General features: G+C 29.4%; 200 protein-coding genes and 3 tRNA genes (2 of these 203 cut by a window edge). 183 read left to right on the plus strand and 20 right to left on the minus strand.

All coding sequences use genetic code 4. The features are described from left to right. From SALLE_RS01560 to SALLE_RS06050, 5 genes are all read left to right on the plus strand, one after another. On the plus strand, positions 1 to 580 hold the end of the coding sequence (locus tag SALLE_RS01560) for a hypothetical protein (protein ID WP_162807923.1). It extends 2,183 nt beyond the left edge of the window; 580 of the gene's 2,763 nt are visible here — the last part of the coding sequence; the start codon falls outside the window, past its left edge; it ends in the stop codon at positions 578 to 580. After that, on the plus strand, positions 570 to 2,687 hold the full coding sequence (locus SALLE_RS01565; protein WP_115557887.1) for a hypothetical protein: 2,118 nt from the start codon (positions 570 to 572) through the stop codon (positions 2,685 to 2,687). Before SALLE_RS01560 ends, SALLE_RS01565 begins: the two co-directional genes overlap by 11 nt. A gap of 43 nt (positions 2,688 to 2,730) precedes the next feature. Beyond that, positions 2,731 to 4,083 (plus strand): hypothetical protein, encoded by a 1,353-nt coding sequence (locus SALLE_RS01570; protein WP_162807924.1) that lies wholly within the window; start codon positions 2,731 to 2,733, stop codon positions 4,081 to 4,083. 107 nt (positions 4,084 to 4,190) lie between these two features. After that, on the plus strand, positions 4,191 to 4,556 hold the full coding sequence (locus SALLE_RS01575) for a helix-turn-helix domain-containing protein (protein ID WP_115557889.1): 366 nt from the start codon (positions 4,191 to 4,193) through the stop codon (positions 4,554 to 4,556). 29 nt (positions 4,557 to 4,585) lie between these two features. Then, the gene (locus tag SALLE_RS06050; RefSeq protein ID WP_245886026.1) at positions 4,586 to 5,413 is read left to right on the plus strand and encodes an IS3 family transposase; all 828 of its coding nucleotides are present in this window, start codon (positions 4,586 to 4,588) and stop codon (positions 5,411 to 5,413) included. A 91-nt stretch (positions 5,414 to 5,504) separates the two neighbouring features. On the opposite strand, the gene SALLE_RS01585 is transcribed toward SALLE_RS06050, so the two are convergent. Further along, positions 5,505 to 6,269 carry a MurR/RpiR family transcriptional regulator gene (locus tag SALLE_RS01585; RefSeq protein ID WP_115557890.1) on the minus strand — a complete coding sequence of 255 codons (765 nt, stop codon included), beginning with the start codon at positions 6,267 to 6,269 and terminating at the stop codon, positions 5,505 to 5,507. 160 nt (positions 6,270 to 6,429) lie between these two features. Here SALLE_RS01585 and SALLE_RS01590 point away from each other — a divergent pair, with 160 nt between their 5' ends. The 8 genes from SALLE_RS01590 (at position 6,430) to SALLE_RS01625 (ending at position 20,262) form a co-directional block, all read left to right on the plus strand. Further along, the gene (locus tag SALLE_RS01590; RefSeq protein WP_115557891.1) at positions 6,430 to 7,791 is read left to right on the plus strand and encodes a glycoside hydrolase family 1 protein; all 1,362 of its coding nucleotides are present in this window, start codon (positions 6,430 to 6,432) and stop codon (positions 7,789 to 7,791) included. Between the two features lie 9 nt (positions 7,792 to 7,800). Further along, positions 7,801 to 9,495, plus strand: coding sequence for a PTS transporter subunit EIIC (locus tag SALLE_RS01595; RefSeq protein WP_115557892.1), 1,695 nt, complete (start codon positions 7,801 to 7,803; stop codon positions 9,493 to 9,495). A 300-nt stretch (positions 9,496 to 9,795) separates the two neighbouring features. Beyond that, positions 9,796 to 12,564 carry a glycoside hydrolase family 38 N-terminal domain-containing protein gene (locus tag SALLE_RS01600; RefSeq protein ID WP_115557893.1) on the plus strand — a complete coding sequence of 923 codons (2,769 nt, stop codon included), beginning with the start codon at positions 9,796 to 9,798 and terminating at the stop codon, positions 12,562 to 12,564. Positions 12,565 to 12,581: 17 nt separating this feature from the next. After that, positions 12,582 to 14,561 (plus strand): lipoprotein, encoded by a 1,980-nt coding sequence (locus SALLE_RS01605; RefSeq protein WP_115557894.1) that lies wholly within the window; start codon positions 12,582 to 12,584, stop codon positions 14,559 to 14,561. 23 nt (positions 14,562 to 14,584) lie between these two features. Beyond that, positions 14,585 to 15,130: a hypothetical protein gene (locus tag SALLE_RS01610; protein ID WP_115557895.1), complete on the plus strand. Its 546-nt coding sequence runs from the start codon at positions 14,585 to 14,587 to the stop codon at positions 15,128 to 15,130. 13 nt (positions 15,131 to 15,143) lie between these two features. Continuing rightward, a complete protein-coding gene (locus SALLE_RS01615) occupies positions 15,144 to 17,486 on the plus strand; it encodes a carbohydrate ABC transporter permease (protein WP_115557896.1) in 2,343 nt (780 codons plus the stop codon). Further along, positions 17,486 to 19,180, plus strand: coding sequence for a sugar ABC transporter permease (locus SALLE_RS01620; protein ID WP_115557897.1), 1,695 nt, complete (start codon positions 17,486 to 17,488; stop codon positions 19,178 to 19,180). The genes SALLE_RS01615 and SALLE_RS01620 overlap by 1 nt, the downstream gene beginning before the upstream one ends. A 5-nt stretch (positions 19,181 to 19,185) precedes the next feature. Then, positions 19,186 to 20,262, plus strand: a complete 1,077-nt coding sequence (locus tag SALLE_RS01625; RefSeq protein WP_115557898.1) for an ABC transporter ATP-binding protein — start codon at positions 19,186 to 19,188, stop codon at positions 20,260 to 20,262. Positions 20,263 to 20,312: 50 nt separating this feature from the next. On the opposite strand, the gene SALLE_RS01630 is transcribed toward SALLE_RS01625, so the two are convergent. Continuing rightward, a complete protein-coding gene (locus tag SALLE_RS01630) occupies positions 20,313 to 20,957 on the minus strand; it encodes a lipoprotein (protein WP_115557899.1) in 645 nt (214 codons plus the stop codon). Positions 20,958 to 21,088: 131 nt separating this feature from the next. On the opposite strand from SALLE_RS01630, the gene SALLE_RS01635 reads away from it, so the two are divergent. From SALLE_RS01635 to SALLE_RS01675, 9 genes are all read left to right on the plus strand, one after another. Next, entirely contained in the window at positions 21,089 to 22,591 is a 1,503-nt protein-coding gene (locus tag SALLE_RS01635) for an MATE family efflux transporter (protein ID WP_115557900.1), read from the plus strand. A gap of 10 nt (positions 22,592 to 22,601) precedes the next feature. After that, positions 22,602 to 25,232, plus strand: coding sequence for a glycoside hydrolase family 38 N-terminal domain-containing protein (locus tag SALLE_RS01640; RefSeq protein ID WP_115557901.1), 2,631 nt, complete (start codon positions 22,602 to 22,604; stop codon positions 25,230 to 25,232). A gap of 3 nt (positions 25,233 to 25,235) precedes the next feature. After that, positions 25,236 to 27,917, plus strand: coding sequence for a glycoside hydrolase family 38 N-terminal domain-containing protein (locus SALLE_RS01645; RefSeq protein WP_115557902.1), 2,682 nt, complete (start codon positions 25,236 to 25,238; stop codon positions 27,915 to 27,917). Then, complete coding sequence (locus SALLE_RS01650; RefSeq protein ID WP_115557903.1) at positions 27,918 to 29,927, plus strand: fructose PTS transporter subunit IIA; 2,010 nt, start codon at positions 27,918 to 27,920, stop codon at positions 29,925 to 29,927. Continuing rightward, entirely contained in the window at positions 29,902 to 30,828 is a 927-nt protein-coding gene (locus SALLE_RS01655) for a MurR/RpiR family transcriptional regulator (protein WP_115557904.1), read from the plus strand. Before SALLE_RS01650 ends, SALLE_RS01655 begins: the two co-directional genes overlap by 26 nt. A gap of 119 nt (positions 30,829 to 30,947) precedes the next feature. Further along, positions 30,948 to 31,799, plus strand: a complete 852-nt coding sequence (locus SALLE_RS01660) for a MurR/RpiR family transcriptional regulator (protein ID WP_115557905.1) — start codon at positions 30,948 to 30,950, stop codon at positions 31,797 to 31,799. A 78-nt stretch (positions 31,800 to 31,877) separates the two neighbouring features. Next, positions 31,878 to 32,678: a Vmc-like lipoprotein signal peptide domain-containing protein gene (locus SALLE_RS01665; RefSeq protein WP_115557906.1), complete on the plus strand. Its 801-nt coding sequence runs from the start codon at positions 31,878 to 31,880 to the stop codon at positions 32,676 to 32,678. 13 nt (positions 32,679 to 32,691) lie between these two features. Beyond that, on the plus strand, positions 32,692 to 34,701 hold the full coding sequence (locus SALLE_RS01670; RefSeq protein WP_115557907.1) for a fructose-specific PTS transporter subunit EIIC: 2,010 nt from the start codon (positions 32,692 to 32,694) through the stop codon (positions 34,699 to 34,701). Between the two features lies 1 nt (position 34,702). Then, positions 34,703 to 35,161, plus strand: coding sequence for a PTS sugar transporter subunit IIA (locus SALLE_RS01675; protein ID WP_115557908.1), 459 nt, complete (start codon positions 34,703 to 34,705; stop codon positions 35,159 to 35,161). A gap of 50 nt (positions 35,162 to 35,211) precedes the next feature. Here SALLE_RS01675 and SALLE_RS01680 read toward each other — a convergent pair whose 3' ends face one another. Next, the gene (locus SALLE_RS01680) at positions 35,212 to 36,561 is read right to left on the minus strand and encodes a M17 family metallopeptidase (RefSeq protein ID WP_115557909.1); all 1,350 of its coding nucleotides are present in this window, start codon (positions 36,559 to 36,561) and stop codon (positions 35,212 to 35,214) included. 128 nt (positions 36,562 to 36,689) lie between these two features. On the opposite strand from SALLE_RS01680, the gene SALLE_RS01685 reads away from it, so the two are divergent. From SALLE_RS01685 to SALLE_RS01700, 4 genes are all read left to right on the plus strand, one after another. Next, positions 36,690 to 36,986, plus strand: a complete 297-nt coding sequence (locus tag SALLE_RS01685; protein ID WP_115557910.1) for a type II toxin-antitoxin system RnlB family antitoxin — start codon at positions 36,690 to 36,692, stop codon at positions 36,984 to 36,986. Positions 36,987 to 37,031: 45 nt separating this feature from the next. Further along, positions 37,032 to 38,813, plus strand: a complete 1,782-nt coding sequence (gene pepF, locus SALLE_RS01690; protein ID WP_115557911.1) for an oligoendopeptidase F — start codon at positions 37,032 to 37,034, stop codon at positions 38,811 to 38,813. Positions 38,814 to 38,825: 12 nt separating this feature from the next. After that, positions 38,826 to 39,194: a J domain-containing protein gene (locus tag SALLE_RS01695; RefSeq protein ID WP_115557912.1), complete on the plus strand. Its 369-nt coding sequence runs from the start codon at positions 38,826 to 38,828 to the stop codon at positions 39,192 to 39,194. Positions 39,195 to 39,342: 148 nt separating this feature from the next. Beyond that, positions 39,343 to 40,380: a DUF3137 domain-containing protein gene (locus tag SALLE_RS01700; protein WP_162807925.1), complete on the plus strand. Its 1,038-nt coding sequence runs from the start codon at positions 39,343 to 39,345 to the stop codon at positions 40,378 to 40,380. A 118-nt stretch (positions 40,381 to 40,498) separates the two neighbouring features. Here SALLE_RS01700 and SALLE_RS01705 read toward each other — a convergent pair whose 3' ends face one another. From SALLE_RS01705 to SALLE_RS01715, 3 genes are read right to left on the minus strand one after another with little or no spacing between them, the layout of a single operon-like run. Beyond that, positions 40,499 to 40,924 carry a peroxiredoxin gene (locus SALLE_RS01705; protein WP_115557914.1) on the minus strand — a complete coding sequence of 142 codons (426 nt, stop codon included), beginning with the start codon at positions 40,922 to 40,924 and terminating at the stop codon, positions 40,499 to 40,501. Beyond that, positions 40,890 to 41,366: a hypothetical protein gene (locus tag SALLE_RS01710; RefSeq protein WP_115557915.1), complete on the minus strand. Its 477-nt coding sequence runs from the start codon at positions 41,364 to 41,366 to the stop codon at positions 40,890 to 40,892. The genes SALLE_RS01705 and SALLE_RS01710 overlap by 35 nt, the downstream gene beginning before the upstream one ends. A gap of 54 nt (positions 41,367 to 41,420) precedes the next feature. Beyond that, complete coding sequence (locus SALLE_RS01715; protein WP_115557916.1) at positions 41,421 to 42,293, minus strand: HAD-IIB family hydrolase; 873 nt, start codon at positions 42,291 to 42,293, stop codon at positions 41,421 to 41,423. 118 nt (positions 42,294 to 42,411) lie between these two features. Here SALLE_RS01715 and SALLE_RS01720 point away from each other — a divergent pair, with 118 nt between their 5' ends. The 52 genes from SALLE_RS01720 (at position 42,412) to leuS (ending at position 89,993) form a co-directional block, all read left to right on the plus strand. Further along, a complete protein-coding gene (locus tag SALLE_RS01720; protein WP_115557917.1) occupies positions 42,412 to 43,185 on the plus strand; it encodes an ATP-binding cassette domain-containing protein in 774 nt (257 codons plus the stop codon). Beyond that, a complete protein-coding gene (locus SALLE_RS01725; RefSeq protein ID WP_115557918.1) occupies positions 43,148 to 43,921 on the plus strand; it encodes a hypothetical protein in 774 nt (257 codons plus the stop codon). The genes SALLE_RS01720 and SALLE_RS01725 overlap by 38 nt, the downstream gene beginning before the upstream one ends. A 92-nt stretch (positions 43,922 to 44,013) precedes the next feature. Further along, entirely contained in the window at positions 44,014 to 46,695 is a 2,682-nt protein-coding gene (gene alaS, locus SALLE_RS01730) for an alanine--tRNA ligase (protein WP_115557919.1), read from the plus strand. Positions 46,696 to 46,713: 18 nt separating this feature from the next. Then, positions 46,714 to 47,961 (plus strand): hypothetical protein, encoded by a 1,248-nt coding sequence (locus tag SALLE_RS01735; RefSeq protein ID WP_115557920.1) that lies wholly within the window; start codon positions 46,714 to 46,716, stop codon positions 47,959 to 47,961. A 20-nt stretch (positions 47,962 to 47,981) separates the two neighbouring features. Then, positions 47,982 to 49,862, plus strand: a complete 1,881-nt coding sequence (locus tag SALLE_RS01740) for an ABC transporter ATP-binding protein (protein WP_115557921.1) — start codon at positions 47,982 to 47,984, stop codon at positions 49,860 to 49,862. 64 nt (positions 49,863 to 49,926) lie between these two features. Then, the gene (locus SALLE_RS01745) at positions 49,927 to 50,388 is read left to right on the plus strand and encodes a hypothetical protein (protein ID WP_115557922.1); all 462 of its coding nucleotides are present in this window, start codon (positions 49,927 to 49,929) and stop codon (positions 50,386 to 50,388) included. 627 nt (positions 50,389 to 51,015) lie between these two features. Next, positions 51,016 to 51,327 (plus strand): 30S ribosomal protein S10, encoded by a 312-nt coding sequence (gene rpsJ, locus SALLE_RS01750; protein ID WP_115557923.1) that lies wholly within the window; start codon positions 51,016 to 51,018, stop codon positions 51,325 to 51,327. A gap of 48 nt (positions 51,328 to 51,375) precedes the next feature. After that, positions 51,376 to 52,218 (plus strand): 50S ribosomal protein L3, encoded by an 843-nt coding sequence (gene rplC / locus SALLE_RS01755; RefSeq protein WP_115557924.1) that lies wholly within the window; start codon positions 51,376 to 51,378, stop codon positions 52,216 to 52,218. Between the two features lie 11 nt (positions 52,219 to 52,229). After that, the gene (gene rplD, locus SALLE_RS01760) at positions 52,230 to 52,856 is read left to right on the plus strand and encodes a 50S ribosomal protein L4 (protein WP_115557925.1); all 627 of its coding nucleotides are present in this window, start codon (positions 52,230 to 52,232) and stop codon (positions 52,854 to 52,856) included. Beyond that, entirely contained in the window at positions 52,856 to 53,140 is a 285-nt protein-coding gene (gene rplW / locus SALLE_RS01765; protein ID WP_115557926.1) for a 50S ribosomal protein L23, read from the plus strand. Before rplD ends, rplW begins: the two co-directional genes overlap by 1 nt. A 57-nt stretch (positions 53,141 to 53,197) precedes the next feature. Further along, positions 53,198 to 54,034 carry a 50S ribosomal protein L2 gene (gene rplB / locus SALLE_RS01770; RefSeq protein ID WP_115557927.1) on the plus strand — a complete coding sequence of 279 codons (837 nt, stop codon included), beginning with the start codon at positions 53,198 to 53,200 and terminating at the stop codon, positions 54,032 to 54,034. Between the two features lie 18 nt (positions 54,035 to 54,052). Continuing rightward, positions 54,053 to 54,322, plus strand: a complete 270-nt coding sequence (gene rpsS / locus SALLE_RS01775) for a 30S ribosomal protein S19 (RefSeq protein ID WP_115557928.1) — start codon at positions 54,053 to 54,055, stop codon at positions 54,320 to 54,322. 19 nt (positions 54,323 to 54,341) lie between these two features. Next, on the plus strand, positions 54,342 to 54,677 hold the full coding sequence (rplV, locus tag SALLE_RS01780) for a 50S ribosomal protein L22 (protein ID WP_115557929.1): 336 nt from the start codon (positions 54,342 to 54,344) through the stop codon (positions 54,675 to 54,677). Between the two features lie 13 nt (positions 54,678 to 54,690). Continuing rightward, the gene (gene rpsC / locus SALLE_RS01785) at positions 54,691 to 55,389 is read left to right on the plus strand and encodes a 30S ribosomal protein S3 (RefSeq protein ID WP_115557930.1); all 699 of its coding nucleotides are present in this window, start codon (positions 54,691 to 54,693) and stop codon (positions 55,387 to 55,389) included. Between the two features lie 3 nt (positions 55,390 to 55,392). After that, positions 55,393 to 55,806: a 50S ribosomal protein L16 gene (gene rplP, locus SALLE_RS01790; RefSeq protein ID WP_025251290.1), complete on the plus strand. Its 414-nt coding sequence runs from the start codon at positions 55,393 to 55,395 to the stop codon at positions 55,804 to 55,806. Continuing rightward, the gene (rpmC, locus tag SALLE_RS06115) at positions 55,806 to 57,773 is read left to right on the plus strand and encodes a 50S ribosomal protein L29 (protein WP_115557931.1); all 1,968 of its coding nucleotides are present in this window, start codon (positions 55,806 to 55,808) and stop codon (positions 57,771 to 57,773) included. Before rplP ends, rpmC begins: the two co-directional genes overlap by 1 nt. Next, the gene (gene rpsQ, locus SALLE_RS01800) at positions 57,770 to 58,030 is read left to right on the plus strand and encodes a 30S ribosomal protein S17 (protein ID WP_179948039.1); all 261 of its coding nucleotides are present in this window, start codon (positions 57,770 to 57,772) and stop codon (positions 58,028 to 58,030) included. Before rpmC ends, rpsQ begins: the two co-directional genes overlap by 4 nt. A 35-nt stretch (positions 58,031 to 58,065) precedes the next feature. After that, positions 58,066 to 58,434, plus strand: a complete 369-nt coding sequence (rplN, locus tag SALLE_RS01805) for a 50S ribosomal protein L14 (RefSeq protein WP_115557933.1) — start codon at positions 58,066 to 58,068, stop codon at positions 58,432 to 58,434. A gap of 13 nt (positions 58,435 to 58,447) precedes the next feature. Then, entirely contained in the window at positions 58,448 to 58,765 is a 318-nt protein-coding gene (rplX, locus tag SALLE_RS01810; protein WP_115557934.1) for a 50S ribosomal protein L24, read from the plus strand. A gap of 11 nt (positions 58,766 to 58,776) precedes the next feature. Beyond that, complete coding sequence (gene rplE / locus SALLE_RS01815) at positions 58,777 to 59,331, plus strand: 50S ribosomal protein L5 (protein WP_115557935.1); 555 nt, start codon at positions 58,777 to 58,779, stop codon at positions 59,329 to 59,331. A gap of 12 nt (positions 59,332 to 59,343) precedes the next feature. After that, on the plus strand, positions 59,344 to 59,529 hold the full coding sequence (locus tag SALLE_RS01820; RefSeq protein WP_115557936.1) for a type Z 30S ribosomal protein S14: 186 nt from the start codon (positions 59,344 to 59,346) through the stop codon (positions 59,527 to 59,529). Between the two features lie 27 nt (positions 59,530 to 59,556). Further along, positions 59,557 to 59,946, plus strand: a complete 390-nt coding sequence (gene rpsH / locus SALLE_RS01825) for a 30S ribosomal protein S8 (protein WP_115557937.1) — start codon at positions 59,557 to 59,559, stop codon at positions 59,944 to 59,946. 16 nt (positions 59,947 to 59,962) lie between these two features. Then, complete coding sequence (gene rplF / locus SALLE_RS01830) at positions 59,963 to 60,505, plus strand: 50S ribosomal protein L6 (RefSeq protein WP_115557938.1); 543 nt, start codon at positions 59,963 to 59,965, stop codon at positions 60,503 to 60,505. Positions 60,506 to 60,520: 15 nt separating this feature from the next. After that, positions 60,521 to 60,871, plus strand: a complete 351-nt coding sequence (gene rplR / locus SALLE_RS01835) for a 50S ribosomal protein L18 (RefSeq protein WP_115557939.1) — start codon at positions 60,521 to 60,523, stop codon at positions 60,869 to 60,871. Positions 60,872 to 60,890: 19 nt separating this feature from the next. Next, complete coding sequence (gene rpsE / locus SALLE_RS01840; protein ID WP_162807926.1) at positions 60,891 to 61,607, plus strand: 30S ribosomal protein S5; 717 nt, start codon at positions 60,891 to 60,893, stop codon at positions 61,605 to 61,607. An 18-nt stretch (positions 61,608 to 61,625) separates the two neighbouring features. After that, positions 61,626 to 62,063, plus strand: a complete 438-nt coding sequence (rplO, locus tag SALLE_RS01845) for a 50S ribosomal protein L15 (protein WP_115557940.1) — start codon at positions 61,626 to 61,628, stop codon at positions 62,061 to 62,063. Then, positions 62,064 to 63,497 carry a preprotein translocase subunit SecY gene (gene secY, locus SALLE_RS01850; RefSeq protein WP_115557941.1) on the plus strand — a complete coding sequence of 478 codons (1,434 nt, stop codon included), beginning with the start codon at positions 62,064 to 62,066 and terminating at the stop codon, positions 63,495 to 63,497. 9 nt (positions 63,498 to 63,506) lie between these two features. Beyond that, positions 63,507 to 64,151 (plus strand): adenylate kinase, encoded by a 645-nt coding sequence (locus SALLE_RS01855; protein ID WP_115557942.1) that lies wholly within the window; start codon positions 63,507 to 63,509, stop codon positions 64,149 to 64,151. Next, positions 64,151 to 64,906 carry a type I methionyl aminopeptidase gene (gene map, locus SALLE_RS01860; protein ID WP_115557943.1) on the plus strand — a complete coding sequence of 252 codons (756 nt, stop codon included), beginning with the start codon at positions 64,151 to 64,153 and terminating at the stop codon, positions 64,904 to 64,906. Before SALLE_RS01855 ends, map begins: the two co-directional genes overlap by 1 nt. Positions 64,907 to 64,918: 12 nt before the next feature. Further along, on the plus strand, positions 64,919 to 65,140 hold the full coding sequence (infA, locus tag SALLE_RS01865) for a translation initiation factor IF-1 (protein ID WP_115557944.1): 222 nt from the start codon (positions 64,919 to 64,921) through the stop codon (positions 65,138 to 65,140). A 39-nt stretch (positions 65,141 to 65,179) separates the two neighbouring features. Further along, complete coding sequence (rpmJ, locus tag SALLE_RS01870) at positions 65,180 to 65,293, plus strand: 50S ribosomal protein L36 (RefSeq protein ID WP_115557945.1); 114 nt, start codon at positions 65,180 to 65,182, stop codon at positions 65,291 to 65,293. Between the two features lie 24 nt (positions 65,294 to 65,317). Further along, on the plus strand, positions 65,318 to 65,683 hold the full coding sequence (rpsM, locus tag SALLE_RS01875; protein WP_115557946.1) for a 30S ribosomal protein S13: 366 nt from the start codon (positions 65,318 to 65,320) through the stop codon (positions 65,681 to 65,683). 19 nt (positions 65,684 to 65,702) lie between these two features. Continuing rightward, positions 65,703 to 66,095, plus strand: coding sequence for a 30S ribosomal protein S11 (gene rpsK / locus SALLE_RS01880; RefSeq protein ID WP_115557947.1), 393 nt, complete (start codon positions 65,703 to 65,705; stop codon positions 66,093 to 66,095). A 1-nt stretch (position 66,096) separates the two neighbouring features. Then, a complete protein-coding gene (locus SALLE_RS01885; protein WP_115557948.1) occupies positions 66,097 to 67,050 on the plus strand; it encodes a DNA-directed RNA polymerase subunit alpha in 954 nt (317 codons plus the stop codon). Positions 67,051 to 67,063: 13 nt separating this feature from the next. Further along, positions 67,064 to 67,423, plus strand: coding sequence for a 50S ribosomal protein L17 (gene rplQ, locus SALLE_RS01890; RefSeq protein WP_115557949.1), 360 nt, complete (start codon positions 67,064 to 67,066; stop codon positions 67,421 to 67,423). 75 nt (positions 67,424 to 67,498) lie between these two features. Beyond that, positions 67,499 to 68,038, plus strand: coding sequence for a hypothetical protein (locus SALLE_RS01895; protein WP_115557950.1), 540 nt, complete (start codon positions 67,499 to 67,501; stop codon positions 68,036 to 68,038). A gap of 140 nt (positions 68,039 to 68,178) precedes the next feature. Further along, on the plus strand, positions 68,179 to 69,384 hold the full coding sequence (locus SALLE_RS01900) for an energy-coupling factor transporter ATPase (RefSeq protein ID WP_245886019.1): 1,206 nt from the start codon (positions 68,179 to 68,181) through the stop codon (positions 69,382 to 69,384). Beyond that, positions 69,372 to 70,379 carry an energy-coupling factor transporter ATPase gene (locus SALLE_RS01905; protein ID WP_115557951.1) on the plus strand — a complete coding sequence of 336 codons (1,008 nt, stop codon included), beginning with the start codon at positions 69,372 to 69,374 and terminating at the stop codon, positions 70,377 to 70,379. Before SALLE_RS01900 ends, SALLE_RS01905 begins: the two co-directional genes overlap by 13 nt. A 16-nt stretch (positions 70,380 to 70,395) precedes the next feature. Continuing rightward, positions 70,396 to 71,331 (plus strand): energy-coupling factor transporter transmembrane component T family protein, encoded by a 936-nt coding sequence (locus SALLE_RS01910; RefSeq protein ID WP_115557952.1) that lies wholly within the window; start codon positions 70,396 to 70,398, stop codon positions 71,329 to 71,331. Then, positions 71,325 to 72,104 carry a tRNA pseudouridine(38-40) synthase TruA gene (gene truA, locus SALLE_RS01915; protein ID WP_115557953.1) on the plus strand — a complete coding sequence of 260 codons (780 nt, stop codon included), beginning with the start codon at positions 71,325 to 71,327 and terminating at the stop codon, positions 72,102 to 72,104. Before SALLE_RS01910 ends, truA begins: the two co-directional genes overlap by 7 nt. Positions 72,105 to 72,200: 96 nt before the next feature. Further along, positions 72,201 to 72,659 (plus strand): 50S ribosomal protein L13, encoded by a 459-nt coding sequence (gene rplM / locus SALLE_RS01920; RefSeq protein WP_115557954.1) that lies wholly within the window; start codon positions 72,201 to 72,203, stop codon positions 72,657 to 72,659. Continuing rightward, positions 72,659 to 73,066, plus strand: coding sequence for a 30S ribosomal protein S9 (rpsI, locus tag SALLE_RS01925; protein ID WP_115557955.1), 408 nt, complete (start codon positions 72,659 to 72,661; stop codon positions 73,064 to 73,066). Before rplM ends, rpsI begins: the two co-directional genes overlap by 1 nt. Positions 73,067 to 73,211: 145 nt before the next feature. Next, on the plus strand, positions 73,212 to 75,188 hold the full coding sequence (locus tag SALLE_RS01930) for an MOLPALP family lipoprotein (protein ID WP_115557956.1): 1,977 nt from the start codon (positions 73,212 to 73,214) through the stop codon (positions 75,186 to 75,188). Positions 75,189 to 75,375: 187 nt separating this feature from the next. Further along, positions 75,376 to 79,218: an AAA domain-containing protein gene (locus SALLE_RS01935; protein ID WP_115557957.1), complete on the plus strand. Its 3,843-nt coding sequence runs from the start codon at positions 75,376 to 75,378 to the stop codon at positions 79,216 to 79,218. A gap of 11 nt (positions 79,219 to 79,229) precedes the next feature. Then, entirely contained in the window at positions 79,230 to 81,449 is a 2,220-nt protein-coding gene (locus SALLE_RS01940; protein WP_115557958.1) for a hypothetical protein, read from the plus strand. A gap of 12 nt (positions 81,450 to 81,461) precedes the next feature. Then, positions 81,462 to 82,553 (plus strand): hypothetical protein, encoded by a 1,092-nt coding sequence (locus SALLE_RS01945; RefSeq protein WP_115557959.1) that lies wholly within the window; start codon positions 81,462 to 81,464, stop codon positions 82,551 to 82,553. Positions 82,554 to 82,562: 9 nt separating this feature from the next. Then, entirely contained in the window at positions 82,563 to 84,368 is a 1,806-nt protein-coding gene (locus tag SALLE_RS01950) for an AAA family ATPase (RefSeq protein ID WP_115557960.1), read from the plus strand. Continuing rightward, positions 84,349 to 84,966 carry a 4Fe-4S single cluster domain-containing protein gene (locus SALLE_RS01955; protein WP_245886020.1) on the plus strand — a complete coding sequence of 206 codons (618 nt, stop codon included), beginning with the start codon at positions 84,349 to 84,351 and terminating at the stop codon, positions 84,964 to 84,966. The genes SALLE_RS01950 and SALLE_RS01955 overlap by 20 nt, the downstream gene beginning before the upstream one ends. A gap of 144 nt (positions 84,967 to 85,110) precedes the next feature. After that, a complete protein-coding gene (locus SALLE_RS01960) occupies positions 85,111 to 85,578 on the plus strand; it encodes a hypothetical protein (protein ID WP_115557961.1) in 468 nt (155 codons plus the stop codon). Between the two features lie 68 nt (positions 85,579 to 85,646). Continuing rightward, positions 85,647 to 85,723: transfer RNA gene (locus SALLE_RS01965), tRNA-Ile, on the plus strand. Between the two features lie 58 nt (positions 85,724 to 85,781). Next, positions 85,782 to 87,485, plus strand: coding sequence for an MATE family efflux transporter (locus SALLE_RS01970; RefSeq protein WP_115557962.1), 1,704 nt, complete (start codon positions 85,782 to 85,784; stop codon positions 87,483 to 87,485). Positions 87,486 to 87,578: 93 nt separating this feature from the next. Continuing rightward, positions 87,579 to 89,993 (plus strand): leucine--tRNA ligase, encoded by a 2,415-nt coding sequence (leuS, locus tag SALLE_RS01975; RefSeq protein WP_115557963.1) that lies wholly within the window; start codon positions 87,579 to 87,581, stop codon positions 89,991 to 89,993. Positions 89,994 to 90,040: 47 nt separating this feature from the next. Here leuS and SALLE_RS01980 read toward each other — a convergent pair whose 3' ends face one another. Then, on the minus strand, positions 90,041 to 90,481 hold the full coding sequence (locus SALLE_RS01980; protein ID WP_115557964.1) for a GNAT family N-acetyltransferase: 441 nt from the start codon (positions 90,479 to 90,481) through the stop codon (positions 90,041 to 90,043). Positions 90,482 to 90,576: 95 nt separating this feature from the next. On the opposite strand from SALLE_RS01980, the gene SALLE_RS01985 reads away from it, so the two are divergent. The 43 genes from SALLE_RS01985 (at position 90,577) to SALLE_RS02200 (ending at position 135,596) form a co-directional block, all read left to right on the plus strand. Further along, complete coding sequence (locus SALLE_RS01985) at positions 90,577 to 91,044, plus strand: 23S rRNA (pseudouridine(1915)-N(3))-methyltransferase RlmH (protein ID WP_115557965.1); 468 nt, start codon at positions 90,577 to 90,579, stop codon at positions 91,042 to 91,044. Between the two features lie 77 nt (positions 91,045 to 91,121). After that, positions 91,122 to 91,412, plus strand: coding sequence for a 30S ribosomal protein S16 (rpsP, locus tag SALLE_RS01990; RefSeq protein ID WP_115557966.1), 291 nt, complete (start codon positions 91,122 to 91,124; stop codon positions 91,410 to 91,412). A gap of 22 nt (positions 91,413 to 91,434) precedes the next feature. Further along, positions 91,435 to 91,689: a hypothetical protein gene (locus tag SALLE_RS01995; protein WP_115557967.1), complete on the plus strand. Its 255-nt coding sequence runs from the start codon at positions 91,435 to 91,437 to the stop codon at positions 91,687 to 91,689. Beyond that, positions 91,679 to 92,185, plus strand: a complete 507-nt coding sequence (rimM, locus tag SALLE_RS02000) for a ribosome maturation factor RimM (protein ID WP_162807927.1) — start codon at positions 91,679 to 91,681, stop codon at positions 92,183 to 92,185. The genes SALLE_RS01995 and rimM overlap by 11 nt, the downstream gene beginning before the upstream one ends. Next, entirely contained in the window at positions 92,185 to 92,913 is a 729-nt protein-coding gene (gene trmD, locus SALLE_RS02005) for a tRNA (guanosine(37)-N1)-methyltransferase TrmD (RefSeq protein WP_115557969.1), read from the plus strand. The genes rimM and trmD overlap by 1 nt, the downstream gene beginning before the upstream one ends. Then, positions 92,913 to 93,305, plus strand: a complete 393-nt coding sequence (rplS, locus tag SALLE_RS02010; RefSeq protein ID WP_115557970.1) for a 50S ribosomal protein L19 — start codon at positions 92,913 to 92,915, stop codon at positions 93,303 to 93,305. The genes trmD and rplS overlap by 1 nt, the downstream gene beginning before the upstream one ends. Positions 93,306 to 93,465: 160 nt before the next feature. After that, positions 93,466 to 94,365, plus strand: coding sequence for a ribosome biogenesis GTPase YlqF (gene ylqF, locus SALLE_RS02015; protein ID WP_115557971.1), 900 nt, complete (start codon positions 93,466 to 93,468; stop codon positions 94,363 to 94,365). Beyond that, the gene (locus SALLE_RS02025) at positions 94,352 to 96,685 is read left to right on the plus strand and encodes a ribonuclease HII (protein ID WP_245886021.1); all 2,334 of its coding nucleotides are present in this window, start codon (positions 94,352 to 94,354) and stop codon (positions 96,683 to 96,685) included. The genes ylqF and SALLE_RS02025 overlap by 14 nt, the downstream gene beginning before the upstream one ends. Positions 96,686 to 96,795: 110 nt before the next feature. Further along, the gene (locus tag SALLE_RS02030) at positions 96,796 to 97,101 is read left to right on the plus strand and encodes a single-stranded DNA-binding protein (protein WP_115557972.1); all 306 of its coding nucleotides are present in this window, start codon (positions 96,796 to 96,798) and stop codon (positions 97,099 to 97,101) included. Next, complete coding sequence (locus SALLE_RS02035) at positions 97,101 to 97,856, plus strand: DNA-processing protein DprA (RefSeq protein WP_162807928.1); 756 nt, start codon at positions 97,101 to 97,103, stop codon at positions 97,854 to 97,856. The genes SALLE_RS02030 and SALLE_RS02035 overlap by 1 nt, the downstream gene beginning before the upstream one ends. Positions 97,857 to 97,991: 135 nt before the next feature. Next, entirely contained in the window at positions 97,992 to 99,959 is a 1,968-nt protein-coding gene (locus SALLE_RS02040; protein WP_115557974.1) for an ABC transporter ATP-binding protein, read from the plus strand. A 10-nt stretch (positions 99,960 to 99,969) separates the two neighbouring features. Then, complete coding sequence (locus SALLE_RS02045) at positions 99,970 to 100,368, plus strand: hypothetical protein (protein WP_115557975.1); 399 nt, start codon at positions 99,970 to 99,972, stop codon at positions 100,366 to 100,368. 68 nt (positions 100,369 to 100,436) lie between these two features. Next, entirely contained in the window at positions 100,437 to 101,759 is a 1,323-nt protein-coding gene (gene trmFO, locus SALLE_RS02050; protein ID WP_115557976.1) for a methylenetetrahydrofolate--tRNA-(uracil(54)-C(5))-methyltransferase (FADH(2)-oxidizing) TrmFO, read from the plus strand. A 97-nt stretch (positions 101,760 to 101,856) separates the two neighbouring features. After that, positions 101,857 to 101,933 (plus strand) — tRNA-Arg (locus tag SALLE_RS02055). A 74-nt stretch (positions 101,934 to 102,007) separates the two neighbouring features. Beyond that, positions 102,008 to 102,754: a DUF3196 family protein gene (locus SALLE_RS02060; RefSeq protein WP_115557977.1), complete on the plus strand. Its 747-nt coding sequence runs from the start codon at positions 102,008 to 102,010 to the stop codon at positions 102,752 to 102,754. Positions 102,755 to 102,765: 11 nt separating this feature from the next. Then, complete coding sequence (locus SALLE_RS02065) at positions 102,766 to 103,092, plus strand: hypothetical protein (RefSeq protein ID WP_115557978.1); 327 nt, start codon at positions 102,766 to 102,768, stop codon at positions 103,090 to 103,092. A gap of 19 nt (positions 103,093 to 103,111) precedes the next feature. Further along, positions 103,112 to 104,407 carry a GTPase ObgE gene (gene obgE / locus SALLE_RS02070; RefSeq protein ID WP_115557979.1) on the plus strand — a complete coding sequence of 432 codons (1,296 nt, stop codon included), beginning with the start codon at positions 103,112 to 103,114 and terminating at the stop codon, positions 104,405 to 104,407. A 9-nt stretch (positions 104,408 to 104,416) separates the two neighbouring features. Then, entirely contained in the window at positions 104,417 to 105,151 is a 735-nt protein-coding gene (gene nadE / locus SALLE_RS02075; RefSeq protein WP_115557980.1) for an NAD(+) synthase, read from the plus strand. A gap of 2 nt (positions 105,152 to 105,153) precedes the next feature. Further along, positions 105,154 to 105,648 (plus strand): hypothetical protein, encoded by a 495-nt coding sequence (locus tag SALLE_RS02080; RefSeq protein ID WP_115557981.1) that lies wholly within the window; start codon positions 105,154 to 105,156, stop codon positions 105,646 to 105,648. A gap of 83 nt (positions 105,649 to 105,731) precedes the next feature. Continuing rightward, the gene (locus SALLE_RS02085) at positions 105,732 to 105,998 is read left to right on the plus strand and encodes a TIGR04561 family membrane protein (RefSeq protein ID WP_115557982.1); all 267 of its coding nucleotides are present in this window, start codon (positions 105,732 to 105,734) and stop codon (positions 105,996 to 105,998) included. Between the two features lie 35 nt (positions 105,999 to 106,033). After that, positions 106,034 to 107,563: an MSC_0882 family membrane protein gene (locus SALLE_RS02090; RefSeq protein WP_115557983.1), complete on the plus strand. Its 1,530-nt coding sequence runs from the start codon at positions 106,034 to 106,036 to the stop codon at positions 107,561 to 107,563. Further along, positions 107,545 to 108,651: a radical SAM family heme chaperone HemW gene (gene hemW / locus SALLE_RS02095; protein ID WP_115557984.1), complete on the plus strand. Its 1,107-nt coding sequence runs from the start codon at positions 107,545 to 107,547 to the stop codon at positions 108,649 to 108,651. The genes SALLE_RS02090 and hemW overlap by 19 nt, the downstream gene beginning before the upstream one ends. 108 nt (positions 108,652 to 108,759) lie before the next feature. Further along, on the plus strand, positions 108,760 to 110,907 hold the full coding sequence (locus tag SALLE_RS02100) for an ATP-dependent Clp protease ATP-binding subunit (RefSeq protein ID WP_115557985.1): 2,148 nt from the start codon (positions 108,760 to 108,762) through the stop codon (positions 110,905 to 110,907). A gap of 62 nt (positions 110,908 to 110,969) precedes the next feature. Beyond that, a complete protein-coding gene (gene hrcA, locus SALLE_RS02105) occupies positions 110,970 to 111,986 on the plus strand; it encodes a heat-inducible transcriptional repressor HrcA (protein WP_115557986.1) in 1,017 nt (338 codons plus the stop codon). Between the two features lie 13 nt (positions 111,987 to 111,999). After that, positions 112,000 to 112,626 (plus strand): nucleotide exchange factor GrpE, encoded by a 627-nt coding sequence (locus tag SALLE_RS02110; RefSeq protein ID WP_162807929.1) that lies wholly within the window; start codon positions 112,000 to 112,002, stop codon positions 112,624 to 112,626. Between the two features lie 28 nt (positions 112,627 to 112,654). After that, the gene (gene dnaK, locus SALLE_RS02115; protein WP_115557988.1) at positions 112,655 to 114,460 is read left to right on the plus strand and encodes a molecular chaperone DnaK; all 1,806 of its coding nucleotides are present in this window, start codon (positions 112,655 to 112,657) and stop codon (positions 114,458 to 114,460) included. Positions 114,461 to 114,517: 57 nt separating this feature from the next. Further along, positions 114,518 to 115,672: a molecular chaperone DnaJ gene (gene dnaJ, locus SALLE_RS02120; RefSeq protein WP_115557989.1), complete on the plus strand. Its 1,155-nt coding sequence runs from the start codon at positions 114,518 to 114,520 to the stop codon at positions 115,670 to 115,672. A gap of 111 nt (positions 115,673 to 115,783) precedes the next feature. Then, a complete protein-coding gene (locus tag SALLE_RS02125) occupies positions 115,784 to 117,460 on the plus strand; it encodes a hypothetical protein (RefSeq protein ID WP_115557990.1) in 1,677 nt (558 codons plus the stop codon). 20 nt (positions 117,461 to 117,480) lie between these two features. Beyond that, entirely contained in the window at positions 117,481 to 118,611 is a 1,131-nt protein-coding gene (mnmA, locus tag SALLE_RS02130) for a tRNA 2-thiouridine(34) synthase MnmA (RefSeq protein WP_115557991.1), read from the plus strand. 64 nt (positions 118,612 to 118,675) lie between these two features. After that, positions 118,676 to 119,281: a hypothetical protein gene (locus tag SALLE_RS02135; protein WP_115557992.1), complete on the plus strand. Its 606-nt coding sequence runs from the start codon at positions 118,676 to 118,678 to the stop codon at positions 119,279 to 119,281. Positions 119,282 to 119,335: 54 nt separating this feature from the next. Then, positions 119,336 to 121,492: a DUF2779 domain-containing protein gene (locus SALLE_RS02140; protein WP_162807930.1), complete on the plus strand. Its 2,157-nt coding sequence runs from the start codon at positions 119,336 to 119,338 to the stop codon at positions 121,490 to 121,492. After that, positions 121,493 to 122,473, plus strand: a complete 981-nt coding sequence (gene fmt, locus SALLE_RS02145) for a methionyl-tRNA formyltransferase (protein ID WP_115557994.1) — start codon at positions 121,493 to 121,495, stop codon at positions 122,471 to 122,473. Further along, on the plus strand, positions 122,451 to 123,770 hold the full coding sequence (locus tag SALLE_RS02150; protein WP_162807931.1) for an HAD-IIB family hydrolase: 1,320 nt from the start codon (positions 122,451 to 122,453) through the stop codon (positions 123,768 to 123,770). Before fmt ends, SALLE_RS02150 begins: the two co-directional genes overlap by 23 nt. A 34-nt stretch (positions 123,771 to 123,804) precedes the next feature. Beyond that, entirely contained in the window at positions 123,805 to 124,362 is a 558-nt protein-coding gene (gene efp / locus SALLE_RS02155) for an elongation factor P (protein ID WP_115557996.1), read from the plus strand. Positions 124,363 to 124,398: 36 nt separating this feature from the next. After that, the gene (locus SALLE_RS02160; protein WP_115557997.1) at positions 124,399 to 124,692 is read left to right on the plus strand and encodes a hypothetical protein; all 294 of its coding nucleotides are present in this window, start codon (positions 124,399 to 124,401) and stop codon (positions 124,690 to 124,692) included. 130 nt (positions 124,693 to 124,822) lie between these two features. Then, positions 124,823 to 126,595, plus strand: a complete 1,773-nt coding sequence (locus SALLE_RS02165) for a hypothetical protein (protein WP_115557998.1) — start codon at positions 124,823 to 124,825, stop codon at positions 126,593 to 126,595. A gap of 88 nt (positions 126,596 to 126,683) precedes the next feature. Then, entirely contained in the window at positions 126,684 to 127,490 is an 807-nt protein-coding gene (locus SALLE_RS02170) for a hypothetical protein (protein ID WP_115557999.1), read from the plus strand. Positions 127,491 to 127,511: 21 nt separating this feature from the next. Then, entirely contained in the window at positions 127,512 to 128,681 is a 1,170-nt protein-coding gene (locus SALLE_RS02175; protein WP_115558000.1) for a hypothetical protein, read from the plus strand. 27 nt (positions 128,682 to 128,708) lie between these two features. Continuing rightward, complete coding sequence (locus SALLE_RS02180) at positions 128,709 to 129,647, plus strand: hypothetical protein (protein WP_115558001.1); 939 nt, start codon at positions 128,709 to 128,711, stop codon at positions 129,645 to 129,647. Positions 129,648 to 129,707: 60 nt separating this feature from the next. After that, positions 129,708 to 131,000 (plus strand): trigger factor, encoded by a 1,293-nt coding sequence (gene tig, locus SALLE_RS02185; RefSeq protein WP_115558002.1) that lies wholly within the window; start codon positions 129,708 to 129,710, stop codon positions 130,998 to 131,000. A gap of 113 nt (positions 131,001 to 131,113) precedes the next feature. After that, positions 131,114 to 133,492: an endopeptidase La gene (gene lon / locus SALLE_RS02190; RefSeq protein WP_115558003.1), complete on the plus strand. Its 2,379-nt coding sequence runs from the start codon at positions 131,114 to 131,116 to the stop codon at positions 133,490 to 133,492. Between the two features lie 103 nt (positions 133,493 to 133,595). Beyond that, a complete protein-coding gene (locus SALLE_RS02195) occupies positions 133,596 to 134,840 on the plus strand; it encodes a replication-associated recombination protein A (RefSeq protein WP_115558004.1) in 1,245 nt (414 codons plus the stop codon). Positions 134,841 to 134,858: 18 nt separating this feature from the next. Next, positions 134,859 to 135,596 (plus strand): hypothetical protein, encoded by a 738-nt coding sequence (locus SALLE_RS02200; protein ID WP_115558005.1) that lies wholly within the window; start codon positions 134,859 to 134,861, stop codon positions 135,594 to 135,596. A gap of 15 nt (positions 135,597 to 135,611) precedes the next feature. Here SALLE_RS02200 and SALLE_RS02205 read toward each other — a convergent pair whose 3' ends face one another. After that, positions 135,612 to 136,055 (minus strand): DUF192 domain-containing protein, encoded by a 444-nt coding sequence (locus tag SALLE_RS02205; RefSeq protein WP_115558006.1) that lies wholly within the window; start codon positions 136,053 to 136,055, stop codon positions 135,612 to 135,614. A 70-nt stretch (positions 136,056 to 136,125) separates the two neighbouring features. Between SALLE_RS02205 and SALLE_RS02210 the strand changes: the two genes are divergently transcribed. From SALLE_RS02210 to SALLE_RS02280, 14 genes are all read left to right on the plus strand, one after another. Beyond that, positions 136,126 to 136,683: a DJ-1 family glyoxalase III gene (locus SALLE_RS02210; RefSeq protein ID WP_115558007.1), complete on the plus strand. Its 558-nt coding sequence runs from the start codon at positions 136,126 to 136,128 to the stop codon at positions 136,681 to 136,683. Between the two features lie 74 nt (positions 136,684 to 136,757). After that, a complete protein-coding gene (locus SALLE_RS02215) occupies positions 136,758 to 138,773 on the plus strand; it encodes a cysteine peptidase family C39 domain-containing protein (RefSeq protein WP_281267726.1) in 2,016 nt (671 codons plus the stop codon). After that, positions 138,773 to 139,129 carry a hypothetical protein gene (locus SALLE_RS02220; RefSeq protein ID WP_115558009.1) on the plus strand — a complete coding sequence of 119 codons (357 nt, stop codon included), beginning with the start codon at positions 138,773 to 138,775 and terminating at the stop codon, positions 139,127 to 139,129. The genes SALLE_RS02215 and SALLE_RS02220 overlap by 1 nt, the downstream gene beginning before the upstream one ends. Before the next feature lie 25 nt (positions 139,130 to 139,154). Beyond that, positions 139,155 to 139,655, plus strand: a complete 501-nt coding sequence (gene ybeY, locus SALLE_RS02225) for an rRNA maturation RNase YbeY (protein WP_115558010.1) — start codon at positions 139,155 to 139,157, stop codon at positions 139,653 to 139,655. Positions 139,656 to 139,659: 4 nt separating this feature from the next. Next, complete coding sequence (locus SALLE_RS02230) at positions 139,660 to 140,067, plus strand: diacylglycerol kinase family protein (protein WP_115558011.1); 408 nt, start codon at positions 139,660 to 139,662, stop codon at positions 140,065 to 140,067. 8 nt (positions 140,068 to 140,075) lie between these two features. Then, on the plus strand, positions 140,076 to 140,477 hold the full coding sequence (gene cdd, locus SALLE_RS02235; RefSeq protein ID WP_115558012.1) for a cytidine deaminase: 402 nt from the start codon (positions 140,076 to 140,078) through the stop codon (positions 140,475 to 140,477). 710 nt (positions 140,478 to 141,187) lie between these two features. Next, positions 141,188 to 142,357, plus strand: a complete 1,170-nt coding sequence (locus tag SALLE_RS02245) for a hypothetical protein (RefSeq protein ID WP_115558014.1) — start codon at positions 141,188 to 141,190, stop codon at positions 142,355 to 142,357. Positions 142,358 to 142,370: 13 nt separating this feature from the next. Then, positions 142,371 to 143,276: a GTPase Era gene (era, locus tag SALLE_RS02250; protein ID WP_115558015.1), complete on the plus strand. Its 906-nt coding sequence runs from the start codon at positions 142,371 to 142,373 to the stop codon at positions 143,274 to 143,276. Further along, positions 143,276 to 144,046, plus strand: a complete 771-nt coding sequence (gene recO, locus SALLE_RS02255; RefSeq protein WP_115558016.1) for a DNA repair protein RecO — start codon at positions 143,276 to 143,278, stop codon at positions 144,044 to 144,046. Before era ends, recO begins: the two co-directional genes overlap by 1 nt. Before the next feature lie 107 nt (positions 144,047 to 144,153). Continuing rightward, positions 144,154 to 145,509, plus strand: coding sequence for a glycine--tRNA ligase (locus SALLE_RS02260; protein WP_115558718.1), 1,356 nt, complete (start codon positions 144,154 to 144,156; stop codon positions 145,507 to 145,509). Between the two features lie 16 nt (positions 145,510 to 145,525). Continuing rightward, entirely contained in the window at positions 145,526 to 147,373 is a 1,848-nt protein-coding gene (gene dnaG, locus SALLE_RS02265) for a DNA primase (RefSeq protein WP_115558017.1), read from the plus strand. Position 147,374: 1 nt separating this feature from the next. Next, a complete protein-coding gene (locus SALLE_RS02270) occupies positions 147,375 to 148,775 on the plus strand; it encodes a sigma-70 family RNA polymerase sigma factor (RefSeq protein WP_115558018.1) in 1,401 nt (466 codons plus the stop codon). A gap of 1 nt (position 148,776) precedes the next feature. Next, positions 148,777 to 149,469, plus strand: coding sequence for a tRNA (adenine(22)-N(1))-methyltransferase (locus SALLE_RS02275; protein WP_115558019.1), 693 nt, complete (start codon positions 148,777 to 148,779; stop codon positions 149,467 to 149,469). Next, positions 149,470 to 150,255, plus strand: a complete 786-nt coding sequence (locus SALLE_RS02280) for a Nif3-like dinuclear metal center hexameric protein (protein WP_115558020.1) — start codon at positions 149,470 to 149,472, stop codon at positions 150,253 to 150,255. Here the strand turns inward: SALLE_RS02280 and ispH are convergent. Then, positions 150,252 to 151,121, minus strand: coding sequence for a 4-hydroxy-3-methylbut-2-enyl diphosphate reductase (ispH, locus tag SALLE_RS02285; protein WP_115558021.1), 870 nt, complete (start codon positions 151,119 to 151,121; stop codon positions 150,252 to 150,254). The two genes, SALLE_RS02280 and ispH, sit on opposite strands and share 4 nt — an antisense overlap. 86 nt (positions 151,122 to 151,207) lie before the next feature. On the opposite strand from ispH, the gene SALLE_RS02290 reads away from it, so the two are divergent. The 18 genes from SALLE_RS02290 to SALLE_RS02375 all read left to right on the plus strand — a co-directional run bounded on the left by SALLE_RS02290 (position 151,208) and on the right by SALLE_RS02375 (position 174,855). After that, positions 151,208 to 151,894: a hypothetical protein gene (locus SALLE_RS02290; RefSeq protein ID WP_115558022.1), complete on the plus strand. Its 687-nt coding sequence runs from the start codon at positions 151,208 to 151,210 to the stop codon at positions 151,892 to 151,894. Positions 151,895 to 151,904: 10 nt separating this feature from the next. After that, positions 151,905 to 151,992 (plus strand) — tRNA-Ser (locus SALLE_RS02295). 26 nt (positions 151,993 to 152,018) lie between these two features. Then, positions 152,019 to 152,993, plus strand: a complete 975-nt coding sequence (locus SALLE_RS02300) for a hypothetical protein (protein WP_115558023.1) — start codon at positions 152,019 to 152,021, stop codon at positions 152,991 to 152,993. A gap of 117 nt (positions 152,994 to 153,110) precedes the next feature. Continuing rightward, positions 153,111 to 154,478: a DEAD/DEAH box helicase gene (locus SALLE_RS02305; protein ID WP_115558024.1), complete on the plus strand. Its 1,368-nt coding sequence runs from the start codon at positions 153,111 to 153,113 to the stop codon at positions 154,476 to 154,478. A gap of 28 nt (positions 154,479 to 154,506) precedes the next feature. After that, positions 154,507 to 155,985 (plus strand): AAA family ATPase, encoded by a 1,479-nt coding sequence (locus SALLE_RS02310; RefSeq protein WP_115558025.1) that lies wholly within the window; start codon positions 154,507 to 154,509, stop codon positions 155,983 to 155,985. Between the two features lie 27 nt (positions 155,986 to 156,012). After that, entirely contained in the window at positions 156,013 to 157,632 is a 1,620-nt protein-coding gene (locus tag SALLE_RS02315) for a VWA domain-containing protein (RefSeq protein ID WP_115558026.1), read from the plus strand. After that, the gene (locus SALLE_RS02320) at positions 157,610 to 157,972 is read left to right on the plus strand and encodes a PCC domain-containing protein (RefSeq protein ID WP_115558027.1); all 363 of its coding nucleotides are present in this window, start codon (positions 157,610 to 157,612) and stop codon (positions 157,970 to 157,972) included. Before SALLE_RS02315 ends, SALLE_RS02320 begins: the two co-directional genes overlap by 23 nt. A 175-nt stretch (positions 157,973 to 158,147) precedes the next feature. Further along, positions 158,148 to 159,692 carry a cytoskeletal motor fibril protein Fib gene (fib, locus tag SALLE_RS02325; protein WP_115558028.1) on the plus strand — a complete coding sequence of 515 codons (1,545 nt, stop codon included), beginning with the start codon at positions 158,148 to 158,150 and terminating at the stop codon, positions 159,690 to 159,692. Between the two features lie 68 nt (positions 159,693 to 159,760). Beyond that, on the plus strand, positions 159,761 to 160,132 hold the full coding sequence (locus tag SALLE_RS02330; RefSeq protein ID WP_115558029.1) for a hypothetical protein: 372 nt from the start codon (positions 159,761 to 159,763) through the stop codon (positions 160,130 to 160,132). An 82-nt stretch (positions 160,133 to 160,214) separates the two neighbouring features. Then, positions 160,215 to 161,996, plus strand: coding sequence for a YitT family ABC transporter (locus SALLE_RS02335; protein ID WP_115558030.1), 1,782 nt, complete (start codon positions 160,215 to 160,217; stop codon positions 161,994 to 161,996). Positions 161,997 to 162,042: 46 nt separating this feature from the next. After that, on the plus strand, positions 162,043 to 162,330 hold the full coding sequence (locus SALLE_RS02340) for a post-transcriptional regulator (protein WP_115558031.1): 288 nt from the start codon (positions 162,043 to 162,045) through the stop codon (positions 162,328 to 162,330). A gap of 7 nt (positions 162,331 to 162,337) precedes the next feature. Next, positions 162,338 to 166,186 (plus strand): protein translocase SecDF, variant type, encoded by a 3,849-nt coding sequence (locus SALLE_RS02345; RefSeq protein ID WP_115558032.1) that lies wholly within the window; start codon positions 162,338 to 162,340, stop codon positions 166,184 to 166,186. An 11-nt stretch (positions 166,187 to 166,197) separates the two neighbouring features. After that, positions 166,198 to 166,710: an adenine phosphoribosyltransferase gene (locus SALLE_RS02350; RefSeq protein ID WP_115558033.1), complete on the plus strand. Its 513-nt coding sequence runs from the start codon at positions 166,198 to 166,200 to the stop codon at positions 166,708 to 166,710. A 95-nt stretch (positions 166,711 to 166,805) separates the two neighbouring features. Continuing rightward, positions 166,806 to 169,103, plus strand: a complete 2,298-nt coding sequence (locus SALLE_RS02355) for a RelA/SpoT family protein (RefSeq protein WP_115558034.1) — start codon at positions 166,806 to 166,808, stop codon at positions 169,101 to 169,103. A 79-nt stretch (positions 169,104 to 169,182) separates the two neighbouring features. After that, positions 169,183 to 169,986 carry a hypothetical protein gene (locus SALLE_RS02360; protein WP_115558035.1) on the plus strand — a complete coding sequence of 268 codons (804 nt, stop codon included), beginning with the start codon at positions 169,183 to 169,185 and terminating at the stop codon, positions 169,984 to 169,986. A gap of 85 nt (positions 169,987 to 170,071) precedes the next feature. Continuing rightward, entirely contained in the window at positions 170,072 to 171,325 is a 1,254-nt protein-coding gene (gene hisS / locus SALLE_RS02365) for a histidine--tRNA ligase (RefSeq protein WP_115558036.1), read from the plus strand. Between the two features lies 1 nt (position 171,326). Continuing rightward, positions 171,327 to 173,054 (plus strand): aspartate--tRNA ligase, encoded by a 1,728-nt coding sequence (gene aspS / locus SALLE_RS02370; RefSeq protein WP_115558037.1) that lies wholly within the window; start codon positions 171,327 to 171,329, stop codon positions 173,052 to 173,054. A gap of 4 nt (positions 173,055 to 173,058) precedes the next feature. Further along, on the plus strand, positions 173,059 to 174,855 hold the full coding sequence (locus tag SALLE_RS02375) for a M3 family metallopeptidase (RefSeq protein WP_115558038.1): 1,797 nt from the start codon (positions 173,059 to 173,061) through the stop codon (positions 174,853 to 174,855). On the opposite strand, the gene SALLE_RS02380 is transcribed toward SALLE_RS02375, so the two are convergent. Then, positions 174,852 to 175,547 (minus strand): hypothetical protein, encoded by a 696-nt coding sequence (locus SALLE_RS02380; protein ID WP_115558039.1) that lies wholly within the window; start codon positions 175,545 to 175,547, stop codon positions 174,852 to 174,854. The two genes, SALLE_RS02375 and SALLE_RS02380, sit on opposite strands and share 4 nt — an antisense overlap. 93 nt (positions 175,548 to 175,640) lie before the next feature. Between SALLE_RS02380 and SALLE_RS02385 the strand changes: the two genes are divergently transcribed. From SALLE_RS02385 to SALLE_RS02415, 7 genes are all read left to right on the plus strand, one after another. Next, positions 175,641 to 176,585, plus strand: coding sequence for a hypothetical protein (locus SALLE_RS02385; RefSeq protein WP_115558040.1), 945 nt, complete (start codon positions 175,641 to 175,643; stop codon positions 176,583 to 176,585). A 93-nt stretch (positions 176,586 to 176,678) separates the two neighbouring features. Then, entirely contained in the window at positions 176,679 to 177,404 is a 726-nt protein-coding gene (locus SALLE_RS02390; RefSeq protein WP_115558041.1) for a hypothetical protein, read from the plus strand. Positions 177,405 to 177,423: 19 nt separating this feature from the next. After that, positions 177,424 to 181,527, plus strand: a complete 4,104-nt coding sequence (locus SALLE_RS02395) for an ABC transporter permease (protein WP_115558042.1) — start codon at positions 177,424 to 177,426, stop codon at positions 181,525 to 181,527. A 10-nt stretch (positions 181,528 to 181,537) separates the two neighbouring features. Next, positions 181,538 to 182,497 carry a hypothetical protein gene (locus tag SALLE_RS02400; protein ID WP_115558043.1) on the plus strand — a complete coding sequence of 320 codons (960 nt, stop codon included), beginning with the start codon at positions 181,538 to 181,540 and terminating at the stop codon, positions 182,495 to 182,497. Positions 182,498 to 182,541: 44 nt separating this feature from the next. After that, positions 182,542 to 183,588, plus strand: coding sequence for a lipoprotein (locus SALLE_RS02405; protein WP_115558044.1), 1,047 nt, complete (start codon positions 182,542 to 182,544; stop codon positions 183,586 to 183,588). A 128-nt stretch (positions 183,589 to 183,716) separates the two neighbouring features. Further along, positions 183,717 to 184,691, plus strand: a complete 975-nt coding sequence (locus SALLE_RS02410; protein ID WP_115558045.1) for a lipoprotein — start codon at positions 183,717 to 183,719, stop codon at positions 184,689 to 184,691. A gap of 148 nt (positions 184,692 to 184,839) precedes the next feature. Beyond that, positions 184,840 to 186,618 carry a PTS transporter subunit EIIC gene (locus SALLE_RS02415; protein WP_115558046.1) on the plus strand — a complete coding sequence of 593 codons (1,779 nt, stop codon included), beginning with the start codon at positions 184,840 to 184,842 and terminating at the stop codon, positions 186,616 to 186,618. 69 nt (positions 186,619 to 186,687) lie between these two features. On the opposite strand, the gene SALLE_RS02420 is transcribed toward SALLE_RS02415, so the two are convergent. Beyond that, positions 186,688 to 187,371 carry a hypothetical protein gene (locus SALLE_RS02420; protein WP_115558047.1) on the minus strand — a complete coding sequence of 228 codons (684 nt, stop codon included), beginning with the start codon at positions 187,369 to 187,371 and terminating at the stop codon, positions 186,688 to 186,690. 355 nt (positions 187,372 to 187,726) lie between these two features. Here SALLE_RS02420 and SALLE_RS02425 point away from each other — a divergent pair, with 355 nt between their 5' ends. The 13 genes from SALLE_RS02425 to SALLE_RS02480 all read left to right on the plus strand — a co-directional run bounded on the left by SALLE_RS02425 (position 187,727) and on the right by SALLE_RS02480 (position 201,653). After that, a complete protein-coding gene (locus tag SALLE_RS02425; RefSeq protein ID WP_115558048.1) occupies positions 187,727 to 188,575 on the plus strand; it encodes a hypothetical protein in 849 nt (282 codons plus the stop codon). A 268-nt stretch (positions 188,576 to 188,843) separates the two neighbouring features. Next, positions 188,844 to 190,307, plus strand: coding sequence for a CoA-acylating methylmalonate-semialdehyde dehydrogenase (locus SALLE_RS02430; RefSeq protein ID WP_115558049.1), 1,464 nt, complete (start codon positions 188,844 to 188,846; stop codon positions 190,305 to 190,307). After that, positions 190,307 to 191,122 (plus strand): 5-deoxy-glucuronate isomerase, encoded by an 816-nt coding sequence (gene iolB, locus SALLE_RS02435; protein WP_115558050.1) that lies wholly within the window; start codon positions 190,307 to 190,309, stop codon positions 191,120 to 191,122. The genes SALLE_RS02430 and iolB overlap by 1 nt, the downstream gene beginning before the upstream one ends. A gap of 17 nt (positions 191,123 to 191,139) precedes the next feature. Next, positions 191,140 to 192,117, plus strand: a complete 978-nt coding sequence (gene iolC / locus SALLE_RS02440) for a 5-dehydro-2-deoxygluconokinase (RefSeq protein WP_115558051.1) — start codon at positions 191,140 to 191,142, stop codon at positions 192,115 to 192,117. Then, positions 192,104 to 194,011, plus strand: a complete 1,908-nt coding sequence (gene iolD / locus SALLE_RS02445; RefSeq protein ID WP_115558052.1) for a 3D-(3,5/4)-trihydroxycyclohexane-1,2-dione acylhydrolase (decyclizing) — start codon at positions 192,104 to 192,106, stop codon at positions 194,009 to 194,011. Before iolC ends, iolD begins: the two co-directional genes overlap by 14 nt. A 22-nt stretch (positions 194,012 to 194,033) precedes the next feature. Beyond that, positions 194,034 to 194,930, plus strand: a complete 897-nt coding sequence (iolE, locus tag SALLE_RS02450) for a myo-inosose-2 dehydratase (protein ID WP_115558053.1) — start codon at positions 194,034 to 194,036, stop codon at positions 194,928 to 194,930. Positions 194,931 to 194,951: 21 nt separating this feature from the next. Beyond that, complete coding sequence (gene iolG / locus SALLE_RS02455; RefSeq protein ID WP_115558054.1) at positions 194,952 to 195,962, plus strand: inositol 2-dehydrogenase; 1,011 nt, start codon at positions 194,952 to 194,954, stop codon at positions 195,960 to 195,962. Positions 195,963 to 196,032: 70 nt separating this feature from the next. Continuing rightward, the gene (locus SALLE_RS02460; protein ID WP_162807932.1) at positions 196,033 to 197,592 is read left to right on the plus strand and encodes a PTS ascorbate transporter subunit IIC; all 1,560 of its coding nucleotides are present in this window, start codon (positions 196,033 to 196,035) and stop codon (positions 197,590 to 197,592) included. A 188-nt stretch (positions 197,593 to 197,780) separates the two neighbouring features. After that, a complete protein-coding gene (locus SALLE_RS02465) occupies positions 197,781 to 199,091 on the plus strand; it encodes a hypothetical protein (protein ID WP_115558056.1) in 1,311 nt (436 codons plus the stop codon). A 63-nt stretch (positions 199,092 to 199,154) separates the two neighbouring features. After that, positions 199,155 to 200,330 carry a hypothetical protein gene (locus SALLE_RS02470; RefSeq protein WP_115558057.1) on the plus strand — a complete coding sequence of 392 codons (1,176 nt, stop codon included), beginning with the start codon at positions 199,155 to 199,157 and terminating at the stop codon, positions 200,328 to 200,330. Positions 200,331 to 200,341: 11 nt separating this feature from the next. Continuing rightward, positions 200,342 to 200,482 carry a hypothetical protein gene (locus SALLE_RS05945; RefSeq protein ID WP_162807933.1) on the plus strand — a complete coding sequence of 47 codons (141 nt, stop codon included), beginning with the start codon at positions 200,342 to 200,344 and terminating at the stop codon, positions 200,480 to 200,482. 14 nt (positions 200,483 to 200,496) lie between these two features. Beyond that, positions 200,497 to 201,099 (plus strand): hypothetical protein, encoded by a 603-nt coding sequence (locus tag SALLE_RS02475; protein ID WP_115558058.1) that lies wholly within the window; start codon positions 200,497 to 200,499, stop codon positions 201,097 to 201,099. Positions 201,100 to 201,113: 14 nt separating this feature from the next. Further along, positions 201,114 to 201,653, plus strand: coding sequence for a hypothetical protein (locus SALLE_RS02480; protein ID WP_115558059.1), 540 nt, complete (start codon positions 201,114 to 201,116; stop codon positions 201,651 to 201,653). 36 nt (positions 201,654 to 201,689) lie between these two features. Here the strand turns inward: SALLE_RS02480 and SALLE_RS02485 are convergent, their stop codons facing one another. Together SALLE_RS02485 and SALLE_RS02490 are read right to left on the minus strand one after the other, a co-directional pair. Beyond that, on the minus strand, positions 201,690 to 203,966 hold the full coding sequence (locus SALLE_RS02485; RefSeq protein ID WP_115558060.1) for an MOLPALP family lipoprotein: 2,277 nt from the start codon (positions 203,964 to 203,966) through the stop codon (positions 201,690 to 201,692). A 67-nt stretch (positions 203,967 to 204,033) separates the two neighbouring features. Further along, positions 204,034 to 206,274, minus strand: coding sequence for an MOLPALP family lipoprotein (locus SALLE_RS02490; RefSeq protein ID WP_115558061.1), 2,241 nt, complete (start codon positions 206,272 to 206,274; stop codon positions 204,034 to 204,036). A 107-nt stretch (positions 206,275 to 206,381) separates the two neighbouring features. Here SALLE_RS02490 and SALLE_RS02495 point away from each other — a divergent pair, with 107 nt between their 5' ends. The 6 genes from SALLE_RS02495 (at position 206,382) to SALLE_RS02520 (ending at position 220,661) form a co-directional block, all read left to right on the plus strand. Continuing rightward, complete coding sequence (locus SALLE_RS02495; RefSeq protein ID WP_162807934.1) at positions 206,382 to 211,547, plus strand: ABC transporter permease; 5,166 nt, start codon at positions 206,382 to 206,384, stop codon at positions 211,545 to 211,547. Between the two features lie 68 nt (positions 211,548 to 211,615). Beyond that, positions 211,616 to 212,212, plus strand: a complete 597-nt coding sequence (yihA, locus tag SALLE_RS02500) for a ribosome biogenesis GTP-binding protein YihA/YsxC (protein ID WP_115558063.1) — start codon at positions 211,616 to 211,618, stop codon at positions 212,210 to 212,212. Positions 212,213 to 212,292: 80 nt separating this feature from the next. Further along, positions 212,293 to 215,175 (plus strand): cation-translocating P-type ATPase, encoded by a 2,883-nt coding sequence (locus SALLE_RS02505; RefSeq protein ID WP_115558064.1) that lies wholly within the window; start codon positions 212,293 to 212,295, stop codon positions 215,173 to 215,175. A 229-nt stretch (positions 215,176 to 215,404) separates the two neighbouring features. Further along, a complete protein-coding gene (locus SALLE_RS02510; protein WP_115558065.1) occupies positions 215,405 to 218,041 on the plus strand; it encodes a valine--tRNA ligase in 2,637 nt (878 codons plus the stop codon). A 39-nt stretch (positions 218,042 to 218,080) separates the two neighbouring features. Then, a complete protein-coding gene (locus tag SALLE_RS02515) occupies positions 218,081 to 218,629 on the plus strand; it encodes a hypothetical protein (protein ID WP_115558066.1) in 549 nt (182 codons plus the stop codon). After that, a complete protein-coding gene (locus tag SALLE_RS02520; RefSeq protein ID WP_115558067.1) occupies positions 218,598 to 220,661 on the plus strand; it encodes a ComEC/Rec2 family competence protein in 2,064 nt (687 codons plus the stop codon). The genes SALLE_RS02515 and SALLE_RS02520 overlap by 32 nt, the downstream gene beginning before the upstream one ends. Positions 220,662 to 220,698: 37 nt before the next feature. On the opposite strand, the gene rpsT is transcribed toward SALLE_RS02520, so the two are convergent. Continuing rightward, complete coding sequence (gene rpsT / locus SALLE_RS02525; protein WP_115558068.1) at positions 220,699 to 220,944, minus strand: 30S ribosomal protein S20; 246 nt, start codon at positions 220,942 to 220,944, stop codon at positions 220,699 to 220,701. Between the two features lie 119 nt (positions 220,945 to 221,063). On the opposite strand from rpsT, the gene holA reads away from it, so the two are divergent. The 4 genes from holA to SALLE_RS02545 all read left to right on the plus strand — a co-directional run bounded on the left by holA (position 221,064) and on the right by SALLE_RS02545 (position 225,163). Then, positions 221,064 to 222,017 carry a DNA polymerase III subunit delta gene (gene holA, locus SALLE_RS02530; protein ID WP_115558069.1) on the plus strand — a complete coding sequence of 318 codons (954 nt, stop codon included), beginning with the start codon at positions 221,064 to 221,066 and terminating at the stop codon, positions 222,015 to 222,017. Between the two features lie 16 nt (positions 222,018 to 222,033). Then, positions 222,034 to 223,467 (plus strand): hypothetical protein, encoded by a 1,434-nt coding sequence (locus SALLE_RS02535; protein WP_115558070.1) that lies wholly within the window; start codon positions 222,034 to 222,036, stop codon positions 223,465 to 223,467. 82 nt (positions 223,468 to 223,549) lie between these two features. Continuing rightward, positions 223,550 to 224,203: a SprT-like domain-containing protein gene (locus SALLE_RS02540; protein WP_115558071.1), complete on the plus strand. Its 654-nt coding sequence runs from the start codon at positions 223,550 to 223,552 to the stop codon at positions 224,201 to 224,203. Between the two features lie 168 nt (positions 224,204 to 224,371). After that, positions 224,372 to 225,163 (plus strand): hypothetical protein, encoded by a 792-nt coding sequence (locus tag SALLE_RS02545; protein ID WP_162807935.1) that lies wholly within the window; start codon positions 224,372 to 224,374, stop codon positions 225,161 to 225,163. Positions 225,164 to 225,191: 28 nt separating this feature from the next. On the opposite strand, the gene coaE is transcribed toward SALLE_RS02545, so the two are convergent. From coaE to SALLE_RS02580, 6 genes are all read right to left on the minus strand, one after another. Next, on the minus strand, positions 225,192 to 225,770 hold the full coding sequence (gene coaE / locus SALLE_RS02550) for a dephospho-CoA kinase (RefSeq protein WP_162807936.1): 579 nt from the start codon (positions 225,768 to 225,770) through the stop codon (positions 225,192 to 225,194). Positions 225,771 to 225,799: 29 nt separating this feature from the next. Then, positions 225,800 to 227,257 carry a hypothetical protein gene (locus SALLE_RS02555; RefSeq protein WP_162807937.1) on the minus strand — a complete coding sequence of 486 codons (1,458 nt, stop codon included), beginning with the start codon at positions 227,255 to 227,257 and terminating at the stop codon, positions 225,800 to 225,802. Positions 227,258 to 227,293: 36 nt separating this feature from the next. After that, positions 227,294 to 228,331 (minus strand): hypothetical protein, encoded by a 1,038-nt coding sequence (locus SALLE_RS02565; protein ID WP_115558076.1) that lies wholly within the window; start codon positions 228,329 to 228,331, stop codon positions 227,294 to 227,296. 20 nt (positions 228,332 to 228,351) lie between these two features. Continuing rightward, positions 228,352 to 228,633 (minus strand): hypothetical protein, encoded by a 282-nt coding sequence (locus SALLE_RS02570; protein WP_115558077.1) that lies wholly within the window; start codon positions 228,631 to 228,633, stop codon positions 228,352 to 228,354. 95 nt (positions 228,634 to 228,728) lie between these two features. Next, positions 228,729 to 230,195: a polysialyltransferase family glycosyltransferase gene (locus SALLE_RS02575; RefSeq protein ID WP_115558078.1), complete on the minus strand. Its 1,467-nt coding sequence runs from the start codon at positions 230,193 to 230,195 to the stop codon at positions 228,729 to 228,731. Positions 230,196 to 230,199: 4 nt separating this feature from the next. Then, positions 230,200 to 230,686, minus strand: the end of a protein-coding gene (locus SALLE_RS02580) for a Y-family DNA polymerase (protein ID WP_115558079.1). Its footprint extends 812 nt past the window's final position; the window shows 487 of its 1,299 coding nt (coding positions 813–1,299); the start codon falls outside the window, past its right edge — the gene reads right to left on this strand; the stop codon is at positions 230,200 to 230,202.

Consider the following 230,686-nt stretch of genomic DNA (forward strand, 5'->3'; position numbering starts at 1 on the left):
ATCTGTAGAAGAACAACTCGATGAGTTTATCGATAATATTTTTAAAAAATATTATGCAAATACGAAGCAAAGATACTTTACCGATGGATTTGGTAACAAATTTGATAATCAAATTGATGCAATTGCAAGTATGAGGGAAAATATAAGTAAAAAGAATTTTATTAGAAAATATCAGTGAACTGATAAATTAGGAATAAAAAGAAACTATGATACTTATGTGGAGATGAAAGAAGTACAAGATATATATATTAAAAATACCTATATTGATCAGAAAAAAGTTATTTCAAGTGATTTAATTTCAGAAATTGATTACAACAAATTGGACGAACAAACAGGTAGCCAAAACGAATATTACTCACTAATTGATGGAACAAAAAAAAGATATTTTAAAACATATGAAGATGCTTGCGCTTTTGTAGTTAATAAAAATCAATTTGAACTAAATATTGATGAAGTAACAAATATTTACATTACTTATAACGGGGATATTTTTGAATCTGAACAGAGTTTTATGTTGTGAGTAAAAGAAAATACAAAAGTAACAAACAAAAAAGGGGAGGAGATAAATTATGTCAATTAGTATGATGAAGACTTTATTATCAATAAATTTTGCACTTTCAGCTGGTGCAAGCACAGCAGTTATGGCTTTAGACCAAATCGTTGAAGAAGATCATGAATATGAAGTTGAATCTATGAAAAACCTTATTAAAAGCCAATCTAAAGTAGTTTCCACAGATCACATTTTTAATTTTGAAGATAAAGAATTTCATGGCCGCGAAGAACTTGATAAATATATTGTTGAACATGGTTTAATCGAAGAGTATATGACCTCGTCTAATTTAAGTTACATAATAAAAGATCACCAAAATAATATTTTAGATAAGGATAAAATTTATGGAACTGATTTTGATGATTTTGAATTAGCATATCGCGATGCCTTTGGTAATGCCCTAACTTCAAGAAGCAAGGCTTTGAACTCATATACCAATAAGGGATTGATTCGTCAAAAATATAGTTATGATTACCAAGGGTGATATGATTCTCCAGCAGAAGCTAAGGATAACTTTGTTTATTCTGGAGGATTAGAAAAATCTTTATACTACCAAGTTGATCAAAGATACTATAATTTATTTAACAGCACAGATCAAGAAGAGCTTAAATCAACATTTCTTGATGGATATAATTTTAAGGCAAGTAATTTTACCAAAAAAGATAAATTATATGGGGATAATCAAAAAATTGAAAGACAAGTATACAATAACTATCGAGACACTTGGACTAAATTTGAAAAGACTCCTTCTACTGCAGGAATTGAAGATAATCTAAACTACAAAGATTATATCGAATATAGTTCTGGTAATACAGTTAAGCTATATGGACCAAACGGGGTTATTTTCAATTTAAATGGTAAGGAAAATTGAGGGGGAGTTGAAATTCCAGAAATTTACAATTCAGATTACAATGCTCGCTACTTCTTAAATAGATGGAATTATGGTGCATATAAAACTAAGGTACCCTTAAAAGAGGGGAGCAAAAAAGTTAGACGATGCAGAATAGTTTACTACTTGTCTTTCTATACTGGGAAGGAAAATGAAAAATGAAATTATCTGCAAATTTATCTAGACAGAAATCATTTGGACAAAAATAATAATTACATTGAAATTGATTTTAATAAGTTATGAGGTTCAGATAATTACGGTTCAATTATCAATCTATATTCTAGAAAACTTAAAGAACTTGAAGAACTTGATGAAAAAAATAAAAACCAATATCTAATATCAACATATTCGGGTTTAGATTATAATATCAGCACAGCAAAAGATATTCCAACACAAGACGTCCAAGCAATGTATGCGACTTGATTTCCATATTTTGTAAAAGATGAATTATTAAATTTCAATAAAATTCCATATGGAGAATACAACAAGTATGGAGTTAAAAGAGACCAGCTTTATGACATTAATGGTCGTAAGGGGTATGAATATTCTTTATCTGATGGTCTAGAATATTACCACAATACTATTAAGCCTGATTTATATAAAAATTATGTGGGAACAGATCAACACGGAAATGACCTTTATCGCATTAATAATAATTTTGATGCAACTGCAGAAGAATTAGAAAACTATATGTATTTAGCAGGAAAACAAGACATTAGATTAATGTATACTTTCACTGGTGAGAGAAATTATTCTTCAATTGATGGACTAGCATTGGCACCAACCCAAGCAGAAGCACAAGAAAAACTATTCCAAATTGAAAGAAGTATTTTAAGTAAAAAATACTTCGCCTATGATGTTTATGGAAACTATGAGGTTTCTGGAAACAACGAGGACGAAGCAATTAGAAAACTACAACAAAAAGTAGATTTACAAGCTAAATACGTTCACAAAGATGAAGTAAAAAGCTGAAATAATCGCCCAATTAGTTTTGAAAATATTATCAGTGATGGGGTATATATTACTTATAAAACCTTAATTAACGATGAATTTGTTTATTTCTTAAACCACCATGATGCTTATAATGCTTTAACTGGGGAAATGAATGGACAAACTGTTGTGACAAATAAAACTGTTAATGTTTATTTATATAGTGAAAAACAAGGTAATGGTTATGTTGAACATACTTATACCAACGAATTTGAGCTAGAAATGTTAGCTAACAAACTTTTAGGCTATGCACATTAGTAAAAAAGTCTATTTATATTTATTAATTCCAAGTATTTTAATAATGCTTGGAATTAACTTTGCCACATTACTAATTGTTAAAACTCCGATCTTTGTTTACACAGTTTTTTTAACATCAACATTAATTTCAATTTATTTGTATAAATTTGGAAGCAAGAACTTTACAAATAATCAAGAAAATAATTTGGAAATAAATTTAAAACCAGAATTTCAAAAGCAATTATCAGAATTAATTGGAGTTGTAGTTTGTGGAACTTTGCTACTAAATTTTATGAGTGTGTATTCATTTTGAATTTTAATAACTGACATTTTACCAACACCACAAGTTGTCATAATTGTTGTGATAATGGTTTGACTATTTTCAACTATTTTTGAATACAAATTATCAGCAGTTTTATTTATATTCATTTTTATTAATCCACTATTAATCAACATCTATGACAATTCTTTACTGATGATAGGGGCTGTTATTGGAACAATTCATTTAACCTTTAGTGTTAAAAAGTCACGAGAAGTTGAAAGCGAAAGCAACAATAAAATCTTTAATTCCCAATTTCGAGTACTAATTTTAGCTTTAATAATAGGATGTGTTCTTTTTGGATTTTTTCCTTACGCTGAGGATAGTATTTATATTGATTACTATGATTTTTCAAAAGCTTATAATATTGTAAATGTACTACCGTTATTATTGCTTCTAATAATGGTTAGTTTTCAAATTGATTGAAGATGAACTATTATAGCTATTATATTTTTACAAGTTATTCTAGGATTTACATTAGGATTCAGCAAACAGATCTCTTCACAAAATTATTTAAACTTATTATTTTTTAATGACGAATTATTTTTTAATCCAGATGAATTTAAGCAAGTTATGATTTTGCTAAAGGTTTTAATAGATATTATTTTCTTATCAATTTTAGGATTATTTTTATTAGTTATTAGTTATTCGTTAAATCAGCATTTTCAAAATTATATTTCCACACCTAAACCACAAGTTAATCCGAAGTATTTATTGATTACTTCTAGCTTATGATTAATTGTTGATGAATTATTTTTTATGGGAGAGGATTTTCAAAAAATTGAATATTCACAAAGTATTAATAATGCTGAAGCAAAAGATATTTTGGTAAATGAAAGTTTTGCTAGTTTATTTAAAACTATTAACCCATTTAATTTTATAAATATATTTTTACTGGTTAGTTTTTCAAGTGCCTTGGGATATTTGACCCCATATAGTGTTTTATTATTATTAAAATTTAATTGAATTACATATTTATATGTAATCATAGTATTGTTAATAAGAATTTTTGGAAGATGAAGTGATTTTATGTTAAGTAGTAATTGAATCAACTTTTCCAATTTAATACCAAAAAGTAAAGATAAAAAAACTAAATAATAAATTTACAAAAGAAAACTCACCAATGGTGTGAATATAATCTCTTATGTATAGAGGTAGAATAAAAAAATTATTCTAGTAAACTCTTTGCATAGGAGGTTTTTTTAATGGCCAATTTAAAAGGAAATAAAAGTCACATGACTTCTTTTGATAAAAAGTTAGAAATCGCGCAGGATTGATTGCAAAATCAACAAAGTTGAAAAAAATTAGCAGCTAAATACAATGTCTCATACTCGGCAGCTCGAAAATGAGCTTTAGGATACGAGCAGTTTGGGGAAGAGTATTTAAAGAGAATATCATCTAGAAAAGGACAAACTGCAGGTATTAGTAGAATTGGAGCGCCGTCTAAACGAGATAAATTAAGTTATGAATTGCATCGTTTGAAAAAGAAAAATAAGGAACTTGAAATGGAAAACGAATTTCTAAAGAAGTTCAATCAATACCTGGAGGATTTAGAAAAAAACAACAAATAAAATATCAGTCAATTGACACTCAAAGAAAATTATGACCGGTATCTTTTATCTGCAAAATTTTAAAAACAACTCAATCAAGCTATTATCGCTGAGTTAAAAATAATCGACCAAACTTTAATTACAAAATTGATCAAGAACTTTTAGATTTAATAGAAAGTATTTTTCAACAATACAAGGAAATTTATGGATATCCAAGGATTAGAATTGTTTTAAAAAACCAATATAATATTTATGTTTCAGGAAAAAAAGTATATCGCTATATGCAAGAATTAGGTATAAAATCCAAGACAAGAATCAAAAAGAAACACAAACCAAAAGAAATAAAAATTTTAAAAAACAGAAAACACGAAAATATTGTAAATCGAAAATGAAATAAATATAGTAAGGGCGAACTTTTTGTAACAGATGTTTCGTTCTTGCCATTTTCAAATAATAGATTTGCCTATCTTAGTATTTTGAAAGACGTTAGTACTGGGTTTATTGTTGGATATGATGTTTCTTTAAGGAATGACAACAAAATCTATCTAAAAACATTGAAAATGGCTGAGAGTTATTTTGATTTTGATAAAAATATAATAATCCATTCTGATAACGGATTTCAATATACCAGTGATGCAGTTGAAATATACTGTAGTAAAAACAATATAAAAATTTCGCTAAGCAGGCCTGGAAACTCCGTTGATAATGCTGTTGCTGAATCCTTTTTTGCTTGCTATAAAACAGAGTGGTTTAAGAAAACTTTTAAAACCTACTCAGAGGTGTATAATAATTTTATAGACTACATTAATTTTTATAACTTTAATAGAGTCATGATTAAGCACGAAAAAACTCCATGACAAGCATGGAGCACCTTATAGAATAAAAAAACTTATTCTATACTTGACAGAATAAGTTCAACTCACCAATGGTGAGTTTTCTTTTGTCTAAATTCTCTTGAAAATATTTCAACTATTTTAATTCATATAAAATATTTGCAAACAGAAAGGTTAGAACACTAGTTCTAGTTGAAATTGAAATATTTTCTCGATCGGGATAATCAATGATGATTAAATCGCTGGCTTGTAAAAATTTATGTTTTTGTGATGAAGAAGTTATGACAACAACCTTGTTACATTTTTGTAAAGCAATTTGAAAGTAGTTAACAATATATTGATTATCAATTCCAAAAGCAAAGAAGACAAAGAGGTCTTCTTTTTTTGCTTTGGTTAATCAAGCGGAATTATTTTTTCGCTGACTGTTAAAAAAGACGTTAAATCCCAAAAACTGTAATTCCCCAGCAAACAGAGAAACACTATCTTCTTGTTCATAACAAGATATTAAGTAACTATTTTCCGCAGTTTTAATATTATTAATTAATTTTTTTATCACAATTCCTTGATCATCAACTAGGTTTAAGTTTTTTTCAAAAAAATCGCGAAAGTTATTTTCAAGAACATCTTTATTTAAATTTTTTAAATTATTTTGATGAGGGTAATATTCATTTTCAACCTTAATTCTAATAACAATCTCTCTAAATCCTTCATAACCATACTTCTTGGCAAATGCTGTTAAAACTGACTCAGAAACAAAACAAGCTAAAGCACAATCTTTGCTTTTAATAACAACATTATTCTCCATGCATTCTAATAGGTATTTAGCAATTGATGCATAAGAAATATTATCTTGGTTATTGGCGATAGTAGTTAAGTTTTCTTTTATACTTTTGAACATCATAAAATCCTCTTTTTATAATTATATCTAAAAAAACTAAACTTCTATGGGAAAGTACTTTGGAATTTCGCAACTAAAACTTATCAAAGCTGATTTTATTGTTTGGCAATTTTAATTTGATATAAAAAAAGAGACAAAGAATGTCAGCAAAGGAGAAAAATAAATGTTGAAATTTCCTAAGAATTTTCAAATCGGCGCTTCTATGAGCGCAATGCAAACCGAAGGAAGGGGAACAACTAAAATTGGCAAATTAACCATGGATACTTATTTTGAAGAACATCCCCAATTATTTCATAACCAAGTTGGTCCAGAATTAACCAGTGATATCACCAATCACTATGTTGAAGATATTGGGTTGTTTAAAGAAATTGGTTTAGATTCTTTAAGAACAGGATTTTCTTGAGCCAGGTTATTCCCAGATGGGGTGACTTTAAATCAAGAAGCGGTCGAGTACTATCATAAATTTATTCAAGAATTTAAAAAACAAAATATCAAAATATTTATGACTTTATTTCATTTTGATATGCCAATGTGAGCTCATGAACTTGGAGGGTGAAGTTCAAATGAGGTAATTGAAAAATTTGTTAATTACTGTAATTTTGTTTTTCAAGAATTTGAAAATGAAGTTGATTACTATGTAACTTTCAACGAACCGTTGGTAACTGTTTTTGAAGGTTATACTGGGGTAATGCATTACCCAGCAATTAACGAGCCAAAGCTAGCAGCACAACAAGCCTATGGAATTTTTTTGGCCCACGCTAAAGTAGTTCAAAGTTTTAGAAAATTTCAGCTCAAAGCTCCAATTGGGGTGGTATATAATTGAAACTTTACCTTTCCGTTTTCACAAAGTCAAGCGGATATAAAAGCCGCTAGAATTTATGATGCCTATGTAAATCGCGGGCCGTTAAATATCATGGCCAATGGAACAATAGATCCAGTCTTAATTCAAACTTTAAAAGATTATCAAGTTCTGCCAAAATATACACCCGAGGAGTTAGAAATTATTAAAGCAGTTAAGGTTGATTTTCTTGGCATAAACTATTACTTTCCTTGTAGAGTGAAAAGTATTGCTTCAACCAATCCAAGCTGAGTATTAGAAACCATGAAGATTGAAATTCCCAAGACTGCTAAAATTAATCCTTATCGAGGATGGGAAATTTATCCCCAAGGTTTATATGATATTTCTATGGCCATCAAAACTGAATTCAATAATATTCCCTGATATGTGGCTGAAAACGGCATGGGTGTTGAAAACGAGGACCAATATCGTGGCAGTGATGGGGTAATCAATGATGATTATCGCATTGAGTATCTCCAAGATCACATGGGTCAAATTAAAAAGGGTTTGGATAATGGTTCAAGTTGCTTTGGCTATCACATTTGAACGGCAATTGATTGTTGGAGTTTTAGAAACGCTTATAAAAATCGCTACGGATTAATTGAGGTTAATTTAAAAGATCAAAGCCGAAAATTAAAAAAATCCGCTTATTGATATCAAGAATTAATTAAAAATAAAGATAAATAAGGAGTTTTTATGAAAAAAAATAAGAATTATTATATTTCCACAAAGCAATTATTTGATAGTTTAGGTGGTTATACCAATATTAAATATTTTACTCATTGTATGACCAGAATGCGTTTTCAATTACATAATCAAGATTTAGTGGATGAAGAGGGTATTAAAAATTCAGACTATGCATCAGGGGTCAATAAAAACAAGAGTAATGGGGAGTATCAAATTATTATTGGTGCTGATGTACCAAAGTTTTATAAAATATTTTGTGAAGTTAACAGTTATGATGAAGATGGTAAAACTATTTTAGAAAAGGAAGCTGATTTTTCAACTAAACAAGCAAGTGAAATTAAAGCGATGAAAGACAAATTCAAGGTCAAGGGATTTTTAAATACTAGTTTAGCATTTATTTCTAAAGTATTTTCACCAATCGTGATACCATTAGTGGGTTATGGATTAATATTAACTCTATGATCGCTTTTAACAGTTGAATGAAATGGTCCAGGAAGTATTGCGGCGGCAAGTTCACATTTCATCGGTCAAGTTGTGGGAATTTTAGATATTTTAGTTGGGGCTTTTTCGCTATTTATTACTGTTGTCATTGGTTATACTGTTTTTAAAGCAATGCAGGGAAATGGAATTTATGGTATTATAATTGCTGTGGTTCTAACAGCCCCAGGACTAGTTTCCATGGGAGATGTTAAACCTGAACCTGGTCAAAGTATTTTGCAAGCCTATGAGGGTTGAACCTTGTTTGGTGAGGGAATAGTTTATCCTTGAAAAATTAATTTTAATGGTTTGATTATTCCAATGATTATTGTGGCAATTTTGGGAGCCTATATTGAACGAGGAACTGAAAAAATAAGTAATAATACTTTGAAAATGATTTTAGCTCCAGTATTGATTATTGGGGGAACCTTTATCTTTGCGATTTTCATCATGGCTCCAATTGGACTATTATTTACTAACTATTTATCAATTGGTATAAACTGATTGAGCACTAATTTGATTGCTAAGTATGTGGCTATTCCAATTATTGCAGGACTTTATGGTCCTTTAGTAATTACAGGATTGCACCACTCTTTAACTCCTATTATTTTACAAGGACAAGCAACATACGGGGCAACTGTAATCCAAGGATTTATTACAATTTCAAATATTTCTCAAGGAGTTGCTTCAATTGCCTTTATGGTAATGCACAGAAGAGTAGTAAAAATGAAGGATTTAGGAATTTCTAATGGGGTTTCAGCCATTGTGGGAGGAATTACTGAACCATCTTTGTACACAATTAACCTAAAACATCTCTATCCTCTAATTGCTTGTTCAATCGGGGTTTTCAGTGGTACCTTGATTTTAGTGGCTTCTAATACTTATGCCTTACAAGGAAGTAGTTCGATTTTCGGGATATTAATGTATCTACTAAATGCTCCTGATAAAACTGGAGTAACTACTTGAATTGGGGGAGGTTATTTATGAGGGGTTCTGTCGATTTTAACAAGTTGTCTGATTACTTTCTCGATGACTATAATTCTAGGTAAAACTAAGTTCTTTTGAAATCGTAGTCGCGAATTGATTCTAGCTGATTACCACGAAGATATTGATGAACTAAAAAAGGTATCAAAAAAAGATTGAAAAGACATCATTTATCTAGAAAAAAGTAAAAAAACTGAAGCAAAAATGGCTCAAAAAGCTAAAAAAAATAAAGTTTTAAAATAATTGAAAAAAATCAACCTAAAAAATATCTTTGTGGTATTGTTAAAGGGTTGATTTTTTATGTCAAAAAAGGCTGCATTTTTTCTAAAATAATGCGAAAACCTTAATCCAAAGTTACTCTAATTAATGATTAATATTTAAAAAAAGTTGGAAAATGAACTAATTTTAAGCAAATTTTTTTGCTTTAATCAAGATATTTTTCTAAATATAAAATAAAATAGCGGAATATTATTCTAAAATAATTAAAATAAAACCTAAAAATTGACTAATAAATTAAAATAAAAATGATAGGAGAAAAAGAATTTGAAAAAATGAAAAATATATTTAGTGCCACATACTCACTGAGATAAAGAGTGGTATTTTACCAAAGAGGTTAGTGATGCTTATTTGGTTGACAATATGAAGCAAATCATCGAAGCGAATGACAAAAATGAAAACGAGGCTCCATTTGTCTTTGATGCTCAGTATTCAGTTGTTGATGATTTTTTAACATTATTTCCTCAAAAATTAGGAAAAATTAAAAAAATAATTAAGGATAGAAAATTAGTTGTCGGACCTTGATACACCCAAACAGATATGTTTAATGCAACTGGAGAGTCGATTGTAAGAAACCTATTAATCGGAACTAAGCTAAGTCAAAAGCTTGGTCATTCTATGGGAGTTGGTTATTTACCTGATACCTTTGGTTTCAACTCAAATCTACCTCAAATTATTGCTAAAACTCAAAATAAGGGAATTATCAATTGAAGGGGTGCTGATGATGAAATATTAAATAATAATTTATTTAATATTTGAGAAGCTGATGATGGAACAAAATGTCCAACTTACTCATTTTATAAACATGGATATTTCACTGGTGTTGGAGGATTGCTACAACAATATAATAAAAAATGATCTAAATCTGCAGATTGAAAAGAGTGAGATCCAAAAACACGCGCAGCCGAACACGCGCAATACTATATCAATTTTGCGGATTCAGAACTAGATTTTCTAAAAACTAAAGCGGCTTCATCAAATAACCGAATTCTAATGCCGGTAGGTTCAGATCAAATGCCAATGGTTTCGGGTTGAACTGAAATTGTTGCCAAAATGAACGAATTGGACCCGATTCATGAATGAATTCTAGGAGATTTTGAAAAATTCATGGATGACCTAATTAACGATCCTATTGTAATGAACAATGCTAATGTTATTAAGGGCGAATTTAGAAATGGTCGTTATGCAAGAGCTCATAAAACTATCACATCTTCAAGATATGATATTAAAAAACTTTCAAAAAAAGTTGAGTACCAAATCTATAATGAATTAGAACCAATGGGAGTTATCTTTTCTAAATTAGGAGGAGAATATCCGTTTGAAATTTTATTAGAAGCAACCAAAAAATTGGTAGCCTCTCATGCACATGACAGTCTTGGGGGATGTAATACTGATGAAACTAATCGCAGTATTTTAAATCGTCTTGAAGCGGCTAGTGCAATTGTTGAGTCTCAGACCACATTAATTAAAAAGAGAATTTGTGACGCTTTAAATTTAGGTAATGGTAATTTAATTATTTTTAACACCGCACCTTACACAAGAGAAATTGCAAATACTTTTGAAATACATACTAAGGAACAATTTTTTGAAATTCACAATGATAAAAATGAAAAAATTGATTTTAGTGTTGTCAACCAACGTTTTTTCAACAACGATGAATTTTCAATTCGCGAGGAAAGTCATATTTATGGTAATGGTTACCAAGCTATCGCAACTCAAAAAGATGATGGACCAATTAATGCAACAAATATTCTTTTAGAAGAAAACGTTAAAGGTAAATACACTACAACAATCAAATTGAACGAAACAGTTAAAGGTTTGGGTTGAAAAATTTTAAAAGTAACTGAAAATAAAAATAATAATTTTGCTCTAAAATTTGACAAGCAAGGTAGTGAGATAGAAAATGAATTATTTAAAATCAGTTTAGATAAAAATATGAATTTCACTTTACATAGCAAAAAAACTAACCAAATTATTAATAATGCCTTTAAATTAGAAGCAACTTTTGATGCTGGAGATACTTACGATTACTCCCCATCACATCACAACCAAGGAGAAATTCAAGAGCTAATTCATTTTAAAGTTAATACTCAAACCAATAATAAAATTCATATAATGACAATTGATGCGAGTTTTAAAGTTCCAGAAAGTCTGGATTCTAAAAATTTTGTTGAACAAGAAGTGCGAATTAAAATTATTTTGGAAAATGATTTAATTAATTTCAAAATTGAAATGACAAATGAGGCTGCTGACATTAGATGAAGATTTTTAAATAATACCTCCGTTAAAGATAGTAAATATTCATATGCAGATCAAAGTTTTGCTCTAGTTAAAAGACTAATAGATAATCCGAGTCACAAAAAATCAATTGATGAAAACTGAGTTGACGTTGCTGTTGAAATAGAAGCTATGGAATCAATGGTTGCTTTAAAAAACGAAAATTTATCACACGCTATTTTTACAAAAGGAACAAATGAATATCAAATTATTGGAATTCAAAAAGAAACTATCGCCTTAACATTATTTAGAGCAGTTTCTTATATCGGGCGACGCCACTTAATTTATCGAAAAGGAAGAGCTTCGGGAGTGGATGACTATCCTCATGCAACTCCAGAGAGTAATCTAAAAATAAATTTAAGTTTTGATTTTGCAATAAATATTTCTGAAAGTTTAGATAAGCAAAACCAAAAAGCAAAAGAATGATGTTGACCAGATACTTATTATCAAACTCAAAGTACTAATGTCTTTCATTGAAAAGGTGATACCTTTGTGATGACACAAAGAAAAATACCAACAATTTTACAAAGAGAGTTCTCTTTGCTTGATATAAAAGACATTGATAACTTAGTTGTAACAACTGTTAAAAAATCTTGAAATCAAAAATTTGATATTGTGCGTTTATACAACCCAACAAGTCAAAATATTACAATTGATACAAGTCTATTTAAGGGTGAAGCTGATTTATTAGATGTCAAAATTAAGGAATTTAGCAACATTATTAAGCCAAACCAAATTAAGAGTTACATTCTTAAATAAGAAAGGGGTTAATTAATTTGAAAAAGTTATTAAGTTTATTTGCTTCTGCTTCAGTTACTGTTTCCTCGGTAATGAGCGTGGTTGCTTGTGGAGGAGTAAATAATAGCAATACGATTTATTATTCATATGTTGATAATCGCACTGATAAGAATACAAAAAAACTATATACAGATGCAGCAGAAGAATATGCAAAGATTTATGGTAATGATTTTAAGTTTAAAGGAATTCGCTATGATGATAACAACCAATTGGCAACAGAAATGCAAACAATTGGTAACTCGGGAAGAAACATGCCAGATATATTTTTAGTCTCAGTTGATAATGCCACAAAATTAGCAACCCTGGGTTATATTTTGCCTTTGGATGGAGCTGATGCTATTCCTGAGGCTGGTGAAATTTTACAAAATTTAAACTATTCAATCGATAAGTCGGAAGCTGCCATGAATTTATGAAAACAGGGAACTGCAACTGAAACTGATTTATGATCTAACTTCATGCCATTTGCAGTTCAATCTTCTAAAATAAAAAGTAATAATCCAAAAGCTCGAGAAAAAGATGCAGCACAATACGGAATCACTACTTATCTAGGAGTCGGAGGAGGGAGTGCCCTGGTTTCTAATAGTGATGAAGCATTGAATAACTTCAAAAACTTAGGTTTAGTTCAGGCTGGAAATGAATTTGATGATCAAGGTCAAATTAATTGAGTCGATCAAGCTAATGTTTCTGTTGATAAATTAACTCAGGTATCTGCTTCAACAGGAAATTCAACTATAACTTCATTGTTTGATCGTGGTATGTGATGAATGTATCCGGTTTACTCAAATATAATGAGTGATGAAATTGATGGAAAAGTTTATAAAGCGGCTGATGTTGGAGTAAACTGAATAAACGATGAAAGTTTACCTTACTTTGATAGTGGTGAAGGGAAATACTCAAGTGTTTTCTCAAACAAATACTTTAAGAACAGCGCCCAAGAGGTTTTGGGAAAATGATTTGATTACTATTCTCAACAAATTAAAGTAGCGAAAAATACTTTAACAGGAACAACGGCGAATACTTCATATTTAAATATGAATCACCCAAGCCTAAATGCTGGAGTTCAAAGAAGTATGCTATCTGGAGGGGAAGGAATTACTAAGACTGGAGAAATTTCAGCTTATGGAATAAATTATGAACCAAGCAGTTACTTTGATATGTTAGGTGGATTTAAATCATTTACTAAAATTGATTACATGCCTTTGGAATTTGTTAAATTATTTGATAAAGATAATGAAGTTGATCTATTTAAAAAATATGACGAACAAGACATCGGTAAATGATTAGCACCAGCAGGAAGTGGAATGACAGTTTTCAATTCTCGTCTTGGATCCAATAAAAGTCGCTTAAAAGCTTCTCAAAGATTTGTTGAATTAATGTTTGGTGCTAAGGAAGTCGAAGATAAAAATGGAAAAACCACAATTGTTCATTCAGATGATGGGGGACAATGAAACTTTGAAAAATCATTTACTAAGAGTTTAGAAGTTCCTTCTAAACTAGCAATTGTTGATGAAAGTCAAACTAAAAATGAAATTTTTGAAAAAAAATTAGAAGAAATCGCTGACAATAAATTTGCTCGTGCAATTGATGAGGTAGCAAACTTTGAAGGTAAAAACAATGAAAAAATAGAAAAAGAAGCAGTAATTAGACTTGAGAAATATCAAATTTGATTAGCAAGTGTGCTTTATGGAAGTGCAGAAACCACTCTATCAATGGCGCCTAATGTTTCTTCATATGATTTTGCCACAAATAATGACTGACATGGTAATAATGCAATGTTACCTAGCTTAAATAATGCTTTCAAAATGAGTGATTCTCAATTTGAAAATGTTTATGGAAAATTATCAGACACTGATACAAGTTACAAATCATCAAAAGAATATATTAGTAAACGTGAAGAGTTCATTGCTAATTTAATGAGAATCTTAACTCAACTAAATTACGAACTGGGTAAAAAATAATTAAAAAAGAAATGGGTGATTAAATGGAACTTGCTTCAAAAAAACAACTAGTAGAAATCAAAAAGCGGTCAATTAGTAACTTTGAAAGTTTTAAAAAAAATAGTAAAATTTTAATTCCTAAATGAGTACTAATAGTTGTACTTTGCGCAGTCTTTGTTAATATTGTGTTGCTTAGTGTTATTCTTTTTGCCAATATTTTCGATCTCGACGCAATTATTAACGGTGCTAATTCTACTAAGGAAGAAATAGCCAAAGCTCGCGAAGTATTTACCTTCTCAATAATTTCTTATCTTTTAAATTGTTTTATTGATGTGGTATTTATCTTCTATATTTATAGAGCTACCAAAAAAAATCCGATCGGAAGCATATTTTGTTTCACCTGAATGGCTGTATGAATGGTATTTACAATCGGAGTACTATTTGTTTTTCAAGGCTTTCTAGTGGTAAGAATACTAAATCTTTTGGTTGGAATAAGTGTTGTAGGAATTATCATTTACCTATTTTATTTATTAAGCCAAAATAAAAGAATATTAATGTATCAAAGAGAAAAAGAAAAACATTCATTATAGAAAGAGGTGCCAAATGACTTCTGCCAAAATTGAACAAATTAAGAAATTTCAAAAATCTGATTTACAAGCTCTTTCAAAAGATGCTAGCATTAAGGCTAATGTAAAAGTTTTAAAAGATGATTACAATGGATTTAAAAGAAATCTCAAGGATGAGAGAAAATTTAAATTAGCTGAATTTAGTGTTGCAAGAAACTTGGAAAGAAAATTATATTATTTTTTCGATAATATATTTCACAAAGAAAATGTTGAAAAAAATAAAAGTAAAATGGATTATTACAAGAATAAGCGTCAAGAATTAATTGTCGACTATGGATATAAACCTACAAAAGAAAAAATAAAAATCAAAAAAGAAACTCATAAATTAAATATTGCCCAAGTAAAAAATAAATATAAATCATCTCAAAAACAACGAGTTGAGGATAATTTATTAATTGCGGCAAATGGCAATTGGTATGAAAATGAATTTTCGAATTTACCAATAACTCAAATAAAGGTATTTAAACAAGAGTATCGTTTGAAAAAAACTGAATTTAAAAATTATCGTCAATCAATAGAATTTAAAGAACTTGATAAAAATGAAAAGAAATTGAAATATTTAGAGCAAAAAGTTGAGTTGAGCGAAATTGAAAAGAAATTTTCTTATGATGGATACTTGAACCAAGCCTTTGCAGAAAATGAAATTGATTTTCTAAAAATTTATTGAGAAAAAAAAGATGCTTATGAAAAGAAATTGAAATTAAGTATTGAAAAATATTTAAATTTGCGAGACAATGTAAACTCTTCAAGTAAACAAGAACAAAAAAAAGTTCTTACTGAATTGAAAAAACAATATTGTGAAGATAAAAAATCTAATTTCATTAGTATGATAAAGCGTCAAACTAATTATAAAGCTTATCAAACTAAAAAAACAGATATTAAAAATAAATATTTATCTGATAAAAAAACTATTATTTTTTCCAATAAAGTATTGTTAGCAAAATGAGAAATCAAAAAAATTAAAAATGACTTTAAGCAAGATTTTAATCACGATAAATTAATTCTGGTTTCTAAAAATGCTGATGCTACAAGTAAAATACCTGTACAACAATCAAAATGAAAAAAATACTTAGCTTGCACTTTAGGATTAATACTTCCTGGAAGTGGTCAAATATATAATGGCCAATACGTAAAGGGGTTAATTATGTATGCCTTGACTGCGATAATGGCCTTATTAGTTGCTTATGCATTTGGTTTTGGAAATATTGAAGGTAACGGGATTATCGGTCTTATTACATTAGGTAATTCAGAATACTTTTGATCCAACGGGGATGCGCGATACTTTGTAATTGAAGGAGCTTTAGGGGTTTTATTCTTAAGTTTTGCAATTACATATGCAATTATATCTGCTCGCGAATCATTTTTAGTAGCTCGCGCCAAACAGGATGGAGCTCGAGTAAAATCTTGATTAGAAACTAAAAACTATTTCAAAGATGAGGGATATCCAATTGCTACATCAATTCCAGCATTCTTACTTGTTATGTTTATTATTTTCGTACCAATTATATCAACAATTTTATTAGCATTTACTAATTATGGTCCAAATAATGTTTCTAACTTTGAATGAGTTGGATGGGAACAATTTAGAACTGTTTTCAACGGAGACTGAACCAATACAATGGTTTCGGTTTTAGGATGAACTGCAATTTGAACGGTTTTCAATGCTTCGGCTGCTTTCTTTCTGGCTTTCATTTTAGCAAGTTTAGTTAACAATCAAAGAATCAAGGGTAAAGTCTTCTTTAGATTAATTTACATTCTTCCATGAGCCATTCCTGGATTCATTTCAATTCTGTTATTTAAAGTAATGTTTATGCCAGGAAGTATATTGAGTAATATATTTGGAAATGATAATTTCCAAACCACACCATTTTATGCAAAAGTTTCATTATTAATGATTCAGACATGAATGGGGTATTGTGTCAACTTTGTCTTAATTACAGGAATTCTTCAATCAATTCCAAAAGATTTGTATGAAGCTGCTGAAATTGATGGAGCAAGTTCATTGAAAAAAACTTGAAAAGTAACAATCCCATTAATTATTTTCCAAATGACCCCAATTCTAATTGGACAGTTTATTGGCGCCTTCAATAACTTTAGTATTATTTATCTATACCTGGATGGAGGACCATATGATGTTAACTCAACATTATTTGGTGGAGCAGGAACAACCGATACTGTCGCATCACTAATCTTCAAATTAATTCAAGGTGGTGAAGTTGCAAAAGCTTCAGTTCTAAACATTGTTGTCTCTGGGGTGATTGTAGCGATCTCAGTTGGAGTTCTTATTAAATCAAAATCAGTTAAAGGAGGGACAGCCTAATGCAAACTTTAAACCAACAAAGCTTATCTTTAAAGAGCAAAATAAAAAAATCAGAAAAAACAATTCCTGATCAATTAATTTTCTCTGTCGCCTCAGCCTTTAAGGAATTAAAGGGACAAAACTATTTTAGTATAAATAATAACGAAAAAATAAACTTTGACCGAAATGATTTGGCAATGGCAATTCGTTGCTATAAAAAAGAGGATTTAAACTGAAACTACAATTCAATTGCTTTGCTAATATTAAACGATCAAGTTAAAAATTATGATTTTAACAAGGATTTAAATTATCATTTAGCTTTAAAATTTGCCAGTCTTTCATTTTCCTATGAAAGAGATAAACAAAGTAAAAGTATTACTCAAGGTTATGAAGTTCTCAAGGGTTTATCGCTCAAACATGCCTATGAATATAAAAAAGAATTTTACACCGAGCTAAAACTAGCATATGAGCTTAAAAATAACCTTGATAAAAACATTTTTATCGATAACCAACGCTCTTTAGTAAAATCAGATCATGGTAGTTTTTGAGATATCACAAGAAGTGTCTTCCAAGTTTTTACTGGAGAGATACAAAATTTAACAAATACAAAAACTAACTATATAGATTATAAAAAAATCGGACTGCTTTGTGCAGAGTATAATTTATTAAAATTAGAAGCAGAAGCTTTTTTAAGAAATAAAAAAAATAATGGACTAGTAAATTCGGAAAATTATAATAATTTTTCAAGTACAATGATTTTAATTTTAGATGATCTTAAAAAGAGCCTCTACTTCATGAAGGACTATCGTGTTGAGGCAATGTTTTCAAATATGACAGAAATGAATGTTAAAGTTCACTTATCCGATTTGCCTCCAATGTCACCAATTGAGTGAATGGGAATGTTGATCCGTTATGGAATATTAATTCTTTGAGCTTTAATAATTATTTTTCCGATTGTTATACTAATTCAACAAGGATTTAATCTTAACAATCAAAAAGTTATTTTAGATATTCAAAACTTTGAGTTCTCATTCAATAATTATAGAAGGTTATTTGAACAAACTTTATTTTTAAAATGACTTTTAAACTCAATCATTATCGGATTTTTCACAATGATTATAACAATATTTATTATTTCATTAACAGCTTATTCGTTTAGCCGTTTTAAATATCGAGGAAAAAGAAGCTTTTTGATAGCATTATTGGTTTCTCAAATGGTTCCAGTATTTACATCTTTATTAGTATTCTATATTTTTACAGAATTGTTAAATAACGCTTTCAATATGCCAAGAATTGCAACCTTGCTATTAATTTATGTTGGTGGGGGAGTTGCAAGTAATACCATTATTCTAAAAGGATATATGGACTCGATATCTCAAGATATTGATGATGCTGCAAGAATTGATGGGTGTAGTCACTTCTGAATTTTCTTAAATATAATATTCCCTTTATGTAAACCAATGTTGGTATTGATTGCATTAATGTCATTTATTGGGCCATTTGGAGATGTAATTTTACCATCCCTTATTTTAAGAAATCAAGAAGACTATACGGTCGCGGTTGGACTAAATATGTTTATTAATAGTGAAAGATTAATGAATTATGGAGCCTATTTTGCTGGTTCAACCTTGGTGGCTGTACCAATTGGAGTACTATTCTTAGTATTACAAAAATTTGTCGTATCAGGAATGACTTCTGGTGGAGTGAAAGGATAGTTAATATGAAAGTAGAATTAAGAAATTTATCAAAAAAATATGAGGGAAACCCCTTATATACACTAGAAAATATTAATTTAAACATCGAAGATAAAGATTTTTGTGTAATGTTGGGTCCCAGTGGATGTGGTAAAACCACTTTACTAAGAATGATAGCCGGACTTAACTCAATTACAAAAGGAGATTTGGTGTTTGATGAAAAAAGGGCCAACGATTTGCCACCCAAAGATCGCGATATTGCCATGGTTTTCCAAAGTTATGCGTTATATCCTCATATGAATGTTTATAAAAATATGGGATTTGGTCTAAAAATGAAAAAAGCCAAAAAAGATGTTATTGACCAACGTGTTAAGGATGTGGCTGAAATTCTAAATATTACTCACTTGCTGTACAAAAAACCAAGTGAAATTTCAGGAGGACAACGCCAAAGAGTTGCTTTAGGACGTGCAATTGTTCGTAAACCTAAGTTGTTTTTAATGGATGAACCACTTTCTAATTTAGATGCTAAATTAAGAGAGACAATGCGTACGGAAATAGTTAAGATTCACAAAGCGCTTGAATCAACCACAATTTATGTTACCCATGATCAAGTTGAAGCTATGACAATGGCTACCAAAATTGTTTTAATGAATGACCAAAAAATTCAACAAGTTGGAACTCCTAATGATTTATATGAAAATCCAGAAAACCTATTTGTGGCCAATTTTATTGGGAATCCAACAATTAACCAGTATAAAGGAACTTTGGAAGGCGAAAGTTTTGTTAATGAATCAAAAACCATTAAAATCAAATTATCAAAGTCTGAAATTGAAACTATTAAGAGTCAAAATAGTAAGTGAATTTATTTATGTGTTCGAAGTGAATCGATTAAGATTTCAAAGTCAAAAACCGATACTGAAGTTTTGGTAATTCACGTTGAATCTTTGGGAAAAGAAAAAGAAATTAAAGGATTTATTGATGATAGTTCAAATATTTCTGTCACTGTTGCCAATACCTCAGATATTGTAGCTGATCAAAAAATCAATGTTACTTTTGAAAAGTATTTCCTATTTGATGGTGAAAGTCAAAAGAGAATTAGATAATATTAAATAAAAATGACTCAATTTTCAAATTGAGTCATTTTTATTAAAATTTAATTTTCAATTAATATTGCATTTTTTTGAATATCTGTTAAATTCTGATTGCGAACATAAATATCTACTTTTTTAGTATTCTTTGTTGAAGAATATAAGCCAACCCCGTCGTTAACCTCGCTAAAAATTCATTCTCTAACAATAACATCTTTAAAATAAATATCTTTGTTGCTTTGTGTTGGGGTCTGATTATAGTTATCTACTCTAATAATTTTTGAAAGAACAAATTCTTCTTCTAAATCATTTTTATCAATGTGGCTTGCCTTGTATGCTGGTTGAGGATTTACATCTAAAACTTGATAATCTCAGGTTGGTGTTTGATTTGATTCATTTACTAGATAATCAAAAAACTCTATTTCACTTAAAAATTGCATTTGCAAAGCTCGATACTTATTTGTATCAAATTTATCACTACCCATTAGTTTTAAAAAGTCAGTTATTAAAGGACTGTAATCATATGCTCTTTCATCGTTTTCGTTATTAAAGTGAATTATTGCTTTCTTATTGCTATATTCATAGTCACCAGTTATTTTACTTGATAAGTATAATAAAGCATTATCACCGATTTCAAAACAACTTACTGTAGATAAAGCGGGTGTGGAAACCAAAGAAATGCTCGCTAAAATAGTTAAAATTCTTTTCATATATTGGTTGCTCCTTTTAGTAATTTTAACATTAAGGTTTAGAATAATATTCCAAAATTCTAAAAATAAAAATCCCAAAATTATTAATAGTAAAATAATATTGTATCTAAAGTATACACAAGTGAGATAAAATGAAGAAAGAACCAAAAGAGAGTCGTTTTGCCTGGGAATTAACCAGCCAAGAACAAAGCCTAATTCAAGAAAATCCTAATCTCAATTTTTTGAATTATAAAAATTTTTATAAGAGTCTATGATCTTTAACTTTACCAATTTATCTGCAAATGATCTCAACAGTGATTATAGCTATGCTAAACAGTTTACTTTTAAGATGAATTGATGGAGGTGTTTGGACGGCTGTTGTAAATAAAGCTAATTTTGCTTACAACTGAGTTATATTTCTACCAAGTTTTGCATCTGCGGGAGTATTTGTGATTATGGGAAATATGCTTGGTCAGGGAAAGGATAATGAACTTCATAAAGCAATTTTTTCAGGATGGATGTTCAATATTTTAATTTCAATGGTAGTAATTTTTAGTCTTTTAGGGATAAAAAATTTTACTTATCGTTGAGTTAATTTGGAGGAAGAGTACTGAAAGACCGCTAATATGATTTACTATATCAACTTACTAATTCTGTTTTTAACAAGTATTAATGTTGTCTCGCAACGTGCTGAAATAGCCATTGGTAAAATGAAAACGATTTTTGTAATTTTAGTAGTCTCAAACATTGTTAATACAATTATTGTTTGAACAATTGCTTTAACAACCCCTTACGCGGCGATAGGGACTGCTTTTGGAAGTTTGGGTTCTGCAATTTTTCTAACAATAGCGTTATTAATTCTGAATTTCAGACATTTTCAAATCAAGTTAATTTTTACTGATAATAAAAATTGTTGAAACAAGTCGATTACAAAACTAATATTAATTATTGGAGTTCCCACCGCAATAGAAGCATTAATCTTTAACTTTGCAGGTGCATTTACAACAAGATATGTTACTTTAGCCTCCAGCGAATTTGGAAGAGACGATGTTTTATTCAATACATTGATTGCTGCACAGCAAATAACAAATTTTGGATTGTTGCTTTCATCGTCATTGGGACAGGTATCTTCAATATTTGTAGCCCGACTTATAGGTTCAAAAATTGATAACTGAGAAATACGAATTGCTAACCGGTTTTGGTACTTAACCTTACTAATTGCCTTGCCATTTTCTGTAGTCGTTGTTCTATTATCATATCCATTATTTATGATCTACAACATTCCAGTCGATATTATTTTTTCGGTAGGAATATTTATGTTGGTAATAATTTGTCTACAAGATTTTGGAAGAACAATGAATCAGGTGGGCCTCTCTTGTTTAAGAGCAGCGAAATATACAGTCGTACCTGTAATTTGTGCCGCCATCACATTATCAATTTTTAATATTGGTTTTGTAGTTGGAGCTAATGCTTTAATATTTCCTAAAAGTTTTGACTATTCAAATCAAGAATTAGTTGATTCACGAGCAATTATATTAATGTTGACAATTTGTTCAATTCAAGGATTAGAAGAAATTGTCAGAGGTTCGATTTATTGAATATTATGAAATAAAAAAGCATGGCTAAAAACATCACAAAAAAATTTAATATCTTAAGGAGAAGACAATGAAAAAAATAAAAATCCATATTGTTCCTCATGCTCATTGAGACAAAGAATGATACTTTACTAAACAAGATTCAGATTTATTATTAAGGGGTAATTTAAATAAATTAAATAACATCATTAAGACAAATAAAGCTTTTAAAAATTTTACCTATGATGGTCAAAGTTCAATTATTGATGACTATAAAATTCTAGAAGGCGATGAAAAAGAATTAATAAAAAATTTAAAAGATAAAAAAATTATTTTGGGTCCATGATATTCACAGCCCGACTTATTCAATACTACTTCTGAAGCAATTGTTAGAAACCTACTAATTGGTACAAATATGGCTGAAAAATTTGGTAGCTCAATGAAAAATGCTTATGTTCCAGATTCTTTTGGTCAAAGCAGCCAAATGCCTCAAATTTATAAACTCTGTGAATTGAATGAAATGATTTATTGAAGAGGAATAACAAAAGAAAAAATGAGCAACTCGGTTCTACATTACTGGGAAGGCTTAGATGGAACAAAAATAAAATCATACAATTTTCTAAAGGGTTATTGGATTATGGGAAGTTTCTTTCCTTATCTTGAATTAAGCAAAGAAAATGCCGAACATTATGCTAAAAAATTTCATAAAGATTTCAAAAATACTTTAGAAGAACTTAAGAAATATAATCCTTTTTCTCCAAAGGATTTATTATTACCACTTGGTGGTGATCAAGCCCCAGTTAATGAATACATTGATTTTTTTCTAGCAGAACTAAATAAAATAGATAACGTTCATGAATGATATTGATCTAGTTATGATGAATACTTTGAAACTATCAAAGATATAAATGATTTACCAAATTATAAGGGAGAATTAAAAAGTCCGCAAAACTCAAGAATCCACAAGACGATTGGTTCTCAAAGGGTAGACATTAAACAATTATCAAAAGAGGTGGACAATTTAATTTTTGAGAAGTTAGAACCACTGGCTGTTTATTATAATTCAATTGGGGGAACTTATCCTCAAGAAATAATCAACAAAAGCCTAAAAAATGCTTTGACTTCACATGCTCACGATAGTCTGGGAGGATGCAATACTGATTCCACAAATCAAGATGTTATTATTCGTTTAAACTGAGCAAAACAGTGAGTTGAATCCCAGATTACAAAAATATTTAAATCCATTTTAAATCATAACAATATTAATAACGCTTTAATTTTTAATCCTAATCCTAAAAAAACTATAACTGATTTAGAAATGACTGTTTTTACAAAAAATCAGAATTTTAAAATAATGGAAAAGGAAATTGAGTTAGAAAAAATAATTTTATCTCAAGAGTTTATTAATCCTAATTTGGAAATAAATACTGGAACTAATGGCGAGTCTAAAGAAGCGATTGATGGTTACTGAAAAACAAAAATAAATTTACAAGAAATAAATTTCGAAGGTCTTCAATGTAAGAAAATATTAATTCAAGAAATTGATAAAAAACAAAGCGAAGTTCCTGTTTGAAAAAAACAAAATCAATTTGAAAATGCAAAATGAAAAGTTGAAATTAATAAAAACGGGACTATTAATCTATTTGATAAAAAAAGAAATATTTATTTTAAAAATCAACTAACCTTGGAAGCTCAAAGAGATATGGGGGATTCGTACGATTTTTCTCCAGAAACAGAAGAAAATTTAATTATAAACAAACTAATTAGTTCGAGTTCAAGAATTCAAGAATTTAAAAATTGCTCGCGTATTATAATTGAAAATAATTATGCAATATTAAATGGCATAGAACAGAAAGTTGAAATAAATATTTTTGTAAAAGAAAATGATTTTATAAATTTCAAATTAAAGTTTGATAATAAGAATGAAAACATCAAATGAAGAGCATTATTTGATTCCCAAATATCAAATTCAAAATATTCATATGCAAATCAAGCATTTGGAACCGAAAAAAGACCAGTTTTGCTTGAAGAAAATAAATTTTGAAAAGAAAAGGGATGAAATGAGAAACCTGTTGAAATAGAAACTAATGAATCTTTTGTATATTTAAAAAACAGCGAATATAAATTCGGAGTTATTACCAAAGGAACAAATGAATATCAAATTATTGGTGATAACTTTCAAAATCTGGCTTTAACATTATTTAGAAGTGTATCACTGCTTGGAAGAAATAACTTGCTATGAAGACCCGGTAGAGCTAGTGGGACTAGTGATTACTTGATTCCAACAGAAGATTCAAAACTTCTAAAAGAAATTATTTTAGAATTTGACTTATTTATTGTTCCAACTGAAAGATCAATTTGAAATTTAGCACAATCAAGGATTGCCAAGCCAATTTATTACCAAAAGCAGAATTTAAATTTATACTTTAACAGATTCGAAAGATTTCTTATTTCTGACCTGGAATTTATTAAAAAAATTCAGACAGATAATTTATTTACAGTTAAAAATGAAAATTTAATAGTTAAATCAATAAAAAAACACGAAACCAAAAATGAGTTTTTAGTTAGAATTTTTAACTCATCAAAGAAAGAAGAAACTTTAAGTTATGAGGGGAAATGAAAAATAAGAGAAGAAGTTAATTTATTAGAGCGTGATAACAAAAAAATAAATTTAGATTTTAAAGGTTATGAAATAAAAACATTTACCATAGATAGAGGATAAAAAATGAAAAAGAAATGAAAAATTCACTTTGTCCCACATACTCACTGAGATAAAGAATGATATTTTACCAAAGAAGTTTCAACAGTATTTTTAGTTGATAATATTCAAAAATTGAAAAGTATTTGCGATAATCCAGAAAGCTTCAAGAGCATAGTTTTTGATAGTCAACTTTCAATTGTTGATGACTACTTGAACTATTTTCCAGAAGATGAAAAAATTATTAATAAATTAATTAGTGATAAAAAATTATTAGTTGGACCTTGATACACCCAACCTGACATGTTTAGCACCAACGGAGAATCAATAGTTAGAAACTTGGTTATTGGAAAATTGGGAGCAGAAAAGCGCGGGCACAGTTTAAAAAATGCTTATACTCCAGACTCGTTTGGATTTAATTCAAATATGCCCCAAATTTTAGCATCAACAGAATGTGACACCATTATCCAATGAAGAGGTGTTAATGAGGACCACATTGAAAAATCTGTTTACAGTGAATGGACTGGCATTGATGGATCAAAAATTGACTTCTATAATATTTACAAATATGGTTATGGTTTGACTTTTTGGGCCTTCGATTCAGTCTACAAAAAATGAAACAAAGATAACATGCCAGAACTCGCGAAAGAATATCTTGAAAAATTTTCAACTACTCATGAGGATTTGAATAATTGAAAAAAAGTTAATAAAAATACCGGTAATATACTATGTTTTCCATTTGGTTCTGACCAAGCACCAGTTATTGAGTGATTACCATTATTCATTAAGGAACTAAATAAATTAGACCCAGAACACGAATGAGTTTTGAGTGATTATGATATGTTTTGTGAAGATATTAAAAAGGGAACAAAAGATTTACCTAAAAATCAAATTCAAGGAGAATTGAAACATGGGCAATACTCTAGAACCCATAGAACAATAGCATCTTCAAGATATGATATTAAATTACTTTCTAAGAAAGTTGAGTACCAACTTTATAATGAGGCTGAGCCAATGGGGCTGATTTACAAAAAATTTACCGGCAAATATCCAGCAAGAATTTTTGAAAAAGCCAACAAATTATTATTGGAATGTCATGCTCATGATAGTTTAGGTGGTAGTTGTACAGACGAAACCAATAGAGAAATAATTATTAGGCTAAAGCAAGCGCAATCAATGTTAGAATCTCAAACCGTACTAATTAAAAGAAGAATTACTGAATTTTTAAACTTGCAAAAAAATGATTTAATTATTTTTAATACAATGCCCTTTAAACAAAAAGTAAAAGTTTTAATGCCTGTTGTATCAAGAAATAAAAAATTCTTAATTAAAAAGGATAATAGTAATATTGATTTTAAAATAATTAGTCAAAAATTTTATAACCGAGACCAATTTATAATTGAAAATGAAACTCATTATAAATTTAATAATGGCGAGGAAAAAGGATTTTATGTTACAGAAGTAGAATTTTTCACTCATGAAATAGATGGATTATTTTATGATGTCTTTAAAATTGAAGATGATGAAATAAACTTAACCGGTAAAGAGATTTTTAATAAAGTTTTAGCAAATAAATTAAAAGTAAAGGACATCGAAATTGAATTGCTAAAAAATGGTGATATCTCTATGATTCAAGATGGTAAAAATTCTATTATTTCATTAGAAGCGATGTTTGATGCGGGTGATACATATGACTACTCACCATCTAAAATTAATGGTGGAAAAATAAATAAATTAGTTTCATTTGAAAGCGCTGTTGTAAAAGATAATAAAGAAATTTTGATTGAACAAAAATGAAAAGTAAATGAAAGCTTAGAATCAAAAGTTATGGTAGAACAAAAAATACTATGAAAAATATTTATTAATTCTGACAACGTTGATATAAAAATAAACTTACTAAATAAAGCGAAGGATATTCGTTGAAGAATTCTTTGAGATACCAAAACCAAAAATCAATACTCTTATGCTGACCAATCAGGTTCTTTAATTAAAAGACCCGTAGTTGATGAATTGAATTCAAATCGTTGAGAAAAAGATAAATGAAAAGATAATCCCGTGTGTATTGAGACTTGTGAGTCACTTGTTTATCTAAATCCGGAAAATAAAACAAAATATGCTATTTTTACAATTGGAAATAACGAGTTTGAAATTATAAATAAAGATTTTTCTACAATTGCAGTTACTTTATTTAGAGGAGTTTCTTTAATTGGACGCAGGGGCCTTGCTTACAGACCGGGAAGAGCTAGCGGTATTAATGATTATCCTTATGCAACTCCCGAAAGTAATTTGCAAGAAGAAATGGAGTTCAATTTAAACTTTAGAATTTCTGATAAAGAGAATTTACCTATATTGTCAAAAATGCATTTCTTGCCCACTTCAAGTTTCCAAAAACAAAGTATTTCTGTTTACTTATTTAAAGGTCAAACATTCTGAATGTCAAAAGTAGAGCAGTTAAAAGAGAAACCTATTCCTACAAATATTTTTGCATGAGACCAAAATTTCTTTGTAGCCTGTTCTAAAGAAGGGTATAATCAAAATGATTATGTATTTAGACTATATAATCCGTCTGAAAAAGAAATTAAATTAAATTTATTGGATTCTAAATCAAAAATTTTAGAAGCGAACTCTCTTGAGCGAAAAGAAACTGATTTGATAAAAACTATCCTTGCCAATAAATTTAAAACAATTATTAAAAAAGGAGAAAAATAAATGTCAGAAAAAAATATTTTTCAAAGCCAGTATTTGGAAACAGATGTTGAAGTAAGTGGCGTTGAAGACTTGCTTGAAAAAATTGCTGAAATTTGTTTAAAAAATAATATTTGCGAAGATAAAACAGAGCTAATAAAAAAAATTAAGGAAAGAGAAGAATTAACATCAACTGGTTTTGAAAATGGTATAGCAATACCTCATACCAGATTTAAAGATATTAAAAAAAGTGCTGTTCTTTTTATAAGACTAAAAAAAGGTATTGATTGAAAAGCTATGGATGGAAATGTTTCAGATAAATTCTTTTGTATTTTAGTTCCAGAAAACGAAAATGTTGGAGATGAACATTTAAAGATTTTAGGCATTCTAGCTAACAAATTACTTGATGATAAATTTATTAATATTTTATCAACTGAGAAAAATAAGAATAATCTTTTTAAAACTATAAACAATATTTTTAATGATGAAGACAAAAAGGAAACACCCAAGGTTGTTGAATCAACAAACAGTAAAAAAGACTTTTATGTAGCAGTTTCTGCTTGTACATTCGGATTAGCTCACACTTATTTGGCTGAGCAAAAATTAATAAAATTTGCTAAAGAAAATGATTTTGAAATAAAAGTTGAAACTCATGGTGCTCGTGGAGATCAAAACATAATTACTGAAGAAGATTTGAAAAAGGCAAAAGGTGTTTTGATAGCAGTAGACAAAAACTTAGATTTAAAGCATATTAAACATGAAAATATTTATCGTACCAGAACAATTGATGCAATCAAAAATACTGATAAATGTTTTGAAATTTTAAAAGGAAATATCAAGATAAATAAAACTAAAGCGTCGATAGATAATTTCTTCAAACTAAAGCTTCACCAAAGCGCTTCGTTTGCTGCTGGAAAAACATACAATATAATCAGACTATTCGCACTAATTATCGCGATTATGGTGTTTGCATATAAAATAAATGATGAAAGTAAATTTCTCATTGATTCGCTTAATTTACTGAAGTATTTGGCCATTCCTGGAATACCACTTATTGCAGCCTTTCTAACATTTAGCTTCACGAAGTCTGAAGGGACTGCTAGTGCAGTTGGGGGATCTTTATTCGCAATAACAGTTTATAAAAATATTAATTATTTTAATAATGATTTAATTAAACCGATTGCATCAATAGGAATAATGGGTGCAATAATTATTACATTATTTGCAGTGCTATATCACCTATACATTTATAAATTAAACTCAAAGATTTTTGCAAAAAATCGTAAGTTAAACGGTGGATTTAAATGATTTCTTCAAATTATGTTAGTTATGCTTGTTTTAGTAATAGTTTTTTACAGTTTTGATTCAATTTCATTTGCTAATAATTTCTTGTTTGAACACATTATAAAATTGGATAATGATCATTGATGATTTAGAACTATTATGGCAACTATGTTTTTTGCCCTAATGGTAACCGATATGGGAGGCCCATTAAATAAATGAGCAATAACTTTCTCTGCTTTATTTTTCATTGATTCGTTTGCTATTAGTCCATTAAATCCATGAATGACTCCTTTAACAGCTCAAGTAATAGCGATTTCTACTCCAGGAATAGCAATTTGAGTAAGGGGATTGATATTGAAAAATAAATTAACAAGCAAAGAACTGGAATTATCAAAAACCGCTGGTAAACAGGGATTTAACGGAATTTCTGAAGGGGCTTTATGAACACTTGAAAAATACAAGTGAAAAGCATATCTTTCAAATTACATTTTAGCTCTCTATTGTGGATTTATAATTGGAATATTTCACATCCAAACATTTGGTGGCTACAATAATATTTTAGGAGTATTTTTCGGATTTTCAACCGATAATTTCTTACAATTATGCGGCTTTGACCTACCTTCATTCAATATAGGATTTTTAATTCTAACCTTATCTTCTCCGATTTTTGGAGGTATAATAAGTACGTTAGCATTAAGAAATAGTAATGAGAATAAGGTAAAAAATGAAAAAAGAATTCAAAAAATTTAATTTAGAAAATTTAAGCAATAAACAGGTTGATTTTTATAATTTCGTAATAAATAATTTAGATGATATTTTAGAACTATCAATTAAAGAAATTTCAGAAAAGTATGGATGTGGGATTAGTTTCATCTATACTTTTTTGGCAAGTTTAAATGTTCATGGCTGAAAAACATTTATTTTCCTTTTAGGAATACAACGTGGAATTAACAATGCTGTCAAAATAAATAAAGCCTTTAATAAAGAGGAAAATTTAAAAAATAAAATTACAAATTTAGTTTTTAATAACAATAAAATAACCGATTTTGAAAACAAATTAATTTTGGATGAACAATATCTAAAATTAGATAAAATGTGCGACGATATAATTAATGCCAAGAAAATAATAGGCTTTGGTCAAGGTCATGGATTATTAGCAGTGAATGATTTATTTGGCATGTTTTCAAAATTAGAACTAAAATGTACCCAACTTATTAAAAATAAGAGTAATTTCAAACAAATAATTGAAGAAATAGAGGATGAGGATTTATTTATTTTTTACTCATTTAAAGGAGTTTCGGAATTTACGATAACTTTATTTAATTTGATAAAAGAAACTAAACCTAATGTTAAAACTTACCTAGTAACTTCAAATTATAATTGCAAGGTTCCTGAACTTTCAAATAGAACAATCTTTATACATAATAATTTAATGGAAATAGAAATAAAAGGGGAGATTATTTTGGCAAGTCCACTAAGGTCATTCATTATTTTTAACGATTTCCTAAAGACTCTACTATATTATAAAAACAAGAAAGAATTTTCAAATTTAAAATTATTGATTACAGAACTTAATTCATGAAAAGATAATAATAATGATTATTATCGCTCTGAAAAAAATGTCCTTAAAAAAGACGAAAAAAAATCTTAAAAAAGCAAAGCAACAGCTTTGCTTTTTTAAATTTTGATAATAATATTCCAAATCAACTAGAAAACCTTTATTTTTTTGACAAAGTAGTACAATGAATTTGTCAATAAGGAGTTGATTTAATGAAGTTAAACCTGGAAAAATTGAATGATAAGCAAAGAGATTTTTGAGATTTTTATAACCAAAATTTTGATGAGTTTAAAACAATGTCAATTAAAGAAATTAGTAAGATTTATGGCTGTGGAATTAGTTTTATCTATAACTTTTTTAATAGTCTTGGAATTAAAGGAATAAAGGAATTGATTATGAGCATTAGCTTTGAGCAGGGCCAAATAAATTCTAATAGAATTTTTAATCAAGAACTACAATTAGAGGATCGAATTTTTGAAACTATTAACCAGTCAAATTTGAGAAATAATAATCTTTTAAAGGAAAATAAGAAAATAATTGATGATTTAGTCAATGATATTATTCGTACTAAACGTCGCTTTTGCTTGGGCTTTGGCTATTCGAAATTGGCGGCTCTAGATTTTATTGGTCCTTTTAATCATATTGATAACTCTTTTGTTTTGGTCAATGATGAGGACTACGAAAAATCTAAGCTAATTCAAAAAATAAATAACGAAGATATTTTAATAGTTTTTTCAATGCGAGGCAAAAATAAACAACTATTAAAATATCTAAGATATTTACGAAAAAACGCTTCAGAGCTTTGCATTTATTTGGTTACTTCAAAGCTGAACTGCCTAGCGGCTCAATTCACCGATAAAGTTATTTTGATTGATAATATTATGAAGAGATCGGATATCTATACTAATGAGATTTTTTATTCACCACTTCAGACATTTTTATTTTTTAATACAGTAGTTAAAAATATTTTGTACCAAAAAATTAAAACCACAGCCAACAGTCAACAAAATTTTGTAAATGAGCAGTTAAGTTGGATATATGAAAAAAATGATATTGACAATTAGGAATTAAATTCCATAAAATGCGTTAATACTATTTTTTTGTCTAATATTGGTATATTTTCTATTTAGGAGGGAATTAAAATGAAAAAATTATTACTATTACTTGCTTCGAGTGCTATAGTAACCACCAGTGCAACTACGGTTGTTAGTTGTTCGTGAAAAACTCCACCGATTAGTTTTGAAGAAATTTCGCAAGTTATGAAATGAGTGGAACAACAAGTTGTTGAAAACCCCCAGTCTGATACCGGGGTTGGAACTTTAAAATCTGATTCAGAATTTGATGAATCAATTTTTACAATGAATTATCAGAAGAAAACAGAGAATAATTCAACAAATATTGATTTAAGAAAAAAATGAAATGATTCTGTTGTAAATCCAGTTAACTCAACGATGGTTGACTATATTCACAGCGGCAAAAGCATTACCACTGGAGAAGATGATGTAAAAATGCAAACCGAAGAAATGAAGGCTTTAACAGCTAAAATTCAGACCTACCATTTTACAACTCGAGTTTCGGATGTTTTTGTTGAAAATGCTCAATTAGAAACTTCAGAGAGTTATTGGTTAAGCGATAAATATCAAAACCCGGTAACAACTTTTAAAAGAACCGTTGATGAAGATATAAATCCTATTGCAGGCAATCAACCGATTGACAAAGCGGCTAATGATTTATTGACAGAAAAAGGAGTCGAAAAAGAGTCGGGACATTGAGATAAAAATTTCTTAATTTTTGATGATAACGATATTTTTAATCTTTCTCGATCATTGCGACCTGATTACTATATAGTTAGATTTAATGTCTCTTTTGGAATTAACAGTAAGAAAACAGAACACCGTGATAAAAAAGTTTGTTTTTATTTGGATGTTAAATTCAATGCTTAGAAGGAGGTAAAAAATGGAAAAACAAATTGAAACTGAAGTTGAAGTTGTCGAAAAACAAGCTAGCCTAAAAAATATTGTTGCTGTAACAGCGTGTGCTGCTGGAATTGCTCACACTTATATGGCAGCTGATGCTTTAACAAAAGAAGCAAAAAGTCGTAATTTAAATATTAAAGTCGAAACCCAAGGCACTATTGGAGCTGAAAATGTTTTAACTGATATTGAAATTGCTAATGCTGATTTAGTAATAATTGCAGCTGATGTAAAAATTGATTTATCACGTTTCAATGGTAAAAAAATTTTTCAAACTGGAGTAAATCCACCAATTAAAAATCCAGGTAAGTTGATTGATGATGCTTGGGAAAAAGGGGTGGAATATGGAAAAAAAGGGACCAAAGCTGGGTTTGTAACCTTTGGTAAAACTAAGCGCAAAGGGGTTCTTGCCCACCTAATGACAGGAATTTCTTGGATGTTGCCATTAACAATAGCTTCAGGACTATTAATGGCTATTGCCAATTTATCAGCATTTCAAACCGAGTATGTTGATAACCAAGGGTGATACACTGAAAACTGAGTATTAGGAACTCGAGTATTTCCCCAATTCCTGATGGATGTAGGAAGTTTAGGATTCAAATTAATGATGCCTATATTTGCTGGTTTTGTGGCATACTCCATTGCCGATCGACCTGGTTTGGCACCGGCTTTAGTGGGTGGTTGAATTATCAATGATAACAAAATGTTAGGAGTAACCGTACAGGTTTCAGAAAATTCAGCTATCGAACCAGGAGCTGGATTTATTGGGGCAATTGTTGTGGGATTGTTAACTGGATATTTTGTCCAATTACTAAAATTAATTCGCTTCCCTAAATTTATTCAACCAATTGTGCCGATAATGATTATTCCAATTATCTCAACAATTGCGATAGCATCGTTAGTAAAATTTGGAATTGGGGTTCCAATTGCTGGATTGGTTTTAGCAATGTTTGAAGGGTTAGAAAATCTTAACAACCAATTTGCTGGCACCGGGATCATTATCGCCTTGATTTTGTCGATGATGATTGCCTTTGACCTTGGTGGTCCGTTTAATAAAACAGCACTTGTATTTGGAACTGTTATATTTTATCAAACCCTAGCAGAGGCGTTAGCTAAAGGAGGGACTTTCTGAGATGCTAACTTTGTTCCTGGAACTGCTACCCAGGCAGCAATTTCAGTCCCTCCATTAGGAATGTGGCTATCAACAGTTATGTTTAAAGATCGCTTTACCAAAAATGAACGAATCATGGGTACCGCAGCTTTAGGAAGTGGGGCTATGGGGATTACTGAAGGTGCAATTCCGTTTGCCGCTGCTGATCCTTTTAGAGTAATTTTTGCCAATGTTGTTGGAGCTTCGGTAGCAGGGGTTGGAGTTACATTATTTAACGTAAAATTTGCCGCTGGACTAGGTTCTCCATTGGGGGCGTTTTTAGGTTATATTCGTATGGATAATGCTCCTTTTTACCCAATGGCTTGAATACTGCCAATATTCTTAGGGATTTTTATTACAGCTTTACTGACAGGATTAATGAAGAAAAAAATTACTGGTGAGGAATATGAAATGTATCTACAAGATCGTAATGAAACTCGCTTGAAACGTAAAAATCGTCGTAAAAATTTTAAACTTTTATTCACTGAGCCAAAATACGCCTTTAAAAAATTTGGAGCTTCTCAAAAAATATGATGAAAAAATTTTGGTAAAAATTCAAAAGAGTACTGAGCTTGAATTGGAAATGGAATTAAAGACTACTTTGTACAATGGGGTCAAGACTTTGCCAGTTTAGGCGCCAAAATTAAAAAGACTTTTACTAAAAAAACCGCTGAACAAAAAGAGTTTTTAACTTTACAAAAAACTCAGCATAAAGAACAGTTGGCTTTAAATAAAGTTCGCCAAAAAGAAGAAAAAGAAAAAGAACGTCAACAAGATTTACAAGATCGCGAAGAAAGACGAGCTTTAGCTAGACAGAAAAAGGAAGATAAAAAAGGAGTTTAGAATGAACAAAGAAATATTTGATATTGACCAAATTTATATTGATATAGAAGTTAAAAACAAAAAAGAGGCTTTTAAATTTATTGCTCAAGCATTTGTTGATTCAAAAACATCAAGTGATTTAAAAGTTTGCTACAAAGGATTGTTAGATCGAGAAAAAGAAGGATCTACTGGATTCAACGAGGGGATTGCGATTCCTCATGCTAAAATTAAAGAAATAACACATCCCAAGGTTTTTGTTATCAAATTTAAGCAAGGGGTTGAGTGAAAATCTATTGACGGCTCAAAAGTTAATTTAGCTATTGCTTTAGCAATTCCTGCCGATAAAGTTGAAAGTGATCATTTAAAAATACTAAGCAGCATTGCTAGAAAATTGATCGATGATGATTTTAGAAATAAACTAAATAGTTCCAAAACTAAGGAAGAATTTTTCACCATTGTAAATAAGGTAGAAATTATTTAAAAATTTAAAAATGTTCGCACAAGCGAACATTTTTAAATTATAATAAAATCTTACTTATTTAATAATTCAAACATATTTTTTAGCATGATACCATTACCTCTAGTTGGGGTGTGTCCTGTTGCAGCAACATCCAAGTGAATCAAAGGTATTCCTTCGCTAAATTCAGCCAAAAAAGCTGCAGCATTACTGCTTCCTCCATCAGGAACTGGTGCCATATTTGTTAAGTCGGCAACTGCGCTACTTCGCATATATTTATAATTTTGACTGTGAATTGGCAATCTTCAAATTTCTTCATGACCCTTTAAAGCTGCAGCTTCAAACTCTTGGTAAAATTTATCGTCAGTTGCAAATGCACCAGTCATATAAGTACCCAAGCAAAAACGTATCGCCCCAGTTAAAGTAGCAACATCAATAATTCTTTGAGCTTTTAAATCTCTAATAGCATAACTAATTGCATCCCCAAGTACTAATCGACCTTCAGCGTCGGTATTAAGAATTTCTACAGTTTTACCACTATAGCTAGTAACCACGGTTTCCACCAAGGTTCCCTTACCTCCGATTCGGTTTTCGGTTAAAACAGCAACGGCAACAACGTTAGCTTTAGCTTTAGCTTTAGCTAAACCAAGAACTGTAGAACAAGTGACCGCAGCTCCGGTCATATCAAATTTCATTCCCTTCATACTAGCTGAGGGTTTTAGTGAGTAACCACCTGAATCAAAAGTGATTCCCTTACCAACTAAAGCGGTTTTTTCTAATTTATTGTCACTGCAGTATTCAACAATTACCACACGCGGCTCTTCATAACTTGCAGCATTCACAGCCAATAGCATTCCCATTTTTAGTTTTTCTATTGCTTTTTTATCCAAAATAGTTACTTTAACACCACTGATTTCTCCAGCCTTTTTTGAAATCACTTGAGCAAAATAATCTGGTGTACAAATATTTGGCGGTGTATCTTGAAGATCGCGAGCAAAATTAACAAATTCCATTTTTATTTTTAGATTTTCAAAATATTTTTGAAAATCCTTTTTTGTTACCATATTAAAATTATTTTCTTTAAAAGTTTTATTTGTTTTTAAAGAGTAGGCTTGATGATTTTTTCAAAGTAAAGCTTCACCGATTGCGTCAAAAATGACAGTCTCTTCTTTAAAAATGTCTATAAATTCATCGACCACAACATCAAAGTCAAATTTAAAGTCATCAATCACCTTTTTAATTGCCTCATTTAGCTCAAGATAAAGATTTTTCTTCATTTCCATTCCCACAACAAGATAAATAGTGTTTTCCTCAGAAATAATTGAAGCCTTTCCTGCGATTGGGACAATGCAGTTATTTTTAATATCTTTAATTAATATTGGTTTTAGGATTAAATCCTGATTTTTTTTATTTAATGTAATCATAGTTACCTCCAAATTAATTATATTATTATTTTTTCGATTATTTCAACTATTAAAAATTATTTATGTTAAAATTTTGTTTCAGAACGATGTGAAGCATTTAGATTATTTATTCAAAGGGAGACGCTCAAATGAAAAATAAATTAATGTTATTAAACCACAATAAGTATGATTATATTTTTATAATGGGTAAAAACGAATCACCGATTTGATATTTTAGATCTATTGAAAAACAAATAAGCAAAGCCAATGCGAAAGTAATTTTTGATTTAAATTCTCAAAGTGAGAAATTTAGTGAAAGATTTTGTGTTTGTGATATCAAAAATAGTTTTTTTGATATTAATACATTTTCAAAAATTAGTGAAGTTTCAAATGATTTGATAGAGGCAATTTCTTCAGTATATGATAAAAAAAGTCGTGTTAAATAAGTATCTAAGTTTCCAAGGTGCTATAATCTTTTAAAGGGAGATTTTATGAAAAGAACAGAAGCGAATAAAGAATACAAATGAGACTTTTCTCATTTGTATAAAGATATTTCAGATTGAAAAAAAGAATTAAAAAATTTAGAAAAAAATTTAGAAACATTTAGTAAATTTAAAGGCAAATTATCTTCAGAAAAGATTTTTTTAGAATATATAGACTTTGATAATAAAAATGATTTAATTATGATGAAATTGGGTCAATATTTACACTTGCAAGACATCGACCAAACTAATACTGAATTACAAGAGCTTGAAGGTCATATGATGAATTATTATCAAAATCTGCGAATTGCTACTAGTTTTATAGCTCCAGAAATAAAGGAAATCGGAGAGAAAACTATTACAGGCTGATTAAATAATAATTCGAGTTACCAGCACTTTATTTATCCAATGAAAAAGTTTTTTGAACAATCAAAACATATTTTAGATTCTAAGGATGAAGAATTATTAAGCAAGGTTTCGCGCTCGAGAGCAGCCGTCGGAGGAATGTATGATGTATTAGCATATGCGGATCGTCAAGAGCAAAATTTCACATGAAAGGGAAAGGAACAACCATTAACTCAGACATTGCTGACAGAAATTATGGAAGATTCTGATCCAATTGGCGATCAAAAAATCAGAATAGAGGCAAGTAAACTTTTTGCTAAGAATTTTGTAGATAAAAAACACTCCTTTGCTAAAATTTATGAAGGAATTTTGCAGTCAAGTTATGAAAATGTTAAATTAAGAAATTACAATTCAGCATTAGAAGCAAATTTATCAAGTGATGCTGTTCCAAAAGAAGTATATGAATCTCTCATTAAAATTGGTAAAAAATTTATTAAGCCATTTCAAGATTATAATTTATTACTTAAGAAACATTTCAAGTTTAAAAAATTCTATCCAACTGACAGAATGTTGAAACTTGAAAAAGAATTTAAGTCTAACTTTAATATTGAGCAAGCTAAGAGCCACATAAGAAATGCCTTAGCAGTTCTAGGCCCAGATTACTTACAAAAATTGGAGATTGCATGATCGGCAAACCGTATTGATTACTATGAAGATACAAATAAAAGAGACGGTGCTTATTCTTCTGGAGGAGCAGGGGTTGAGCCAATTATTTTAATGAACTGAGATGATAAACTTTCTTCTGTAGCGACTCTAGCTCATGAAATAGGCCATAGTGTTCATACTTTATTCGCTGATGAATCTCAAGTTTACCCCTTAAGTGAGTATCCAATAATTTTGGCCGAGGTTGCAAGTACTTTGAACGAGCACTTGCTATTTGAATATCTTTATGAAAATTCAAAAGATAAACATGAGAAAATATATTTATTGCAACAAAGGATTGGAGATCTGACTGGAACATTTTTTAGACAGATTCAATTTGCTGACTTTGAATTAGAATGCCACAAGTTGATTGAAAATGGAATTCCAATAACAGCAGAAGTTTTGGCAAAGCAATATAAAGAGACAGAATTGAATTTTGGTTATGACGTTTTTGAGAAATCAGATAAATTGCCATTTGGTTGACCAAGAATTTCTCACTTCTTTCATTCGCCTTTCTATGTCTATAAGTATGCAATCGATGTAACTGCAAGTTATAAACTATATCAAGATATTAAGAATGGTCAAGTTCAAAAGGCTCTTGATTTTCTTAAAGCCGGCGGACACAAGGACCCTTTGGAAATTTTAAACGAACTAGGAATTGATTTTACAAATGAAAGCACTTACGAACCATTAATATTAGCTATTGAAAAAATGGTAGCTGACCTTAAAAGTTTGCTAAATTAGGAGGTTAATTTTATGGATGATATAATTAATCTTATATTTAGGATTCTTTACTTTGTTTTCTTCTGATGACTAATTTCTTTAATTTTCAATCATAAAAAAGGTAGGAGAAATAAATACAATACTTATGATGATGAAAGTACCTATGAAAGCGAACAAGAACAAGAATTTTCAAGGGTAAGTAAATCTAAATTGCAAGAAAGTTATGAAGTTCTTGGTGTAGATCCAGATATTAGCGATAAGGAACTCAAAAAAACTTACTTAAATTTAGCAAAGAAGTATCACCCTGATAATTCTGAAGATAAAGAAGCAAATGAAATTAAAATGACTAGAATTAATTCGGCTTATCAATTTATTTGCGAAACAAGAGGTATTCGTAAATAGAATTAAAATTAGCATAGCGGTATGATTATTGTTATGCTATTTTTTGTGGATTTTTTTATAAAAGTCGCTTGAAAAAATAAAAATAAACAATTTAGTAAACTTAAAAATGTATAATAAATTTATATGAGAAAAAGTTAGGAGAAATTTTGTGAAAGAGTACGAGAAGCAAGATCTTGAGAGTTTCATTGAAAAAGATATTTTTGATAAGTATCAAAAATATAAAGCAATTAAAAAAAAGCCCAAAAAAAGCACTATTTGGATAATATTTGTTTTCGCAATATTATTAGGATTAGTTACTATTCTTTTTAAGACCGAAGTTATCTATCTTTGAATTTTTAATGAACTAATATTTTTCGGATTAATAATTGCCGATATTGGCTTGGTAGTTGCTTTGATTTGCCTTATTTTTAACTATTTTAGTCAAAAAAGACGTTATGAAATAGGTTTCATAAATACTTTAGAAACCGATAAGTATTATTATATTGCACTTTCTAATTTAACTGGGGGTTATGTTGACCAACTTGTAATTCGAGGAAACTTTCTAAAAACTTATTTTAATGTTAAACCGTTTATAAAAGGTGCTCATAGAATTTCTGTTAATGACGTTTTAAGCTTTGTCCTAGAGGGCCAATTATTTTGCTACGGAGTAGTAATGTCTTCCACAAGGTATCCTGGAACCAAAAAAAGTGGCGATATTTATGTACCTCATTATCAAACATTTATAGTTGGAGACTTTATTAAAAAATTTATAGAATATCCTGCTCAAATGTTTTTCAAAACCGGACCTTTTTTTAAAAGTAAAAAAACTGAAAAGATTGAACTAGAGTCAAAGGAATTCAATGAGTATGCAAACTTATATGCTGATGACCAAATAGAGATTAGAAAGTTTTTTACTCCAAAAAAAATATCTGGTGTCTTGGACATAAAAGATGAGCCGGACCAAGCAAAGTTAAAGTACCTATTTATGGGTCGTAATGGAATACTTGGGGAAGTTATAAATCATAGGGCAATGCACTTAAATCAACACAGTTTTAAAGATTTTAGTATGAAAAAAACTCCAAAGGAGTTGGCTGAACAAATTAATGCTAAAGTTTTAAAGGAAACTCGAGATTTGTTTGATATTTTAAGATTCATTCAAAGGCTTGAACTTTTTCCTGAACAAGAAGACTCTCAAAAGGTAACATAATTGAAAAAATTTCATAAAAAAACCTCATGATTTTCAATCGAAATGTTATAAACATTAAGTTTAAAATCAGAGGTAAATACAATCTTAAATGATTGTATTTTTTTATTTTATAATTGTTTTATAGTGCTGCTATCAAATCTTTAATATGACTGACTGCTTCAACATTACGCATTTCTTTAATAATATTTAAATCTTTATCTAAAATAAAAGATGAACGAATAGCGTTATCGCCATCTTTATTATCTAGAATCATTAACCCCTTGTGTAATATTTCATCAGTATCACAAATTAGTGGAAAATCCAAATTACAATTGCTGCTAAATTCTTTTTGGTCCATAATTTGATCTCGTGATGCTCCAACAATGCCGTACCCTTTTCCTTCAAAAACTTTAAGATTTTTTTGAAATTCTTTGGCCTCCAATGCGCAAATTGTAGAGTTCGCATGAGGATAAAAGAATAAAATTAATCCGTTTTCTTTTGTCAAATCTTTTAACATTACTTCTGAGTCATTATTTAATTTGTAAACTATAGTTTTTCAGTCCATAATATATCTCCCTTTGGATCTCGCTGAGATCTCATTCTTGATATTTGCTACGAAATTCTTTTTTAATATTTAAGTCTGAACTTAGCAAGAATATTGATTTTTGAATTATCGGTCTGCTAAACTCAATTGTGTTTTCAAAAAATACAACATTGAAAACATTAGTTAAAGTGCCATCAAAATCACTAATCAAAATTATGTTTTCTTCTAAATTAATAAGTTTGTGATTATTATTACCAGGAAGCGTTCTGCAAATTCCGATAATTTGATATTCACAGGGATTATGTTTTTTTAATTCGTTATTGAATTCTACTATTTCTAAATAATATTCCTCATCTTCGGGGAAAAATCAGAAAATCAATGGTTTAATATTTATTAAGTTTGTAAATGATATTTTAACTCCATTTTGATGATAAATTGAATATTCACGTAATTTTCAACCCATCTTTTCTCCTTTTTAGCAAGCGAAAAAGTATCAAATTGCTAGAGTGGCTAAAATTTACACTTCTTCACCCGCAAGCAATTTTTCTAAAAAGAATCCGACTCCACCTTGGTCGTTGGTTTCGTGTGTAATTCCTGAGGCAACCGCCTTTAAGTCATCGTTACCATTCTTCATAGCAACTCCATAACCCACTAATTGAATCATGTCGTAGTCATTCATCTGGTCTCCAAAAGCAATCACATCTCTAATGTCTTTGTTATAGTATTGAGCTAGTATGTTTGAAACAAAACCTTTATTTACTAATTTATTTGTTAGAGTAATCATACTTCGATTCTCATCATCTAAGTGACCATATACAGTCCCAGTTTGGACCTTTATAGTATTTTTGAAGGCTTCTAATCTACGAAGCACATTATCTTTTAATTCGGGACTCTTTAAAGTTAGAACAACGTTAGTGCTCGGTCCTGCTCAAACCTCATATGGATCGGCGATGAAATATTCATCATCTTCAACGTCATCTAAATGAAAAAAGTTTTCTAAAAATGAATCCTTTTTCATAACAACAGCTCGATTGTAGTTTTCTATCAAGATATTGTCTACTGATTCTTTAATAATAGGGTCATTGATAACACCAGTGACAGTTTCATAACTAATCGGTAGCACCATGCGTTTAAACATGCGCTTTAACGGGTCATGAATATGAGCTCCATCAAAATTAGTCAAAAGGGAAGAAAGACCTAATTCTCTATAAAATCTAATACTTGCTCGGTGCGGACGTCCGGTTACGATGCAAACACGGTGACCATCTTTTTCGGCTTTCTTTAAGACTTCAACAGTTTTTGGGTGCATACCCATACCACCCTTGACCAAAGCTGTACCATCAAGGTCAACTAAAATCAGCCTTTTCTTATCTAAATGTTGTAATTTCATCGTTCTACTCCTTTGAAACATTTTAACTCACATTTAAACAAAACACAAAGAATAAATTATAATTTTTGATTGACTTTAATGTTAAAATAATCATAATAATATTAAAGAAGGAAAATAGATGAGTCAGACAGTTTTAAGTATTAAAGATTTAAAAAAGAATTACGGCAAAAAAGTTGTTCTAAAGAATATAACAATCGATATAAAAGAGGGTGAAAGAATTGCTATAGTTGGACCCAATGGTTCGGGAAAAACTACATTTTGTGAAGCAATAGCAGGAATTATTCAATACAACTCAGGAAATATTGAAAAGGCCAAAAATTTGGTAATTGGAATGCAGTTGCAAGGCACAGAATCTCCAAAGAAGGTCAAGGTTTGAGATTTAATTAGATATTACCTAGATAGTTTTCAATTAAATATGAGTGATGCCGAACTTTCTGAAATGTTTAAAAAATTTGCGGTTAATGAAGTAATTGATAAAGATATTTCTGCTCTTTCGGGAGGGCAAAAGCAAAAGGTAAATATATTGCTGTCCATAATTAACGATCCAGATTTATTGATTTTAGATGAACTAGGTAACGGTTTAGATATTGAGATTGTTGACACAATTTATAATAATTTGACTAATTTTTTGAAGGATGAAAAAAAGACATTGATTCTTGTATCTCATAACATGGAAGAAATTCAAAATTTTTCTCAAAGAATTTTCTTTATTAATGACGGGGAAATAATTTCAATACACAATACCAAAAATGTTATAAAAGAATATGGAAACGTAAGAGAATTTGTGCGAGCCAAATTTAAGGAATATAAAGTTGACAGTTATGATGTTAGCGATCAGAAAGGGATAGACGAAAATGCAGAATGAGTTAAAGATCGTAAAAAACGAAAGTAATTTAAATAATTTAAGGGTTCAAAAACCAGGTAAGGCTTACTTTAAATTTATATTAAGAATCTCAAAGAGACAAAAATTTTTCTTAATTGCTTATTTTTTTGTAGGACTTGTAATGAGTTGTTTGCTTCCACTTTTTTATCAAATTTCTTTTAACGGTTTTGTCAAAGATAGAGAACAATTTTTAGTAATTTCTAGATTAATATTTTTAATAATGAGTATATTAACTTCGATTACATTAATTGGAGGCTTTTTTCAAAAAATATTTTTTGAAAATCGTAATACAGTTGTATTTAAGAGGGTAGCTTTAACACAAATATCAAAAAAGAAATTTTTATTTATTAGTGCAGCCATTATGTTTTCTTATTCTCTTGTAGTTTACATTCTTTCAACTATCACTTTCTTAATTGGCTCTTCAATTTTTATAGATAATGGATTCGCAAGAGTCATTGGATCTTGATTTTTTTTAAGAGATTTCTTAATTTATTTAGCGAGTTGTATATCTTTTGTCGCTTTTTTATTCATAGTTTTTTCTCTGACTTATTCAGTAACTATTGCTAAATTGATGTCAATACCGTATATTTTATTTAATACAGTAATTGCTGTACTTGTTTTGGCAAACTTAGATGTTAAACCCGATTTATTAAATCTTATTATGTTAATTTATTTATTAATTTTAGTTATTTTATCTGTATTATTTTGACTTCTTGCGTTCAAGAAATTCAGATTTCATTTTTAAAAAAATATCTTCTTGAAGATATTTTTTTACTCTATCACCTTTTTTTAGCCTTGTGTGATAAAATAAAAATAATTATTTTAGGAGCAAATTATATGAAGAAACTAAGTACCAACGCAGTAAGACAAATCTGAATCGACTTTTTCAAAAGCAAAGATCACTTATTTTTACCACCAGTATCACTTGTACCAGTTCAAGATCCAAGTTTACTATGAATCAATTCTGGAGTGGCTACATTAAAACCATATTTTGATGGAAGATTATCCCCCCCAAGTCAAAGATTAACTAATTCTCAAAAATCAATCAGAACAAATGACATTGAAAATGTGGGAGTTACAGCCCGACACCATACTATGTTTGAAATGCTTGGAAATTTTTCAATTGGTGACTATTTTAAAAAAGAAGCTATTGAATTCGCTTGAGAACTCTTGACATCAAAAAAATGATTTGATATTCCTGTTGAAAAACTTTATATTACAGTTTTTGAGGAGGATCAAGAAGCTTTTGATGTTTGAACCAAAATTATCAAAGTCGCCCCAGATCATATTTTTAAGGGTAACAGGGATACAAATTTTTGAGACGTCGGTCAAGGACCATGTGGACCTAATAGTGAAATATTCTTTGATCGTGGGCCAAGTTGGGATCCTGAAAATATAGGTCCTAGATTATTAAAAGATGATATTGAAAACGATCGCTATATTGAAATTTGAAATATAGTTTTCTCTCAGTTTAACAACGATGGTAAAAATAATTACTCAGATTTACCTAGAAAAAATATTGATACTGGAGCCGGTTTAGAGCGTTTAGTCTCAATTTTTCAAGATGCACCCACTAATTTTGAAACAGATCTTTTTATGCCAACTATTGAAGCTATTGAAAATATTGCAAAAAGAGAAAAACTTTATGATATTAAAGCGGCTCGCGAAAATAAAGGAATTATAAATAAAAATAATACTGCTTTTAAAGTAATCGCTGACCATATTCGAGCTGTAACTTTTGCTATTTCTGATGGAGTATTTCCTGGAAACAAAGACCGTGGATACATAATTCGTCGTTTAATTAGAAGAAGTAGTGTATATGGTAGAAAACTTGGTATTAATGAACCATTTTTATTTCGTCTAGTTGATATTGTGGTTGGAACAATGAAAGAATTTTACCCATATTTAATTGAAAAGCGCAACTTAGTTGTTGACGCAATCAAAGTTGAGGAAGAAAAATTCTTAAAAACTTTAACAAAGGGCAGCGAAGTCCTAGAGGTAATGTTGGCTAAAAATAAAAATATTTCAGGTAAAGATGCCTTATTATTGTTTGAATCATTTGGCTTTCCGATTGAATTGACAAATGAATTAGCCCAAGAACAAGGTGTTGAAGTTGATATAAAAGAATTTAATCATCTTTTAGAAAAGGCTAAGGAAATTGCTCGTAGTTCTCGCAAAGATTTAAAAGCATGAGATAAGCAAAATGAAATTTTCACCAAACTTAAGGTTTCTTCAAAATTTGTTGGTTGGGAAACCGAAAAATGCGAAGCGAAAGTAGTTTACTTGTTTAAGGATAATCAACCGCTTCAAGATGCTAGTGGTGATGAGGTTTTTGTTATTTTAGACCAAACCCCATTTTATGCTGAAAAAGGTGGTCAGGCAGCAGATAACGGAATTTTTATATTAAATGACAATCAACTAAACGTTATTGATGTTCAAGAAGGTCCTGGGCACCAACATATTCATCGAGTAATTTTGAATGGTAATAAATTGAAAATCGGTGATAAAGTTACAGCACAAGTTGATTCGGAAAAAAGATATTTTACAATGAAAAATCATTCAGGAACTCACATTTTGCATGCTGCTTTAAGAGAGGTTTTAGGAAAAGAGGTAATGCAATCTGGTAGTTATAATGATGAAAATGGATTAAGAATGGATTTCAACTTTAATCGACCAATTACTTTGGAAGAAAATCATTTGATTCAAAAAGTTGTTGATCGTGAAATTTTAGCCCAAGTTACGAGAGAAGTCTATTTTACTTCAATGGATGAAGCGGTTAATAAATACAATGCTTTAGCATTTTTTACAGAGAAATACGAAGGTATTGTTAGGGTTGTCAAATTTGGTGATTTTTCATCAGAACTTTGTGGGGGAACTCATGTTGAGAATACTAAAGTTATCGAAGACTTAGTAATAACTTCAATTGAGTCAAAAAGTGCTGGAATTTATCGAATCCACGCTCTTACAAGTAACCAATCTGTTAATGACTATATAAGTGATATTTTCAACTCAGTTTTCGAAGAAGCTAAAGTTATCATGAGTAAATATAAAAATAATTCTTCATTATTGAAGGATGAAATAATTGAAAAAGCTTATCAAAAAATCTTGAATGTTAAACAAAACAAATTTAATATTGGAATTTTAAAACAAAACCTTGAAGAATTAAAGACTATTTTTAAAAGTTTCGATAAAAAAGTTCAGGATTTAGTAACTGAAAGTCAAATTTCAAAATGAAAAAGCGTAAAGCCTGTTTTGAACGCCCAAGGTGTTAAACAAATTGAAATTTCAACTGAGGAATTGGAAATAAAAGCTATCAAATCTCTAATTGACTTCCTAATTAACCAGCACAAAGACATTATTGTAATTATTTCTTCAAAAACTAATGGAGAAAATGTTTTAGCCGTTGGTGTTAGCGATGTTATAAATGAAAAATTCCCTGCAATAGAAATTTTCAAAAACTATAAAAATCTTAGTCCTAAGGGTGGAGGTAATAAGTTTTTCGCCCAAGGAAAATATTAAAAAATATATGGAGGCATTATGAGGGTAATTACAAAAAAAATAGTGACAACAATGTTTTTGTTGGTGTTATACTTTATTTATTCAGCTTTCTTGAAAGAATTTCAAGAATCAAATTCAGTTTTATTTTCGCTATTTGATCCTTTCAAATTGCTGATTTTAGCCTTCATTTTTGGAATAATTGTTTCAACCTTTAATTCAATTTTTTTAGGATGAATCAAAAATATCAGTACATATCAAAAAAACCGTAACAGCTACTTATTGACAGATTTTGATCAAACAATCGAAGGTCTTAAAAAAGCTCAGGTTTTTTTGAAGTCAAACAAAATAAGTGAGTTAAAAAATCAACTTGCATTACTAAATAAGTTGACATACCGCCCGATTTTTATGAGTGTTTTAATAAACGATTTAATTAAGGAAATTATTGCTCAAAAAGATTTAAGTAGCTTTGAAATTCTGATTGATAAATGTATTTTGCAAATTTCGGAGATAAAAAGCATTGAGGAAAATCGACTACAAGAACATAAAAAGCAAGCATTATTTGATTTTAAAAGATCGTATGAATATAATTCACAAGGATCAAAATTCTATATTGACTATTATGAAAATAAGCAGGAACTTAATATAAAAACTAAAAGAAGTGAGTGAAACTTATTAGCTTTACAAATGCTTAGGTTTTATCCTATTCTTATATTTTCTGTGTTAATATCATTAATAGCATGTATGTTGTTCGCGCCATTAGCTATATTTGTTATAAAAAAAGATATTTTCATCATATTAGCCACAGCTTTTGTATTTTGCAGTACATGTGTAGCAATTATATGACACTCAATTTATCTATTTAAAAACAAGAACAGTAAGATTTTATTTAAAAAGGCAATTATTTTTTACACCATTTTAATTATTATGGCATTAAACTTAGTTTGATGTTTCTTCAACATTAAAAATTCGTTAAGTAATAATATTGCCACTGATAGCCAAGAACGTTTATTCAATTTTTTATTCGAAATACTTTATTGTGTACTTTCAACTGCATTATTAGCATACGTTTTTACAACCTTAATTGAACTATTCCGTGATGTTTATCTTAACAAAATAATACTTTGAGAAGGAATTATAATTCCAAGCGTAGTATTTTTAACAATTTCTTTAGTTAACCTATTGAATATTGCAGTTTTTAACTCAGCTGTAACTTTCAATGTTAATTTATTAATTATGAGTATTTATTGAGTGTCAGTATGATTTATGACACCTATTTTAAAATTTTAAAATTAGAAGGGTTGATATAAATGATCAAAGAAAAAAAATCTTTCACAGATGTTAGTAAGTATATCGAAACTGCCGAGGAACAAAAGCAGCCATCGCTTGCATTGATGAAAAGTATTAATAATCGTCGAATCGGTTTCTTTAAGTTGGTGACAATTTATTATGGAAGATACTTTTGAGAGTCATTAACTATCATTTTAGCTCTGATTATTTCTTCAGTGGCCATTGTTTCAATGACTTTTATTATTTCAAAGCTAGTAGCTCAAGTAATGTTTGAATTCGGAACAAATTCTGAAAATGCTACCAACCTTGTAGCAACAGGTCTACGTTGGTATTGATGACTTGTTATCGCATTTAGTACTTTAATAATTGCTACAATTGCTACTTGAATCCGTGAAAAAATCGGAGGAATGTTGGGTCGTAAGATTGAAATGGATGTAAGAAATGCGGTTTTATCAAATCTAATTAATATGAATATTGGTTATTACTCTGATAAAAAAATTGGGGAAATAATGACTAAATTAATAAATGATACCCAAATTTTAGGTGATGAAGCACAATTAACACCAGCAAACTTGATTAGTATTCCGATTATATTTTTGGGATCAGCATTTTCATTAATAATTGTGGATTGACCAACAGCTTTAATTGCTTTATTTTGTACTTTAATATTTATGCTATTAGTAATTTTCACGTTTAATGCTCAATCAATTGAAACAGAAAAAGTTCGTAAAAAAGTTACTGAGGTAAACGGAGATTCAACAGATAGAATTGGTGCAATAGCTCTAATTAAGGCTTCTGGTACCGAAAGATACGAACAAAAACGTATGAAAATGATTAATGAAGACTATTATCGTTCTAATAGAAAGCTAAATTCTGTACAAGCGAGCACAATTACAATTATCATAATGAGTGCATTATCTCTAACTCTGATTGCGATTGCTTCAGCTATTTTAATTTACAAGGACCGTGAAGGCGGAGGGGATATAATTATTAGAATCTTGCCATCTTTAATTACAGGAATAAACACTTTGGCATGACCGATTTACACTTTAACTGGTTTAATACCTGGAATGGCGAGAGCTACCGCTTCAACAAGAAGAGTAATTGAATTAATTAAAGTTGATTCAACTTTAGATCCTAATGAATTTGCTCCAATCGTTGAGAGTATTGAAGGTGATATTCATCTAAAGGATGTTGTTTTTGAGTACCCCGAAAAACCGGGTGTAACAATCCTACCTAAAACGAACATTACCTTTAAAAAGGGTAAAAGTTATGCTTTTGTTGGAGAAACCGGAAGTGGTAAATCAACCATTTCTAAATTGTTGCTAAGATTTTATGATCCTACAAGTGGTTCGGTATTAATTAATAATACGGACTTAAAAAAAATGAATCTTTCAAGTTATTTAAGTCATGTTGGATATGTTGAGCAAGAACCAAAAATTTTATATGGAGATGTTATGTATAATGTCAGATATGGTAATTTCCAGGCAACCGATGAAGAAGTTATTGAAGCTTGTAAAAAAGCTAACTTGCATCATTTGGTTGAAACTTGGACAAACGGTTATCAGACAGTTTTGGGAGAGCGTGGTTTTATTATGTCAGGTGGACAAAAACAACGCCTTGTAATTGCTAGAATAATTTTAAAAGATCCCCAAATATTAATTTTAGATGAGGCGACAAGTGCTCTTGATAATATTGTTGAAAAGGAAATTCAAAAAGAACTTGAGAAAATTATGGTTGGTAAAACGACCATATCTATTGCCCACAGATTGAGTACAATTAAAAATGCAGATGAAATTTTTGTACTAGGAAGTGGAGAAGGTATCGTTCAAAGAGGAACTTATGAAGAATTAATTAGCAAACCGGGTCACTTTAAAAAGTTACACAGTGCTGGTAGTTAATTACTTAAAATAATATTTTTTAAGATATAATATTATTAATTAGTAGTTACATGTGAGGTATTTTATGGTAATTTGGATAGTTTTAGCAGTTTTGGTATTTCTAATATTAATAGGATTTGTTTGCTATACAATAATTTCCAAATTTAGAAATTATCAAGAGCAAGCTCGCCTACAAATTGCAGATGCATTTGTAAATTTGGGTGTGCCTGAGTATCAATTTGTTAATCCAGAACTTGAAATTGAACTTCTTAAAGTTGTTAAAAAAGAGGTTGTTTCGATCAAAAACAATTTCGGGTTAGCTAGAAATAATCGTGATTGGGAAGAAAATAGAATTAAAAAAAATTGTTTCAATATTGTTAAGGATTATTATGAAAAAGACTCTGGAAAAGTATTTAAGCATTTAGGTGCCATAAAAAACCAGCATTTGTCAAAAAGCCAAATATTGGGTGATGAAACAATTTCTATTGACGAGAGAAATCGACTAATAAGAGAACTTGAAAACGAGATTAGCAAACATAAAGAATAGTTTTTTGAGACAGATTTTGGAATTTGTCTTTTTTTGTGAAATATTTTGTATTTGATAAAATATTATTTATTTGAAATTTAATTGTAATATCGCTTGCATTATCTAACATATGTAGTAACATAAAAGAACCCCTAGCTTTTATTTGATTAGTAAACATTTGTTAGGGTTTAAAAATGTTAGCATTAAATTTGTAGAATATAAGATAAGCCCATTTACAAGTTTTTAACATTCTATAAACCCGAAAAGGAAGAAAATCTAACAAATTGAGCTAAAACTTAGATTGATTAGAACGGAAGTACCTATAATTAAACTGCATATAAAATACTTGATTAGCTTAATATTGTTGATTAAATCTACCGTTTCATAATGAACTTTCTTTCTATAAACCCTTTAAAAAGCTAATTTGGATGAATTATGCTTTAGCAAAAACAACCAAATTTACATTTGGTTGTTTTTTTTGATTAAATTAGATATTTATACAAGTTTTTAAATATTAAAAAAATAAAAATATTTATATAAAAGTATTGAAACTTAAATTTAAGAGTGTATAATTTGAATTGCATGTATATTTTGTGTGCAAAGAGACAACACACTGATAAAGGTTGTCATTGATAAAGGAGGACTAAAATGGCTCAACAACAAAAAATTAGAATAAAATTAAAGGGCTATGACCACGCAATTGTTGATCAATCTATTTCAAAAATCATTGAAGCTGCTGAATCAACAGGTGCTAAAGTTCGTGGACCAATACCACTACCAACCGATAAACAAATCATCACAATTCTTAGAGCTGTTCATAAATATAAAGACAGTCGCGAGCAATTCGAGATGAGAACACACAAAAGAATACTAGAAATCTTCAACCCAACACCAAAAACAATGGATATTCTTACAAGAGTACAATTGCCAAGTGGTGTAGACATTGAGATTAAATTATAGTTATTTATAACAAAATATGCATGATTATCAAATAGGAGGAAATATCGTATGAAAGGAATCTTAGGACGCAAGTTAGAAATGACTCAAGTCTTTACAGAAAATGGTAAATTATTACCTGTAACTGTAATTGAAGTTCAACCAAATAAGGTTTTACAAGTTAAAACAGTTGAAAAAGACGGTTACCAGGCTTTAAAGCTTGGTGTTCAAGATAAAAGACAAAATCTTGTGAATAAACCATCAATGGGTAACTTTAAAAAAGCAAATTCAAATCCTAAGCGCTTCGTAAAAGAAATCAGAGATATGAACGGATTTGAAATGGGAAGTGAAATAAATCTTTCCGACTTATTCGTAGCTGGTCAATTTGTCGACGTAACAGGAGTATCAAAAGGAAAAGGTTTTGCTGGTGCTATTAAGCGTCATAATTACTCAAGAGGGCCAATGGGTCATGGATCGGGATACCACCGTGGAATTGGTTCTATGGGAGCAATTATAAACAGAATTTTTAAAAGTAAAAAAATGGCAGGTCACATGGGACATGAGCAAGTTACAATTCAAAATTTAGAAGTTATTTTTATAGATAGCGCTAGAAATTTATTACTTGTAAAAGGATCGGTTCCTGGACCTAAAAAACAGTTTGTTAGAATTCAAGAAAATGTAAAAGGAATTAAAACAAAAGAAGCCGTTAAATTATTAATGAGAAAGTCAATGGAAGAATCTAATTTGGTAACTCCAAAAACTACTTCAGAGGCAATAGCTGAAGAAGTTGCAGTGGAAACACCAGTAGTTGAAGAAGTTGCAGTGGAAACACCAGTAGTTGAAGAAGTTGCAGTGGAAACACCAGTAGTTGAAGAAGCTGCAGTTGAAGAATCAACAAATAGTGAAGTTGAATAGAGGGAGATAACATGAAGGCACAAGTATATGATATAAAAGGCGCAAGTGTTAAAGAAATTAACTTAAATGATAAAATTTGAGCAATCGAACCACATCAACAAGCAATTTATGACACAGTTATTTCTCAACAAGCAGCTTTAAGACAAGGAACTAAAAAAACCAAAACCAGAGCAGAAGTACGCGGTGGAGGAAGAAAGCCTTGGAAACAAAAAGGTACTGGTAGAGCTCGTCAAGGTTCAATTAGAGCACCTCAGTGAAGAGGTGGGGGTATTGCTTTCGGGCCAACTCCAGACATTAATTACAAAAAATCTGTAAATAAAAAAGTAAGACAATTGGCATTCAAAAGTGTATTAAGCTTGAAAGCGCAAGAGCAAAACTTAGTAATAATTGACAAATTTAACTTTGAAAAACCATCAACAAAAGATATGGTAGAAGTTATGACAAACCTTAAAGTAGATAATCAAAAAACTTTAATTGTAACAAGAGAATCTGAAGAATTGGTAATTAAGTCAGCAGGTAACCTACCAGGTGTAAAAACTCTTGATTATCAAAAATTGAATTTATTCGATTTATTAAACGCAAATAAATTATTAATAACAGAAGAAGCTATTCTTCGTGTTGAGGAGGTGTATGGATAATGCATTTAACTAATGTAATTAAAAAACCAGTGTTAACTGAAAAGTCATACATCGGCCATGCAAATGGTGTTTACACCTTTGAGGTTGATCGTAGATCAAATAAAACTCAAATTAAAAAAACATTTGAACAAATTTTTCAAGTAAAAGTTGATTCTGTAAGAACAATGAATTACGATGGAAAAGAAAAAAGAATGGGTAAATTTGTTGGAACAACAAATAACAAGAAAAAAGCAATCATCACACTAAAAGCTGGTGAAAAATTAGACTTATTAAACGACTTATAGAAAAATGCTAAAGCAAAATTATTGTAAGCGTATAGTTTGGCGATAAGGGGGAAAATTATGCCAATTAAAAAGTATAGACCTATAACAAATGGTCGTCGTAATATGACAACCATTGATTATAGTGTTTTGACAACATCAAAACCAGAACCCTCATTATTAGGAAAAATAAATGAGCATGCAGGTAGAAATAATCATGGTCAAATAACTACTCGTCATAAAGGCGGGGGACACAAGCGTAAATACCGTATTATTGATTTTAAAAGAAACAAATTTGATATTCCAGGAAAAGTTGCAACAATTGAATACGATCCTAATAGAAATGCATTTATTTCTTTAATTAATTACGCAGACGGAGAAAAACGTTATATTTTAAATGTAAAAGATTTAAAAGTCGGAACAGAGATAATAGCTTCTGAAAATGCTGATATCAAGTTAGGTAATGCAGCGCCTCTTAAAAACATTCCAGAGGGAACTTTGGTTCATAATGTTGAATTGCGTCCAGGAAAAGGTGGACAAATGGCAAGAAGTGCTGGTTCAAAAGTTCAAATTCTTGGTAAAGATGACGATGGTAAATATGTAACATTGAGATTAGCTTCTGGAGAAGTTCGTAAGGTTCTATCAGAATGTTATGCCACAATTGGAGAAGTTGGAAATGAAGAGTACAACTTAGTTAATTGAGGAAAGGCGGGTCGTAATCGTTGAAGAGGGATTAGACCAACAGTTAGAGGTTCGGTAATGAACCCTAATGATCACCCACATGGGGGAGGAGAAGGGCGTGCTCCAATCGGACGCAAGGCTCCTTTAACTCCATGAGGTAAAAAAGCTCTTGGAGTTAAAACTCGTGATAAGAAAAAAGCTTCAACTAAATTAATTGTAAGAAGAAGAACTAAATAGGTTAGGGAGGAATAATATATGTCAAGATCACTTAAAAAAGGTCCTTTTGTTGATGACTACTTGTTAAAAAAAGTTGAAGCATTGGGCGAAAAAAAAGAAATTATTAAAACATGATCACGTCGTTCAACAATTTTCCCTAACTTTATTGGGCATACTTTTGGTGTTTACAATGGGAAAGAATTTATTCCCGTTTATGTAACAGAAGATATGGTTGGACACAAATTGGGTGAATTTTCTCCAACAAGAAAATTTGGTGGTCACGGAGACGACAAGAAAAAGAAAAAATAGGTAAAGGGAGAAAATCATAATGGAAGCAGTAGCTAAATTACAAATGATTCGTATCGCACCTAGAAAAATGAGACTTGTTGTCGATACGATCAGAAATAAAAAAATAGCAGACGCTGTTGCAATTCTAATGAACTTAGATAAAAGAGCAGCTGAGCCAGTATTAAAACTATTAAATTCAGCAGTTGCTAATGCTGTAAATAATAACGGTATGGAAGCTGACAAATTGTTTGTTAAGACAGTATTTGTTAATGAGGGAGCAACCTTAAAAAGATTCAGACCAAGAGCTCACGGAAGAGCTTATGAAATATTAAAAAGAACTAGCCACGTAACAATAATTGTGAGTGACATTAGATAAGGAGGAGTAGAAAATGGGACAAAAAGTATCACCAAATGCCTTGAGAATAGGTATTATTAGAACTTGAGATAATCGTTGATTTGCCGAAAAGCAAGAATATGTTAAATGATTGCACCAGGATATTAAAATTCGTAAAAATGTCTTAAAAAAATTGAAAAATGCAGCAGTTTCTAAAATTGAAATTGAACGTACTAAGAAAGAAATAAAAATCATTGTCAAATCTGCTCGTCCGGCTATAGTGCTAGGACAAGAAGGAAAAAATATTGAGAGTATTATTCTTGAAGTTAAAAAAACAATTAAAGATAGAGCGGCAAACGTTAAAATCGAAGTAATTGAAATAAAAAATCCAGATGTTGACGCAACTCTGGTTGCGCAATGAATCGGAGAACAAATTTCAAACCGTGCTTCTTTCAGAACAGTGCAAAAATTAGCAATTCGAAAAGCACTAAGAGCAGGAGCAAAGGGAATCAAAACCTCTGTGTCTGGTAGACTTGGTGGAGTAGAAATGGCAAGAACTGAAGGTTATCTTGAAGGATCAGTGCCATTAAGTACTCTAAGAAGTGACATTGATTATGCACTGTATGAAGCAAAAACTACATATGGTCAAATCGGAGTAAAGGTTTGAATCAACCATGGAGAAATACTTGTTAAAGAAGTAAAAAACAAGGATAAAGCAATTGCTGATAAAAACTTTAAAAGGGAGGCGAAGTAATTTATGTTAATGCCAAAAAGAACAAAATATCGCCGTCCTCATAGAGTTAGTTATGAAGGAAAAGCAAAAGGAGCAAGTTTTATTGCTTTTGGGGAATATGGATTAATGTCTTTAGATGGGGCTTGAATTACAACTCGTCAAATAGAAGCTGCTCGTATAGCAATGACTCGTTATATGAAACGTTTTGGTAAAGTTTGAATAAGAATTTTTCCTCACATGGCAAAAACTAAAAAACCTTTAGAAGTACGTATGGGTAGCGGAAAAGGGGCTCCTGAAGATTGAGTAGCAGTAGTTAAACAAGGAACATTCATGTTTGAAATAGCAGGTGTTCCTGAAGAAACTGCTAGAGAAGCTCTTCGTTTAGCTATGCATAAATTACCTGTACGTTGCAAAATTATTAAGAGAGGTGAGGAATAATGTCTAAGTCAGTAGAATTAATGACTGAATTAAGAAGCAAGTCTGTTGAAGAACTTATAAAATTAGGTGAAGAACGTCGTGCGGAATTATTCGCTCTTAAATTTCAAGCAGCGGTTGGTAGTTTAGAACAAACTCACAGAATTTCTTATATTAAAAAAGAAATAGCTAGAATTGAAATGCTTTTAACTGAGAAAAAAAGTAGCGGTACAACTGTTAATAAAAATGTTAAAATTGATTATTCAAAAGCTGTTGAAGCTGCTGAGAAATCAGGAAAAGAAGTACGTAAAAAACAAAAAGAAATGATTGAAAAATTACAAGCCGAACATTTTGGTCAAGAAGATAATTCAAACGAAGATGCAATTGCTAAATTACTTCAAGAAAGTTCATCTGATGAAATAAAAGAAGAGCCAATTATTGAAGAAGTAATTGAAGAAGTAATTGAAGAAGTAATTGAAGAAGTAATTGAAGAAGTAATTGAAGAAGTAATTGAAGAAGTAATTGAAGAAGTTGAAGTGGAAGAACCGGTCATCGAAGAATTAGAAAATAATTCTGAAGATGAAGCTGATATATTAGCAGCCGAAAAAGCAAAAGCTGACGCTGAAAAAGCAGAAGCCGAAAAACTTGCAGCACAACAAGAAGCTGATAGATTAGCAGCCGAAAAAGCAAAAGTAGATGCTGAAAAAGCAGAAGCCGAAAAACTTGCAGCACAACAAGAAGCTGATAGATTAGCAGCCGAAAAACTTGCAGCACAACAAGAAGTTGATAGATTAGCAGCCGAAAAACTTGCAGCACAACAAGAAGCTGATAAATTAGCAGCCGAAAAAGCAAAATCAGATGCTGAAAAAGCAGAAGCCGAAAAACTTGCAGCACAACAAGAAGTTGATAGATTAGCAGCCGCAAAAGCCAAAGCTGACGCTGAAAAAGCAGAAGCCGAAAAACTTGCAGCACAACAAGAAGCTGATAGATTAGCAGCCGAAAAAGCAGCTGAAAAAGCAAAAGCTGATGCTGAAAAAGCAGCCGCAAAAGCCAAAGCTGACGCTGAAAAAGCAGAAGCCGAAAAACTTGCAGCACAACAAGAAGCTGATAGATTAGCAGCCGAAAAAGCAAAAGCTGATGCTGAAAAAGCAGCCGCAAAAGCCAAAGCTGACGCTGAAAAAGCAGAAGCCGAAAAACTTGCAGCACAACAAGAAGCTGATAGATTAGCAGCCGAAAAAGCAAAAGCTGATGCTGAAAAAGCAGCCGCAAAAGCCAAAGCAGATGCTGAAAAAGCAGAAGCTGATAGATTAGCAGCCGAAAAGGCAAAAGCCAAAGCTGACGCTGAAAAAGCAAAAGCCCTTGCAGATGAAGAAGCAAAAAGACTTGCAGAAGACACAAAAAAATTAGCCGAAGAACAATCAAAAGCTAAAGCAAAAGCTGACGCTGAAAAAGCAGCCGCAAAAGCCAAAGCAGATGCTGAAAAAGCTAAAGCCAAAGCAGATGCTGAAAAAGCAGCCGCAAAAGCCAAAGCTGATGCTGAAAAAGCCAAAGCCAAAGCAGATGCTGAAAAAGCAGCCTCAAAAGCCAAAGCAGATGCAGAAAAAGCCAAAGCCAAAGCTGACGCTGAAAAAGCAGCCGCAAAAGCCAAAGCAGATGCTGAAAAATTAAAACAAACAAAAAACAAAATAACAGAAGCTAAAAAAACAAGTCAAGACAATACTTGATCTATTAAAAAACCAACAGCAACAACAACTAAACCCAAAAAGGTTGAACAAGTTTCAATTAAAAAAGTAGAAATAGGTAAGGCTCAGAATTCAAATGTTGAAGGAATTCAATTAAAATTACAGGCTAAGCCTAAAAATTCAAATACTTATGTATTTGGTTCAAATGCTGCAGAAGCGAAAAAACAAATCGAGGAAGCTAATAAAAGAGCTGCTGAGAAGAGAATGCAAAAACGTCAAGAAGCAGCTAAAAAAGGAGTTAAAAGATAATGGACAGAAATAGTAGAAAAACATACCAAGGTAGAGTTGTTTCAGACAAAATGAATAAGACTATTACTGTTCTTGTCGAAACTTACAAAAACCATCCAGTATATAAAAAACGTGTAAAGTATTCTAAAAAGTATAAAGCCCACGATGAAAATCAAGTTGCTAAAATCGGTGATAAAGTTGAAATAATGGAAACAAGACCATTATCAGCAACAAAAAACTTCAGACTAGTTAGAGTTATAGAGAAGGCTGTAGCTTAGTTTAGTTACACAATTCGAAAGGTTAGTGAAATAAAATGATCCAAAATGAATCAAGATTAAAGATAGCCGATAATTCTGGCGCAAAAGAGGTTTTAGTAATTCGTAATTTAGGTGGAAGTGTTAGAAAATTTACAAATATTGGTGACATAGTAGTTGTGACTGTTAAATCAGCCGCTCCTGGGGGAACAATAAAAAAAGGACAAGTTGTAAAAGCTGTAATTGTTAGAACAGTTAGGGGTTTAAGAAGAGAAGATGGAACTTATATCAAATTCTCAGAAAATGCCGCTGTTATTATAAAAGAGGATAAGACTCCTCGTGGAACGCGTATTTTTGGCCCAATTGCACGTGAAGTAAAAGAAGCTGGTTTTGCTAAAATAGCATCACTAGCTCCAGAAGTTTTATAGGAGGACTTTTATAATGAATAAACAAAAAATCATTAAAGGCGACGTAGTAAAAATAATCGCTGGAAGTCACAAGGGAAAACAAGGGCCAGTAACAAAATTATCAAAAGATAAGAAAAGAGTTTATGTTGAAGGTGTCTCTGCAATTAAACATTTTAAACCAACTCAATCAGATTCAGAAGGTGGAATTAGAGAAATTCCAGCTACTGTTGATATATCAAATGTAGCAATTATTGATCCAAAAAATAAAAATGCTTATTCAAAAATTGGATACCAAATTACTGATGATAAAAAAATTAGAATAGCGCGCAAATCAAAAGCGCCGCTTAAATAGAGGGAATTATTATGGCAACAAAATATGTGAATCGTTTAGAAAAACAATATAAAGACAAAATTATTCCTGAATTATTTAAGGAAAAACAATATAAATCAGTAATGGAAGTACCAAAATTAGAAAAAATTGTAATTAATATGGGTATAGGTGATGCTGTTCATGATGTTAAAAAACTTGATGATGCGGTTAATGAACTAACCCAAATTACAGGATCAAAACCTTTGGTAACAAAGGCTAAAAAATCTCTTGCCGTATTTAAATTACGTGAGGGAATGCCTATTGGGACCAAGGTCACATTAAGAGGAAGAAAAATGTATGATTTTTTAGATAAATTAATCAACGTTGCATTGCCTCGAGTGAGAGACTTCCGTGGAGTGCCTAAAACAAGTTTTGACGGTTTTGGAAACTACACTCTTGGAATTAAAGAACAAATTATTTTCCCTGAAATTGACTATGATAAAGTTAAAAAAGTAAGAGGAATGGATATTACTATGGTAACAACTGCAAAAAACAATACCGATGCATACTCATTATTAGAAAAAATGGGAATGCCTTTCGTTAAATAGGGGGATGGAGAAATGGCAAAAAAATCATTAAAAGTAAAACAGGCACGCCCGCAAAAATTTGCTGTTCGTGCTTACACTAGATGTGGAAACTGTGGTAGACCGCACTCAGTTCTAAAGAAATTCAATTTATGTCGTTTATGTTTCAGAGACTTGGCTTATAAAGGCCAAATTCCTGGAATTAAAAAAGCATCTTGATAGAAAGTATTTGAAAGGAAAAAAAGAAAAATGACAACAGACGTTATAGCAGATATGCTAACAAGAATTCGTAATGCAAATCAAAGATATCACAAAGATGTGATAATTCCTGGTAGCAAAATGAAATTAGAAATAGCTGACATTTTAAAACGTGAAGGTTTTATTGAAGGTTTTACAGTAGAAACAGATTTCAAAAAAAACATCACAATTAATTTAAAATACAAAGGTAAATCAAGAGTAATTCAAGGACTAAAAAGAATTTCAAAACCAGGACTTAGAGTTTATGCACAAGCATTGGAAATCCCACAAGTATTAAACGGATTAGGTATTGCAATAATTTCAACTTCGAAAGGAATAATGACAGATAAAGAGGCTCGCCAACAAAAAATTGGTGGAGAAGTCTTGGCATTTGTTTGATAATAGGGGGTAATAAAATATGTCACGTATAGGAAACAGAGTTTTATCAATCCCTGCTGGAGTTGAAGTAAGAGTTGAAGCAGGAAATAATGTTACAGTAAAAGGTTCTAAAGGTGAGTTAAAGGCAACTTTTGCACCAGTAATTGAAATTAAGGTCGAAAATAACACAGTTAGCACAATAAGAGCTAACGAAATAAAACATACAAAACAATTGCACGGAACTACAAACTCGTTACTTCAAGGAATGATCGAGGGTGTTAGTCAAGGTTTTGTAAAGGAATTACAAATTGTTGGAGTTGGTTATCGTGCCGCTCTAGCGGGTAACAAAATAAACTTATCGCTAGGTTACTCTCATCCAATTGAATATGAAATACCAAAAGGAATCTTAGTTGAAATTGCAAAACCAACAGAAATTAAGATTTCAGGAATTGATAAACAATTAGTTGGTGAGGTAGCAGCAAATATTAGAGCATATAGAAGACCAGAACCTTATAAAGGTAAAGGTGTTAAATACAAAGATGAATACATTATTAGAAAAGAAGGTAAAGCAGCTGGTAAATAGGCTGTAGATTAAAAAATGAAATTTACAAAAGCAGAAGCAAGAAAAAGACGACACTTTAGAGTTCGTAAAAAGGTTTCAGGAACCAGTTCAAAACCAAGACTTAATGTATTCAAATCTAACACTAATTTTTATGCTCAAATTATTGATGATGTTGCTGGAGTTACTTTGGTATCATCATCATCATTAAAAATGGATTTAAAAAATAAAAGTAATATTGATGCCGCAAAAGCTGTTGGTAAAGATCTAGCAGAAAAAGCTAAGGCTAAAAAAATATCAGAAGTTGTGTTTGACCGTGGGGGATATTTATTCCATGGTAAAGTGAAAGCGTTTGCTGATTCAGCAAAAGAAAATGGAATGAAATTTTAATTAATGGAGGAAATGAAAAATGAGTACAGAAGATAAAAAAGTAATCGAAGTTAATTCTTCAGAAACTGAAAAACCAGCCGAAAAAACTTTCACTCCAAAACCAGGTGCCCGTCCAGGTGCTAAATTTGGAAATGGTGAAAAGAAACCTTTTAATAAAGATGGTAAAAAACCATTTGACAAAAATAACCGTCGTTTCGAAAAAGAAAAAGATCCATACGAAGAAAAGGTTGTTAAAATTAACCGTGTTACTAAAGTAACAAAAGGTGGACGTCGTTTTAGATTCGCAGCAGTTGTTGTTATTGGCGATAAAAAAGGTAAAGTAGGATTAGGAACTGGAAAAGCTAATGAAGTTCCAGATGCAATAAAAAAAGCTGTAAAAGAAGCTAAAAAATCATTAATCAAAGTTTCATTATCTGGAACAACTGTTCCCCACGAAGTAATTGGACATTACGGAGCTGGTAAAGTTTTAATTAAACCTGCTAAAAAAGGTACAGGAGTAATCGCCGGAGGACCTGCAAGGGCAGTTATAGAACTTGCCGGAGTTCATGATGTTTACGCTAAATCGCTAGGATCAAACACACCAATAAATATGATTAGAGCAACTCTTGAAGGTTTAAAATCAATGCAAACCCCTGAGTCAATTGCTAGATTACGCTCAAATTCAAAAATAGAACAAAGACAAGCAGCTCCATTAGGAGAAGTTAGCCCAGTAGCTGATAAATCAGCTACTGTTTAGTGAAAGGAAGTTAAATTTATGAAATTACATGAATTAAAATACACTCCTGGTAGTCACAAAGATTCTACCAGAGTAGGACGTGGAATGGCTTCTGGAAAAGGTAAAACTTCAACTAGAGGGCACAAAGGTCAAAATTCTCGTTCTGGAGGAGGAGTTCGCCCTGGTTTTGAAGGGGGACAAACACCTTTATTCAGAAGATTGCCAAAAATTGGATTTACAAGCATGAATCGCAAAGAATTTGTAATTGTAAATTTAGAACTAATTGAAAAACTAGGTTTGACAACTGTTGATCACAAAAGTCTTATTGATAAAAAAGTAATTAAAAGTGAAAAAACCTTGGTAAAAGTTCTTGGAAATGGTAAAATAACAAAATCAATTAATGTTAAAGTTAATAAAGTATCAAAATCAGCCGAAGAAGCAATTAAAGCTAACGGGGGAACAGTAGAGGTGATTTAGGTGGCTCTTAAGTCTATTAAGAAATCTAAAAGAAAAAAAACTACAGTACAAGACGAATTCGTAAGAGGTAATTTCTTTATTAGAAATAAAGACCTTGTAAAACGAATTGTTTTTACTTTAATAGTCCTAATATTAGTTAGGCTAGGTACTCTACTTACAGTGCCGGGTATTACTTTATCACCCAACTTTAAAGAAAGTATTGATAATCAAGAATTTTTTCAATTACTTTCAACTCTTGGAGGAGGGAGTATTGGTCGTTTCTCAATTCTTGCATTGGGTGTTTCGCCGTATATTACAGCATCTATTATAGTTCAACTTCTTTCAACAGATGTTATTCCGGTGTTATCTCGTTGAAATAAATCTGGTGAGAGAGGTAGAAAAAAACTAGATCGCCTAACTAAATTGTTAACAATTCCATTTGCATTAATGCAAGGAATTGCAACAATATTCACACTTGTTCAGCAAGGTTTAATTGTTCCAAAATGAACGAGTGACGAGTTAGGTACAGCTCCAGCATGGTTTTACTTTATACTGGTTCCTGCTGTGATGCTTGCAGGTACTTTCTTAATGCTTTGAATTGCAGACCAAATAACTACTCGCGGTATTGGGAATGGAGTTTCAATAATAATTTTTACTGGAATTACAGCAAGTCTGCCTGCCAACTTTATAAATACATTTAAATTCTGAGTAAATGGAAAAGAAGAAGCTACAATTCTTTTTGAAGGAATACTTTATTACATGATTTATATATTAGCATTTCTACTTGTTATTTTCTTCGTTGTTCTAATGAATGAAGCAGAAAGAAAAGTTCCAATTCAACAAACTGGTGCAGGGCTTATTGATTCAGAACAACATACCCCGTATTTGCCTCTTAAGGTAAATAACGCTGGTGTTATTCCTGTTATATTTGCTTCTGCAATTATTTCGACTCCGATGACTGTTTCACAAATTATTGAGGTAACGAATCCTTCAAGCGGTTTCGTTTACTTTACTAATAATTTCCTATCCTTCTCAACATGATGGGGTATTGGTATATATTCAGTTCTGACAATATTATTTACATTCCTGTACGCTCAAGTACAAATCAACCCTGAAAAGATTTCGGAAAACTTCCAAAAATCTGGTACATTCATTCCTGGAATTAAACCAGGAAAAGATACAACAAAATACCTTTCCTCGACAGTGAATAGGTTAAGTATAATAGGTTCATTCTTTTTAGCATTAGTTGCAGTTTTACCTTATTTGATAACAAAAGTTACCAATTTACCAAGTAACTTGGCTATCGGGGGAACTGGTTTAATTATTTTAATCTCAGTTTCCTTACAAACAATTCAACAAATAAAAGGAAGGGTAATCCAACAAGCCTTTATTGATAAGAAAAAAGAGAAATTTTCTGGTCAAGTTAGCGAAACAACTATGAACCATATATGGTAGGAGAAAAACATGAACATTATTTTATTAGGAGCTCCTGGCAGCGGTAAGGGTACACAAGCAGAGAAATTAGTTCAGAATTTTAATTTTGAACAATTATCAACTGGAGATTTATTTAGAAAAAATATCTCTGAAAAAACTCAAATGGGTCTAGAGGCTAGTAAGTTAATAAGTGCTGGCAAGCTAGTTCCAGATGAAATAACAAATAAAATGGTTGAAGAATATCTAAAAAATGGCAACAAGGAAAATATTATATTCGACGGTTATCCCCGCACAATTAACCAAGCGAAAGCTTTGAAAGAAATTCTAGTTTTGAATAATTCGAAGATTGATAAAGTCATCTTGTTAGATGTTGAAGAAAAAATTCTTTTAGAAAGATTAGTTGGTCGACTTATTTGTCCTAAGTGTAAAAGAAGTTATCATTTAAAAAATCGCCCACCAAAAAAAGAGGGAATTTGTGATTTTGATAATTCTTCATTGGAAACAAGACCAGATGATAAACCTGAAAAGATTGCTATTAGATTGCAATCTTATCTAAGTGATACAAGCCCTCTGATTGATTATTATAAAACTGAAAAAAAATTAGTTAAAATTTCTGTTAGTAATTTGACATCTGAAAAAGTTTTCGAAAAAATAAGAGAGGCTTTGAAATTATAATGGTTTCGATCAAATCAAGTTCAGAAATTTCAAAAATGAAAATTGCTGGAAAAATTCTGGGTCAAGCTTTAAAAATGTTGGAAGAAATGATAAAACCTGGTATTAATTGCTTAGACTTAGATAAAGCTTTTTTAGAATTTATTACTTCAAAAGGTTGTACAAGCAACTTTTTTGGATATTATGATTATCCGGCTCATATTTGTGTTTCTATAAATGAACAATTAATCCATGGTATTCCTCAGAACCGAACTATTCAAGATGGAGATATTGTTTCAATCGATACAGGTTGCGTATATGAAGGATATCACGCAGATGCGGCTATCACAAAAATTTGTGGTATGCCAAAAAATGAAAAAGATATTAAATTAGTTAATGACACTAAAAAGTCATTAGAATTGGCAATTGAACAGGTGAGAGACGGTGTACGCATCGGAACCATTTCTGCTACTGTTCAAAAATTTATTGAGCAAAATGGTTTTCAATTGCCAACGGATTTTGCTGGTCATGGAATTGGTACTGCAATGCATGAAGATCCCTTAATTCCAAATACTGGAGTGGCTGACACAGGAATGCGTTTGAAGGCCGGGATGACTATTTGTATTGAGCCAATGGTACAAGTTTCAACTAGCAAAACAATTACTGCAAAGGATAATTGAACAGTTATTAGTGCAGACAATAGTATGGCCGCACACTTTGAACATACTATCTTGGTAACCGAAGAAGGGTGCGAAATCCTTACTTTATTTAAAGATTAGGAGAAGATAAATATGGCAAAAGAAGATCTTTTAGAAGTAGAAGGTATTGTGCAAGAAGTGTTGCCTAATGCAACATTCAAGGTGAAACTAGAAAACGAGATTGTTATCGATGCCCACGTGTCGGGTAAAATCCGAATGAACTACATCCGCATTTTACCCGGAGACAAGGTAACAGTCGCAATTTCACCATACGATATGACACGTGGTAGAATTACTTACCGAAATAAAGGATAAATAAGTATATATTAAAACAAAAATTATGGAGGTTATAAGATGAAAGTAAGATCATCAGTCAAAAAAATTTGCGATAAATGTCGTGTAATTAGACGAAAAGGCCGTGTAATGATTATTTGTGGCCAACCCAAACATAAACAACGACAAGGTTAATATAAGAAAGAAAGGAAACGAAAAATGGCTCGAATTAGTGGAGTAGAAATTCCAAATGAAAAAAGAGTAGTAATTGCTCTTACTTATATTTATGGAATTGGTTTATCAACATCACAAAAGGTCTTATCCGCAACAAAAATAAGCGAAGATGTTCGTGTAAAAGATTTAACAGAAGAACAAATTAAGAAAATATCAACTGAACTTTCAGAAATAAAAACTGAGGGGGATCTACGTAGAGAGACAGCTCTAAATATCAAAAGATTAATGGAAATTGGAAGTTATAGAGGAATGCGTCACCGTAAGGGATTGCCTGTAAGGGGACAATCTACCAAACAAAACGCTCGTACCCGAAAAGGTCCTAAGAAAACTGTAGCTAACAAGAAAAAATAGGTAGAAGGAGAACGTAATTATGGCAAAACCACAATCAAAAACAACCCGCAAAAAAGTCAAAAAAGATATTGCTAAAGGGATAGCTCACATTCACTCTACTTTTAACAATACAATTGTTACTATTTCAGATGAAAAGGGAAATGTATTATCTTGATCTAGTGCTGGAGCTCTAGGTTTTAAAGGTGGAAAAAAATCAACACCTTATGCAGCCCAAATGATTGCTGAAGCAGCTGGGAAAGGTGCTATGGACAATGGAGTTAACTCTGTTCAAGTAGAAGTGAAAGGACCAGGCCCAGGAAGAGATGCTGCTGTTAGAAGCTTACAAGCAATCGGATTAACAATTACATCAATTAAAGATACTACACCAATCCCACATAACGGAGTGCGTCCACCAAAACGTCCAAGAGGTTAGTATGAAACAATTTACAAAACCAGAATTTAATCTTCTAAAAGAGGAAAAAGGTAAAGCTTACGGTAAATTTATGGTAGAACCGCTGGAGAGAGGTTTTGGAATTACATTAGGTAATGCATTACGTCGAACACTTTTAGCGGCAACACCAGGAGCAAGCGTTTATGCAATTAAAATAACAGGAGCATCACACGAATTTACTTCAATTAATGGGATTGTTGAAAATGTAAGCAGAATTATTTTAAATATTAAAAATTTAGTACTAACAATAAATGATAACATTTTTGAAGATGAAGAAGTGGCCGAATTAAAAATCTCAGCAAATACAGTTGGAGAGGTTTTAGCAAAAGATATTATTTGTCCTGCTGGAGTGGAAATCCTTAATAAAGATTTACATATTGCAACAATTGCTGACGGTGGTAACTTAGAAATGATTTTATTTGCAAAAAACTCAAGGGGATATCGATCATTTAAAGAAAATAAAAAAGAAAAACTTGTTGCGGATGCAATAACAATTGATTCAAATTATTCACCAATAGTAAATGTCAATTATTCTGTTGATGTTACTAAAATAGGTCGTTCAATAGATCTTGAAAAGTTGGAAATAGAAGTAGAAACAAATGGATCAATCTCGGCTGCTGATGCAATTGCTGTAGCTTCTAAAGTTATGGTTGAGCATTTAGAATTATTTGTAAATTTAAATAGCGAAATTTCAACATTAGAGGTTATAGGTCAAGCTGATGATGACGATGAAAAAGAATTGGACAAAATGATTGAAGATTTAGACTTCACACAAAGAAGTTTAAATTGCTTAAAAAGAGCACAAATAAACACTTTACGAGATTTAGTTTCAAGAACTGAAGATGAAATTCAAGAAATTAGAAACTTAGGTCGTAAATCATTTAAAGAAATTAAGGATAAAGTTGCTCAGTTAACTTTAAACTTTAAACAGGATTAGGAGGAAAGATTATATGTCATATATTCAAAAACGTGGTAAAAATACAGCTTGAAGAGTCGCATTAATGAGAAACTTGACTACTGAACTTATTATTTCTGAAAGATTAGAAATAACAGAAACAAGAGCAAAAGAATTACGTACTCATTTTGATAAAATGATTACTTTGGGAAAACGTCAGGATCTTCATGCTCGTAGACAAGCAGCGGCTTGATTAAGAGATATTGATGCAAGCGAAAAAGAAACTGCCTTGCAAAAATTATTTAATGATTTAGCAAAGCGTTTTAAAACAAGAAATGGTGGATATACTCGTATCTTAAAACTAGATAACCGAAGAGGCGACAATGCCCCAATGGTCATTATTGAATTAGTTTAAAATTAATGTTTTTTAAAATAACCCTTTATTGGGTTATTTTTTTTGATATAATAATTTCTAGAAATGAGCAAAATTATGAGCAAAAATAAAATAAAATTACTACTTAAAATCGGGACTGCAGTTGCACTTATTATGTATTTATTAATAGTTCTTGTTTTTATACCTGTCTTAATTAAAAATGAAGACAAGAGCTCTTTTGTTGTATTTCTTTACGGTTATCTATTTCTAACAATAGTTCCTTACTCTGTAATTGGACCATTGTTTCTATGAGATTACCAAGTGGAAAAAAGAAACTATAATCAAGCTTTTATTTTCTCAATTGTAATAATTTGCACGCAATTAATCTTAATTGGAATGCTTAGCTACTCAATTTCTCAATTTCAAATTTGAAAGCAAACAGATTATGCAAACAGAAATCACCTAATTATAGAGTCGTTACTACTATTTGTTTCCATTATTTTGGTTATTATTGCATGCATGTCGCTAATTTTTAATCCAAAACCTAAAGAAATAGATACTTGAGACAGTATTGTTATTGAAATTGAAAAGCGTTCGCGTTTAAGTATAAAAAGTGCCAAAAACGATCTTCAAGATTTTAAGTCAAACTTAAAATAATTTATAATTATTTTCTGGTTTATTGATAATATGCTTGATTATATTAATTTTAAAGGTTAAAATAATATCTAAGTGATTATAACTTATATGATTTATAATTAGTATAATTTGCTTTAAATTAGCAGTTCCAGAAAGGTAAAATGATGAAAGAAAATGTCTATTTAAATAAGGGAGACTTGAATGATTTTAAACTTAAGTTAAATGAATTTAACGATAAATTAGCTCAGGCTGGTCAAGAATATGTTGAAATTAAATTTAAAATTATAAATGGTGAAGCTGAAAAATCAGAAAAGCAACATTATATTGACACCCACAAAAAAGCTCAATTAGCTTATAAAGAAATTGCAAATAGTCCAATTTTTAAAGATAACTTTTTGAGAGCGAAAGCTCAACTTGATAAAATTAATCAGAAAGACGAAACTTTTGAATCTGCTAAAGAAAATTATATTGAAGCTAAGAATCTTTACAAGGCATCTAAAATGGCCATTAGAGAGCGTGGAATTTCGGGAGAGTTATCTAAACAGAGTGAAATTGCTTTAGAATTAAAAAATATTAGTTTTCGTTATGCTAATAGTCAACCCTTGGTTGTTAAAAATGTTAGTGTTAAAGTAAATCATGGAGAATACGTTGCTATCATTGGACACAACGGTAGTGGTAAGTCCACTTTAAGTAAGTTAATTATTGGAGTCCTAACGCCAATTGAGGGTAGCATGCATGTATTTGGAAATCATGTGACTAGAAACAACCTTAATATTATTCGCCGTTTTTTAGGAATAGTTTTCCAAAATCCAGATAACCAATTCATTGGCTCAACAGTAAAAGACGATATCGCTTTTGGTCTTGAAAATCGCCGAATAAATCCTAAATTAATGCAAGAAAAAATTGAAGCAGCAGCTAAAAAAGTGAGAATGGAAAGATTTTTAGATCACGAACCACTAATGCTATCAGGTGGTCAAAAACAAAGGGTTGCAATCGCTTCTGCTTTAGCGCTTTCGCCTGATATTATAATTTTTGACGAAGCAACTAGCATGCTAGATCCCAAGGGTAAGAGAGAAGTTAAGGAAATAATGGTTGAGTTAAAAAATACTCGAGAAAAAACCATTTTTTCAATTACTCATGATATGGATGAGATCTTGAATGCTGATAAAGTAATGGTTATGAATGGCGGAAATCTGGTTAAATTTGGAACTCCAAAAGAGATTTTAAAGGAAAGAGATTTTCTAAGATCAATTCACCTTGATATTCCATTTATAGCTCAAGTTGAAGAAGCCTTAAATGAGGTGGGGTTTAAAATAAATAATACAGAAAATTTAGACGAACTGGTGGTAAAAATATGCAAAAAATAAAACATACGAAAGCACAAAAGGAAGAGTTTAAAGAAAACAAAAAAATTGAAAATCAACTTCAAAAAAAATATGCAATTGAATTTAAGGAATTAAATAAAATTCATAAAGGAAATTATAACTTTAAAGGAGATATTAATTTTGAAAATGTATCTTATACTTATGGTCGCAAAACTCCTTTTGAATTTAGAGCGTTAGACGGTACTAGTATTGTAATTAAAAAAGATATAATTACAGCCGTAATAGGAACAACTGGAAGCGGTAAATCGACCTTGATTCAATTGACTAATGGATTGTTAGTTTCTGAAACTGGAAGAGTTGTTGTCGGAAACTACCCAATCCTAGCAAATAGTAAAAAAATTAGAGAAGTAAAAAAATTGAGACGGGAAATCGGACTAGTTTTCCAATTTCCTGAATATCAATTATTTCAATCAACAATTGAAAAGGATATTTCTTTCGGACCAATTAATCTTGTTGGTAAGTCTCAAACAAAGGAGGCTATTGATGATGTTCCTAGATTACTAGAATTGGTAAGTTTGCCACCAGAGTACTTAGAAAGAAGTCCATTTGATTTATCAGGAGGACAGAAGCGAAGAGTTGCCATTGCCGGAATTATAGCAATGAATGGTAATACCTTGGTTCTTGATGAGCCGACAGGGGGGCTTGACCCGCAAGGCGAGGAAGACTTTATTAAGCTATTTAGTAAATTAAATAAGGAACAAGGAAAAAGAATCGTTCTAGTAACTCATAATATGGACCACGTTTTACAAATTGCCGATGAGGTTGTTGTTATGCATTTGGGTAAGGTAATTAAAGTGGGAACTCCATTTGAGATTTTTAGAGATCAACAACTTTTGGAATTAATAGAAATTGACCCACCTAAAATATATCAACTAGTTCATAAACTCGCAATGTCTGGAATTGACTTATCTGATAAGCCAATTCGCACAATCAAAGATTTTGCAAATGAACTAAAATTAATTAAAAAGAAAAAATAGATTGGAGGAATAATATATGAGAATGGTCTTTGGAAGATACATGCCGTACAACTCGGTAATTCACAGAATGGATCCGCGATTAAAATTATTTATGATTTTAGCGATGATTTTAGCATTATTTTTTCCAGTTGGTTTTACCGGTTTTGCCTTTTTAATTGTTTTAATAATGACAATTTTTACAATGTCAAAGCTGAAATATTCGATGCTTTTAAAATTACTAAGACCGATAATATTCATGTTTTTAGTTGTTTTTATCTTTAATATTTTTATAGCAAGGCCTTCAAGCGATCCTGCAAATATTTTAACTAACTGGACTCAATTGGGAGCAGGTTTCAGCTATGGTCTTTTTAAGGATTACGGATATACCCTAAGAATTTGAAACATTTATCTAAGTGAATACGTTATTTATTCATCTATTATGCTATCATTGAGAATATTTTTAATGATAACTTGTACAACTATTTTAACTGGGACCACACAACCTTTAGAGTTAACTTTGGCAATTGAAGACTTGCTTTTCCCTTTGAGAATAATTGGAATACCGGTATATATTTTTTCAACTATAATATCAATCGCTTTAAGAATGATTCCAACATTAATTGATGAGGCAGGAAGAATCATGAAGGCTCAGGCTTCTCGAGGAATTGATATAAAAAATGGCCACTTTAAAGACAAAGTGAAAGGGATGACATCGTTAATTATTCCTTTACTCGTTTCTTCGTTTCAAAAAGCTGAAGATTTAGCTTTTGCAATGGATTCTAGGGGATATGACCCACATGCGAAAAGAACAAGATATCGTCAAGTTAAATTCCAAATTATTGATATTTTCATATTTTTAATAACTCTAACTGTTGTAAGTCTTGTTATCGCTTATGCTTTTTCAAGTGTATTGAGAACTTTTTATATACCAAGAATTGATGGTATCCTTTATAAAGATTTTAGTAGATGATAAATTACTACTTTCTTTTAAAACTTGCCTACAACGGAACTAATTACTCAGGTTGAGTAATCCAAAAAAAACAAAAAACAATTCAGGGATGCTTGAATAAAGCAATAAAAAATGTTATTAAGAGTGATGAATTTCGCACAATTGGAGCCAGTAAAACAGATGCAGGAGTTCATGCATTGGACCAAAAAGTTTGATTGCAAACCCAATTTAAACCAAATTTAAGCGGTTTTATGGCTGGAGTCAACAAAGCCTTGCCAAGTGATATTAGAATTATTGAAATCATTGAAGTGAATGAAGAATTTCATGTTCGTAACACCTTTGAAAAAATCTACAAATACCAAATAAATAACGGTGAATACGACTTATTAAGTGAAAATTGAACAAATTTTTACAATCGACAAAAATTGTGTCTTGAAGAACTAAGAAAATATGCAGAATTATTTGTGGGAATTCACGATTTTTTTGCATTTTCTGGACTTAGTTTAGAGGAGAAAGAACAAATTAATACTAATAGGGAAATAAAAAGCATTCTTGTAGAAGAAGAGTCAAACAATAACTTTGCCTTTTACTTCAAAGCCAAGGGATTTATTCGTTACCAAATCAGAACAATAGTTCAAACAATTTTAGCACTTTGTGAAAATAAAATCACTATTGATTTTGTTAAAGACTCTTTAGAAGGGATTTTTGTCAAAAAAATGCCATATAGAGCTAACCCAAAGGGTTTGATATTACTTGAAATTAGTTATGGAGGTGAATTCAAAAGTATGATAATTTAGAGAAATTTGTATTTTTTTCCTTTAAAATCATATCTATTTACTATATAATATTATTGCTTACTCATTAGCCCCGGACAAGTCTAAGGAGATTTAAGCATGAGACAAACAACACTAATCAAGACAGCAGAAATTGCTAAAAAATGATATATTGTGGACGCTCAAGACGCAATTGTCGGTAGATTAGCTACTCAAGTTGCGATGGTATTAAGAGGGAAACATAAACCAACTTTTACCCCACATATCAACAACGGTGATCACGTTATTATAATTAACGCTGATAAAGTTAAATTTACAGGAAAAAAAGAAACTGATAAAAACTACTACCACCATACAATGCACCCTGGGGGATTACGTAGACGTAACGTTGCGACTCAACGTGAGCTACAACCAATTAAGATTTTGGAACACGCGATTCGTTTAATGTTGCCAAAAAATGTTCAGGGTTCAAACCAATACCGTGCTTTACATGTATATGCTGGAAGTGAACATCCACACCAGGCTCAACAACCAGAAATACTAGTGATTGATTCAAATAGAAATGGAGATAAAAAATAATGGCAGCAAAAAAATCTGATGCAGCAATGTATCGAGGAACCGGAAGAAGAAAATCTTCAGTTGCTCAAGTTATTTTAACTCCAGGTACTGGTGAAATTATTGTAAATGGTAAAAAAGCATTAGAATTCTTTCCTTATGCAACTTTAGTTCAAGATATGGAACAACCATTAGAGGCGACAGGTACAAAAAAAGACTTCGATATTAAAATTAAAGTTAATGGCGGAGGATTCACAGGTCAAGCAGGGGCAGCTCGTTTAGGAATTGCTCGTGCGCTTTTAGAAGCCAGTATTGATTACAAACCTCAACTTCGCGGGTTAGGGTTACTAACTCGTGATGCTAGGGTTAAATTACGTAAGCAATATGGTCTTTATGGAGCCCGTCGTGCACCACAATACTCAAAACGTTAAGATTTATGAAACACTTTTGGGTGTTTTTTTTATTTAATTTCACTCAAAATTGTATACTATTTAAAAATAGAGTATATAATCAATTTATAAATATAAAGCGAGAATTAATAATCCTAATATCCTTAGCATAACGAAAGGGACTGTTATGAAAAAAATTCTTAGTGTATTAGCTTCGGTAAGTTTAATTACTTCTACCGTAGGAACTACAGTAGCTTGTTTTGGTAAAACAAGTGATTCTTCTCCACAAATTAATGAATCTCAAAATTTAGATGAGGCAACTTTGGCTGCTGCTCAGCCTTTTATTTTAGCCGATATAAAAGGATATAACGCAAACTATATTGCAGACCATTTCGTCAGTCAAACAAGAATGAATGATTCTTTGTACTTATTTGATAAAAATACTCCCGAGCTTAAAGCTGGAAAAACAATTGGAGATTTTTGACAGGGGAAAATGAATCTAAAAGCAAATTTTGAAGATTCATTAGCAAAAACCAATTTAGTTACAAATAAAAATTCGGATATAGCACATAATAACCAAGCAATTTTAACTTCTCAAATTGTATTTGAACAAATTGAGCAATCAAATTTATTGAGTATTATTGACGGTTTTAAAGATTTAATAGGTGGATTTATTACTCCAGAAATCAAGGGTCAAGCCTTGAAAATTTTTAATAAGGAAAATCTTAAGGCCGTTACAGAAGCGTTGGATTTCTCTAAATTTGAAGGTGTAACATATCAGACTGCAATTAGTTTTTCTATAAATATGATTGCTAATGCTCTAAGTATGGCTTTAGACTCGGAAAACGATTTAGTTGAAACTAACCCAAGCGGGGATTCGATAAAAGATGAAAAAGCAGTAGCATCAGGAGTTGATTTACTGAAGGCAGTTTTTTTGAAGGTAAGCAAAAAAGAGGAAATGAATTTCCAAGACATTCGCGTTATTTGTCAACTTTTGAAAGCAATGATAATTATAAATAATTATATTGAAATGTTTGATCAGTTCGATAATTTTGAAACTAATAATTCAGAAAAATTATGGTCTGATACGAAAAGCAATGAAGAAGTAATTAAGGATATTTTAAAACAAAAATTTTCGTCAGTAAATCTAAAATTTAGTTTATCGAGATTTGCTTTTAATATTGATAAATATCTAGTTCCTAAAGATAAAAACAAGGATGTTTTTCAACTCCAAAAACTACTAAGTATTATTTTTCTGAATAACGATGGATATAAAATTGTAATGAAAGAGTTTTTGAGACCATATATACCTGAGTCATTTTTTGATATAAGCTTAGGTTTTGTAGTAGCAGTTATTACTGAAATCATTTCTCAAAAACCTATAAAAAAAAGTCTTGAACTAATTTTGGTTTTTCTTTCAGAAGAAATGAAGGCAAAATTTAAAGCGTTACTAGAGGACGAAGACTTTTTGCAAAAAACTCTAAATAGTCTATATTATGGTAATGGCTTAGAACTTATTAATAATATCGTTCCCACCGGTCTTAAAGGTAATCTGGAAACTATTTTATCAAATTTTAAAATTGCGGACTTTTTTGGGTTTTCTGATATAAATAAGTCCATAAATCCAGATATTGAAAATTTGGGAAAAGATAAAATAGAAATAAAAAAATTTTATGATTTAGTTAAAAGTCTTGATCAAAGCGATAACCCTGTGTTAAATGGCAAAACCCTTATCGAAGCTGCCTTAGAAAATCCAAAAGAAATGCTTTCAATACTAGGATTTGATAAAGAAAATTTATCTTTTGATGAAAATTCACCTCTAAAATTTCTTGGAGATATTTTAGAAAATAAAGACTTACTTAAATCTATTATTAATTCTCTAAATTTAGTTAACAAAAAGTATGAGGCACTAGATTTGGAACTTGATGCAAGAATAAAAAAAGATCTTTTGAGAGAAAATTGAAAAATTGAAAGCACCAAGACATTTCATGACTTAAATTACAATATTGTAGGAAAAAAATCAATAATTAAATTTAAAGATGAAAGTTTTGTAGTTGAAGTTAAAGTTTCAGATGATTACGAAAAAAACATGAATTTTAAATTAAATTTAAATAGTATTTATAAAGGCGAATCAATATATTACTATAACGAAAAGCGTAAATAATTTTTTATTATTAATATTAGATTACCCTTTAAAAATAGTCTACAAAACCTTAAAGCAATTGCTTTAAGGTTTTTGATTTATTAAAAAATTTTCTAGAAAAACTAAATTTTTAGAGTTTCTTTAATTTCAGTTTTAGGTTAATTACGCTTAAAATGTTATAATTAGAAAAAATAAAAGGAGAGATTATATGTCGCAAGAAATAACGCATAATAATAAAGAATTATTTTTTGATTTTTTTCTCTTTAAAAATAAATATAAGGAAAATTTGGATTATCTAGACGATTTTATCTTAAGTCTTAAGATTAATAATATTAATAAATTGTCAGATCTTGAAGGTTTTTTTAAAAATACAATTTTGAAGCAAACCTTTCTTTGTCTAGTGGATGATAAAACTAATACTGTAGGACTAAAAAATTCTAAAAATGGCCAAAAAGAAGTTTTCAACTTCTTGCTTAGATTTGAGTTTTCAGAAGTGTATCAATCAAGACTCCCTCAGGGATGTTGCTTGGCTTTTGGAGCCGATATTGACCCAAATAGGGCCGTGATCAATGTCAAAAATATTTTTATTACAAAAATGGTCAATAATCCACAGGAATTTGAATCAGTTATAAAAAATTGTCGATCAAGAGTAATTGCTTTAAATAACGAAATTTCTAATGAGGAGCTTTTGGAAAGAAATGTTTTAAATTCTCAAACGGTTTCAAATATTAATAAATTACTTACTAATTTTGAAAATGAAGCTTTGGCATGAAATAATTATCTAGACTACCTTTCAGATATTCTTGAAGTTAAAAGACGTTTAGCCTTACCTTACCTTAACGGGGAAGTCCAAAATTATATAAAGGTCGAAAACAAAGATGCATTAGGTTTGAAGCAAAAGGCGTTAGAATTTTTAAACTCTAGCAATTATAAGTACTTTGATTTTATTTATCATTCAGAATTTATAAAAAATAAAATTAATTTTGAAATAATTAACATATTAAGTTTTGATATTGTTGATAGTTCAGAATTTAAAAATTTTGAAAGAATAAAAAAAATGGAAGACTTGTTTTTGTTGCCAATATCAGCAAATAAAAACGTTCAAAATTTGACTCAGTCAAAAAATAATATTAAAAAAATTTTAGATTTTAATAGTTTGGGAGAAAATTCGATAAGAATTGAAAATAAAATTCAACTCGAAGTTTTATTAGGTACAAGAAAAAAAGGTTCTCTTATCGATTATTGAAAAGTTAATTCAAATACGATTTTGGGAGCTATTCCTAGTAATTCAAAAGATATAAGTGACTTAGATTTGATGGATAAATTGTCAATTTTGGAGGTTTTTTACGAAATATCAGATTATGATTTTGATTTTAAAGTTGATAATGATTTAATTCGCAATTTGGAAAATGGATATTTGGCATATCTAGGAATTGGTGATGAGACTATAATTAATAGAAGTAGGAAAATAATAAATAGGATAAGAAATGGATGAGTTAAAAACCCTTATCTTGCTAACTACTTATTTAATACAGATTCAATAGTTGTAAATACCAGTAATCAAGAATTTACTTTAGATAATGTAGAATTCTACTACAATTTAAATCACTTGCAAAAAGTTGCTGTGATAAAGGCTTTAAATTCAAAGGATATTTTTTTACTTCAAGGGCCTCCTGGAACTGGTAAAACTCAAGTAATTTCTGAAATTGTCTATCAATTGGCAAATAGAAAAAATAAAGTTTTAATTTCATCTCAAAATCACGAGGCAATAAATAACGTAATCGAAAGACTACCTATAGAACCCGACCTCTACAAGATGCGTTTGAGCAATGTGTCTTTTCTAGAAAATAAAAGTGTAAATAAGTATGCTCCAGAAAGATTGCTCTTGAACCATTATCAATCAATAGGGAAGGTCGCCTATGACAATCTATTTCAGAATGGTGCTGATTTAAATCTTGCAAAAAATGAATTAATAAATATTGAAAATTTACTTGTCGGTTTTGAGTCGATACAAATTAAAAGGCAAGAATTAGATAAAATTTCAGAAAAAATAACAGTTCTTGAGCAACAAATTACAAAATCTTTTGAAGATTTAAATCCAATTTTTCATAATTTAGAAGACATAGAAGAAGACATTTTTCAAACAGAAAATATGATTAGTAACATTAAAAATGAAAATTATCAAGGTGTAATCTCTAATAATAAATTGATAATTGATTCCTACAATAAAGTTTTGAAAAAAAATCTTGAATCACTGTTTGTTAAATTGAAAAAGACTCCAGGAGAAAATATTTTCAAAAACATTAGTTTTATTTGAAATCACTTTATAACAAACAATGAAAAATTCATCGACTTGCTAAAACTTAAGAATGATTTAAATTCCGCTTCTATTCTTGGTGATTATGAGAAAGTAATCATAAATAGAAATAAAATTAATGACCTAGAATTTGAAATAGAAAATGATAAAATTATTAGCAATTTAAAGATTATTTTAGATAGGTATGTCAGAGAGCTTCAAAAAAAACTGGATTCGTTATCATCTAAAAATGATAATAATTTAGAAAAAGCAAAAAAGAATTCGATAAATGTTGAAATAAATAATTTGATGATTGATCGAAACAAAATCAGAGGTAGTATTTCTGAAATGTTAGGGCCCGTTCAGGCAGGGGTTGAAAAATTTAATAGAGTCTACAGAGAAGAGTTAGATATTTCAGATAAAAACTCAAAGCAAATTATTGAGCAAAAAATTAAAGAGCTTGATAAGAAAATAGATGATTTTGAAAAAAATAAGAATAGGTTAAAACCCTTATATGAGAAATCTCTTAATTTTCTAAAAAATAATTACGAAATTTCTTGTCAAGATGAAAATAAAATTGAAAAAAATAGATTTAATTTTCAGTTGATAAATGATACAAAGAAATATTTGCCAATTATAACACAAAACTTGACGAATATTTATGCAATGACATTAAATTCCCCCAATCAGTTCTTTTTTGATAAGAATAAATTAGCAAAAAGTGTAGGACTTGAGAAAATTGATCTAAATAATTTAAATATTGATACTGTAATAATTGATGAGGCAAGTAAAGCGACTCTGCTTGAAATTATAATGCCGCTTGTATTTGGACATAGTTTAATTTTAGTTGGAGATTATCGTCAATTGCCGCCATTAATAAAGATAACTCAAAAGGAAGTTGATTTTATTAATTCAGAGACTAATAAAAACTATGATTATGAAGAAATTTTTAATCTTCTAAATGATTCTATTTTTAAGCGATTGATTACTAATGCTAACTCAACAATTAAAGAAACATTACAGTATCAATACAGAAGTAACCGTCAAATTATGGATGTAGTAAACAATTTTTATGATGGTTATTTAAAAATTGATGAAGAAACAGACTTAAAAAAATTTCATAATTTAAAAGTTAGTTCATCAATTGGTAACCCAATTATCACTCCTGAAACTTCGACTTACTGAATTGACTCTTCAGTAGATTTAAAAGGGGAATGAAATCTAGAAAAATCAGAGGAATATTCAACTAGTTTTTACAATAAATTAGAGGCTGAATTAACTATTGAGATGATAAAAAAAATCGATCGCAGTATTTCTGAAAATATAGAAAGTTTTTCAGAAACTCCTACTTTAGCAATTATTTGCATGTATGGTCTTCAGGTAAATAAAATAAAAAAAATATTTAGTAAAATAAGAAACGAAATTAAAAATTTAAAAATAATTATTAGCACCGTTGATGATTTTCAAGGTAAAGAGTGTGATTTTGTTATTGTAAATATGGTTAGAAACCCAGAAAAAGTTTCTACAAACGGTCAAAAATTTATAAAACAATATGAGAGAATTAATGTAGCACTTTCGAGGGCAAGAAAATTGTTAATTATAGTAGGTTCATCACGAACAACTAGGGGTGTATCTGTTAAGATACCTGACATGGATAAACCAAACCAAGTCAGAACTACAAATGTTTACGATGATATAATCTCGTACATAAAATTTAACAATGGATACAAAACCGCAAAAGATATTTATGAATAGGAGTTGGTTTAATGATTTTTGAAAATATAAAATTAAAATACAAAAAAATTTATCATCAAGTTCAAATTGAATATTTTCAAACTCGAAAACCTAATTTATTTGAATTCATTTTAATTCAAATAATTTTGGATCATCCTGAAAAGGATAAATCTATAAGTGAAATATTGAAAAAAGATTTCAATATTTCTGAAACTACAATTTTTAATAAAACTTTTGCAGAATTAAAAAAAATAAAAATAATAAAGGAAAATATAGCGAACTCTGTAGAATTTATTGTTTCAAAAAGTAATTCAAGTTTTGAATCACCAATAAAAGGTTTTTCAATTGACGAAAGTATTAAGACTGGCTTTATAAAGGAAAATTATGTAATTTCCCAGGAAACAAAAAATAAGAGATTTTATATTAGCTATGATTTTTTAAATGATGATTTGAATTTTTTAATGTCAAATTCGGAAAAAGGTTTTAATTCAAGCTATGAATTTGAAATTGAAAGAAAAATAAATAAAAATATTGAAAAAAAATTATTTTTAGAATTACTAAGAAAATTTTTAAATAAAAATGGAGAGTGATTTTCGCAGGATGATATTTTGAAAAATGTTTTTTTTGATAACGAAAATGTGAATGATTTAAACTTGGTTCGTTTATCAAATGAAAATAATTTTGTGATTGCAGAAAAATTAATTAATCTAGAAATTTCATCCGATAGCAGAATTAAAATTTTATCAGAAGAAAAAAGTATTTTGAACTACTTTGAAGGAAATCCTCAATTAAAAAAAGAATTATATATTTCAGTAATTCAACAATATCAAAAAAAGGTTCGTGAAATATTTGAACCTAAAAGAGGGGAAATTGATTTTGAAATATTTGATTCAAAAATATTAAATTATGAAAATTTACCGGTATATGATGCCAGCGAAATTTTATTGATAAATAATGATGATTATTTTGCAGAAGATAAAGTTTTGAATTTCAAAAAAATTACAAGAAACGTAAAGTATATTATAATTTATAATTCTAAGGCGAATAATTCATTTCAAGAAGTTAAAGATGGTAAAATGATTTTTTATCTAAATCAATTGAGCGACTATACACTAAATAATTCAACTATTTCTTTTTTAAATTTTGAAAGTGGATTTACGAACTTTGCTTTTATAGAATCTGATTTAGTTGATTTAGATATAAAAGTGCCTTTTTTTCAAAAAATTTTAAACTCCGAATCAGATCAAAAGAATATGCTGTCAAATATTTCAGTTGGTCTTTCGAGAACTTTTTCGAAGTGCTTGGATATCAAGGAATATGGTCGATCAGTAAATCTATTTAAAATACTTGAGACACTAAACCAATTAGACATTGCTCTTGAAGTGATTCGAGAAAAGTTGCAAGAAAATATTTTAGAGGGTAGTATTTTTACCGAATTTGGTAAAATTTTAAAGCATTCAGTTTCTGAAAAAACATTTCAAAAATATGAAGAAATTTTAATAAAAATACTTTTTGATATTTGTAATTCAAAAAACTATTTGAATTTCCCAAGAATAATAAGTAATTATAAAATTATTAACAGCAATCTTTTCAAAAAATATTTGCTCGAAACTTCATGCGTTTTTGATATTGAAAAATTAATTCAAATCGATTTAGTTTTACAAGAAATGGATATAGATTTGTGAAAATTTAATATTTTTGGTTCCTTAAAAGTTTTTAGTGAATATTTTTTTGAAAATAAAAGATTGGAAATTACAAAACATCATCAAGTAAAATCGAATATTTTTCAAAGTCATTACGAGTTTTTTAAAGATTTTTTAATAATGAATTCATATTTCTATAAAAAGCAATACGATGAGGCTGCTCAAATATATTTAAATGTTTTCTCTAATATGAAATCTATTTTCAAAAATTTTAAAAATATAAAATATGACTTCGAGAGTTACTTTATTTTAATTTCCAATTTAATGTCAAGTTATTATAGGGATTATGATTTATATTTAGAATTGAAAATTTCTGCCAATATTAAACTTCCGATTTGAAAAATTAGATACGATAGTATTCAAAAATATAACGATATAAGCAAAAGATTAAATGCAAATATGCCAACGGAATTTCAAAATGCGCCACTTGAGTTTAAAGTTGCCTATTTATGTGAATTTAAAGGTGAAAAAAGTTTTGTTGAACAATTATTAGATAAAAATACAAAAAATATTGATGATATTATTTTGGATATTTATTCGAGAAAGTAAAGGGGTGAAATAATGAGTAAATCAGCAAAAGAAGTATTATTGGATTATCAAAAAAAGGTTAAACATATCTCAGATGATATCAATTTTTTAATCAATTCAATAAAATTAATCATAGCTTCTTGTGAAAAAATTGACAATTCAAATATTTATAAAGAGGAATTGAATAATTTACTAAAAAAATTAACTGAAAAGCAATACGATTTGAAAACAAACGCTTTAGACAAGGCAATATCAAAAGATGTTCACACAGCAACCGAAACTTTAAAAGAAATCAACGCCTACTTGAATCGACAAGTTGATGGAGTAGCTGAGATAAAGCAAATGGCATTGGCTATAAAAGAAAAGGTAATCAAGGCCGAACTCGAACAAATTAAAACAAATTTGAAAAATAACAGTTTTTCTTCATTTTCTCAAAAAATTGAAAATATATTATCAAACATTACCGAAGCTGATAGTCATAATTACTTGAAAGACTTTATAGATAAAAATCAAAACAAATTAATTAACACCAATCAAGATAATTTGCAAGAATATCTTTTAGATGAATTAGCAAAATTTAATTCAGATCCAAAAAATATTTTTGAAAAAGTTGTAAATTCCCAAATTGAACAATTTAAAACAGAACCTGATTTATTGTCTATAATAAATGAATCTAAATTAAAAATTTCTAAAGAAATTAGTCAAGAAAATTTATCAAGAAATATTAATAGCTTTTTGCAAGAAACAGAGCACAAAATTGCATCTGAGGTTACTAGGAAAGAAGTTGTTATTAAAATAATAAAAGCAATAAGAGATGTTGGTTTTGTGGTTAACAAAGAAGACGTAATTAGAGCTAAAATGGGTTCAAAAGTCATGATTTTAGCACAAAAACCGACCGGAGAGACGGCTCAATTTGCTGTTGATTTGGATGGTAGCTATATTTACAATTTTGAGGGTTATGAAGGCAAAGAACACGACTATGATTCTGATGACTTCATTCAAAAATTGCGAGAATTCGGATTAGCTACAAGTGAAGAATTTGATAAAGTTTATCGTCAACCAAGTTTTGTTGCTAAAAAAAGTCAAAGTCAGACTAACATTAATAAAAAGAAAAAATCAAACTAAGGAGATCTTATGAGTACAAGAAACCAATTCATACAACTAGAAAATATTTTGGGTATCAAAAAAATAATTATTATTGAGGGAAATGTTGATGACATATATCTTGATAATAATAACTTTGTAAACATTCACAAAAAAATAAGATCAATTTTAGAATCAAAAAAAATTGACAGTAAAATATTTTGAGATAAAATTGATGGTCTAAAGGGTCAGGGGATAAAGGATTTGATTTTAATGCCTGAAAAAGAAAAGATAGAAGGAGAATCCTATGATGAAATTGATGAATTGTTTTCTAATAAGCCAGAAAACGACCAAAAGGACCCTAATTTTAAAAAACCAGAGAATTTCTTTGCATTAGTAAGAAGAAATTTAAATCGAGATGATGATAAAAAAATAGTCTTTGTCTTAGACTATTCTGATTTCATTTTTAATGATACACAGCTCCTTGAAGAAGATCGTAATAACTTAATTAGTTTGAGTAAAACTTTAAAGGAAAACCAATTCAGAATTTCGCGAGTTTCAAAAACAGAATCTTCACTAATTTTGATTACCAAACAATTATCTCAGCTACCACCAAGACTATATTTGAACAATCCAGAAGTAACCACTCTCACATTGCCAAAACCAAATCGTGATGAAAGAAAAAGTTTTATTGCTTCTATCAAAAATCAAATTCAAGTAACAGATTCTGATGATAAAAACTTTTTAGAGAATTTAACCGACACCTTTGAGGGCTGAACTCTCAAGGAAGTTTTGCAATTCGCAAAATTCACAAATAATAATGAAATGCTATCATTTGAAAAATCTCTTAATAAATACAAATATGGAGATAAAGATTCACCATGAGAAGACTTGAATTATGAAAAGTTATCAAATTTAAAAAATGAATTAAAATCAAGGGTTATTGGCCAAGATTCAGCGATTGATAAGGTGGCAAATGTAATATATAAAGCTTACACCGGTCTTTCTGGAGTTGCTTACTCAGCTAAAAAAACAAAGCCAAAGGGAACTCTTTTTTTTGTTGGCCCTACTGGAGTTGGTAAAACTGAGCTAGCAAAAGCAATTGCTAAATTTGTTTTTAATGATGAAGCTAATCTAATAAGATTTGATATGTCCGAATATTCTCAATCAAATAGCGATCAAAAACTAATAGGAGCTCCACCGGGTTATGTAGGTTTTGAAGGGGGCGGGCAGTTAACAAATGCAGTTAAACAAAAACCATTTTCAGTTATTTTATTCGACGAAATTGAAAAGGCGGATTCTAGTATTTTTGATAAGTTTTTACAAATCTTAGAAGATGGTCGTTTAACAGATAACACTGGCCAAACTGTTAGTTTTACAGATTCGATAATTATTTTTACATCAAACATTGGTTCTGCCCATGTAACTGCTTCTAGCAGTCCTGAAGTTGTTTCAAAGCAGTTTATGAAATTTGTAGAGGATTTCTTTACCCAGGATTTGGGAAGACCTGAACTATTGGGTCGATTCGGAAATAACATAATACCTTTTAATTTCATTACCGATGAGAAAATAAAATCAAAAATTATCAGACAGAAATTAAAACCGATTCAAATGGCTGTTTATGAGAAATTTCATATTCAAGTCCATGTTGATATCACAGATCAACTAATTGCAATTATTCTTAAAGAAGCAAACGAACAACGTGGGGGAAGGGATATCCTAAACGCCTTGGAAAAACAATTCGTAGATCCGCTCTCATTATTTATTTTTGAAAACCAAAGTACTTTAAAACCGGGAACTAAAATTAACGCAGTTATAAACCAAAATGAAATAAATTTTGTTGTTAAAGTTGGCTAATTTAAATATAAATAATTTTGTTTCCCAAACTTTGATCGAAGGACCAGGTAAAAGATTTGCGGTTTGATTCCAAGGATGTTCAATTGGGTGTAGAAATTGCAGCAATCAAGAAATGTTAAGTTTTGAGAAGAGAATGTTTTTGCCAGTATCTTTATTAATTGAAAAAATTAAGGAATCAAAAGAAAAATTTGGTATTTTGGGTCTCACTATTCTTGGGGGTGAGCCCTTTTTGCAACCCGATGGGTTACTAGAATTAGTAGAAGAAACTAAAAAGTTAGGACTAAATATCATAATCTTTTCAGGATTTCTATATGAAAATTTAGAAAAACAATTTTTTGAAATTTTGGCCCATATTGATTTGCTAATTGATGGGCCATTTATATCCTCAAAACTGGATAAAAATCGTCGCCTAATTGGTAGTACTAATCAAAGAATAATAAAAATTAGTGATTGTTTTGAAAATGAAGACTATTTTGAAAAACCTGTTTGAGAAGTTGATATTCATATCAATAATTCAATTGCAACAGTTAACGGGGATGGATCAATTTTGGATGATGCAGACGGAAAGAATATATTCAATATAGAAAAAAACAAATAGTATGCAATAAAATACCACTTTTTTACAAAAAGAGTGGTATTTTTTAAATTAAGAAATATAATATTTTTAGATTTTAGATTACAAACCATATTAAATTAAATAAACAGAGGAGAAGGTGTCACCATAAAACACAAGATAAAGATTTTGGCTCCGATTGATGGATTTATTACAAATCAATCTTTTGAACTTATTATGAATTTAGACAAAAAAATTGCAATTATTAGAATTCGTCCTGATTCAGAAACTATTTATCCACCAATTCAAGAATCAAAACTAAACTATTATCCAGAAAAACAGAAAATATCATTCACTGCTTTACGTAGTTTAGCTGAAATTAACTTATTAACAAATAAAACAAACTGTGATTTAATCGTAAGTCACAAATTTGAAGAAATTATCACAAACTTTCAACAAATTGCAAAAATTGATTTAAATTACTTCACCAAAAATGAGGGTACAGTTGATTTAGAGTTTATAATGAATCCAAAATGAGATTTAACTCTCAAAAAATCAAACCGAATTGTCGCTCATGGCGATTTAATTGCGGAATGATCTTATGAATCTCCGACAAAAAAAGAGCGTTCAGATTCGCAAAAATACGATTTTGACTAAAAAATAGCAAAAATAATTAAAAAATGTTGAAAAAGTTTTTTAATTAACATATAATTGTAAATGGTTTTCGGAGTATAGCTCAGCTGGTTAGAGCGCACGCCTGATAAGCGTGAGGTCGATGGTTCAAGTCCATTTATTCCGACCATTTAGAGAATTATGTATCGCCAAATTGGTGATATTTTTTATTTTGAAAGGGGCAAAAAATGGACACTAATTTAAAATCAATTAAAAAGCAAAAGTTTTTTGCCTCAAAAGGCTGATATGCTGCCGCTTTTGGAATTATCATTTGAGCAATATTTCAAGAAATTATTATGGCATCAACAGACATTGTTGATAATATTTTTGTTAATTTTATTAGGGATTTACCTGGTTTAAAAGATTTGAATAATGATATTACAAATTCAAATTGATCTTTATTGACAAAGGAGCAACTGAAGGCGGCCCGATTAACTGATTATTTTCAGGACGGGATGTTCTACTCAGCTGGTCAACTCTCGGTTAATGGGGTAGCTGCAAGTAATCAAATCTATATTTTAATGTATACAATATTATCTGGTTTTTGTTATGGAGCAGGAATTTATTCAGCCCAATATTTTGGGTCAGGTAATTATGAAAAACTACGCCAAATTACAACCTTAAAATTTTATGTCGCTTTAATCGTAACGGTGTTTTTTGCCTTATTAGGAATCAAGGGAATAACTCACCATCTAATCTGGTTTACAACTGGAGTCCCTTTGGCAGAAAAGCCAGAATTTTATTTAACAAATGCAAGTACCACAGAAGAAATTCAACAATGATTTAGTTACTTCCAGTATGAGGCTGCTAAAATTTCAACTCAACAAGGTGAGCAATACTACCGTATTGTTTCATCCAGTTATCTACTTTTATCAATTAATCAGACTGCCATTACTTCTTTAAGAGAAACAAGAAGACCGTTTTATTCATTTTGAATGTCTGTGATTTCGCTAGTAACGAATTGCATTTTAAATGTGTTCTTAACTGCTCCTAGTTTTTTAGGAGAATTTCAAGGTCTTGGAGTCTTGGGATGTGCTTGAGCTACTTTTACTTCAAGATGTATTCAATCAATATTTATTGTAACTCTTTGTGCAATTAAACGTTTTGAGTTCATTCCAAATTCTCAAAGCTTTATTATTCAGGGGAAAATACTAAAAAATTCTCTAGGAAAAGCAATGCCTATTGTGATGAATGAGTTATTTGCTGCAACTAGTTTGATTTTACAAATCAAATTACGCGCAAGCTACTCGGTTGAGGCTTTAACGGCAAATGCGATTTATAGTACGATTGTAATGTCATTCTTTTGACCGCTATACCATGGAATGAATGCTGGGATTTCAGCCTTTGTTGGTAACGAATTGGGGGCAAATCGCCTAAATGAAGCCCAATACAATGCTAAGCATTTAATGTTTATGTCATTGGGAATTGGACTCGCTTTTGGGGTAATTTTATCAATTGCCTCCCCATGAATTCCGGGATTAATTTTTACTTCATCAAATGCAGAAGCTCAAAGAATAGCTCACTTCATGCTTTTATTCTACGGAATATTCTATCCGCTAATCACTATATCAAATGCTTGTTATTCAACCCTAAGGACTGGGGGAGCTGTTTGAAATGCATTTATAATGGATGGACTATTTACTTGAGTAATTCAGATTCCGCTCCTAGCAACGCTAATAACTTTAAATTCAAACGGGACAATAATTTTAGATATTATTTGAATGCAGTTGGCTTTAATGTCAACAGAAATTATTAAGGTATTCTGAGCTTACTATAATTACTCGAAAAAACGTTGGGTAAAAAATTTGACAATTGATTTGGCAAAAATTGGTTTTAAAGAAGAACAAAAAACTATTGCAAATAAAAAATCCGCCAAAAAAGTTAATAGTTAAATTTATTTAAAATTAACAAAAAATCTTATTATCAGTAATGATTTTAAGATTTTTTTTATGTTAAAATTATTGAAATTAGAAATGAGTGTAATTATGGATTTTTCGCATAAAGCAGTAGAAAAAAAATGACAAAAATTTTGAGAACAAAATCAAACTTTTAAAACTACAAATAATAATGACAAAAAGGCTTATATTTTAGATATGTTTCCTTATCCATCTGGAGCGGGATTACATGTTGGACATCCCCGAGGCTATACCGCAACAGATATTATATCTAGAATGCGTCGTATGCAAGGTTATGATGTGCTTCACCCAATCGGATGAGATGCCTTTGGTTTACCAGCTGAACAATATGCATTAAAAACTGGAAATGATCCTAGAGAATTTACAAGCCAAAATATTAAAGTTTTTAAAAAGCAATTGCAGACTTTGGGATTTAGTTTTGATTACAACAAAGAGATTAACACTTCTGATCCAAATTACTACAAAATTACTCAGTGGATTTTTCAAAAGATGTACGAAAATGGATTAGCCGAAACTCGAGAAGCTGACGTTAATTGATGTGAGGAATTGGGGACAGTTTTAGCCAACGAAGAAGTTCTTAACCAAAACGGTAAAATGGTTTCTGAAGTTGGGGGATTTCCTGTTATTAAAAAACCGATGAAACAATGAGTGTTGAAAATCACCAAATATGCCGATCGCCTACTTGAGGGGTTGGATAAATTGGACTGACCAAGCTCGGTGAAAGAATTGCAAAAAAACTGAATTGGTAAATCAGAGGGACTAGAAATTAAATTTCAAGTAAAATCAAGTTCAGATCATATCAACGTTTTTACAACAAGAGGGGACACAATATTCGGGGTTTCTTACTTAGTATTAGCACCAGAACATAATCAAGTTCTAAAAATAACTACAGACCAACAAAAAAAAGCCGTAGAACAATATATTCAAGAAACTAGAACCAAAACCGATATAGATCGCCAAGATGACTCAAAACCTAAAACGGGTGTCTTTACTGGAGCTTTTGGAATTAATCCAGTTAATCAAGAATTATTACCGATTTATATAGCAGATTATGTTTTAAAAGACTATGGTTCAGGCGCTGTCATGGCGGTTCCAGCTCATGATCCTCGAGATTGAGAGTTTGCTCAAAAATATCAATTACCTATTAAATTTGTTCAACAATCTAAAACAAATGATAAGCCATTTGTTGGAGAAAGTCCTTTAATTAATTCAGATTTCTTAAATAAATTAAATCCTAAAAAGGCTCTTGAAGTAATTGCCAAACATCTCAAAGATAAAAAAATTGCTGAAAGTAAAATAAACTTCAAACTAAGAGATTGACTTTTCTCTCGTCAAAGATTTTATGGAGAACCATTCCCATTATTATTTTTAGAAGATGGCTCAATTGCATTAGTTCCTGAAAGCGAGCTACCAGTTCAATTACCAAAGATTGATTACATTAAACCAAGTGGAACCGGAGAGTCTCCTCTGGTTAATGCAAAAGAGTGAGTTAATACCACTTTTAATGGCAAACAGGCACGTCGTGAGACCAATACAATGCCTCAGTGAGCCGGAAGTTGTTGATATTACTTGGCCTACATTCTAACTACTAGTCCTAATAATTTTGTAGAAATTAATAGTAAAGAAGCGTTTGAACTATTTAGAAAATGACTGCCAGTTGATTTATATATTGGCGGTCAAGAACATGCTGTTTTACATTTACTTTATGCTAGATTTTGACATCAGGTTTTATTTGATTTAAAAATTGTTCCAACTGCAGAGCCATTTCAAAAACTTTTAAACCAAGGAATGATTCTTGGGGAAAATGGTGAAAAAATGTCTAAATCAAAAGGAAACGTTATTAATCCAGATGAAATAGTGGATTCTCACGGAGCAGACACTCTTAGAGTTTATGAGATGTTTATGGGACCAATTGATGCAGCTCTTCCTTGAAGCTTTAAGGGATTAGATGGTTCAAGAAAATGACTTGATCGAGTATATCGATTAATTGCTAAAAAAACGATTAATGCCAAAAATAATAAAAATCTAGATTTCATTTATAACGAAACAGTTGCTAAGGTTTCTCAAATGATTGAGGATATGAAGTATAATACTGCAATTTCTCAAATGATGGTTTTTGTTAATGCTGCAAATAAGGAGGATGAAATTTACAAACCATATGCTGAAGGTTTTGTTCAATTACTATCACCATTTGCTCCACACTTAGCAGAAGAATTATGAGAATTGTTAGGTCATAAAGAATCTATTTCTTCATCTAAATGACCACAAAGTGATGCTACAAAGATGCAAAAAAATACTAGCATTATTGCCATACAGATTAATGGTAAACTTCGTGCAACTATTGAGGTTGAATTAGGAACTAGCGAACAAGAATTATTAAAAAAAGCCAAGTCTGAGGAAAACATTGTAAGTCACTTAAAAGATAAACAAATTTTAAAAGAAATTGTTGTTGTTGATAAAATTGTAAACTTAGTAATAAAATAAATAAAACTCAACCACCGGGTTGAGTTTTTCTATTTTCTAAATGTTTATTAAACTATTTTGTAAATCATTTCAATGTGATCGATTCCATCTTCATCAAACACTTCTCCGGTCGTTACTTTAAATCCGTTTTTTTCATACATTTTTTGAATATATGCTTGAGCATGAATTAAAATTTCCTCACCATTTAGTTCCTTGACCTTTTCAATCATCTCCTTAATAATTGGGGCGCTTAAACCTTTTCCTCGATGTTTTATATTGATTGCCAAGCGTCCTAATCCATAAAGTTTTTGTTTTCTAACAAAAATTCTACCAACTCCGATTACCTCATCGTTTTCCTCAACTAATAAATGTCATGCGGTCTCGTCGGTTTCATCAATTTCTAAGCTAGTATCAACTTCTTGTTCAACACAAAAAACTTGAATTCGCAACTCTTTGGCTTTTTCTCAAGCATGAGAGTTTTCATTTTTTTTAAATCAGATATATTTCATATTACCTCGTTTCTATAATGATTATATCAACTTTTTCGTACCTATTTAATTAACTAAAATATATTGATACAATAATATTAATTATAGGAGTTAGTATGAAAATTAAATTAATAACATTTGGTAAAATGGATAAAAACTATTTTAGAGAAGCTGGAAATGACTATCAAAACCGTTTAAAAAATTATGCTCAAATCGAAATATTGGAACTAACAGAATCAACTTCTTCTGACTCGAATAAAAATACAAAAAATCACGAAAATATGATTAAAAATAGCTTAGAAAAATTGAAATACGGATATGAGGTATTTCTATTGGACAACTTAGGGACTAATTATGATTCAGAAAATTTGTCAGCAATTTTTGCTAATAATAAAAATTTTAAGTCAGGTAAAATTGCTCTAATTATCGGCCCCAGCGAAGGATTTACAATAGAATTTAAAAACAACTTCTCTAAAATTAGTTTAGGTAAAAATACCTTTCCACATCAACTTTTAAGGATAATGCTTTTGGAACAAATATATCGCAGTTTTAAAATAATAAATAATGAGAAGTACCACAAATAAAACTTGTCAAGTAAAAAACCTTGACAACATACTTTGAATAATATATGATATTTTAGTATTTAAATAAGGAGGTAAAAATGGTAAAGTTAAGATTAAAAAGAGCTGGTAAAAAAAGAGCAGCTTTTTACAGAATTGTGGCTTCAGATGCTCGTGTTAAGCGTGATGGAGAATACATCGAATTGGTTGGAACTTATAACCCAATTAATGGGGAAGTGACAGTTAAAAAAGAAGTAGCTCTAAAATGATTAAATGATGGAGCTCAACCAACAGATACTGTTAGAAATATTTTTTCTAAACAAGGAATTATGACTGAATTTCATAACACCAAATTAGAAAATAAAAAAGCTCTTGAAAAAGCAAAGAAATAACTTTGAAGCAGGAAGTAAGTAAGTGTTTTTAAAGGAATTAAAATTAATCTTGAAAAGCATTTTCTTGGATGAAAACTATTTCGAAATTAGAGATATATCTAAATCCGATTTAGAAATAAAATATTTGGTAGTAGTAGATCAAGAAGTCGTCGATGACTCCCTTAGACCTGCAACTGAAATATTTGAAGCTATTCAAGAAATAATCAGTTTTAAAACCAATTCAGTTACTCCAAATAATCGTTTAGAAATTATTTTTGAGGTTTATAGTGGATATTAGAAATGAATTAATTCAAGTTGGTAAAATTTCAACAAGTCACGGAATAAAAGGTGAATTAAAATTTAAAATTGATAGTAATTTTATAGATAATTCAAATTGAGATAATGCAACAATTTTTTTAAGCGGTTCAGAAACTCAAATAATTCCCGCAGTTGTTGAAAGAAGTTTTTATAAAAATAATCATTTAATTGTTAAGTTGTATGACTATAATTCAATTAATGAGATTCAAGAAATATTAGGTAAGTATGTATTAATTAAAAAAAATAATCAATTAGTTTCCGAAGTTAAAAATAGCATTAATTTTAAAGTTTACTTTGAAGAAAAATTATTCGGAGAGGTTATTGAAGAATTAAACAATACTGCTCAAAAAGTTTTAAGAGTAAAATATTTCAATTCTGATCAAAGCATTCTTGTTCCTATGGTTGAAAGATTTGTTGTAGATATTGATGAAGTTTCACAAAAAATTTTTTTACAAAATCTTAAGGAGCTGTTATAATGAAATTTTCTATATTGACATTATTTCCTAATATGATAAGCAGTTACTTGGGCGAATCAATTATGAAGCGAGCGCTTGAAAAAAATCAAGTTGAAGTAGAAATTATTGATATTAGAAATTTTGCAACTTCACCACAAAAACAAGTTGACGATTATCAATTTGGCGGTGGTAGAGGAATGGTTCTAATGATAGAACCACTTGTAAAAGCCATTCGCAGTGTTGAAACTAAAGATAGTTTGAAAATATTGCTTACACCTCAAGGGAAGACTTGAAATCAAAAAATAGCTAGAGAGTTTAATCTTAGTAAAGAGCACATTATTTTGATCGCTGGTCATTATGAGGGTTTTGACGAAAGAATTCTAAATTATATTGATATGGAAGTTTCAATCGGAGATTTTATAATTACTGGTGGAGAGTTAGCCGCCTTGGTAATAATTGATTCTCTAATTAGGATTACCCCCGGAGTAATTGATGATTCTAGTCATGAACAAGAAAGTTTTGAAAATGATTTACTTGATTTTCCGGTTTATACAAAACCGCTGAATTTCGAGGGGTTTCAAGTTCCTGAAGTCCTGACATCCGGTCACCATAAAAATATTCAAAATTTCAGAGAAGAAGCAGCGCTACTTAAAACAATTAAACAACGCCCTGATATTATTGTTGAAAATAATTTATCAGATTACCAAAAAACAATTTATAAAAAAATTAAAATGAAAGGAGACAAATAATGAACGCATTGTCTAAATTAACATCAGACTTTATGACAGCTCAATTGCGTGAAGATTTACCAAAATTTTCATCAGGAGACACAATTAAAGTTAACGTTAAAATTAAAGAAGGAGAAAAATTCCGTATTCAAGCATTTGAAGGTTTAGTAATTAAAACTCAAGGAAGTGGAATTTCATTCTCGGTTATCGTAAGAAAAATTTCAAATGGTGTTGCAGTGGAGAGAACTTTCCCATTACACTCACCAATCATCGATTCTATTGAAGTATTAAAAAGAGGACGTGTACGTCGTGCTAGAATTTACTACATTAGAAAATTATCAGGAAAAGCAGCTCGTATTAAAGAAATTGTTACAGCTAAACCTGTTAAAAATAAACCAGTAGAAAAAAAATAAAATAAATAATTAATGCCATTTTAGTTAAAACTCTAAAATGGTTTTTTTATTAAATTTTATAAAACAGCTTTTTAGTTTAATTTTAAAAATAAATAATTAATTTGATTTTGTCATAAATTAGTAAAAATCATATAAAATATATTAGTAAAGGGGTGAATTAATGGATTTAGAAAAGGCTAGTTTTAATTGATTTCCCGGTCATATGAATAAAGCAATAAAGGAAATTCAAAAACAAATCCCGGTTGTTGATCTGATTATTGAGATTGTTGACGCCCGAGCACCTTATTCTTCTCAAAATCCTATTTTTAAAAAAATTCTTACCAATAAGAGTAAACTGCTGGTTTTTACTAAATGCGATCTAGCCGATGCTAATGTTGTTAAGCAATGAAAAGATTATTTTGAAGCAAATGGTAACTATGTCTACTTAATTAAAAATAAGACAGTTCCTATTATTTCTGAAATAATTAAATTAATAAACACAATTACTTTCGAAAAACAAAACAGGGATAAAAACCGAGGTATTGTAAATCCGCAAATCAATGCTTTGGTTATAGGAGTTCCTAACGTTGGAAAATCCACAGTTATATCTAGATTAGCCAAGGGTAAGGAATTGAAAATTGGAAACAAACCAGGAGTAACTCGCGGAATGCAAAGAATTAACTTGGATAAAAATATTACCTTGATAGATACTCCAGGAATTCTACCGGCAAGATTTGCTAACGAAAAGGAAGCTATAAATTTAGCTGCGATTAATGCAATTAAGCGAGAAGTTATTCCTAAAGAGAGGTTTGTTTGTTTATTGATTCAAAATCTTTATAACAATTACCAAGAAACATTAGAAAAATTTTTTCAAGAAAAATTCTATTTTAATAAGCCTTTATCTTTGGACGACTCAGTGAAGATTTTAGAGTCACTAGCTCAAAAAAATCAGTGAATTGTGGTCGAGGGAGTTTGGGATATCGAAAGAGTAATGGAGTTATTTATTAGTGATCTTTTCAAAAATAAACTTGAAAATATTTCTTTTGAAAATCCAGATTTTTTAAAAAATGAAGCATATTAGTAAAAAGCAACCAAGCGATGCCCTGGTTAGTTTCGACAAAGAAGTTAAAACACAATACAATGTTGATGTAATTTCGGGTACCGATGAGGCAGGTCGTGGAGCAATGGCAGGTCCTGTGGTTGTAGCTTCTGTAATTTTGCCAAAGGGATATCAAAATTATGAAATTAAAGATTCTAAACTTTTAAATTCTAATCAACGCGAAATCTTATACCAAGAAATTATTTCTCAGGCAATTTGCTGAGAGGTTGATATTATTGACAATGAAGAAGTTGATTTGATCAATCCTAAGCAGGCTAGTCGTCAGGGGATGGTAAAAACGATTGAGAAGCTAAAAACAAAACCGCAATTAGCTTTAGTTGATGCTGAAAAAATTGTTATTAATAATATTGAAGTTTTATCTTTAATAAAAGGGGATTACTTAAGCCAATCGATTGCTGCTGCAAGCATTGTTGCCAAAGTTACTCGAGATAACATAATGAAATTATTTCATGAAAAATACCCTTTGTATGAATTTGATAAGCACAAGGGGTACTGTACGCTAAAGCACCAAGCTTTGGTAAAAGAATTGGGAGTACTTCCAATTCATCGAAAATCTTATAAACCAATTAAACAAATATTGAAAGAGGTCAGTTATATGAAATTTAATAAGGAAAACGAAATTTATAAATCTTGAATGGAACATAATTTTTTAGATTCAAAAATAAAAGAACAATTAACAACTGCAAGTGATGAAGAGCTAGCAGCAGCTTTTGGATTAGAACTAGAATTTGGAACAGCAGGAATTAGAGGTATCCTGGGTGCAGGTCCCGGTCGTTTTAATCAATATACTGTCAAAAAAGTAACAATTAGTTATGCTAAATTATTAATTAAAAAATATCCAAATGATTTAAATTGTGGAGTTGTGATTGGTCATGACAATCGTCATCAATCAGCAGAATTTTCAAATTTAGTCGCTGAAATATTAACTAGTTTTGGAATAAAAGCTTATTTATTCGAAAATAATGCAATGAAACCAACTCCGGTTGTAAGTTTTGCTACAAAGCACTTAAACTGCATTGGAGGAATCGTTATTACTGCTAGTCACAATCCGGCTCAATATAACGGTTATAAAATCTATGACGAATTTGGTTGTCAACTTATGCCAGAAGACACTGACGTTATTGCTGCCGAAATGGAAACAATAGAAGATATAATTGGTTGAACTTATAAATCAAATGATAAACTGCTTGAAACTGTTGGGGAATCAGCAATCGGTTCTTATAAAGAAATGGTTGCGAATCTGCAGTTTTACAAAAAGTCTTCTCGTGATAATTTTAAAATCGTTTATTCAAATGTAAACGGAACTGGTATTGAATTTGCACCACCATTACTTGAAAAGTATGGCTATGATGTAATTCAAGTAGAAGAACATGCATTTGAAGATCCTACATTTAAAAATGTTGGTAATCCAAATCCTGAATTTGCACCGGCTTGAGAAATTCCGATTAAATACGCTGTTAAACACAAGGCTGATTTGATTGTTATTAATGATCCAGATGCGGACAGAATCGGAATTGCTATTCCAGATCCTAAAAAACCATCTGAATATGTGAGACTAAGTGGAAATGAAACAGGAGCTTTATTGATTAATTGGAAACTTAGCCAACAAAAACTGAGTCAAACAATTCCTGAAAACCCAGCTTTATACTCAAGTTTTGTAACCAGTGACTTGGGTGATCGAATTGCTAATGAGGAATACGGTGTTAAGGTTATTAAAACTTTAACTGGATTTAAGTGAATGGGTTCAGAAATCCTAAAAGAATCTGAAAGAGGTTTGAATTTTGTTTTTGCCTATGAAGAATCTTTTGGTTATGTTCTAGACTCATCAACTCGTGATAAAGACGGAATTCAAGCTGCAATCATGTTAAGTGAGGCTACCTGATTTTATAAAACTCAAAACAAAACTCTATTTGATGTTTTGGATGAAATTTATAAAAAATTTGGATACTATTACACAGATACAATTAATTTAAACTTTAAGCCAGAGGAAATGAAATCAAAAGTTGATCCAATTATGAAAAAACTTCGTAATGAACCTTTCACAAGTCTTGGTGGATTAGTGGTTGAAAATATTGAAGATTACATTGATGGTCTTTATAATATGCCAGGTCAAGACTTACTGAAATTCTACTTTGATGACAATTCTTGATTAGCGGTTCGCCCGAGTGGTACTGAACCAAAAATTAAAATTTACTATGTGGTTGTTGATAAAAATATGAGCAAAGCCGAAGCTAAATTTAAAAAACTTAACAATGAATTAAATAAATTTTTAAATATTTAAAAATATCTGCTAAACCAGAGTCTAACACAAAGTTGGACTCTGGTTTTATTTTTTTAAAAAATATCAATTTTGAGCTATTTTTTCACGAAATAGTTTAGGAGGAAAAAAGAATGAACAATGTAATTGTCATAGGTCAAATGGAAGGTGAACCCCAAGTGGTTTATACTTCAAATGACGGTTTAAAAAAACTTTATAAATTCATCCTAAGAACACCCAAACCTTTTAAAAACAAGGCAGGGGAAATCACAGATGATTTTATAAATATCAAAGCCTGATCAAATACAATTTTGGACGAATACAGTCTTCATGACCAAGCCTATTTAGGTATTGAAGGTCATATCAGATCTTTTGCAAACGGTGAATTATCAACTTTTGCAAATGAGATTGTCGCTAGCAAAATTATTTATTTAAATTAGTGGATAAAGTCATAATATATTTCTTTTTAAAATATTCAGGGGCATGGGAATCTGTTTTCAATGCAATAAGAAATAAAGAAAAAATCAGTATTGGTGATTTTGAAATAGTCACGGAGGAAATTATTAGCAAAACTATTACAATTGTTGATCCTAAATTCCCTGATGCTTTAAAAGAAATCGATAGACCACCGTTTGTATTAGTCCATTATGGAAATATTGATTTAATAAACCAGTATTATCGCTCAATTGGTTTGCTTGTTAAAAATGATCTTAGCAAGTATCAATTTAAGGCCTTAAAAAATTTTATGAAATTCTTTTACAAAAATAGTCCGATATTAATAATTCAAATTGATAAAAAAATCAATAAGAATATTGAAGAACTTTTGAATCCTAAGGGAAACCTGATTATAATAATCAGCAGTCCCTTGCAAGAATTTCTTGACACTAATTTGGAGTTGATAAAAAAATATCGCGGTTTTGATTCATTACTAATCATTTCAGAATTTTACGATTTCTCTTTCCAAAACTCCATTCAAAATTTTGAAAGGGTTTTTGCTGGGCTTTCAAAAGCGGCCTTGGTAATCGGTGGTGAAAATGAAGCCTTATTCAACAACACAATCACGCTCCTAATTGATTATGGTAAAAGCATCTTTGCCTTACCAGAAGAAATTTTTACAAAATCACGTTCTAATTATTTGATTAAGAATGGAGCAATACTGGTAGAATCAGGTGCTGAAATATTAAATACTATGTAAATACCGCTATCAGCGGTATTTTTACTTTGAGGGTTAAAAAAATTTATAAAAAATAAAAATTTTCTTTAATTAAAATTATAAAAGTAGTATTATATTACAAGAGTAAAAATTTACAAAAATATGAAGGGATATATCATGGAGAAAAACGTAATTAAAAACGAACAAGAAGCTATCAAAGCTGCCAACGATCGTGCTGAAGAAATAATTACCAAAAAAGACCGTAAATCATTTTTTGGATTACTTTCAGGATATTTTAAACAATATTGAATAATCACATTTTCGATAATTTTAGTAACATTACTTTCGTCAATTGCGACAGTTTTAGGACCAAAAATTACTGAAAGATTAATGGGAACTTTAATGGCAGGTCAATTAGAAAATGCCTTTGGAGGGGTAATTGACTCGGGAAATTTGAGCCAATTTAATGAATTCATCCATAAAACATATTCATTTATTTCGGCTAAATTTGTTGGAGAAGATTTAGTATACTTTTCAAATTTATTCGGAATGGAATTAACTTGAACTGGATGAATTTATGTTCAATTAGTTCTTTTTGGATTTATTGCAGTTTTTACATTTATTTCAAACTTCTTAGCAGGACTAATGGGAAAAAGAGTTGAAATTAGTCTAAGAAATAAATCACTTGAAAAATTAGTAAAACAAGATATGAGTTACTACTCAGATAAAAAAATTGGAGAAATTCTAACTAAAATTGTTTCAGATACTCAAATTATTGGAGAGCAAGCTCAACAAGTTCCGGTAACTATGTTGTCAGCAATTTTTACATTCTTTGGTTCATTGATTGTAATGTCAACAATTAATGGTTTCTTAACTTTAGTAGTTGTTTCAGCAATGTTAATAATTTTAATAACAATCTTTGGTTCATTTACAATTGTTAAAAAAATGATGTTTAGAGTTAGAAGTTCAATCACAAGTATTAACGGAGATGTTACTGATAGAATTAATACTGTAAGATTAATCAAGGCTTCAGGAACTGAAGAATATGAAACTGAAAGATTTAAAGAAGTTCATAAGGACTACTACAACAAATCTAAAAAATTAGTTAACATGCAAGCAATTATGATTACAATTATGATTGCTGGAATTTCTTCAATTCAAATTGTTATAATAATTGCAGCAGCACTTAGATATCATGATAATGTTGCCGTTCTTTCAGTCGCTCTAACTTCATTTATTTCTGGGGTTGGAACTATGATTGGTCCGCTAATGCAAATGGTAAGGGTAGCTGTTGGTCTAGCATCAGCTTCAACTTCTTCACAAAGAATTTATGCTATTATTAATTCAAAATCAATTATTAACCCTCACTATGACCCAAATGAAGGGATTCACATCGAACATATTGATGGGGATATTGTTTTCAAAGATGTAGTCTTTGCATATCCTGAAAAACCCGAACAAGTAATTTTACCAAAATTCAACATTACTTTTGAAAAAGGTAAAAGTTATGCTTTTGTTGGAGAAACTGGTGTTGGTAAATCAACAATTTCAAAACTGTTGCTAAGATTCTATGATCCTTCAGAAGGGCAAGTGTTAATTAACTCAAAACATGATTTAAAAGAAGTGCAACTTTCAAGTTACTTGGATAAAGTTGGTTATGTTGAACAAGAACCACAAATTTTATTCGGAGATGTCCTTGATAACATTCGTTATGGTCGTTTTGACGCAACAGACGAACAAGTTTACGAGGCGGCTAAAAAAGCTGAATTACACGAACTAGTAAGTACTTGACCAGATGGGTACCAAACCATCTTAGGTGAACGTGGATTTATGTTATCTGGGGGTCAAAAGCAACGTTTAGTAATTGCTAGAATGTTTTTAAAGGATCCAGAACTTTTAATTCTTGATGAAGCAACTAGTGCTTTGGATAATATTGTTGAAAAAGAAATTCAAGCAAATTTAGAAGAATTGATGAAAGGTCGTACAACAATTTCGATTGCTCACCGCTTAAGTACGATTAAAAATTCTGATAAAATTATAGTGTTGGCCAAAGGAATCGGAGCTGCCCAAAGTGGTACTTTTGATGAATTAAAAAACAAACCTGGTCATTTCCAGGAACTGTATAAAGCCGGATTAATGGATTAGAGGAGAAAATATGAAAAAATTTGGTAGTATATTAATCATAGTTTGATCAGCGATTGCTTTTATTTTAGGAATCACAAACTTATTTGTATCAAAATCTGGGGGAGCTGTAGCTGTTGTTGGGGGAGTAATCTACCTAGCTTTATTGGGAGCAGTAATTGTTAACGGAGTTATTGGGATGTTTAAATCTCAAAAATATTTAGGTTGAATTACAGTTTCAGTGGCATCGGTGATTTTAGCACTTTTAATTTTAACAAGTGCTGGAGTTGCCAACGATACATTCTTCTTATTTTGAGGTAAAGGGTCAGGAACTGGTGTTCTTGGAGCTCTTGCAGGTGCATCTTTGGTGCTAACCTCAATTTGTTACTCAATTGGATTAACTTTAATCTCAATTACAACTTTAGGAAAATAATTAAAAATAAAACTCGACATTTTTGGTCGAGTTTTATTTTTTTGTAAAAAAAATGTTATACTAAATTAATGAAATCATATGTTAATGTAATTGGGGCTGGTCTTGCAGGATGTGAGGCAGCTTACCAATTATCTAAAAAGGGTATTAAGGTCAATCTTTATGAGGTAAAAAGATTACAACGTAATCCTGTTCAAAATTTAAATTCATTTGCAGAATTAGTTTGTTCAAATTCTTTACGCAGTGATGATTTAAAAAATGCAGTAGGAACACTAAAAGAAGAAATGCGTCAATTTGATTCTTTAATAATCAAGGCAGCTGAAAAAAACAAATTGCCAGCTGGAGGATCGCTGGCAGTTGATCGAGAAAACTTTTCTAATTACATTACTAATTTAATTGAAAATGATCCAAATATTACCATAATTAACCAAGAGGTTGAAAAAATAGATACATTAATTCCAACAATTATTGCAACCGGTCCACTTACAACATCATCGTTGCAAAAAGAAATTCAAAACCTTATTGGAAAGGACTATTTTTATTTTTATGATGCAGTAGCTCCAATTATCAAAAAAGATTCCATTAATATGGAGATAGCATTTAAAAAGAATCGTTACGAAAAGGGTGATACCCAGGATTACATTAACTGTCCAATGAATGAGGAACAATTTAAAAAATTTTATCAAGAATTAATCAAAGCAGAAGTAATGGAGGGTCATTTAGAAAAAGATAAGGCCTTGAAGTATTTTGAAGGTTGTATGCCAATTGAAGGTATGGCCAAACGTGGCTATAAAACAATGCTGTTTGGCCCTTTAAAACCAGCTGGACTAAGAAATCTTGATGGTTCACCAAATTTTGCCGTTGTTCAGTTGCGTCAAGATAATGCGATTGATGATTTATATAATATGGTGGGTTTCCAAACTAATTTAAAATGACCCGAACAAAAACGAGTCTTTCAATTAATTCCAGGACTAGAAAAAGCAGAATTTGTCAGATATGGAGTTATGCATCTAAATAATTTTATTAATTCCCCTAAAATTTTGAATCATTTTTTGCAAATGAAAGCTCAAGAAAATATCTTTTTTGCTGGTCAAATTACAGGAGTGGAGGGATATGTTGAGTCGGCTGCTACTGGAATTATTGCTGCGAAAAACTTAATTAATTTATTGGAAAACAAACCAATGATTCAAATACCAACAACAACAGTAATTGGGGGCCTTATTAATTACATAAACACTACTAGTTCTGAAAATTTTCAACCAATGAAGGCCAACTGAAGCATAGTTGCTAGTTTGCCTCTCAGCCAAGCCAAAGCCCGTAAAGAGGATAAAAAACAGGCCTATTCAAATAGAGCAATTGAAGAAATCAAAAAAGTAGTCCTTAGTTTTAACTAATCTAGATAAAATATTCCCTAAATTTAAAGCAAAATTTAAGAAATTTCATTTTTTTTAAAATAGTTGATTAAAAATATGCTATTATTTATATGGAATTGCCCACGTAGCTCAGTAGGATAGAGCATGCGCCTTCTAAGCGTAGGGTCAGAAGTTCGAATCTTCTCGTGGGCGCCAATAAAAAAACTGATTGACACATTGAATGATGTGTCTTTTTTTTATATAATTTAACGAGAAATGGGGGTGCTTTGATGAATAAAGATTTTTATGATCAGACAATTATTGAGATTGAAGGACTAATTGCTGATAAAAAATACCAAGAAGCTTTGGAACAAATTAATTCTGAATTGAGAATGCCTTATATGCCTGCAGATTTTGAAGCTAAGTTATTAAAACAGCAACAAGAAGTTGGCGGATTAATTAATCAAAGCAATCCGAACCCAAAAATGTGAAACCTGGAATTGATTAAAAAAATGTTAAATCAAGTCGATGAAAATCTACAGCTTAATGCCATTGAGGCTTTGAAAGGATTTAATATTAGAGCAATTTTACCAGAATTAAAAGATTTTTTAATTAATCGAAACAATTGTGATGAGAATAAAGTTTGCTTAATTTTTATTATTGCCGATCAACATATTAATGAGGAATTTAAGGTTGTCAAAAAAAACGGTACTTACAACATAAATCCTAGCCAATTCAATTTGCAAGATTCTTTAGATAATTTAAAGTTAATACGCGAGAAACTCCTAGAAATAGTTTATAACGATAATCCAAGCCTTTTCAATGTGTGTGAATTTATTCTAAATAGTTACTTTTATCTGGCATTTCCTAATTTTGCTCAAGAGGATTTAAATTCTTTAGTAGCAGCAATTTGGTACAAGGCTTCTCTGGCACAAGGGGTTGAAATCGGGTATAATATAGTGGAAGAAAATATTAAAATAGAAGAACAAAAATTCAATCAAATGGTTGACTTAATTAATTCTTATAATATTATTTAGAGGAAGAAAATATGGAAAAAACATTTTTATCAAGCGACTTTAAAATTTTTGAAGATGCGCGTAACATAATGAAGGAATTATTTAGTATCACTTGTTCTCTTTGTGGGGACGATGATATTAAATATGTTTCTGCTAATGCCCCTGAAAGTATTGGCAATATAGCAAACGATATTTTAGAAAACAATCCAAAAATATCTGATGAGGATCTAGATGCAATGCTAGACGAACCAATTTCAATTTGGCAGCAATTTGATGATGAAAACGCGGACAACTTGATACCAACTTTTGCTTGCGAAATTTGCTATGAGCAATTACTAAATGGTGAAATAAAATTATAAACGAATGTGAGGGTAAAAAATGAAATTTGTTGATGTAGCCCTTTTTGATATTAAGGCTGGAAAAGGCGGTGATGGTGCCGTTAGTTTTCGTCATGAACTATTTGTTGCCAATGGAGGTCCCAATGGTGGTGATGGTGGTGATGGAGGTAATGTTATCTTTATCGGAGATGAAGGAAAATCATCACTATTAGATTTAAAACTTCAAAAAAATTATTTTGCTTTTGATGGTGAAAAAGGCGATATCAAAAATATGCACGGTAAAGATGGTAAAGACATTTTTGTTAAAGTTCCTGTTGGAACAGTTCTGATTAATCAAGAAAATCAAGATATTTTAGCAGACTTTACCAAAGAGGGACAAACCATTATTCTGGCCCACGGTGGTAAAGGTGGTAAAGGGAATGCTCGTTTTGCAAATTCTCGCAATAAAGCTCCGACTATTTTTGAAGCTGGAGAATTGGGTGAGAAGTTTTCAATTCGTGCAGAACTAAAAGTCTTAGCAGATGTAGGGTTTGTTGGTTTACCAAATGCTGGTAAATCTACTTTACTAAGAGCTATTTCAAATTCAAAAGCCGAAGTGGCTGATTACCCTTTTACAACAATTAATCCTCAGCTTGGAGTAAGCCGTGATAATCAAGGAAGAAGTTTTACTGTTGCAGATTTACCTGGTTTAATTGAGGGTGCTAGTTTGGGTAGAGGACTTGGTCATGAGTTTTTACGTCATATCGAGCGATGCCGTATTATTTGTCACGTCATTGATATGTCGGGTAATTATGGAACCGAGGATGTAATTAAAAATTATGAATTAATAAGAAATGAATTGATCACTTATAACTTAAACTTGGAAAAACGTCATGAAATTATCGTTGCCAATAAAATTGATTTGGTTGAAGCTCAAATTAACATAATTGATTTTAAAGAACATTTTCCTAATCACCAAATAATTGAAATTTCAGGAGCTAAAAAAATAAATATTAATAGCCTTTTGACTGCCATTGCCGATGCTTTGCAAACCACTAAGGATATTCCTTTGTGAGAAATAAAAGGTAATGAAATAAAAGAGGGTGTTAAAATTTATACTTTCGAATCTCCAACAAAAGATATTCAAGTTATGAATTTGGGTAATGGTCGTTGAGAAGTAAAGGGAGAACCGGTCTTTAAAGTTTATCAAAAAACTCCGATTGCAACTCATGATAACCTACTACTTTTTAATGAAAAAATGAAAAAGTTGGGAGTTTATGAAACTTTACGTGAAAAGGGAGCCGCTAAAGGCGACTTTGTTAAAATATTTGATATTGAACTAGAATGAATGGATTAGAGGGATAAAATGGATTTAAAGAATTATAAAGATGAAATTGTTAAATTTATTCAAGAGGAAACAAAAAGGGCGAAAGCTGATGGAGTTATTGTTGGGGTAAGTGGAGGTATTGACTCAGCAGTTGTGAGTTTATTAGCAAAAGAGGCCTTTCCAAATGACTATTTAACTGTTTGAATGCCAATTTCTTCATCCCAAGAGGATTTAAAGTGTGTTAATGAATTGATAGAAGAACACAAGTTATTGAATGTTAAAGTTGATTTGCAGCCGGTTTTCGCTTCCATTAAAGAAGAATTAGAAAGAACTGGATTAAAAATTAGTGAATTAGCATTGGCTAACACCAAGGCTCGCTTGAGAATGAGCTCTCTTTATGGATTGGCGCAATCAAAAAACTACTTAGTTTTAGGAACTGATAATGCTGTGGAATGACACATTGGTTATTTTACAAAATTTGGTGACGGAGGTTGTGACCTGTTGCCTTTAGTGCATTTATTAAAAGGTGAAGTTGGCCAACTGGGAAAATTATTGAATGTTCCTAATTCGATAATTTCGCGACCACCGACCGCTTCACTTTGAGAAGGTCAAACTGATGAAAAAGAAATTGGTTTTTCATATCAAGAAATTGATAGTTATTTAGAGGGAGATTCAAGCAATTTAGATTTGAAAAAACGTATTGATAGTTTGCACGAAAGTAGTGATCACAAACGTCGTGGAGCTAATCAGCCAAAACCATTTAAGGGGCGTTAAAATTGATTAATAAAAGTAAGAGTGAATCTTTGGGGTTGTTTTTAAACAGTTTAGACGATAATACAATAGACTTCGTTTTAGAGGAAATTACAGGAGCGATTAATTTATTCCTAGCCTTTAATATTTTTTCAGAGCAAGCCAAGATTCTCCTTGATAAAAATCGCAAAGATTTAAATAAATTGCAAATTGTTAAACAAGAAATTTTTGAAGAATCACCAACTGAAATGCAGATTTATAAGTTTGTTTTTAATAATTTTGAAAGACCCGAAGATGTTGTCAGTTTTTCCCAAAAAGCAATTGAATCAATTTGGTTTAATCCAAACTATCCAGTCATTGTTTTACAATACTTGTCTAAAAATGACATTAATGAAAATGATTTTAGTCAGTTGCTTATTGTAAGTATAAAAGATGATTTTATAAATTATTTTGTAAATGAGGTTAATATTGAAGATTGAAAAAAAGAGATGATCAGCATCATTGTTGAAAACTCCGATTAGTCGTGATTTTTGGAAAAAAAATGATATAATGAGATAAATTGATGATAGGGCTATCTGATATTTATCAAATTGGAGTAGATTAAATGGAAATATGGTTGTTCAATACTAGTTTAGAAATTCTTGATTTTTCCGTACCAGTTTGAGCAATTTTATTAATTTTCATTGTTTTTGCTGTGATATTTTTATCGCTTTATATTTCAATCTTCATAAAATCTAAGAGTAAATATTTAAGGGACAAAAAGCAATCAGAAAAAATAAGCGAAAAAGATCTTTATAAATTTGAAGACCTGCAAATTGACTTTGAAAGAGAAATTTCAAAAATTAAGAAAATAGAAAAAAGTAAAAAATAAGGTTAAATATATAAATATAGGAATGGGGCGGCAAAATGGCATTTAATAACGATTTCAATAACAATAATTACAATAATCCTAATCCTAGTAATAATGGTTATAATGCAGATTATAATAATCAAAATCGAAATGTAATTCAACCTCGTCGCTTCGAACCTAGACAACCAAATAACTACAATCCAAATCAAAATTTTAATGATAATTCACCTTACATTGATGACACTTCAGAGTACCAAAAATCAGTAATTCAAAATAACCAGTCATCAGCTAAAATAGAGTACCAAAAAAAACTTCAAAGAGATGGTTTATACCCAGCAGGAAGTGGATACGATTTTAATCGCGGTTTTAAACAACCTAATTTTTATAACGGTGATCGTTATTACCAGGAAACAATTGATTTTGAAAAGCCAATTAGTTATGGAAATTATGATTACAACCCATATGAGCCCCAACCATCACCCCAACCAAGTTATTTTAATAGCCAAAATTATTACCAGAAACCTATTGAAGTTCCTCGTCAAACTAATTACAATCAAAATTCAGGAGCGGGTCATGGTGCCAATGGTTATTGCGATGTTCCTGGGTGTGAATTAAATCAGTTACAACCTCAAATACAAAATCAACCAAATTTCCAACAAGCACCCAATTTTCAAAACTATAATCCAAATGGAAATTTCCAAAATTATAATTCTGAGCCAAATGCTGCGAGTTCGATTGAGAAGAATGAGAAATTGCAATATTCTAAACAATATTCATCATCTCAAATAATACCAAAGCAGATTCTAAAAGAAATATTTCTTGAAAAAACACGTGTTGTTTTATTAATACTTTTTGGAACTATTGGTCTCGTGACCACTTCTTTATTTACTGCTGCTTATTTTGAGGCTAAAAGAATGGGTTTGAGTATGTCTGATCCAGATCAAAAAATTTGAGGAATACCAACAGTTAATGTTCCTTATCCTTTTTGAATGATTAGTTTGATGATTATTTCGCTTTCATTATTTTTAATCGGAATTGCTGATTTGTTATTTTTAAATGCAAACGTTAAGAAATATGAAAAGGACTTGAGAATGGGATATGAGCAAGTGCCATATTTTATCACAAAAAATTATCGTGCCATTATTGCTAGAGCTGTTTATTTAAATTGAATCGCTTTTACAAGTTATGTAATAATGTCAATTGTTCTTGGAATTCTTTATAGTATGCAAAGTGCTTTTGAAGCTGGTAAAACTGATATATATTTATTTTTCTGAAAAATAGGTAATTTTAAAAACTTTACTTCAGAAATTACTGTTACAATAACTTGCTTATTGACAGTTTTAGGAATCCATATTGCAAATATTGTTTTTACTAAAATCCGTAAAAATAATATAATCTCTTATTATGGATATGAAATATTGCCTCCAAACGAAATTAAATCAATCCGCAAAGGTGCTAATAAACGTTGTATGATAATATTCTTTGTAACATTATTTACAATCCTTTTTGTAATTGTGATACCAATAATTATTATTAAGAAGAAAAAAGGGGTTCCATTCCGTTGACCATGACAAATGATGAATTAATTACAAAAGATGTTAAAAGCTTATATGTTCACATACCATTTTGTGATAGTATTTGCTTTTTTTGTGATTTCGTTAAGGTCAAAAAAACATCAGATGAACAGGTCTGGCAATATTTAGAAAAATTAGAACAAGAAATTGAATCTTACCGCGATGATCTTGGTAATTTGGAAACAATTTATATTGGAGGAGGAACTCCAAGTTGTCTTAATGAAGAATGCACCTTAAAAATGCTGCAAATTTTACATCCATTTGTTAAAGAAAATATTGAATATACAATTGAGATAAATCCCGAAAAGGTTAGCGAAAATAAACTAGAACTCTACAAAAAGTTTGGAGTAAATCGCTTGAGCATTGGGATTCAGACATTTAGCAATCCGCTTTTAAAAAAAATTGGAAGAATCCATGATAATTTGGAACCAATCAGAGTTATAGAGTTAGCTAGAAAAATTGGTTTTGAAAATATTTCAATTGATTTAATCTATAACCTATTTGAACAAAATAAAGATGACATCTTAGTTGATATTGAAAAAATCAAGGAGTTAAAACCGGACCATATTTCTTGATATTCATTAATTTTAAAAGAAAACTCCATTTGAGGAAAATTGAAAAAGAAATTACCAGAAAATGATGAATATTTTGACGAAATTATTAACTCCAAACTAATTGAATTAGGGTATTGTAGGTACGAAGTTTCTAACTACTCTTTAAATAACAAAATTTCATTACATAATTTATCCTATTGAAATAATCAAAGATTTATAGGTGTTGGTATAGGGGCTGCGGGATTTATTGAAATGAATAATAATCTTTATTTGACTAAAAACGAAGGAAATATTAATCATTGAGAAAGGATAGATCAATTACTTTCTCAAAAAGAGTATTATTTTCAAATTATAATGATGGGATTGCGCTTAGTTGATGGCATTGATTTTAGCAAAGTTAGAGATGGTGCCTTGGCTCTAGATTACTTTCAATCAGAGCTTAAAATTCATTTTGAAAATAAGCTTTTGGAATTAACGGACAATGGTTTCAAATGTACTCCTCGTGGCTATGAAATAATGGATAATATACTCTTAGACATAATTTAAAAAATGAAAAATTTAGCACTCTACTATTGACATTGCTAAATTTTTATTTTATTATCTCAATAGTTAGCAAACGGAGCATTTAATTGCTAACTCTTAAGGAGGTATAATATGGAATTTAATCAAAAAATAGATCCAGCTAATGATCCAGACATATTAGCGAAATATACAAGAGATTTAACTCAGAATGCAAAAGACGGAAAAATAGATCCAATTATTGGCCGTGATGATGAAATTATGAGAGTGATAAGAATTTTATCACGAAAAACTAAAAATAACCCAGCTTTGATTGGTGAACCAGGAACTGGTAAAACTGCTGTAATTGAAGGTTTGGCGCAAAGAATCGTTAAAAATGACGTGCCAGCCGTTTTAAAAAATAAACGGATTTTAGAATTAGACATGGGAAGCTTGATGGCAGGGGCTATGTATATGGGTGATTATGAGTCTAGAGTTAAGGGTATCATTAATGCGATTAAAAAGGCTGAAGGGGAGATAATCTTATTTATTGACGAAATGCATTTAATTGTTGGAGCTGGTAAAACAAGTCAATCCTCTGGAATGGATGTTTCAAACCTACTAAAACCATCGCTTGCAAGGGGAGAACTTAAAGCAATTGGAGCAACAACACTAAAAGAATATCGTGAATATATTGAAAAAGATCCAGCTTTAGAAAGAAGGTTTCAAACTGTTTTGGTAAATGAACCGACAATTGATGAAACAATTTCTATTCTAAGAGGTTTGAAAGAGCGCTTTGAAACTTTTCACGGAGTAAGGATTCATGACAATGCTTTAGTTGCGGCTGCTAATTTATCAACTAGATATATTGCTGATAGATTTTTACCAGATAAAGCAATCGATTTAATTGATGAAGCTTGTGCCACTACGAAAACTGAATTAACCTCAGTTCCTTCGGAGTTAGATATTATTAACCGAAAGGTTATGCAACTTGAAATAGAAAGAGCTGCACTATCAAAAGAAAAAGATGAAAAATCTAAGGAAAGATTAAAAGAAGCTGAAAAAGAATTACAGAAATTAAAAGTAACTCAAACAGATTTAAATACACGCTGAGAAAAAGAGCGTAAAGCAATTGATAAAATTACGGAAATGAGATCTAAATTAGAACAGCTAAAGTCAGAACTTGACTTAGTTCAATCTCAGGGAAATTGAAGCAGAGCCGGAGAAATTCAATATTCCTTAATGCCTGCTTTAGAAAAAAAACTACAAGATAGCGATGGAGATTTAAGAGACCATCTAATAAATGAAGACGTAACAGAAATTGAAGTAGCTGATATTGTTGCTCGCTGAACAGGCATCCCAGTTGAAAAATTGGTTGAAAATGAAAAGTTCAAGCTTATGAGTTTGGAGACAATGTTAAAGCGTCGAGTTAAAGGACAAAACCAAGCAATTCAAAATGTAACTGATGCCATCTTGCGTAGTCGCGCTGGAATAAAAGACCCCAATCGACCAATAGGAAGTTTTTTATTTCTTGGTCCAACCGGTGTCGGTAAAACCGAAGTTGCTAGAAGTCTTTCGGAAGTTTTATTTAATTCTGACAAAAAAATGATTCGTTTGGATATGTCTGAATTTATGGAGAAACAGTCTGTATCAAAATTAATTGGAGCTCCTCCTGGATATGTTGGCTATCAAGAGGGTGGTAGACTTACAGAGGCTGTCAGAAGAAGTCCCTACAGCATTGTGCTTTTTGATGAAATAGAAAAAGCACATCCAGATGTGTTTAACATACTTTTACAAATATTAGATGATGGTCACTTGACAGATTCATTGGGAAAATTAATTAATTTCAAAAACACGATTATTATAATGACCTCAAATATAGGTTCAGAAACATTGCTGAATAATGAGTCTGAATTTATTGATGAAAAATCAGTCGAGAAGGAATTATTTAATCACTTTAGACCGGAATTTTTAAATAGAATTGACAATATAGTAATTTTTAAACCGCTTACTAAAATGGTTGTCAGTGAAATTATTGAAAACCTGCTTGATGAATTAAAAGAGCGCCTTTTAAATGAAAAAGATATTTATTTAAATTTTTCAGATCAATCTAAATCTAAAATTTTAGAAGAGGGTTATGATAAACAGTTCGGTGCTCGTCCAATTAAAAGATATATTAGTAAAAATATTGAAACAATTCTTGCGAAAGCGATTGTTTCGGGAGAAATTGAAGAAAAAAGAAATTATGTTATCGATGTTCAGAAAGGTGAATTTGTAATTGATTCATCAAAAAAATTGAATTAGCACTTGAAAAGTCAGAGTGCTATATATAAAATCATAAAGAGATTTTTGAAGGGGTTTTTTATATGTTAACTAAGAGACAAGAAAAAATTTTAAAAATCATTATTGAAGAATATATTCGTTCAGCCCAGCCAGTGGGATCTAAAAAAATTCACGAATTAATCGATATAGAGGTTTCTTCAGCTACCATTAGAAACGAAGGTGCTGTTCTAGAAGAGAAGGGTTTTTTAGAGAAAGAGCACACTTCTTCTGGAAGAGTTCCTTCTACAATTGGATATCGCTATTTTGTTGATAATTTAATGTCAAAAGAAAATATCGATGATATTAAGGAAAGACTAAATAAGATTTTTGAAAAAAGGAATGCCAGTATTGTTGAAGTTTTGGATGAAAGCTCAAAAATTTTAAGTGAAATGACTAACCTAGCAACAGTAATAACATCCACCCCAAATAATGGGGAGGCTGTATTAAGAAAAGCTGAATTAATTCCAATTTCAACTGAAAGTGCAGTAGTTATATTTGCTCTTTCAAATGGTATTGTTGAGAATAAGGTTTTTGATTTAAAAAACGTTTCACTTGATGACTTGCAAACTGCAATAAATTTATTCAATGATAGAATTCTAGAAACTAAAATTAAAGATTTAGATGTTAAAATAGAAGCCATTAAACCTATTTTGCAACAGCAAGTGAAAAAATACGAATTTGTATTGCAGACGTTTCTAAATGTCATTCTTCATAATACAAATACAGTTACCAAAACTCAAGGAATGCAATATATGCTCGAAAATCCAGAGTTTTCCGATCCGAATAAAATTAAAAGCGTTTTAAAATTGATTGAAAGTATTTCTCCTTTTGAGTGGTACAAAAGTCAATCAACAGAAAATAATAGCGCTCAAGCAAAAATTGGATTTGAAATAGGAGACGAGAATAATGATTTAGCAGTAATTGGTAAAAATTTTGAAACTGGTGATGGTCAAACTAGCGCACTAACCTTGGTTGGTCCAAAAAGAATTCAATATGACAAGGCGAAGGAACTACTAGACTGAATCGGTATTAAAATTAAAGAACAATTCTTTAAAAAATAAAGGGGGAATAATTGTGTCAGATACAAACATAAAAGATATCAAAAAGTTAATTGAAGACTTGAAATCAAAGTTGCCCAATGAAGATATTGAAATCTTAGGTGAAGAAGCTTCAAACAAGAAAGAAGCGAAGTTAAACAAAAAAAATAAGGCAGATTTTGAAAAAACTAATGATTCAATCAGTCAATTAGAAAGCTGTTTGGAACAATTGCTTTTTGAAAACAATCGCTTAAAAGAGGAAAAATTGTTAGCAATTGCTGATAACCAAAATACAGTTAAGAGATATCAACAAGAAACTATGAATGTAAAAAAATATGGGGGGCAACGTTTGGCTGAAGAAATTATCCCGGCAATTGATTTGTTTAGAGGAGTTTTAAAACAACCAAATGATAATCCAGATGTAAAAAATTATTTAATCGGATTCGAATTTATTATTAAACAAATTGATGAAGCATTAAGTAATGCTGGTATACAAATGATTGAAACGAAAGTTGGGGATAAATTTGACCACAACATACATGAAGCAAATGAACAAGTTGAAACAGAAGCTGTTGCAAGTGGACTAATTGCACAAGTTATACAAAACGGTTACAAACTTTATGATCGAGTTATTAAATATGCGGTTGTAAAAGTTGCTAAGTAATTATAGAAATTAAGAGAGGGAAAAAATTATGTCAAAAGAAAAAATTATAGGAATAGATTTAGGTACAACCAACTCGGTTGTGGCGATTATGGATGGAGGTCAACCAATGGTGCTAGAAAACCCTGAAGGGCAGAGAACAACACCATCAGTAGTTGCTTTTAAAAATTCAGAAATTATTGTTGGGGGAGCTGCAAAAAGACAAGCGGTAACAAACCCTAATATTGCAATTTCGATAAAACGCCAAATTGGAACAAACAACAAAATAAATCTTGAAGGTAAGGATTATACTCCTGAACAAATTTCAGCAGAAATTTTAAGATACATGAAAAAATATGCTGAGGCAAAATTAGGGCAGAAAATCACAAAAGCAGTTGTTACTGTTCCGGCTTACTTTAATGATGCCCAAAGAAAAGCTACAAAAGATGCTGGTAAAATTGCAGGTCTTGATGTAGAAAGAATTATCAATGAACCAACAGCAGCTGCGCTTGCTTATGGTCTAGATAAACAAGATAAAGAACAAAAAGTTCTAGTTTATGATTTAGGAGGAGGAACTTTTGACGTTTCAATTCTTGAATTAGCGGATGGGACATATGAGGTTTTATCAACAAGTGGTGATAACAAACTTGGTGGAGACGACTTTGATGAAAAAATTATGAATTGAATTGGAGAAAAAATCAAATCAGAACATAAAATAGATTTATCAAAAGACAAAATGGCCTTACAAAGATTTAAGGACGAAGCTGAAAAAGCAAAAATCAACTTATCAAGTCAATTAGAAGCAGATATTAACTTACCATTTATTGCAATGGATAGTTCGGGACCAGTTTCATTTTCTGCCAAACTTTCAAGAGCTGAATTTGAAAAAATGACAAAAGATTTAGTTGAAAGAACTCTAAAACCAGTTCGCGATGCTTTATCAGAAGCTAAATTAAAACCTTCTGAAATAGATCAAATCTTGCTAGTTGGAGGTTCAACAAGAATCCCCGCAGTTCAAGAGTTAGTTAAAAAAGAATTAGGAAAAGATGTTAATAGAACAATTAATCCAGATGAAGTTGTTGCTATGGGTGCTGCAATTCAAGGTGGTGTATTAGCTGGTGATGTAACTGATGTATTATTATTAGATGTAACTCCGCTTTCATTGGGTATTGAAACTATGGGGGGTGTGTTTACAAAATTAATCGACCGTAATACCACAATTCCAACTGAAAAATCTCAAGTTTTCTCAACAGCGGTTGATAATCAACCAGCAGTAGATATCCATGTCCTACAAGGTGAGAGACCAATGGCAACTGACAATAAAACCTTAGGTCAATTTCAATTAACAGGAATTAAATCAGCTCCAAGAGGAGTTCCTCAAATTGAAGTAACTTTCAAAATTGATGTTAACGGAATTGTTTCGGTTCATGCAAAAGATAAAGAAACAAATGAAGAGAAATCAATTACTATTTCAAATTCAGGAAGTTTAAGTGATGATGAAATCAAAAAAATGATTGAAGAAGCTGAAGCGAATGCAGAAAATGATGATAAAAAACGTAAGTTTATTGAATTAAAAAATCAAGCTGAGGGGTATCTAAACATGATTGAACAAGCCAGTTCTGAAGCTGCAGATCAAGTTCCGGCTGAACAAAAAGAATTAACAGAAAAATTAGCAAAAGAAATTCGCGAATTAATTGCTAAAGAAGATGTACCTGGTTTAGAGCAAAAAATGAGTGAATTGGAAATGGCGATGCAAGCAGCATCTCAAGCTATGCAACAACAAGCTGCTGCGCAACCAAAAACAGAAGAAGTTAAAGAAAAAAACGATGAGAAAGATGACAAAAAAGGTAAAAAATAATTACCAAAATCTAACAACTAACTTGCGTTAGTTGTTTTGTATTAGAAAGAGGAATTTATGGCAAATAAAGAAAAACGCGATTACTATGAGATTCTTGGTGTTAGTAAAACAGCTGATGAAAAAGAAATCAAGACCGCTTATCGAAAACTCGCCAAAAAATATCATCCTGATGTAAACAAAGATCCTGAAGCTGTTGAAAAGTTTAAAGAGGCTACTGAAGCAGCAGAGGTTTTAATGGACCCGAACAAAAGATCTCGTTATGACCAATTTGGTCATGCCGGTCTAGATGGAGCATCTTCGGGTGGTGGATTCGGCGGATTTGGTGGATTCGGCGACTTCTTTTCAAATATGGGAGCCGGCGGTGGTGGCGACTTTTTCGAAGATATTTTTTCAGGTTTCTTCGGAGGTGGTGGTCGTGGCAGATCAAACGGATTTAGAAATTCTGGACCAGAGAGAGGAAAGGATTTAATTGCTGAAATACAATTAAATTTTAAAGAACTTATTTTTGGAACTACAAAAAAAATTGAAGCGAATCTACTAACAAAATGTGAAGACTGTGATGGTTTTGGAGCTAAGAATAAAGAAGATGTTGTAAAATGTGAATTTTGTGCCGGGGCAGGCTTTGTTAATGTAACTCAGGATTTAGGAATTGCTAAATTTCAAACTCAACAAAAATGTCCAAAATGTGCTGGAGCTGGTAAGACTTTCAAAAATAAATGTAAAACTTGTAAAGGAGAGGGTTGTTATCATAAGAAAACCACATTAGAAATTGTTATACCAAAAGGAATATTCCCAGGTCAACAACTTGTAATGCGTAATGTTGGTAACTATTCTAAATCCGGAGGCGAAAAAGGCCATCTATATATTAACATCCACTTATTAAAATCAAAGATTTTTGAATTGACTGAAGAAGGAAATATCAAAATGAAACTTAATGTTAGCTACCTTGATGTTATTTTACAAAATAAGATTCAAGTAGAAACTTTTGATGGACCAGTTCAGATTAAATTACCTATAAAATCTCAAAATGGAACATTAATTAATATAGAAAATAAGGGTCTCTATCGTTCGCAAAATTCATCTCATCGTGGGAAATTAATTTGTGTAATAAATATTGTAATTCCTGAAAAAATAAACGAACAAGAAAAAAAACTTTTTGAAGAAATATACAATATGACTGATTTTAAAGTAGAAAATGATATCAATGAATAAAATAATTAGTCCTTATTGAAAGGACTTTTTATTTTATCCAATTTTTGAAATCAATTCCTACTATAAAAAGCATTAAAAATATTGTATAATAGATATTAAAGTAGGTGTATTATGAGCAAAGATGTTAAAGTAGTAAAAATTAACCGTCAAAACGCAAATGAATCTTTTAATAAGAAGTATTTCAATCCTTTAGAATCAGTTTGATATGAAGATGATTTTACAGAGGAGTTTAAGGATGGTGTTGCAGATTTAGATCAAACAATTGCTAATTTTGAATCTCCCAATCCTACAAAAAAACCATTAAATGCAAATGCCCATTTTTTTCAAAACAATTTTCAAAATATAGAAGAAAATATTTTTAGTAAGGAAACTAATCATAATACAGAACTATCTGAACAAAATAGTCAATATTCAAATAATAAAGCAAATTACTTTGATCCAATTCATAACACAAGTTTGAATGTTTTAGGTCCAGAAGAGATTGCTAATACTAAAACCGATTTGCCAAAGTCTATAATCGAACTACGTGAGAAAAGTTTTTTGGAAGAGATGAAAAAAAAGAAACTCTCAAATCAGGAACAAGATTTTTATCAAAAAATAAAGATTAATTCTGAAGTCAAAAATAAAAATAACATTCAAGAAGTAGATTTTAAAAAACCATTTACTACAGTTATTGAAGAATATGATGTTGCAACTAAAGTTTTTGATAACGGACTTAAACACGTTATAAACAGTAAATCAGTAGAAAGTGTTAGTTTGGAAAACCAATCTGCCAAATCTGAAGTTATTAGAGAAAACGAAATTAAAAATAATTTTGCAAATTCACAGTTAAATACGAATGAATTAGTAGTAGAAAAAACTACAAATAATCAAGGTGATATTAAAAGCTTTAAAATACAAAAATCATTTAAAGATGGAGAGAAAATATTTAATAATAATTCAAGTTCATTTAATAAAGACAAATTAAATTCGGACCATAAAAATTCTGAAAAATTCTATGCAAATGTAAAAGAGCAAATTTTAGAGCCAATTTTTCATGGATTTGAGAGAGTTGATAAAAATGATAGACCTGAATTTAAAAATGATGCTGAAACTTTATTCAATAATAAAGAAATAGAAAGCATATTTGAACAAAATGGCAAGGCACCAGAAGTAGTTAATGAACGTTTTGTTGGTTCGAAAGTCAAAAATGATGAGGACGCGATAAATCCCTATATATTACCTCGTTCAAGTTCTAAAAAACATTATAATTTCGAATTAAATGGTATATTTGTTAAACCAGAAAAAATGCTGCAAAGTGAAGAATTCAAAAGACAAGTGATCATCCCTACTAGAAAAAATTCAGTAAGCGAGCAAGAAGAAAAAGTTTATGTTCATTATAATCCTCACGCTTCAGAAAAGAATCCTGCAAAAAAAGTCTTGAATAATATTTTGATTGATAAAATAACAAATAAAGAAAAAACTAGAGAATTAAAAATAAATCAACCAATTATAAATAACTTTGATCAAACTCAGATTATTCAAAATGACGACTTTAATAAAGCGGTTTCAGAAAGAAAGGGATTGCCAACTGAGGAGTTGAGCTTCATAAATCACGACTCTAATTCGACTACTGAAATTCTTAAATCTTTTGGCGAAAGTCTGCAAAAAAAATCTATTGTTACTGATGAGTATACTTCTGAAAACTTTGATGACTTTGAAAATTGATTCAAGAAAACAAGAAATGCAAAAAAAATTAAAAAAATTGCAGAAAGAGAACATAAAGTATCTCAAAAAATTAAAAAATAAGACTGGGAAGAAGAATTTAAATGGCAAAAAAAACAAAGGTAATTCTTGGTTTATCTGGGGGAGTTGATTCATCTGTTGCTGCGTTGCTATTGAAAAAACAAGGTTTTGATGTAGAAGCTCTTTTTATGAGAAATTGAGACTCAGAACTAAATAATGACTTTCTTGGAAATAATAATAATGGTGAAATTTGTGAACAAGAAAAAGATTATCTTGACGCAAAAGCTGTAGCTGAAAAAATTGGAATTAAAATTCATCGAATAGATTTTGTCAAGGAATATTGGGATTATGTTTTTCAATATTTTTTAATCGAGTACAAAAAGGGCAGAACTCCTAATCCTGATATTTTATGCAATAAATATATTAAGTTTGATAAATTCCTTAATTATTCTATTGAAGAACTTGGTGCTGATTTCATTGCGATGGGGCATTATGCAGGAACGGTTTTTAACAAGGAAACTCAACAATACAATCTAATTGCTGCAAAAGATAAGGATAAAGATCAAACCTATTTTTTAAGTCAACTTAATCAATTTCAAATTTCAAAAAGCATATTTCCTCTTCAAAATTATACTAAATCTGAAATCAGAGAAATTGCAGCTAAAAATGATTTATCAACTGCGCAGAAAAAGGATTCAACAGGTATTTGCTTTATTGGAGAGAGAAATTTTACTCAATTTTTACAAAACTATATTCCAAATCAGCCTGGAGACATTGTTGACATACATACAAACAAAATTATTGGTCAACATATTGGAGCGATGTATTACACAATCGGTCAGAGAAAGGGATTAAATTTGGGTGGTTTTGAAGAGCCTTATTATGTTGCCAAAAAAGATGTTGAAAAGAAAATTATTTATGTTGCTAAGTCTAGTGATGAAAGTTATCTAAAGTCAAATTCATGTATTGTAAATGACCTAAATTGAAATTGTGAACTTAATAAAATTTTTGCAAATTCAAATGATTTTAATTGTGAAGCTAAGTTTAGATATCGCCAAAAAAGCATACCTGTTAAAGTAGAAATAATTAATAAAAATGAGGTTAAGGTTAGTTTTTTAGAAGAAGTTAAGGCTGTAACCGAGGGCCAACAGGCTGTATTTTATTTTAATAATATTTGTCTTGGTGGCGGAACGGTTGATAAAGTTTTTATTTAATAGAGATTACATTTATTTAAAAAATAGTTTATTATATTAGAGAGTAGAAAAGGGTTTTGAAAATATGTTTGGAATAATAGTGATTATCCTTTTAGTTGTAGTAATAATATTCTTAATAGTGACTACGATTACTGGTAAAAAAGCTAAAAAAAATGAGATTAAGCAGAGAAAAAAAGTAGTTCGAGATGAAATTAAGAACTATATTTTCCAAGAGGAAAAACGCAAAAACCTGAGAATCAACTTTGAGCAAGTTTTTGCTCGAAAAGGACCTGATTATAAATATCGCGACGTTTTTGATGTAATCGTTGATATTGTGGAACCAAAAACAAATCAAGTAACAGAAGTTAAAGCTTATGAAATTGAAGGTTTCCCAGTTAGAATTGATAAAAAAAATACTAGAATTGAATGAACAGTAAACCGCGAAATTGATATCGAAGAAACTCGACGTCGTATCGCTATTGCTGAAAAGCAAATTAAGTTGTCAAAAGAAGAGAAAAAAGCTTTAAAACAAGAAGAAGTCTCAATGATGAAGGAAAAACGCGAAAAAGAGCGCTTAGAGTATAAAGAAATTAAGCAAAAACAAAAAGAAGAGAAAAAAGTTGTCACTCCCGTTGTCGATGATAAGTTGAAAAAATCAACTGTTAAATTTGTACCAAAAAGAAACAAGTAAAACTATTCATTTGTCTTTAGATAAATGAATTTTTATTTTAAGAAAGGATTTTTTATGAGCAAAATATTTAGTTCAAAATTAACAAAAGAAGATTTTAAAAGAGCTTTGTCAAGTTGTTATAAGGAAATGTGAGTTCTGCACTCACAAGAAAATTTTAATCAAGCCTTGCTTTGAAATAAAAATAAAGTCCTGCAATTTAATTTGAAAAACGAAATTAGCGAAGAAGGCGACTTTGATTCATCAGGATCATCTATAGATTTGTTTGAAACTTATTTTAAAATTTTTGAATCTGAAAATGATTCAGAAAATTTAGAAAATGCGGAATTAAGAAAAAAATGAAAAGAAAAGTGGCTCGATTTAAATGATAATTCGGCATTAGATGTTGATGGTTTTGACTTGACTAAATTTGAGGGCGAATCTATCATTGACGGTAATTTGGTAGGTGAGGCGGCAAAACAGTATTTTGAATCTTTAAATATTCAAACTAATTTAAATCGAAATCAAAAATTAAAAACTTTTGATTTAAGTGGGCTTCCATTTGTTAATGCTGTAGAAAAAACCAAAGAATTAATTAATTCAAAAGAGTATGAATATCTTTTTGAAGCTGCTTTTGAATATGATGATTTTAACCTAAGAACCAGATGTGACATTTTAGAAATAAATAATCATAATGATACTTTTAAAATAATTGAAATAAAGGCTACTAGTAAAGTAAAAGAGGATCACTTTTTTGACTTAATGTACCAGTATTTTATTTTAGAAAAAAATGGATTAAAAATTAATGACGTCGCCCTAGGTCATATTCGCAGTAATTATATTAGAGGGCAGGATTTTAATGAATTTAATCTTAATTTAAGCGAAATGTGCGAGCAATTAATTGAAGACTATCCAATAATAAGTTTTGAAGAATGTCTTGCAGAAATAAATGGTGAAATAATTCCAGAAAATTATTTAGAAGCTGATGACCTAAATTATAATGGTTTCTTTATTATTGATGAATTAAGTTATGGAGAATCTCAAAAACGTTTAAAAATTTTTGAACTAATAAAAATTTTTGAAAGTCAATTTGAAATAACGGAAATAATAAAACAAATTACAGAATTATTATCTCTAGGATTTGAAGATTCCCTAAATTTACTACTTTCAAATAATTGTTCAACAGTAATTAAAAAGAATCTCAAAAATAAATTTGTAAAAATTAGTGAAAGTGATAATCCTGTATATTGCCACCACGTTATTGCATATTTTGACAAAAACAAGGAAAATATTTTTAATTTCACGAATATAAATAAAAAGACCAAAGCACTAATTCACTATGAGTCACAAAAAATATATCTAGACGAATTTAAAAGTTTATTTGATAGCGAAATCCCAGTAAAGCCTAAGGATAAGAGCACTTATTTCAGACCAGAAAATTTTCGCCATTTTGAAGTTTACAAAAAATTTCATTCTAATCCAGCAACTTTTAGAGATGAAGACATAATTTTTAAAGAAGAGAAAAATATTTTAGAATCATTACTGGCAAAATATACATCGTTTCCAATTTACATGTATGACTTTGAAACTGTAAAATGAGCCATCCCTAAATACAATAATTCAAAATCATACCAGCAAATACCATTCCAGTATTCTATTGATGTTTTAACAGACAAGAACTATGACTATAAAAAACCCGAAACCATGAAGCATTTCGATTTTTTAGCAAATAGTAGCGATGATCCGCGTCCTGAATTTATAAAAAATTTTTTGAAAGATATTTTTAGTTGCGGAAAGGGAATTTATGTTGCTTACAACGATTCTTTTGAAAAAATGGTTTTAAAACAAATGGCGGTTCTTTTTCCTAAGTATCAAAAATCCCTTATTTATATAGTTCAGAACACCATTGATCTCATGGATTTTTTCAAAGGAAATTCAAAAAAATCTATTCCATGATTTTTAATTTACCATCCTGCTTTTCATGGAAGTTATTCAATTAAAAAAACTCAACCAGCTTTGGACAATAGTTTTAATTATAATGATTTGTCTATTAATAAGGGAGATAAAGCTAGTCAGACTTTTAGAGAGTTTAGTGATGGTAATATAAGTTCAAAAATTTGAAATTCTAAAATAAGACCTGACATGATAAAATATTGTAATAGAGACACTTTAGCAATGGTGGTTGTCCTACAAAGAATTAAAGAAATTTTCAAAAATTGACAGGAGAATAATTAGATGAAAAAAAGATTAGTATTTTTTGGCACACCTTCAATTGCCGTTGAAGTTTTAAAGGGAATCGACAAAAACAATTTTGAAATCGTAGGAATTGTAACCCAAACAGATAAAAAAGTCGGTAGAAAGCAAGAAGTCACTCCTCCTCCAGTTAAACAATTTGGAATAGAAAATAGTATCTGTGTTTTTCAACCAGAGAAAGTTTCTTCTATTATTAAGGAACTGACAGAACTTAAACCTGATATTATTTTGACTTGTGCTTATGGTAAATTACTGCCAAAATCAGTTTTAGATTTAGTTTCAGGAATGGCGATAAATGTTCATGCCAGTTTGCTTCCAAAATATCGAGGCAGCGCTCCAATTCAATATGCTATTATGAATGGGGAAAAACAAACTGGGATTAGTCTAATGCAAATGGTCCAAGAGATGGATGCTGGTGATTTTTATGTTCAAGAAAAAGTGGAAATTACTGAAAATGATAACTTTGAGAGTTTATATAATAAATTGGCAATACTAGGTGGCAAAATGGTAGGGCAATATTTAAATGATATATATAATGGTAAAATTAAACCAAATGTTCAAGACTTATCAAAGGTAACTTTGGCTCCTAAAATTTTAAATAATATGGAAAAGATAAATTTTAACAAATCAAGTCAAGAAGTTTTAAATTTCATTAAAGCTTTGAGTCCATCTCCTGGGGCGTATGCTATTTTGAATGGTGAGAGATACAAATTTTACAATGCCAGACTTCTGCATGAAAATGAGTTTTTTGCAATGACATTAAATATTAAAAGAAGTGGAGAAGTTATTTCGATGGACAAAGAGGGATTTGTTGTTTGGACTTCAAGAGGGATGATTAAAATTTTGGAAGTGCAAAAACAGGGGAAAAATCGAATGAGCGCAGGAAATTACTTTAGCAACCAACAAAGAGAAGTCACAACGGGAAATGTTTTTAACGAAGATGAAGCAAAATTTGATTTTTAAAATTGCAATTTCAGCACTTATTTCAGCCTTACTTGTGTGTATTTCTTTTACTACAATTTTTATCAGAATTAGTGACTCTATTGTTATTCAATTTAGCGATGGTATTTTCATGAGTTTGGTTGCGATTATTTCGGGAAAAATAATGTTAATTCCTGCAATTATCTACCCAATGCTTGTAGACTTAAGTGCTGGGGTAATTATCTACATACCAATTTCTATTTTAATTAGATTACTAATGTTTATGATTATTAAATTTTCTAAAAAGTATTTAACAAGCTACGGAGCTTTTTTTCTAGCAGGACTAACAATGTTTCTTTATTTGCCATTTACATATATTTTATTTAGGGAAAAGGGATTATTAGCCACAGAAGCGATTGTTGATTTAGTACAAGTAACATTATCAGTAATTATCGCTGGAATGATGTACTTTTCAATTTCAAAGTCTGATCAAATTATGTTAACTTTAAATTTTGGAAATAAAAATTTTAGTAATTCAAGTTGACTCTTTTCAGATTATGATGGAACGGTTTCTTTTGATAAGGATTCAAACATAGATAATGAAAGTCTGAGTTTTATTAATAATTTAATAAATGCAAAAAATAATAATTTTGTTTTTGCAACAGGAAGATTATATAACTTCATTTCAGTAAAAAATAGTGAACTTTCTCAATTTCCCAAATATACTATTTGTGGTAACGGATCTCTTATTTACTCAAAAAAAGGAAAAATCAATTATTTTAGTTCCATTCCAAATTCAGATCGAAAATCTTTAGTTGAATTTATAAAAAAATACAAGAATTTACCAATTGATGTTGCGATTGATGGGGTAAAAATTCCTTTTCATTACTCTTATAATCCAAATTTAGAGGAAAAAAGACGTCTTAAAAAAATTGATTTTGAAGAATTTTATGATGTAGTGGAACCGCTAATTTATAAGAAAAAAAATGTAACTGTGTTTTACCTTTATACTGAAAAAAATCATCAAAATATAATTGATGAGATCAATACTAAATTCTCTAATTTGAGAGCTTTTAAAACTAGTCCATACATCGTTGAAATAATAAATAAAAATGTTTCTAAATGATCTGCAATTGAGTATCTAATTAAGAAAAATAATATCGATCCAGAAAGAGTCTTCACATGCGGAGATGGGGAAAATGATTTTGAAATGCTAGAAAAATGCATAAATTCAGCTAAAATGATTGAAAGTTCTCCAAAACTAGAATCTTTGCAAATCCCTACAATAACTAAGATTGAAGAAATTAAAGATTTAACAACGATTTTTGGTAAAAATTAGATATAATTATTAAAACTAACAAAAGGAGAAAATAATGCAAGTAAATGATTTAAGACCTGGGACTACATTTTCCTATGAAGGAAATATTTTTTTAGTAATAGAACAAGCCTTCACAAAGACAGGAAGAGCTCAAGGACATGTTAAAGTTAAAGTTAAAAACCTTAGAACTGGTGCTAGAACTGAGTTAACTTTTACTGGTGGAGATAAAGTTGAAAAAGCAATGATTGAAAAGAAAGATATGCAATTTCTTTACAATGACGGAAGTAATTGTGTTTTTATGGATACTGAGACTTATGAACAAGTCGAAATTGATTCAAAAAAATTGGAATGAGAGCTTAAGTTTTTAACTGACGGAAGTATGATTAAATTAACTGAATATGAGGGAGAAGTTTTAGGAATTTCTTTAGATGATAAAGTTGAACTTGAAATTACTGAAGCTGAACCAGCTGTTAAGGGAGATACTTCTTCAGGAGCTCAGAAAAAAGCAATTGTTTCAACTGGCCATGAGATACTAGTGCCTTTATTCATCAAAGAGGGAGAAAAGGTTCTTGTAAATACAAACGATGGTAAATATGCTGGAAGATCAAATTAAATATTAAATAAAATAGAATAAAAAGGGGTGGTAATTGTGTATATTCCAATTGAAAGAAATAATCGTGGTATTTTAATGGTTGATAAAGAAGTTATCAATAATTTAATATTATTTGGTGTTGGAACTCAAATCGATAGAGAAATCGGCTGCAAAGTAAAAACTTGATATCATCAAGAAAACGGTTTTTTCGCATTGATAGAATTCTATATAGATGCTAAAAAAGATTTCAATATTAACGAAAGAGAATTATCAATTACAATAAATGAGGCGATTGAACAGACTCTTAATACAAAACCTAAAAATATTTCTTTTGCCTATATTCATAAGTAAAATATTTAAAAAAAATAAAAAGCAAAATATTGCTTTTTATTTTTTTATGTAGTATCATATATCACCTATCATTTAAGGGTTAAATAGTGTATAATAAGTAAGACTTGAATAAAAATATGGAGGTAAAATTATGCCAAAGGGACAAAAAGAGGAAGCTAATTTTCTTAACTTAGGTGCAGAAAAAAAGTTTAGTCAAGAATCATTGAATTGAATATACGAAGAGAAATTAGAGAATGATGTTAATTTTCAAAAATTAATAAAATTGTACGATAGAATTGTCAATCTAGAAGAAAACGACCCACGTAAAGCTAAATTGGTCGAAATGTGAGAATCTGAAATTAATAAATTATTTGAAAAAGAAATGTCAAAAAAAACTGTCTCAAAAAATTCAAAAAAAGAAGAATCGCCTAATCGAAACAAAAGTAACATCGATGGTTGAAAAGAACGACTTAACATTAAACAAAGATCGAGTTCTCCAGATAGTTTAAGAGAACAGTTGATGAAAAAACTTAATTCAAGTGATTTGCTTTCCGGAAGAGATACCAGGGAAGATATTTTAATTCGTGCAGGTCTTCCAGAAAATCCAAAAGAGGTTAAATTAGATTATGTTGCAAAGGGTAAAAACCCAATCGAAACAGGAATTAATGATATTGATAATATTTTGGATGATATTGATCAAACTTCTGAAATTGCTATTCCTGATAGTATTTTAAAAAATGATATTATCGAAGCAAGAGATTACTCTTCTGCAATTGGTTTTACAGTTGATTTAGATGAAAATAACATTGCCGGGGGTGATTCATCATTTAATTTTGATGGAGAAACAGTTGATTATGATGATTTAGAATTTCAACAAAGAACAGTAGATTTAAACAAAAATAATGATGTAACACAAAATTTTGATGCTTCAAAAACATTAACAAACGAATTAGATTTAACTAATGCAATTGATATTAATTACGAAACAATGGAAATGCCTGATACAGGAGGTTCAATTTTCAATAAAATTTTAGATCCAGAGTTAAAAGAACTTCAAGAAAAACAAAAAGAAGTTGATTTGGAGAGAAGAGATGAAGAATATTCGAAAATTAATCCAGATAAGAGAAATATAATTGATAAAGCCGACTTTTCTTTTTTTGACAGAGAAGACGTAATGAACAAATACGGTATTAGTGTTGGTGAAAAAGAGGACAATGTCTCAAAACCGTTCCATGAAATAAGACCAATCGGAAGTTATGGAATGATTTATGATGTCTCAAAACAACCATCAATGCAAAATTTGATAAATGAATATAAAAAAGAAAATGAAGTAGTTGACGAAATGAACGATAAAATTGAATTTCTGAGAGACCTTCAAAACGAAAGAAAACACCGTGTTAATTTAATGCATGTTGAGAGAAATAATAGTTTTATTGTAGCTCGATCAAATCGATTAAGAGAAAAACGTGAAGCAAGAAGATTAAAAGAACAAGAAGTTATCAATTTAAAAGCTCTTGAACGTCAAGAAAGACTTCGTCGTTTGCAAGAAAGACAAAAATTAATCCAATTGATGAAAGAACGTCAAATGAAACGTTCTGAAGAAAAAAGGGTTTCATCAATCCTACAAATGGAGCGTGAGCGTCGTCTTGCAAAAAATAACAAGTACCGTGAAGAAATTGCTGCAATTGATGCTCAAATTAGATTTGAACAAGAATCAATTAAAAATGCAGAATTAAAATTAAAAACTTATTTTACCAAAAATTCAGATGCAAAATTATTTGATGATTCGATGAAGATTGCAAGAGAATTTTCAAAATTTGCAGTTAGTGAAGAAAAAATATCTGCATTGCAAAAATTTGAAGATGAGAAACGACAAAAACGTATTGAAAGATTAAGTAAAAAATTTGTTAAAAATAAAAAATAATTAATGCATTGGCAATGATTTACTTAGTGTTATACAATTGACATTATCTATGTTATTGTCTTTATTTTTACTTATGAGGGGTGTTATTTTGAAAACCAAAAAAATTAATGACCTTGAGGATAAAAAAATTGACAATAAAACTATTGCGCGTATATCGGGTATCAGAGTAAGTTCGCAAGAGTATACAAAACCTAAATCTCTAAATGCTCCAACGGTTCATAGCGCCGTCGCTAAAAGACAGATGGTTGAAAATAGTAGAGGCGGCAGTTTTATTGAACAATTTAATAATTCTGAAGTCTATGCCAAAATTTATAATTCTCGTTATGGAGATAGAGAGTATCGACTTGTTGTCCCAATTTTTGATAGAAGTAAATCATTGCTAGGGATTGATATTTTAAAGCGCAAGCCTCAAATTCAAAAGTTTTCCAAAGATCAATTGGGAGAAACTCGATCAATCGGTATTCCTTCAAGAGTAATGTCTTCAGAACAAAAAATTTTAGCTCGACATAGAGAATTATATAGTAGAAATTCAAACGAATTTATAAATAAACCCCCAAGTACCTCGGGGGTTGACTTGAATAAAGTAGCTTCAAGACTAAATCAAGACCATCAAGAAATAATGCGACAAAGAGCAATCGAATTTAACAAAAGAGTTCAAATGACTCTTAATCAAAATATTGAACCAGAGCATAAAGTTACTATTGAACCTCAAAATGAAGAAATGTTAAAAGCAAAAGTTCACGAGAAAATGCTTAATATTAAAAACAAAATAAACTTTAGTTACGAAACTGAAGAAGATGATATTTTAAGTCGTCGTAAGAAGTGGGTTGAAGAAGTTCTAGCAGATGATGAAGAAGATATTGATGCTGATTTATCAAAAAGACCAAACCTATAGAAAGTTACAGGTAAGAAAACGATGTCGAATAAAAATATAAATAATAGTGATTTCGCGCTTTTAAGTGTTAGCACAAAAATAAGAATAAAGAGTTTAATTGAGAAAAAACTAACGATGCAAACAGTGGCGCTTTTTGCTCAAGAATATGAATCACTTGATTTTGATATCAGAAGAGAAATGAATCTTTATATTAAATACCTGATGGATTTAGAACTTCATGAATTCATTATTGAAGTTGAGAAATTAAAACGCGAAAACAAAGGATCTGATGTAATTCGACGTCAAATCACTTTTGAAGAAAAGCAAAAAAATATCAGACAATTGCAAAGCCTTTTAAATAATAGTGAAGCAATCATTTCAAATTCTTATATGAGAAAAGATAAATATTTATCTAATGGACAAAGTAAATACAATTTGACTAATAATTTGGCAAATAAAAATAGTGAACAAGTTGTAGAAAAAAAAGTTGTTGTTAAGAAAATTCAGCCAATTACTAGTAATGAAAAATATAAAGAAGCCTTGAAACGCGAAAAAGGTTTAAATGAAAATATGGCAAGCAAAAGAGTTTCTCTGTCTCTAAGTGATGAGGAAAAAAGATTTCGTGTTCCTTCTAATGGAACAAAGAAATCAAAAATAAATTTAACTGAAGAAGAAAAAAATGCTTTAGCTAAAAGAAGACAAGAAAAGAAAATTACGAAAAGTAATATTATTGAGAAAAAACCAAATTATTTAAATAATAACGATGATTTTTCTAAGACTAAATTTAAGGATTTTTCTTTAGTTAAATCTAGAATTGTGTCAGATGAAGAATATCAACGTGAACAAAAAGAAAAAGAACGCCTATGAAACCAAATTTATGGAAAATCAAAAAAGGATGTTGCTGATTATTCTGAAAAAATTAATTTAGAAAGCTCAGAGCACAATAAAATTCCTAATATATCTGGAAATTTTTCAGGAAGCGATTTTTTTACGGTTGGAAATAAAAAAATAAGTGTTAAAGAAATTGTTGACCCAAAAAATCCAATGTTTGGATTTTGACAAAAGGTTAAGCAAAAGTCAAAGGCTAATAGTTTAATTACATATTTCAATTCGGTTGCTTCAACAAAGCAGCAAATGAAAATATTATTAAATTATGAGAATACTTTAATAAAAAATAATGCTAATAAAAAAAATATAAAAAAATCAAAATAGTCTAATTAGTTGATAGGAGAAGTTATTATGCGTCAAAAAGCGAGAAGTTTACAAAATCAAGTTTTTGCTGATAATTTAATAAAACAAATTCAATTTAAGGAAGCTTATTTTGCATTTAAATTTAATAAATTTAAAAAATGAAAACTTTCTCCGGGGAGAAAAATTGAGAGAATGTGAAAAAAGTCGCAGTTGAAGAAAATTCCTATTAAGGATTTAGAAATTCAAGAAATTTATATGATTGGTTTTGCAAATTCTCAATACCACAATTTAAAGCGATTTTTAAGAAATAACATGAATGCAACATTCGTTAATACGGCGATTTCAAGAGTGGATTATTTTAACTGTTGTATGTCTAATATTTGATTTGAAAAGTATTTCAAAAAATTTAAAAAAATTAAGGAAAATTTAATAGAAATATCAAATCAACCAGAGTTACTATTTTATCCATATTATTTAAAATTCTTGACAGCAGTTCGTGAAAGTATTCTTAAAAATATGTCTGAATTTGTTATTCCTAGTGTCACTTCTTTTACTTTGATGGATGCTAAAAAATCTATAAACGTAAGTGAAGAAATTCGTCGATCAAAAAATCTCATAAAAATAGCGTTTTCAAATGTTAAAAATGATTCTGAAAAATCTTTTAATACAATAAATCAAGAAATTACTAATTTATATTTTAAAGTTAGTGAAAACTATAGTGATAAGGAAGCTCAAAATCAAATATTAACTGAAATTAATGTAAAAACGGTATTTCAGAAAGAATTTGGTAAGTTTCAATTTAAAAAAGCCTGTAAATTTTTAAAAATATCACCAAGAATTAAGGTTGAAAGCGCTTATTTAAAATACCAAGATAGATTGACTAGTTCAGAAGTTGCTGATTTATTGGTGGGAAATACCAAGAAAACAGATGATTTAAAAAAAGCTTGACAAATATACATAAAATATCGCAACGAAAACTCTATTTAATTGGAGTTTTTTTAATGTTTTTGTTATAATAATTTTTAGTGATAAGAATGGAGAATATTTATGAAATTTGAGGCAAAAAAATTACCTGAATCAGGTCAAGGTAAATGAATTATTTCGATAGAAGGTGACGAATGAAAAGCATTCTGTGACAAAGGACGTAATAAAGCATTGCAAGAAGTACAAATCCCTGGATTTAGAAAAGGAAAAGTTCCAAAAGAAATGGCTTTGAAAAGTTTGAGTGAAGTTAAAGTCATGAACGAAGCATTTCGTTTGGCAATGCCAAAGGCATACGATTTTGCAAAAGAGCAAAAATCAGACATTCAACCATGAGGAACACCAGCACCAGCACCTACTAAAATTTCAGATAAGGAATTAGTATTAGAATTTATTTTTGACTTAAAGCCAGAAATCAAAATTGAAAATTACAAAGGTTTAACCGGTCCTAAAAAAACCCCAGTTAAAGCTGAAAAAGAAGAAATTGCTGCTGAAATTAAAAGATACCAAGAACGCTTCGTGATGGAAAAAGTTAAAGAAGGAGATAGTGTTGTTATTGAAGAAGGTGACAATGTTAAGTTCGACTTTGAAGGATTTATGGACGGAGAACCATTTCAAGGTGGAAAGGGTGAAGATTACCAATTGGTAATTGGAAGTAAAAACTTTATTCCAGGTTTTGAAGAAGCTATGATCGGTCTTGCTCTAGGAGTTAAATCAGAGATTTCAGTGACTTTCCCAAAAGATTACCAAGCAGAAAATCTTGCTGGAAAAGATGCTAAATTCAAATTAAATATTAAAGAAATTAAATCTCGTGAATTACCTAAAGCTGATGACGAATTAGCTAAAGATTTAAATATCAAGGATGTTAATAATTATAAAGAATTAGAAAAATATGTATCAGTCCAAATAGAAAAACAAAAACAGACAAATGAAAGAAATGTTTTTGTAAACCAAATTATTGATTTAATTAGAGAAAAATCTGTAATAGAATTGCCAAAAAGTGCAATTGATAAAGAAGTTCAAACTATGAGAAAAGAATTTGAACAGAAAGTTATTGCAAATAAAATGACTCTAAAAGAATACAAAAAAGTTACAGGAATGACGGATGAAGATATTAATAAGGAAATTTTTGGAGATGCCAAAAAACGTCTTGAAAGTTACTTAATCACTGATGAGGTTAGAAATAAAGAAAAAATTGAAGCTACTCAAGAAGAAGTTGACTCAAAATACAAAGATCTTGCAAATCAATTTGGAATTGATGTGGAATTCTTGAAAAAATCAGTTCTTCAAGAGGGTCAAGTTCGTTCAGAAATAATAAATGAGAAAATAATTGATTTTATTTATTCAAACAACGGCTAAACTATTAAAAACCTGAGTTAAAAACCAGGTTTTTTACATTTTTTAGCACTTAACTATTGCAAGTGCTAAAAAATATGATATTATTATCTTGTGCCAAGAAAGAAGGTCTACTTATGAGCAAAAACAAAAATTTACCATTACTTGTAACAAGGGGAAGTTACATTTTTCCTACCTTTGAACAAGCACTTGAAATAGGGAGAGATAAATCAACTCTTGCTGTTAAAGCGGCAATCGCTGAAAATGGCGGTAAGATTTTATTGGTATCTCAAAAAAAACCTGTTGATGATAATCCTAAGATTGAGGAAATCTATAACTTTGGAATTATTGCAGATATTTCAATTAAAAAAGAATGAAAAGACGGAACTTCTACAATAAATATATTAGCTGTAGATAGAGTAAAACTTGATAACATTACTTTAAAAGATTACTATACAGCAGACTATACAGTTGTTAAGTCAGAAGAAGATAAAGATGATCAAAGCAAAAATAAAGTTACAAAATACCTAAAGAAAATGATTGAATCACAAGAGGATTTACCATCGGAAATTAGTGATGCGGTTTTTGGTAAAAAGGATGCGAATTTAATTGTTGATACAGTTGCTTACCATTTACCATTTATGCCAGTGGAAAAGAAACAAAGTCTATTAGAAGAATTAAATCCATTTAATCGATTAAATATTATTAATGATTTCTTAGATGAAAAGAAAAAATCAGCAGATATTGAAACTAATATTAGCAAGAAAATTAAATCAAGAATTGATGAACAACAACGTGAATATTACCTTAGAGAAAAGCTTAAAGCCATCAAAGAAGAATTGGGTGATATGGACGAAGAGGGAGACGATATTAAAAAATATCGAAACCGACTAGAAAACGAACCATTTCCTCAAGCAGTAAAAGAGAGAGTATTACAAGAAATTGATAAGTATGAAGGAATGCCAGCAAGCTCAAGCGAAGCTAATATTGTGAGATCATATATTGATTGAATGATGCAGATTCCATGATGAGAAAAATCTGAAGAAAAACAAGATTTATTATTTGCTCGTGAAATTCTTGATAAATATCACTTTGGACTGAAAAAAGTTAAAGATAGAATTATTGAATACTTGGCAGTTAAACAAAAAACCAATTCTGTAAAAGGACAAATCATTACTTTAGTAGGTCCTCCCGGAGTTGGTAAAACATCTCTTGCAAAATCTATTGCAGAATCAATGGGAAGAAACTTTGTAAAAGTATCTCTTGGTGGTGTAAAAGACGAAGCTGAAATAAGGGGACATAGAAAAACTTATATCGGTTCAATGCCAGGTAGAATTATTCAAGCAATGAAAAAGGCTAAAACTAAAAACCCTGTATTTTTATTAGATGAAATTGATAAAATGTCTAGTGATTATAAAGGTGACCCTTCTAGTGCAATGCTTGAGGTATTAGATCCAGAACAAAACGATGCTTTTTCAGATCACTATATTGAAGAAAGTTATGATTTAAGTGATGTAGTATTCATTGCAACAGCTAACTATCCTGAAAATATTCCTGAAGCGCTATACGATCGTATGGAAATCATTGAACTTTCGAGTTACACAGAAATTGAAAAATTACAAATCGCTCAAAATTATCTAATTTCTAAAGTTTTAGAAAATCACGCAGTTACAAGTTCTGAACTAGAATTTACTTCAGAATCAATTAGTGAATTAATTAAACACTACACAAGAGAAGCTGGTGTAAGACAGCTTGAAAGATTAATTGCTTCTATTACAAGAAAATTTGTAGTTAAATTATTAAATAAAGAAGTTAAAACGATGAAAGTCACTCCAAAATTAGTTAACGAATTACTTGGAAAGAGAATTTTTGATTTTACAAGTAAGGAAAAATCTTCTCAAATTGGAGTTGTAACAGGACTAGCATATACTCAATTCGGTGGAGATATTTTACCTATTGAAGTAAATCACTTCCCTGGTAAGGGTGGTTTAGTTTTAACCGGAAAACTTGGTGATGTGATGAAGGAGTCTGCAACAATTGCGTTAGATTACATTAAGTCAAATCATGATAGTTTTGGAATACCTAAGGAAGTTTTTGAGAATAATGACATTCATATTCACGTTCCAGAGGGTGCTGTTCCAAAAGACGGACCAAGTGCCGGAGTAACTTTAACAACTGCTATTATTAGCGCTTTGACAAATCGTCCGGTTTCAAAAGAAATTGGTATGACTGGTGAAATTACTTTAAGAGGCCTAGTATTTCCAATTGGAGGGTTAAGAGAAAAATCTATTTCTGCTCACAGAAGTGGATTGAAAAAAATTTTAGTACCAATAAAAAATCTAAAAGATCTTGAAGATATTCCTGAAGAGGTTAAATCAGAATTAGAAATTATTGGAACTGAAAAATATGAGGATGTTTTCGAACAGGTTTTCCAAGAAAAACCAAAAAAAATCACTCATAGTCTACCTTTAACTTCAAAACCAGAATCATCAAAAGCAAATAGTAAAACTAATTAACAAAAACCCTTATGGGTTTTTTTATTTTAAAAAAAATTAGTGATAATAATCAAGTAAATTTATTGTGATTTTGATATGATAAATTTATACTTTGGAGGTAAAAATGCAACAACCTTTAGCTATGGCTTTACGCCCAAAAACTATTTCTAACATAATTGGTCAATCACATATAATTAATGATAATAAGGGGATAATTTCTCGAATGGTAAAAAACCAGTTTGCCACAAATTTAATTTTTCATGGTCCTCCTGGTGTAGGTAAAACAACATTGGGTATTGCTCTGGCAAGCGATTTAAAAAAAGAATATACTATATTCAATGCCTCAATTGATAAAAAAGAAAAGCTTCAAAAAGTAGTAGAAAATATTGAGGAAAATAATCAACACATTGTTATAATAGATGAAATTCACCGTATGAATAGAGACAAACAAGATTTTCTTTTAGAATTTCTCGAAACTGGTAAAATAATTTTATTTGCAGCTACAACGGAAAATCCATTTTTCGTCATAAATCCAGCAATTCGCAGTAGATGTAATTTAATTAATTTACAACCAATATCATCTAAGGAAATGTCTGAAGGTTTAAAAAAAATAATTAAAGATTTTGAAATTGAACTTAAGATTGATGATGAATCGCTTCTATATTTGTCTGAGCTTGCCAATGGAGATTTGAGAACTGCAATCAACTGAATTGAGATTTTGATTAACCTTTATAAAGGTGAAAAAATTACTTTAGAAACAATTGCTGAAGTTATTCCAGAAGCAAAAGCTAAAGGCTCTGGTTATGGAGACGAATTCCATGATCTAAAATCCGCACTGCAAAAATCTATTCGAGGTAGTGATGTGAATGCAGCGCTACATTATTGATCTAGATTAATGGAGTTGGGGGATTATGAGACATTAATGAGACGAATGGTTATTATGGCTTATGAAGATATTGGTTTAGCTAATCCAACAATTCCACAAAGAGTATATACTGCAACCCAAAGCTTTAGACAAATCGGGATGCCAGAGGGGCGAATTATTTTAGGTTTGGCAATTGTGGAAATGGCTTTATCTGAAAAATCCAACAGCGCTTATATGGCAACGGAAAGTGCACTTAGTGATGTGAGAAAAGGGGTTTGCCCTCCGGTACCTAAATTTTTAAGGGATAGTCATTATAAATCGGCTTCAAAATTGGGACACGGTATTGGATACAAGTATCCGCATAATTTTTTAAATAATTGAGTTAAACAACAGTATATGCCTGAAGAAATAAAAGATGTTGAATATTTTAAATCCAAAAATAATTCAAAATATGAAAAAAAAGTTTTAGAAACATATTATAATTTTACAAATAAAAAAAATTAGAAACTCAAAGAGGCATTTATGAAAGAAATATTTAAAATTCGCGAGGAACTTGCAGCCAAAGGTTGAGTTTGACCTCCAAATTATAAAGACATAGAAACAAGAATTTGGCCATTTATTGAAACTTATTTTGATAATGACGAATCTCTTTTGTCTGCTCTTTGAGCTAGTTTTGAAAGATTTAATTCCCCAATGATTGGTATGATCTTCATCACGGATAAAAGAATTTTTACAGTTGAGATAGATGACGATAACATAAAAAACAATATTAGATATGTTCCAATAGATAAATTTAAGATTGATAAAATTGAGTTTAAAAAAGCAAAAAGTAATGAGGAACTAAATTTAATAAATTTACAAAGTGATACATATGGAGGTGGTATTGAATTCTATACTCCTAATAAAAAAGTGGCTCAGCATTTTCTGAACACATTGTCTGGTATTTCAGAAATTGAAATTATTGAAATCGAAGCTGAGAAATCTGAATTAAAATCTTCTGTTAAAAATGAGGAAGTTAAGGCAGCTCCAGAAAAAAAACAGATTATCAATTTTGAAAATGAAATTAAACCTGTTCTTTCGCCACAAAATTTGGAACAAAAAAGTGAAATAGTGACAGAAGAAAATATTGTTGCAAAAACTTCTAAACCAAAAAAAATAAAGGGATTAGATGTTCCAAAAAATGAAAAAACAAAATACCTTTTCTTTTTAATTCCGATCTTTATTCTTATTGTAATTCTAGTCTTAGTATTTTCGTTTTAAAAAAACCAACACTTACTATCAGTAGGTGTTGGTTTTTTGAACCTTCAAAATATCACTGGGTTTAATATTTCAGAATTTTATAGTTCCTTTTGAAAGACAAATTGCATAGTAACCCTTTTCATGGAAACTGCTTAATTTTTGTGGCGGAAAATTCGTGTAAGTTGCCAAAACCTCACCAACTTTATCGCATATAACAATATCTATAGCAAATCTAAATCCAATTGAACTAAATCCTTTAACATTTTTAAAAACAAAGCTTTCCTCGGGATTAATTCTTTGTTGGCGATAAAGTGAGTTGAACCTTGTTGATAAATCGCTTATGAATCGGGTTTCTAAATTCATGTCCTTATCATTAAATTTTAGTGTAAATGAATCCTCATTCGGTATTTTATTATCAGCTGTTCTAATTTTCTTAGAGTTACTTAATGAAAGAAATTTTAATAATCTAAATAGTTTCATTTTTTCACCCCGACTTAACTAATTATACAAAAAAAACGATATAATTACCATATAAGGAAAGAGGAGTTTTATGAAAGTTAAAATAGCAGTATTTTTAGCCGAAGGATTTGAAGAAATTGAGGCAGTTAGCACAGTAGATGTTTTAAGAAGAGCAGAATTTGAAGTAGATTTAATATCTATTAACGAAAAATTTGATGTTAAAGGAAGTCATGAAATTATTGTAAAGGCTGATTTACTATTCAAAGATTGTGATTTTTCAAATTATGATTGTTTGGTTTTACCAGGAGGTCAACCTGGTACAGACAATTTAATGGAATTTAGCCCCTTAAGGGAATTATTGCTTAAACACTCTGCTGCAAACAAAACAATTGCAGCAATTTGTGCAGCACCACAAATACTAGGAATGATTGGTTTGGCTGACAATAAGGAAATTACTCATTATCCTGGATCGACCAATTTCTTGGAAAAAGCGATTTTAAAACCTCATATGGCTTCAATTGAAGATGGTAATATAATTACTGGAAGTTCAGCTGGAGCGGCGTTAAAATTTGCGTTGCAAATAGTGGATCATTTTACTGATACCCAAAATATGTTAAGAATTCATGATATTTTAGTAATGAATTATTAATAAATTCTAGGCCAAAAGCCTAGAATTTTTAGTTTTAAACCATTTATTTTCCGAAAAAATGAAGGGGATTTAATATTTATTCATTCGTAAAACAGCAGTCGGAAAATGATTGTTCAATTGCTATAGCCTCAATGGTTATAGAATATTATCAAAATAAAAAAATTTCTTTGGATTTTTTAAAATTTAAGTTTAATCTAGACGAAAATCCTAAGAACTTGAATGAGGTAAGTTCGCTACTTGGAAATTATGGTATTGAAATAAAAACGTTTCAAGCTGAAATCAGTGATTTACTGAATTCATTAAAAATGGGACCATTAATTGCTCTTATAAAAAACAAGAATAGGGAAAACCATTTGGTGTTAATTTATAAGGTTAGTAAAGACAGGCTTTTAATTGCTGACCCAAACAACGAGGCAGTAGAGTGGATGTCAATTTCACAATTTTCAAAGATTTACCAAGGGATATTTTCGATAGCCAAAAAGGTTGCTCATTTAAAAAAAACAAATATCAGTTTTTTTAATAATTTCAAAATAATTCGAGAAAATGTATTTTTTATTTTATTTATTACATTTTTTAGTTTGGCTTGTGATTTGATGATAATTTTGTCTAACAGCTTTATAAAAGATTTTCTAGTTTTAGTTGAAACTAATTTTAAAAACGAGATAATGGGTTTCTTTTTTGGTTTTGCAATTATATTTATGACATTTTTAGCAATTTCGTATTTTCAAACAATATTAATAAGAGAAGTTTACAAAGCTATTTGTCAAAAGCAAAAGCTTAAAATAACAAAACAATTTCTAAATATCAATTATGAAAAGTTTAAAAATGTTGGTGAAATGCGTTGATATCAAATGTTTGCTGATTTACACAGTAAAAATGAAATAATTGTAATAAAATTTTTTAAATACTTAAATTCATTTATCATTGCTATGATATGTTTATTTTTATTAATAAAAATAAACATATACTTTTTTTCATTCGTAATCATAGAAAACTTTATTATTTTACTTATTAGCAGAATTTTTTATACTTCAAAAAAAGAACTTAGTTATAAAATAAAAAATTCTGAAAATATTTACCAGAAAAATTTAAAAGATTTGGTTGATGGTTTTTTAACTACTAAGACCAGATTTTCGCAAAAAAATTCTCTTAATAAAATAATGAAAAGTTATAATGAAAATTTAGAAAATAATAAAAAAATGGGGGGATTATCAACCAATATTGACGCATTAGAATATGTAATTAACAAGTTTTTCTACTTATTGGTATTTTATTTTGCCACTTTTTTAATTACCAAAAAAGAGTTGCACTCTAACGACTTAATTTATTTCTCAATTCTTACTTTACAAATAAAAAAATTTTTTTCTTCAATTAATTTTTTTCTTGATGATGTACTTAAATTAAAAATAATCAATGAAAATTTAAGCTTTTTGAATTTAGTGGAAAGCAAAGGTTGCTCTAATAGAAATATTAAAGAAAAAATAGTTTCAATAAATATTAAGGATTTTTCAAAATATTCCAATAATAAATTAATATTGAACGACTTTAATTGTTATTTTACAAATCACAATTTTCTAAAGGGTAAAAATGGTTCAGGTAAAACAACATTAATGCTATCAATTGCGGGAATTATAAATAATTTTTCTGGGGAAATTTTTTATAATAAGATTACTAGTAAATCAATAGAAAACTACAATAGAATAATGTATCTTAGTTCTAATGATTTTGTTTCAGATTCTACTGTTGCCAATTACATAAAAAATAATTGAGAAATTGAACCAAGATTTGCTTCTGCCTATGATAGTGTGTTTAAAATTCTCATAGAATCAGGAATTGACTTCAATAAAAAAATGAATTCAAATGCAAGTAATTTCAGTGTTGGTCAAAAACAAATTATTAATTTTGCATCAATTATTTTTACTAACTATGATGTATATTTGATTGATGAATCACTTTCTAATGTTGAGTTTGAAATTAAAAATTCATTAATTGAAATTTTCCTAAAAATTCACTTTGATAAATTAGTTATTTTTTGCGATCACGATATAAAAAGCGAAAAATACTTTAGTAAAGTAGTTGAGGTGAAATAATGAAAAAATATCTAATCATAATACTAATGTGGCTAATTATTATTTCCTCAATTTTATGTCTGAATTTGATAAAAATAAAAATCATTTCAAAAGCCATAATTATCCCCACTATATCAGAAAATAGTGATAATTACCTACAATTTATTTGTGTTGAAAAAATCCCAAATTCGATAAAAAATATATACTTTTTTAATGAAAAAGGTAAAAAAATCGTTTTTTCTGATTTTAAAAGTATTGAAGATAAAAAAATAGTTGTTAACAATTCTTATAATTACGAATTACCTGAAGATAAAGCGGGTTTTATTTATACTGGTGATGAAACATTATTAAACTATATTTTAAAAACAATTTTTTAAATGTATAATAATATAGGTGATAAAAATGCACGAATTGTTATTTAACAATTTAACCGATTTTAAAGTTGACGATTTTAAGAAGTTATACTACGATATTTTTGAATCTGCAGTCAAAAAAATGGAAATTGATAAAAATTTGTCTTTTAGCATAAATTTTATTGACGAAAATGAAGCTAGGAATATGAACATTAATTATAGAAATAAAGACTATATACCAGATGTTCTATCCTTCAATATCGATACCTCATATAACCCTGAATATCAAGCAGAAGACAACCAAGTCGAATTAGGAGATATTTTTATTTGTCAAGAAGAGGCCCAGAGAAAGGCCCTTAGATATAATCACACATTGAGAGAAGAAATGGCGTTTTTGTTTATTCATGGTTTTTTGCATTTAATGGGCTTTGACCATGAATTGAGTCAAGAAGAAGAGGAAAAAATGTTCCACTATCAGGATCAAATTCTAAAGGAAATTGGCATTGAATATAAAATCACTTTTGACGAACAAGATTACTTAAGAGGATAATTAAATGAAAAATAAAAAAAATAAAAAAAAGGCAAATATGGGTACAGTAATGCGGAACAAGTTTGCCAATGCCGCAAGAGGTATTAAGGTTGTATTAAAGGAAGAATCAACACTTATATTTTATTTAATCTCAATAATCATAGTTGTAGGTTTGTCTATATGATTAAAAATAAATACCGTCGAATGATCAATATTAATTTTAACAATTGGATTTGTATTGGGATTTGAATTCGTAAATACTTCTATTGAAAATTTAGTAGACTTACTTTCATTCGAGTATAATATTAAAGCCAAAAAAATTAAGGATATTGGAGCTGCTGCAAGTATAATAAATGCAATAATATCTTTTGTTATTGGATTTCTAATACTACTCCCACCATTTATAGAACAGATAAATAAATATTTATCTTAGAGGTAATTATGTCAAAAGAAATAACTTTTAAAAAACTTAAAAATTTACTAAAAAATTCATATGTTCCTTACTCGAAGTTTCCTGTCAGTTGTATTGTAAAAATGAAAAACGGTCAAGAGATTTTTGGAGTAAATGTAGAAAATGCGTCTTATCCAGCGGGTATTTGTGCAGAAAGAGTTGCATTGCCACAAATTTTTGCACTTGGCCTAAACGAAAAAGAAATTGAAAAAATTTCAATTATGACATCCTCAACAGGTTTTGGGTCACCTTGTGGTATTTGTAGACAATTTATATCAGAAATAATTGATAATAATGTAGTAATTGAAATGTTTAATATCAACAAACACTTAGGTGACTTTAAAATTGATGATTTTCTACCATTCCAGTTTTCTTCTGAAGAATTAAAATAAAAAGGGGTATTAGTTTAATGGGATTTTCGGTTCAAACAATAATAACGGATTTATTATCAGCGACCGGGTTTGCTATTTTGATACTTGGACCGCTATTTTACTCAATTAGTTACAAAAAGTTTTTTAAGCGACATTTATTTTTGAAGGAAGACGGTGCAAAAATATTTGAGAAACTGAAATACGACCTTAGAGTAAATGAAATAAATGGAGTAGATAGATCTAGATTATATAGGGATTTGGATTATGCTTTGACAATTTTCAAAAATTCAATGGAATTTAATAAAAGAGATTTAATGCACTATTTTAACGAGAGAAAAGCTATTTGAATTCTTAAAAAAAATACTTCTCAAAAATCATGATTTATTTTTTTAGTTTGGACCATTTTTTTTGCTACTTGCTTTGCATCTTCGAGATTAGATATAATATTTTTTATTTTTAATGGGCTAAACAGGAATTCGCCAGATAACGGATATAGTTCCATAGTTTTTTTATTTATTATTGCGGTTATTTTTAATGCAAATATATTAATTTTTAAATATTTTTCATTTAGGAAAAACATTAGCACAAAAGTTAGAAAAATAAATTTAGTAAAGTATGAAAAAATAAGTAACAATTTCAAATATGTTTACATTGGAGAAATATTTTGATTTGTTTTAGCTTTATTTTTTATTTTTCTAAATACATTTTTTTAAAATCAAGGAGGAAGAGACATGAAGGAATTAAAAAAGAAATATCGTAATTTCTCTGATGTTTTGAGTCCTGTAGGAGTAATGTTTACAAAAAAAATGCTTAAAAATAGTGATTTAAAAATTGCTTCAGAAGGTGATTTTGTGAATCGAGTTCAGATTTGTACTGCTATTTTTTATTCATTAATAACAACTTCGGTCATATTTTTGCTTTTAATTTACTATAAAATATCTCTAACATTAGAATTGCAAAATAGTGAATTATTAAACGAAAGGGATATTTTTCTTCTAAATGATCAAATAAACTTGATAAATATAGCGATGATGGTGATTGGATTTAATATTGTTGGATTAACGACTATAATTATTTTTTTTACAAAAATCTCATTAGGAAACAGCACTAAATATTTTACATATTTTTTTAATTTTATATTTATTTGCCAGCTATTATTCTTCTGTAATTTTATATTTGTTCTAGATGCCTTTGGATTATTTTCTAAAACTAGCTCATTGGGATTGTGGATTAATTTTATTACAAAGTGGTGATTGTGAGTTGTAGTAATTTCTCTTTGCTTGATTTCGTATAAAATTTATTCAAAGCTTTTTATATTTATAAATGCAATTAATAGGGAATGAACTAAAATTAACATGCTTAGAAAAACTGGAGATAAAGAAAATTCATTTGTGTTTAAATATTGAATTCACCCAAATGAAAATAGTGCAAGAAGACTGATGATAGTTGCTGGTTCTTTGAGCATGGGTTTGGCTTCTGTTTTGCATTTCATTTCGATTTTTCAACAAGTAGACTTGGATTTCATGAAGTATTTTTCATTGTTTTTTGGAGTTAGCGTTTTGTTAGTTTCCTTTATGGCCCCATATAATAAATTTTCTATTTACTATTTTGGAGTAATATTGTTAATTTATTCAGGTCTGATGATTTATTCTCTCGTAGTAATACAAGAAAAGTCTTATTTGTCCGGACATCAAGTTTTATTTGTTTATCTATTTAATATAATTATCTGATTTTTTGCATTGGGATCTAATGTTAATATTTGAATAGCAATTTTAAATAAAATTAATGTTTACGCAGTCGTTGTTAAACCATTTGATTCTGTAGAACAATTTAAAGAATCAGTAGAAAAAATATATGAACAAGCTAAAAAAAATGATCAAGATAAAAAGGAAAATATTTAGGAGGTAAATTATTATGGAAAAGATAAAGTCTGGATTTGTCTCAATTGTCGGAAGACCCAATGTAGGAAAATCTACGTTATTAAATACTTTTTTAAATAGGAAGGTGTCTATTGTAACTAACAAGGCGCAGACAACTAGAAATAATATAACTGGAATTTTGAACTCTAAGTCAGAATATCAAATAGTTTTCGTTGATACTCCAGGAATTCATGACCATAAACATGAATTGGGTAAATTTATGAATAAATCGGCAATGTATTCAACAAAATCCGCTGATGTAATTCTCTTTTTAGCTCCAGCGAACGAATTTATCGGTGAAAATGATAATTTTATTTTGAGAGCCTTGAAGGAGCGTGAAGTTCCGGTAATTTTAGTAGTTACCAAAAAAGATTTAGTGGATGAAAAGACTTTGCAAAATAAAATTTCTGAATGAAAAGAAATTGATTTTAAATTTACTGAAATCATAACAATTTCATCAACAGATAGTTTAAATATTGATGTTTTAAAAAATAAGATAGTAGATTTTCTGCCAGAAACAGGAATTGAGTATTTTCCAAGCGACATGTTTACAGACCAACCAGAACGATTTATTGTTAGAGAGACAATAAGAGAAGAAATACTAATACAAACTGAAGAAGAAATTCCGCATAGTGTTGCAATTTTGATTGAAAGATTTCATGAAAAAAGCTGAATAATAAAAATAATGGCAACTATAATAGTTGAGAGAGACAGCCAAAAGGGGATAATTATTGGTAAGGGCGGATCGAAAATAAAAGCCATTGGTACAGCAGCAAGAATTAAATTAAGATCTCTTTTTGGCAAAGAGTTTCACCTGGAACTTTTTGTTAAAGTTGAAAAAAAATGAAGAAGTTCACCGAGTTTAATTAAAAAATTAGGTTATGATAAGGATACTTATTAATGCCTGCGATTGAAATAGAAGCAATAGTTTTAAGAAAATATCCTTTAAATGATTTTGATCAAATAATTGTTGTATTTTCAAAAGAATACGGAAAATTATCTATAAAAGCTTTAGGGGTTAATAGGGCGAACTCTAAAAACAAATTTAGTATCCAAACCTTCTCGCGCAGTCGTTTTGAAATTTTTAAAACAAATAGATTAGAAGGTATTAGTAAACTAAAAACTGGAGAATTAATTAATTTAAATATAAATTTGTCTAAAATCTATCAGAACTATTTGTATGCTAGTGCTTGTGTTGAATTAATCGAACTTTCCTTTGAAAGTAATGTTAAAAATATTCAAGCTTTTAACATCTTAAATGAAGTGATATTTAAATTAAATCATAATATTAATTCTACAAAAAATTTCTCATTATTTTTATTTTATTCACTTGACTGATTTGGTGTCAAATGAGACCTGAAAAAATGTGTAAATTGTAATGAAAAAAAAGTTGATTATTCAAATTTTGATTTTCAAAATTACGGTTTTTTATGCCGAAAATGTAACAATCTAGATAATTTTCAAGTTAGTCAGAGTTTCGTTGACTTTTTAATAAAATTGGATAGAAGCAACTTTTTTCAAATCAGAGACGAAGACCAATATAACGTAAGGGATGTTATATTGTTAACTAATGTTTTAATGGAGTACTTGTCATCAGAAGTGGGTTTATACATTATTGCCCTTGAAACGATAAAAAAACAAAAAGTATTTCAAAATATAACGTTTTTATAATAAACTTATAAAGTGTTGACATTTTTTGCTTTAAATTAGAAAATTAGTTGATATTTAATGTATACTTATAAAATTGTCATTTAAAAGGAGATTGAATAATGAAAAATATGGAAAGTTTGATAAATCACATAAAAACTCAAGGTTTTATATTTCAAGGTTCTGAAATTTATGGAGGTCTGGCAAATAGTTGAGATTATGGTCCATTAGGTTCTGAACTTAAACAAAAAGTAAAGGAGCTTTGGTGAAATTATTTCATACGTCACAATCACCTAAATGTAGGCCTTGATAGTTCAATTCTAATGAATACTCAAGTTTGAAAAAATTCAGGACACTTAGGAAATTTCAGCGATCCTTTAATTGATTGTAAAAAATGTAAATCGCGTTTCAGAGCCGATAAACTAATCGAAGACAAATTTCCAGAAGTAAATGCTGGTAAAATGTCGAATTCAGACATCGAAGATTATATAAATAAAAATAAAATAGTTTGTCCGAAATGTGGAGGTTTAGATTATACAACAATTCGAAACTTTGAATTAATGTTCAAGACAAACCAAGGAGTTTTACAAGATGAAAGTAGCGTTGTCTACCTAAGACCAGAAACTGCCCAAGGTATTTTTATTAATTTTAAGAATGTACAAAGAAGTACTAGAAAAAAAATACCATTTGGCATCGGGCAAATTGGTAAGTCTTTTAGAAATGAGATTACCCCAGGTAATTTTATTTTTAGAACCAGAGAATTTGAGCAGATGGAGTTAGAATTTTTCTTTGATCCTAAAGATAAAACTAATTGGTTTGAGTATTGAATTAAAGAGGTTGATTTTTTTCTAAGTGAAGTTTTAGGGATTTCAAAAAATAATTACTTTAAAAGAGAACATTCAAAAGAAGAGTTAGCTCATTACTCTGCGGCGACTACTGACTTTGAATATAACTTTTTATTTGGTCGAGGGGAATTATGAGGAGTTGCTCATCGTGGCAACTTTGATTTAACCGCTCATCAAAGCGGAAGCGGACAGGACTTAACATACCTAGATCCAACAACAAACGAGAAAATTGTGCCTCACGTAATAGAACCAAGTGTTGGTCTTGAACGACTAATCTTAGCAATTTTAACTGAAAGTTATTGCGAGGAGGAAGTTGAAAACGGAACAAGGGTGGTGCTGAAACTTCCAAAAAAAATTGCTCCTTATCAAATTGCTGTTCTACCTCTTCAAAAACAACAAAATCAAGCGGCAACAGAGATTTATAATGATTTACTTAAAAATTATGATGTAATTTATGACGAAACTGGTAATATTGGAAAGAGATATCGCCGTCAAGATGCAATAGGAACTCCAATTTGTATTACATACGATTTTGATAGTGAAAATGATAAATGTGTTACAGTAAGAAATAGAGATACAATGGAACAAAAAAGAGTATTAATTTCGGAATTAGAAGATTTTATAAAAAAAGATTTAATTTAATCCAAGGAGGAACTAAATGTCAGACAAAATTTCTCAAGAGTTAATTAATAAAGTAATTCAACAAACTGATATTATAGAAATCATTTCCTCATATATTAAACTTCAAAAAAAGGGACAAAACTATCAAGCTATTTGTCCGTTTCATAAGGATAATAACCCCTCTATGGTTATTAGTCCTGCAAAAAAATTTTATAAATGTTTTTCTTGTAATGAATCGGGTAACGTCATTGATTTTGTTAAAAACTATGAGAACATAAATTTTGTTGAAGCCATTAAAAAATTGGCTTTAAAATTAGGTTTAGATGTAGGTTTTTTAAAAAATTTCAATTCAAAACCAAAGTTTAGTAGTTATCAGTTAAAGCTTTTTGAAATTAATCTTCATGCCTCTAAATTTTTTTCAGCTGTACTTAATAACAAAGTGGGGATAGATGCCAAAAAATATTTATTAAGTAGAAAAATAAGTGAAAAAGAAATTGCTTATTGAGAAATTGGTTTCTCATTTAAAGAAAGTGGTCTAAAAGATCATCTTATTCAAGTTGGTTTTAAAATTGAAGAAATTATTGATTCAGGAATATTAAAAGTTTTTGATACTAACATTAAAGATGTCTTTGTAAATAGATTAATGTTTCCTATAAAAAATGAAGACGGCCATATTATTGGTTTTTCAGGACGTGTAATTAATCAAAATGATTCACCAAAATATTTGAATACTTTTGAAACAAAAATATTTAAAAAATCAGAATTAGCATTCAATTTTAATAATGCAAAAAATGAAATAAAAAGAAATGATGAGATCATAATTTTAGAGGGATTTATGGATGTAATAAGCTTGAATCGAGCTGAAATTAAAAATTCGGTCGCAATTATGGGAACCTCCCTTAGCGATTTTCAAGTAGATTTATTTAAAAAAATAACTAAAAATTTTGTTTTATTTCTAGATGGAGACGAACCAGGAGTTAGAGCGGCATTAAAAGCCGCTTGTAAATTAATGGACTTGGGTATTAACGTTAAAATTATTGATAATGATTCAAATTTGGACCCTGATGAATTAATAAATAAATTTGGGGCAAAAAAAATAAGAGAATTAATTGATAAATCTCAACACCCAATTGATTTTGCAATCAATTATTTTTCAAGAAAATTAGATTTGAATGACCAAATTGGTTTAGAACAATTTATGAAAGAAATCAAAAATATTTTAATTCATATTCGCGGTGAAATTTTTCAGGCAAAAGCTATTTCCAAGATTAGTAAAATTTTAAATTTGAATGAAGATACAGTTCGCAATAGTATAGACGTGCGGTCGAATGCTTTAAAAACAGAATTTAAAAAAAGTGAAAATTTTAATTTTAAAGAGGAATTACCAAAGAACAATTTATCAAATGAAATTAAAACATTAAAAAGTTATAGATTTGCTGAAGAAAGTATTATTTATTATTTGGTTAATAATCGAGATAAGCTTGACTATTTAGAAGATAATTTAAATTTAATTAATAATTCAAACAACAAAAAATTAATTAATAAAATAATTGAAATATATAGAGTTCACAATTTAGAACCAGGTCAACCTGAAGAAATAAAGAAATATCTTAGCGATGAAAGCAAAAGCGCCAAACTTATAAATCAATTTGACAAAATAATTAATGAAACTAATTATTTTTTCTTAAAAAGTGTATTAAGTAATCACGGATTGGAAGATTCTTTATCAATTCTAGAAACTAAAAAGATTGAAGATAATAATAAAAGTTATTTAAAGAAAATGGAAGCAACTAGCGACTTAGCATTAAAGGAAAATTATAATAAAATAATTGAAAAAAATTATATAGAAGTTATTAAACTTAGAAAGAAAAGAGAGAAAAAATAAAATGGGCTTAAACGTAAAAACAATTGAAACATTTGAAGAATTTAAAAATTATTTATTCAGATACTTAGAAAAAAATGACAACGAAATTTCTCAAGAAGAAATTATTGAAGTAATTACAAAAAAATTTATTGATATTGAAGAAGATGAAATCGAAATTTTAATGAAAGAATTAACAGATAGAAACGTTGTCTTCACTGATGAAGAAATTGATGAAGATGAATTAGAAGAAGCGTTAAATAACTCAGATGATGAGAGTGAAGAATCAAAAAATTTAGAATCTGAATTTAAAGAGCGAAGTAAAACCCAAAAGGAGTTGAAGAAAACTGCTGGAATGACAACAACTGTAAAATATAGAGTTGGAGGAATAAGTAACGAGACTAAAATTCAAGACATTATTAAAGCCTACTTTAATCAAATTGGATCTTCAAAAATCTTAACAAAAGATGAAGAGGTATTTTATGCAAAAATGCTAGAAAGTGATGATGAAGAAGAAGTAAAAGCAGGCCGTGATAAATTAATTACCTCGAATTTAAAATTGGTAATTTCTGTTGCTCGTAAACATTTAAATCGTGGACTTGATTTTGCCGACCTTATTGAAGAGGGTAACATCGGACTTATGAAAGCTGTTGATAAATTTGACTATAAAAAAGGTTTTAAATTCTCAACTTACGCTACATGATGAATTCGTCAAGCGATAACTAGAGCGATTGCTGATCAAGCTCGTACAATTAGAATTCCGGTACATATGGTTGAAACGATTAATAAATTAACAAGAATTGAACGTCAATTAACCCAAGAATTTGGAAGAGAACCTACATCAAAAGAGATTGCTGAAAAATACGGAAATGGCATCACAGCAGCAAAAGTAATCGAAATTAAAAAATTATCAATTGAACCTGTTAGTTTGGAAAAACCATTTGGAGACGAAGATGACACCCATTTTGGTGATTTTGTTGAAGACAAAGATATTTCATCACCCGATGAATATGCTGAAAAGGAATCATTAAGAGAAGTTATTGATGAAGTATTTTTAGAAATCCTAGCTCCAAGAGAGGAAAAGGTTGTTAGAATGAGATTTGGAATCCTGCCAACAAAACTTAGAACTTTGATTCGTCTGGCCGAAGAATGTGATGATGATAGTGTAGATGAATTAAAAGAAGCTGTAATAAGTTTGGACATTCATTATGACACCCCAATTGAAAAAGTTCAAACATACCGCAATAAATGCATTCAAATCCATTTATCAAAATACGATTCACCCAAAACTTTAGAGGAAGTTGGTAAAGAATTGAAAGTAACTCGCGAAAGAATTCGCCAAATTGAAGCAAAAACAATTAGAAAATTCAAACCAACAGCTGCAAACCCTAAATCAAAAGTACTAAGAGATTTTTTTAAAGGATAAAATGAAGTTTTTAACGCCAAGATTGATAAAAATTGCTAGCCTTATAAAAGATGATGAAGAAATTGTTGCTGATATTGGTACCGACCATGCTTATTTACCAATTTATTTAGCTAAGGGTCACAAGGTTAAATATGTATATGCAAGTGATATAAATAAAAATCCTTTCAAAGTTGCCCAACAAAATGTAAAAAATTTTGGAGTTTCAGATTCTATTGAAGTAATAAATAGTCCGGGATTAGAATGAACTTTGGAGAGAGAAAATTTAATAATTGATTGCTGTGTAATTTCGGGAATGGGCAGTACTACAATTTTAGAAATTTTAAAAAAAGACAGCGATAAAATTAATTCTTATATTATTTCTTCTAATACATTAGTTGAGCCAATCCGAAAATGAGTAAAAGATAAAAAATTTTTTATTGAATTAGAAGTATTGGTTGAAGACAATGGTATTATCTATGAAATAATAAAAGTAAATAAATTTGCAGGTAAAAAAATTAAAACAAAGTCTCAAACTTGTTTTGGTCCAATTTTAATGAAAAACATTAATCAACTTTTTATCGATAAGTGAGTTAAGGAAAAGGAAAAAATAAATAAAATTTTAATCAACCTACCTGAAAAAGATAAAAAAAAGAAGACTTTTAAAAAACAACTTAAATTAATAAACAAATACACGAATAAGGAAATGAGTCAATAAATGAAAACCACAAAAATAATAAACTATTTAAACGAAAAATTTAGTCCAGAATTAGTTGCCGAATGAGATGCTTCTGGATTTCAAATTCAAGAAACTTTTAATGATCCTCAGAATGAGGATGTTAAAAAATTAATGGTTTGTTTAGACGTAACTAAAGAAGCTTTGGATTTTGCAATTTCTCAAGAAATTAAATTCATAATTTCAAGACACCCATTTATTTTTAATTCAATTGAAAAGGAACTTAATAATCCTGCTAAAAAAGATATGCTTCAACAAATAATTGAAAATAACATTCAAATTTTTACAATTCATACAAATTATGATGCTTCAGAAAATCAAATTCTAACAAAATTAATCGAAGATAAATTTGAAATTAAGTCAATTAACCGTGTAGGAGAAGATGGTGAAGGCTATGAATTTAATTTTAAAAAAGAAATTTCTTTAAGAAATTTGCTAGAAAATTTAAAATTAATTTTTAATGTTGATGATTTAAGAATCACAAAAAATTCAAACTTAGAAAGAATGATTAGTAATTTTTTCATTTGTACTGGAGCCGGAAGTCAAACAATGTTTTTTGAAAAAATGCAAAATCAAGTATTTGTAACAGGTGAGGGAAAATGAAATGAAGTAATTTTTGCTCAAGATAACAATAATGATTTAGTTTTGCTTGGTCATTATATGGAAAATTATTTTATAAAAGATATATCAGAAAAAATTACAAAAGAATTTGGTAAAGAAATCAATGTAATCGAATTTGATGTCCAAAATGGATGAAAGAAATTCTAATAGTTTTCTAGGAATTTAATTACATCCAATTGTATAAAACTAGGTGTGCTAGCTCCCGCGGTCACAGCTACGTTTTTTATATTTCTAAGAATTTCTGGCTTAATATCACTTTTAGATTGAATCAAGAGTGACTTGATGCCTTTTTTTGTACCAATTTCTACTAATTTATTAGAGTTGTTACTTTTTTTATCTCCAACCACCAATAGTAAATCAACTTCGGATTGATTAAGTTTTAAAACAGCCTCTTGTCTTTCAAGAGTTGCATCACAAAGGTCATTTTTTATTAATGCTTTAGGATATTTTTCTTTTATTGCTTTAAAAATAAATTCAGTATCTATTTTTGAAAGCGTAGTTTGGTTTGTGACAATTATTTTGCTATTTTCGATGACGTTTAGATCATTTACCTCATTTGCGCTAGTAATTAAAGTTATTTTTTCACTGATGCTTGTAAGAGCGATTGTTTCAGGATGACTATTTTTGCCTACAAAAATAACTGATCAATTATTTTTCAGATAATCATTAATTAATTCCTCTGTTTTTAATACTCATTCACATTTTGTATCAACCACAATCAGTCCATTTTTTTCAGATTGATTGATAACTTTAGAATCAGTTCCATGAGCTGAAAAAATTACAACTGAACCACTCTCTAATTTTGAAACTAAATTAAGACGACTTTCATTCCTGTCATCTAGTAAAATAACTCCTAAATCTATAAATTCTTTAACAATAATATCATTGTGTACAATTTTACCAATCATATAAATTTTTTTATCTGGGTACTTTTTGACTGTTTCTCTGGCAATTTTAATTGACTTAACAACTCCAAGGCAAAATCCCCTTGGAGTAACTCTTATAACATTCATTAAGCCACATCCTCGTTAAAATTAATTTTACTTTAAAATATTAAAAAATTCTATTATTTTACTTTAAAATAAAAAGAGAGGTCATTATGTTTAAAAAAATAATTAACGAGTTGAGAATAAATAAAAAAATTGCCCAAATTTTTTGACTTTTTGTTACTCTGATAATAATGCTGTTATTTTTAATAATAACTTGGAATGTTGCTGGAAATTTTGAGCGTGGTCAGAATGGTTTTAAATTGCTTCGTGGAGGAATTTACTTTATTTTTGTTAATAATGCTAGTCGCGCTAGTCAGGGTTATATCATTAGCGGGGCTGTTCTGGCCTTTTTTCCAATGATAATAATTTTCCCAATTTTTTATTTCAAAAGTACAAATTATTTAATTAACTTTAAAATTAAAAAATATTTCCCGCAAGTAATAAATTACTCTAGGTGAAGCAAAATGATTCATATGATTATCTTAATTTTAATTTTTTTCACAATTGGTGCTATTATTACAACTTCAAACGGAGGGTCTCTAAAGCCTCGTGAAAGTTATAAGATTATTCTTTGAGCATTTGATATATCCAATATTGAAAAACACACTGCAGGTATTGGAATGTGATTAGTTTGCTTTGGTGCTATGATACCAACTTTAGTGCTTCTTATTTGAATATTATCAATTGGACTTTCTTTTGTATTTTCAAAATGAGGTAGCTATATTTCGGAAAAAAAAGCTTTAAAATTATCTAAAAAACAATCTCAAGAAAATCAGGAAAATAATGATATTATTTAATTATATATTCGGAAAGTTGTCAGAGTGGCCGAATGAGGCGGTCTCGAAAACCGTTGTTTGTAAAAGAACCCAGGGTTCGAATCCCTGACTTTCCGCCATAAAAAAATAAAAAGGGGGTTATTTTATGCGAAAATTGACGCTAATTTTAGCTAGCTCAACATTCTTATTTGCATCAGGTGCATCTACTATTTCTTGCTATTATAACCCTAATGATAAAATGACTGATGCTGAAAAAATCGCATCAATTAAAAATATTTCAGATAAGGACATTGAGATTGCTGATTATGATTTTCCAACTTATTTTTCAGCAGAACTCCAAAGACAACTTGATGATAATTTTTCGGAGTTTTTTTCAGATCAAAAAATTGATGAAAAGACTCAGGTAGCATTAACAACAAATATTTCTACTGGAATTATTGCTAATGAGGCTTTTTCTCAACTAGCAAAGAAAAATAAAAAGTTCTCTTGAATGTTTTCTAAAACTAGAGAGCAAGGTAATCGATTTAGTTTTAATAACTTTAAAGTTGAAAATGTGCAAAATTCAATTAACTCAATGTTTGTTAATGAAAATGATTGAATTACCAATGTAACATTTATGGATGAAGAATTAAAGCCTTGGCTACTATCACCTGAAATATTTGTTCCAGAAGATGAGGTTGTTGAGGAGAATTTTGATTCAAATGAAATTAATAAATCCCTAATTGATGATGAAAATAATGATGAAAATAATGATGAAAATGAATTATTTTATTACAATGTTGATTTATCAAAGTTAGAAAATTATCCTAAATTTATTCGTTTTAATGTTTTGGGGAAAATAGCATATGATGATTATGGTAATGTTATTATTGAAGAATCTAATCCAGCAGCTATAGTTTATGACAAAAGCGGAATACCGGTTAAAAGAGGGGAAACTACATTTGTTGATGACTTCGGACCAGTGGCACAGGGGACAATTACCTCGAGTAAAGCTTTAAGAATTGCTGATAAATCTTTTGAAGATAATAATTACTATTCAATTTCAGCATCAACCTTAGATTACACTATTTCAATTTTTGATTTTTGAAATAATGTTTCATATTTTGAAGAATCACTTTAAAGTGATTCTTTTATATTAATTTAGTAATTTTTAAGCAGCTTTTAACATGACTTACGATGTTAATTTCTTTAACTACTGCAAATATGCTATAATTTATCAAGTTAAAGAGGTGAGAACATGAGTTTTGAAAGTTTTGGTTTTAAAAAATTTATAAATGATGCTTTAAATGAAATTGGTTTTAAAGAACCGACTTCGATACAAAGTCTTGTTATTCCTAAAATAAAAAAACACGCAAATATCGTAGCGCAAGCTCATACGGGAACCGGTAAAACTCATGCTTTTTTATTACCAATTTTAAATAATATTGATATTAATGAAGAAAAAACTCAAGCAGTTATAATTACTCCTACAAGAGAACTAGCTCGTCAAATATTTCAAAATGCGAGCGAAATTATTAATTTTAACAAAAAGATTTCAAAAGCGATTTTTATTGGAGGACAAGATAGCCAAAAGCAGCAAGAACAACTGCATAAACAGCAACCAATGCTTGTTGTGGGAACACCATCGCGTTTAAAAGAACTCTATGAGACAGGGGCTTTAAAAATAACTACAACAACTTTTGTTGTAATCGATGAATTTGATATGATTTTTGATCTTGGATTTATTGATGAGATCGATTTTTTGCTTTCCAAAATGAAAGAGTCTGTTAATATATCTTTATTTTCAGCAACTTTACCAAATGAATTAAAACCTTTTTTAGTTAAATATTTAAATAACGCTCTATTCATTGATGATTCTAAAAATAAGCCATCAAATAAGAATGTGGAGCATGCCTTAATATGAACAAAAAACCGCGAAAATCAGTCAGTATTTAATAATTTAATAAACTCTATAAATCCTTATATAGTAATTATCTTTGTTAATCGTAAAGATCAAGTTAATATGGTCAATGGTTGATTAAAGGATTTGGGAATAAATAATGTTGGTGAACTACACGCTGGACTAGACCCCAGAATCAGAGCAAGCATGCAAAAAAGAGTTCAAAATAATGAATTTAAATATATTATCGCAACCGATATGGCAGCAAGAGGTTTGGATATCAATGGAGTGAGTCATATTATTTCAATAGACTTGCCAAATGATTTATCATACTACATTCATAGAAGTGGTCGAACTGGTAGAAATAATTTTACAGGTCAATCATTTGTGCTTCACAATTCAGACAATCAAAGTTCAATTGAACAATTGCAAAAAAATGGGGTTGAGTTTAAAAACTTTAAACTTATAGAAAATAATTTAGTAGAAATAAGTCCTAAAGCTAAAAAACCAAAATATTATAACCCACTTTCACCAGGGGAGGTAGCTTCCAAAAAGGTTGTTGCCAAATATAAAAACGAAAAAGTTAAACCAAATTACAAGAAAAAACGTAAGGCCGAGTTACTAGAAATTAAAAGAAAAATTCGTAGAGAACATATTAAAGAAAATATATCAAAAATTAAAAAAGAAAAATACCAAAAGCGTCGCCAAGATATTTTTGAAAACTAAGAAATAGAAAAAAATGAGGTTGTATTCAATGAACATTAGTAGCCGTATAAAAAAATTAATTGAGCAAATTTCTTTTGAAGTTTATGAAAAAGAAGAAATCTTTAAGCTAGCAATTTTAGCTATGCTTGGTGGAGAATCTATCTTTCTTTTAGGTAAGCCCGGAATCGCTAAGTCTTTGATTTCGCGAAGAGTTAAATTTGCTTTAAAAGATGGTAAAAACTTTGAATATTTAATGTCTAAGTTTTCAACTCCAGAAGAAATTTATGGTCCAATTAATATAAAAGAATTACAAGAAGGAAGATATGTCAGAGTTATCGATGATTACTTACCAACAGCTAATGTAGGTTTTCTTGATGAGATTTGAAAGGCTGGTCCTAGTATTCAAAATACTCTTTTAACGATTATTAATGAAAAAATTTTTAGAAATGGTGGGCGCGATGTTAAAGTGCCGCTAAATCTTTTAATTTCAGCCTCAAATGAATTACCAACTCCTGGAGAGGGTCTAGAAGCTCTATATGACCGTTTCATTATTAGATATATTGCCGAGGGGCTTAAATCTAAGGAGAACTTTGAGCAACTTTTAGCGGGCGAATCTTCTTTGGATGTTGTTGTTGATCCAGAATTACAATTAACTAGTTTTGAACTTGATAAGTGAAAAAAAGAAATTCGTGAAGTAAAATTGTCTCGTGAGACATTGGATTTTATTCACTATTTTAGAAATAAGTTGGTTCAAACAACTTCGGGTAGAGCTTATATTTCTGATCGAAGATGAAAAAAAATATCTGGACTTATCAAGACCAGTGCATTTTTTAATGGTCGATCAGAAACTGATTTACCAGACCTATTTTGTATTCCATATTGCATTTGAGACAACGAAGAAGAAGAAAAAGAATATCGCAGTATTTTTAATAATGCTTTCTTGGAAAATTTTGGACAAGATTTTAGAGGTCAAAAAAATCAATTGTTAAATCAGGTTGATGCCCTTGCGATGCAAATTAATCAAGTTGAAACTCAATTTTTAAGACTTACAGTTTATGATTCGCCATACAAAAGTAAAACCCAGGGTACCTATTATCGTATTTTAAATCCAGAATCTCAAGAAATGGCAAAATACTTATTCATCTCAGCAAGAGATTGGAATAAGTTGGCAGCGATTCCGGGAACTATGATGGAATTGCCGATTTTCTTTGGTTCAAGCGAAACAAAATACGAGGGCAGCAAAATCTCAAGAGTTCAATATCATAAGGCAAATCAAATTATGTTCCTTGATGACAACAAAAAGTTATTTTTAGAAAATGATAATGCGGGTGAATACAACAAGGAAACGATTAAGTTAAACCAAAAAATGACAGAATTAGAAAACGACGTCAAAAATATTAGTTTGAATATGTATAAAATATATAAAAAATATACTAAGATGGAATGTATTTTCTTTGACAAAAATTATAACAAGCAAATTGCTTTGGCATTTGATGTTGATTCATCAGAGGAGTCAAAAGAAGAATAGATAATAAGATTAACTAAGAGGTGTCAAATGAAACAGGTAACTTTAATTAATGATGATTTGTTTTTGAGTGAATTAAATAAATTAAAACAAGAGGATCTTGATAATCAATTCTTCAAAGAATTTAAGACAAAAAATAAACAAGTTGCTAGACAATTTGATGAAAAGATTAGCGGATTTTATGACGGAATAATGCAAAATAGCGCCAGTGTTATAAAGTTACCTCAAAAAGTTAATGAAGAAATTGCTTATTTTCATTATATTAGTGCCAAGTTAACTTTAATTAATATTTTAGATGATTTACCAATAATTAGAAAAAAACTGTTTCAATTAGATTCGCCAATGCTAGAAAATGTTGACGAAATTAATAATAAATTAATTAAAGGGGAAATAAGCCCAGAATTCGCCTATAATGAATTTGTTACTAAATGAACCTTTATGTTGACTAAAAGAGTTGTTGATTATCGTTTGAAGACGATCCAAGATTTACGATTCAATTACTTGGTTAATATCTATGATTTGGTTAATAACTATACCAAATTCAGCAAAGCACATAAAATGCTAAAAGAAACATTCGAAGATTTAACATCGATTGATGATAATGATATTTTAAATAATTTAGATACTATTAATAAATTTTCAGACTATCTTTATAAAGATCGCTCAATTTTGAAAATTGCAGAGATTTTAGGTCGACTAAATGGTGAAGATGATAAGTATGAAATAAATATTACTCAAAAAATTTCTTATTATGAAACTGAGGTTAAACTTCCTTATAACCCAGAGGAAATTGTCGGTATTACAGAATCAAAGGATTTAGAACATGTTTTACCTGCTGAATTAGGTTATTTATTTAACCCGATTCTTCAAACAATATTTTATAAAAAATTTTCAGAAAACAAACTCCAAACTTTCTTATTTCATAGTAAAGAGAAAATCACAGAAGAAGAATATGTGGATGTTGAGTTTGAAGCACCAATTCCTTTAAAACAAGGAAAATTTATCATTTGTATTGATACAAGTCTTTCGATGGAAGGTTCAGGGGAGTTTATCGCTAAAGCATTAGCTTTAGCAATTTGCAAAGTAGCATTAAAGGAAAAGCGCGAAATCTTAATAATCAATTTTTCTGATTTTGAAATTGAAGAAATCGAGATAGATCCCCATAGTTTTCCAATTCAAAAAATACTAAAATTCTTATCAAAGTCATTTTATGGTTCAACTAATGCTGTACCAGCTTTCATGATGGCTATCAAAAAGATGCATCAAGAGAAGTGAGAACGTGGAGATTTATTGGTAATTTCGGATTTTATGTTAAAAGATATGCCAACTGAGATTCGTGAAAAAGTATTAGAGCTTAAAAATAACTATAACCGCTTCCACTCTGTCTTTGTCGGCAATAGTCCAAATAAAAACTTGCTGGATGTTTTTGATAATAATATGTATTATGATCCTGATGATCCTAAAGCTAGCGAACAAATTGTAAAGTCTTTAAATCAAACTTTAACAGGTTTAGATCGTCTTTCAGACGAAAAAATTGATCAACTTGAGAAAATTAATCAAGTTAATAAAGAATTGCGCGAAGAAGCAAAAAGTAGAAAAGTTATAAAAAATAAAGAAGGAAAAATTAATGGAAATAAAGGAAAGATCTAATCGAATTTTGGTAGTCCTAAATTCGGGTGAAAATATTAAAGATATTATTACAGACGTAATTTTACAATATGGAATTATTGAGGCTTCAATTATTGGTTTTGGTTACATGAAGGAATTAGAATACGGTTACTTAGAAAAGGAAGACCCAATTTTTTATCAAAAAAGTTTTCAAAAAGAGACAGTTACCGTTTCAAGTTTTAATGGTTCAGTAACTGACCGTAATTTTCATATTCACTTATTTGGGGTTAACAAAAAAAACCAAAGTCTTGGAGGACACTTTATTAATGGCCTAGTGGGTGAAATGTTTTCAATCACAATTGACGTATTTAAAACAGAATAACACTTATTGATTATAAATTGTCAACTAAAATGAGTTTTTAGTAAATGTTTATTAAAAAAACTTACTTTTTTGTTGAATTACATTTTTAATTAAAATATAATCTAATTAGCATTTTATGTATTACTTCAAAGTAGTGCATAAGGAGCGATAAGAAAAAATGAGGTGCAAAAAGATAATGATAGGAATTATCTCAACAGCATACTTCACATTGAAAGATCGTAAAGACATCAAGACTATTAAAAAGTACTGATGAAGAAATATGGTTATTCAAATTCTGAAGTATAGAGGAAAAACATTTATCATAGCTACAATTGGTTATGGTAAAGCAAACGCCGCAATGGCAATTACTTACCTAATGGAAGAATACAAACAATTAGAAACTGTTCTTAACGTAGACTTAGCTTTATCAACAAATGATAAATTTGATACAACAGACACTGTTATGTCAACTAAATTTATTTACAGAGATGCAGATTTAACTGTTTTTAAAGACATTAAATATGGACAAATCGTTCATGAACCAGAAGCTTTCCAATTTGATACTGAATTAGTACAAACTGTTAAAAACTTTAAATTAGGTGTTTCAGATGGAATTATCGGTACTGCTGATATGTTAATCTACAACTCAAAACAATTTAAAGAAATGGTTGACAAATACGGACAAACAATTGATGTAATTGATACAGAAGCTGGAGCATTAGCTCAAGTTGCTAAAAAATCAACTGTTAACTTCTTAGCAATGAAAATTATGTACAACAACGCTCTAAGTCCATGAGACAATGATCCATTACATAAATTCAAAATTTACGAAACAACAAACACTTTGAAATTCTTACTAATAAGATTACTTAACTTATTATCTTCAAAACTTGTTCTAGACTTTAGCAAAAACTCACTTGATGAATTAGACATTATTAATGACTTATTCGAAATTGAACACGATGCTTGAGTAAAACGTTTCAGCCCAGCTGCAACTCAATTACTTTCAGGAACAGGACCATCATTGATGGCACTTGATGCTAAAGGTTTAAAACCAGAAGCAATTGACTTAGTTGAAGTTCTAAAACAAAAAGTTGAAGAAGAAGGACCAAGTAAAATTATTTTAGGAGAAGATGAATGAAAACATGCTCCTAAAAAATGATTGAAAAAAATTATGTTCTTAGAAAACATGCACGTAAACGAAGATGAATTGTTATGAAACCGTTCAGCAAAATACGATGTTAAAGCAGAAAAAATCTTCACAATTGAAGAAACTGCTAAAGCAATCGCAAAAACTATCGCTGACCGTTCACAAGACAAATCATCATATGCATACGATGGAACTACTGCACAAAACAAATACCTTATGGTAACTTGTGACCCATTAGTTTCTTTCTACATTACAAATAACCAAACTCACGAGTTTGTTGAAGAAAGAAAATTTGGTAGTGAATTAGTTGTTAACGAATTTATGAAATACTTAAATAACGATTTAAAAGATGTTGAATCACCATTTACAAAAATCGCAATTCTATTTAAAATTCCAGCAATCGGAAACAGAAAAATTCCAGTATTCATCGAAACTGCTAAAAAAGCTAACCAACCAATTAAATTCTTAGGTTACTCAGAATCTAACCAACAAAAATATACAGTTGTAGATATTTCAAGAAATGACTACGACCCAATTAAAGTTGGATCATTCAAAGTAACAATTAGACTAAAAACTGAATTAGCTAAATAACAAAAAGAAGCCTTAGGGTTTCTTTTTTTTAACTTTTTCCAGTAAAATTAAACTATTGTGAGGTAGATATGAGTAATTCTTCTAAAAATCAAAATGCAGGTTATCAGAACTTTTTGGCCGAAAAAAAACAACGCGATCAAAAACTTTTAGACCAACAAAAAAATATTCGCGCCAAGCCCCAGATTAAGGCTGTACCACCAAGAGATGCCAAATTCGAGCAACTAATTTTGAAAGCTAAAACTAAAAATCAAAATAATCAAATTAAGGTTGAGGAAAAACTTAATCTGGAGTATTTGAAGATATCAGTCTTAAAAACCAAAACTGTTAAAGGCAAAAAAAGTAAGCCAAATGATACTGAAGTTTTAAGAGACAAGATTGCAAATCGAGTCTCAAAAAAACATGTTTTTGGTAATATTATTTCTAATTATCGCAAAAAATAGTCTTAAAAAATTTTTTTTTAAGACTATTTTCATTTTTTAGTTTATTATTAGTTTATTGAGTGATATTAAAGAAGGAAAGATTATGTCAGATAAATTGAAAGATAAAGAAGCCAAAATAACTACTAAAGAAGAAATTATCCCTTCGGTAGTAAATCTTGAAAAGACCGAAATTGTTATCACTCCAGACGGCCAAGTAAGTGAGGAACTTGGAATTGAAAAATTATCTCAATCAGCCAATTTCTCAAAAATTGAAAAAAATTTAATTTCCCGACGTGAGCAATCAATTTTAATCGCCAACTATTTTAAAATCAGATTCTGAAAAGACCTTGGAATGGTGGCTTTTTCTGCATTTTTAGCAACAATAGCATTTGACTACTTTATTACCTCGACTGGACCAACAGGGCTATTCCCAGCCGGTCTTGGTTCGTTAGCTCGTTTCTTTGGTTTACTTTCTTCAGATGAAATCGCCCAACAAGCAGCCTTGTACTTTGTTTACTACTTTCTATTAAATATTCCATTAATGATTTTTGGTATTATGCGACTAGGGTGAAAATTTACTTTTACCACTTTTTTATACATAGTTTTACAAATCGCATTTGACCAAATTATTAGACTAATACCATTAATTAATCCCCAAGAATTTCATTTGCTAATTGATGTAAATATCTTAGACCAAAATCCTGCAAGTTGAAACAATTCAATTTGGCTATTTTTATTTGCGATTATTGGGGGAGCTTTAATCGGAACAGCTTATTCTTTTATTTATAAAATTGGTTCATCAACAGGGGGAATGGATTTTATTACAGTTTGAATTTCACGTAAGAAATCAAAACCACTAGGAAGCTTAAATCGTAATATTAACTTATTTATTTTGACAGTGATTATTATTTTGAATGCTATTGTTTTAAACCCATCACTATTTTCCAATGATTTACTAATATCAGCATTAAAGACGTTGGATTTTGAATCAGCTTTTGCTGGTAAAAACTATGTTACTGTCAATGGTGATAAAATTGACTTATTTAGTTCAATGTTTAATAATTTAATTCATTCAAAATATAATGGGCCAGAAGAATTGGCTTCAAATACTGATAATTTTGTTGAATTCTGAAAAAATAATTCTCATTATTTTGATCCACAATTCTACTATTCATTCAATCCTTTAATTGAGCAAAATGCTTTGTTATTCAAAAATGGTTTATTCCTCTTTGATTACGATAAACTTATCGCAAGTGGATTAACTGACTCTCAAAAAGCTACAGCTTGAAATTACTTATATATTAATTCCGTGGTAAATGGATATAGTAATCTTCCAAGACACTTAGAAGCTTGATTAAGAGTTAAATTCATTTTTGGACCAACGCTATTTGCTTCAATCCTATTAGTAATTACTTCAGGGGTTTTAACAAATGCAATGTATCCAAAATACAAAATCCGCACTTACATGATTACAACTAAACTAATGCACCAAATCAGCTCTGTTTTGACTGAAAATGGTTATGAAAACGATATAATGGCCTGGGATGCTACAAATAGAATTAATGGTAACTATTTACATCGAAGTGTTATAATGGTATCAATGTCAGTGATGGATTGAGATATAATCGAAAAATTGATATTTACTACCGATCCGTTTGCAAAAGTTAATGTGATTAAGACCAAGGAAATTAAGGGATTATTCAAGTTTGAAGTTAAGAAAAACGACGAAAGAGAATATGTTCATCAGTCGGTTGTTGCTGACGCAAATGAACTTGAAAAAATCCGTCAGGTTGCCTTTGTAAAGTCAAATCGTTTAAAAGAGCGCGAGGCTCGTAGACAGGCAAAAATAAAAATTAAAAAAAATGGTAAAAAAGTAGAAAATTAACTAAATAATCAATATAATAATAAGAGTTATTTATGAGGTGTATATTTTGATTAATCCAGAAAACAAGACCGTTCTAGAAAACTATGTTCTTGCTATGTTGGAAATCAAGACGATCGAATTACGCCACAAAATTTACAACATATCTATTATTGAAGTTTTAGATTATTTAAGAAATTTTGTTTTAAAAGGCAGAAAAATTAAGTCAATAAGCGAAGCTTCTTACTTCATTTTTAACATTAAAATAAATTACTTAATGGAGTATCTAAATATAAAAGAATATACTCGTCAGGGAGATTCATTGGAAAATGACTTGAAAAGTATTTTAGAGGGATAGTGATTTCGTGAAAAATAAAAAATTTAAATCAAATTCATTCAACAAGAATTTCTTTAGAGTTTTAACTGTTTTATTTATTACAGTTGCAATGATAATAAGTATCTTTTTCTCGGCATCTTCAGTGAATGATAATATTAAATTTGGTAAGGACATCAAAGGTAGTTTTGTTGCTACAGTTGGTGTTTTTGATAATTCTGATTCTTCTGGAAACTCTGCAATTGGTCTACCAAATGGTGACGCGGAGGCGGCTGCAGAAATTTTAAATAATAAAATTGATCCAATGGGGAACCAACAAGTAAACGTAATCGCAACAGATAAACACTACTTAAGAGTTTCGGCTCCAAAATCTTCTTTTGATAACAATGAAAGTCGTTTTCGTACAACAATTCAAAGAAGTGGTGGAATTTTTATCTTTGATTCAAGCTGAAAAGATTTACTTTTTAGTGATGATAATAAGCGTACAAAAATGAGTGATGTTTTCTCAGGAGCTTCTGCAACAACTATTGGTCAAGGAACAAGAAATGCGCCATTTATTAGATTTGACTTACCTTCTGCAGGTGGAAAATTCAGTGAAATAGTTGATTCTCTAAATCCTGAAAATGGCGATCCTACACCGCTTACTATTATGACTGATGTTGATAGTTTTTTAGATGATTTTAGAACTTACTATGCAATTAATAATTCAAGTGATGAAAGTCTTGATATTTGATTTAATAAAATTCTAAAACCATTAAGAGAAAAATATCGTAATTCACAAGATGATTTATTTAAAAAAGTTTTATTTGATTTATTTTTTGGAGAATACACTTATTCAGATAATAATGAGACTTCAATTCGTCGTGAAAGTTTAATTTCAGAAGCTAGTGCCTTCCAAACAGCTGATCAATTTAAAAAAGTTATGGGATCTTGAAAATTCCTTTCAGACACCAACAAATATATTTATGATCCTAACTCAACTGAAGAGGACTTCGATGGAACAAATGGAAAATACAAAACTCCAGTTAGAGGTTGAACATCAAATACAGTTTTTGGAGACATTGGAAAAATAAAAGACGTTTTTTCAATACTTTCAAACAACATTTTCAATACCGCTCTTTCAGTTGATCAAGATAGATTTAGTGAATATTTCCTTTATTCAGGTAATGTATCTAAATCAGAGCCAGCGACTAAAAGTGGTGGTTTCATAGGGGATTCAGGTAAAGCATTCTTTGCACAAACTTCAACTTTCTCTCAAGCAAAACAAGCTGAAGCAACTTTTAAAGCAGCTTCAAAAGGTTTCTCGTTTTTTGTATTTTCAGTTAGTGAAAATCAAGGAACAATAAGCTGAATTTTATTTTTAATTTCTTCAGCTGCATTAATTTTAATTGCTGTTTTAATTGCGATATTCCTTCTAATTTTCTATAGATTACTAGGACTATTCTTGATTATAGTAATTTCGACAACAATAGCCATAATGATGGTTTCTGCCAATGTATTTAATTTAACATTTGGAGTCGAAACTCTTGGCGCGATATTTATTGTTGTTGGTTTAATTTTGGATATGAATATAACTTTATTTGAAGCAATGAAAAAAAGTATGTTCTTAAAGAAACGAAGTTTCAAATCCTCATTTATTATTTCTCATAGAGATACAATTGGAGGGGTAGTTGATGCTGCTGTAGTTCTTATTATTCCAAATATTATTCTGTTTTGAAATTCTTCAAATGTAATTAAAAGTTTTGCAACTCTAGTTACAATTGGTGGTTTTATTACAATCATTCTTTCTATTTTTGTAATTCGTGTAATGATTTATTATTTAGCTAAAACTGAATATTTAGATTTACACCCAAATTGATTTGCAATAAATACTACCATGTCTAAAAAAACCACTTTCATGATTGAAATGAAATACAACAGTCTAGATGCAAAAATAAAGGCAGCAAGCATCAAAGAACCTTTGGGTATAAAAATAAGTAAATTAAGAGAAAAATTAGCATTTTATCAAGAAAATTCTAATGATAAATTAGTTAAGAAATACCAAGATGCTATTGATAAATTAGTTAAAAAGCAAGATAAAATTTTATCTAAAGATGAAATTCTTTTATCAAAATATAATGAAAAATTAGCACAATTAAAAATAAAACGTGAGAAAGCTTTACAAAAACGCCTAGAAAAAGAACAAAAATATGAAAATGTTTTGGTTGAAAAATTCAAGAAAAAAATTGATAAATATGAAATCAAAAAAAATAAATATTTAGCACTTGAGAACAACCCAAAAGTTTTCAAAATCGATGCTGCAATCGAAGAGACAAGATATCTAATTGATAATAATTTTAGTATAGATGACTCTCTTGTTAGGGAATCTGATAATGAAGAAAACCTGGTGATTCCAAATGAACCTGAAACTCCAAAAACTGCTGCTGAAAAAATTCGTGTAAAAAGACGAGAAAGAGGAATCTTTAAATTCAGTAAATTATTTTTAATTTTTATTGCATTGTTAGCTTCTTTGGCAACTGTGTTAGGTCTAAGTGTTGGACCAAATTATGATTCATCATTTGGTAAGGGTTCAGAATTCTATATTTGAGGAGATTATGTTGAATCAACTTATTCAAAAGTCGAGGAACTGAGTTCAGGAACTTGATGAATTGACGATGAACCTGTGCCAACCGAATTACAAGATTTTGCAAAAGATTTACTAGTAAGTCCATCAGTAAATGAAAATGAAAAACTCTATCAAAAAACTAAATCAGCAACTGAAATGCTAGAATTTGTAATTTCAAGAGACAAGTATTTCAAAATTTTAACAAGTTCAAATTTATCGGCCCCAAGTATTAAAACAAATTTTGGTGTAAACTACACTAAATTTGAGCAAACTGGAGATAAGGCTGATCAAGCACCTTGAATTATGTTAACTTTTAAAACTACTAATAAAAAAGTTTTAAAATCAATTAACAATATCTTGATTCAATTTACAGATAAAACCGCTGGTTCATCAAACGACCCAGAGCGTGGAGTTCAAAGACTAATTTTAAGTCCTTTCTCAACAGTTAAGTTAATTCAAGAATTAGCAATTTCTTTATTGATAATAATTGCTGGTCTAATAATTTATATTATTATTCGTTTTAAATGGACTTATTATGTTGCCATTACACTGGCTCTCACACTAGGTCTTGCAACCTTTGCTTCAGCAATGGTAGTACTACAAATTCCTTTAGGATTTAGTATAATTATTTCTGCTTCGATATTAATAAGTTTTATTTTAACAAACGCAATAATGATTCTAAATCATGGAAAAGTATTAATTCAGAGTAAAAACGAAAAATCATTAACAAACTACTTTAACAAGGAAATTGATATTTCAGTAAATAACCGCGAAAACGCAGCTATTTACAGAGCTGACGTAAGAAAATTAAAATTAGAACTAAAATTAAAATTACAAAGCAAAGAAATATCAAAAGAAGATAAAAAAAATATCAAAAAAGAATTCAAAGCAGCTAAAAATGCCGAAATGGTAAAACTGAAGGAACTAAAAAAGGAAAACTCAGTAAAACTATCTAGAGCTGCGAAAGATAATAACTATTTAAAAGAAGTTATTGTTGATGTTATGAATTTTGCGATAAAAAGATTATTATTAATCGGAATATTCTATGTTGCAATTGCGATTACTATGATATTGACAATGCCAAATATTTTTGCCTTTGGACTTTCAATGTTGCTGGGAATAGTTATTTCGATGTTTGTAACAATGTTTATTATTATCCCAATTTGAATATTCTTGGAACAATGAAGATTAAGAAATCGTTTAGCATTTAAAAGATACATTAATAGTCTAAAAGTATCTCAAGAAGAACAAATAATAGAAGGTATTAACGACTAGAGGTATTAAACATGGATTTAAAAAAATATATCGTAGATGTAAAAGACTTTCCTAAAAAAGGTGTTACTTTTAAAGATATCACACCGTTATTAAATGATGCTAGCGCTTTTAAACATGCGATTGATGAAATGGCTAAATTGATTTTAAAAAATGATATTGATGTCATTGTAGCTCCTGAAGCACGTGGATTTATTTTTGCTGCTCCAATTGCCTATGCTACTAAAAAACGTTTAGTTCTAATTAGAAAACCTGGAAAACTGCCAAGAGCAACGGTTAAAACAGATTACTCATTAGAATATGGTTCTGGAGAACTTCAAATTCATTTAGATGATCTTAAACCAAATGATAAGGTAGCGATTGTTGATGATGTTTTGGCAACTGGAGGAACAACTCAAGGTATTATTAATCTAATTGAAAATCAAAAAGCCATAGTAAAAGAAATTGTTTTCTTAGCGGATTTAAAATTCTTGCACGAAAATGATTTGTTCAAAAATTATAATTTATCAAGTTTACTAGAATATTAAAAACCACCCCCTGGGTGGTTTTTTATTATTTTTTTAATAACATATCAACTAACAATTTTTGTTATAATTAATTAATATAGACATGAGGTGATTTTATGAGTCGAGAAAGATTAAGTGTCAGTTTTAATTTTGTTGAAGTTAGAGATTATGATACTGTGGAAATGGAAATGAAGAAATACATTTTCAAACCCGAATTAATTGCTGAAGTTAGAACTGCGTATGAATTCGCAGAAAAGGCTCATAAGACCCAAAAACGCCGTAATGGCGACCCGTATATCATTCACCCAATTTCAACAGCATATTTTCTTGCTCAATGGCGAATGGGACCTAAAACAATAATTGCAGGTTTGTTACACGACATTATTGAAGACACACCGATTACTTACGAAGAGATTGAGGCAAAATTTGGAACGGAAGTTGCTGACTTGGTTGAAGCTGTTACAAAAGTTACATACTTTTCAAAGGAAAAACGTCAGCAAATTAAAGCTAAATATTTAAAAAAATTATATCTTTCAATGGTAAAAGATGTTCGAGTTATTATTATTAAAATTGCTGATCGTTTGCACAATATGTCAACAATTATTAATTTACCAGAAGAAAAACAACAAATAATTGCCAGCGAAACTTTAGAAATCTATTCTTCAATTGCACATCGAATTGGAATGAAGGTTGCCAAAACTCTCTTAGAGGATTTAAGTTTTAAAATTATTAATCCAGGTGAATATCAAAGAATTTCAGAATTGTTGGAAAAAGATTTAAGTGAACGTTCTGAAACTATTGATGCAATCATGGATTATTTAGCCGTTGTTTTAGAAGAAGAGAAGGGTCTTAAAAACATTGAAATTTTTGGTAGAACAAAAACAATTTATTCAATTTATAGAAAGATGACATTGTTTGGTAAAAATTTTGACGATATTAATGATCTTCTAGCGGTTAGAATCATTACAAATTCTGTTGATGAATGTTATCAAATTCTTGGAATTGTCCATCAAATTTTTACACCACTTTCAGGTCGTTTTAAGGATTATATAGCGACTCCTAAGAATAATCTCTATCGAAGCCTGCATACTACTGTTTCTGATAAAAACGGGGTTATTTTTGAAATTCAAATTCGTACTAAGGAAATGGATGTTGTTGCTGAATCTGGGGCAGCTGCTCACTGAAGATATAAAGAAGATGAAATAATTGATGTTCAACAAAAACAAAAAGAATTAGACGAAAAAATTGATATTTTTACTAGAATTATTGACTTAGAGAAACTTTCAAGTAGTGGAGTTGAGTTTGAAGAACAAAAAGGTGAGTATGAAAAAGATAAGTTCATTGAGAAAAGTATTCAATCAGACTTTTTTGCTTCTTCTGTTTATGTTCTGACTCCGAACGGTCAAGTAATTACCTTGCCATTTGGATCAACAGTTTTAGACTTTGCTTATAGAATTCACTCAGAGGTTGGTGAACATACAACGGGAGCTAAAATAAACGGGGTCTTCTCACCGATTAATACAATATTAAATTCTGGAGAAGTTATTGAGATAAAAACAAGTTCTAAACAATTTCCAAATGATAATTGATTGAAACATGCTAAAACTAATGCAGCAAGAAATAAAATCAGAAAGTATTTAACTCAAAAAAACGAAACTGAAACTAAAGCTAAAAAGCAAAACTCTTTAAAACTAATTGCCAACACTCGTACAGAAATTAATAAATATATTGAACAAAACAATTTAAAGTGAAAAGTTAATAACGAATCTCAAATTGCAGATAAATTAAAAGTTCTTGATTACACGAGTGTTGATGTTTTTTTACTAGCAGTTGCAAATAAAGATTTTACAATTAAAGAAGCGGTTGAATTAGTATTTATTGATACTGATAACAATCAAAGTGATCAGTTCCTTAATCAATTCCGTAGTAAAAAATATATTGACAAACGTGTAAAAAATGACATTATTGTTGCTGGAATTGAAAATATCCAAACCACAATTTCAAATTGTTGTTTGCCGATTCCGTTTGAGGATGTTATTGGATATGTTTCCAAAAGTGATGGTATAAAGATACATGACAGTGGCTGTCAAAATATTCAAGGGGATAAAATGAAAACTCGTCTTATTAAGGTTAGTTGAAATAAAGATGTTGTTCAAAGCAAAGATTATTTTGTCCAAATTCAAATCAAAGGTGATGATCGTCCAAATCTGCTTTTTGATATTACAAAAACTTTCTCACATTTAAAATCATCAGTATATGACGCTAATGTTCAAGTTTCTCAAGCAGAACTACAAGTTAAAGGTAAATTTTTAGTTAAAGTTAAAGACCACAATCATTTAAACCAAATAATTACAAATTTAAGGTCTATGCCAAACATTAATTACGTTGAAAGGGTTACTTCAGCAACTGATTAATGATTATTTATAATCTGGGGGGAGTTGGAATAAATCTTAAAATATGTTATAATCATATAAGATTTTAGGGGTAAATAAAATGAAAAAAGAAATGATTAATCTAAAAGTTGACGATTTCATAAAAGCTGACTTGAATACCAATATCGCATCAAACCGAAAAGATTCAGAATATGATTTTAATTTTACAAGATGAAAAACTTTAATTTTTTCAAGTATTAAATTAAAGTTCGTACTTAAATACATTCAATCAATGATGAAGTGAGTGAATAAGGTTGTTGATACTAAGGATTTTTCAATCGTAATTGACACCACTTCTGTTGATAGATTTAATTTTTCTATTTTTGAAGGTGATAAACATATTTTTAACTCAACACTATTTACTAATTTTTACTTAATTCCTGAAGAAGAATGAGCGGAAAAAATCTATGAAGTTCATATTTCTAAATACTTAATTGATGATGAAGGACAAAAGATAACAGAGGCTACCAACTTTTTTAAAGGAGAGGTTGGTTTCGAAAGGCTTGCTAATACAATTTATTTAATTACAAAAGAACCATACCGTTTTGAAAATATGTTCCCAATTCAGTGACAAATTGAATTTAAGGATGGAAAAACTTCAAGTTCTCAAATTCGTATGCAAATTTCAAGTTTAACTGAAAAGCATCAACGTCCTTTCGATCCGTTCTTAACAATTGAACAGGCATTAAAAATTGAACAAGGTGTAAATCCTGATACTATTTTAAAATCTGTTAAAGAATCGGCTAAGGATCAAGAAACAATTAATCCCATTTGAGAAGAAGGGATTGCCCAAGAACAAAAATATCGCGACATGAATGCTGCAATGAAAATGATTCGCGGAGTCAGTGATAAGAAAAAACGTTAAAAAAGCAGGTTTAATACTTGTTTTTTTTATTAAAATTTTGAATTGATAAATTTATTTGTTATATTAATTAGAGTAGAGGTGTAGAATGCTTAAAAAACCACGTGGAACAGAAGATATTTTCGGTAAAAAAGCGCAAGATTTTTTTGCTTTGGAAATGATAATAAGAAATGTAATGGAATTGTATAATATCAATGAAGTCAGAACTCCTATTTTTGAAAGTTATGATTTATTTTCGCGTTCAGCGGGGGAAAGTAGTGATATTGTCAACAAAGAAATGTTTGTGTTCCAGGATCGTAAAAATCGTAGTTTAGCTTTAAGACCTGAAAATACAGCCGGAGTTGTTCGAAGTGTAATAGAAAATAAACTATATTTAGAAGAAAATCTACCACTGAAGCAATTTTACTTTGGTCCAATGTTTCGTTATGAAAGACCCCAAGCGGGAAGACAACGTCAATTCACCCAATTTGGAGTTGAAATTTTTGGAGGTAAATCACCATCATTAGATGCGGAATTAATTACTTCAGGAATAGAAATTTTAAGCAATATCGGTTTGCAAGATTTTAGTGTGAAAATAAATTATTTAATCTCAGGGGAAAACAAATCAAAATATATCAAAGTTCTAAAAGATAGTCTGGCTAAAATGAAGCTTTGCGAGGATTGTTTGAATCGAATTGAAAAAAATACTCTTAGAGTTTTAGATTGTAAAGTAGACCAAGAAAAATTTGATAATATTCCTTCAATGAGCGATTTTTTAAGCCCTGAAGATGATCAATACTTTAAGGAGTATTTAAGTATTCTAAAGCGAATGGATTTTAGCTTAGAAATTGATGCTAAATTAGTACGAGGATTGGACTATTATACTGGCATTGTTTTTGAAATTGTATCAAATGATGAACGTCAAGGATCGCAATCTACATTATTAGCTGGTGGACGTTATGATAATTTAGTTGAAGAGCTAGGAGGTCCACAAATTTCGGGAGCCGGATTTGCCTTAGGAATCGAAAGAATATTGATAGCTCTAGAAAATGCTGAAATTAGTATTTCTCAGCCAACTGAGCTAGATGTTTACTGTATACCATTATCAAAACAAGCTGAATTATTCACAAGTTCATTACTATTTATGTTAAGAAAAGCTGGTTTAAAATCGGATACTAGTTTTGTAAATAGAAGCTTGAAGTCTAATTTCAAAAAAGCAGAGTCGCTTAAAAGTAAAAATATTCTTTTAATTGGAGATAAAGAATTAAAAGAAAATTATGTAATAATTAAAAACCAAACTACCATGAAAGAAGAAAAGGTTAAATTTGAAAAAATATTAAACTTTTTAATTGAGGAATTATAAAATGAAAAGAACGCACAATTGTGGAGAATTGACCAAAAAAAATCTTGGACAAAAAGTTATTTTACAAGGTTGAGTTAAAAAAACCAGAAAACTCGGAGGTCTTAATTTTATTGATTTAAGAGATCGTTATGGAGTTACTCAATTAATTATTGAAGACGCGAATTTATTAAATCTTTCATTACTAAAACCTGAGTTTGTAATCGAAGTTTCTGGTGAAGTTATTCAAAGAAAAAATAGTAATCCTGAAATGTTTACTGGTGAAATTGAAGTTAAGGTAAGCAAAATTGAAATAATAAATTCAGCAGAATTAACTCCTTTTGAAATTAAAGATAATTTAGAATCAAATGAAGACACTAAAATGACATTTAGATATTTAGATTTGAGAAGAGAAGAACTTCAAAAAAATTTCATTTTGCGTAGCAAAGTTAACAAGATAATTCGTGATTATTATTGTGAAAATGATTTCATTGAGGTTGAAACTCCAATTTTTGGTAAATCAACTCCAGAAGGAGCGAGGGACTTTTTAGTTCCAAGTCGTACAAATCATCATAAGTTTTATGCTTTACCACAATCTCCACAGCTATACAAGCAACTTCTTATGATTGCTGGATTTGACCGTTACTTTCAAATTGCCAAGTGTTTCCGTGACGAAGATTTAAGAATTGATCGACAACCAGAATTCACACAGTTGGATATGGAAATGAGTTTTGCTACCCCTGAAGATATTCAAAATAATATTGAAGGGCTATTAACAAAAATTATTTGAGAAACTAAAAAGATTAAATTAAAAACCCCATTGCCTAGAATAACTTACGCTGAGGCAATTTCTAAATACGGAATTGATAAGCCAGATTTGCGTTTTGACTTGCAAATTCACGATTGTAATAATATTTTTTCAAAAACAGAAATTAATTTATTTCAAAATATAAATTCTGATTCAGTCCGTGGAATTAAGGTTGACCATTTAATTGGGAAAAAGGAAATGGAATATTTATCTGAAACAGCTAATCAAAATAAACTACCTAACTTGCCTTTTTTAAAATTTAATAATGGGGAGTGAAGTGGCAGTTTGGCTAAAAATTTAAGTGATAATGAGAAGAAAAATTTAATAGAAATATTTAAAATAAAAAGCGATTGTACTTTACTAATTGCAAAAGGGGAATACAACTTGGTGAGTCAAGCACTTGGTGCGATTCGTAATCATGTTGCTAAAATTTATGAATTATTTGATAAAAACGAAATTAACCTATTATGAGTTATCGACTTTCCGCTATTCGAATTTTCTGAAGAGGAAAATCGCTTTGTTGCTGCACACCATCCATTCACTCAACCAAAAGAAGAGTCAATTTCTGATTTTGATGTAAATAAAAAAGAAGCCTTAGCTGCTGCTTATGATATTGTAATGAATGGTTTTGAAATTGGTGGAGGTAGTCAAAGAATTACCAACGAAGAAATTCAAAAGAGAATGTTTAAAGCAGTTGAAATGACTCCTGAATCTGTTGAAAAAAACTTTGGGTGATTTATTAATGCCTATAAATTTGGTGCGCCTTACCATTCTGGATGTGCTTTAGGAATTGATAGAATATTAATGATTTTAGCTCAAACAAACTCTATCAGAGATGTAATTGCCTTTCCTAAAAATTCAAACGGAATTGATCCAATGACCAATGCCCCAGACGTTGTTAGTCCAAATCAATTAGATGAATTAAAACTAAAGTTAAGTAAGTAAGAAAATGAATAGAGAAAAAGCAAAAAATAAGTATAAATGAAATGTTGATAAACTATACAAAACTAAAAGAGAATTTCTTGAAGATTTAGAATTATTATCAATCAATATGCGAGCACAAACTCTTTTTAAGGGTAGTTTGAAAAACTATCAAGATTTTTGTGATTTTGATGAATTATCTGAACAAGGAAATGTTATCAGTAGCCGCATTGAACAATTTTTTAAAATTCTAGATGTTGAACCTCATCATAAAATTGCGTTAGATTTTCAAGCAATTTATGATAAAGAAATGGAAAAATTTGATGGTCAATTTTCTTGAATTGAAGATGAAATTAAGGGAATCGGGGAAAAACAAATTTATGAGTGGTTAGAAACTAAGGAATCTTGAAAACCATATCGTAGAACTTATAAAAAATTCTTTAAAAATTTAAAATATTTACTACCCGAAAAAGACCGAGTTCTTTTGGATAAAGTTAGCAAGAGTAGCGGATTAATTTATGAAATGTATGATTCATTAAAAAATAAAGATAATGAAACCCCAATATTAAACTATAAAAATAAAGAATATAAGTTGACTCAAAGTAAATACGTTGATATTTTGGAAAAAAGTGATCCGTTTTTAGATCAAGAGCTGCGTGCTTTAGCTGTTAGAAAATATCACCAAAAAGATTTTGAGAACAAATATGGATTTGCCAAAATTTATGAATCAATTATTAAAGAGGAAACTGAAACTCTAAAATTAATTGGAATGAAAGATTTTCAGGAAAATTTTTTCGGTGAAGAGAATATTTCTGTTGAGTCTTTTAAAGCCTTAGTTAAATTTGCTTCAGAAAACAGTAGTCTTTATCATAAATATTTTACTTTAGTTAAAAATTACTGAGGATTTAAAGAAAAATATTTTAGTAGTGACGCTAGTTTAATTTTTTATCCAGATGCTTTTCAAAAAATAAGCCTAAAACAAGGTGTTGAGCACATAAAAAAAGCATTACAACCCCTTGGTGAGGAATATGTTGAAAATCTAAAAGATGCTTTATTGGAAAATAAAATAGATTATTTTGAAAGTCCTTATAAATCATCAGGAGCTTTTACAACATTTTCTTATGAATTTGGATCACTAATTTCAATGAATTGAAATGACAATTTTTCAAGCATGCTAACTTTATCACACGAATTGGGTCATTCGGTTCATAATAAATTCTCAAAAGACCAACAACAAAAACCATTAAATTATTTTAATAATATTATTGCAGAAGTTTCAAGTACTTTAAACGAACAAATTGTTATAGACTATTTATTGATCAATAATATTTCAAAAGAAATGAAAGCAAATATTTTGAAAGAAAGAATTGAATTTATCATAAATAATTTTTATCATGGTATTCAAGAATCATATTTTGAATTTGAATGTTTTAAAGTAATTGATAAAGATGAAAATCTCACATTAGAAAAAATTGTTTCATTAAACAAAAAAACTGATACAGAAATATTTGGTAAAAGTCCTTTTGACAAATATGATGACAATTTAAAAAACATCTCATGATCTCTTAGTTCTCATATTTTTGAGCAACCATTTTACCTATATAAATATGCGCTTAGTTTAGTTATGAGTTTTCAATTATTTCAAGACTTTAAAAATGGAGATTCAGAAAAGGTAGTTTCATTTTTGAAGGATGGGGGAAGTTTGGAGCCTCAGGATTTATTTCAAAAATATGGCGTTGATATTTGTAATCCAAGAAGTTATGAACCTTTAATTAAATACTTAAACGAATTGATTCTTGAATTAGAAAAATGTCTAATAAATTAATAGATATTAATAATAAAATTGTTTAGATATTTTTTAAGATATCATGAAAAGTTTTCACTAAAAAATAATGAGTAATTGCAGTTCATCAGAACGCTTTCGCTTATTTTTTTCTTTTTAGATAACAATCTTAGGTAACTAAGAACTTTAAAAGTAATATTTTTTGATTCAAATATTCTTCCATCAAACATTGCGGCTTCTTTAAAAGTAATATCTAAATATTCATCATCGCCAATTTGGGACATTATTTCTGATTTGCTTTGCTCAAAAATTTTAAAGTTTTTATCATTTAAGAGACTGATGGCTAAGTTCCTTTTTTCAGAAACGGTTTCTTTTTCTATAATTGAATAAAATTCTGTAATAATTTTTATTGCCTGGCAAATGGCCATTAGTTCTGTGGTTTGAACAATCATTTTTGAAAATTTCTTTAAAATCTTAGGATTGGCTTTTATTTTGTTTATTTTGATATTATAAAAATTAGCGAAATTAATAGCATTGTAAAATATTTGTTCAGTAACATCACCGTTAATATCAATTGTTTTTAAATATCCCTTACCTTCAGAAGCAAATTTGATTAATCATTTGTTCAGCTTTTTACTAACTAAAATACCCGCCTTTTCCCAGTAAGGAATTAAATGTACTAATTTATCGGCTTCATTTTTTGTTAAATTATCTGGTTTTGCAAAATTAATCATTGTTAAATCTCCTTATTTAAATAATTTTAAACTATTATTTTGAAAAAATCATTTTTTAAGAGATAATAATAAAATAAAAGAAGAGGGAAAAAGATGCACGATTTTAAAGAAAAAGAAGCTCAAGCTATTTTGAAGTGATTTGAGCCAATTATAAGCACAATCTCAGTAAACTTGGACTATTTACAGGAGTCTTTTGAAAGTAAGCAAATAACAGATCAAAGTGTTAAGAATTTAATTAAAATGATTGAGAATCTTGAATTTTTAGATGAATTTGAAGATTTTTGCAAAAAGTTTAATAAATTTAAGGCTGTAATGAGCACAATTATCAATAAGCTATTCATTGAACAAGCAGACACGAATTTATATGAAATATATTCATTTTTATACACAATTGATAATGTTATTAATATTGCTAATAAATGGTTTGAAATTTCAGCTAAAAGAAGTCTAGAAAATAAGGAACCGTTGGATTTTGAAGAAATTAAGGAATTAATCGCGAAAGATAGCCAAGAGGATTTAGATGAATTTGGAAAAATCGCAACAGAATATCAATTATTAGGTAAAGATGAGCAAAAATTATTTAATGTAATCGCTTTAGATGATGTTTGAACTGATGTTGAAGAAGGGATAACTATATTTATTGAGTTATATGAAATTTCCCACCCGTTGTCATTTCTACTTAAAACGTCTAGGGAAATGCAAAATATTGAGACAACAAGTTACTATATTTTAATAAGAATTCAGGCTATGATTTCTTTCTTTAATTATTGAAGTGAAAACTTCGAAATGGATGAAGAAGATGAGGGGAATTTTGATGATGAAGTTCTAGACGAGTTAACTTTAGAACCAAATCCAGATTTTAAAGAGAAACTTATTTTTGCAGATGATTCAAAACTTGAAGTGCAATTAGAAGAAATGCCTGAATATCAAGCAGAAACAGAGGAAAAAAGCGACGATGGTAAGATAAAGGTTGTAAATGATATTACAGAATTAGTTAGTGATCTAGATAATATTAGAAGCCAAAGATTTAAAAAATAAATATATAATAACTATTGCTTTTGAATAAATTTTCAAAAGTTTTGTTTTTTTAATAATTAATGATATCATTATTATTAATAATAAGGAGTCCGTATGAAAAAAAATAAGAGTTTATTTTCGCAAAGATTAACAACATTTTACGTTTCGGTAGGACTTTTTTACGTTTTTATTAATAGTATTGAAATGTTTAAATTTGCGCCATTTTTTGATTTTGGTGAAAATTTAACAACCGCAATTAGAATAGTTTATGCTATTTTAACAATGATAATCGGAGTCTATTTAATTGTCCATTTATCAAAAATCATCAAAAACTTTCAAAATTTTAAAAAATTCAAAATATCATTTAACTCAGTGGATCGTGTTGTCTTTATTTCAACATCTTTTTGAATTTTCAGTATTTTTATTCAAATTTACTTTTTCACAAAAAATATCATTCCTTATAGTAATACCGAAATTGCGGTAATTGCTGAAAACGTTAGTTTGACTATGAAAAACTTTTACATAGCAACTTTTACTATTTCATTAATGCTATATTGTGCGATAATTGGTTTAGCGATTGCTTATCGCTTCAAAATGGGTAAAACTGTTTTTGAAGAGACAGATTTAGACTCGTTTAACTTCTTTTTATATGAAATAATAATTTTTAATTCTCAATTACTGAACTTAAAATTATTTAAAATTTCTTTTAATTTAAAAAATAATGTGAATAAAAATCTAGTTGAGAAATTAGAAATTAATACAAAAATTAGAAAATATTTATTATTGGTTGAGCGCAAAAAGAGCACAACTCCCCCAGATGAAATTGTTATAACTAAATAAAAGAAAGAGGGTAGTAACAATGTCTAATAATAAACTGCTTTTCAAAAACAATTTAAAAAATATTTTGAAAAATAAAATTCAGTTTATTGGTCTAGTATTTTTAGTTTTCCTAACATCTCTTATTTTTACAATTACTGATATTACCAAAACAAGAATTCAAAGTGTTTATGATGACTTCATTTCAGAAAAAATGAGTAATCAGCACGACTTTATTATAGATTATGAAGAAACAACTTATAATTCAAGAAAGTTTAAAGACATGGAGGAAGATCCGTTTTTTAAAAAATTAAGCAACCTTGAGCAAAGACAAGAATTCATGCTAAATTACTTAAAAGATTTAGTGAAAGCTCACGATAAAAACTTAGATTTTGATTTCAACAGGGTCGAAACAAGAACTTTTGCTTTAAATAATAAGAAGACTTTAAAAGCGGTCTCTTTAAATCAGAAACAAACTATTGATAAATTTATTGTTCAATCAGGAATGCCCTTGGAATTTTGAAGTAGCTATCATGGAGCTTTAAATGATTACTCAAAACGTTGAGTTTATGTTAGTCCAGGTTTTGCTAAAGCAAATAATATTGCTGTAAACGATATTATTAGACTTGAATCTGATTCTTTTGGAAATTCAATCAAAGTTGGTAATGACATTGACTTATCAATTTATGAAAATAAAGATATAAACGATTGAATAGAAAATTCTAAATACGCAAACGAAAATTGATTCCGAGTTGTCGGGATGGGTTCTTCAGCTGATTTTGTTACTCCAATAATAGATCAGACTAAGCCGATTCCGAATTCTAATGATGAAGGCTTGGTATATGTTAATCCAGAACTATTTGGAAATCACCAAGAAGAAGTAACTGTTAAAATTAGTGATGAGTTAGAAAAGACTTATTTTATTAACCACCAAAATCAAGAACAACCTTTGCAACCAAAAAGTAGTCGCGATATTGAGACTTACTATGTTGGTAAATTTAAAAATAGTTCTGAAGCTGATAAAAAATCGGCAATTTTAAATAGTTTCATTAATACCGAAGCTGGAGCTAAAGAAATTGGTTTATACGGTTTTAATGAGAGAACGGGTAATACATCTAGTAAATTATTAACATATAAATTTGATGCTGATTACAAATATTCAATGCGAACAACTTTTTTAGATACAACACTAGAAGCGTTTAATTTAGTTTCGTTAATTTTAATGATTGTAATTTTATTAATATCATTTTTTGTATTAATAACAATTATTAAAAAGCAAATTGAAAATACAACACGTCAAAATGGAATATTACGAGCTCTAGGTTGTCGACGACATTCTATTGTAACAAGTTATTTAGCATATCCATTAATGATTGCGTTAGCAGGAGGAATCCTTGGTTTCATTATCGGTATGAGTTTTCAAGAGATTACAGTTAGCTTGTTTAGGGTTTACTTTAATATTCCTTATCAAAATTTTATTATCACTTTAACATCATTATTTACTTGCGTCTTTTTAATTTTCATCCTACTTACACTTGTAACTTTAATTACTTGTACAATCATGATGAATAGAACGCCACTAGAAATGATTTATAGTGATGGGAAATCAAGTACAAATAAATTTAAACTCGCAATGAAGAAAACTTTTACATTCCGTAAAAATTTCAACAGTCGTTTTAGAGGGGCGTTGCTTTCTAATTCAATAGATAAAATGGTAGGAGTAGCTGCAACTATGTTTGTGAGTACAGCGGTAATCGGAATTGCCACCATTACTCCATTGATACTAAAAGATAACATCAAATACACATACTATAACACATCTTACAATACCGAGGTTGAATACTATCAACCAGTGTATAACATTCCGACAAGCTTTTATAAGACTTATGATCCAACCGTTAAAGCTTGAGATGCAACAAGTGAGTCAAATTATTTTACTAACCTTAAAGAAGGTGGTACTAATATGACTGATGATATTGATGTATTAATTAACCAATACCTAACTGGAAAAATCAATCCAGAAACTTATTCACCAACATTTAACCCGCGTGACTTAACTAATTTATTGTATAAAAACACAAGTAAAGAGTTTTTAAAAAGTAACAAAATTAGTTTAGCAGCTGGGGATAATGTTTTGGCAAAAATAATTATTGATAGTACTTGATCTGATTATAGCAAGTACAGTTTATCAGAAATTAAAGATAAAAATACAATTTTAAAAATGACTGAAAGTTATCAAGCAGCTAAAGAAAACGTTGAATCATTAGAAAAACTTAGAAAATTTTATTTAAAATATCGTGACACAGTAGGTCTAGATGTTAAAAGACCAGATTTCTTTGACGAAAAAGGTCAATTTAATTTTGAAAATAATGATTTAATTTCAAAAGAACAATTTGGTGAAATTGGAAGATTTGCTCCTAAGTTAAACAGCAAGGGACAATTAAGTGATGAATACGGTTATGATATTCCTTTTTCAGAGCAATTAGAGACCTCGGCATTATTGTCAAGAGTACAATTCTTATCATACTCAATTTGAAATTGAACAAAATCTTATTTCATTGATAATATAAATCAAGCTTTCATACAAGGGATTTATTCAAAATCTCCATATGAGGTTAGAAAAAATATCAAGGCTTCTTTTGAAAATTCTAACAAAGACTACAATATTCTTTTTGGAGTAGTTCCATACACTCCTGAAACAGATGACATTGGAACTTATTTCAAAGCCATGAGTAGTGATGTTGCTTTTAACGTATTTGGAATTAAAGAGGACTCAAAAAATCAAAAATTAATTGATCGTTCATCTAATAAAAATTTAATTTCAGAACTTTATAAAACAGAAAAAGGAATAGTTTTGAATGCTACTTTGGCTAAGCAATTAAATATAAGAGTAGGCCAAAAAATTAATCTTAGACAACTAGAAAGTGCTCTATATAAAGGCGAAGAAAAATTAAAAACCGACACTTGAGATTCTAGTGCAATTGACGCTAAAATTCCAGGAACTGAAAATTATACAAATAGTAAATATTTGTATAGTGGTTCAGGAAATGATTCAGAAAATTTAATTAAATGAAAAAATTCTGAAATTAGTGATAATTATATTTTAAACTCAACAGTAAATTTAGCTCCTTCACCAGGAACAGCACCAATCAATCCCTCGGGGATGAATAAGGCAATTGTCAAAGGAGATATCGCCCTAAAAAGTGAATATCAAAATCTTGATGATTTTGTTGTAACTGGAATTACAAATCAATACGGAGACGCTAAAGCTTGAATTAAAGAGTCAGAAGCTAAACAAATTAGTCGTTATGATGAAAGTGAAGCACAACTTTTCCAACTGTTTATTAAAGAGTGAATAAATCCATACGTCAAAAAAGATGTAATAGTTAAAAATTCAGACTTGTTAGATGAATTAAAAAATTTAGGAAAATATGAAACTAAATCAGGTGAATCAGCTCAAATAAAATTTGAAGAGTTTAAAAATTCAGATAACAAATATAAAACTGAAATTTTAAAAATGTTCGCTAATGAGTATCCGCTTTTCAACTATAAGTTATCAGCATCAAAAAACATTGATGATATTGATAGCGGTCTAACTCAAACTCAAACATTTGGTGATTACTCTGTCCCTGCAATGCAGGGAGGTACATTTGGTAGTGATTTCTATCCAAGTTTTGGTAGAGAGGCTGCTGCAAACTTATTACCAAAAGAACAAGTTGTAGCAACCTTGGAAAGTATTTTAGGGTTAGCAAATTCAGTATTAATATTTATTGCCATTATTTCAATCATTCTAAGTTTTATTATCATCATGTTGACAAGCAACGTTATTATTTCAGAAAATATGAGAATTATTGCAACTATGAAAGTATTGGGTTACTCAAATAGAAGCATCACCAATTTGGTTCTAAGTATGTATATTCCAATTGTAATAGTAACCTCAATTTTAGGATTCTTTACCTCAATTGGAATACTTCAAATTGGGGTTGGTATATTAGCTGTTAATGGAACAATTGTGCCATTAATGATGCAATGATATTGACCTTTATTTGTTGTATCAATTGTATTTGCTTTATACACAATTTCATATCTAATGAGTTGATACTCAATGAACCGAGTAAATCCATTGCATGCAATTCAAATAGATTAGGGGGATCGAAATGAAAAAAATCTTAGCAATATTAGCTTCAATTACAACGTTATCAGCATCAACAGCAAGTGTTGTTGCTTGTGGAAGTTTGAATAAATGAGATGACATAAAAGTTGATCCACCATTATTTGATGTTGCTGTAACTGGTTTTGAGGGAACTGAATTAAAAAATGTTAAAATTGTCAAAAATCAGGAATATAAAGTTTTAGAATCTGAAATTCTTGAGGCCTTAAAAGGGACTGCTTGAGAAGAAGAGGATTCGACTGAATGAAGTTATACCAAAAATGGCATTGAATTAAAACAAGAAGAAGTTGAAGTTTTAGATTGAACTAGAAATGCCACTTATCAGGTAATTGTTAAGTCAACAATTAAAGATAAACCTGGTCTAGCGATTTATACATTTGATGTAGAAAATTCAATGCACATTGCAGATAATCTTCGAACAACAAATATTGGTGAAATTGATGATGATCGTGAAAAAACCATTTTAATGGCATTAATTTTTCAAAATATGAATTTAATACCATATATTAATGAAATTTCAGATCAGTATATTGAACCGGGTGGAAATGGAAGTATTGAATTAATCAAAAACCCAGATACGCAAGAATCAATTGGGGCTAAAATTTCCTCAGATGATTTGAATGCCTCTGATAAGGGTACATTCAAAGGTTCGGTTGAAATTTCTTTCAAGGTTGTTCCAAAAAATCCACCAGAGAAACCAGATGATATAGATGATTTAACAAATTATCCAGATATTGGAGTTGTTCAAGATACAAGAAAATATTCGATTCTAATGTCTTATATCATTTCTAACTTTAATGCTAAATTGGGAAAATTAAGTGAGTTGGTAAATGATTTGGATATAGTAAATATTACTGATACCTCGGCAACAATTAGGGCTATCTCTGGATCGCAATACTTTATCGGAAGTGTTGATATCACTTTTGAAATCAGAAAACCAGATTAGAAAATATTAAACGAAACAAATATTAAAAGAAAGAAGAAACAAAAATGAAAAAATTATTAAGTATTTTAGCGAGTGCGTCTATTATGTCAACTGCGGCTATAAATGTGGTGGCATGTGAGTCTACACCAAAGACAAAAACAGATAATAGAATTAAAGAGGGTAATATCGGAGAAACTGATGGCGATGATGAATCAGTAATAAAAGTCCGAAATGTTTTAGCTGACAGACATTGATCCAAAACAGAAATGGTAACTTCTGGAAGTTTGGGATTGACTAAAAACAGTGAAAAAGTTACAGACCAAGATGTGATTGATGGTATTAATTATATGAATAATACCGCATTAACTATTAATGACGTTGAAGTTGAAAGAGATAACGAAAATAACATGGCTGTAGTAAAAGCAAAAGAGGGTTCGAAGTTCTATGGGCAAAATGAATTTTACTTTAATAAAGGTGTTAAATTTGAAGATTTAATACAGGCATCTAATTTAGGAGATATTTACATGCCTGCATCACTTCCTTTTCCACCAGTGAAAGAGGGTTTAAGATTAAATGTATTACCTCAATTAACTTTACTAATGGAATTTGTTGGAGATAGAAATCGCCCCTTGGAGTTGGTAGTTGATGTAATTGCATTATTGAGTCAAAGATCAGCGCTTGCACCAAACAAGTTTGTTAAGATAGAAATTGATACAGCTTGAGTAAAATTGCCAGATAATAAAATAATGACTGGTGAAGTTAACTTCACATATAAAAAACACGATGAAGTTCGTCCTAAAATTGCAGATTTAATTACTAATACAGATTTGGGAAAAATCTCAGGAACAAGTGATGAAGAAATCATTAAAGCGGTTTATAAAGCAAATATAAAAAACCTTAAAAAATATGGTGAAGAAGAAATGCTTGATGCTCTTGAAGTTTTCCATGAAAAAGATAAAAATGGTAATGAGAGAAATTTCATTCAATTCAAAGCTGGAAACAATAATTTCTTAGGTCATGATACTGCGTCTTTTTCAGTAATTAATGGGTCATTAGAATCTGGTGAAAAATTTAAAGAAGAAGATTACCAACTTGATATTAAATATTCATAAAAAATATTAAAATTAAATAAAAAAGATCTATCAAATTTACTTAGGTAAAGTAAATTTATAGTTTTTTTTAAAAAGACGAGAACACATATAAGTTAATAAACTTATATGTTAAGAGGAGATTAGAAAATATGAAAAAATTATTAGGATTATTAGGAGCAGTTGGTTTAACTGTTTCAACAGCAAGTGCTGTAGTTGCTTGTGGTCAAACAAAAGATGAAGAAGACAATAAAATCGATTCAGGAGATCTTGGTGATGAAAAAGTTATCAGCGTTAAAAATGTTGTTGTTAACCGAAATGTTAGTAGAAAAGACTTATTGGGAGAAGGCGCTGATAATTCAAAAATCACCAATGCTGGGATTGTCGAAGGCTTAAATTATGCCAACAATACTTCTTTAGAAGAAACAGATGTTGAAATTGAATTTCAAAATACCGAAAAAACAATGGCAACAATTACTGCAACAGAAGGTTCAAAATTTACTGGAACAGTTAACATTTATATTAACTTTGATGTAAATATAGAAAACATCATTCTAAATACCAAAATTGGAGATGTATACATCTCAAATGATGTATGAGCAGACAAAAGTTCGCCAATAGTTTTAGCAACTTTATTAATGGAGTTTATTGGAGATAAAAATCCAATTCTAGAAATTATAGCAGATCAAATACTTAAATTTTCAACAAATTCAATGTTAGTGCCAGAATCAATGATCGTTGAAGAAGAATTAATAACTTTAAATTTCAACCTACTAGATGACCCTAAGTGTTTTATTAAGGGAAAAATAACTATAAGCTTTAATCAAAAAGATGATACAAGACTAACTATTAAACAAGCGGTTACAAATACAGATTTAGGTAAAATAGCAGATAATCAAACTAAAACCATTCTAAAAAGATTATATGAATTAAATAAATCAAATATGAAAGATATTAGTGAAGAAGTTTTTATTAAAAATACAATTGTTGATCAAGACGATGATGGTGAATATTTCATTCAATTTGTTGCAGGAACAAGTATTTTCAAGGGTCACGATGATATGGCGGCATTTTTAGCAGAAATTGACTCTAAAGATATCCAACTACCAATTACTTTTACAGTTTAATAATCAAAACCACCTCAGGGTGGTTTTTTATTTGTAAGAACAAATTATATATAATATAAAAAATAGTCAATAATTTTTTCTAATTATGAAAAATATGTTGATAAAATTATCTTATGTGTTATATTTAAAAGGAAAGGAAATATAATTTATGTCAAAAACAGAAATTTTAACTGATGACAAAGCCTTAGTAGGTGACAAAAAAGTTACTGAAAAGAAATTGTCTTCAAAATTGGCAAAAGCAAATTCGGGCCAATCTGGTTGAAATAAATTCCTAAGCATGCTTCAAGAGCTAGGTAAAGCTTTGCAATTTCCAATTGCGGTTTTACCATTTGCAGCGATTTTAAATCGTTTTGGAGCCCTAGGAATTCAATTTACAACTGATGCTGCTGGTGAAATAACCAATCAAGCAGGATACTGAATTTCGTTCTTTTTCCAAGCTCCAGGGGGAGTGGTCTTTGATAACTTGGCGTTATTATTTGCTATCGGGGTGGCCTTTGGTTTAGCTAAAGATCATCGTGGTGAAGTTGCTTTAATTAGTACAGTTTTCTATCTGATAATTGTTGCTATGACAGGTCACTCAGGAACTCTTCCAGAAGCAATTTATAAAACATTGTTACCATTTGAAAACGTTAAAGGTGAACAATTCTCTAGTTTATTCTACGTACCAGTTTACGAAGAAGGAGTAATTACTGGGGGAGCTTATGTTTTAAGTGTTGGAGTTCTTGGAGGGATTGTTGCGGGATGTTTCTCAGCATACCTATACAACCGTCTAAAAGAAATCGAACTACCTCAAGCGTTATCATTCTTCTCAGGACGTCGTTTTGTGCCAATGGTAGCTATGTTAGTGGCTATGTTAGTAGCTCTTGCATTCGCAATCGTTTGACCATGAATCCAATTTGTTCTAATGAAATTTGGAGGTTTAATTGCTGACCCAACTAAACCTGAAGTGGCGGTTCCTGGAACTGCGATGTTTGCAGCCCTAAACCGTTTCTTATTACCGTTTGGACTACACCAAATTTTAAACACATTCTTCTGATTCCAATTACCAATTCAAGGGGTTGTAATTGATCCTTTAACTGGTAATGCAGGTAACACTGAAGTTTGAGTAAGTGGGGATATCAATGCCTTTGCTAAAGGAATTGAAGGTTCGGGATTATTCCAAGGGGGATGATTCCCAATAATGATGGGTGGAATGCCAATGGCAGCCGTTGCTATGATTATGGCAGCACCAAAAGAAAAACGCCAACAAGTGGCTGGATTCTTAGGTGGGGTTGCTGCGGTTTCATTTGTTAGTGGAATTACTGAACCAATCGAGTTCTCATTTGTATTTATCGCCCCAGTTCTATTTGGAATTCACGTTGGTTTAAGTGCAATATTCTTTGCAATTTCAACTTCAATGCGAATACAAATCGGATTTGGATTTAGTGCTGGTATGATCGATTACATCGTTTCATTTGCACAATCGTGAGGATTCTCACAACACAATACAGGAGCCTTTAAAGTGCTTGCAAACCCATTAATGACTCTAGTATTGACAGCAGGAGCAGGAGCTGCCTACTACTTTATTTTCTACACAGTGATTGTTAAAATGAACATTCAAACACCTGGACGTGAAATTGAAGTTGATGGAGCCGCACCAGTAGCCTATGTAAAAGCTGAAAAAACTAAAGGTAAAAAAGACTTTACAGCTAAAGCAACCGCAATTATCGATGCACTTGGAAAAGACAACATCGAAATTGTTGATAACTGTACAACTCGTTTACGTTTAACTTTAAAAGATGTCAACGATCCAAATATCAATGATGCAGCAATCAAAGCTGCTGGAGCATTTGGTATCAAAAGACTTGGGGATAAATCAATGCAAATTGTTTTAGGACCCGATGTTCAACAAGTTTCATCTAAAATGAAAGAATTATTAGGTAAATAATCAAAAAGTGGATTTATAATCCACTTTTTTTATTTTGAAAGGTTATTTATATTTCTTGTTAATTATCATCTAGTGATGGGCATAATCCCCGTGACTATTGTGAGTGTGATATGTTTCATAAGTTACAGTAACTTGCCCGACTGCTAAATTAGCATCTAAAGCTATAATTGTAGATTGAAATTGATTATTAATCACTCCTTCACGAGTATCAACAAAAAATTTTTCAAATCCCAGACTACCAATAGTATTAGGATTTTTCTCGCGAATTTTTTCTCATAGTTCATGAATTCTAGGAGCCTTATCAAAACCTGCCCCAAATCTTCCTAACTCTTTATTAACGATTAAAGTATTTAGGTCGAGTTTTTCTGATTTATAATCTACTAAATTATAGGTTACAGTAATTTCTCCTGTAAATGAATGTGCTGTGGGAACAGCCCTGATAGTAGCCTTGGTTGTTGTGCTATCAACATTGGGTTTGAATTGTAAGTCCTGCATTGAAAGGAACCTTTTTACATAACCTTCTTTTTCGGGTTCTAAGTCCGGATTCAACTGTTTTAATTTAATAAAAATTGAATACATTTCTGGGGGAGCATTTTTGTATTTTACCTCAATATCTCCCAAATCTAGATTTGGAACTGCTTTGCTAAGATCGGTTTTTGCTCGTTTCTCAACACTTGTTTTACAAGCTGTTACAGTTAGTACTGGTGCTGCGGTAATTGATAAAGCAGCAAACATTGCTAATAGCTTTTTCAAAATAGCCTCCTTCTGTAAAATACACAGTATTAAAACTTTCTGTAATCTTGTCGCTACTGGTTAACAATTCTGTCAACTCAAATATATTAACATGTTTATTTCAAAAGGGAATAACTATATTTATTATTTTGATAATTTTTGAAAATATTTTTTAAATTTCTCGATTTTTTAAATTTGATTTTATCTTTTTTATTAATTTAATTTTAAAAACAATAAATTAACTCTTTAATAAAATTATTGATATTTTTGAATTTTGAAAAAAAATATTTTTTTTATGCAAAATATTTTTTTAAAAGTGTATAATTTTAATAGTTTAAAAATATTAAAAAATATTTTACAAAATAAAAGGGGAAAAATGAAAAAAGAATTACAACAGTATAAAAAATTTATAAACCAATACAAAAAAATAAACTATTTTAATTTAATTTTATTCATTTGTGATTTGATAATTTTCTCATTAGTTTTATCGGGATTTATTTTTCAGATAATTCAGGCAAATTCATCAAAGGATTCTAATCAGATGATTGCTTATCTTGTTTTGTTTTTATCTTTTTATATTTTGATTAAATTTACAATTACTAATTTTTTCTATAATAATATTTATTTTATAAAATTAAATATTTATAATAAGGAGTTTGAAATTAGTAAAATTAAAATAGAAAAAAAGGAAATTATTTGCTCAACTCCATTTTGGTTTTTAACAATTTTAATTTTCATAAACATTTTTTCTACAATAATTATAAATTACCAATCTGATACTGCGTTTGAAAATCAGCCGATAATATCAGCTTGCATTTCAACAATGGCAAGCATCTTGCTAATACCATCATTTTCAGCAATTTTAAATAAAATTACCGAGGTTAAAAAACCAGTAGTCAATAATTACACAAATTTATTAAAACAACAATTCATTAGTTTTAAAAACATTTTTAAAAATTATGAAGTGGCTGAAAATTTTGAGTTCATTAGTTTTAAAGAATTATCTTTACAAAGCAAGAAGGGTATATTTTTAATATCAAAAGATGCTAATTACAAAAAAGAAATAGTAAAATTTAATGAGGAGATTATTAAAATTTATTCAGAAATTTGAGAAAAATATTATGAATTACTTGAAATTTCTAGATCGAAAAATTTCAAAAGTAAGTGACAATTTAATCTTGAAAGAGATTTTGATAAAATATTTATAAATTTCCTTGAGTGATAAAATATAAAAATTAAAAAAGCGTTTATTTTTAAACGCTTTTTTAATTTCAAATTTTAAGGTAATTAATTTCTAACAAAAAAATATTGTTTAGAAATAATTTTTATTTTAATTGACATTGTAATTTAAAATGTTATTCTATTTGTAAGGATTGAATCCGGTATAAATATCAACCGTAATGTTGTTATTTTTAAAGGCTCTTCAAGAAAATTTAAATAGAAGAAGCGATATATTAGTAAATATTAATTTATTAATTGAATCGAGGTTTTCTATGAAAGAATATGTCATAGTGGATAATTATATAAATGGTAATTGAGTTAAGAACAAATCAGAAAATTATTTAGATTTAATAAACCCTGCAACTAAAGAAAAAATTGGAAAAGTCGCTTTATCAAATAATGAGGATTTGAAACATGTCGTCGAATCTTCGAAAAGTGCATTTAAAATTTGAAGTAAATTTTCAACTCCAAAACGTGTTAACATTCTAATAAACTTTCTTCAATTAGTTAAGGATAATAAAAAACAGTTAGCTGAAATTATAACAATTGAAAACGGCAAACCCATTGCAGAGTCAATCGGAGAAGTTCAAAGAGGGGTAGAGAGTATTCAACATGCCATTTCTGTCATGACTCTTTCTATGGGAGATTCTTTGGGAAATATTGCAACAGGAGTTGAGGCTACTAGTTACAATTATCCAATTGGGATTGTTGCAGGTATTTGTCCCTTTAACTTTCCAATGATGGTACCTTGTTGAATGTTTCCTCTCGCAATTGCGTTGGGTAACTGTTTCATTTTAAAACCATCTGAGAAAACTCCGCAACTAGCAAAAAGATTAGCAGAAATTTTTAATCAAGCTGGTCTACCAGATGGGGTGTTTAATATTTTAAATGGTGGCAAAGATGCTGTTAATGCAATTTTACAAAATTCAGATATTCAAGGAATATCTTTTGTTGGATCAAAAAAAGTTGGGGAATATATTTATCAAGAAGGTTCTAAAAATTTCAAAAGAGTTCAATCTCTAACTGGAGCAAAAAATCATGCGATAATTTTAAAGGATGCAAACATTGATCACGCAGTTGATCAAATATTGAAATCAGCTTTTGGTTCTGCTGGGGAACGTTGCATGGCTTGCTCGGTAGTTGTTATTGAAAAGGAAATTGCTGATGAATTTTGTGATAAATTAAAAAACGCAGCACTAGAAATAAAAATTGGTAATGGATTAGATGAAAATAATAATCTAGGCCCGGTAATTAGTCAAGAAAGTTTGAATAACATTTTGAATTATATTGATTTTGGAATTAAAGAAAAAGCTAAATTAATATTAGATGGTCGTAAAGTAATTGATGATTCTGGCTACTTTATTGGTCCAACAATTTTTGATCAGGTTACAACAGAAATGAAAATTTGAAAAGACGAAATTTTTGGTCCTCTATTATCAATTGTGAGAGTATCCAGTTTAGAAGCCGCTATTAGAATTTCCAATGAATCACAATTTGGTAACGGAGCTTGTCTTTTTACAGATAGCGCTTCAGCAATTAGAACTTTTAGAGAAAATATTGATGCAGGTATGCTAGGAATAAATTTAGGAGTTCCCGCTCCAATTGCAAGTTTTCCATTTTCAGGATGAAAAGATTCTTTCTATGGAACTTCTCACACTAACGGTAAAGATGGCGTGGCTTTTTATACTCGTAGAAAAGTAGTTACGGCTTTGTTAAACATCGGGAAAACAAAATAGTGCAAAAATCATTAATTCATCGAAACCCAAACCTGAGTCAAGAAAAAATTTATGAGTTACATGATGTTAATTCGAGAAATTCAAATCTTAAATACATCAGTTTTAAAGTAATAAAAATGAAAAAAAATGAGAAGTTGAATTTCTTTGCCAAGGAGTACGAGCTTTGTATTGTGCCCCAAAATGGGATAATAAAAATTAAGAGTTCTAAATCAGAAAAAAGTTTTACAATTTCAAGAACTAAAGGAGTTTTTATTAAAGAACCAAGTGATTGCTTATATGTGGGTGAGTGAGATGAGATAAATTTTGATGCAAAAAGTGATTGTGAATTTCTTGTTGCAATGGCCAAATCTCAAAAAAATTTGCCAACAATAATTATTAAAGGCGATGAAATTAATGTGGAAAAACGTGGCGGACACGGCAATAGAAGAACCGTTTTTAATATACTCAATGATAGTAATCCTATTGCCAGTAGCTTAATAGTTGTTGAGGTATTCACAGATCAAGGCAATTGAAGTAGCTATCCACCCCATAAGCATGATGAATTTATTGAAAACAAGGAAAATATTTTAGAAGAAATTTATTTTCATAAAATTAGTTCTGAAAGAGGATTTGTCCTACAAAGAATCTATGATAAAAACCAAATTGATAAAACTTTTGTTGTCAAAAATAATGACATAATTTTGGTAAAAAAAGGTTACCATCCAGTTTCTGTTCCACCCGGATATAATTCTTATTATTTGAATATAATGGCTGGACCTATTAAAAAATGAAACTTTACAAATGACTTAGATCATGAATGAATTATTAATAAATAGAATATTCGAGGTAAAGAATGAACGGATTAGACATAATAACTTTTGGTAGAGCTTGTATTGACTTGAACTCTGTAGAAATTAATGTTCCGATGGAAAAAACTAAAACATTTGCAAAATATGTTGGAGGATCACCAGCTAACATCGCCATTGGTTGTGCTAATTTGGGATTAAATGTCGGATTTATAGGTAAACTATCAAGCGACCAACATGGACGATTTATAAATAATTATCTAATGAAAAAGAAAATAAATACAAATGGAATAGTATGGGATAGAGATAACCATAAATCTGGTTTAACATTTACTGAGATATTGAGTCCAGAAGAATGTAGTATCATGATGTATCGACAAAAAGTTGCTGATTTATTTATCAAACCAAGTGAACTTGATGAAGATTTTATAAAAACAACAAAAATGGTATTAATTTCTGGAACAAGTTTATGTTCTAGTCCTTCAAGAGAAACTGCTCTGAAATTGATTGAAATTTGTGAAGAAAACTTTATTGAAGTTATTTTTGAATTGGATTATCGACCATACAATTGAAAAAACGAATTAGAAACTTCTATATACTATAATTTGGTTGCTTCTCATTCACGAATTATAATAGGTACTCGTGATGAATTTGATAAAATATTTATTAAAAATAAATATTCAGACTTAGAAATCGCTGAGTACTTCTTGAATCGAAATTCTCATCTGGTTGTTATTAAACATGGTGAAAAAGGCTCAAAAGCATTTCTCAAAGATGGGACTATATTTGAATCGGGAATTTTTAAAACAAAAGTATTGAAAACATTTGGAGCAGGCGATTCTTTTGCTTCAGGATTTCTATATGGGTATATCACAAATCAAACAATTATGAAGTCATTAATTATTGGTAGTGCCGCTGCAGCAATTGTTGTAAGCTCCCATAGTTCTTCAGAATCCATGCCCACTCTTGAAAAAATCAAAGAGTTTATAAAATTAAATGAAGGTGAAAAAAATGAAGTTAATTAAACTTACTGTTGGACAAGCAATTGTAAAATTCATCGATAATCAATATGTTTGATTTGATGGTGAAGAAAGCAAATTTGTCGAAGGAATATTTAACATTTTTGGACACGGTAATGTTTTGGGATTAGGAATCGCCATGGAAGAAACCGAACATGATTTGAAAATAATTCAAGGAAAAAACGAGCAGGGAATGGCTCACTCGGCAATTGCATTTGCTAAGGAAAAATTACGTCGTAAAATATTTGCAGTAACAACATCAATTGGGCCTGGATCTACAAACTTAGTGACCTCTGCTGCAACTGCATTTGTAAACAATTTGCCTGTCTTGTTTTTTGTTGGTGAAACATTTTCTTCAAGACAACCCGATCCGGTTTTACAACAGATAGAAGTTGAAAGTAGTAATTTGATCACAGTTAATGACTGTTTAAAACCAGTATCAAGATATTTTGATAGAATTTATCAACCTCAGCAATTAATGTCAGCTTTGATTCGTGCATTTGAAGTTCTGACTGATCAAAAATCACAAGGACCAGCAACAATTTGTTTACCTCAAGATGTTGCTAATAAATATTTTGAATTTGAAGAGTCTTTTTTCAAAAAGAGAATTCATTATATGAAAAGAATAATTCCTGATGAATATGAAATTGATAGATTTAGCAATTTGCTTTTGAATTCTAAAAGACCTGTAATAACTCTTGGTGGTGGTGTGAAGTATTCTGAGGCTAACCAAATAGTTCAAACAATTAGCGAAAAATATAATATACCAATTGTAGAAACTCAAGCTGGTAAATCTGCCATCCCCTTTAATTTTAAAAATTTACTTGGAGGTGTGGGTGTAACTGGAAACGAAATCGCCAATGAAGCTGTTTACAAATCTGATTTAGTTATAAATTTAGGAACTAGACTAACAGATTTCACAACAAATTCAAAAAAATCATTTTCCAACGTCAATGTTGAAGTTGTTAATGTAAATATCAATCGATTTCAATCTATGAAAATCGATGGATTTAGTGTAGTTGGCGATATAAAATTAACCTTAGAAAAATTGTTAGCAAAATTACCTAATTACAAATCAACCTACAATGATGAAATAATTGAGTGAAAAAAAACTTGGGCAATTGAAATTGAAAGAATAAAAAACATTTCAGAAAAAACAAATGAATTAATTGAAATAAAAAATCAATTTAGTGATGAAAAAATTAAACAATACTCTCAAACTTTAAACACAAATTTATCTCAATCACAAATAATTGTAAGATTAAATGAAATTCTGCCTGAAAATAGTATTATCGTTGGTGCGGCTGGTAGTTTGCCAGGTGACCTTCAAAGACTTTTTGAGCCCAAATATAAAAATAATTACCACATGGAATACGGCTATTCTTGCATGGGATATGAAATAGCCGCTGCCCTAGGAGTTAAAATTGCAAATCCAGATAAAGAAGTTTATGCTTTTGTGGGAGATGGAAGTTTCTTAATGATGCATACAGAACTTGTAACCGCTTTGCAATATCATTACAAAATAAATATAGTTTTGTTTGATAATTCAGGTTATGGTTGTATCAACAATTTGCAAATGGATAATGGTGGTAAAAGTTTTTGTACAGAGTTGTTGGATTGTAATAATGAAATAATGAACATTGACTATGCAAAAATTGGTGAAGGTTATGGAATGCGAACTTTTAAAATTAATAAAATTGATAATTTAGAATCAGTTATTTCAAGTGCGTTAAAATATTCTATATCAACTTTAATAGAAATTAAAGTATTGCCAAAAACAATGTCAAAAAATTATGGGGGATGATGACATGTTGGAGTCCCTGAAACAAGTATAAACAGCGAGGTAAGTGTAGCTAACAAAAAAATCAAAGACGAATTAGAAAAAATAAGAAAATACTAACAAAGAAAGTAGAGGTTATTTCATGTTAAATGACTACGAAATTAAATTAGCAATTGCTCCTATTGCTTGAACAAATGATGATATGCCAGAATTGGGTTCGGAAAATACTTTCGAGCAATGTATTAGCGAAATGTCTTTATCGGGATTTCAAGGCACAGAGATTGGAAACAAGTATCCAAAAGATCCAAAAATTCTTAAAGTTTATTTGGACCAAAGAAATTTAAGTGTTGCTAGTGCTTGATTTAGCGCTTATCTAACTACTAAACCATTTGAAGAAGTTAAGAAAGATTTTATTAAACACCGCGACTTTCTCTATGATTTAGGTGCTAAGGTAATTGTTGTTTCAGAACAAGGTCATAGCATTCAAGGCGACTTTGCAAAATCGATTTTTAAAGATAAACCAATTTTTTCGGATTTACAATGAAAATCTTTGACCACTGGTCTAGAACTTTTAGGGGACTTAGCTCATGAAAAAGATATGGAAATAGTATACCACCACCATATGGGAACTGGAGTTCAAACAACTTCGGAAATAGATCGCCTAATGAAAGAAACTGATGAGAGTAAAGTAAAACTATTGCTTGATACAGGTCACTTACTATACTCGGGAGAAGACCCATTTGAAATATTTGAAAAATATTCTCAAAGAATTAAGCATATGCATTTTAAAGACATTCGCTCAGCCAAACTAGCAGAAACAATTGACAAAAAACTTAGTTTTTTAGACTCAGTTAAAATTGGGGTTTTCACAGTTCCAGGAGATGGAATCTTTGATTATAAACCTTTTGTAGAAAAGGTTAAAGCAGCCAAATATCGTGGTTGAATTGTAGTGGAAGCTGAACAAGACCCAGCCGTTGCGAATCCCTTTACGTATGCATTGATTGCTAGAAATTATATGAAAAAAACTTGTGATATTTAATTTTCCAAAGGAGGAATTTAAATGAATAAAAATGTTGTAGGAATTATTGGTTTGGGCCGTATTGGTAAACTCCATTTAGATAACATTATTAATAATAAGAGTGTTCAAGTTAAATATGTATATGATGCATTTTCCAAAGATATTAATGAGTATATTAAAAATTATTCTGGGGTAACAGTTGCAAAAGAATATGATGAAATTTTAAATGATAAAGAAGTTAATGTTATTTTTATTTGTACTCCAACTACAACTCACTCTGAAATAATAATTAAAGCTGCACAGGCCAATAAAAACATCTTTTGTGAAAAACCAATAAGTTTTTCTGAAGAGGAAACTAATGCTGCCTATGAAGCTGTCAAAAAAGCTAATGTTAAATTTCAAATTGGTTTTAATCGCCGTTTTGATAAAAATTTTATTGACGCTAAAAAAGCAATTTTAGAAAATAAAATTGGTCAATTACATATTTTGAATATAACTTCAAGGGATCCTGAACCTCCAAGTCTAGACTATGTTAAACAATCTGGGGGAATTTTTATGGATATGGCAATTCATGATTTTGACATGATGAGATTTATCTCTGATTCAGAAGTTGAAGAAGTTTATGTAAACGGAGCAGCATTAGTTAACCCAGCAATCGCTGAAGTGGATGACATTGATACTGCAATTATATCTCTTAAATTTGCAAATAAAGCAATTGGATCAATTGATAATAGTCGTCAGGCGGTCTATGGTTATGATCAAAGACTTGAAGCCTTTGGTAATATGGGTAAATTAAATGTCAAAAATAATTTACAAGAAAATATTTGCTTAGCCAATGCTGAAAGTGTCATTTCTTCAAAACCACAATGATTTTTCTTAGAAAGATATAAAGAAGCTTACTTCTTAGAAACAAAACTATTTTTTGAAGCTATTACAAATGATACTGAAACAAGTCCAAATTTCTTGGACGGAATTAAAGCTCAAAAAATTGCAAAAGCAGCTAAACAATCTTTAAATAGTGGCAAACCCGAAAAAGTTGAGACAATAAGTTAATATTTCTTTCAAGTTAGTTGGGTTAATACAGAACTAACTTTTTATTTGAACTCAAATGAAAAGGAGTTATATGGCTGAATTTACATCGTTTTTAAAAGATTTCTTCGGTTTCCCGGCAATTTTAATTGGTATTTTTGCCTTATTGGGTAACTTGCTACAAAGAAAATCTTTTACAAATTCTATCATATCAACACTAACAGCCGCTTTAGGGTTTCTAATCTTACAAGCAGGGGGAGGGTTTATTTCCGATGTCTTGGTTAAATTCTCAGCGGGTTTCAAAGAACTATTTGGTATCCATGGAGTTTTACCAAATTCTGACCCATTGGCTATTAATATTTTAGCTACTGTAAGTGATGTAGCGACGATGGCCTCGTTTATGCTGCTTATCTCTATTATTTTAAATGTCGCCCTTGCCAGAGTGACTAAATTTAAATATATTTTCTTAACAGGACATCACGCATTATATTCTTGTGTTGCTCTAGCTTTTCTTTTTAAAGTTGCCAACATTAGTATTGAAACAGAATGATGATACTACATTATTGTAGGTTCAATCATCATATCGATTTACATGTTACTGACCCCAGCAATGACTAGTAAACAAATGCAATTTCTAACAAAATCAGATAAAATTTTTATTGGACACAGTAATTCATTTGGTTTTGCTATTGCTGGTCAAATCGGAAATCTAGTTGGAAAATTAAGAAAAGGTAAAATTCAATCTACTGAAAATATCAATTTTCCAAAATGGCTTTCAATTTTTAAACATTCTGCAATATCAGTAACAATAACAATGTTTATTTTATTTTCAGTAATCTACTTCTCGCTATGAGCAATCGAAGGTAGAGAGGCTATGGAAAAAATCGGTATCTTGCAAGCAGGGGAGTCACCCGTTGCTTTGGTATTTATTTTATCTCTTAAATTCACTGCTGGTTTAGAGGTTTTAATGTTTGGTATTAGAATGATGATTGGTGAATTAATGCCAGCATTAGAAGGTATTAGTAAAAGATTTATTCCTGGAGCTAGAATGGCTGTTGACTGCCCTGTAGTCTTTGCATATGCTCCAACCGCTGTACTAATTGGATTTTTAAGTAGCCTAGCTGGGGGAATTGTTGGTTTTGGAATTTCGATTGGTCTAAATAGTGCAGCCCCTGCAGTAATAAGTGCAGTAATTATTCCTGGAATAGTTCATCACTTCTTTACTGGGGGAACTGCTGCTACATTCGCCAATGTCAAGGGAGGAGTTTTAGGAGCTGTTCTTGGTTCATTTGTAAATGGTTTAATAACAACATTTATTCCCGTCATGTTTTTGGCAATGCAATCAAGTTTTAATTTCACATTCCAACCAGATGGGGCGTTAATGTTTGCTGAAACTGATTACTCAATTTTTGCCACAATTGGATCATTCTTGCAATGATTGCCTGCAAAATGAATATTAATGGTCGTAGCTATTCTATTACTTATCTACTTAATTGTTGATGGAGTAATTCATGAAGTTAAAGATCGTAAAAACAACCCAGATAAATATTTAAAAATTAAAGAAAATCGTCTGCAAGAAAAGCTCCAGTATTTAAGCGAAAGAAAAGCTCTTAAAGAAAAAAGAAGTGCTGATCGAGCAGAGGAGAAATTATAAAAAATGAATAAATAATTATTATAAATTAAGAGGTGATCAGTTTTGATTATCTTTTTATTTATAATTAACCATAGATTTAAAGCATATTCATTTACATAAAAAATCGTTATTAGAATTATGCCAAAACTAGAAATGGACTTTTAAGCTAAAATTTGATATAATTATCAAAGATATTATGAGGTGACAAAATGTTAATAAATAAAATAATCGCAAAGAATTTTATCACTCCAGACACAAAGGAATTAAAATTTAATAAAAATGGTGAACTTTTAAATGCAAAGGTTAAAAAGAGTAAGACCGACGTTGTTTCACAATTATTAGAAATTGTTAACGGAGCTTGATACAGTTATACTATTTCTTTTGAAAAATTTTATCCAAAGTTTGCTTCTTTAAGCAAGAATATGGATTTGGAAATTGATTGCTTAATTAGTCTTGATGACATTGAAATTGAGCAATTTAATAATCAACTAAAATCTGATGGATTAAAACCAATTAATTCAACTGAGTTTATGTTTCAAATAAAAGTGTATTGACCATACGTTTTTCCTGTTGTTAAATTAAAGCCATTAACATTCAAAAAAGAGAAAACGCTGGTTTTGGGAAACCATTATGCTAAATTTATTAAACCAAATTTAACAAAGAAAGAAATTCTTGCAGGAGCTGGTATTAATGCGGTGGCTCAATTTAGAAAAGCATACTTTAATTTAAAAAAAGAACCAGTTTCTTCTATTTTAAAAGATCAGCACTTGGAATATTTAAAATTAATTCGTGCAACTTTTATTTATGACAATAAATTTATCGGTAAGTTAGCTAGATTAGTTTACAATATTGATGATGGAGATATTTTAAATTATGCTGATAATCAAGATTTCTATTTAGAAAATAAAAATATTAAAAATTGACTTAATTCATTTCAGCTTTTTGTTGATTATCCCGAGTTTAAAATGAATTTTTTTGAAATGGTTTATGATTACTTTTTATCAGATTTGCAATGACTATATTCAACTAGAACAATAAATAATGGTTATGAAATTCAAAAGCTTCTTTTGGAAAATAACGCCGCAGTTGCTGTGGACTTTCCAAAATATGCAAAAATATTTAATGGGGCAATTTCATTAAAAGAAAGAAAATATCGAGAAGAGTTAATTCAAAAGAAATTATTAATTGAAGCAGTTGATGAGGTAGAATTCGACCAAAAATCACTACAACTATTAATGAATTACAAATTCTTAAGTCATCGTCAAGATAGGTTGATTGAAAAACAAAGTGCATTTAGTCCAAGAGGTGAAGGGTTGCATATTAATAATGCTTTAGCTAATCAACAAATTAAAAATGATTGATTTGCCAAGAAAAATTTATCTGAAAAGGTTGGAATAAACTTTAGGGTTAACGAAACGGAATTATTATTTGATAGTAAAAGCAAGAATAAAAAGAAAAATAATCTACCTGTTATTGAAGAAGAAAAAGATTTTATATTTGATTCAAAATTCTTCGATTAAAATATAATAAATTATTAGGCGATTAATTTCGCCTTTCTTAATTAAATAGAAAGATGAGTAATTATGAATAATAAAAAAGATTTACAAGATAATGATTTACTTCAAGAAATTGATCGTGAAAAACTATTTAGTGAAATTCAAGATAATAAAATGAAAGATTCTGATAAAGGCAGTTTTGTTGCTGCTATTATGGAGAATTATTTTTTAGACAATGATAACATTAATTTTCTAGAGGATTATGGCTATGGTTTTTGGAATTTTCTAGAGGGTGAAAATTGTATATGTCTGAGTGAAAAAAAGTTTGGTGATTGTTGCAAACCAAAGTTGAAAAAAAATGATAAAATAGAATATTTATCACTTGTTGAAAGCTTGGATTCAGAAGAAAACTATAAAATTTATTTAAAAAATCTTGAACCAATTTTATCTAAAGTAATTGAAAAAAATAATAAAAATTCAAAATGTCAATTTCCTGATTGCAAAAATTTAGCAGTCGAAAATAATTTATTTAGTGATATTGATTTAGATAAAAATGAATTTTTATCTACCGCCAAGAAAAATATCATTGATTCAAAATTTACAATGGGTGAAAATTTCTTCAATCCATTGGTAAGTGATATTTTTAATTTTTACGGCTTGTGTGCAGAACATGACACTGCAACTTCACAAAATAATTTAAAAATTGGTATTAATTCAACTGAGTTAGAAAAAGCTCTATTCAATCTTAGAACAGTGATTTATAAAAAGATTAAAATAGAGGTCACTTACTATACTTTATACGAAGAATTTATTAATAATTATTTAAATGTTACCAAGACTGGATATCAAGCGATGATGGTATTTAAAATGAGAAAGATAATTAATTCTGTTAAAGAAATTAGGGATATATTTTCAAATCTTTTTGAAGCAATAAAAAATAACAATTTATCGGCTATTTCATTTGTAGATTATGATTTAAAAAAACAAGATAACTTCCAAATAAGAGATTTAATTAACTTTCAAGTAACTCCAAAAAGTTATACTGTGATCAATTCTGTTAATAATCCCTTAATTAATGAGGAAATGGCTGTTATTAACGTAATTCAAAGTAAGAAAAGCACTTTTGTAAGCTTTATGTATCTTAAAAAATCTGAAAAAATTAAAAAATATTTTGAGGAATGAAGTGAAATAAACGAAGAAAAAGCTCAAAATTTAGAGCCTTGAGTGACTAATAACTCATTAATTCTCTCTAAAACATTTTAATTTCCAAGAAAATGTGAACAAAACTTTCTCATGATGAAAAAGTTTTGTATAGTGCCTTGAATAAGTTTAGATTTGAAAGTCCTAAAGTAGGTCAAGAGTTTATTAAAATGAAATTCTTTGCAGGATTCAACAAGGGGAGCAACTTCTTCTAAGAGGGGACTTATAGATGTCATTAAAATGAATAACTTTGCTAGTATTATTTATAATTTATTTAGTTTCTTTGCTAGTAACTGGAATTATGGCATTAAAATACCAAATTCGTCATAAAAGTTATAAAAAAATTCAGCAAGAATTTAATTCTATCATTAAGTCATCAGAACAAAACTTCTTAAATAGTAATATAATCTACACTTGTGAATACCCACTCCCTAAAAATGAAACGCTTTTATATAAAATGGAAAAGATTGTTGGATTTAAAGAAAAGATAAAAACCAAAAAAAATAACACAAGCAATAAAAATGAAATTTATAATAAGGAAGAAATTTATCTTGATAAGAAAATTCTTAAAGAAAACTACTCGCTTAAAAAGATAAAGTATCTAGGATTTGATATTGATGGAGAATTACTTCTTACAAATTTTAGATTACTATTAAAAAATAGTGAGGGTTTTTTGCAAATTCCATTGTCTGAAATAAAAAAAATTGATCATAGAATATTTAACATTAATGGGTCTTACGAAATTGGTATTTCAATTTTAACTGAAAATTCAAATTACAAATTGATCACAGATAAATTAGAGTGATTCTTTTTCTTGAAGAATTTAATATAGAATGGGGCGAAAATATGAATCAAAATCAGCTTTTTGTTTTAAGTGGATTAATATTTTCAATTTTAATTTCATTAGTAATGATTTTTTTCTGAGTTAATTTATACATAAGAATTATTCAAGTTAGAAAAATGAAAAGGGACAATATTTTTATAGTAAATAAATTTCTAAAATTATTAATATTAATTTTGTTGCCGATTTCATTAATATTAATTTTTATTTTTTCAATATCTTTTGCCACAATATTCTTAATTTATAAAAATATAATTTTTAATTATCTCTTTCAGTCAACTTTTTTGGTCTACGTAATTTTAATAATTTTTGAAATAATTTTTATTTCAATTAAAAGTAATTCAATCGAAATTGTAAAGACTGATGATTGGTTAATTCTAGTTTCTGAATTAATTGAAATTAAAGAAATTTCAAAAGTAGAATATGACTTTAGACACAAGAAAATATTTTTGAAATTTAAAGATCAAAAAAATTTGCAAAGAGAATTAAAGTTGTGTTATAACACTAAAATAAGAGAAATTTTTAATGCAACTTTAAGAGAATAAATTTAATATAGAAAAAAGTACTCATTTGAGTACTTTTTAAATTCTATGAATACTTTTAATTGTTCACAATGATGAATTTTCAATTGTTTCATTTAATGGGTCTCGTTGAATGAAAACGAATCTATAATCAACATATTGTTTTTGGGCTCCTCTAGAAGATGTTTTTCCTTTATCGTAACGAAGAACAAAATCAATTTCGGGTCTTTCGCCAACTAAATAATTTCTAGCAGATATTTCTTTAAACTTAAATGAATTTGAAAAAACTAATGGAAGGTAAACATCTTTTTCTAAAGCGGCAGCTTTTTTATTTGTTTTCTCAAAAACATATTGTAGTCCAGACATCGTATCTTTAATTGTGTTAGCTGTGTAATCATTTTTTGATTTATCATTTTTAAGCAAATCTTCTAATTTTTCATAAAATGAACCACTTACAAAGCCTTCGCTAGCTAATTTAGGCATTCCTAATAAATCATTAACCAAAATCTTACTTCCAGGATTTTTAGCATTTTTTAAATATCAACCTTTATTCATGTTTAACTTAATTAAAGCTGGTAGGGTTTGAACTTTAAAATTATTATCCAATTTACCTTGATCGTTAATTTGTTGATCTAGAGCATTATAAATAAAGTACTCATCTTTTAAAGGATCTAATAAGTTTTTAATTTTATTAATATTTAAATTACTTTTACCTTTGGTATTGTAGTTATTTGCGAACTTTTTAAAAATATCTGTAAGTCTAGAGTCTTGCAAGAAAATTAGTTCTAAAGGTAAGTTTGTTTTAAATACTTCAGTGATCTCACTAATTTTGTTACTTAAAAGCGATCTTAGGTTAGCAAAATTTGCTTCTTTTCCTGATGGAATATCTAGTTTTAATAATCCAAACAGGGTGGGTATTAATTTTCCTGATCATAAGTTTTGATAGATAAATCTGACATTATTTGCGGCCAAAGTTCCTAATCCTGGGGCAATACCGTTAATTATTTTAACAATGTTTGATGAAATAATAAGTTCACCTTGGGTAGATAAAGAATCAAATAAACAAGTAACGGTTTTATTGACAGCTTTGTTAACTATTGGATTAGCCTTTTCACTAGCTATTTTTGCTATTGAATTTGCTAAGGCGTTTATAATTGGTGTAAATCCCGCAACTCTAGTACCTCTACCTATAATTGTATCTGAAATGGAAATTGTGTAAGTCTTCTTATCTTCAACTTGGAGTAAAATTGAAAATAATTTTTGTAAACCATAACCATTAACATCTGTTTCTGGATCTGGGAAGAAACTTTGCAATACATTAGAAATTTTTTCAAAATCTAAATGACCACTAGCATCAAAGTTAGAGTTTCTCACTTTGTTTAAAACTACTAAATTTTTATCCTTTTGACTAAAAATGTGATCCGAATCAGTTACTTGGGTTACATCCAAATTACAATATTCAGAATAGGATTCCAAGTGTTTTAAAATAACTAAAAGTGCATTACCAATTTTAGAAATAATGTAAATTAAATCACCATCTTGCAAGCTTATTTTTTTAGATCCATCAATTAATCCGTTAATAATATTAGTTAAAATAGTTGTTGCGTTGTCACCTTTTTTATTGATAGGGGTAGTTGATGTTAAATCATTTTTACCATCATATTGAATACTTGTTTTGGTTAGACGAGCTAAAGCTAAGGTAATTTGATTAATTGAATAATGAATCGCAAATTGCTGAGTTTTACCCTCTAGTTCACTAAAATCAAATATTTCATTTAAGACGTTAATATTACTTATTGATAAAATACCACTAATTGTTTTATATGCAGATTCACCTAATGCACTTCCTATGGCATCGCTTGTTAGAATTGTTGTTAGAGTACTAGCTGTTCTCTGGTTAAATCCACCACCAAAAACAATTAAAGCAGTACTTACCAGTCCTGCAAAGGTTGTTGAAATACTACTTTGGGGCTTAGAACCCTTATTATTTTTTACATTATTATCTCCATTGGTATCATTAATAAAATTATTAAAATTGGTTCCTTTACCAAAGGTTGAATTTAAGACTTGGTTGAAGCTAGTGCTTGAATTACCTTTATAATTTTTAAGTAAATCATCTGCTTTTGAACCTTTATATTGATCCATTGTATAGTTTAAGTTAATATTTTCTTCTTGGTTTAGGATAAGTGCTCTTCCGTAGTAACTAAAAACTTCAGCTAGAGACTTAACTTCTTTACTAACCTTACTAACTTTATTTAAAGTTTGACAGGCTATCACAGAACTTGAACTACTAATTGAAATTGTTAAAGTGCCTAAAATTGCTAATAATTTTTTCATAAGTATTCATACCTTTCATAAAATTATTATAGCACTTAATATTTATAATCTACTTAAAAATAACACTTTATCGTTTTCTATTAATATTTACCATTTCTCAGTATTTAGCAAGATTTCCTTTATCATTTATAAATTCACTTAATTTAAAATTAAATTCATAAGTATGCATAACTTGCGATCTAATCGAAGTGTATTCGATTTCAAAACTTATAAATTCCTCGTTTTTATCATTAATGGTGTGAAAACGATTTTTTTGTTTAAAATTATCTTGATTAACAAATGGCAAAAAGACATTTTTATAATTATCTGACATTTCAAAATTCATGAAATTTAAAATATCAACAACCCCAGTTAAGGTTTTTCTCATAAATAAACCTGAGTGATTGTTATCAGCTGAATTATCCTCTAATAGGTTTTTTAAGCTACCAAATAAGGAATTTGGAAGTAGGGTTTGTGATGATTTATCAAGCCCTAGATATTCTGTTAAATCCATTTTTTTACCATCTTTTGAAACGTATCAACCTGGATTTTGTAACATATTTAAAATTATGAAAATTCCGCTTTGTTTTTCGTTGTTAAATTGAACTTCTCCAAGAGCGTTATAAACTAAGTCTGTCTGAGCTAAATTTGAAAATATTTTTTTTATGTCATCAAAATTAATTTCAACTTTTTTCAAATCACTGTAGTTATTTTTAAAAGCTCTAATAGCATCTCTTAAAGAGACGTTAACTAAAGATTCCAAAATTAAGGGTAATTCTAGACCAAATGATCTTAACAAATGTTTTAAGGGAGTCTTTAAAATTGTGCCAATATTTTGAATACTATTAAGTAATCCCTCATCAATTCCACCACCAAATAATCCTAACAATTCTTGGATTATTGACCCAGAGTATAATTCATTAAAAATGTTGTTCATTTTTGCAATAATTTCAGGATCTGTTAAAACTGCGTGAATATCTGGAGCAAATCCTTTAATCATGCTTAATGTAATACTATCAACTCCAAATTCTGCCCCGTTAGTGACTGCTAATACAATTCTGTAAAGCAAACTTGGAATTAGCGTTTGTAGTGTTGGTGGTATTGCGTTGATGTAAGAAATCCCTTTACTAATTCCGACTATTAACTGATTATAACCTTTATTGACAAACGGGTTTCCTAATATAGTGAATTCATGTCTTTTTTTATCATCAATCTTAAATAAAATTGAAAATAATTTTTGAAGTCCAAGACCATCAAAATTAGTAGATTTATCATTAAAAGCATCATCAATTAAATTTAATAAATAACCAAAATTTAAAGTATTGTTTGTATCAAAGTTTGAACTACGAACTTTTTCAACAACCCCTAAGTCCCCGATTTCATTGTTAAAAAGATTTAAATGATTTGTTGGAACTGAATTAATTGTATTATCATAACTTTCAAAAGCAGACATGTATTTAGCCATAATCATTAATCCTTTTATAATATATGATATTGAAGAAACTATATTTTCAATATTAATTTCTAAAGAAATCTTACCAGTTATAAAACCACCGATTATTTGCTCTCATAGGTAGGTTGCGTCTCCGCTGTCTTTTTTTCCAGTTTCTGGAAAAGGGGTTGATAGGGTTAGTTCCTCGTTAGTTTTGGGATCGATGATTAAATCGTGTCCAAGCAATTGGGCAAGTCCAATCGTTAAGGAATTAATTGAATAATCGATAGCTTGCTGATTTGTTTTTCCAGTTAAGTCATTAAAATCAAAGGCGTTGCCAAGTTTTTCTAAATTATCTTTTGAAAGAAAACCACCAATTGTATCAAGTAAATCAGGAGTTAAAAGTCCACCAATTGCTTCACTTTTTAATAATCCTTCAATAACAGTTGCTTCTTTGATGCCAAAACCATTTTTAATTGTTAAAACAATAATATTTATAATTGAACTGATTTGAGAAAAACTGCTATCAGTAAAGCTTCTTGAACCATTTAAAATAATCGAGCCATCAGTTTTTAAGTTTTTGAAAGCTTCTGGAACCGGATTAGTATTATTAAAAGTATTTTGAAATACTGTTCTCATTAGTGTATGAGAATCAGCATTAAAATCCGGCATTAAATTGCTGATTTTCTGATTAGCAAAATAGTCGATACTATCTGAAATCTTAATGTTTTCTGCATCGCTTAATGCGTATGCTTGTGCGACAAATTTAGCTATTTCAGAAAAAGTAAATTCGGAAGTTTTCTTACTAATCTCCTTATTAACTACACTACAACTTGTTACAACAGCTGAACTAGAAACAATTGCAACTGTTCCTAAAATCGATAAAAGTTTTTTCATTTTCGTTACCCCCACTTTTAAGTGTTTTAAATATATTACACTAAATAGTTGTATTTTTATTCATAATATAATAAAATATTTTAGATTAAATGGGATTAGGTGAGCAAATGAAAAGAAATGGCAATTGGTTTTTGTTTTTTAAACAAAGCTTTAGAAATATATTTAAATTTCGAGTACAATTTATTATTGTTATTGTCCTAACTTTTATGTCTACTTTAATATTGACAGTTTCACTAGGGGTTTCTTCAATTTTGCGAAATAGTCACGACCAAATTGTGAATACTGGAAACAAATTTGATTATGAATATCAATATCAGTTTGAACAAAAAAGAAGTTCAGAAGGTCCTAACCAAACAATTCCATTAAACGATTACATTAATAATAATTATTCACATTTTATTGACGATGTGAATTTTAGTCTTGAGCCTAATGAAGAGAGTGCCTTCAATTTTTTGCTAAGTAATGATCAAAAAAACAAAAATGAAGAACAAGAAAACTTTTTAGTAAGGTTTTATAAAAGTGAAGGGTTTCAAAAGGCGATTTATGAGTTATTTTTACGCAATGAAAACGGCTTAGCTAATGCAATTTTAAATTATGACTTTAATCCAAATAGTGGAAAACCAGAATATAACAACAATAACATTTTTTATAAATTGGATAATCCTTTCTTGTACTACTCATTAGATAATTTGAAAAAAGAGTACGCTGCTGATTTAGGTTGTGCAGATGGTTTTAAAGCATTGGATTACACAAAATATACAGTAGCAGGGATGTATACAGCTAAAAATGGTTGCTCATGGTTAAATGAAATTGAACGTGATAATGGAATGAAAGTTTACATGAACTATGCTTTCCAGAACCTAATTAAGACTAATTTTGTTCATCTTTCAGATTATGCAAACTATTACATGAATCAAATATTGGATAAAATAGCAGTAGAAGGAAAGATACCTACTTTTGGAGAAGTCAATACAAAATGAGGAGATAAAAACACCGGTATTACTTTAAAACAAACTTCGGAAAATAAGCCAGTAATTGTTGATGAAGCGGCTGAATTGACAGAACTGTTCTTTCAATATCTTTTAGGTTTTAAAACAACAATTGCTGAAACTCAATCAGCTAGAGTTACAGAAATTAAAGGCGGCAATTTCTTAATATCAAAAAACGGACAATGAATCAATGAAGGCTCGGCTTCACAATTGGAAAAATTAGAAGAAGAAGGTGAAATTGAAGCTGGAAAACATTTTTTAACTAATCAAACAGATGTTTATGAATATGGACGTCGTGGTCAAATTAATCCAATGGTTATTTTTATGGAAAATAATAAATTTTTAACTCAGAGATGATTAAATGACCATTGATCAATCACTGGTTTAGGTAAGGAAGAGGTAAGTAATACTTCTTCAATGCAAATGTACCATGATTTCTATACTTTCCCAAATCAATGAGATTTTGAACACTACATTCAAGATTCTGGTTCAGTCAATAGTTCAATGTTTTTGCTTCACCAAAAAAATGCTGCCCAAATTTTAGATTTTGATACAAACGTTAGAACAGAACTATTTTATTTTGATAATGAAAGTCAAAGTAAATTTAGAGCTGTTGCAATCGATTCAAAAGAACCTGATTCAAATTTGACTATCATAAAAGGTAAAATGCCTAGATCAAACAATGAGGTAGCAATATCACAACAATATGCAAAAAGAAATAAATTAAAAGTGGGAAACCTAATTTCAATTGGGGGTACTACTGTAGTTATTTCTGGTTTTGCTACAGATAAATATTCATTCTATCCAATGAGTGATAATGATGTGCCTTTACCTGACAATAAAAATGGGGTAATTATTTATGGTTCTAAAAATACAATTGCCGCAATTAGAAGTCAAGGTTTTGAAAATTATTCAACAAACTACAACACAATTTTCTTAACAAACAAAGGTAATGAAGCAACTAAAAATGATCGTAAAAGCTTATATAGTGCTTTATTATCAAATCAACCAAAAGAAATGAATGCAAGTTATAAATTTATAAAAAGTTTTCAAGACTCACCGATAAAAGATGGTGATAAGGGAATTGGAAACTACAGTTCTCTTTACTCTATCCGCTCTTTTGATAACTCAAATTTCAGCTTAAACTGAAGTGTATATTCTGGAGCTGTAACAATATTTAATATTTTTGCAATCTGTTCTTCAATAGTTATTGCAGCAATTTCGCTAGCAGCAATTGCGATAGGAATTAGTAAAACAATTAGAGCAAATATGGGTCAAATTATTAACCTTAAAGCTCTAGGAGTTAAATCCTCTGAGATTGGAACTTCTTATTTGGTTTATGGATTCCTAGTAATTATAACTATTCCTGTGGCTTGAATAGTAAGTTCGCTAATACAGATACCATTATTTAATATTTTTGCAAACTATTTCTCAGCACCTTATAATTCTGTCTACTTTGATTGAGTACCTTTAATAATATGTGTTTTCATATTAGGTGGGGTAGCATCTCTGGTTGCCTATTTAAGAACTGTGTCATTAACCAAGGGAAGCATAGTTGAGTTACAAGAACTAAAAGACGAAGTTAAGCGATCAAAAATTATTGATAAAATTAAAAATACATGATTTAAAAATGCTAGTTTCTCAAAACGATTTAGTATTGATATTGCGTCAACAGGTTCGCGCCAAACTTGAATGGTTGCTTCAACAATCTTTATTTCATCATTCTTTATTGGAGGAACGCTTGCGCTACCTTCGATTGCGATTAATTTTAAAGATTCTTACTACAAGAGTATTAGGTATAGCAATGAATATTCTGCTTATTTACCTGTAGGTAACTCTCCATTCTCAAAAAGTGCATTAAATACTTGAGAAGGTCATGAAAATCTTGAAAAAGACTGAAAAGACTCTGACTTATTTAAAAGCTTCGGTATGAATGGTTATTATTCAAATAGAAATAACTATACAGCAACTTCAAATAATGTTGGGTTAGTACCAAACTTCATTAATGCAGGTAGTGATGAAAACTTTAAAGTTGACTGGTCGGTAGAATACTTAGTTAATAATTTAAATGATTTAGTACCAGTAGTTTCAAGTATTTTTGGTACAAATTTCTATAACGTAATTGGTCAAGCATTTTCTGTTGGAGAATTAGAACAATTTTTAGGTTGGGTAATTCATTCAGTGAACCAACCAGGAAAACAAATTCCATGGGAAAGCGACAAGCAACGAGAAGAGTTTTTAAAAACTTTAAGTGATACACTAACTAAAGGAATTGGTCCAATTCTAAGTTTAGTTATGGGTTCAATTACTGATGATGGACAAAAACCGAATCCAGATGCTGACTGAAAAACTCAAATACTAGATTCGATTATCGGTTCAGTGCCTCCGTATGTAAAGGCTTACGTTAATCAAAGTGAAAGTCGTAAAAACCAATTTGCCTTTGGTTATTCATATGATCAAGTAATACCAGATCACGAAACTCTAGCAACTAAAATAGATTTCCAAACTAGTGATAATCAAAAAATAAAAATAACAGGATTACCTAAAACTCAAAATGCTTATACATTATCAGAACGTGATTTTAACCGCACTCAGTTATCTAAAGATGTCCACGAAAAAATTACACAAATTATTGAAGGTAATTATAATGGTGGAGATATTGAGGAAAATGGTATAAAAGTTTATGACAAAGATAGCAAAACTATCTTAATTCCAGTAATTGCCAATCGTCAAGCAGAATCAAGTTTAAATTTCTATCGTGATAAAGTAATTTCAGGAATTACACCTGAAAAATCTCAACTGACATATTTAAGCAAGGGTGGCTATAAAGTTCTTCCTAAAGGCGCTTGGATCTATGATGATTCTGATTGAATTAAATTTAAAAAGACTCAAAAAGCTGAAGAAATTAATCAATCTCAGTACCTAGATCCTTTTGCAATGGATAACAATAAGTTCACTTATAATGAATCATTTAATAATGATAAGGTAGCTGAAGGGGCTTTTGTATTCGCTGATTGAGATTATGATAAAACCGGAAATATAGTTGGTTCTCATTTAAGACCGTATTATAACTACGATAATTTACAATTGTGATTCCCAGAAGATGAAATAAACATTAATGAATTGTCTGAAAATTCTCCTGGAGTTAACAAAGAGGGTACATGAAAAGAATCGGGAATTGACTCAGGTAAAGTGCCTGAGTCTGTTAAAGCTGCTTGAGGTAAGGGAACAACTTCAACAACTTGAACCAAAGTGCTTCCATATGATTTAACATATGACAGTAAATGAGAAAAACCAATTAAAAACCTTCAAGGAGGGGAACTAAATCACTTATTGAATAAAGTAAGTTACTTTATGCAAAGTCAATTAAGCGGAGCCGGGGATGTCTTCTTGGGTCTATCAAGGGGTAACCAATCATTAAGCAATAATCAATTGAGTAAGGTTGATATTGTTAATGTTGGTGAGTTAAACTCTTACAATGACAATATAATCATTGGTGATCAAGAAATTGTCAATAGTTTGGCGGGTTACTCAAATACTTACTTTACCCCATATAACTACAATCCAGATGGTAAAGAAGTAGGTAATTACAAGGGGATAAAAACATTTGAAACTCTAACCCCTGAACAACTTGTTAAAAGAAAATTAGAAGACCAGTTTAGAAATAATTTTAATGGAAAAATCAATTATTGGTGAAACACCAAATTAAGTAATGTGGATGAAACCATTGGTATTACATCATATGTTTCGTTTAATAATAAGGAACGAACAGGTAACTTTACTGTTGGGGGAAATAATCGATTTAAAGTAACAACTTCCTATGAAGGTCAAAGTTTACTAAGCGAAACCAAAGCTCTTGTAAATCAAATTTCAGGAATGGCAGCCTTAATTGGGGTCTTGCTAGTTTCAATTATTATCATCACTTCATCGCTGTTTGTAATTTTAATTTGTGACTTGCTAGTTTCGAAAAATAGTCGATTTATTATTTTGATGAAATCCCTTGGTTATTCAAAACGACGATTAGTTGGTTATATAATTGGGACAGTAACTGTATTTAGTATTATTGGATTCGTTTTAGGATTGGGATTATCATACCTAGGACTATGAGGTCTAATAAGTCTGATTTCTAATTTAGGGGGAGTTGCTATTCCATTCGCCTTAACTTGGTGAGCTCCATTCCTAGCGGTAATGCTAGTTGGGGGAGCTTATTCAATCAGTATTTTTGCAGCAATGCATAAAGTCGTAAATACGTCACCACATGTTCTAACGACTGTATCAGAATAATTAACAATTAAAATCTTCAATTGCTATTGAAGATTTTTTTATTTATAATATTAGTAGAGGTAAAAATTATGGAGATTAAGCAAGCAGTATTTATTAAGTCGGCTGCTAAAAAAGAAGGTTGATTGGTTGATGATATTCCTGAGGTCTGTTTTGTGGGTCGCAGTAATGTTGGTAAATCAAGTTTTATTAATGCCTTAACAAATAATAATAAATTAGCAAAAATTTCTTCAACCCCAGGTAAAACAAGGTTGTTGAATTTCTTTTCAATTAATAATAATAAATTTCGTATTGTGGATGCTCCTGGATACGGTTTTGCAAAGGTTAATGTTAATTTAAAAATTCAATTTGCAGAAATGATGGAAGAATATTTAACAGAGAGAGAAAATTTGAAATTTGTTTGCCAATTAGTTGACTTACGTCACAATCCAAGTAAAGATGATATTGAAATGTACCGCTTTTTTAAGGACTTTAATATCAAGGTTTTCATGATAGCAACAAAACTGGATAAAGTTAAAAAGAACGACATTGCTAAAAATGAAAAAAATATTAAACAGTTATTAGAATTTGATAATGAAGATTACTTCATGAAATTTTCAAACAAAGACCGCAAAAATTTGCAAGATATCACAAGAACAATGAGCGAAATTTTTGGTTTTAATAATTAAAATATCTATTTAATATCTAGATATTAAATAGATAAAAATATTATTTGTGATATAATTTTTTAAAAGTAGGTAATTATTTGATGAAAGAAAATTGTACTAAAAGTAAAACTGAATTATCCAAAATTTTTAAAACTAATTTAGAAAACGGTTTAGAAGTTGAAGAGGCTGAAAAGCGCCTTTTAGAAAATGGACCTAATGAAATCCCTAAAGGAAAAGTTACCCATTGATTGGTAATCTTTTTAAAAACTTTAATGGAACCGCTGCAATTAATTTTGCTTGCGGCTGCCATTATTTCTGTTTTCACGTCTCTAGTTGCGAGTAACTGAGAAGTTTCAGCAGATAATTTTATCGATTTTATTGTTATTATTTGTATTGTAATAATCGATGGAGTACTTGAAACAGTTCAAGAAGTAAAAGCTAGAAAATCAATGGATTCGCTAAAATCTTTTACCAAGCCAAGAGCTGTTGTTATTCGTTCTGGGCACCAACAAGAAATTGATGCTAGTGATATTGTTGTTGGGGACTTAATTGTTCTGGAAGCTGGTAAATATGTTCCAGCAGACCTTATAATGATTGAAACAAGCGAGTTAATGGTCGATGAATCTATTTTAAGTGGTGAATCAGTTCCGGTTTTTAAGACAAGTAATCCATTGGAAAAAGAAACTAGTATATTAGGAGATATGAAAAATGCAGCTTTTATGTCAACTTTCACAACGGCTGGTCGCGGTATTGGAATGGTTGTTCGCACAGGATCTCAAACCGAGATTGGAAAAATTGCTGAGTCAATTAATGAAAATGATGAATCTAAAACTCCTTTAGAAAAAAAATTAATAAAATTCAGTTACTGAATTGCCTTACTAGCATTTTTAATCGGGATTTTTGTATTCTTAACAATGTTCTTGAAAGGAAATCCTCAGTTCTGACCAAGTTACTTAATGGTTTCGATTACATTAGCAATTGGGGTAATTCCTGAATGTTTAGCAGCGGTGGTGTCGATTTCTCTGTCATTTTCAACCAAGAGAATGGCTCGCGAGAACGTTATTGTTAAAAAACTTGCCAGTGTTGAAACTCTAGGAAGTGTAAATGTTATTTGTACTGATAAAACCGGAACACTGACTGTTAACCGCATGACAATTAAAAAAATTATGCACGATAATAAGATTCTATCAAGTGAAGAATATCTTAAATTAAAAAAGAATGAACAAAAAAAATTATTTCTACAATCATTGGTTCTACCAAATGATAGTGTTACTGAAGGTAAGGAAAGAATTGGAGATCCAACTGAATTAGCTTTAGTAGATTTTGCTGAATTAGCAGGAATCGATGAACAAGAAGCGAGAGACAAATGAGAAAGAATTGATGAAATTCCTTTTGACTCTGAACGTAAGCTGATGACAACTGTTAATAAAATAGATGGCAAACCAACTACCTTTACAAAAGGAGCGGTTGATGAAATTTTAAAAGTCTGTGACAGAATTTATATTAATAATGAAATTAGAAAAATTACTCAAGCAGATATTGAAATTATTTTAAAACAGGCAGATGAATTATCTCAGCAGGCATTAAGAATCCTTGGTTTTGCTTATCATCAAAATTATAAAAATAGCAATGATAAAAGTAATTTAGAAAAAAAACTTATATATGTTGGTTCAGTTGCAATGATTGATCCGGTTCGCCAATCAGCTATTGATGCAGTACGAGAAGCTCATGATGCAGGAATTAATGTAGTAATGATTACTGGAGATCATGCAACAACCGCATTGGCAATTGCAAGAGATTTAAATTTAGCATTTTCTGAATATGAAGTAATGTCTTCAGACCGTCTAGAATTAATGTCAGATTTGGAATTATCAAGAATTATTACTCAAATTAAAGTTTTTGCTCGAGTTAACCCCGAACATAAGGTTAGAATAGTTAAAGCATTACAGGAAAAAGGGAACATTGTTTCAATGACAGGTGATGGAGTTAATGATGCTCCAAGTCTTAGTCGTGCCGACATTGGAGTTGCTATGGGAATTACAGGAACTGATGTTGCTAAGCAAGCCAGTGATGTTATCCTAACTGATGATAACTTTAAAACTATTATCAAGGGTGTTGGGGAAGGAAGAAATGTTTACCAAAAAATTCGTCGTGCAATAACTTTTGTAATTAGTGTTAATATTGCCAATGTTTTAGCAATATTTATTTTATCTTTAATAAATGATATCTCTCCAGTTGAAGCAACAAACATTTTATGAATTAATTTAATAGTTGAGTCAGTCTTGGCGATAACAATTGGAATGGGACCAAATGATCAGTCATTAATGAAGATAAAACCAAAGTTGGGTAAAAACAGTTTATTTGAAGGTGTTTGAAAACCGATGTTTAAAATTTGTGCGTTTTCAACAGCTGCAGCTATTGCAGGATTCTATATGGGAATGTCTTTTACTCCAAGCGAACTTTATGCAGATAGATATTCAAGTTGATATGAATTATTAAAATCAACAGATGCAACTTTACAAGAAAGAGTTGCTGTAATGACTTTTGGAAGAACAGCGATGTTCTTAGTAATGACAATAAGCCCATGTTTTTATGTCAATTTTATTAAATTGAGTAATTGAAAAGTTTCAAAAAAAATTCAATTTAACCCAAATTTACCACTAGTTTTTGCAAGTATTTTCGCAGCCTGTTTAAATATTATTGTTTTATTTATCCCTGGTCTAAATAGTGTTGTTTTATTATTGAACCCAATTAGCAGTTGAAATAGTAATAATTGATATTTAATTTTAGCTTCAATTGGAATTGCGATTATCCCTGGAATATTAATTTTATCAACAGATGCGATTGTATTTTTCACTTACCATTGGTTGCCAAAAAGTTGAGAAAGAAATCGACGTATAGCTACAGAATTTGTTGAGAAGGATAAGATAAAAACAGTTAAAAAAGTAAACTCAGTTGTTGAAAAAGATAAAAAAATTAATTAAATTAATTAATTTTGATGTAAAATAAAATTAGTTTTAAGAGGAGTATTTTAAGAAATTTATCAGAGAGTTAACGGTCGGTGTGAGTTAATAAATTTTCTTAAAAGAAGGTTGCTTAATAAATAATATTATAAATAATTAAGTGGACTTGAAAAAGTCAATTTGGATGGTACCGCGGAGAAATTCGTTCCTAAAGAGGGATGAATTTTTTTTATTATAAAGGAGAAATAAAATGAAGAAATTAAATGATAAATATGATTTTAAATTAGTAGAAAAAGACAAAAACAAATTCTGAATTGAAAATAAATACTTTGAGGCAAATTTGGATTCTGGTAAAAAGACTTTTTCAATAGTAATGCCTCCACCAAATGTAACTGGTAAATTGCATTTAGGTCATGCTTGAGATGGAAGTATCCAAGATTTTTTAATTCGCTATAAAAAACTCCACGGTTTTAATACTCTATGAGTTCCAGGAATGGATCATGCCGGAATTGCTACCCAGGCAAAAGTTGAAGCTCGTCTTCAAGAACAAGGGGTTTCGCGATACGATTTAGGCAGAGAAAAGTTTATCAAACAAGTTTGAGATTGAAAGGAAGAATACGCTAGTTTAATTAGAGAACAATGAGGTAAAATGGGTCTTGGATTAGCATATGATAGTGAAAAATTTACTTATTCGCCAGAATTAAATAAAATTGTCAATTTAGCATTTGTAAAAATGTATGAAGAAAAGTTAATTTACAGAGGGAAAAGAATTATTAATTGAGATCCAAAATTAAAAACTGCTTTAAGCAATATTGAAGTTATTTATAAAGAAACTCTTGGAGCTATGTATCATTTTAAATATCAATTGGAAGGGGCAAATAATTTTTTAGAAGTTGCTACAACTAGACCTGAAACAATGTTTGCCGACCAAGCCGTAGTTGTAAATCCTGCAGATAAAAGATATAAAAAATTTGTTGGTAAAAATGTTATTAATCCTGCGAATAACCAATTAATTCCCGTAATTGCTGATGATTATGTCGAGCTTGATTTTGGAACTGGGGTAATGAAATGTACTCCCGCTCATGATTTAAATGATTTTGAAATCGGTGTGCGTCATAATTTGAAAATGCCTTTATGTATGAATGAAGATGGAACTATGAACGAAATGGCTCTTGAATTTTCAGGATTAGATCGTTTTGCTGTTAGAAAAAAATTAGTTGATAAATTAAAAAAAACAAACCAATTAATAAAGATTATGGAAATTAACCACCAGGTTGGTTACTCAGAAAGAAGTGAAGTAGTGGTTGAACCATTTTTATCAAATCAATGATTTGTAAATATGAAACCGCTTGCTCAATCGGTGCTTGAGTTACAAAATGGACCAGAGGCTATCAATTTTTTTCCAAATCGATTTGAAAAAACTTTGAACACATGAATGACGGATACTTTGGACTGAACTATTTCACGTCAAATTTGATGAGGACACCAAATTCCAGCCTGATATCATAATCAAACAAAAGAAATTTATGTGGGAATGGAACCGCCCAAAGATTTAGAAAATTGAGTCCAAGAAGAGGATGTTCTAGACACTTGATTTTCATCAGCATTATGACCTTTTGCTGCTATGGATTGAACAGAGAAAAATCCTTCAAAATTATTTCAAAATTTTTTCCCAATACAAACTTTAGTTACTGGATATGATATTATCTTTTTTTGAGTAGCTCGAATGATTTTTCAAACAAAAAATATTGTTAAGAAAAAACCGTTTAATGATGTTTTAATACATGGTCTTATCAGAGATGAAAATGGAAAAAAAATGTCAAAGTCACTGGGAAATGGGATTGATCCTATGAATGTTATTGAAGAATTTGGAGCTGATAGTTTGAGATTTTTCTTACTTACAAATTCTTCTCCGGGAGCTGATTTAAGATTTTCAACCGAGAAAATTAAATCAAGTTGAAATTTTATTAATAAACTTTGAAATGCTTCAAGATTTGTTGAATTAAGTAAAAGTAAGTTTTCAAAAATTAGTCTTTCAATTGATGATGTTGAAAAAAATAATGATTTTGAAAATAATTTAAATAAGTGAATTTTGGCAGAGTTAATTAAAGTCGAGTCAGAAGTTGAAAAACATGTAAGTAATTATGACTTTAATTTAGCTGGAAGAGAAATTTATGATTTTGTTTGAAATACTTATTGTTCTTGATTTATAGAGCTTTCTAAAGCTAATTTGGAAAATGAAAAAGTAAGTGAGTTATCAGTAGTAACTTTGATATTCGTGCTTAAAAAAATATTGATTATGTTACATCCTTTTATACCTTTTGTGACAGAAGAAATTTATCAATCTCTAGACTTAAAAAAATCAATTTTAGAAGAAGAATGAATTCAGGTGAAAACAAAATATTCTGATATTTATTTAAGTTATGTAATAGAAATTATTTCATCTATCAGAGAATTTAGGTTAAAAAATAATTTGAAAAAATCTATCCCACTAAAATTATCTTTGACAAAGTTTAAAGATAAAAAAGTTGAAAAGGATTTAATTAATAATAACTCAGAAATAAATTCAATCTTAAATAAAATGATCAATTCACAAATAGAATTAGTTAAAAATAATCAAGCAAATAAAACGGTTATACCTCAATCAGAATTTGTGATAGAAATTGAAAATGAAAACGTTTTTGATGTAGAAACTCTTAAAAAAGATTTGAAAAATAATCTGGATAGAATTTCAAGGGAAATCCAAAGATCTAAGCAAATACTTAATAATGAAAGTTTTCTTTCGAAGGCTAGTCCGGATAAAATCAAAATTGAAAAAGAAAAATATGAAAATTATCTAAAACAATTTGAAAATATAAAATCAGAAATAGATAACTACAAAAAATAGTAGTTATCTTTTTTTTATGCGAATTATGTTAGGGGACACATGAACAAAAAAACGATTTTAGCTATATTTATTATTATTCTAATATCAGTAACCGGAGCATTAATTTATAACTTTCAAAATAAAAGTAGAGAATCTTACAATGTAATTTCAAACGATAATGATAAAAAAGTATATTTAAATTTTAAAATGCTGTATAAATTTCCATTAGTAAATGAAATAGACCTTCCAGAAAAAGTTTTAATAATAGAAGAAGGCAAAACTATAGACGAAATTATTAAAGAAGAAAATATCAATTTAAATTTTTTTCAAAAAATAAATACCCAAAAGCTTAACAAGTCCATTACCGAAAGCGAAACAGTTGAACTTATACCAAAAATACAATTTATTGCAAAGAAAAGCCATCTTGAAGCAGACAGAAATGATTTTATTGAAAATGGTATATCACCAGAATTGGCAAATCAAAGCTGTCTAATGCTAAAGAATAAAACCCTAAAGACTTCAGAAATAATGATAAAACTTAAAAAAAGTTACAAAACTGCAGAGGAGAAGAAATTCTTTGAAAGATTTATTCTTGAAGTTTACACCTAGAATAAATTTTAATTTAGTTTTTTTTGCACTAGCAATTTTCATAATGATGGGAATAGTTTTAAAAATAAATGTAATCATGATAACAGGGGGAATAGCTTTTTTGTTAATGGTTTTTTATTTAGTTAAAAAAAATTTTAGATATTTATTAATAATATTAATTCTTTTGATTTCTGTTTTTTTAAGTTTTTTTGTAAACCAAGAATATAAAATGGCAAATAACTCTTTAAGTTTCACTGTTTTCAATGTTAGTAAAAATTATTCAATTTTGTCCAATGGAGGTAAAAAGTTTTTATTTAAAGAATTTGAAAACGAGAAACAAATTGGTCAAACTTATAAAATGAAATGTGAATGTAATAAAATTGCAAATAAAAATAATATTTATCAATTTAACTTTCAAAAACTCATGCTGTCTAAAAATGTAATTTATGAACTGAAAAACTGTCAAAATCAAAAATTTATTTCTGACAATTTTCAGACTAAACTAAATGCAAAAAAACAAATAAATTCAGACTGAATGAAGTCAATTAATAATTTGGAGGAAAACGATTTAACAATTTCTTTTAAAAATTTGGGTATAAGTTTTTTATTGAACTCCAATGGTTATTTGGTTTTAACTGGTTATTATTTTCTTGATAAAATATTTAGGCGATGAAAAAAATATCACAAAATCAAAATAATCTTATATTTGCCATTGTTATTTAACTTAGTATTATTAAATTTTTCAGTTGAAATATCAAGAATTCTTTTAATACTTTTTATTAATTATTTTTCCAGAATTTGAAAATTAAAATTTGGTTACTGAAATAAACACGTTTTAATTTGGTCTATTTTACTTTGCATCAGCCCAAATTGATTTTTATCAACAGGATTTATTTACAGTTTAGTTATTTCATTTTTTAATCAATTTTATTTAAAAATGAATTGTAAAAAAAATGTGATTAAAAACTTAATTAATTGAAGTTTAACTATAATTCCATTGCAAATAATGTTTAATTACAATATTTTGTTTCTATTAGTTTTAAATCAATTTTTTTGACAACCATTGTTAAGTGTGATGTATTTATTTACACTATATACAAATTTAATTCCGGGAATGGGAGTTATTTATAATATTTTTTTTAGCATAAGTCTTAGTTTGGCAAAGATAGGGGAACTAGTAAATTTGAGTTGAAACATTGGTCATATCGAAAGTTTTTACTACGTTATTTACTACCTAATTTATTATATTATTTGTAAAAATAGCTTACGCTTTAGATCCAATCGAGTATTAATGACTATTTTAATTGCTTTTTCCATATTTGCTTGCAACATAAATAACGCCAAAAATAACTATAACTTTATTGCAATGATAAATGTTGGCAATGGAAATAGTTTCTTGTTACACGAGCAGGGTGGTAAAAATATTTTCTTTGATATTGGTTCGGGAATTGGTAAGTCTAAAAATACTGACAGTGATTTTTTGAAATACTATGGATTGAATGTCATAGAGGCGGTATTTATATCTCATACAGACCAAGATCATAATAATAATATAGATCAAGTTTCTAGAAACACTATAATTAAAAATATTTATAAAAATGACTTTTATTTTAGAAAAATGATTGTTAATGATATTAGTATTCAAAATTTTGAGTATTACAATGAGAAAGACCCCAATGATAGTTCGCAAGTCTTGCTTTTAAACTGAAGAAATAAAAGAATGCTTTTCACCGGGGATTTACCAAAGAGGATAGAATCTCAGCTAGTAGCTGATAAAGAATTTTATAGTTTATTTTTAAATCGCGGGCTCGACTTTTTGCAAGTTCCACATCATGGTAGTAAAACTTCTTCCTCAAGAGAATTTATTAATTTGATTAAACCTAAAATATGCTTTATTTCTGGAGAAAATAAGGGCAGACTCCACTTCCCTGATCCCATAACATTGAATACATTACAACAAAGTGGCTGCATCACTTATGCAACATTAGGTATAAACACTTATAAATATTTGCCATTTACAAATAAGAAATCTGATATTGAAATTATTAATTAAAAAAGACAAGCCTTAACTTGTCTTTTTTATAATATTTTTAAGCACTCATTAATCGAGATTTTTCGCGAGCTGCTTTGTTAGCTTTAAAAATACCTTTTGTAACACCTTTATCAACCAAACTTACAGCTTCGTTAACTAGTTTGTCTTTATCTGCACTATTTGCTTTTTTTGCAACTAGCGCCTTTTTTATAGCGGTTTTAACAGATGATTTAAAGCTTTTATTTGCTAATCTGCTTTTTTCGTTTGTTAAAATACGCTTCTCTTGTGATTTAATATTTGCCATTTTTTCAACTCCTTTTAAAGTTCACACACATAAGTAATTATAGCAAAAAAACCATTTTTTTTTGAATAATTTTCGCATTTTTTATCAAATTATGTTTAAATCATAAAAGTAGGTGTTTTATGTATTTAATTTTAGGTAATGATGAATTTTTGATTCGTAAGGAACTTCAAAAAAATATAAAGAAACTTTCTCATAATAGTGAATATGAAAGAGTGAACTTCGATTTAATAAATGACGATTTTAATGATTTAGTTAATGAATTATACACATTTGGTATGTTCTCGGAAAGAAAGATAATTGTTATTGAAGAAGCCTGATTTTTAACCGAAAAAAAAGTTGCTTTAAATAAGACTTTTGAATTAGAAAAATTAAAAAAATATCTAGAAAACCCAAATCCAAACAACGAAATATTTTTCCTATTAAACAATGATAAAATTAGCAAAAAATTAGTAATTTCCAAATTTTTTGAATCAAATTCTGAGATAATTACAGTTCCAAGTTTAAACAAAGAAAGTGCATATAAATTAATAACTAAAAAACTTAGTAGCGAGGGTATCGAGTTTGACAAGGATGCTATCGAGTATTTGCTTGAAAAAGTCCCTCTAGAGTCTAGGATAATAATTAATGAAATCAATAAATTAGTTAATTTATCAGAAAAAGTTACAAAAAAACAAATTCAAAATATTGTTTCAAAATATATTTTTTATGATATTTTTGAAATCAGCAATTATTTTTTAAACGGAAATATTGATAAATTTTTGATTAACTATAAAAAATATCGTAGCCAAAATAAAGATTTCTTTTCATTTATTAGTTTAATAATTAGTTCTTTAATATTAATGAGAAATGCTATTATATTGAAAAATAAAAATTTTAATAATTTAGAAATTGCCGAAAGACTGGAAGTAAATCCTTACCGAATTTCTAAAATTTTAGAAATTAATTATAGAAATTTCAAACAAATTAATGATAAAATAAAGGAAATGTATGGTTTAATTTCAAACATTTTCGAAGGAAACTACGATGATCAAGTTATTTCTGAGCTATTTTTTATAAAAACATTGCTAATATAGGGTGGGGGAAATCTTGATGGAAGCAAAACAAAAACAATATGAAGATATTTTGAATATTTTAAATAATATTGTTCATGATGAAAAACTTCGTACAAATCTTTTCTCAGATGAAAAGTTTAGAGATTTATTTGTTAGTCAAGTTAACAATTTGTTAAGTTTAGAAATAGATAATAATTTAACTTTTTCAGATAAAAAGTGAGCTGCTATATTTGGTAAATCTTTAGTAAATATAACTAAGCAAAAAATAAAATTCTCAAAAATTGATAATAACACAGAAGATAACATTTTTGCTGATTACACAATGCTTGCAAATTTCGTAACTAAAGAATTTAACTTTGAAAAAGAAGAATTATTAAAAATCAATGAAATAACCGAAGAGGGGATAAAAGATAATTCTTCAGTCACACCAGAAATGAAAAAAAATTTTTTAACAGATGATAAAGTAAATCCTGATATTGAAATCGTTGATAAAGATAAGGAGATTCCTAATACCAAAAATAGTGAAGGTTTTAATAATAATCCTCAAGGTTTAGTTGCTCCTCCATTACATCCAAGACAAGATCCGCGTTTTTACCCTTATAAAACCAAACCCCCAGGAATAAGAATAGCCAAGTACATGATTGGAGCATCATTGTTGTTACTTACAAGTATTTTGCTTATATTTTTTATTTTAGGAATATCGCGTAGATATAACTTCGGTATTGACAATAACGATATTTCTGGTTTATTTAATGGTTTTCATGTTTGGAATCCTGAAGATAAACTCTACAACAAGTTTATAGTTGCTGGTGGTAATGTTAATTTGAGTAATTTGAATATAATTTCATCTCCATTTGGTGATGCTCAATTAATTAATCCTGGATTTTGGATTTATGCTATTGCTGGATTTTGTATTTATAGGGGTTTAAAGTTTTTTAGTACTTCAAGAAATAGAGTTGAAGAATATACTTACGGATTGGGAAATGCTGTATTTGTTTGGATTATAGTAGTGATGTTTATTGCGATGTATTCTCAATACTTATCAGAAGATTGAATAAAGAATTCCTATAAAAATCATATAAAAATAAACTTTTTCAACGAATCAGAGGGAGCGCTAAAAATATATCCCCTTGAAAAATTTAATTCAGATTTCGAAGTTTTTTGAAAAGATTTTAATAGCAAATCGATTTTTTTACCAATGAGAATTTTAGCAATTATATCTACAACAATTTCTTCTTTTGTTGCTTTATTATCAATAATGCTGATAGCTATAAATCCCAAAGGTGATTTGGAAAAATTAAAACTAGCTGACATGGAATATCAAAAAATGCTTTCAGAATTAATGCAAGGTAGAAAATATGAAATGTCAAGTTCTCTTTACGAAAAAGATGATTTTGTACCAAAACCTTTCTTTAAGAAAAAAGAATTAAATAAAAATAAATCTGATAAAGATAATGAAGAAAAAAAATAAATATTTATGATTAGGTCTAGTTAATTTTTAATGGATCATAAATATTTTTTTTATTTTAAAATAAGAATGGTGGTTTATCAAAGTGACTGAAGTAAGTTTAATGATTCCAGATATCCTAAATGAGATTTACATTGCTTATGATTTTTTAAATCATAAGTTATTCAACAATGAACTTAAAAAAATCCAAATTACAATTGCTTCATTTAATCAAAAAACTAGAAGTAATAAAACTGTTTTAGCTCATTTCAATCCTAGAAAATCATGAGAAGGGGATTTTAATGAAATAGTTTTGTATGATTCGGTTTTTACCGGGAATTTTAACGATATTCTACAAACCTTGGTTCATGAAATGGTTCATCAGTATTGCTTTGAAAACGGAATTAAAGATACCGAAGCTAATGGCAGACATAACAAAAACTTCCGTCAACAAGCTGAAATAGTCGGCCTTACCGTCAACAAGCCATTAACTAAAAATCAAGGATACACAACGTCCTTGAGTGGTGCTTTGGAAAGTGTTTTCAGGGTTATCCCGCTAAACCATAGAGTTATTGAAGATTTTATTGGCATTAATAACTTTAAGAAATTAAATAAAAAAAATAAAGAAATCAAAGAGACAATTAAACCCGTTAATTTTAAGTATCAATGCAGTGGGTGTGAAATTGAGTTTAGATCCAAAAAAGACATGAATTTGAATTGCGCTGATTGTGATATTAGTTTAATTAAAAGTGTATTTTAAAATACACTTTTAATGTAATTTATTATTTATATTTTTATTTTAAAGTGATAATATTATATAAGTAAGTACATTAGTTATAGAAATGGAAAAATATATATGGCCCTACCGCAATACCCTAGATTCTGTAATATTCATCAAGTAATCCATATTTGCGAAAATATGGATCCGATGTTTAAGTCAAAAACTGAAGAAGCTAAATTAGCAAGTAAAGTAAGACGTCTTCATGGTAAACAAACAGAAGAAGAATTAGAAGAAGAAAGACAAAAATCTATGCCTCAAAAAGGCTCTCTCGCGGCTATTTTAGCCAGCGCTAAGGAAAATATTAAAAAAGAAAAATCTAAGTTAAATGGGGGCCAAAACAGTCAAAATTCAGAAGGAGACTCTGAAGGGAAAATTGATGAAGGAAGTCTTTCAGAAAGAATGATGGCTTTGAGAGCTAAAACTTTGGGCGAAAGCGTTACACATCAAAAAGAAATAGTTAAATCTAATAAAATAGACCCCCCTATTCAAAAAACAAACCCCCCTACTGGAAACTTTGGCACTAGTCAATCAACAATAAGTAGTGACTACTTGAATGATATTAAGGATAGACACGAAAGTATGTATTCTGCTGTGAGAATGAGTGAAATAAAAAAACGTCCTACTGCAGCAATTCACCTGCCTAAGAAAAAAGCGCAGACTAAATTAATAAATCCTTCAGAAAAACTAGAAAAAGCTGTTTCTAAACCTAAAACAACCCCAACCCCTATAGCTAAAACTAAATCTATTGTAGTTGAGAAACCTAAAACCAAGTCAATTTCACCTACAATTACCAAATCTACTACAGTTAAAAAAAGTGTAAATTTAGAAAAAAAAGTTAAATCCGATAAAGATAAACCAGTTTTTACAAAAGCTGAAACAAAAAAATTAATTGAAGAGGCTGTAAAAATAGCTTTAAAAAAAGTCGGAAAAATTGAATAAAGAAAAAGCGACATTTAAATGTCGCTTTTTAATCTTTATTTATATTTTCAATTACTCGATCTATTTTTTTATATAAACTCTCTTTGTCTGAACTATTATCGATTATGTAATCGATGTTACTTTCTCGGTGCATTGTTTCTTGAATCTTTAAAATCTTACGAATTTCTTTATTATCTCGCTTATCCCTTTCATCAATTCTATTAACGTGACTATTATAATTTTTATTGATCAAGTAAATATATTTATCGATTGGTAACTTAAGTAGTGGTAGAAGAGCTGCCTCGACCGCAATCTTATCTCTGTTGCAGTTTGCTATATCAAACCTTATTAACTTACTGATGTGTGGTCACATTATTTTCCCAAGCTCAATATTAAGTGATTTCTTCATGAAAATAACACTTCTTAATTTTGAGCGATATACTTGTTGATTTTCAAAATCATATGCTTCTGGAATCTTATTTTTAATAAACTCTTGAACCTCAGGATAACCCAAGACCACCTTGCTTTTCTTGTCAGCATCAATTACATAGAATCCGTGTTTTGTACTCAAATATTCTAGTGCGGTACTCTTACCTGTGCCAATATAACCAAAAACCCCTAAAATCAAATTAACACCTTCTCTTTTTAATTATTTATTTATGATAATTCTTCAATAAATTTTTTCAATTTTTCTTTAATTGGAGACATTAATAAAATTGTTTCTTCACAAATCAATTTATAAGTGCTAAATTTCTTATTATCCCTTGCGAAATCAAGTTTAGTAATTAAATTATTTTCTTTTTCAATTGAATCAAAATTATTCACCAATCTGTGTTTGATACAGAAACCTACTTTAGCAATTAAGTTTTGATAATTAAGTGCAATGGCAAATATTTGTTCGATTGCGACTTCTGCTTCTAATAGTTCTCACTTTTCTAGTGAATTTTTGTATTTTGAAATTAAAGTATATAAAATTTCTGAGTAGCTTGAGAAAAAACCTGAATTATTTCTCATTAAATCCTCGATTTTATTAATAAACTTTAAGTCAGCTTCGCTTGTAAATTTTATGTAATCATTTATACTATTTTCTACTTGATCTAGCTTATGGTCTAATGAATTATCAATTAGAGCGCTATAAGTAACTCTAAATTTTTTGTACATATCATTATTAGTGTTTCCGCCTTTTTCAAACACCTGAATTGCTTTTTTGAAAAAGATCTCACATTTATTTTTTAGATTGTAGTCTAATGATTCCAATTCGCTAATATCGTTATTTAGATTTACCTCTAATCCATCAACTTTTGTCAAGTCATCTCAATGGTTCTTTTCATCCGCCATTCTTTGATTAAAGTTTTTAAAATCACTTATTTTACCATTGTTAGTTAGATCACTTTTTTTATTGCTAAATTTATTTGCTTTTTCTTTTTCTAATTCTGATTTTTTAATAATGTCTTCGCTAGTCATCATTTTTTTAGTCGATTTTATAAAATCAGATTTAAATAATTCCAATGGATTTTCTTTTACTTTTGATAAAACCTTAAATGAAAATACTACTGTAAATATTGGAATAATTAAGAAAGGTAATACCGAAATGAAGTTTATAGCTATTCTTAAAGAGGTTGAAATACTAGCGTTTTTTAAAATATTACTCCCTCAAAAAACTACGCCATAGTCATATCCTAATTCTATAGCTTTAGATTGAAAATATGTGTCGATTGCCAGTAATTTTAAAAATCAAATTAATATAAAAATAAGGCTTATCAAATTTACTGTAATAAGAATTGACAAGAAACTGCTTGATTTTGAAATTGTTTGAGGCAATTCTTTTTCTAAATTAACATCCATATCAGTCATGCTTTTATCTTTTACATTTATCTTGGTCATTTTGGCTGAAAAAACAATCATCATTATTCCTAGAAATAAAGGAATAAAAGAATATAGAAAAGAAATGTGTATAAAACTTAAGAAAAGAATTAAAGAATTTATTTTAAATAATTCTGGAGTAGTAAAAATTATAGGTGAAATTAAAATTAAAAAAATCCCCTGTAAAATCGAAAGAATAAAAATTGATTTAACAGTTTTATTTTCAAAAGCTCAAATATACTTATTATTCAAGTTCAACACCCCTTTTCTTAATTATAAACTATTTTTCTAATTTTTATTAGTTAAATCTTCCAATGCAATTTTAATTCCTTTAATACTAATCGCAAAATTAAACATTTGTATTTGTTCTTTATTTAGTAATAATGGCTTGAAAATGAATTTATTTCTTTCGCCTCGATTTTCTGCATCTAAAATAACTCTATGGTTTGGATGCAAAATGCTAGGAATTTTTTCAATATTAATTGAATTATTTTGAATATAATCAAATAATGGTCTAAACTCTCCCTTTCCTGGTCCTAAATTGATAAATCCTATTGCCAAATCTGGATTTATGATCATGATTGATAATAGCGCCATTTGTGATTCGTTATCAACGAAGTTACCAATCATTTGGTTATTTAGCAAGAAATTCTCTTTTTCAAATTCTGAAATTTTAAAAATTTTCATAAAATTATTATTTACAATATGGTGAAAATATATTTCAATATAAGTGAAGTCTTGATTCTCAAAATCTTCTGCCTTAATATGAATTATTTTGTCTTCTTCACTACCTAGACTTTGACCTTCGTATCTATCAACATATTTTTTTAAATAAGCAAAAAGTCTGTTTGTAAATAATAAATCGTATAATTCAAAAAGAATATAATTTAAAATTAATAACAAATTATGCTTCGTATCATCATTCATTTCTTTTGTCAAAATGTCTAGAAAACAATAAATTTCATCACTTGCATCATCTCTAAAACGGTAGTCCCCATTTAAAATGCTAATTAGAAAAAAGAAATAACGTAAAAATAATACATCAAAACCGTTTAATTCTGGATTTTTCTTTCCTTCAATTTTCTCCTCTATGATAAAACGAGCTTCTTGAGAAATTTTATTAAATTGATTCATGACTTCTTCAATATCGAAACTATCATCTGATTCAAATAATACTTTTATTAAAGGGTTATTATCCAAATTTATTCGATACTTTTTATTTGTATGAAAATCTAAATAGGTAAAGCTATCTTCGTTTAACCACTGTTTAATGAAATCATTTGAATATATTAATGCTGAAGTGACTTTTTTAATTTTTTTCTCCATAAAAATTCTCCTTATTTAAATTATAGATCTTTATCTATGACCTCTAATTGTTTTGCGACCGACATTTTTGTGACTGTTATTATCAAATTTTGCAACTTATTTATAACAAAAAATATTTCTGTTTTTCCTACCCTAATATAAATATGGTTAGTAGTATGAAATTCATAAGTTGATTTATCAATCAATTTCATACAATGCTCTTTTGCTTCAAACATATTTTCTTTATTTAAATTTAAACGCTCACAAGCCCTTTGCAAGCCATGGTCCGTAAATACATAATTATGTTTGAAATAGTAACTCATAAAAAACCTCTAATTATTATAACATAAAAAGAGGCGATTTTAATCATTTCTATTCTCCAAAAATAGTGAAATAAAAAAAAGGAAAACAATTTCCTTTAAATTATTATGGTATTTTTAAAGCTATTATATAACTTGCTATTTACACCATATTGGTTTTTATATATTTCCAATTGTGATTCAGAATCAAATAGATATGATTCTATAATATTTTCAATTCCTGAATCATAAAGCGCCATTACTGCAGTTGATGAAGCTGTCGGGATGATTCTAAATTCCTTATCGTCAACTTTATCAAAAGCTTTAGCATATAAATAAATTTCTAATGGTATTTCTTGCTTTATAATTTCGATTTTTTCAACTCCTAGTTTTTTTGACTCTTTAATTAAATTTTCAATATTTTTTTCACTTTCTCTTGGATGAGGCTTAAACCAAATTGTAAAATCATCGCTTCCATGATTTTCTTTTAAATAATCACTAATAGTTTTTATTGCTTCGGCACTTTTTTTTACGGTGATACCTTCCCCCATTTTATTTCCGCTGTAAACAAAATTTAAATTACTTTTGGGTTTTGGAAAAACATCTTCTGTTAATTTAAAAACTTCTTTAAAAATTTTCAAACCATCTTTATCATACCCTTGTTGACTTCAATTCGATATAGCATCGTTTAACCCAGCACTTGTCGAAGAGTATGTATTTCTAATTTTTCAAAATTCTGCTTCATCATAAAATTGAACGTCACTAATTGATCAAGAATTAATATACCTAACCCCATAGTTATTTTTTTCCGTAACTAATGGAAAAAAAGTGTTTGTATACTTTTTAAAATTTGATTTTTTGTCATAATTTCCTTCAAAAATTGAAACGACCTCTAATTTTGTTTTTTCAAAATTATCATTTGAAAGATATTTTAAATTTTCAAATAAATTTATTGAGAATGTGTCATGAGCTGTACCATCAGTCATTAATGTTAAAAATTCAACTTTATCCATTACGCTTGCCAAGTTGGTCAATGATTTTGAAGATACATTGGAACTCATAGCGTAATCATCAACAAATAAATTTATTTTTTTTATTTTATCATCGCGTTTTTGCAATTCTTCTAATGCTGAATTAATGATAAAAGGTTTTATCTCCTCGTTTGAATTTTTCAAATACTCTATGTGAACATTTGAAAAATTTTGACTCATTGCCTCTATTTTCATGCTATTTTTACCTAATGGTCCATCTGGATTCATTTGATCACTAAGATAGATTACTATTTGTCTGTCAGGAAACATTAGAGCTTCACTGATTGCTGAAACAAAAGTCTGTACACCAATCGCTGCTCCTGCTCTGGAAATATAATATAGGGTTCCAGTATTTAAACTTAATTCGTTTTGTTTTTTAACCGCGTTTAAATAATTTTTTATGCCGTTGTGGTCGTCTTCTCCGATTACTTCTGGAGTAAAATTATATCTTAGATTTTCATCTACCAACTTTAGATTCATTTGACATGAAATTACAGCAAGTGATGATGTAGATAATATTGATACAGATGCTAAAATACTTAATATTTTTTTCATTTCTTTACTTCTTTCATTTATTTTTTACTTGTTCATTTGAGATGTGAACATCATCATTTGTTAAAAATTTTGATTGAGAAATATTTTTATCAAGTTTGCTCTTTAATTTGTCAGCAGTAAATACTTTTTCTGAATTAAGAGAAAAATTTATATCAAAGGCTACTTGTTCTAAATCGTTTTTTCTCTCCCGACTTTTCAAATTTTCAAAATCTATTTGTTTGAAACCTTCAATTTCTGATATTAAATTTGAAGAACGAACACCAATCAGGGAAACCGATTCACCCTTTCATAGATAATCAAAACAACTCTGGGCTACTGAAAGTATTTCCTCAAAATTATTTGTATGTCTAATTATTGTTTCTTGGCGAGTAGTTGTCTTTTTGTGCATTCTCTTATTAAAAATTTCGCCTTTAGTTTTTTCAAATCTTAGTACAATTGCAAATGTTTTGGGTTGCAAAGACCTTTGTTTTAATCTCTTTGAAATATTTTTG

Origin of the sequence: Spiroplasma alleghenense (assembly GCF_003363775.1) — a bacterium.
Classification (GTDB): domain Bacteria; phylum Bacillota_I; class Bacilli_A; order Mycoplasmatales; family Mycoplasmataceae; genus Spiroplasma_B; species Spiroplasma_B alleghenense.